The organism is Bradyrhizobium sp. 195 (assembly GCF_023101665.1).
GTDB lineage: Bacteria > Pseudomonadota > Alphaproteobacteria > Rhizobiales > Xanthobacteraceae > Bradyrhizobium.
In genome coordinates this window covers 112,417-343,102 of sequence record NZ_CP082161.1, presented here as the reverse complement: position 1 = coordinate 343,102, position 230,686 = coordinate 112,417, and the positions used below count along the sequence as shown (strand labels likewise).

The 230,686-nt window shown below is 64.6% G+C and carries 192 protein-coding genes, 1 tRNA gene and 1 pseudogene (1 of these 194 cut by a window edge); 118 read left to right on the top strand and 76 right to left on the bottom strand.

The window, feature by feature from the left end:
• The 3 genes from urtC to urtA form a co-directional block, all read right to left on the bottom strand.
• A protein-coding gene (urtC, locus tag IVB26_RS01560) for an urea ABC transporter permease subunit UrtC (RefSeq protein ID WP_247970309.1) crosses the window boundary here: on the bottom strand, positions 1-986 show its 5' portion. It extends 151 nt beyond the left edge of the window; 986 of the gene's 1,137 nt are visible here — the first part of the coding sequence; it begins with the start codon at positions 984-986; its stop codon lies off the left edge, out of view.
• A gap of 17 nt (positions 987-1,003) precedes the next feature.
• Positions 1,004-1,930 (bottom strand): urea ABC transporter permease subunit UrtB, encoded by a 927-nt coding sequence (gene urtB / locus IVB26_RS01555; protein WP_247970308.1) that lies wholly within the window; start codon positions 1,928-1,930, stop codon positions 1,004-1,006.
• A 130-nt stretch (positions 1,931-2,060) separates the two neighbouring features.
• Positions 2,061-3,320 (bottom strand): urea ABC transporter substrate-binding protein, encoded by a 1,260-nt coding sequence (gene urtA, locus IVB26_RS01550; protein ID WP_246920117.1) that lies wholly within the window; start codon positions 3,318-3,320, stop codon positions 2,061-2,063.
• A gap of 170 nt (positions 3,321-3,490) precedes the next feature.
• On the opposite strand from urtA, the gene IVB26_RS01545 reads away from it, so the two are divergent.
• The gene (locus tag IVB26_RS01545; RefSeq protein WP_247970307.1) at positions 3,491-6,862 is read left to right on the top strand and encodes a hybrid sensor histidine kinase/response regulator; all 3,372 of its coding nucleotides are present in this window, start codon (positions 3,491-3,493) and stop codon (positions 6,860-6,862) included.
• Positions 6,846-7,772, top strand: coding sequence for a response regulator (locus IVB26_RS01540; RefSeq protein ID WP_247970306.1), 927 nt, complete (start codon positions 6,846-6,848; stop codon positions 7,770-7,772). The genes IVB26_RS01545 and IVB26_RS01540 overlap by 17 nt, the downstream gene beginning before the upstream one ends.
• 240 nt (positions 7,773-8,012) lie before the next feature.
• Here the strand turns inward: IVB26_RS01540 and IVB26_RS01535 are convergent, their stop codons facing one another.
• Positions 8,013-9,515, bottom strand: coding sequence for a flavin-containing monooxygenase (locus IVB26_RS01535; protein WP_247970305.1), 1,503 nt, complete (start codon positions 9,513-9,515; stop codon positions 8,013-8,015).
• Between the two features lie 124 nt (positions 9,516-9,639).
• Positions 9,640-10,398 (bottom strand): S1 family peptidase, encoded by a 759-nt coding sequence (locus tag IVB26_RS01530; RefSeq protein WP_247970304.1) that lies wholly within the window; start codon positions 10,396-10,398, stop codon positions 9,640-9,642.
• Positions 10,399-10,509: 111 nt separating this feature from the next.
• Between IVB26_RS01530 and IVB26_RS01525 the strand changes: the two genes are divergently transcribed.
• Positions 10,510-11,145, top strand: coding sequence for an HAD-IA family hydrolase (locus IVB26_RS01525; RefSeq protein WP_247970303.1), 636 nt, complete (start codon positions 10,510-10,512; stop codon positions 11,143-11,145).
• A gap of 233 nt (positions 11,146-11,378) precedes the next feature.
• On the opposite strand, the gene mtnA is transcribed toward IVB26_RS01525, so the two are convergent.
• The 3 genes from mtnA to IVB26_RS01510 form a co-directional block, all read right to left on the bottom strand.
• The gene (mtnA, locus tag IVB26_RS01520; RefSeq protein ID WP_247970302.1) at positions 11,379-12,482 is read right to left on the bottom strand and encodes an S-methyl-5-thioribose-1-phosphate isomerase; all 1,104 of its coding nucleotides are present in this window, start codon (positions 12,480-12,482) and stop codon (positions 11,379-11,381) included.
• Between the two features lie 30 nt (positions 12,483-12,512).
• On the bottom strand, positions 12,513-13,388 hold the full coding sequence (locus IVB26_RS01515) for an S-methyl-5'-thioadenosine phosphorylase (protein ID WP_247970301.1): 876 nt from the start codon (positions 13,386-13,388) through the stop codon (positions 12,513-12,515).
• 179 nt (positions 13,389-13,567) lie between these two features.
• Positions 13,568-13,840, bottom strand: coding sequence for a phosphopantetheine-binding protein (locus tag IVB26_RS01510; protein ID WP_247970300.1), 273 nt, complete (start codon positions 13,838-13,840; stop codon positions 13,568-13,570).
• Positions 13,841-14,198: 358 nt separating this feature from the next.
• Between IVB26_RS01510 and IVB26_RS01505 the strand changes: the two genes are divergently transcribed.
• From IVB26_RS01505 to IVB26_RS01475, 7 genes are all read left to right on the top strand, one after another.
• Positions 14,199-15,416 (top strand): acyl-CoA dehydrogenase family protein, encoded by a 1,218-nt coding sequence (locus IVB26_RS01505; RefSeq protein ID WP_247970299.1) that lies wholly within the window; start codon positions 14,199-14,201, stop codon positions 15,414-15,416.
• Positions 15,417-15,470: 54 nt separating this feature from the next.
• Complete coding sequence (locus IVB26_RS01500; protein WP_247970298.1) at positions 15,471-16,451, top strand: amino acid--[acyl-carrier-protein] ligase; 981 nt, start codon at positions 15,471-15,473, stop codon at positions 16,449-16,451.
• A 116-nt stretch (positions 16,452-16,567) separates the two neighbouring features.
• The gene (locus IVB26_RS01495; protein ID WP_247970297.1) at positions 16,568-17,443 is read left to right on the top strand and encodes an acyl-CoA acyltransferase; all 876 of its coding nucleotides are present in this window, start codon (positions 16,568-16,570) and stop codon (positions 17,441-17,443) included.
• A 245-nt stretch (positions 17,444-17,688) separates the two neighbouring features.
• Positions 17,689-20,556 (top strand): PAS-domain containing protein, encoded by a 2,868-nt coding sequence (locus IVB26_RS01490; RefSeq protein WP_247970296.1) that lies wholly within the window; start codon positions 17,689-17,691, stop codon positions 20,554-20,556.
• A gap of 203 nt (positions 20,557-20,759) precedes the next feature.
• Positions 20,760-21,737, top strand: coding sequence for a tripartite tricarboxylate transporter substrate binding protein (locus IVB26_RS01485; protein WP_247970295.1), 978 nt, complete (start codon positions 20,760-20,762; stop codon positions 21,735-21,737).
• Positions 21,738-21,892: 155 nt separating this feature from the next.
• Positions 21,893-22,378, top strand: coding sequence for a tripartite tricarboxylate transporter TctB family protein (locus tag IVB26_RS01480; RefSeq protein WP_247970294.1), 486 nt, complete (start codon positions 21,893-21,895; stop codon positions 22,376-22,378).
• A 4-nt stretch (positions 22,379-22,382) separates the two neighbouring features.
• On the top strand, positions 22,383-23,891 hold the full coding sequence (locus IVB26_RS01475) for a tripartite tricarboxylate transporter permease (RefSeq protein ID WP_247970293.1): 1,509 nt from the start codon (positions 22,383-22,385) through the stop codon (positions 23,889-23,891).
• Positions 23,892-23,996: 105 nt separating this feature from the next.
• Here the strand turns inward: IVB26_RS01475 and IVB26_RS01470 are convergent, their stop codons facing one another.
• The gene (locus IVB26_RS01470) at positions 23,997-25,688 is read right to left on the bottom strand and encodes a bifunctional diguanylate cyclase/phosphodiesterase (RefSeq protein WP_247970292.1); all 1,692 of its coding nucleotides are present in this window, start codon (positions 25,686-25,688) and stop codon (positions 23,997-23,999) included.
• Between the two features lie 221 nt (positions 25,689-25,909).
• On the opposite strand from IVB26_RS01470, the gene IVB26_RS01465 reads away from it, so the two are divergent.
• A complete protein-coding gene (locus IVB26_RS01465) occupies positions 25,910-26,170 on the top strand; it encodes a hypothetical protein (RefSeq protein WP_247973387.1) in 261 nt (86 codons plus the stop codon).
• Here IVB26_RS01465 and IVB26_RS01460 read toward each other — a convergent pair whose 3' ends face one another.
• The 3 genes from IVB26_RS01460 to mtgA form a co-directional block, all read right to left on the bottom strand.
• Positions 26,171-26,824 (bottom strand): hypothetical protein, encoded by a 654-nt coding sequence (locus tag IVB26_RS01460; RefSeq protein WP_247970291.1) that lies wholly within the window; start codon positions 26,822-26,824, stop codon positions 26,171-26,173.
• A gap of 163 nt (positions 26,825-26,987) precedes the next feature.
• Positions 26,988-27,170: a 50S ribosomal protein L32 gene (gene rpmF, locus IVB26_RS01455; protein WP_007598106.1), complete on the bottom strand. Its 183-nt coding sequence runs from the start codon at positions 27,168-27,170 to the stop codon at positions 26,988-26,990.
• 163 nt (positions 27,171-27,333) lie between these two features.
• Positions 27,334-28,008: a monofunctional biosynthetic peptidoglycan transglycosylase gene (mtgA, locus tag IVB26_RS01450; RefSeq protein ID WP_247970290.1), complete on the bottom strand. Its 675-nt coding sequence runs from the start codon at positions 28,006-28,008 to the stop codon at positions 27,334-27,336.
• A gap of 161 nt (positions 28,009-28,169) precedes the next feature.
• Between mtgA and IVB26_RS01445 the strand changes: the two genes are divergently transcribed.
• Positions 28,170-29,093 (top strand): polyprenyl synthetase family protein, encoded by a 924-nt coding sequence (locus IVB26_RS01445; RefSeq protein WP_247970289.1) that lies wholly within the window; start codon positions 28,170-28,172, stop codon positions 29,091-29,093.
• Between the two features lie 9 nt (positions 29,094-29,102).
• Positions 29,103-29,795: a DUF1345 domain-containing protein gene (locus IVB26_RS01440; RefSeq protein ID WP_247970288.1), complete on the top strand. Its 693-nt coding sequence runs from the start codon at positions 29,103-29,105 to the stop codon at positions 29,793-29,795.
• A 35-nt stretch (positions 29,796-29,830) separates the two neighbouring features.
• Here IVB26_RS01440 and IVB26_RS01435 read toward each other — a convergent pair whose 3' ends face one another.
• Together IVB26_RS01435 and IVB26_RS01430 are read right to left on the bottom strand one after the other, a co-directional pair.
• Positions 29,831-31,657 (bottom strand): caspase family protein, encoded by a 1,827-nt coding sequence (locus tag IVB26_RS01435; protein ID WP_247970287.1) that lies wholly within the window; start codon positions 31,655-31,657, stop codon positions 29,831-29,833.
• A gap of 179 nt (positions 31,658-31,836) precedes the next feature.
• Complete coding sequence (locus IVB26_RS01430; protein WP_247970286.1) at positions 31,837-32,265, bottom strand: GFA family protein; 429 nt, start codon at positions 32,263-32,265, stop codon at positions 31,837-31,839.
• Between the two features lie 94 nt (positions 32,266-32,359).
• On the opposite strand from IVB26_RS01430, the gene IVB26_RS01425 reads away from it, so the two are divergent.
• The 3 genes from IVB26_RS01425 to IVB26_RS01415 all read left to right on the top strand — a co-directional run bounded on the left by IVB26_RS01425 (position 32,360) and on the right by IVB26_RS01415 (position 35,440).
• Positions 32,360-32,734 carry a nuclear transport factor 2 family protein gene (locus IVB26_RS01425; protein ID WP_007598116.1) on the top strand — a complete coding sequence of 125 codons (375 nt, stop codon included), beginning with the start codon at positions 32,360-32,362 and terminating at the stop codon, positions 32,732-32,734.
• 192 nt (positions 32,735-32,926) lie between these two features.
• Positions 32,927-33,784 (top strand): class A beta-lactamase, encoded by an 858-nt coding sequence (gene bla, locus IVB26_RS01420; protein ID WP_247970285.1) that lies wholly within the window; start codon positions 32,927-32,929, stop codon positions 33,782-33,784.
• Between the two features lie 48 nt (positions 33,785-33,832).
• Complete coding sequence (locus IVB26_RS01415; RefSeq protein ID WP_247970284.1) at positions 33,833-35,440, top strand: Na+/H+ antiporter; 1,608 nt, start codon at positions 33,833-33,835, stop codon at positions 35,438-35,440.
• 97 nt (positions 35,441-35,537) lie between these two features.
• On the opposite strand, the gene IVB26_RS01410 is transcribed toward IVB26_RS01415, so the two are convergent.
• From IVB26_RS01410 to IVB26_RS01385, 6 genes are all read right to left on the bottom strand, one after another.
• On the bottom strand, positions 35,538-36,350 hold the full coding sequence (locus IVB26_RS01410; protein ID WP_247970283.1) for an N-acetylmuramoyl-L-alanine amidase: 813 nt from the start codon (positions 36,348-36,350) through the stop codon (positions 35,538-35,540).
• A 3-nt stretch (positions 36,351-36,353) separates the two neighbouring features.
• The gene (locus IVB26_RS01405) at positions 36,354-37,691 is read right to left on the bottom strand and encodes a Rieske 2Fe-2S domain-containing protein (protein ID WP_247970282.1); all 1,338 of its coding nucleotides are present in this window, start codon (positions 37,689-37,691) and stop codon (positions 36,354-36,356) included.
• Between the two features lie 179 nt (positions 37,692-37,870).
• Positions 37,871-38,767, bottom strand: coding sequence for a TauD/TfdA dioxygenase family protein (locus tag IVB26_RS01400; RefSeq protein WP_247970281.1), 897 nt, complete (start codon positions 38,765-38,767; stop codon positions 37,871-37,873).
• Positions 38,768-38,919: 152 nt separating this feature from the next.
• Positions 38,920-40,203: a flavodoxin-dependent (E)-4-hydroxy-3-methylbut-2-enyl-diphosphate synthase gene (gene ispG / locus IVB26_RS01395; protein ID WP_247970280.1), complete on the bottom strand. Its 1,284-nt coding sequence runs from the start codon at positions 40,201-40,203 to the stop codon at positions 38,920-38,922.
• A 12-nt stretch (positions 40,204-40,215) separates the two neighbouring features.
• Positions 40,216-41,169, bottom strand: a complete 954-nt coding sequence (locus tag IVB26_RS01390; protein WP_247970279.1) for a DMT family transporter — start codon at positions 41,167-41,169, stop codon at positions 40,216-40,218.
• Between the two features lie 36 nt (positions 41,170-41,205).
• Positions 41,206-41,700 carry a Fur family transcriptional regulator gene (locus tag IVB26_RS01385; RefSeq protein ID WP_246922826.1) on the bottom strand — a complete coding sequence of 165 codons (495 nt, stop codon included), beginning with the start codon at positions 41,698-41,700 and terminating at the stop codon, positions 41,206-41,208.
• Positions 41,701-41,857: 157 nt separating this feature from the next.
• Between IVB26_RS01385 and IVB26_RS01380 the strand changes: the two genes are divergently transcribed.
• The 3 genes from IVB26_RS01380 to IVB26_RS01370 are packed head-to-tail and all read left to right on the top strand — an operon-like array spanning position 41,858 to position 45,069.
• Entirely contained in the window at positions 41,858-42,340 is a 483-nt protein-coding gene (locus IVB26_RS01380) for a MarR family winged helix-turn-helix transcriptional regulator (protein WP_247970278.1), read from the top strand.
• Complete coding sequence (locus IVB26_RS01375; RefSeq protein WP_247970277.1) at positions 42,333-43,496, top strand: HlyD family secretion protein; 1,164 nt, start codon at positions 42,333-42,335, stop codon at positions 43,494-43,496. Before IVB26_RS01380 ends, IVB26_RS01375 begins: the two co-directional genes overlap by 8 nt.
• Positions 43,497-43,512: 16 nt before the next feature.
• Positions 43,513-45,069: an MDR family MFS transporter gene (locus tag IVB26_RS01370; RefSeq protein WP_247970276.1), complete on the top strand. Its 1,557-nt coding sequence runs from the start codon at positions 43,513-43,515 to the stop codon at positions 45,067-45,069.
• A gap of 126 nt (positions 45,070-45,195) precedes the next feature.
• Here the strand turns inward: IVB26_RS01370 and IVB26_RS01365 are convergent, their stop codons facing one another.
• The 6 genes from IVB26_RS01365 to pcaF form a co-directional block, all read right to left on the bottom strand.
• The gene (locus IVB26_RS01365) at positions 45,196-46,257 is read right to left on the bottom strand and encodes an ecdysteroid 22-kinase family protein (protein WP_247970275.1); all 1,062 of its coding nucleotides are present in this window, start codon (positions 46,255-46,257) and stop codon (positions 45,196-45,198) included.
• A gap of 77 nt (positions 46,258-46,334) precedes the next feature.
• Positions 46,335-48,023 carry a methyl-accepting chemotaxis protein gene (locus IVB26_RS01360; RefSeq protein WP_247970274.1) on the bottom strand — a complete coding sequence of 563 codons (1,689 nt, stop codon included), beginning with the start codon at positions 48,021-48,023 and terminating at the stop codon, positions 46,335-46,337.
• Between the two features lie 243 nt (positions 48,024-48,266).
• Entirely contained in the window at positions 48,267-48,857 is a 591-nt protein-coding gene (gene pcaG / locus IVB26_RS01355) for a protocatechuate 3,4-dioxygenase subunit alpha (RefSeq protein WP_247970273.1), read from the bottom strand.
• On the bottom strand, positions 48,858-49,559 hold the full coding sequence (pcaH, locus tag IVB26_RS01350) for a protocatechuate 3,4-dioxygenase subunit beta (protein WP_247970272.1): 702 nt from the start codon (positions 49,557-49,559) through the stop codon (positions 48,858-48,860).
• A gap of 128 nt (positions 49,560-49,687) precedes the next feature.
• Positions 49,688-50,581 (bottom strand): dioxygenase family protein, encoded by an 894-nt coding sequence (locus IVB26_RS01345; protein ID WP_247970271.1) that lies wholly within the window; start codon positions 50,579-50,581, stop codon positions 49,688-49,690.
• A 137-nt stretch (positions 50,582-50,718) separates the two neighbouring features.
• Positions 50,719-51,927 (bottom strand): 3-oxoadipyl-CoA thiolase, encoded by a 1,209-nt coding sequence (pcaF, locus tag IVB26_RS01340; RefSeq protein ID WP_247970270.1) that lies wholly within the window; start codon positions 51,925-51,927, stop codon positions 50,719-50,721.
• 216 nt (positions 51,928-52,143) lie between these two features.
• On the opposite strand from pcaF, the gene mutS reads away from it, so the two are divergent.
• Positions 52,144-54,882, top strand: coding sequence for a DNA mismatch repair protein MutS (gene mutS / locus IVB26_RS01335; RefSeq protein ID WP_247970269.1), 2,739 nt, complete (start codon positions 52,144-52,146; stop codon positions 54,880-54,882).
• A gap of 117 nt (positions 54,883-54,999) precedes the next feature.
• Here the strand turns inward: mutS and IVB26_RS01330 are convergent, their stop codons facing one another.
• The 5 genes from IVB26_RS01330 to IVB26_RS01310 form a co-directional block, all read right to left on the bottom strand.
• Positions 55,000-55,806: a hypothetical protein gene (locus IVB26_RS01330; RefSeq protein WP_247970268.1), complete on the bottom strand. Its 807-nt coding sequence runs from the start codon at positions 55,804-55,806 to the stop codon at positions 55,000-55,002.
• A 181-nt stretch (positions 55,807-55,987) separates the two neighbouring features.
• Positions 55,988-56,497: an OsmC family protein gene (locus tag IVB26_RS01325; protein WP_166476544.1), complete on the bottom strand. Its 510-nt coding sequence runs from the start codon at positions 56,495-56,497 to the stop codon at positions 55,988-55,990.
• A gap of 55 nt (positions 56,498-56,552) precedes the next feature.
• Positions 56,553-57,338, bottom strand: a complete 786-nt coding sequence (locus IVB26_RS01320) for an ABC transporter ATP-binding protein (RefSeq protein ID WP_247970267.1) — start codon at positions 57,336-57,338, stop codon at positions 56,553-56,555.
• A gap of 5 nt (positions 57,339-57,343) precedes the next feature.
• Entirely contained in the window at positions 57,344-58,189 is an 846-nt protein-coding gene (locus IVB26_RS01315; protein ID WP_247970266.1) for an ABC transporter permease, read from the bottom strand.
• A 213-nt stretch (positions 58,190-58,402) separates the two neighbouring features.
• The gene (locus IVB26_RS01310) at positions 58,403-59,374 is read right to left on the bottom strand and encodes an aliphatic sulfonate ABC transporter substrate-binding protein (protein WP_247970265.1); all 972 of its coding nucleotides are present in this window, start codon (positions 59,372-59,374) and stop codon (positions 58,403-58,405) included.
• Positions 59,375-59,562: 188 nt separating this feature from the next.
• On the opposite strand from IVB26_RS01310, the gene IVB26_RS01305 reads away from it, so the two are divergent.
• The gene (locus IVB26_RS01305) at positions 59,563-62,355 is read left to right on the top strand and encodes a [protein-PII] uridylyltransferase (protein WP_247970264.1); all 2,793 of its coding nucleotides are present in this window, start codon (positions 59,563-59,565) and stop codon (positions 62,353-62,355) included.
• A 91-nt stretch (positions 62,356-62,446) separates the two neighbouring features.
• Here IVB26_RS01305 and IVB26_RS01300 read toward each other — a convergent pair whose 3' ends face one another.
• Positions 62,447-63,334, bottom strand: a complete 888-nt coding sequence (locus tag IVB26_RS01300) for a LysR family transcriptional regulator (protein ID WP_247970263.1) — start codon at positions 63,332-63,334, stop codon at positions 62,447-62,449.
• Between the two features lie 185 nt (positions 63,335-63,519).
• Between IVB26_RS01300 and IVB26_RS01295 the strand changes: the two genes are divergently transcribed.
• On the top strand, positions 63,520-63,888 hold the full coding sequence (locus IVB26_RS01295; RefSeq protein WP_247970262.1) for a nuclear transport factor 2 family protein: 369 nt from the start codon (positions 63,520-63,522) through the stop codon (positions 63,886-63,888).
• Positions 63,889-63,999: 111 nt separating this feature from the next.
• On the opposite strand, the gene IVB26_RS01290 is transcribed toward IVB26_RS01295, so the two are convergent.
• Entirely contained in the window at positions 64,000-64,530 is a 531-nt protein-coding gene (locus IVB26_RS01290; protein WP_247970261.1) for a methylated-DNA--[protein]-cysteine S-methyltransferase, read from the bottom strand.
• Between the two features lie 99 nt (positions 64,531-64,629).
• Between IVB26_RS01290 and IVB26_RS01285 the strand changes: the two genes are divergently transcribed.
• From IVB26_RS01285 to IVB26_RS01275, 3 genes are all read left to right on the top strand, one after another.
• Positions 64,630-64,998: a DUF1304 domain-containing protein gene (locus tag IVB26_RS01285; protein ID WP_247973386.1), complete on the top strand. Its 369-nt coding sequence runs from the start codon at positions 64,630-64,632 to the stop codon at positions 64,996-64,998.
• A 133-nt stretch (positions 64,999-65,131) separates the two neighbouring features.
• A complete protein-coding gene (locus tag IVB26_RS01280) occupies positions 65,132-66,358 on the top strand; it encodes an ABC transporter substrate-binding protein (protein ID WP_247970260.1) in 1,227 nt (408 codons plus the stop codon).
• Between the two features lie 257 nt (positions 66,359-66,615).
• Positions 66,616-67,842, top strand: a complete 1,227-nt coding sequence (locus IVB26_RS01275; protein WP_247970259.1) for an ABC transporter substrate-binding protein — start codon at positions 66,616-66,618, stop codon at positions 67,840-67,842.
• Between the two features lie 225 nt (positions 67,843-68,067).
• Here IVB26_RS01275 and IVB26_RS01270 read toward each other — a convergent pair whose 3' ends face one another.
• On the bottom strand, positions 68,068-68,493 hold the full coding sequence (locus tag IVB26_RS01270; protein WP_247970258.1) for a DUF1330 domain-containing protein: 426 nt from the start codon (positions 68,491-68,493) through the stop codon (positions 68,068-68,070).
• 170 nt (positions 68,494-68,663) lie between these two features.
• Here IVB26_RS01270 and IVB26_RS01265 point away from each other — a divergent pair, with 170 nt between their 5' ends.
• The gene (locus IVB26_RS01265; RefSeq protein ID WP_247970257.1) at positions 68,664-70,874 is read left to right on the top strand and encodes a transglycosylase domain-containing protein; all 2,211 of its coding nucleotides are present in this window, start codon (positions 68,664-68,666) and stop codon (positions 70,872-70,874) included.
• Between the two features lie 333 nt (positions 70,875-71,207).
• Here IVB26_RS01265 and IVB26_RS01260 read toward each other — a convergent pair whose 3' ends face one another.
• The 4 genes from IVB26_RS01260 to IVB26_RS01245 all read right to left on the bottom strand — a co-directional run bounded on the left by IVB26_RS01260 (position 71,208) and on the right by IVB26_RS01245 (position 75,449).
• A complete protein-coding gene (locus IVB26_RS01260; RefSeq protein ID WP_247970256.1) occupies positions 71,208-72,047 on the bottom strand; it encodes a M48 family metallopeptidase in 840 nt (279 codons plus the stop codon).
• 217 nt (positions 72,048-72,264) lie between these two features.
• Positions 72,265-73,593 (bottom strand): polyhydroxyalkanoate depolymerase, encoded by a 1,329-nt coding sequence (locus IVB26_RS01255; RefSeq protein ID WP_247970255.1) that lies wholly within the window; start codon positions 73,591-73,593, stop codon positions 72,265-72,267.
• 121 nt (positions 73,594-73,714) lie between these two features.
• Positions 73,715-74,533, bottom strand: a complete 819-nt coding sequence (locus tag IVB26_RS01250) for an ABC transporter permease (RefSeq protein WP_247970254.1) — start codon at positions 74,531-74,533, stop codon at positions 73,715-73,717.
• Positions 74,534-74,645: 112 nt separating this feature from the next.
• Positions 74,646-75,449, bottom strand: coding sequence for an ABC transporter ATP-binding protein (locus tag IVB26_RS01245; RefSeq protein ID WP_247970253.1), 804 nt, complete (start codon positions 75,447-75,449; stop codon positions 74,646-74,648).
• 107 nt (positions 75,450-75,556) lie between these two features.
• Here IVB26_RS01245 and IVB26_RS01240 point away from each other — a divergent pair, with 107 nt between their 5' ends.
• Together IVB26_RS01240 and IVB26_RS01235 are read left to right on the top strand one after the other, a co-directional pair.
• Positions 75,557-76,879: an ActS/PrrB/RegB family redox-sensitive histidine kinase gene (locus IVB26_RS01240; RefSeq protein ID WP_247973385.1), complete on the top strand. Its 1,323-nt coding sequence runs from the start codon at positions 75,557-75,559 to the stop codon at positions 76,877-76,879.
• A gap of 194 nt (positions 76,880-77,073) precedes the next feature.
• Positions 77,074-77,628, top strand: a complete 555-nt coding sequence (locus IVB26_RS01235) for an ActR/PrrA/RegA family redox response regulator transcription factor (RefSeq protein WP_008141807.1) — start codon at positions 77,074-77,076, stop codon at positions 77,626-77,628.
• Between the two features lie 283 nt (positions 77,629-77,911).
• Here the strand turns inward: IVB26_RS01235 and IVB26_RS01230 are convergent, their stop codons facing one another.
• Positions 77,912-78,400: an MmcB family DNA repair protein gene (locus tag IVB26_RS01230; protein ID WP_247973384.1), complete on the bottom strand. Its 489-nt coding sequence runs from the start codon at positions 78,398-78,400 to the stop codon at positions 77,912-77,914.
• 281 nt (positions 78,401-78,681) lie between these two features.
• On the opposite strand from IVB26_RS01230, the gene IVB26_RS01225 reads away from it, so the two are divergent.
• The gene (locus IVB26_RS01225) at positions 78,682-80,382 is read left to right on the top strand and encodes an alpha-amylase family protein (protein WP_247970252.1); all 1,701 of its coding nucleotides are present in this window, start codon (positions 78,682-78,684) and stop codon (positions 80,380-80,382) included.
• A 198-nt stretch (positions 80,383-80,580) separates the two neighbouring features.
• Here IVB26_RS01225 and IVB26_RS01220 read toward each other — a convergent pair whose 3' ends face one another.
• Positions 80,581-82,179 carry an alpha-amylase family glycosyl hydrolase gene (locus IVB26_RS01220; protein ID WP_247970251.1) on the bottom strand — a complete coding sequence of 533 codons (1,599 nt, stop codon included), beginning with the start codon at positions 82,177-82,179 and terminating at the stop codon, positions 80,581-80,583.
• A gap of 234 nt (positions 82,180-82,413) precedes the next feature.
• Here IVB26_RS01220 and IVB26_RS01215 point away from each other — a divergent pair, with 234 nt between their 5' ends.
• Together IVB26_RS01215 and IVB26_RS01210 are read left to right on the top strand one after the other, a co-directional pair.
• Entirely contained in the window at positions 82,414-83,532 is a 1,119-nt protein-coding gene (locus IVB26_RS01215; protein WP_247970250.1) for a vWA domain-containing protein, read from the top strand.
• Positions 83,533-83,620: 88 nt separating this feature from the next.
• Positions 83,621-84,289, top strand: a complete 669-nt coding sequence (locus IVB26_RS01210) for an MBL fold metallo-hydrolase (protein WP_247970249.1) — start codon at positions 83,621-83,623, stop codon at positions 84,287-84,289.
• A 3-nt stretch (positions 84,290-84,292) separates the two neighbouring features.
• On the opposite strand, the gene IVB26_RS01205 is transcribed toward IVB26_RS01210, so the two are convergent.
• On the bottom strand, positions 84,293-84,661 hold the full coding sequence (locus tag IVB26_RS01205) for a winged helix-turn-helix transcriptional regulator (RefSeq protein WP_247314309.1): 369 nt from the start codon (positions 84,659-84,661) through the stop codon (positions 84,293-84,295).
• 139 nt (positions 84,662-84,800) lie between these two features.
• On the opposite strand from IVB26_RS01205, the gene IVB26_RS01200 reads away from it, so the two are divergent.
• Positions 84,801-85,103 carry a hypothetical protein gene (locus IVB26_RS01200; protein WP_247970248.1) on the top strand — a complete coding sequence of 101 codons (303 nt, stop codon included), beginning with the start codon at positions 84,801-84,803 and terminating at the stop codon, positions 85,101-85,103.
• 47 nt (positions 85,104-85,150) lie between these two features.
• Here the strand turns inward: IVB26_RS01200 and IVB26_RS01195 are convergent, their stop codons facing one another.
• Together IVB26_RS01195 and IVB26_RS01190 are read right to left on the bottom strand one after the other, a co-directional pair.
• Complete coding sequence (locus tag IVB26_RS01195) at positions 85,151-86,332, bottom strand: extracellular catalytic domain type 1 short-chain-length polyhydroxyalkanoate depolymerase (RefSeq protein WP_247970247.1); 1,182 nt, start codon at positions 86,330-86,332, stop codon at positions 85,151-85,153.
• Between the two features lie 141 nt (positions 86,333-86,473).
• A complete protein-coding gene (locus IVB26_RS01190; RefSeq protein ID WP_247970246.1) occupies positions 86,474-87,883 on the bottom strand; it encodes an MFS transporter in 1,410 nt (469 codons plus the stop codon).
• A 193-nt stretch (positions 87,884-88,076) separates the two neighbouring features.
• On the opposite strand from IVB26_RS01190, the gene IVB26_RS01185 reads away from it, so the two are divergent.
• Positions 88,077-89,312, top strand: coding sequence for an LLM class flavin-dependent oxidoreductase (locus IVB26_RS01185; protein WP_247970245.1), 1,236 nt, complete (start codon positions 88,077-88,079; stop codon positions 89,310-89,312).
• Positions 89,313-89,566: 254 nt separating this feature from the next.
• Entirely contained in the window at positions 89,567-90,943 is a 1,377-nt protein-coding gene (locus IVB26_RS01180; RefSeq protein WP_247970244.1) for a cytochrome P450, read from the top strand.
• Positions 90,944-91,186: 243 nt separating this feature from the next.
• On the opposite strand, the gene IVB26_RS01175 is transcribed toward IVB26_RS01180, so the two are convergent.
• Positions 91,187-92,026 (bottom strand): SDR family NAD(P)-dependent oxidoreductase, encoded by an 840-nt coding sequence (locus IVB26_RS01175; RefSeq protein WP_247970243.1) that lies wholly within the window; start codon positions 92,024-92,026, stop codon positions 91,187-91,189.
• A 179-nt stretch (positions 92,027-92,205) separates the two neighbouring features.
• Here IVB26_RS01175 and IVB26_RS01170 point away from each other — a divergent pair, with 179 nt between their 5' ends.
• The 13 genes from IVB26_RS01170 (at position 92,206) to IVB26_RS01110 (ending at position 111,202) form a co-directional block, all read left to right on the top strand.
• Positions 92,206-93,171, top strand: coding sequence for a sensor histidine kinase (locus tag IVB26_RS01170; protein WP_247970242.1), 966 nt, complete (start codon positions 92,206-92,208; stop codon positions 93,169-93,171).
• Between the two features lie 220 nt (positions 93,172-93,391).
• Complete coding sequence (locus IVB26_RS01165; protein ID WP_247970241.1) at positions 93,392-95,128, top strand: putative bifunctional diguanylate cyclase/phosphodiesterase; 1,737 nt, start codon at positions 93,392-93,394, stop codon at positions 95,126-95,128.
• Between the two features lie 1,424 nt (positions 95,129-96,552).
• Positions 96,553-97,992: a sigma-54 interaction domain-containing protein gene (locus IVB26_RS01160; protein ID WP_247970240.1), complete on the top strand. Its 1,440-nt coding sequence runs from the start codon at positions 96,553-96,555 to the stop codon at positions 97,990-97,992.
• 197 nt (positions 97,993-98,189) lie between these two features.
• Positions 98,190-99,500, top strand: coding sequence for an MFS transporter (locus tag IVB26_RS01155; protein WP_247970239.1), 1,311 nt, complete (start codon positions 98,190-98,192; stop codon positions 99,498-99,500).
• Positions 99,501-99,610: 110 nt separating this feature from the next.
• Positions 99,611-101,638 (top strand): acyl CoA:acetate/3-ketoacid CoA transferase, encoded by a 2,028-nt coding sequence (locus IVB26_RS01150; protein ID WP_276578703.1) that lies wholly within the window; start codon positions 99,611-99,613, stop codon positions 101,636-101,638.
• Positions 101,639-101,744: 106 nt separating this feature from the next.
• Positions 101,745-102,929 carry a substrate-binding domain-containing protein gene (locus IVB26_RS01145; RefSeq protein WP_247970238.1) on the top strand — a complete coding sequence of 395 codons (1,185 nt, stop codon included), beginning with the start codon at positions 101,745-101,747 and terminating at the stop codon, positions 102,927-102,929.
• Positions 102,930-103,106: 177 nt separating this feature from the next.
• Complete coding sequence (locus IVB26_RS01140; protein ID WP_247970237.1) at positions 103,107-103,880, top strand: ABC transporter ATP-binding protein; 774 nt, start codon at positions 103,107-103,109, stop codon at positions 103,878-103,880.
• Complete coding sequence (locus tag IVB26_RS01135) at positions 103,877-104,599, top strand: branched-chain amino acid ABC transporter ATP-binding protein (RefSeq protein ID WP_247970236.1); 723 nt, start codon at positions 103,877-103,879, stop codon at positions 104,597-104,599. The genes IVB26_RS01140 and IVB26_RS01135 overlap by 4 nt, the downstream gene beginning before the upstream one ends.
• Positions 104,596-105,606, top strand: coding sequence for a branched-chain amino acid ABC transporter permease (locus IVB26_RS01130; RefSeq protein WP_247314335.1), 1,011 nt, complete (start codon positions 104,596-104,598; stop codon positions 105,604-105,606). The genes IVB26_RS01135 and IVB26_RS01130 overlap by 4 nt, the downstream gene beginning before the upstream one ends.
• Positions 105,603-106,688 (top strand): branched-chain amino acid ABC transporter permease, encoded by a 1,086-nt coding sequence (locus IVB26_RS01125; RefSeq protein ID WP_246919828.1) that lies wholly within the window; start codon positions 105,603-105,605, stop codon positions 106,686-106,688. The genes IVB26_RS01130 and IVB26_RS01125 overlap by 4 nt, the downstream gene beginning before the upstream one ends.
• 175 nt (positions 106,689-106,863) lie before the next feature.
• Positions 106,864-109,974: an EAL domain-containing protein gene (locus IVB26_RS01120; protein ID WP_247970235.1), complete on the top strand. Its 3,111-nt coding sequence runs from the start codon at positions 106,864-106,866 to the stop codon at positions 109,972-109,974.
• A gap of 101 nt (positions 109,975-110,075) precedes the next feature.
• Positions 110,076-111,074: a sensor domain-containing diguanylate cyclase gene (locus IVB26_RS01115; RefSeq protein ID WP_458309382.1), complete on the top strand. Its 999-nt coding sequence runs from the start codon at positions 110,076-110,078 to the stop codon at positions 111,072-111,074.
• Between the two features lie 51 nt (positions 111,075-111,125).
• Positions 111,126-111,202: transfer RNA gene (locus IVB26_RS01110), tRNA-Arg, on the top strand.
• Positions 111,203-111,228: 26 nt separating this feature from the next.
• On the opposite strand, the gene IVB26_RS01105 is transcribed toward IVB26_RS01110, so the two are convergent.
• Both IVB26_RS01105 and IVB26_RS01100 read right to left on the bottom strand, forming a co-directional pair.
• A complete protein-coding gene (locus IVB26_RS01105; RefSeq protein ID WP_247970233.1) occupies positions 111,229-111,438 on the bottom strand; it encodes a hypothetical protein in 210 nt (69 codons plus the stop codon).
• Positions 111,439-111,532: 94 nt separating this feature from the next.
• The gene (locus tag IVB26_RS01100; protein WP_247970232.1) at positions 111,533-111,976 is read right to left on the bottom strand and encodes a TspO/MBR family protein; all 444 of its coding nucleotides are present in this window, start codon (positions 111,974-111,976) and stop codon (positions 111,533-111,535) included.
• A gap of 43 nt (positions 111,977-112,019) precedes the next feature.
• On the opposite strand from IVB26_RS01100, the gene dinB reads away from it, so the two are divergent.
• On the top strand, positions 112,020-113,120 hold the full coding sequence (gene dinB, locus IVB26_RS01095) for a DNA polymerase IV (RefSeq protein WP_247970231.1): 1,101 nt from the start codon (positions 112,020-112,022) through the stop codon (positions 113,118-113,120).
• 87 nt (positions 113,121-113,207) lie between these two features.
• Here dinB and IVB26_RS01090 read toward each other — a convergent pair whose 3' ends face one another.
• The 6 genes from IVB26_RS01090 to IVB26_RS01065 form a co-directional block, all read right to left on the bottom strand.
• Positions 113,208-113,501 carry a hypothetical protein gene (locus IVB26_RS01090; protein ID WP_247970230.1) on the bottom strand — a complete coding sequence of 98 codons (294 nt, stop codon included), beginning with the start codon at positions 113,499-113,501 and terminating at the stop codon, positions 113,208-113,210.
• 199 nt (positions 113,502-113,700) lie between these two features.
• Positions 113,701-113,994: a DUF1330 domain-containing protein gene (locus IVB26_RS01085; RefSeq protein WP_247314351.1), complete on the bottom strand. Its 294-nt coding sequence runs from the start codon at positions 113,992-113,994 to the stop codon at positions 113,701-113,703.
• Between the two features lie 26 nt (positions 113,995-114,020).
• Entirely contained in the window at positions 114,021-114,707 is a 687-nt protein-coding gene (locus IVB26_RS01080) for a DNA-3-methyladenine glycosylase I (protein WP_247970229.1), read from the bottom strand.
• Between the two features lie 377 nt (positions 114,708-115,084).
• Entirely contained in the window at positions 115,085-115,825 is a 741-nt protein-coding gene (locus IVB26_RS01075) for a di-trans,poly-cis-decaprenylcistransferase (protein WP_247970228.1), read from the bottom strand.
• A gap of 29 nt (positions 115,826-115,854) precedes the next feature.
• Positions 115,855-116,229: a transcriptional regulator gene (locus tag IVB26_RS01070; RefSeq protein WP_246919816.1), complete on the bottom strand. Its 375-nt coding sequence runs from the start codon at positions 116,227-116,229 to the stop codon at positions 115,855-115,857.
• On the bottom strand, positions 116,216-116,833 hold the full coding sequence (locus tag IVB26_RS01065; RefSeq protein ID WP_247973382.1) for a hypothetical protein: 618 nt from the start codon (positions 116,831-116,833) through the stop codon (positions 116,216-116,218). The genes IVB26_RS01070 and IVB26_RS01065 overlap by 14 nt, the downstream gene beginning before the upstream one ends.
• 200 nt (positions 116,834-117,033) lie before the next feature.
• Here IVB26_RS01065 and IVB26_RS01060 point away from each other — a divergent pair, with 200 nt between their 5' ends.
• Entirely contained in the window at positions 117,034-118,281 is a 1,248-nt protein-coding gene (locus IVB26_RS01060) for a S1C family serine protease (protein ID WP_247970227.1), read from the top strand.
• A 12-nt stretch (positions 118,282-118,293) separates the two neighbouring features.
• On the opposite strand, the gene IVB26_RS01055 is transcribed toward IVB26_RS01060, so the two are convergent.
• The gene (locus tag IVB26_RS01055; protein WP_247970226.1) at positions 118,294-118,569 is read right to left on the bottom strand and encodes a DUF3551 domain-containing protein; all 276 of its coding nucleotides are present in this window, start codon (positions 118,567-118,569) and stop codon (positions 118,294-118,296) included.
• Positions 118,570-118,717: 148 nt separating this feature from the next.
• Complete coding sequence (locus IVB26_RS01050) at positions 118,718-119,692, bottom strand: Bug family tripartite tricarboxylate transporter substrate binding protein (protein ID WP_247970225.1); 975 nt, start codon at positions 119,690-119,692, stop codon at positions 118,718-118,720.
• A gap of 125 nt (positions 119,693-119,817) precedes the next feature.
• Between IVB26_RS01050 and IVB26_RS01045 the strand changes: the two genes are divergently transcribed.
• On the top strand, positions 119,818-120,228 hold the full coding sequence (locus tag IVB26_RS01045) for a VOC family protein (protein WP_247970224.1): 411 nt from the start codon (positions 119,818-119,820) through the stop codon (positions 120,226-120,228).
• A 242-nt stretch (positions 120,229-120,470) separates the two neighbouring features.
• Complete coding sequence (locus tag IVB26_RS01040; protein ID WP_247970223.1) at positions 120,471-122,051, top strand: AMP-binding protein; 1,581 nt, start codon at positions 120,471-120,473, stop codon at positions 122,049-122,051.
• A 132-nt stretch (positions 122,052-122,183) separates the two neighbouring features.
• Here the strand turns inward: IVB26_RS01040 and IVB26_RS01035 are convergent, their stop codons facing one another.
• The 3 genes from IVB26_RS01035 to IVB26_RS01025 form a co-directional block, all read right to left on the bottom strand.
• Positions 122,184-123,278, bottom strand: coding sequence for an HD-GYP domain-containing protein (locus IVB26_RS01035; protein ID WP_247970222.1), 1,095 nt, complete (start codon positions 123,276-123,278; stop codon positions 122,184-122,186).
• 431 nt (positions 123,279-123,709) lie between these two features.
• Positions 123,710-125,992, bottom strand: coding sequence for a xanthine dehydrogenase family protein molybdopterin-binding subunit (locus tag IVB26_RS01030; protein WP_247970221.1), 2,283 nt, complete (start codon positions 125,990-125,992; stop codon positions 123,710-123,712).
• A complete protein-coding gene (locus tag IVB26_RS01025) occupies positions 125,989-126,480 on the bottom strand; it encodes a (2Fe-2S)-binding protein (RefSeq protein ID WP_247314378.1) in 492 nt (163 codons plus the stop codon). Before IVB26_RS01025 ends, IVB26_RS01030 begins: the two co-directional genes overlap by 4 nt.
• Positions 126,481-126,957: 477 nt before the next feature.
• Here IVB26_RS01025 and IVB26_RS01020 point away from each other — a divergent pair, with 477 nt between their 5' ends.
• The 4 genes from IVB26_RS01020 to IVB26_RS01005 all read left to right on the top strand — a co-directional run bounded on the left by IVB26_RS01020 (position 126,958) and on the right by IVB26_RS01005 (position 129,581).
• A complete protein-coding gene (locus tag IVB26_RS01020; RefSeq protein ID WP_247970220.1) occupies positions 126,958-127,722 on the top strand; it encodes an alpha/beta fold hydrolase in 765 nt (254 codons plus the stop codon).
• A 24-nt stretch (positions 127,723-127,746) separates the two neighbouring features.
• Positions 127,747-128,088: a hypothetical protein gene (locus IVB26_RS01015; RefSeq protein WP_247970219.1), complete on the top strand. Its 342-nt coding sequence runs from the start codon at positions 127,747-127,749 to the stop codon at positions 128,086-128,088.
• Between the two features lie 165 nt (positions 128,089-128,253).
• Positions 128,254-128,925, top strand: coding sequence for a dienelactone hydrolase family protein (locus IVB26_RS01010; protein WP_247970218.1), 672 nt, complete (start codon positions 128,254-128,256; stop codon positions 128,923-128,925).
• Between the two features lie 173 nt (positions 128,926-129,098).
• Complete coding sequence (locus tag IVB26_RS01005) at positions 129,099-129,581, top strand: hypothetical protein (protein WP_247970217.1); 483 nt, start codon at positions 129,099-129,101, stop codon at positions 129,579-129,581.
• A gap of 1 nt (position 129,582) precedes the next feature.
• On the opposite strand, the gene IVB26_RS01000 is transcribed toward IVB26_RS01005, so the two are convergent.
• The 3 genes from IVB26_RS01000 to IVB26_RS00990 all read right to left on the bottom strand — a co-directional run bounded on the left by IVB26_RS01000 (position 129,583) and on the right by IVB26_RS00990 (position 131,733).
• Positions 129,583-130,326: a polysaccharide biosynthesis/export family protein gene (locus IVB26_RS01000; protein ID WP_247970216.1), complete on the bottom strand. Its 744-nt coding sequence runs from the start codon at positions 130,324-130,326 to the stop codon at positions 129,583-129,585.
• Positions 130,327-130,581: 255 nt separating this feature from the next.
• A complete protein-coding gene (msrA, locus tag IVB26_RS00995) occupies positions 130,582-131,238 on the bottom strand; it encodes a peptide-methionine (S)-S-oxide reductase MsrA (RefSeq protein WP_247970215.1) in 657 nt (218 codons plus the stop codon).
• 177 nt (positions 131,239-131,415) lie between these two features.
• Positions 131,416-131,733, bottom strand: a complete 318-nt coding sequence (locus tag IVB26_RS00990; RefSeq protein ID WP_028133689.1) for a hypothetical protein — start codon at positions 131,731-131,733, stop codon at positions 131,416-131,418.
• A gap of 379 nt (positions 131,734-132,112) precedes the next feature.
• Here IVB26_RS00990 and rpsT point away from each other — a divergent pair, with 379 nt between their 5' ends.
• The 11 genes from rpsT (at position 132,113) to IVB26_RS00935 (ending at position 148,057) form a co-directional block, all read left to right on the top strand.
• The gene (gene rpsT, locus IVB26_RS00985) at positions 132,113-132,379 is read left to right on the top strand and encodes a 30S ribosomal protein S20 (protein WP_212083530.1); all 267 of its coding nucleotides are present in this window, start codon (positions 132,113-132,115) and stop codon (positions 132,377-132,379) included.
• A gap of 1,278 nt (positions 132,380-133,657) precedes the next feature.
• Complete coding sequence (gene dnaA, locus IVB26_RS00980) at positions 133,658-135,067, top strand: chromosomal replication initiator protein DnaA (protein ID WP_247970214.1); 1,410 nt, start codon at positions 133,658-133,660, stop codon at positions 135,065-135,067.
• 282 nt (positions 135,068-135,349) lie between these two features.
• Complete coding sequence (gene dnaN, locus IVB26_RS00975; RefSeq protein ID WP_246931717.1) at positions 135,350-136,468, top strand: DNA polymerase III subunit beta; 1,119 nt, start codon at positions 135,350-135,352, stop codon at positions 136,466-136,468.
• Positions 136,469-136,669: 201 nt separating this feature from the next.
• A complete protein-coding gene (recF, locus tag IVB26_RS00970) occupies positions 136,670-137,806 on the top strand; it encodes a DNA replication/repair protein RecF (RefSeq protein ID WP_247970213.1) in 1,137 nt (378 codons plus the stop codon).
• A 108-nt stretch (positions 137,807-137,914) separates the two neighbouring features.
• A complete protein-coding gene (locus IVB26_RS00965; protein ID WP_247970212.1) occupies positions 137,915-138,649 on the top strand; it encodes a hypothetical protein in 735 nt (244 codons plus the stop codon).
• A gap of 159 nt (positions 138,650-138,808) precedes the next feature.
• The gene (locus IVB26_RS00960; RefSeq protein WP_247970211.1) at positions 138,809-140,974 is read left to right on the top strand and encodes a hypothetical protein; all 2,166 of its coding nucleotides are present in this window, start codon (positions 138,809-138,811) and stop codon (positions 140,972-140,974) included.
• A gap of 312 nt (positions 140,975-141,286) precedes the next feature.
• Positions 141,287-143,722, top strand: coding sequence for a DNA topoisomerase (ATP-hydrolyzing) subunit B (gene gyrB / locus IVB26_RS00955; RefSeq protein WP_247970210.1), 2,436 nt, complete (start codon positions 141,287-141,289; stop codon positions 143,720-143,722).
• Between the two features lie 191 nt (positions 143,723-143,913).
• A complete protein-coding gene (locus IVB26_RS00950; protein ID WP_247970209.1) occupies positions 143,914-144,381 on the top strand; it encodes a hypothetical protein in 468 nt (155 codons plus the stop codon).
• Positions 144,382-144,506: 125 nt separating this feature from the next.
• The gene (gene murA, locus IVB26_RS00945) at positions 144,507-145,802 is read left to right on the top strand and encodes a UDP-N-acetylglucosamine 1-carboxyvinyltransferase (RefSeq protein ID WP_247970208.1); all 1,296 of its coding nucleotides are present in this window, start codon (positions 144,507-144,509) and stop codon (positions 145,800-145,802) included.
• Between the two features lie 375 nt (positions 145,803-146,177).
• Positions 146,178-147,572: an MATE family efflux transporter gene (locus IVB26_RS00940; protein ID WP_247970207.1), complete on the top strand. Its 1,395-nt coding sequence runs from the start codon at positions 146,178-146,180 to the stop codon at positions 147,570-147,572.
• Complete coding sequence (locus IVB26_RS00935) at positions 147,569-148,057, top strand: DUF2867 domain-containing protein (RefSeq protein WP_247970206.1); 489 nt, start codon at positions 147,569-147,571, stop codon at positions 148,055-148,057. Before IVB26_RS00940 ends, IVB26_RS00935 begins: the two co-directional genes overlap by 4 nt.
• Before the next feature lie 35 nt (positions 148,058-148,092).
• On the opposite strand, the gene IVB26_RS00930 is transcribed toward IVB26_RS00935, so the two are convergent.
• On the bottom strand, positions 148,093-148,587 hold the full coding sequence (locus IVB26_RS00930) for a septal ring lytic transglycosylase RlpA family protein (protein WP_247970205.1): 495 nt from the start codon (positions 148,585-148,587) through the stop codon (positions 148,093-148,095).
• A 313-nt stretch (positions 148,588-148,900) separates the two neighbouring features.
• Positions 148,901-150,016: an FUSC family protein gene (locus IVB26_RS00925; RefSeq protein WP_247970204.1), complete on the bottom strand. Its 1,116-nt coding sequence runs from the start codon at positions 150,014-150,016 to the stop codon at positions 148,901-148,903.
• A gap of 118 nt (positions 150,017-150,134) precedes the next feature.
• Between IVB26_RS00925 and IVB26_RS00920 the strand changes: the two genes are divergently transcribed.
• Positions 150,135-151,502, top strand: a complete 1,368-nt coding sequence (locus tag IVB26_RS00920) for an MmgE/PrpD family protein (RefSeq protein WP_247970203.1) — start codon at positions 150,135-150,137, stop codon at positions 151,500-151,502.
• A 191-nt stretch (positions 151,503-151,693) separates the two neighbouring features.
• Here IVB26_RS00920 and IVB26_RS00915 read toward each other — a convergent pair whose 3' ends face one another.
• Positions 151,694-153,121 carry a serine hydrolase domain-containing protein gene (locus IVB26_RS00915; protein ID WP_247970202.1) on the bottom strand — a complete coding sequence of 476 codons (1,428 nt, stop codon included), beginning with the start codon at positions 153,119-153,121 and terminating at the stop codon, positions 151,694-151,696.
• Positions 153,122-153,263: 142 nt separating this feature from the next.
• Positions 153,264-154,325, bottom strand: coding sequence for an AraC family transcriptional regulator (locus IVB26_RS00910; protein WP_247970201.1), 1,062 nt, complete (start codon positions 154,323-154,325; stop codon positions 153,264-153,266).
• A 424-nt stretch (positions 154,326-154,749) separates the two neighbouring features.
• Between IVB26_RS00910 and IVB26_RS00905 the strand changes: the two genes are divergently transcribed.
• The 4 genes and pseudogenes from IVB26_RS00905 (at position 154,750) to IVB26_RS00890 (ending at position 160,569) form a co-directional block, all read left to right on the top strand.
• Positions 154,750-155,667, top strand: a complete 918-nt coding sequence (locus IVB26_RS00905; RefSeq protein WP_247970200.1) for a pirin family protein — start codon at positions 154,750-154,752, stop codon at positions 155,665-155,667.
• Between the two features lie 77 nt (positions 155,668-155,744).
• Complete coding sequence (locus IVB26_RS00900; protein WP_247970199.1) at positions 155,745-156,659, top strand: phosphoribosylaminoimidazolesuccinocarboxamide synthase; 915 nt, start codon at positions 155,745-155,747, stop codon at positions 156,657-156,659.
• 246 nt (positions 156,660-156,905) lie between these two features.
• Positions 156,906-158,080 (top strand): annotated as a pseudogene (locus tag IVB26_RS00895) (IS481 family transposase).
• Positions 158,081-158,352: 272 nt separating this feature from the next.
• Positions 158,353-160,569, top strand: coding sequence for a SulP family inorganic anion transporter (locus IVB26_RS00890; RefSeq protein ID WP_247970198.1), 2,217 nt, complete (start codon positions 158,353-158,355; stop codon positions 160,567-160,569).
• A 101-nt stretch (positions 160,570-160,670) separates the two neighbouring features.
• On the opposite strand, the gene IVB26_RS00885 is transcribed toward IVB26_RS00890, so the two are convergent.
• Both IVB26_RS00885 and IVB26_RS00880 read right to left on the bottom strand, forming a co-directional pair.
• Positions 160,671-162,164 carry an NAD-dependent succinate-semialdehyde dehydrogenase gene (locus tag IVB26_RS00885; protein ID WP_247970197.1) on the bottom strand — a complete coding sequence of 498 codons (1,494 nt, stop codon included), beginning with the start codon at positions 162,162-162,164 and terminating at the stop codon, positions 160,671-160,673.
• 165 nt (positions 162,165-162,329) lie between these two features.
• On the bottom strand, positions 162,330-162,650 hold the full coding sequence (locus IVB26_RS00880; RefSeq protein ID WP_094894365.1) for a hypothetical protein: 321 nt from the start codon (positions 162,648-162,650) through the stop codon (positions 162,330-162,332).
• A gap of 337 nt (positions 162,651-162,987) precedes the next feature.
• Here IVB26_RS00880 and IVB26_RS00875 point away from each other — a divergent pair, with 337 nt between their 5' ends.
• Both IVB26_RS00875 and IVB26_RS00870 read left to right on the top strand, forming a co-directional pair.
• Positions 162,988-164,181 (top strand): serine hydrolase domain-containing protein, encoded by a 1,194-nt coding sequence (locus IVB26_RS00875; RefSeq protein WP_247970196.1) that lies wholly within the window; start codon positions 162,988-162,990, stop codon positions 164,179-164,181.
• A 97-nt stretch (positions 164,182-164,278) separates the two neighbouring features.
• The gene (locus tag IVB26_RS00870; protein ID WP_247970195.1) at positions 164,279-165,973 is read left to right on the top strand and encodes an AMP-binding protein; all 1,695 of its coding nucleotides are present in this window, start codon (positions 164,279-164,281) and stop codon (positions 165,971-165,973) included.
• Positions 165,974-166,121: 148 nt separating this feature from the next.
• Here IVB26_RS00870 and IVB26_RS00865 read toward each other — a convergent pair whose 3' ends face one another.
• Positions 166,122-167,123 (bottom strand): adenosine kinase, encoded by a 1,002-nt coding sequence (locus IVB26_RS00865; protein ID WP_247970194.1) that lies wholly within the window; start codon positions 167,121-167,123, stop codon positions 166,122-166,124.
• 125 nt (positions 167,124-167,248) lie between these two features.
• Between IVB26_RS00865 and murJ the strand changes: the two genes are divergently transcribed.
• From murJ to trmB, 16 genes are all read left to right on the top strand, one after another.
• Positions 167,249-168,781: a murein biosynthesis integral membrane protein MurJ gene (murJ, locus tag IVB26_RS00860; protein WP_247970193.1), complete on the top strand. Its 1,533-nt coding sequence runs from the start codon at positions 167,249-167,251 to the stop codon at positions 168,779-168,781.
• 81 nt (positions 168,782-168,862) lie between these two features.
• On the top strand, positions 168,863-169,915 hold the full coding sequence (gene trpS / locus IVB26_RS00855; protein ID WP_247970192.1) for a tryptophan--tRNA ligase: 1,053 nt from the start codon (positions 168,863-168,865) through the stop codon (positions 169,913-169,915).
• Positions 169,916-170,007: 92 nt separating this feature from the next.
• Positions 170,008-170,502 (top strand): universal stress protein, encoded by a 495-nt coding sequence (locus IVB26_RS00850; protein ID WP_247970191.1) that lies wholly within the window; start codon positions 170,008-170,010, stop codon positions 170,500-170,502.
• Positions 170,503-170,787: 285 nt separating this feature from the next.
• The gene (locus IVB26_RS00845) at positions 170,788-171,357 is read left to right on the top strand and encodes a NifU family protein (RefSeq protein WP_247314441.1); all 570 of its coding nucleotides are present in this window, start codon (positions 170,788-170,790) and stop codon (positions 171,355-171,357) included.
• Between the two features lie 199 nt (positions 171,358-171,556).
• Complete coding sequence (gene tsaB / locus IVB26_RS00840; RefSeq protein ID WP_247970190.1) at positions 171,557-172,252, top strand: tRNA (adenosine(37)-N6)-threonylcarbamoyltransferase complex dimerization subunit type 1 TsaB; 696 nt, start codon at positions 171,557-171,559, stop codon at positions 172,250-172,252.
• Positions 172,249-172,734 carry a ribosomal protein S18-alanine N-acetyltransferase gene (gene rimI / locus IVB26_RS00835; protein ID WP_247970189.1) on the top strand — a complete coding sequence of 162 codons (486 nt, stop codon included), beginning with the start codon at positions 172,249-172,251 and terminating at the stop codon, positions 172,732-172,734. Before tsaB ends, rimI begins: the two co-directional genes overlap by 4 nt.
• Before the next feature lie 38 nt (positions 172,735-172,772).
• Positions 172,773-173,228 carry a Fur family transcriptional regulator gene (locus IVB26_RS00830; RefSeq protein ID WP_247970188.1) on the top strand — a complete coding sequence of 152 codons (456 nt, stop codon included), beginning with the start codon at positions 172,773-172,775 and terminating at the stop codon, positions 173,226-173,228.
• A gap of 4 nt (positions 173,229-173,232) precedes the next feature.
• On the top strand, positions 173,233-173,913 hold the full coding sequence (locus tag IVB26_RS00825; RefSeq protein ID WP_247970187.1) for an HAD family hydrolase: 681 nt from the start codon (positions 173,233-173,235) through the stop codon (positions 173,911-173,913).
• A gap of 189 nt (positions 173,914-174,102) precedes the next feature.
• Positions 174,103-175,497 carry a tRNA (N6-isopentenyl adenosine(37)-C2)-methylthiotransferase MiaB gene (gene miaB / locus IVB26_RS00820; RefSeq protein WP_247970186.1) on the top strand — a complete coding sequence of 465 codons (1,395 nt, stop codon included), beginning with the start codon at positions 174,103-174,105 and terminating at the stop codon, positions 175,495-175,497.
• Between the two features lie 64 nt (positions 175,498-175,561).
• Positions 175,562-176,557: a PhoH family protein gene (locus tag IVB26_RS00815; RefSeq protein WP_246930139.1), complete on the top strand. Its 996-nt coding sequence runs from the start codon at positions 175,562-175,564 to the stop codon at positions 176,555-176,557.
• Between the two features lie 59 nt (positions 176,558-176,616).
• A complete protein-coding gene (gene ybeY / locus IVB26_RS00810) occupies positions 176,617-177,126 on the top strand; it encodes an rRNA maturation RNase YbeY (RefSeq protein WP_246930141.1) in 510 nt (169 codons plus the stop codon).
• Between the two features lies 1 nt (position 177,127).
• Positions 177,128-178,246, top strand: coding sequence for a hemolysin family protein (locus IVB26_RS00805; RefSeq protein WP_247970185.1), 1,119 nt, complete (start codon positions 177,128-177,130; stop codon positions 178,244-178,246).
• A complete protein-coding gene (gene lnt, locus IVB26_RS00800) occupies positions 178,243-179,856 on the top strand; it encodes an apolipoprotein N-acyltransferase (RefSeq protein WP_247970184.1) in 1,614 nt (537 codons plus the stop codon). The genes IVB26_RS00805 and lnt overlap by 4 nt, the downstream gene beginning before the upstream one ends.
• Positions 179,857-180,078: 222 nt before the next feature.
• Positions 180,079-180,492 carry a helix-turn-helix domain-containing protein gene (locus IVB26_RS00795; protein WP_027546813.1) on the top strand — a complete coding sequence of 138 codons (414 nt, stop codon included), beginning with the start codon at positions 180,079-180,081 and terminating at the stop codon, positions 180,490-180,492.
• 84 nt (positions 180,493-180,576) lie between these two features.
• Entirely contained in the window at positions 180,577-181,734 is a 1,158-nt protein-coding gene (locus IVB26_RS00790) for a M20 family metallopeptidase (protein WP_247970183.1), read from the top strand.
• Entirely contained in the window at positions 181,731-182,444 is a 714-nt protein-coding gene (gene trmB, locus IVB26_RS00785) for a tRNA (guanosine(46)-N7)-methyltransferase TrmB (protein ID WP_247970182.1), read from the top strand. Before IVB26_RS00790 ends, trmB begins: the two co-directional genes overlap by 4 nt.
• 118 nt (positions 182,445-182,562) lie before the next feature.
• On the opposite strand, the gene IVB26_RS00780 is transcribed toward trmB, so the two are convergent.
• Positions 182,563-183,645, bottom strand: a complete 1,083-nt coding sequence (locus IVB26_RS00780) for a DUF2336 domain-containing protein (RefSeq protein ID WP_247970181.1) — start codon at positions 183,643-183,645, stop codon at positions 182,563-182,565.
• Positions 183,646-184,016: 371 nt separating this feature from the next.
• Between IVB26_RS00780 and rimP the strand changes: the two genes are divergently transcribed.
• The 8 genes from rimP to pnp all read left to right on the top strand — a co-directional run bounded on the left by rimP (position 184,017) and on the right by pnp (position 194,376).
• Positions 184,017-184,772 (top strand): ribosome maturation factor RimP, encoded by a 756-nt coding sequence (rimP, locus tag IVB26_RS00775; protein WP_247970180.1) that lies wholly within the window; start codon positions 184,017-184,019, stop codon positions 184,770-184,772.
• Positions 184,773-184,774: 2 nt separating this feature from the next.
• A complete protein-coding gene (gene nusA, locus IVB26_RS00770; protein WP_018319418.1) occupies positions 184,775-186,385 on the top strand; it encodes a transcription termination factor NusA in 1,611 nt (536 codons plus the stop codon).
• A 23-nt stretch (positions 186,386-186,408) separates the two neighbouring features.
• Entirely contained in the window at positions 186,409-187,092 is a 684-nt protein-coding gene (locus IVB26_RS00765) for an RNA-binding protein (protein WP_247970179.1), read from the top strand.
• 69 nt (positions 187,093-187,161) lie between these two features.
• Entirely contained in the window at positions 187,162-189,846 is a 2,685-nt protein-coding gene (gene infB / locus IVB26_RS00760; RefSeq protein ID WP_247970178.1) for a translation initiation factor IF-2, read from the top strand.
• A 156-nt stretch (positions 189,847-190,002) separates the two neighbouring features.
• On the top strand, positions 190,003-190,449 hold the full coding sequence (gene rbfA / locus IVB26_RS00755) for a 30S ribosome-binding factor RbfA (protein ID WP_247970177.1): 447 nt from the start codon (positions 190,003-190,005) through the stop codon (positions 190,447-190,449).
• Entirely contained in the window at positions 190,446-191,567 is a 1,122-nt protein-coding gene (gene truB / locus IVB26_RS00750) for a tRNA pseudouridine(55) synthase TruB (RefSeq protein WP_247970176.1), read from the top strand. Before rbfA ends, truB begins: the two co-directional genes overlap by 4 nt.
• 2 nt (positions 191,568-191,569) lie before the next feature.
• Positions 191,570-191,839: a 30S ribosomal protein S15 gene (gene rpsO, locus IVB26_RS00745; protein WP_008131787.1), complete on the top strand. Its 270-nt coding sequence runs from the start codon at positions 191,570-191,572 to the stop codon at positions 191,837-191,839.
• A gap of 380 nt (positions 191,840-192,219) precedes the next feature.
• Complete coding sequence (pnp, locus tag IVB26_RS00740) at positions 192,220-194,376, top strand: polyribonucleotide nucleotidyltransferase (RefSeq protein ID WP_247970175.1); 2,157 nt, start codon at positions 192,220-192,222, stop codon at positions 194,374-194,376.
• 226 nt (positions 194,377-194,602) lie between these two features.
• On the opposite strand, the gene katG is transcribed toward pnp, so the two are convergent.
• Positions 194,603-196,768, bottom strand: coding sequence for a catalase/peroxidase HPI (katG, locus tag IVB26_RS00735; RefSeq protein ID WP_247970174.1), 2,166 nt, complete (start codon positions 196,766-196,768; stop codon positions 194,603-194,605).
• A 114-nt stretch (positions 196,769-196,882) separates the two neighbouring features.
• Here katG and IVB26_RS00730 point away from each other — a divergent pair, with 114 nt between their 5' ends.
• The 5 genes from IVB26_RS00730 (at position 196,883) to IVB26_RS00710 (ending at position 200,781) form a co-directional block, all read left to right on the top strand.
• Positions 196,883-197,809, top strand: coding sequence for a hydrogen peroxide-inducible genes activator (locus IVB26_RS00730; RefSeq protein ID WP_247970173.1), 927 nt, complete (start codon positions 196,883-196,885; stop codon positions 197,807-197,809).
• A gap of 7 nt (positions 197,810-197,816) precedes the next feature.
• Positions 197,817-198,281, top strand: coding sequence for a GNAT family N-acetyltransferase (locus IVB26_RS00725; RefSeq protein ID WP_247970172.1), 465 nt, complete (start codon positions 197,817-197,819; stop codon positions 198,279-198,281).
• A gap of 289 nt (positions 198,282-198,570) precedes the next feature.
• Positions 198,571-199,209 carry a hypothetical protein gene (locus IVB26_RS00720; protein WP_247970171.1) on the top strand — a complete coding sequence of 213 codons (639 nt, stop codon included), beginning with the start codon at positions 198,571-198,573 and terminating at the stop codon, positions 199,207-199,209.
• A 19-nt stretch (positions 199,210-199,228) separates the two neighbouring features.
• Positions 199,229-200,041 (top strand): hypothetical protein, encoded by an 813-nt coding sequence (locus IVB26_RS00715; RefSeq protein WP_247970170.1) that lies wholly within the window; start codon positions 199,229-199,231, stop codon positions 200,039-200,041.
• 143 nt (positions 200,042-200,184) lie between these two features.
• Positions 200,185-200,781 carry a glutathione S-transferase family protein gene (locus tag IVB26_RS00710; RefSeq protein WP_247970169.1) on the top strand — a complete coding sequence of 199 codons (597 nt, stop codon included), beginning with the start codon at positions 200,185-200,187 and terminating at the stop codon, positions 200,779-200,781.
• A gap of 112 nt (positions 200,782-200,893) precedes the next feature.
• Here IVB26_RS00710 and fabI read toward each other — a convergent pair whose 3' ends face one another.
• From fabI to fabA, 3 genes are all read right to left on the bottom strand, one after another.
• Positions 200,894-201,691: an enoyl-ACP reductase FabI gene (fabI, locus tag IVB26_RS00705; RefSeq protein WP_247970168.1), complete on the bottom strand. Its 798-nt coding sequence runs from the start codon at positions 201,689-201,691 to the stop codon at positions 200,894-200,896.
• Positions 201,692-201,828: 137 nt separating this feature from the next.
• The gene (gene fabB, locus IVB26_RS00700; RefSeq protein ID WP_247970167.1) at positions 201,829-203,052 is read right to left on the bottom strand and encodes a beta-ketoacyl-ACP synthase I; all 1,224 of its coding nucleotides are present in this window, start codon (positions 203,050-203,052) and stop codon (positions 201,829-201,831) included.
• A gap of 40 nt (positions 203,053-203,092) precedes the next feature.
• Positions 203,093-203,614, bottom strand: a complete 522-nt coding sequence (fabA, locus tag IVB26_RS00695; RefSeq protein WP_247314611.1) for a bifunctional 3-hydroxydecanoyl-ACP dehydratase/trans-2-decenoyl-ACP isomerase — start codon at positions 203,612-203,614, stop codon at positions 203,093-203,095.
• Between the two features lie 351 nt (positions 203,615-203,965).
• On the opposite strand from fabA, the gene irrA reads away from it, so the two are divergent.
• Positions 203,966-204,457 carry an iron response transcriptional regulator IrrA gene (gene irrA, locus IVB26_RS00690; RefSeq protein WP_276578702.1) on the top strand — a complete coding sequence of 164 codons (492 nt, stop codon included), beginning with the start codon at positions 203,966-203,968 and terminating at the stop codon, positions 204,455-204,457.
• Between the two features lie 138 nt (positions 204,458-204,595).
• On the opposite strand, the gene IVB26_RS00685 is transcribed toward irrA, so the two are convergent.
• Positions 204,596-205,126, bottom strand: coding sequence for an SH3 domain-containing protein (locus tag IVB26_RS00685; protein ID WP_247970166.1), 531 nt, complete (start codon positions 205,124-205,126; stop codon positions 204,596-204,598).
• Between the two features lie 324 nt (positions 205,127-205,450).
• Between IVB26_RS00685 and IVB26_RS00680 the strand changes: the two genes are divergently transcribed.
• Complete coding sequence (locus tag IVB26_RS00680; RefSeq protein ID WP_247970165.1) at positions 205,451-206,452, top strand: 2-hydroxyacid dehydrogenase; 1,002 nt, start codon at positions 205,451-205,453, stop codon at positions 206,450-206,452.
• 139 nt (positions 206,453-206,591) lie between these two features.
• On the opposite strand, the gene IVB26_RS00675 is transcribed toward IVB26_RS00680, so the two are convergent.
• The gene (locus IVB26_RS00675) at positions 206,592-207,500 is read right to left on the bottom strand and encodes a LysR family transcriptional regulator (RefSeq protein WP_247970164.1); all 909 of its coding nucleotides are present in this window, start codon (positions 207,498-207,500) and stop codon (positions 206,592-206,594) included.
• 115 nt (positions 207,501-207,615) lie between these two features.
• On the opposite strand from IVB26_RS00675, the gene IVB26_RS00670 reads away from it, so the two are divergent.
• Positions 207,616-208,623: an aldo/keto reductase gene (locus tag IVB26_RS00670; protein WP_247970163.1), complete on the top strand. Its 1,008-nt coding sequence runs from the start codon at positions 207,616-207,618 to the stop codon at positions 208,621-208,623.
• 9 nt (positions 208,624-208,632) lie between these two features.
• Here the strand turns inward: IVB26_RS00670 and IVB26_RS00665 are convergent, their stop codons facing one another.
• Positions 208,633-209,436, bottom strand: a complete 804-nt coding sequence (locus IVB26_RS00665) for a HesA/MoeB/ThiF family protein (RefSeq protein WP_246922458.1) — start codon at positions 209,434-209,436, stop codon at positions 208,633-208,635.
• Between the two features lie 232 nt (positions 209,437-209,668).
• On the opposite strand from IVB26_RS00665, the gene IVB26_RS00660 reads away from it, so the two are divergent.
• Both IVB26_RS00660 and IVB26_RS00655 read left to right on the top strand, forming a co-directional pair.
• Positions 209,669-211,027, top strand: a complete 1,359-nt coding sequence (locus tag IVB26_RS00660) for a peptidoglycan-binding protein (protein ID WP_247970162.1) — start codon at positions 209,669-209,671, stop codon at positions 211,025-211,027.
• A gap of 298 nt (positions 211,028-211,325) precedes the next feature.
• Positions 211,326-212,069, top strand: a complete 744-nt coding sequence (locus IVB26_RS00655) for a ParA family protein (RefSeq protein ID WP_247970161.1) — start codon at positions 211,326-211,328, stop codon at positions 212,067-212,069.
• A 354-nt stretch (positions 212,070-212,423) separates the two neighbouring features.
• Here IVB26_RS00655 and mutM read toward each other — a convergent pair whose 3' ends face one another.
• On the bottom strand, positions 212,424-213,329 hold the full coding sequence (gene mutM / locus IVB26_RS00650) for a bifunctional DNA-formamidopyrimidine glycosylase/DNA-(apurinic or apyrimidinic site) lyase (RefSeq protein ID WP_247970160.1): 906 nt from the start codon (positions 213,327-213,329) through the stop codon (positions 212,424-212,426).
• A gap of 81 nt (positions 213,330-213,410) precedes the next feature.
• Between mutM and ubiE the strand changes: the two genes are divergently transcribed.
• From ubiE to trxA, 11 genes are all read left to right on the top strand, one after another.
• Complete coding sequence (gene ubiE / locus IVB26_RS00645) at positions 213,411-214,172, top strand: bifunctional demethylmenaquinone methyltransferase/2-methoxy-6-polyprenyl-1,4-benzoquinol methylase UbiE (RefSeq protein WP_247970159.1); 762 nt, start codon at positions 213,411-213,413, stop codon at positions 214,170-214,172.
• The gene (ubiB, locus tag IVB26_RS00640) at positions 214,169-215,743 is read left to right on the top strand and encodes a 2-polyprenylphenol 6-hydroxylase (RefSeq protein ID WP_247970158.1); all 1,575 of its coding nucleotides are present in this window, start codon (positions 214,169-214,171) and stop codon (positions 215,741-215,743) included. Before ubiE ends, ubiB begins: the two co-directional genes overlap by 4 nt.
• Before the next feature lie 56 nt (positions 215,744-215,799).
• Positions 215,800-217,251 carry a bifunctional phosphopantothenoylcysteine decarboxylase/phosphopantothenate--cysteine ligase CoaBC gene (gene coaBC / locus IVB26_RS00635; RefSeq protein ID WP_247970157.1) on the top strand — a complete coding sequence of 484 codons (1,452 nt, stop codon included), beginning with the start codon at positions 215,800-215,802 and terminating at the stop codon, positions 217,249-217,251.
• On the top strand, positions 217,248-217,706 hold the full coding sequence (gene dut, locus IVB26_RS00630; RefSeq protein WP_247970156.1) for a dUTP diphosphatase: 459 nt from the start codon (positions 217,248-217,250) through the stop codon (positions 217,704-217,706). Before coaBC ends, dut begins: the two co-directional genes overlap by 4 nt.
• Positions 217,707-218,077: 371 nt before the next feature.
• Positions 218,078-220,582 (top strand): sensor histidine kinase, encoded by a 2,505-nt coding sequence (locus IVB26_RS00625; RefSeq protein WP_247970155.1) that lies wholly within the window; start codon positions 218,078-218,080, stop codon positions 220,580-220,582.
• Complete coding sequence (gene tsaE, locus IVB26_RS00620) at positions 220,579-222,099, top strand: tRNA (adenosine(37)-N6)-threonylcarbamoyltransferase complex ATPase subunit type 1 TsaE (protein ID WP_247970154.1); 1,521 nt, start codon at positions 220,579-220,581, stop codon at positions 222,097-222,099. The genes IVB26_RS00625 and tsaE overlap by 4 nt, the downstream gene beginning before the upstream one ends.
• An 86-nt stretch (positions 222,100-222,185) precedes the next feature.
• Positions 222,186-222,503: a PilZ domain-containing protein gene (locus IVB26_RS00615; protein WP_018323417.1), complete on the top strand. Its 318-nt coding sequence runs from the start codon at positions 222,186-222,188 to the stop codon at positions 222,501-222,503.
• 118 nt (positions 222,504-222,621) lie between these two features.
• Entirely contained in the window at positions 222,622-223,344 is a 723-nt protein-coding gene (locus IVB26_RS00610; protein WP_247970153.1) for a nucleotidyltransferase family protein, read from the top strand.
• A 275-nt stretch (positions 223,345-223,619) separates the two neighbouring features.
• Positions 223,620-226,766 carry a double-strand break repair protein AddB gene (gene addB / locus IVB26_RS00605; protein ID WP_247970152.1) on the top strand — a complete coding sequence of 1,049 codons (3,147 nt, stop codon included), beginning with the start codon at positions 223,620-223,622 and terminating at the stop codon, positions 226,764-226,766.
• Entirely contained in the window at positions 226,760-230,269 is a 3,510-nt protein-coding gene (gene addA / locus IVB26_RS00600; protein ID WP_247970151.1) for a double-strand break repair helicase AddA, read from the top strand. The genes addB and addA overlap by 7 nt, the downstream gene beginning before the upstream one ends.
• 66 nt (positions 230,270-230,335) lie before the next feature.
• Complete coding sequence (gene trxA, locus IVB26_RS00595) at positions 230,336-230,656, top strand: thioredoxin (protein ID WP_007598398.1); 321 nt, start codon at positions 230,336-230,338, stop codon at positions 230,654-230,656.
• Positions 230,657-230,686 lie beyond the last annotated feature (30 nt).

Sequence of the window (230,686 nt, the reverse complement as noted above, 5' to 3'; positions counted from 1 at the left end):
GCGCCGAGGCCGAACAGCCAGAGTTGCGGGAAGGATTCCGACAGGCTGGTCTTGGCGAAATTCACCAGGAGGGCGCCCCATATCGCGCCGAAGATCGACATCCGTCCGCCGACCGCGGTGTAGATCACCATCTCGATCGACGGCACGATGCCGACAAAGGACGGCGACATGAAACCGACATTGAGCGCGAACATGGCGCCGCCGATCGCGGCGAAGACCGCGGCCATGCAGAAGGCGAAGATCTTGAAGTTGGCGACGCTGTAGCCGGAGAAGCGGACGCGATCCTCCTGTTCGCGCATCGCCACCAGAATGCGGCCGAGCTTGGTCAGGCGGATGAATTGCGCGATGCCGATGCAGGCGAACAGCAGCACCACCTCGACGAAGTACAGGATGACCTTGGCGTGGTCGGGCCGGATGTCCCAACCCCTGAGCGTACGCAAATCGGTCATGCCGTTGATGCCGCCGGTATAGCCCTGTTGACCGACGATCAGGATGGTGAGGATGGCGGCGACAGCCTGGGTGATGATCGCGAAATAGGTGCCGCCGACCCGACGCTTGAACATCGCGGTGCCGATGATCAGGGCGAAGACGCCCGGGACCAGGATAATGGCCAGGATCGTGAATGTGAGGCTGTGAAACGGCTGCCAGAACAGCGGCAGCGACGTGATCTGATTCCAGTCCATGAAGTCAGGGATGCCTGGTGTCGACTGGATCTTGGTGTTCTCGACGCTCGAAGCCTCGAGCTTGAGGAACATCGCCATGCAATAGCCGCCGAGGCCGAAGAACACGCCCTGTCCCAGGCTCAGGATGCCGCCATAGCCCCAGCACAGCACGAGACCGAGCGCGACAAAAGCGTAGGTCAGATATTTCGCGACCAGATTGAGGCGGAACACGTCCAGCGTCAGCGGCAGGATCACGAACAGCACGGCGGCCAGAGCAATGAAGCCCATGAGCTCGGATCGATTGAAGAAGCGTGAATTGATCATGACTTGCCTGCTTCCCGCTATTTACGAACCTTGAGGGCGAACAGACCCTGCGGCCGCAGCATCAGGATGCCGACAACGGCGAGCAGCGTGAGGACCTTGGCCATCGAGCCCGACATGAAGAACTCGAGGGTGGATTGCGTCTGCGAGATCGAGAAGGCCGAGGCGATGGTGCCGAGCAGGCTCGCGGCGCCGCCGAACACGACCACCAGGAACGTATCGACGATGTAGAGCTGCCCGGAGGTCGGCCCGGTGGAACCGATCATGGTGAAGGCGCTGCCGGCGATTCCGGCGATGCCGCACCCGAGCCCGAACGTGTAGCGGTCGACCTTCTCCGTGTTGATGCCGACCGCGCCGGCCATGATGCGGTTCTGCACGACCGCGCGCACCTGGCGGCCCCAACGCGATTTGTACATCACGTAGGCGACCGAGATGGTGATCAGAACGGTGAGACACATCACGAAGACGCCGTTGATCGGCACTTCGATGCTCTCAGTGACGTGCAGCGAGCCCAGCATCCATTGCGGCAGCTCGACGCCGACTTCGCGTGCACCGAACACGGAGCGATAAGCCTGCTGCAGCATCAGGCTGAGGCCCCAGGTGGCGAGCAGCGTATCGAGCGGACGCTTATAGAGGTGCCGTATCAGCGCCCATTCCACCAGCATGCCCAGCGCGCCGGATGCGACAAAGGCCAGGATCATCGCGAGAAAGAAATATCCGCTGAACAGGCTGGGCAAATAAGCCTGAAAGAAATTCGAAGTCATCCAGGTGACGTAGGCCCCGAGGATCATGAACTCGCCATGGGCCATGTTGATGACGCCCATCTGGCCGAAGATGATGGCAAGCCCGAGCGCCATCAGGACATAGACCGAGAACAGGATCAGTCCGGCAAACCCCTGCATGACGAAAATGGAGCCGAGATCACCAAGCGAGTAGTCGCCGAACATCGATGTCCTCCGTCAGGGAAAGGGTCCCGCGTCGCGAGCAGGTTCGCGACGCGGGGGTCTTGGGCGTGGATTTGCGGTCCACGCCAGGGAGCGGCTTGGTTTTCAGGTCAACTGCGGCAATCGCCGCGACTTACTGGTAGCCCTTGGGGAACGGATCCGGCTCGACGAGATCGGCGGTCTCGTAGATCAGTTCGAACTGACCATCGAGCTTGGCGCGCCCCACCCGGGTCTTCGACCAGAGGTGATGGTTCTCGTGGATGCGCACATAGCCTTCCGGCGCTCCCTTGAACTCGACGCCGGGCGATGCCGCCGCGATCTTGTCGACGTCGAAGGAGCCGGCCTTCTCCACCGTCAATTTCCACAGCCACGGGCCGAGATAGGCAGCCTGGGTGACGTCTCCGATCACCGTCTTCTCGCCCCACATCTTCTTGAATGCCGACGAGAAGGCCTTGTTGTTCGCATTGTCGAGCGACTGGAAGTACTTCATGCAGGCATAGGCGCCCGCGATGTTCTCGCCGCCGATGCCGTCGATCTCGTCTTCGGTCACCGAGATCGTCAGCAGCGCCTGCTTGGAGAGGTCGATGCCGGCGGCCTTGAGCTGCTTGTAGAACGCGACGTTCGATCCGCCGACGACGTCTGTGAAGATCACGTCGGGCTTGGTCAGCTTGATCTTGTTGATGACCGAGTTGAACTGGGTGCTGCCGAGCGCGTAGTATTCCTCGCCGACGACCTTGCCCTTCAGCACGTTCTCGACATGCTTGCGCGCGATCTTGTTCGAGGTGCGCGGCCAGATGTAGTCGGAGCCGATGAAGAAGAAGGTTTTGGCGCCCTTCTCCTTGGCGATCCAGTTCAGGCCGGCCAGAATCTGCTGGGTCGCTTCCTGGCCGGTGTAGATGACGTTCTTGGACTGCTCGAGGCCTTCGTAGAAGGTCGGGTAGTAGAGCATGCCGTTATACTGCTCCATGACCGGCAGCACGGCCTTGCGGGAGGCCGAGGTCCAGCAGCCCATGATCGCCGCGACCTTGTCGTTGACCAGCAGCTTCTTGGCCTTTTCGGCGAAGGTCGGCCAGTCGGAGGCGCCGTCTTCCTGAATGAACTTGATCTTGCGCCCGAGCACGCCGCCGGCGGCGTTGATCTGCTCGATGGCGAGCTTTTCGGCCTCGATCGAGCCGGTCTCGGAGATCGCCATGGTGCCGGTCGCCGAGTGCAGGATACCGACCGTCACCTCGGTGTCGGTGACCGCAAGGCCGGTGGTGTTGACCGCCGAGGTCGCCGGGGCCTGCGCGAATGACGCCCGCGGCAGCATGGTGATAACAGGCACGGCGGCCATTCCCATCAATAGTTTGCGCCGGAGCGGCGACAACAGGCCCTTGTTTTCTTCATCCGACATGAGCACCCCACTTTTGTTCGAGAACACGCAATTGGCGCGATGAGGATGGCTCGAATTTATGCAGCGTAAGCATACGCAAGATCGCGTATACTGCACCGCAAAATGCCGACGTAGGCTTTTGGTACGGAATTTGCGAGGGCTCGGGGTCCGTATCGGGAGTGGGGTAAAGAGTGGCAGGGCGGCAGCGAATAGACCGCGTCAGGCGCCAGTACAACCAATGGGTTGCCAACCAGACGCTGGAAGACTACGCGCTGCGCTTTACGGCGAAGAGCGCACGCCGCTGGTCCGCCGCCCGGGTCGCCAACACGGCGCTGGGCGCGATCTCATTCCTGGCGATGGAGGCGATCGGCGGCACCATCACCCTGAATTATGGCGTGACCAACGCGACCGCCGCCATCCTGGTGGTCTCGACCATCATCTTCTGCTGTGGCGTGCCGATCGCCTATTATGCCGCCAAATGCGGCATCGACATCGACCTGCTGACGCGGGGCGCCGGCTTCGGCTACATCGGCTCCACCGTCACCTCGCTGATCTACGCGTCCTTCACCTTCATCTTCTTTGCGATCGAAGCCGTGATCCTCGCGTCCGCGCTCGAGATGTGCTTCGGGATTCCGCGGCCGATCGGTTATCTCATCAGCGCCGTCGTCATCATCCCATTGGTGGCCTACGGCATCACGCTGATCAGCCGCTTCCAATTGTGGACGCAGCCGCTCTGGATCGTGCTCCACATCATTCCGTTCGCAGCGATCGCCTGGCACAACCCGCACTCCTTTACGGAGTGGCGCAAGTTCTCGGGCGAGCACGGCGATCTCAACGGGCATTTCGACCTGCTGCTGTTCGGAGTCGCGGCCTCGGTGGTGTTTTCGCTGGTGGCGCAGATCGGCGAGCAGGTCGACTTCCTGCGCTTCCTGCCGCGCGACCGCCGCGCCTCCAGGGCCTCCTGGTGGATGGCGCTGATGAGCGCGGGACCGGGCTGGATCGTGCTCGGCGCGCTGAAACTTCTGGCCGGCTCGTTCCTCGCCTTCTTCGCGCTCAGCCACGGGGTGCCGCCCGAGGAGGCCGCCGAGCCAGCGCATATGTATCTCGAAGCGTTCCGCTATGTGCTATCGCAGCCTGACCTCGCGCTGGCCTTGACCGGCACGTTCGTGATCCTGTCGCAGGTGAAGATCAACGTCACCAACGCCTATGCCGGCTCGATCGCCTGGTCGAACTTCTTCTCGCGCCTGACCCACAGCCATCCCGGCCGTGTCGTCTGGCTGGTCTTCAACGTCATCGTGGCGCTGCTGTTGATGGAGATCGGTGTCTACAAGGCCCTGGAGCAGACGCTGGCGCTCTATTCGAACGTCGCGATCGCCTGGGTCGGCGCGCTGGTCGCCGATCTGATCGTCAACAAGCCGCTCGGATTGCGGCCACAGCAGATCGAATTCAAGCGCGCGCATCTCTACGACGTCAATCCGGTCGGCGTCGGCGCGATGACAATCGCGACCATCATCTCCATCAGCGCGTTTTACGGCCTGTTCGGACCTGTCGCGAAGGCCCTGTCAGCGTTCATAGCGCTCGCGGTTGCCTTCCTCATCGCACCGTTGATTGCCTGGGCCACAGGCGGCAAGTACTACATCGCGCGCAAGCCGAAGCGAAGCTGGCAGAACATGGCGGCGATCCAGTGCTGCATCTGCGAGCACGCGTTCGAGCCGGAGGACATGGCCTCCTGCCCCGCTTACGCCGGGCCGATTTGCTCCTTGTGCTGTTCGCTCGACGCCCGCTGCCACGATCTCTGCAAGCCGCACGCGCGGATCCAGGCGCAGGTATCGGAGACGCTGGGCAAGTTGATGCCACAGCCGATCTACGCGCGGATCAACTCGCAACTCGGCCATTACGTCGGCGTGTTCGTGATCTCCGCCGGCCTCGTCGCGCTTGTGCTGGGTCTGATCTATTTGCAGACCTCGGCGAGCGTGCACGGCGAGAACACGCTCGTCTCCGACGTGCTCTGGAAGGTGTTCTTCTCGCTCAGCATCATCATCGGCGTGGTGGCCTGGCTGTTCGTGCTGGCGCAGCAGAGCCGCCGCGCGGCCGAAGCCGAGACGCGGCGACAAACCACGCTGCTGATCCAGGAGATCGACGCCCACAAGCGCACCGACGCCGAGCTCCAGCGTGCCAAGGAGGTTGCCGAATCGGCAAACCTCGCCAAGAGCCGCTACGTGGTGGGCCTGAGCCACGAGCTGCGCTCGCCGCTGAATGCGATCAGCGGCTATGCGCAACTGCTCGAGCAGGACGCGACACTGAGCACCAAGCCGCGCGACCAGGTCCGCGTCGTCCGCCGCAGCGCCGACCACCTCTCCGGCCTGATCGACGGCATTCTGGACATCTCCAAGATCGAGGCGGGGCGGCTGTATCTGTCGCGCGATGAGGTGCGCCTCAGCGAATTTCTCGACCAGCTCGTCGGCATGTTCCGGCTTCAGGCCGCCGCCAAGGGCATCGACTTCGTGTTCCGGCGGCCTCCGCATTTGCCGGTCGTGGTCTATGCCGATGAGAAGCGGCTGCGTCAGGTGCTGATCAATTTGCTCTCGAACGCCATCAAGTTCACCCAGACCGGCAGCGTGCAGTTCGTGGTGCACTATCGCAGTCCCGTCGCCGAGTTCGAGGTGATCGATACCGGTCCGGGCATCCAGAGCGACGATCTCGAGCGCATTTTCGCGCCCTTCGAGCGCGGTGCGCTCGGTGTCTCGCAGCCGCAGACCGGCACCGGGCTCGGCCTGACCATCAGCCGCCTACTCGCCGGCGTGATGGGCGGCGATATCAAGGTCTTGAGCAAGGTCGGCTCCGGCAGCACGTTCAAGGTCAAGATCCTGCTGTCGGAGGTGACCAATCCCCAGCGCATCGCGCCGGTGGAGGCCCCGGTCTCCGGCTATCACGGCGCGCGCAAGACCATCCTCATCACCGACGACGATCCCGTTCACCGCGACCTGCTGCGCGAGGTGCTGACCCCGCTCGGCTTCATCCTGCTCAGCGCCCCCGACGGGCCCGGCTGCCTCGCGCTGGCGCAACATTGCCGGCCCGATCTGTTCCTGCTCGATATCTCGATGCCCGCCATGGATGGCTGGGCCGTCGCGGAGGCCTTGCGCGCGAGCGGCCATCACCAGGCGCGCATCCTGATGGTCTCGGCGAGCGCGTTGGAGGCTCACGGCACCCCGCTGGCGCAGCCTTTCCATGACGGCTATCTGATGAAGCCGATCGACATCCCGCGGCTGCTGGAGACGATCCGCCAGCTCCTCAAGATCGAGTGGCAATATGGTTCGGACGAAATCGCGGTGCCATTCTGGCGACCGGAGAGCGGATCGAGGCCGCCGGTGCGACACATCGAGGCGCTGATCGGGCTCGGCCAAATCGGCTACGTCAAGGGCATCCAGTTGAAGCTGGACGAGATCGGCAACGAGCATCCGGAGCATGCCGACTTCGTCGCGCAAATGCGGTCGCTAGTCGACCGCTTCGATCTCGACCAGTACATGAACACATTGAAGACATTGCATGCGCATGAGCATTGAGTCGAAGAAGCGCGACGTCGCGCTCGTTGTGGATGACTCTCCCGAAACGCTTCGGCTGCTGACCGACGCGCTCGACGGCGCCGGCATGACGGTGATGGTGGCGCTCGACGGCGCGGCGGCGATGCGCATCATCGACCAAATTACGCCCGACATCGTCCTGCTTGACGCCGTGATGCCCGGCATCGACGGCTTCGAGACCTGCCGTCGTCTCAAGCGCGATGCGGATCTTGCCAATGTGCCCGTGATCTTCATGACGGGCCTTGCCGAAACCGAGCATATCGTTCGCGGGCTCGAGGCCGGCGGCGTCGACTACGTGACAAAACCCATCGTGATCGAGGAGATGCTGGCGCGCATCCGCGTCCATCTCGGCAATGCCCGGCTGACACAGAGTGCGCGCGCAGCGCTCGACGTCTCCGGCCGCTTCCTGTTCGCGGTCAACCGCCAAGGCAACGTGCTATGGGCGACGCCGCAGGCGCAGAAGCTGATGTCCGACCATCAGGGCGCACAGGCCGACGACTTCGTCCTGTCGCCGTCACTGCTGCAATGGCTGGAGCAGGCCAAGGCCAAGGGCAGCGCGAAATCTCCTGCGGCCTCCCTGCCCGAGAATCCGCAACTGCGGCTCTATTACATGGGCGAAACGGCGCCGAACGAGTTTCTGCTGCGGCTCTCCCGGGAGTCCGGCACCGCACTACCCCCCGAATTCACCAGCGAGCTCGGCCTCACCACCCGTGAAGGCGAGGTGTTGGCCTGGCTCAGCAAGGGCAAGACCAACCGCGACATCGCGCAGATCCTGGGTTTGAGCCCGCGCACGGTCGACAAGCATCTGGAGCAGATCTACGCCAAGCTCGGGGTGGAGAACCGGACGGCAGCCGCGGCAATTGCGACGAATGCAACGAGACGGAATTCGTGAGCTATTGCAGGTAGGGGCACGCCACTAACCTTGCAAACAGTGTCGTCCCGGACAAGCGCAGCGCGGATCCGGGACCCATAACACAGGGAGAAGTTTAGCGAAGACTCGGAGTTAACAGCGCGCCTGATAACCACTCCCTGTGGTATGGATCCCGGGTTCGCTTCGCGCCCCCGGGACGACAGCGGAGGATGTGGTGATCGGTCGCCCCGCACCTCACACGAACCTCACCCACGAACGCCCTCACCCATACACAAACGCCTTGTCGTCCAGGTCCGTCTTCGGGATCTCGTCCTTCTCGGTCCAGTAGTCCTGGCTGTGCTGCCATTCCGGCTTGTCGCCGCGCTTGGGCAACAGGTCCATGTTGCGCATCATGTAGCCGGGGTTGAAGTTTTCCGGATCGATCCAGGGCAGGATCGGCATGTTGTGGTCCTCAGCGCGCAAGCTCACCTCGACCTTCTTCGCGCCCTTGCTCTTCATATGCCCGAGCAGCCGGCAGACGAAATCGGCGACGAGATCGACGCGCAGCGTCCAGCTGGCGCGGAAATAACCGAACACCCAGACCATGTTCGGCACGCCCGTGAACATCATGCCGCGATAAGTAACGGTGTCGCCGAAGGCGAGCGGCTTGCCGTCGATCTCGAAGGCGATGTCGCCGAGGGCCGCGAGGTTGAAGCCGGTCGCGGTGACGATGATATCGGCTTCCAGCAGCTTTCCGGATTTGAGCTGGATGCCGTTCTCGACGAAGCACTCGATCTCGTCGGTGACGACGGAGGCCTTGCCGCTGGCGATGCCGTTGAACAGATCGGCGTCCGGCACAAAGGCGATGCGCTGGCGCCACGGCCGGTAGCTCGGCGTGAAATGCGTCTCGACGTCGTAGTCGGGACCGAGGACCGCGCTGATCTGGCCGATCAGCTCCTTCTTGACCTGCTCAGGCTTGGACACGCAGAGTTTGGTGAACGCATCCTGCTCGAACAGGATCTTGCGGCGGACGATCTCGTGGATCCATTTCTCGTCGACCTGGAGCCGGCGCAGCTCCTCCGCGATTTCGATGGCGTTGCGGCCGAGACGGAAAAAGGTCGGCGAACGCTGCAGCATCGTGACGTGCGCACACTTGTCGGCAATATTCGGCACCAGCGTCGCGGCGGTCGCGCCCGAGCCGATCACGACGACCTTCTTGTCCGTAAGGTCGATATCGTCAGGCCAGGTCTGGGGATGGACGATGCGGCCCTTGAAGCGGTCCGTGCCCTTCCATTCCGGCGTGTAACCTTCCGAATGGCGATAATAGCCCTGGCACATCCAGAGAAAGTTTGCGGTGAAGGTCCTGGGCTCGCCGGTGTCGGTCGTCACCGCCTCGATGGTCCAGAGATTTTGCTCGCTCGACCAGCTCGCCGAATTGATCTTGTGCTTGTAGCGGATGTGCTTTGCGAGGCCGTTATCCTCGATGACTTCGTTCATATAGGAGAGAATCTCCTCGGCGGTCGCGATCGGCGGGCCGACCCAGGGCTTGAAGCTGTAGCCGAAGGTATGGAGATCGCTGTCGGAGCGAATGCCGGGATAGCGATGTGTGCTCCAGGTGCCGCCGAACGTTTCCTGCGTCTCCAGGATGACGTAGCTGGTGCCCGGCAACTGCTTTTCGATGTGATAGGCGCTGCCGATGCCGGAGATGCCGGCGCCGACGATCAGCACGTCGAAATGTTCGGAAGCTTGCTTGGTAGCGGTGTGACCGCGAACAGCGACATTCATTGTTGCTTCTATGCCTTGCTTGTTCTTATGGCCGCCCTTGACGGACGGCGCGTTTCCTCCGCGGCCGGCATGATCACCCGCCGCGCTTCCGCTTCAAAATGACATAGATCAAGCCGCGGTCAAATCACAGCGCCGCACCCCAGCTCCGCGCAGTCTGCAAGATCCAGTCACGGTAGAGCGTGAGCGGCGTGACGCCGGTCAACCCGCCGCAACCGGCCGCACCGTTCGGCCCCGTGGACCAGCTGATGAGGCCGACCAGCACGGCGCCGTTCGGCTTGTCCTCGAACACAGGGCCACCGGAATCACCGGTGCAAGCGCCAATTCCGTCGCGAACACCGCTGGTTACGGGATCGACCAGCCGGATCTGGAGCGTTCCGGGCTGGCCGGTGGTGACGAGGCCCGCGACGCGCGTGGTGCCGCCGCTCTTGCCGTCGCCGCGAACGGTGACGCCGATGCCGGCGATCGTGAAGCGGTCGCCGACCCGAATCGGAATTTGCGGCATGCCGATTGGCACCGTGGATTTTCCCTTAAGTGGAATTTCCAGTTGCAGCAAAGCCACGTCGGCGGTGGCGCGGTGCGACTGCATCGCCTGCATGTTGAAGTTCGGATGGATCGCGACCGTGCGGACGTTCAGCAATTGTGGCGCACCGTCGGCGCCGCGATCGACGATCTTGTAGTCAGCGCCGGGCTGCACGCAGTGGGCGACCGTCAGGACCACGCGCGGCGCAATCAAGCTGCCGGTGCAGAAATTGCCGCGCGAGCCGACGATGGTGACGACGGCGCGCGCCACACCATCGGCCTGCGGCGTGCCGCCGCCGACGATGGCCTGCGCGGGCGTGGCGAACAGCAGCGTAGCCGTGGCGAATGTCGCGATCGTCTTCATGGGGAACATATCTCGGCCGTCGGTTCGGTGAGCGCCTGAATTTGCTTCGGACTGGCCCTTGCCGATAGCGCATGCTAGCCCTCTTGGAAAGGAATTGACGAGGGCAGGACATTGGCGATCGAGGCGGTGATCTTTGATTTTGGCGGCGTGCTGACGAGTTCGCCGTTCGAGGCCTTCGCGCGGTTTGAGACGGAGCGCGGGCTGCCGACCGACATCATCCGGCGAACCAACGCCGCCAACCATCTGGAAAACGCCTGGGCCAAGTTCGAGCGGGCGGAGGTCGATATCGAAACGTTCGATCATCTGTTCGCCGAGGAGTCTCGCGCGCTCGGTGCCGAGGTGCGCGGGCGCGACGTGGTATCGTTGCTGCAGGGCGATCTGCGCCCCGAGATGGTCGAGGCATTGAAGCGCATCAAGACGAAATTCAAGACCGGTTGCATCACCAATAATTTGCCGGCCAACGCGATCGGCAGCATGACCGGACGCTCCCTTTATATCGCCGAAGTCATGGTGCTGTTTGACCACGTCATCGAATCCGCCAAGATCGGCCTGCGCAAGCCCGACCCGCGCATCTATCAGATGATGGTGGAGACGCTGAAGGTCGATCCCAAGACGTGCGTCTATCTCGACGACCTCGGCGTCAACCTCAAGCCCGCGCGCGAAATGGGCATGACCACGATCAAGGTGACGAGCGGCGCGCAGGCGATCGGGGAGCTCGAGAAGGCGACGGGGTTGAAGCTGAGGTAGGCAACTCATCCTTGCGATGCGCGAAGCCGTAGGGTGGGTAAAGCGAAGCGTGCCCACCACAAGCATATGGTGGGCACGGCGCTTCCGCGCCTTTGCCCACCCTACAAGACTAGTTAAGCCGTCATTGCGAGAAGCGTAGCGACGAAGCAATCCAGAGTCTTTCCGCGGAGGGACTCTGGATTGCTTCGCTGCGCTCGCAATGACGGCCGTGGCGGGATTTCCCCCAACCAAATCTACTCCGCGGCTGCGATCCGCTCCGGGAATGCCGCCGCGAGCGCAGCACGATCCGGCTTCAGCACACCGCGCTCGGTGATGAGGCCGGTCACGAGCCGCGCCGGCGTGACGTCGAAGGCATAATTCGCGACCGGCGATCCCTCGGGCACGATCCGCACCGTCTCCAGCCGTCCATCCGCCGTGCGGCCGGTCATGTCGGTCACCTCCACGCCGCTGCGCTGCTCGATCGGGATGTCGCGGATGCCGTCATGGACGGCGAAATCGATCGTCGGTGAGGGCAGCGCGACGTAGAACGGCACGCCGTTGTCATGCGCGGCGAGCGCCTTCAGGTAGGTGCCGATCTTGTTGCAGACGTCGCCATTGGCGGCGACGCGGTCGGTGCCGACGATGGCGAGATCGACCATGCCGTGCTGCATCAGATGCCCGCCGGTGTTGTCGGGGATCACCGTGTGTGGCACGCCGTGATGGCCGAGCTCCCAGGCGGTGAGCGAGGCACCCTGGTTGCGCGGACGGGTCTCGTCGACCCAGACATGGATCCTGATGCCGCGCTCATGCGCCAGATAGATCGGTGCCGTCGCCGTGCCCCAGTCGACGGTGGCGAGCCAGCCGGCGTTGCAATGGGTCAGGACATTGACCGTCTCGCCCGGCTTCTTCGCCGCCATCGCCTCGATCAGCTTCAGACCGTTGCCGGCAATGCCGCGGTTGATCTCGACATCCTGCTCGACGATCTCGTCGGCGCGCGCGTAGGCTGCCTCGGCCCTTTCAACCGGATCGATCGGCGCAAGCGTCGCGCGCATCTCGTCCAGGGCCCATTTCAGATTGATCGCCGTCGGCCGCGCCACGACCAGCGTCTCATAGGCGCGCTTCAGGCCAGCATCGGAGGCATCCTCGCGCATTGCGAGCGCCATGCCGTAGGCCGCGGTGGCGCCGATCAGCGGCGCGCCGCGCACCAGCATGTCGCGAATGGCAACAGCTGCGTCTTCGCAAGAGGTCAGCTTCGCAACGACGAACTCGTGGGGCAACCGGCGCTGGTCGATCGCGCCGATCGACCAGCCGTCGCCTTCGCGCCAGATGCTGCGGAAATGCTTGCCGTCGACCTTCATGGCATTCTGCCTTTTCGTCCTTCTTGCGCCTCAACCGCGCAGGATGCGCCCGGCCACCGCATCGAGCTTCTTCAGAAGCTCGGGATCGCGTGCCTCGGGCGCCGTGATCAGCGCGGTATCGAGCGCACGGTCGGAGCCGATCGGGCACGGCTCGTGCTCGCGCGGGAAATCCTTCGCCAGCCGCGCCACCAGCGCCTTCGCCTTGTCGGCATTTGAAGTCAGCACACGGATGATGTCCTGTACGGTGACGGCATCGTGGTCTGGATGCCAGCAGTCGAAATCCGTCACCATTGCCACGGTGGCGTAACAGATCTCCGCCTCACGCGCGAGCTTGGCCTCCGGCATGTTGGTCATGCCGATCACCGAATAGCCCAGCGTCTTGTAGGTCATGCTCTCCGCGTATGTCGAAAATTGCGGCCCTTCCATGCAGACATAGGTACCGGTACGCCCGATCGCGATACCCTCGGCCTCGGCCGCTGCAGCAAGATGGATGCGCAGCCGCGGCGAGACCGGATGCGCCATCGACACATGCGCGACGCAGCCCCGGCCGAAGAACGAGCTCTCACGCTTGTGGGTGCGGTCGACGAACTGATCGACGAGAACGAACGTGCCGGGCGGCAGTTCCTCTTTGAAGGAGCCGCAGGCCGACAGCGAGATCAGGTCGGTGACGCCCGCCCGCTTCAGCACGTCGATATTGGCGCGATAGTTGATGTCGGAGGGCGAGAGACGGTGGCCCTTGTCGTGCCGCGGCAGGAACACGATCGGCAGGCCGGCGATAGTGCCGCGCCTTAAGGGAGCCGACGGCTCGCCCCAGGGGCTCTCGATCACCTCCTCGCGCGCACCCTCGAGGCCAGGCAGGTCATAGATGCCCGAGCCGCCGATGATGCCCAATACCGCCTGCGTCATGCCTGCTCCACCCTGTTCGCCACGTAGGACATGGTTAAGCTATGCCAGCTTTGGGGCGGTTTTGGAACGGGGGATCGGCGTCATTACGAGGAGCGCAGCGACGAAGCAATCCAGACCGCCGCCTCAGAGGCAGTCTGGATTGCTTCGCTTCGCTCGCAATGACGGAGGAGAGAGCCGGCTTACGCCGCGTTCGCCAGTCGCAGCTGGGTTGCCACCATCCGCTCCAGCGTCTCGACGGACTGGAAATTCTCCGGCGTGATGTCGGATTGCGGGATAGTGAAGTCGAACTCGGCTTCGACGCCGAGCATCAGATTGACCATGTCCATCGAGGTCAGGCCGGCATCGACGAGCTTGGCGGACGGCGTGATGTCGGCGATGAGCGAATTCTGTTCGAGGATGCCCTTCACCAGCTTGATGATGCGATTGCGCAATTCGGTATCAAAGGCTTGCATCGGCAAATTCCCGTCTGTCTGTCAAAGGTCGGACCGGCTTCCGGCTACGATGGGCACGGGCGCGCCGGTCCCGCAATGGGCGGCACTCATACTTCGCGTTTCTTAGTAAACGATGACTCAGATTGTTTGGAATTCGGGCTTCTTCCAGATTCCTAACGCGATGTCCGAAAATCGGGAGATGCAAACAACCGGACCTTAACTGTTCGTTCGGAATTGGACTTTGTTTACCCTCTATTTCATCGACGAATTTGAATTAAATCCGTAGCCTCGTGTCACAAGCAAAGATGGCCGGAGGATTGCTTACGCGCATCGCGAATGATGCCGGCGATCTCGAACGGCAAACCGGAGGCGGACGAGTATGAACGTGCGTGAAGCAGTCCTCACTGTCGACGAAACGCAGACGAGCTTCCTGGAGCAAGGTCCCTCCCTGATCGAGCGCGCCGCCCGGACCGCCGCAGCTGCCGCGGCCGACGCCGATGGGGTCGATCGCGATGCCCGTTTCCCGCACAAGGCTTTCGAGGTCGCGCGCGAGCAAAAATTGCTCGGCGTCATGATCCCGGTGGAATTCGGCGGCTTCGGTGCCTCCATCTACGACGTCACCGACATCTGCTACACGCTCGGACGCGCCTGCGCCTCGACCGCGATGATCTACGCGATGCACCAGACCAAGGTTGCGTGCGTCGTCAGGCACGGCCATGGCATCCCCTGGATGGAAACCATGATGCGCCGGGTCGCCCGCGACCAGTGGCTGCTCGCCTCCTCCACCACCGAAGGCCAGAACGGCGGCAACATCCGCGCCAGCGCCGCGGCCGTCGACCACGCCGGCGACACGGTTTCGCTGGTGCGCGACGCCACCGTGATCTCCTACGGCGCGGAAGCCGATGGCCTCGTTACCATCGCCCGCCGCGCCACCGAGGCCGCTGCCTCCGATCAGGTGCTGCTGGCGCTCGCCAAGGACGATTATTCGCTGAAGCGAACACTGGGCTGGGAAACGCTCGGCATGCGCGGCACCTGCTCGACCGGTTTCGAGCTGAAGGTCGATTGCCCCGCCGATCGCGTCTTTCCGGAATCCTATGACAAGATCCACGCCCAGACCATGACGCCGTTCGCACATCTGTGCTGGTCGTCGGCCTGGGCCGGCATCGCCGCCGCAGCCGTGACCCGCGCACAGGCTTTCATCCGCAAGGCGGCGCGCAGCTCCGGCGGCCAGATGCCGCCGGCCGCCGCGCACTTCACTGCCGCAAAGATGTCGCTGGCCAAGCTGCGCGCGCTATTATCGGCCAACATCGACGCCTTTGCCCACGCCGAGCATGACGAGCGCGCGCTCGCCTCGCTCGACTTTCAGTCCTCGATCACGCTTCTGAAGGTGCAGGCTTCCGAGCTCGCAGTCGAAACCGTGATGCATGCGATGCGCACGGCCGGCCTCTCCGGCTACCGCAACGACGGCGAGTTCACCATGGGCCGGCACCTCCGCGACGTATTGTCGTCCCCGATCATGATCAACAACGACCGCATTCTGGCCAATGCCGCGACATCAACGCTGATGAGCGGCGTGCCAAGCAGCCTTCGCGACTAAGTGTTTGACGACCGAACCAACAAGAACAATTTTGAGATAGCAGGACATCGCGACATGAACATTGCCATTCTTCCTGATTCGCCCGCGACCGCGCCGCAGATGATCGATCCGCTCGATCATCTCGCCGACAAGCTGTTCCACCGCATGGGCGCCGACGGCGTCTATGCCCGTACCGCACTCTATGAAGACGTCGTCGAGAAGCTCGCCGCGCTGATCACGAGCCATCGCGAGACCGGCACCGAGGTGATGCGCTTCCCGCCGGTGATGAGCCGGGCTCAGCTGGAAAAATCCGGCTACCTCAAGAGCTTTCCGAACCTGCTCGGCTGCGTTTGCGGCCTGCACGGGACCGAACGCGAGATCAACGCCGCGGTGAGCCGCTTCGACGCCGGTGGCGACTGGACCACCTCGCTGTCGCCCGCCGATCTCGTGCTGTCGCCTGCCGCCTGCTATCCGGTCTATCCGATCGCGGCGAGCCGCGGACCCTTGCCGAAGGGCGGCCTGCGCTTCGACGTTGCCGCGGATTGCTTCCGCCGCGAGCCGTCGAAGCATCTCGACCGGCTGCAATCGTTCCGGATGCGCGAATATGTCTGCATCGGCAGCCCCGACGACGTCGCTGATTTCCGCGAGCGCTGGATGGTGCGCGCGCAGAAAATCGCGACTGACCTCGGCCTCTCTTTCCGCGTCGACTATGCCAGCGATCCTTTCTTCGGTCGCGTCGGCCAGATGAAGGCGGTGAGCCAGAAGCAGCAGCAGCTCAAGTTCGAGCTTCTCATTCCGCTGCGCTCGGAAGAGCAGCCGACGGCCTGCATGAGCTTCAACTATCACCGCGAGCATTTCGGCACGACCTGGGGAATCCAGGATGCCAGTGGCGAGCCGGCCCACACCGGCTGCGTCGCCTTCGGCATGGACCGGCTTGCTGTCGCCATGTTCCACACCCACGGCACCGACCTTTCCGCCTGGCCTGCCAAGGTCCGGGACATCCTGGGCCTGCAGCCGCGGGTCACGGCCGATGCCCACGTCGAAGGCTGGCGCTAAGAGCGTGATCCGGATCCGAAGGACCGCGTTAGCGCAAGTGCGAAGCAGTTTTCCGAAATGATCATGCTGAAACAACAGACCAAACGAGGCCTGTCATTTCCACGGGTAAGACGAGCGTGATTCACACCAAGGTGCGATGCCGCGAGATCACCGAGTCCGACGCCGAAGCGGTTGCGGACCTGCTGACGCGCGGCTTCGTCGGCCGCTCGCGGAACTATTGGATCCAGGGTCTGCGCCGGCAGGCCTTCCGCTCCGTACCGGAGGGCTATCCGCGCTTCGGCTACATGCTCGATAATGACGGCACGCCGGTCGGCGTGCTGCTGCTGATCTACACGGCGCGGAAGAACGGCGACGAGACCACCATCCAGTGCAATTTGTCGAGCTGGTATGTCGACCCGGCCTACCGCAACTATGCCCCGCTGCTGACCAAGATCGCGCAGCGGCACAAGGATGTGACTTATTTCAACATCAGTCCGGCGCCGTGGACCTGGCCGATCATCGAGACGCAGGGCTTTCGCGCCTATTGCCGCGGCATCTTCTTCTCGGTCCCTGCACTGGCGCGCGTCCCGCGCTGGAGCGAGATCGAGGTCATCTCGCCTCACGCCAAGACGATCGAAGGGCTTTCCGACGCCGAGACAGAGCTTCTCACGCGGCATGCGCGCTACAATTGCCTCAGCCTCGTCTGCCGCACGCCGAAGGGAACATTCCCCTTCATCCTGCAACCTGTGCGCATCCGCCGCGGCTTCATCGCGCCCCCTGCAATGAAGCTGATCTATTGCCGCAGCGCTGCCGAATATGCCGCCTGCGCAGGCCGCATCGGCCGGCTGCTGCTCCGGCTCGGCAAGATCTCGGTGGCGATCGATTCCAATGGCCCGATTCCCGGCCTCGTCGGTATTTATACCGAGCGGCGCGGTCGCAAGTATTTCAAGGGCCCGCATCGGCCACAGCTCGGCGATCTCACGGATACGGAACTCGTGTTGTACGGGCCGTAGCGCAACGCTCGGCTCTGTAGCACGCATGAGCGCAGCGACATTCGAACGGCGGCCCCGGATATCGCTACGTTCATCCAGGCTACGGGCTATGGCCTTGCCGGCCGGCCGTTTGCGCGCTCGCTCTCCATCGCCAGTCACCCTCCGTAAACTACCGCGCTTAAGGGAATTTTCCCGCCTCTTCGCTACGCTCAGTGGCTGAATTAGGTTGCGTTAAATCTATTGCCCGCCGAGATCCCGCCGACCCCATGACGTCGACCCGCGACAACGAGCTTGGTGCACGCCGCGAGCAGGGCCCGGAGGCCCTGGTCGCGCTGAGCCAGCTTGCGCTCGACCACATGGAGCAGGGCGTCTGCGTCTACGATGCCGACAACCGGATCGTGCTGATCAACCAGAGTTACCTGGCGCTGTTCGACATGTCGGCCGACATCGTGCGAGTGGGCACGAGTTACCGCGAGGTGCTCGCGCACAGTGCCGGGCGCGGCAACTTTCCGGAAAGCGAGCTCGACGCGCTGTATTCGGCACGGATCGCGCAGATCGCAGGGGGAAAGCCGTTCCGGACCGAGCAGCGGCTTGCGACCGGCCTCGTCATGTCGCTCGAGCTGAAGCCGCTTCCCGGAGGCGGCTGGATGACGATCTGCGACGATGTCAGCCGCCTCGCCCGGCTCGAGGCGGAATTGCGCGTGCAGACCGAGCGCAGCCAGCACGCGCTCTCCAACATGTCGCACGGCCTCATCATGTACGATGCCGACAGCCGCGTCGTCGTCTGCAACGAACGTTTCCTGAACCTCTACAATCTCGACCCCGAGATCGTGCGGCCCGGGGTCTCGCATTCCACGGTGATCGACCATTGGATGTCGCGCGGCAATTTGCCGGGCATGCCGGCCGACGAATTCCAGAACTCCAGGTTGGAGGACGTGCGCGCCAGAAAGGCGAAATCCCTGCTGGTGATGCGTTATGACGGGCGCATGGTACAGGCGGTCTCCCGCTTCCTGCCCGATGGCGGCTGGGTGACCGTGCACGAGGACGTCACAGAGCGGCTGCAATACGAGGAGACACTGAGGCAGCAGAACCTCATCCTCGATGCGGCGCTGGAGAACATGGCGCACGGGCTCGCCTTCTACGACAGCGATATGCGCCTGCGCGTCTGCAACACTACCTATCGCGAGATCTTCCGGCTATCGCCGCAAGAGACCAGGCCCGGGACACATCTCTCCGAGCTGATCGAGCGGTCGATGGCGAACGGCGCTTTTGCTTCGGAATACAGCCCCCAACAGCTTCTGGAAGCCGCCAGCGAGAGAATTGCGAACCGCGATTCCTCGCCGATGCGCCGGCGCATGTCCAACAGCACCGTGATCTCGGTCCGCTATTGCGCACTGGCCGAGGGCGGCTTCGTCGCCACCTATGAGGATATCACCGAGCGGGAACACGCGATCGAGGAGCTGAGCGAGCAGTATCGCCGCTTCGATGCGGCGCTGAACAACATGAGCCAGGGCCTGTGCATGCTCGATTCGAGCCTGCGCGTGATCGTCTGCAACCGCCGCTACATCGAGATGTACGGCCTGTCGCCTGATATCGTGAAGCCCGGCATCTCGATGCGAGAGATCATGGAGCACAGCTGCGAGCTCGGCATCCATCAGAACACCACGGCCGCACGACTCTATGCTGACTACGTCGAGCGGCTGCGCGAGGGCGAGCATACGCTGCACCGCCATTTGAGCGATGGCCGCATCATCAAGCTCAATCACAAGCGGATGGAGCATGGCGGCTGGGTCGTCACCTACGAGGACGTCACCGAGCGCCACAAGGCCCAGGCCCGCGTCGCGCACATGGCGCGGCACGATTCGTTGACCGACCTGCCCAACCGCACGCTGTTCCGCGAGAAGATGGGCGAGGGGCTGAACCAGGTCGCGATCGCCGGCGGCGCGATGGCCGTGCTGTGCTTCGACCTCGACAATTTCAAGACCGTCAACGACCGCCTCGGGCATGCCGCCGGCGACCGGCTGCTGCGCTGGGTCGCAGCGCGTCTGAAGGAGAATGTCGGCGAGCACGACACCGTCGCACGCCTCGGCGGCGACGAGTTCGCCGTGCTCCAGCGCGGACCGCAGCCGCAATCGGCCGAGAAGCTGGCCCGGCGCCTGGTCGAAATCATCGGCCACTCGCCACCGCTGGGGAGCCAGTCGATCCATGTCGGCGTCTCCGTCGGCATCGCGATCGCGCCCGACCACGGGCTCGATGCCGACGAGTTGATGAAATGCGCCGACCTCGCGCTGTACCAGGCCAAGGCCAAGGGGCGCGGCGCCTATCAGCTGTTCGAACCCGAGATGGAGGAAGAGGCGCGCCGCCGGCACGCGCTGGAGCACGATCTGCGCGGCGCGCTGGAGGCGCGCGAATTCCATCTGGTGTTTCAGCCGCAGATGCGGCTCGATTCGTCCGAGCTCACCGGGTTCGAGGCGCTGCTGCGCTGGAAACATCCCTCCCGGGGCTTCGTCTCGCCGGCTGAGTTCATTCCCATCGCGGAAGAGAACGGCCTGATCGTTCCGATCGGCGAATGGGTGCTGCGCAGCGCCTGTGCGACCGCCGCGTCCTGGCCCAATGTCGCCATCGCAGTGAACCTGTCGCCGGTGCAATTCCGCTCGCGCGGGCTGGTGGCGATGGTCACGAGCGCCCTTGCGGAGGCTGGCCTGCCGCCGCAGCGGCTCGAGCTCGAGGTCACCGAGACGGCGCTGCTCGACGACAGCGAGGCAACGATCGAAATCCTGCACCAGCTCCGAGCGCTGGGAGTACCCGTCAGCCTCGACGATTTCGGCGTCGGCTATTCCTCGCTGAGCTATCTGCGCAAATTTCCATTCGACCGCATCAAGATCGACCGCTCCTTCGTCGGCACGCTTGGCGAAAGCCCGGAGAGCGTGGCCATCGTCCGCACCATCGCAAGCCTCGGTTCCGTGCTCGGCGTCGAGACGACGGCGGAGGGTGTGGAGACCGAGGAGCAACTCGACTTCGTCCGCGAATGTGGCTGCACCGCCGTACAAGGCTATTATTTCGGCAAGCCGTGCCCCGCATCGGAGGTCGGCCGCACCATCGAGACGCTGAACACGGTCCGGCGCGTGGCGTAGCGCGCTTCGGCTCCCTTAAATTCCGTATCTCGGCACGCTTTCAAACGACGAATTGTCGCACGCATCGTTTCCGGCGGATTGGCATCTCGCCCCTGCCCTGCAGACGCGCAATGGCGCTTTTCTTCTCCCGTGATTTCGGGAACAATCACCTCACAAGAACGAAAACGGCGGTCCGAGGAGGCTGCCGCGAGGGAGGAATTTCGATGTCGCGATACGGGCTGAAGACGATCGCATTTGCCGCGATGCATACTGTCATGGGCGCATTGCTCCCGACTGCCGCCAGTGCGCAGGATTATCCCACCAAGCCGATCACGCTGATCGTGCCCTGGCCGGCCGGTGGGTCGACCGATATCTCGATGCGCGCCATCGCCGACAGCGCCGCGAAGGTGCTGGGGCAGCCGATCGTGATCGACAACAAGGCCGGCGGCGGCGGCACGGTGGGACCGGCGACCATGGCAGCGGCGGCGAAGCCGGACGGCTACACCATTTCACAGATTCCGATCACTGTCTTCCGTCTGCCCTTGATGCAGGAAGTGTCGTGGGATCCTGCAAAGGACTTTACCTACATCATCCACCTCACCGGCTACACCTTCGGTGTGACCACCAGCGCAGAGTCGCAGTTCAAGAGCTGGAAGGACGTGGTGGAGTTCGCGAAGGCGAACCCGGGCAAGGTGACCTACGCCACGCCGGGCGCCGGCACATCGCTGCATATCGGCATGGAGCAGATCGCCGGGATGTCCGGCATCAAGCTGACGCAAGTCCCTTTCAAGGGCGGCGCGGAGACAAACGCTGCGGTGCTGGGACAACACACGATGCTTCAGGCGGACTCCACGGGATGGCGACCGCTGGTCGATGCCGGCAAGCTGCGGCTGTTGATGGTGTGGACCGGCTCACGCTCGCCGAACTATCCCGACGCGCCGACGCTGAAAGAGCTCGGTTATCCCATGGTCTATGACTCCCCGTTCGGCATCGCCGGGCCGAAGGGCCTCGATCCGAAGATCGTCGCCAAGCTGCACGATGCCTTCAAGAAGGCGGTCGAGGACCCGGCCGTCGTGGCAACGCTCGCCAAATACGACATGGTGCCGAATTACAAGAACACCGAGGACTACAAGAAGTTCGTCGTCGAAGTCACGGAGTCCGAACGCAAGGTGATCGACAGCCTCGGGCTGGCGAAGAAGTGAAAGAGTAGAGTCGTATCGCCAAACATGTTGGCGTCAGCCTGAGGTGCGAGCCGCGCTTGCGGCTCGCCTCGAAGGATGGATCGGGGCACCGCCGCCCTTCGAGGGCCGCCAAGAAGCGGCCACCTCAGGGTGACGGTGGTCGAGAGGTGCTTCATATGAACGATCAAACCAACGTCAAACTCCGTCTCAGCAATTCCGAACTCTGGGGCGGAGTGATCGGGCTTGCGCTCGGCGGCTTCGTGATCTGGTCCGGCCTGAAGCTCAAGCTCGGCACCATCAACGATCCCGGCTCCGGCTATGTGCTGTTCTACACGGGCATTCTGATGTGCGTGTTCGCAGGCTCCATCATCGTCTCGGCGATCACCGAAGGCGGGCCCACGCTGGCCTCGCGCTGGGAAAATGTACGCTGGAGCAAGCCGCTCCTGCTGATAGCCTGTCTCGTGGCATTCTCCATCGCACTCGAGCCACTCGGTTTCCTGCTGTCGTCGATCCCGTTGATGCTGCTGCTGTTGCGGCTGATTGATCCCGTCCGCTGGCCGCTGGCGATTCCGGTCGCCGTGCTGGTGCCCATGGGCATGTGGTGGGTGCTCAAGCGGCTGCTGTTGATCCAGTTGCCCTCGGGCCTGTTCGGGATCGGTTGATCGCATGGATACGCTTGTCAATGTCGCGCATGGATTCGGCGTCGCGCTGCTTCCGGTCAACCTGCTGTACTGTTTCATCGGCGTCTTCATCGGCACGCTGGTCGGCGTGCTGCCGGGGATCGGACCGATCTCGGCGATGTCGCTGCTGCTGCCCGTGACGCTGTCGGGGACGCCGGAATCCGGCATCATCATGATGGCCGGCATCTATTACGGCTCGATGTATGGCGGCTCGACCACCTCGATCCTGGTCAACATCCCCGGCGAGGCGGCCTCCGTCGTCACCTGCATCGACGGCCACCAGATGGCGAAGCAGGGCCGCGCGGGCCCTGCGCTCGGCATCTCCGCCTTCGGCTCCTTCATCGCCGGCACGTTTGCACTGATCGCCTTGATGCTGGTCGCGCCGAAGCTTGCCAGCGTCGCCATCGCGTTCGGCCCGGCCGAATATTTCAGCCTGATGGTGCTCGGCCTCGTGGTGCTCACCTTCCTAACCCAGGGATCGATGCCGAAGGCGCTGCTGATGGCGTGCATCGGCGTCGTGCTCGGACTGATCGGGCTCGATAGCATCACGGCGCAGCCGCGTCTGACCTTTGGCCGCATGGAGCTGATCGACGGCATCGGGCTCGTGCCCGTCGTGATGGGCCTGTTCGGCGTTGCCGAGGTGCTGCTCAACACCGAGCAGGCGATCAAGCGCGACATCATCAGCACCAAGATCACCCATCTCCTGCCCACCAAGGAGGACTGGAAGGCGAGCGCAGGGCCGGTCGGCCGCGGCACCATCCTCGGCTTCTTCCTCGGGATCCTCCCGGGCGGCGGCGCGGTGGTGGCGTCATTCGCCTCCTACGCACTGGAGAAGCGGCTGTCGAAGACGCCGGGGCGTTTCGGCCACGGCGCGATCGAAGGCGTCGCGGGGCCGGAATCGGCGAACAACGCCGCGGCGGGAGGCGCCTTCATTCCGCTGATGACGCTCGGCATCCCACCGAACGTGGTGATGGCGCTGCTGCTCGGTGCATTCGTCATTCACGGCCTGCAGCCGGGACCGCTGCTGATCACGCAGAACCCCGGCCTGTTCTGGGGCATCGTCGCCAGCATGTATATCGGCAACGTCATGCTGCTGGTCCTGAACCTGCCGATGATCGGCATGTGGGTGCAGCTGCTCAAGCTGCCCTACAACATCCTGTTCCCCCTGATCATCCTGTTCACGATCCTGGGCGTCTACTGCTCCAGCAACAACGTGTTCGACGTCTACGTGATGATCGCGTTCGGAATCATCGGCTATTTCATGCGCAAGCTCGGCTATGAGCCGGCGCCGCTGGTGCTGGCCTTCGTGCTGGGACCGATGATGGAGAACAATCTGCGCAAGTCGCTGATCCTGTCGCAGGGCGATCTCTGGACCTTCGTGCAACGTCCGATATCGGCGGTGTGCCTCGCATTCGCAATGGTGCTGCTGATCGCGCCGCTATTGCCTGCGCTACGCAAGAAGCGCGAGCTGGTGGCGCTGGATGAAGGGGCTTGAGGTTTGGTAGGGTGGATTAGCCGGAGGCGTAATCCACCTCTTCTCTCTCGACGCGAACAGTAAAGTGGTGGGTTACGCCTACGGGCTAACCCACCCTACGATGCCTCAGCATGCCGCAGGCAGCGCATCCGTCGCCACGCCCCATGGCCGCTCGGCTGACGCGAGCCCGATAAGCCGGCCCTGGATGTAGTCGCAGCCCCAGTCGCGCAGCATGTTTGCGGCTTCCTCGTCCTGCACCCATTCGGCGACGGTCTTGATGTCGAGGCGGCGGGCGAGGTCGATCAAGGTCTGCACGAAGGCGCGATCGTCGGCGGAATGGGTGATGTTCTGCACGAAGGCACCGTCGATCTTCACGATGTCCACACCGAGCTTGCGCAGGTTTCGGAACGAGGTGTAGCCGGCGCCGAAATCGTCGATGGCGATGCGGCTGCCGAAATGCTTGAGACGGCCAACGAAAGCTCGGACGTCATCGATGTCCTGGATTGCGACCGTTTCGGTGATCTCGACGATCAGCCGCTCGGCGACGCCGGGATGCGCCTGCATCAGCGATTCGATTCCCGCCCACCAGTCCGGATCCATGGTGGTATCAGGCGAGATATTGAGACTGAGGCAGATGTCGGGTGCCGCCGCGAGCTCGGCGACCACGAGTTCGAGCACGCGATGATCGACCAGGCGTATCAGGCCGAGCCGTTCGGCGACCGGCACGATGTCGGGTGCGAGCAGCACCTGGCCGTCGCCCTGGTCCATCCGCACCAGGCATTCGTGGAACGCTCGCTCGCGCGAGGCGGCCGACACCACCGGCTCGTAGGCGAGCTTGATGCGGCGCTCGTTCAGCGCGGTGACGATTTCGTCGGTGACGCGGATGTTGACGCGGCGCTGCGCGTCGCGCGTGGCATCCGGACGCCATGCCGCGAACGAGCCGACGCGGCGGCGCTTGGCGGCATCCAGCGTCTCATGGGCACGATTGACGGCCTCATCGGTGTTGCGGGCATAGCGCGGTACGCTGACCGCGCCGATCGAGGCGGTGACCGAGACCGGACCGGACTTGGTCGGCACCACCTCGTCGCGGATGCCGGCGAGGAAGCGCTCGGCGGCGACGTTCATGTCGTCGACGGTGCAGTTCTTCAGGATCAGGCCGAACTTGTTGCCGGAAAAGCGCCCGAGCACGTCGCCGCCGCGCAGGCGCGAGCGGATACGCTTGGCGATGTCGAGGATCACGGCGTCGGCAACGTCGAAGCCAAAGGCATCGTTGACGCGGGCGAGATGGTCGATGCCAACCAGCATGAAGGCCGCGGTCGAGCGGAAGCGGGTCGTCTCCTCGATCGCCTCGGCCAGCGCCGCGATCAGGTACGAACGGTTGAGCTCGCCGGTCAGCGGATCGAGCCGGGCCAGCTTGGTCAACTCCTCGTCGCGGGCGTGGCGTTCATTGTTGATGCGGACGGAGCCGATCGCACGCGTGGGGCGGCCGTCGGGGCCGGCGAACCAGCGGCCGGTCTCCTCGATCCAGATCACGGGATCGGCGGCGCTCATGCGGACGCCATACTCGACCCGGTATGGCGTGCCGTCCGCACCATGCACGGCATAAGTTTGCGCCAGCCCGGCGGTCCGCACCGATGGCGCGGGTTCGATCAGCTTGGCAAATTCGGCGCCGGTCGCCAGTCGCTCGGCGGGGATGCCGGGGAAGACGCTGGCGACCTGATCACCCCAGACCATCGCATCACTGCCGATGTCCCAGGCGAACACGGCCTGGCCGAGGGCGGCCAGAATGTCGGAGGCTTGCGGCAATGCAGGGGTCAAAATCGCCTCGTTTCGGGACAGCGGGGAAGTCCTGAGCCGGCACAGGATAGAGCCAGATTCGCTCCCGACCCTAGGCAAAGTTGATAAACAATTTGGAAACCACGTTCCCAAACTACCGAGGAACCGATTAGGCTCGGGCGGCATAGGCCTTGCGAGACCATCATATGCACCGGCGCCAATGTCCCAAAACGCGCCAGTTCAACCTGATGAACGGTGTTGCGATGGCGACTGCGGATGGAATGGAAGAGGCAAAGCGGCAGGCCGGCACGGCCCTGGTGCCGTTGATGCCGACGTTGCAGTGGGTTCACAAGGCGCCGATGCCGCGCCCCGATCCGAGCTTCGTCGCCCAGCTCATCGCCAATGCCGAGCACCTGCCCCAGGCGAGCCGGTTGCGCCGCGCCTCTTCCGAAGACGCCCAGATGGCCTATGGCAGCAAGCACCCGCTGCAAAGCGTCAGCGCACGCACACGGCAGGTGGCCTGATCAGCGCGGCGGCGTGTCCGGCGAGGACGGCGTGCCATTGCCCGGCTGAAGATGTGGCGAGGGAATTTCCGGCGAGGGCGCACCCTGCACGGGCTTTGGCGCAGGATGATCCATCAGCACAGATTCGGCGACAGATTGTGCCGAAGGTGCGGGAGGCTCCACTGGCGCCGGCTGCGGCGCAATCACCGGCTCGAACTTGCGCTCGGACGCCACATCCTCGCCCGACGCTTCGGCCTGGCGCTTGGCCTTGCGCGGCGCCGCCACCGTCGTCTCGGCGACATAGGTGACGCGGCGGCGCGTGCGCTGGGCGATGCCGGCGAAGAAATCGGCCATCGCGAGCAGCACCAACAGGAAATAGGTGGAGTTGCCGAATTTGGGCCACATCACGAATTCGGCAGCGGCGGCGCCGAGCACGATCAGCGACAGCAGATGATCCATCAGAAATTTGGATCCGGGCCGCGCGCCCTTGACCACTTCGAGCAGCAGCAGCACCACGCCGAGCGCGAGCAGGAGATCGGCGAGCGTGACCGGCCAGACCTCGCCGGACACCATCGGAACCTTGAACAGCACGTCCGTAAAGGAAACGGTCGGCATCAGGAAGGCGATGATGTTGTACACCGCGAGCGGAATCAGGAGCAGCGGGAAACCGACCATCGGCAAAACGCCTTCTCGATCAAGATGTCCGGACAGAACAATGCAGCGGCGAAGCATTTGCTCCGCCGCCGTCACCGTCTATCTCATGGATGGGCCGAAATCAGGCAGGCAAAATCATCCTGCCCAAAGAAAAATCATCCTGCCCAAAGAAAAGGTCCTTAACTCAGGACTCTTTCTTCTTCAGAACCTGCCGGCCCTTGTACATGCCGGTCTTGAGGTCGAGATGGTGCGGACGACGGAGCTCGCCGGAGTCCTTGTCTTCCACATAGGTCGGCTTCTTGATGGCGTCTGCCGAGCGGCGCATGCCACGGCGCGACGGCGAGGTTTTTCTTCTCGGAACGGCCATTTCAATATCCTCTAGGGATTGGTGTCATCAGGGCATCGTCCGCAGGACGGCTCAGCACCCAAACGGGGCGAGCGAAATGCCGATCAAGGCCGGGCTTATAGAGGAAGGCTGGCCGTAAAGCTAGGCTCTTGGGCCGGAAAATACGCCCGGATTGGGCCCGAAATCAGCGATTTTCCCGCCAGCAGGCCGCAAGCGAGCCCGCCTGCGCCCGTGCCACATAGGTCCCGGCCAGCCGCCGGACGCCCGGGCCGGGGGTCCGGGCGCTGCGTTTGACCGGATTCGGCAGGATTGAGGCCAGAAGCGCGGCTTCCCGGGGGGAAAGGCTGGCAGCCGACTTGCCGAAGGCATAAGCGCTGGCCGCCTCGACGCCAAATTGTCCCTGTGGACCGAGCTCGGCGATGTTGAGGTAAATCTCCAGGATCCGCGGCTTGGGCAGGACCAAATCGATCCAGAGCGCCAGCGGAAATTCCAGCGCCTTGCGGACGAAATCCCGGCCCTGCCAGAGGAACAGGTTTTTGGCGACTTGCTGGGTGATGGTGGAAGCGCCCCGAAACGCCGTGCCGTCCTCCTGCGCGTCGTCGATCGCCTCGCGCAGCGCGCCCCAATCGATTCCATGATGCTTGCAGAAATGCGCGTCCTCGGCCGCCACCACCGAGCGCGGCAGTGAGGGCGACATCGCCGCCAGATCGATCCATTCCCGCTGCATCGGCGCGCCGCGAAGCGAGCGCCACGCCATCAGCGTCGAAACGGGATGACCGGTGCGGTAGAACGGCGCGATCACATAGGGCGCGAGAGCTGCGACCACGAGCACCAGGAGAAGGATTTTGACGATGCGCAAATCAACCTTTCCGGCGCAAAATGAAACGCAGCCGCGGACCTTTCCATTAAGTCTGTGATAATTCGGGCGTTTTCCAGCACTTTTTAGGCCTTCCAAACGATTGACTGGGGCGGTCTCATAAAGGATTGTCCCGCCGAATTTTAGTTCTGGAGCCCTTCTTGATGACCGGCACGTCCCCGTCCGATTTCGCCAAGCGTCTGGACAAGACCGCTGATGACACCGAGGCCCTGCTCGGGCGCCTGTTGTCGGACGACATCCTGCACGATGAGATCGCCCGGCCCAAGCGACTGATGGACGCAATGCGCTATTCGAGCCTGAACGGCGGCAAACGCCTGCGGCCGTTCCTGGTGGTCGAGAGCGCCGCCGTGTTCGACGTACCGCGCGAGGCGGCGTTGCTCGCCGGTGCGGCGCTCGAATGCATTCACTGCTATTCGCTGATCCATGACGATCTGCCGGCGATGGACAATTCGGACCTGCGCCGCGGCCGCCCCACCCTGCACAAGAAGACCGATGACGCGACCGCGATCCTCGCCGGCGACGGCCTGTTGACGCTCGCTTTCGACATCATCACCCGCGACGAGATCCACCGCGACGCCAATGTGCGCCTGCTGCTGACGCGGGCGCTGGCGCGCTGCGCCGGCATCGGCGGCATGGTTGGCGGCCAGATTCTAGACCTTGCCGGCGAAGGCCGCTTCGGCGGCAACGAGCCGATCGACGTCGCCCGTATTCAGCAGATGAAGACTGGCGCCCTGCTTCGCTACGGCTGCATTGCCGGCGCGATCCTCGGCCAGGCCTCACAAAAGGAATATCAGGCGCTCGACGATTACGGGCGCGCGCTCGGCGAAGCCTTCCAGATCGCGGACGATCTGCTCGACGTCGAGGGCGATGCCGCGGCACTCGGCAAGCCGGCCGGCGCCGATGCCGCGCTCGGCAAGACTACCTTCGTCACCCAGCTCGGCATCGAAGGCGCCAAGCAGCGCGTACGCGACCTGCTCGCGCGGGCCGACAGCGCGGTGTCGATCTTCGGCGATCGCGCCGCCGTGCTGCAGGCAGCGGCGCGGTTTGTCGCCGAACGGAAGAGCTGACGCGCATCGATGGCGGCCGGCGGCAAAGAGGACCCCGCCCTCGTCCGCTTTCGGCAGATGTCGCGGCCGATGCGGCTGCTTTATGCCCGGCCGCGAACGTTCATCGCGCTCGCGGCTGGCGTCCTGGTCTGCCTGCTGCTGCCGGGCTCCCACCGGCTGGTGACCCGGCTGTTGTTCGGCTGGGACGCGCTGATCACGGTCTATCTCGTGCTGGTCTACGCAATGATGCTTTGCAACGACCATCACCACATCCGGCGCGCAGCCGCGATGCAGGACGATGGTCGCTTCGTGATCCTGCTGGTGACGGCGACCGGGGCGTTCGCCAGCATCGCCGCAATCGTCTCCGAGCTCGGCACACCACATCGGGGCGTGCTGGAGCTGACCGTCGCGATCAGCACCATCGCGCTATCATGGGCCGCCGTACACACGACATTCGCGCTGCACTACGCCCATGATTATTATCGGCATGCCGCACCGGGCGGCCTTCAGTTTCCGAGCCGCGACAATGAAGACCAGGCCGACTATTGGGACTTCGTCTATTTCTCGTTCGTGATCGGTATGACCGCGCAGGTCTCCGACGTCGGCATCACCGACAGGACGATCCGCCGCACCGCAACGGCGCACGGCATCGTCTCATTCATCTACAATACGGCGTTGCTGGCGCTGACGGTGAACATCGCGGCAAGCGCGATCTCAAACTGACATCGTCCCGGCGTTCGCCGGGACGACTTCAATTGTCAGCGACAAACCTCGGCGTTGGCGTCGTTGCCGGGGCCGCCACCGCCGCGATATTCGAGATGGCAGCCGCGGCTGACAGGACGGCAGCCAGTGTTGTTGCAGAACATCTGCCCGCCGGCCGAGGGACGGCTGGACCCAGCGGCAGCGGCAATGCCGGCCGCGGCACCATAACCACCCGCCGCGCCAGCAGCCGCGCCGCCGGCCTGACGACGCTGCCGCGCGGGACGCTCGTCACCGTCGTCGCGCTTGGCCGTCGCGGGTTTGGCCGGCTTGGCCGCACGCTGCTTTTCGCACTCATTATCGTCGTTGACGGCATACCCCTCCCGGCAGACGATCTTGCTGCACTTGTCGCCGTCGACCTTGAAACCGTGCTCGCAAGCCAGCGGGCAGACGCGCGACGGCTTGGCCTTGACCGCATCCAGCGCATCCGTGCTTGCCATCTTCACGTCGAGCTTGGTGCCGGCATAGCGGTTGAACTGCGACAGCGAGCGCTGCGAGGACGTATTCCAGTTGCCGTCGGCGGCGCCTGAGAAGCAGCCGACGCGGCCAAGCTCGGTCTGCACCGAGCGGCTGAGATCGGCCGGCGCGGTCGCAGGCGTCAGCGACGCAACGCTGGTGCCGGCGGGGCTCGCCGTGCTGGCCGGCGCCGCGCTCGGGGCCGCAGCGGCGAGATTGACGCGCTGCTGCTCGGCCACGGCTGCCTGCTGCTGCGCCTGCTCCTTGGCCTTCTGCGCGGCAAGCTGCGCCTGCTCGGCGGCTTTCGCATCGGCTGCGGCTTTGGCCTGCGCATCCTTCTGCGCGCCGAGCGCGGCGAGACGATCACGCTCGGCCTCGGCCTGCTTCGCCTTCGCGGTCGCCGCTGCGTGGGCCTGCTCGGCACCGATCTTCTCGACCTGGAGCTTGGCAAGGCTCGCATAGAAGCCATCAGGATGCTGGGCGAGGAAGGCGTCCCACGCCGCCTTGTTGCCAACCTGGAGCGCGAGTTCGTAGTCGCGGCGGATATCGGCCTGCGGGTTCGCCCCGGGCGCCACGGGTGCTGCAACCGCCAACTTGACCGGCACCAACGGCATGTCTTCGCCGCCGAGCGAGCCGTAAACGAACGGCTCCTGCTTGTTGCCGGTCGACTTGAGCACATCGTCGCGCACGAAGCCGAAGGCGCGGCGGACGTCGAGGCCCGGCGTCGTCAGATGCTTCGACAGCGCGACGGTAAAGGGGCTGTTGGCGCCGTCGCCGTCCTGGGCCGTGAAGCCGGCCTTGGCCGAATAGGCGATCAGCGTGTTGGGGCTGGTCGGCTCGACCTGGGCGAGGCCACGGCCGATGCCGCGCGAAGCCACCGTGCGCTTCATCTTCTTGCCGAACGGATTGTCGCGGCAGGCGTCCAGGATCACCAGACGCAGCTGCTTTGCCGGCTCGACGGCGACCAGGACGCGGTCGAGCGAAAGGGCCTCGTCATAAACGTCGGTATCGCGCTCGAGCTTGGCGTCGACAGGGATCAGATAATTCGAGCCCTCGACCTCGATGCCGTGACCGGCATAGTAGACCACCGCGATATCGGCACTGCGGGTCGCGTCGGCAAAGTCGCGCAGCACGCGCCGTGTATCCAGGGCCGATAGGTCGCGCCGGTAATCGACAACATCGAAACCGGCCTCCTTAAGCGTCTTCGCCATCACCGCACCGTCATTGACGGGGTTGGCGAGCGCCGGCGCGTGCTGGTAGGCCGAGTTGGCAAGCACCAGCGCGACGCGGCTGCCGGCGAGCGCGGGATCAGTGCCGAACAGCAGTGCTGCGGCGAGGAGAAGCGGGCATAGTCTGAGCAGATTGCGCATGACACGACTTCCGAAGTTCGGGCCGTTTCGGGCCCCTTGGGACCGCTTTAGCAGGATCTGGCGCCGGCGCTTGTGATGGAGGTCACGAAGGCCGCGCTGGCGACTGTCGGAAAGTCCCCCTTTGTTTGTCGCACCAGCGCGGCTGCGGTTCGCCCCAAGCTGGTGTCGACCGAGTTCCCCTAGGCATCACCGATATGCCCCCGATATTGCGGCAGATTGTCCGTAATTTCGTGCCAGGGCGCCTTCGATGCCACGAAAATGTGGGCGCTTGGCCGGATCGAGGGAGCGTCAACCAGGGTTCCCATGGCGACATGGACCCATTCTCCCTCACGCACCCGGGAATAAAGCAGCGAGCCGCATCGCCCACAATGGGCGTCATGGGTGGTGTCGTCGCCGAAAATCATCCGCTGGTCCCCACCTTGGACAATGCGGAGCTTGTCCTGCGCGATGCCGGCGAACGGCTTGAAGGCGGAGCCGGTGGTGCGCCGGCAGTTCGAGCAATGGCAGTTCATCGCATAGGAGAACGCGTCGGCCACCTCAAAGCGGACGGTGCGGCAATAGCATTCGCCCACCAGGATACGAGCGTTCGAAATTTCTGATCCGGTCATTCCAGCGTCCCTGCGCAATTGCCGAGAGACACCATAGCGCATTTCGATGTGTACGACTAAGTTCGCCCCAAGCCATCATTCAAAGGGATGACCCATGAGCCAGAACCGTTCGAGCGTCGAAGCCGTCGTGCAATCCTATTTTGACGGGCTCTACGAGGGCGACGCTGAAAAGCTCGGCGCTATCTTCCATCCCTCCGCGGATTTGCGCTGGGTCGAGAAGGGCGAATTGCAGGTGCTGACCGTGCCGGACTGGCTCGACCGCGTGCGCAAGCGCCCATCCGGCAAGGCGGAAGGCAAGCCGCGCGAGGATTTCATCGTCACCATCGACCGCTCGGACGACAAGACCGCCTTCATCAAGGTCAGGTGCCAGCTGCCACCGCGTTTCTTCACCGATTATCTGGTCGCGATGAAGCTCGCCGACGGCTGGCAGATCGTGTCGAAATCGTATCGGTATGATCTGAGGGAGTGACGAGGCAAAGCGCTCCGCTGCCCGAAATCGGTCGCACTCGCTCCCCAGTCTCCGTCATTGCGAGGAGCTCTTGCGACGAAGCAATCCAGAATCCCTCCGAGGAGAGATTCTGGATTGCTTCGCTGCGCTCGCAATGACGGGGCTGATAGCGCGTTCATTTCAACCTCACCTCCACTCATCTGAAAAGTCCCCATGCTCCTCGATCGCCGCTCCCTGCTTGCCTCACTCGGCTGGATGGCTGCTTCTCCCGCGCTTGCGGCAGAGGCGCCGCCAGAATTCGAAGCCTATGAACGCGAGAGCGCCGGGCGGATCGGGGTCTATGCGGAAAATCTGGTCACCGGCGCCAAGCTCACTTGGCGCGCCACCGAGCGCTTCGTCATGTGTTCGACATTCAAAGCCTCGCTCGCGGCTTGCGTGCTGGCGCGGGTCGATCGCGGCGAGGAGCAGCTCGCATCCGTGATCCCATACGGCAAGGCCGACCTGCTGGAGTATGCGCCGGTCGCCAAGCAGAATCTCGCGGCTGGCGCGATGTCGGTCACCGAGATGTGCAAGGCGATCGTCGAGCTCAGCGACAACACCTGCGCCAATCTGCTGCTGGCGCGGATCGGCGGTCCCGCCGCGCTCACCGCGTTCTGGCGATCGCTCGGCGACACCACCTCACGGCTCGACCACAATGAGCCCGAACTCAACCGCTCCCCGCCCGGAGATCCCCGGGACACCACGACGCCCGCGGCGATGGCCGGGAACTTGCGCCGTCTGGTGGCGGGCGAAGCGCTGTCTCCGGTCTCTCGCGCGCAGCTCACCGAATGGATGGTGAATTGCAAGACCGGCGCCAACCGGCTGCGCGGCGGCCTGCCCGCAAGTTGGAAGATCGGCGACAAGACCGGCTCCAATGGCAAGGACGCAGCGGGCGACATCGCGGTGACCTGGCCGAAGTCCGACACGCCGATCCTTATCGCGGCCTATGTCCAAGGCGGCACGCCGACGGCAGCGCAGATCGAAGCCACCTTCGCGCGAATCGGGCGGATGGTGGCCGAACGGCTGGCGTAAGCCGCGCGCATTGACGCAACAGTCGCTTCCGGTTCAAGACAGACCATCATGGAAGCGAAGTTTCAGACCTTTCTTATCCTGCTGGCCGTATTGGCGGGCGTGGCGCTGGCCGCACGCCGCTTCAACGTTGCCCCCGCCATCCTGCTGATGCTGGCCGGCGTCGGCCTCGCCTTCGTGCCGGGCATGCCGTCGGTGGAACTGCCGCCGGAGCTGGTGCTGCTGTTGGTGCTGCCACCGCTGATCTACTCGGCGAGCGTCGCCATGAGCTGGCGCGAGTTCAGGAACAACTTGCGTCCCATCGTGCTGCTTGCGGTCGGCGCAGTGATCTTCACCGCGGCGATGGTGGCGGCCGCCACGCATTACTTGATCGGCCTGCCCTGGGCCGTCGGCTTTCTGCTCGGCGCCATCGTCGCGCCCCCCGACGTGGTGGCACCGCTCGCGATCGCGCGCCGGCTCAACTTGCCGCGGCGGCTCGTGGTCATTCTCGAGGGCGAAGGGCTCGCCAACGACGCCACCGCGCTGACCCTCTACCGCTTCGCGCTGGCGGCGATCATGGTCGGGCATTTCTCGCTACCGCTCGCGGCCGGCGAGTTCCTGCTCATCGTGGCCAGCGAGATCGCCTTCGGCATTGGGGTCGGTTGGCTCTCCCTGCGCTTCCGCAAATGGTCCGGGGATCCGCAGGTCGAGCTGACGCTGTCGCTGATCACGCCGTACGTGTCCTACTGGCTGCCCGAGCATGTCGGCGGCTCCGGCGTGATCGCCACCGTCGCCTGCGGCCTCTATGTGAGCTGGAACGGCCCGCTGCTGATCTCGTCGGCGACGCGCCTGCAGGGCATCTTCTTCTGGGACCTCGTGATCTACCTGATCGAGGGCGTGCTGTTCCTGCTCACCGGCTTCCAGATGCGCGCGCTCTACGAGAAGTCGAAGGCGTTCCCGCTCGACGACATCCTGATCGCGACCGCCGTGGTCCTGATGATCGTCGTGATCGCGCGCTTCGCCTGGCTCTATCCCGCAACCTACCTGCCGCGGCTGCTCAGCAAATCGTTGCGCGAGCGCGATCCGTCGCCACCCTGGCAATGGCCGTTCGTGCTCGCCTTCACCGGCGTGCGCGGCGCGGTGTCGCTCGCAGCGGCGCTGGCGCTGCCGTTCACGCTACCTGATGGCGAGGCGTTCCCATATCGTGACCTGATCCTGTTCGTCGCCTTCGGCGTCATCTTCGTCACGCTGATCGGCGTCGGCCTGACGCTGCCGCCGGTGGTGCGGTGGCTCGGCGTCGCCGATGCCGGCCGTAACGAGCATGCCGCCGAGCACGAAGCCGAGATCGCTGCGCGCCGCCAGGCCCTGGACGCCGCGCTAAGGTCGCTCGACGCAATGACCGCGAAACAGGAAGTCTCCGAAGAGGTGATGCGGCTTCTGCGTGCGCGTCACGAGATCCGCGTCAACCAGCTTCCGGGTTCGCTCGATCCCACCCGCCACGACGTCTCCGCCGCCGGCACCGTGCTGACCCGCAACCTGATCGCCGCCGAACGAAAGTTCATCCACGATCTCCTGCGCGATGGCCAGATCACCGACGAGACGCGGCGGCGGATCGAGCGCGATCTGGATCTGGAGGAGGCGAGTTTGGCGAACCGGGAGTATCGGCGGACGCCGCTCTAGCCTCCTCGTCATTGCGAGCGCAGCGAAGCAATCCAGACTGCCGCTACGGAAAGATCCTGGATTGCTTCGCTGCGCTCGCAATGACGGTGCCAACCGACTACCGCCTTGCGCAAAACTCCCCGATTGCCGCCGCCACAGCCTCCGCAATCGTCTCATGCCGCTCCGGCGAGTTCATCGCCATTTCTTCGTCGCGGTTGATGATGGAACCGGCTTCGAGCAGCACTGCGGCACTGCTCGTCCGCGAGAGAACGACGAGTCCGTCATAGCGGTACACGCCGAAATCCTTGTCGAGCAGCTGGCGCCGGTAACGGCCCATCACCGGCAAGGTGTATTGGCTGGCATAGTGCAGGCCCTGCTCTTTCAGCTGCCGACCGATCATCCGGGCCAGCATCAGGCTGGTGGCGAAGTGCGGATTGTGCTGCGACACGAACAGCGAGTGGCCGGAAAAGCGATCGCTGAAATAGCTCTTCGCACCGTCGAACTCCCAGGTCTCGAGCAGTTTGTCCGGCACCGAATCGTGGTGAATCGACAGGAAGAGATCGGCGCGGCCGTTACTCGCGGCACTGACCCGCTTGAACAGGCTCGGCCGCGCCTTGCCATCCGTGACGAGCAGCCGGGTTGCGGCAAAGCCTTCGGACTTAAGCTTCGCCGCGATGAGTCTTGCGAGACGGAAGTTGAAGCCGAACTCCGGATCATTGCGCGCGCTCAACGCGCCGTAGGAGTCCGGGGTGTGCCCGACGTCCACGACGATCCGGAATTTGGGCATCTCACATCCGGCCGACACCTGCGGCTTGGCCTTGGGTCTTGCGATCTTTCGCGCGCTCACGGCCTCGCTGCTGCCAACAGCCGCAAGCGACGATAGCAGGACCGACGCAACCAGCCCGACGATGATGCTCCGCGGTTGCCCCAAGCGCTACTCCGCTGCCGCTATCCTGGGACGGCCGACGAAGCCCGCGACATCGCCGAAGCGTTCCAGCATCACGGCGGGCAGGTCCTTGGACTTGCTGGTGACGCAGGCACCGGAGCGCACCGCATAGCGGTCCTGATGCGCGGCCTGCGGCGGCGGTTCTCCCTGCTGGAGCGCCCGCGCCAGCTCCATCACGACTTTCCGGAAATGCATGATGCCGAGATCGGTCGGCCCGAGATGCTCGCGGGTGCGATCGGCGATCGGGCCCTGGCTGTCCTGCACGGCGGCGTCCTGCTCGGAGACGCCCTTGATGCCGGTGTAGCTCCTGGTCTTCTGGAGCTTGCGGTCGATCAGATAGTCGTTGCCCTTGTGACGCAACGGCACGTAATTGTCGTCGACCTCCGCAATTACGCCGTTGCCGCGGTCATAGGCGTCGCGCTCTCCTTGCGTCAGCGGCCGCTCCGGATTCCAGGCATAGGTATAGATCCAGCAATTGGTGTCGGTCACCGGCACGAAGGTCTGCCCGAAGATGTTTTCGCCCGGCATCGCGCTCGGCGCGTAAGCGTGGAACGGCATCAGGAACTGCGCGATGCGCCAGTAGATGTTGTCGCCGCCCGTAAGCCGGCCGCCGGCAATGGTCAGCCCGGCCTCGTGCGGACTGATCTTGATCACCGGGCGCGGATCCTCCGCGATCCAGCGCATGTGATCGCTCGACATCCGCGCGATCGGATTCACAAAGTGCTTCTTGATGTCCAGGATCTCGCTCTCCTCCTTGTCGAAGGAGAGATGGGCAAAGGTGAAATGCGCGGTGTCGATCGAACCTTCCAACGCCTGCACCCAGTTGCAGTCCTGCCATTTCTTGCTGACGTAGCGATGCGAGGCCGGCAGCAGTGCCATTTCGAGGTCGGGCAGCTCAGGCATGGCGTCGGCGGGACCCATATAGGCCCAGATCATCTCGCCCCATTCGCGCACCGGATAGGATTTGATGCGGATCAGGTCCTTGGCGTTGAGATCGGGATAGGAGGTCGGCATGTCCAGGCAGCGGCCATCGGTGCCGAATTTCCAGCCGTGATAGACGCAGCGGATGCCGCATTCCTCAACGCGCCCAAGCCAGAGATTGGCCCCGCGATGCGGGCAATATTGGTCGATGATTCCGACGACGCCGCGGGAGTCGCGGAAGGCGAGCAGCTCCTCGCCGAGCACAATGATCTTCTTCGGCTCACCGTCGGGCTCGGGGAGCTCTTCGCAGAGAGCCACGGGAATCCAGAACCGGCGCAACAATTCACCCATGCCCGTTCCAGGGCCGGCCTCGGTCAGGAATCTGTTGTCCTCGGCGCGGAGCATGGCTGATCCTCGCGATGTTTTCGGGAAGATTGGCGCGGGATCGCTGGAACGTCAACGCGGGAGCTGCACAGATCCTGCCGTAGGGTGGGCAAAGGCGCGAAGCGCCGTGCCCACGATCCTTGCGATATGGCGACAGACGCGTGGGCACGCTGCGCTTTGCCCACCCTACGGCACCTCGCCTAAACCGGCCGCTCCCCCTTGACCGTCACGCGCGTGCCCGAGCGCGTGTGCGGCCAGTAGTCCCACATCGCGCGGTGCTGGGTGCAGCGGTTGTCCCAGAAGGCGATGGCATTCTCGGTCCAGCGGAAGCGGCACTGGAACAGCGGATTTTCGGCGTGCTGGTAGAGATAGGCCAGCATCGCATCGCTCTCGTCGCGCGGAATGCCGTTGATGTGGCGGGTGAAGCCGCGGTTGACGTAGAGCGCCTTCTTGCCCGTCACCGGGTGCGTGCGCACCACCGGGTGCTCTGCGTGGGGATAGCTCGGCCTGTCCGCGACGCCGTAGTTCGCATAAAGGCCACGATAGATCGGCTCGCCGTCGTGCAGCGCGGTGAGGCCGTCGAGATAGGCCTTCATGCGGTCCGACAGCGCTTCGTAAGCCGCGTACATGTTGGCGAACAGCGTGTCGCCGCCGCGCGGCGGGCACTGCTTGATGTAGAGGATCGAGCCCATCGGCGGCTCGAGATCGCAGGACACGTCCGAGTGCCAGCCCTCGCCGTTGGCGCGCGGCGAGTTCTTGTCGGCGTAGATCTTCATCAAGGCCGGGTCTTCATCCTCATGCGGCGCGGCGGGATGGAAATGCAGCTCGCCGAACTTGCGGCCGAAGGCGAGATGCTGTTTTGGCGTGATGGTCTGGTCGCGGAAGAAGATGACGAGGTTTTCGGCGAGCGCGCGGTGGATCTCGTCCATCTGCCGGTTGGAGCGGGCGTCGCCCTCGACGAGCGTCCCGATGTCGAGGCCCGAAATTTCCGCACCGATGATCGGCGTGAGCTTTTCGACCGCGATGGTCTCGTAAGGCGCGCCGTCCCCGGCCGTGTGGCGATAGCGCGGGCCCTGCTTGCCGGCGAGTGAGCTCATGGCGGGTCTCCCGATCATTGTTGATTGGAGACATCGTAGCAATGTAGGGCGGGTTAGCGAAGCGTAACCCGCCACTTCGCGTCCGCAAAAAATAAGGCGGATTACGCTTGCGCTAATCCGCCCTACGAATTCAGCGATGTGATGACCGCAGCTTACTCCGCTGCCGTCACCGGCACCTTGGCGCCCTGACCGTAGCGCTGGTCGATGTAGTCAATCACCAGCGCCTTGAAGTCGGCGGAGATCGTGGGTCCGCGCAGCGTGCGGAACTTCTTGCCGTCGACGAACACCGGTGCCGCCGGCGCTTCGCCGGTTCCGGGCAGCGAGATGCCGATATTGGCGTGCTTGGATTCGCCAGGGCCGTTGACGATGCAGCCCATCACCGCGACGTTGAGCTCTTCGACCCCAGGATATTTCGTCTTCCAGGCCGGCATCTCGTCGCGGATGAAGTCCTGGATCGAGCGGGCCAGCTCCTGGAACGTGGTCGAGGTGGTACGGCCGCAGCCGGGGCACGCGGCCACCAGCGGCACGAAGGTGCGGAAGCCCATGGTCTGCAGCAGCTCCTGGCCGACCTGCACCTCACGGGTACGGTCGCCGCCGGGCTCCGGCGTCAGCGAGATGCGGATGGTATCGCCGATGCCCTGCTGAAGCAGGATGCTGAGCGCGGCCGACGACGCCACGATGCCCTTCGAACCCATGCCGGCTTCGGTCAGGCCGAGATGGATCGCATAATCGGAACGGCTGGCGAGATCCTGGTAGACCGCGATGAGATCCTGCACCGCCGAGACCTTTGCGGAGAGGATGATGCGGTCCTTGGGCATGCCGAGCTCTTCGGCGCGCGCGGCCGAAAGCAGCGCGGACTGTACCATGGCCTCGCGCGTCACCGCGCGCACGTCGCGCGGATTGGCGGACGCGGCATTCTCGTCCATCAGCTTGGTCAGCAGCTCCTGGTCGAGCGAGCCCCAATTGGCGCCGATACGGACCGGCTTGTTGTTCTTGTTGGCGATCTCGATGATGTCGGCGAACTGGGTGTCGCGCTTGTCCTTGAAGCCGACATTGCCGGGATTGATGCGGTACTTGGCGAGCGCCTCGGCGCAGGCCGGATAGGCCGCGAGCAGCTTGTGGCCGATATAGTGAAAGTCGCCGATCAGCGGCGTGGTGATACCGCGCTTGGCGAGACCATCGCGAATGTGCGGGACGGCGGCAGCGGCCTCCTCGCGGTCCACAGTGATGCGGACCATTTCGGAGCCGGCGCGCGCGAGCGCTGCAACCTGGGCAATGGTACCGTCGATGTCGGCGGTGTCGGTGTTGGTCATCGACTGCACGACGATCGGCGCACCGCCGCCGACGGCGACGTCGCCGACCTTGACCTGGGTGGTGTGATGGCGTGGCGCGGGCCCCGCGATGTCGGAATCGATGGTGGTTTCGGGCTTGTTCATGGGGTCCAAATATCAGGTTTTGGTGACGTTCAGCAATGCATCGCGCGGCGCCGCAGCCGTTGAGCTGGGACGGTTAACCAGAAAAAGCCCAGCAATTACAAGGACAGCCGCGGCCCCGAACGCCAGGCTCAAAGTGTCGTGCATGATGAAATAGCTACCCACCACGCCAAACAAAGGGGTGATGAAGGTAAAAGCTGACAATTTGCTGGCCGAATAAGCCTTCACCAGTGCGAACCAAAGCGTGAACGTGGTTCCAACCACCCAGATCGCCTGGAAGGCCATCAGGCCGAGCGACAGCGGCGCCGGCGTGTGCGTGATGGTCTCGCCGAACAGCCAGGCCGCCAGCCCCAGGATCGGGATCGAAATGGCGACCTGATAGCCCAGCGCCTTCTCGGGCGCGGCGAACCGCAGCCTCGTGCCCTTGGCAACCAGCGTCGTCGCCGCCCACAACGCGGCGCCGCCGACGATCATGAGGTCGCCGAGCAGGACATGCGAATCGACATTGGGCTGCGGCACGCCGATCGCGAGGGCGACACCGGCAAAGCTGATGGCGAGGCCCAGCCATTGCGAGGCGCCAAGCCGCTCGCCGAGCACCTGATAGGAGCCGAGCGCGACGAAGAACGGCGCGGTGTAGAGGAACACCACCGCGCGAGAGGCGGAGGTGAGGCGCAGCCCCTGAAAGATCAGCACGAATTCGATACCGAACATCAGCCCGGCGACCAGGCCCGGCTTCCACGTGCCGTCATTCTCGAAGAATTTGACGCCGCGAAGCGTGCCGATGATGAACAGCACCGGCAGCGCACCCATCGAGCGGATCGTGGCCTGGAGCATCGGCGGAATGTCCGGCAGCACCAGCTTCACCGCGATCTGGTTGAAGCCCCAGGTCAGGCACAGCATGAGCATCAGGGCAATGGCGCCGGCACTGAGGGGACGCGCGACGGATAGGTTGGCTTGTGGTGAGGACATGTCTTCCCGAAAAACCGGCTTTGCGCCGTTGTTGCTTTATGCAGCTTTCTGACAATGGGTGCAGACGCCCGTGATCTCCACCACGGACAATTTGGGAGCAAAGCCTGAGCTGCGTGCCGCGGCATTGAGATTCCCGGCGAAGGATGCGGACGGGATCTCGCCGACCAGGCCGCAGCGCTCGCAGATCAGGAACGCCACCGCCGAGGTCGCGTCGTGGTCGTGGGCGGCACAGGCGAGGTAGGCGTTGCGGCTTTCGATGCGATGCACGAGGCCGTTGGCCATCAGGAAATCGAGAGCGCGATAGACCGTGATCGGCGCCGGCCGCGACATGGATTTGGCAAGCTCGTCGATCACCTCATAGGCGCCGAGCGGGCGGTGGCTGGACAGCAGCGCGCCCAGCACCTGGCGGCGTATCGGCGTGAATTTCTGCGCGCGCTGCTCGCAGACCTCCTCGGCGTGCGCCAGCGCATCCGCGGTGCAGCGGCCGTGATCGTGATCGGGCGCGGGAAAGGCAGATTTAGCAGGGGTCATGCAGCCGACCTTCTAGCATTTCGGCCGCGGAACCCAAAGCACGACCAGCAATGCGGCGGTCAGCCATGCCATTGCCGAGGGACAGCATCGCGCAAACCCGCCATGAAATAATCATAAGCTTGCTTATTATATGCCAAGCTTATTGGGGATCAAATTCATGAGCCGCGGGTCTGTCGACCAGAACTTCCTGTTTACGCTGGGCGAGCTCTACCGCCTCTTGCGCGTCTATGCCGACAAGGAGGCGTCGCGGTTCGGCATCACCCGCGCCCAATGGGCGGTGCTGGCCAAGGTCGAGCGCAGCGAAGGCATGAAGCAGTCGGAGCTCGCCGAACTGCTCGAGATGCAGCCGATCACGCTGACCCGCCTGATCGACAAGCTCTGCGACAACGACTGGATCGAGCGCCGCAGCGATGCCTCGGACCGCCGCGTCAAGCGCCTGTATCTCAGGAAAGCCGGCCGGCAATTGCTGGGTCGGATGAGCGGGCTGAAGTCGGAGCTGACGGCCAACGCGCTCGACGGCATCACGCCGGCGGACGCCCATCGCCTCCTCACTCAGCTCGAAAGCATCAAGGAGAACGTGCGCACCGCGATCCAGACCAGCGGCGCGGAGCAAGCACGTAAGGAGCAGCGCTATGGCTGACCAAGTCCTCAAGTTCCAGCCCGAGCAGAAGACCGACAGCGGCAAACCCACCAAGAAAGCGGGCACCGATCCGCGCCGCCGCCTGGTGGCGGGCCTGCGCCGCTACCGCCGCTTCCTGCTCCTGGTCGTGCTGCCTGTGATCGCCGTCATCGGCGGCCTCACCTTCTATCTGAATGGCGGCCGCTATGTCGGCACTGACGATGCCTATGTCGGCGCGCAGAAGGTGCTGGTGACGCCCGACATCTCCGGCAAGATCCAGAAAGTCATCGTGAAGGAAGGCCAGTCCGTCAAGCGGGGCGACGAGCTGTTCGAGATCGACCCCGTTCCGTTTCGCCACGCGGTGGACGAAGCCAAGGCGCAGCTCGCGCAGGCCCGCACGACCTATGACAACCTCGTCGCCAACATCAAGATCTATGGCGACATGCTCGATCTGGCCCAGCAGGGCATCGATCTGAAAAAGCGCGACGTCGAGCGCAAGCAGGCGCTGGTGAAGAACAATTACGGCTCGCAGCTCGATCTCGACAACGCCTCGAATGCGCTGGTGACTGCCGGCGCGCAGGCGCAATACATCAAGCAGCAGCTTTCCAACGCCAAGACGCAATTGCTCGGCGACCCCGCGTTGCCGCTCGAGCAATTCCCGGCCTACGCACAGGCGAAAGCCAAGCTGGACGATGCCCAGCGCAACCTCGACCACGCCGTGCTGCGCGCGCCGATGGATGGCGTGGCGACGCAGGTCGAGCAGATCCAGCTCGGCCGCTATGTCGCTGCCGGCACGCCGGTGTTTTCGATCATCGACGTCGCACACCCCTGGGTCGACGCCAATCCGAAGGAGAGCGACCTCACCTATGTGACCGAAGGACAGCCCGTCACGCTCGAGGTCGACGCGTTCCCGAACCATGTCTTCAAGGGCAAGATCGGCTCGCTTTCGCCCGGCACCGGCGCGCAATTTGCGATCCTGCCGCCGCAAAACGCCACCGGCAATTTCGTCAAGGTGGTGCAACGCGTGCCGATCCGCATCTATTTCGACGAGACCGACAAATACGTGCGGAAGCTGAAGGCCGGCATGAGCGTCTATGCCACCATCGACACCGGCCATCAGCGCTCGCTGGCCGGCCTGCTCGGCCTGTCGGCGACAGCCAACCAAGACAAAGACTGAGCCAAGGACTGATCCGATGTCCGGTCCCAATGCCAGCCTGATGGTCCCCGGCCTGCGCCGGAACATGGTGACGATCTGCGCCATGACCGCGACCATCATGCAGGCGCTGGACACCACCATTGCCAACGTTGCCCTGCCCTACATGCAGGGCACGCTGTCGGCCTCGCAGGACCAGATCAATTGGGTGCTGACCTCCTACATCGTCGCCGCGGCGATCATGACGGCCCCGGTGGGCTGGATCGCCAACCGCTTTGGCCGCAAGCGCATCTTCATCATTTGCTCGGCCGGCTTCACCATGGCCTCGGTGCTGTGCGGCCTCGCGCAGGACATCAACCAGATGGTGCTGTTCCGCCTGCTGCAAGGCGTGTTCGGCGCGGCCCTGGTGCCGCTATCGCAGTCGGTCATGCTCGACTATTACACGCTCCAGGAACGCGCCAAGGCGATGTCGATCTGGGGCATGGGCGTGATGATGGGCCCGATCATGGGGCCTTCACTCGGCGCCTGGCTGACCGAGACCTATTCCTGGCACTGGGTGTTCTTCGTCAACCTGCCGTTTGGCGCCATCACCGTGCTCGGGCTGATCGTGTTCATGGACGAGACCGACAAGAACCTCAGCCTGAGATTCGACTGGTTCGGCTTCGCGGCACTGGCCGTTGCGATCGGCTCGCTTCAGCTCGCGCTCGACCGCGGCGAGCAATTGGGCTGGCTGGAATCCAATGAAATCCTCGCGGAATTCATCGTCTCGGCGGCCGCGTTCTACTTCTTCCTCGCGCACTCCTTCACGACCTCGACGCCGTTCATTCGCTTCGGCCTGTTTCGGGACCGCAACTTCGTCACCGGCTGCATGTTCATGATCGTGATGGGGCTCGTGCTGTTCTCGACCATGGCGCTGGCCTCGCCCTACATGCAGAACGTGATCGGCTATCCCATCATCACCGCCGGCCTGCTGCTGGCGAGCCGCGGCTTCGGTACCTTCTTCGCCATGATGCTGGTCGGCCGCATGATGCGCTATTTCGAGGCGCGCACGCTGATCATCGCCGGCCTGACGCTGACCGCGGGCTCGCTATTCCAAATGACCGGCTGGACCGATCTGACCCAGGTGCCCGAGATCGTCACCGTCAGCGTCATCCAGGGTTTTGGCTTCGGCCTGGTCTTCGTGCCGCTTTCGACAGTGGCGTTCCTGACCCTATCGAACGATCTGCGCACCGACGGCACCGCCATGCTGACCCTGATGCGCAACGTCGCAAGCTCGGTCGGCATTTCGGTCGTCATCGCGCAGTTGACGCAAGGGACGCGGCGGACCTATGCGATCCTGTCCGAGCATATCAACCCGTTCAACCATGCACTCCAGATGCCTGACGTCAGCGGCATGATCAACCTGTCCACCGACGGCGGCCGCGCCCTGGCCGACAGGATGGTCAGCGTGCAGGCTCAGATCATCGCGTTCGCCCACGACTACCAGCTGGTGATGGTCTTCATCCTCTGCACCATCCCGCTCGCCTTGCTGATCGGCTCGACCAAGGCCACGCTGCGCAAGCAGGCCGCGGGGCCGGAGCATGCGGTGATGGAGTAGGCGATCTCTCGTGCTCCGGACGCAGCGCAGCACGCAAGTGATGCGCTGCTGAGCCGGGGCCCATGTCCGCGGCCGGTTCTGCGGCACACTGCTACGCGCTGCACCGCGCCCGGGACAAGAGCCGCGCTACAACAACTCCTCACACCCCAAATCATCCACCGCCGCAAACACCCGCTCCAGATTGTTCCACCAGATCAGCGGCGGGATCTTGAGGCTCCACTGCCAGACCGGCCTCGTGATCTGCCAGAGCACCGACCAGCGGTAGTCGCGATCGAGCGCGCCGCGCGTGTAGCCGGAGATGCCGCTTTCGAGCAACCTGTCGTGGTAGAGATTGAGCAGCGAGCGTTCGAGCGCCTGCCGTCGCTCCGGATACCATTGCATGGCCATCATGTAGGCGAGGTCTTGGGTCGGAACGTTGATGCTCCAAAGATCGAAATCGAAGATGCGCACAGTATCGGCGACGCCCGCGCGCGGCAGCAGGAAATTCCAGGTGTGGGCGTCGCCATGCGTGATGCTGAGATGGCGGCGCGAATGGTAACGCTCGGACAGCCGCTCCGACTGGTCGATGAGGCGACGGAAGAGGATCCGCCGCTCCTCGCTGAGGCGATCACCAAGCAGATCGGCGAAGCGATCGTAATGGCCGGCGAACGTCTCCATGCGCTGCGCGCTGTCCTCCATGCTCGCCCAGGTACCGACCGTGTCGCCGAGGCTCGGATGGTCCCACCAGGCTGCATGCCAGCGCGCGAGCGCGGCGACGATGGCGAACGTCTGCTCGCGTGACGGCGGCACCGGCCAAGCCATCGCGATTTCGTGGCTGTCGGTGAGATCCTCGATCAGCAGATGCCAGGTGGGACTGTGCTCGTCGAAATGCCCATCAAAGCAGCGCGGCACAAGCCCCGGCGGCATCTTCGGTGCAAGCTGCGTGTAGTAGTCCACCTCGCGCCGGCCGCCATTGGCGAGGCTCTCGGCGAAAGCGGAATTGGGAGTCTTCAGGATCAGCGATTGCGGGGCGCCGGTGGATTCGCCGACATAGCGCAAGCCGAGACGGATGATATGCGACACCACGGTGTCCCGCTGGTGCAGCACCTTCACCTCGCGCACCGCACCGGCGTCCAGCACGCCGCCCCGGCGCAGCGCGGCCGTCAGTCGGGCGGGCTCAACGACCGCCGGCAATTGTGGAGATGTCATGAACCACGATGCCCCTGTCCCCGTGCCATCCTGCACGATCAAACTCCCGGGCACCAGCGGCCGAAATGCCGCCGGGCTCAGGCTGCCGCGGTCGAGTCGCGCACGGTCCGCACGACGACGGACCGGAGCTGTTCGAGATTGGCCGCCATGCCGGCAATCGCCTGCCTGACCTCCGCGGCGCGCTCGTTCACGGAGGCGGCGTCGCGGCTGACATTGCCGATCTTGGCCGAAACCTCCCTCGCGGCGGACGCCGACTCGGAAATCGACCGCGTGATCTCCCGCGTGGCAGCGTCCTGCTCTTCCATCGCGGCGGCAACGGAGGTCGCGACGCCATCGATCTCGACGATGTGCCCGCCCATCGTCTCGACGGCATCGACCGCAGCCTGCGTCGAGGCCTGAATCTCGGTAATCAGCCGCGTGATCTCCTCGGTGGATTTGGCGGTCTGATCCGACAGGGATTTCACCTCGGCGGCGACCACGGCGAAACCGCGACCGGCCTCGCCGGCGCGCGCCGCCTCGATGGTGGCATTGAGCGCCAGCAGGTTGGTCTGGCCGGCGATGCCGCCGATGAGGTCGGAGACCTCGGCGATTTTCTTCACCGATCCCGCCAGCGCCTGAATGGTCGAACGCGCCTGCTCGCGGCCGGCCACGGCAGATTTGGTGACCGTGCTGGTCCGCGCGACCTGGCTCGCGATCTCGCGGATGGAGGCGCTCAGCTCTTCGGCCGCGGCCGAGACGGTCTGCGAGCTGCCAAGGGCCTGAGTGGAGGCCGCGGCGACCGCCTGCGACTGCGCGGAGAGCGAACTTGCGATCTCGGACAGGCTGGTAGCGGCCCGCTCGACGCCATGGCTCGCCGCGCTCGCGGTGTCGACCGAACGGCCGGTCTCGCGCTCGACGGTCTCGGCCATCTGGTGCAGGGCGCCGCGCTTGGCCAGCGCGGCCTCCTGTTCCTGCCGCAACTGCTCCTCGCGCAGCCGGGAATTCTCGACCGCCGCCTGCTTGAACACCTGGAGCGCGCCCGCCATCGAGCCGACCTCGTCCTGTCGATGCGCGAAAGGAATATCGGCGGCGAGATCGCCGGTCGCGAGCTTCTGCATCGTATCCGTCATGCGCACGATCGGGCGCACCACGCCGAGGGCAACGCCGAGCAGGCCTGCGGCAATGAAGGACAGAACGGCGGCGGAGACGCCGAGGAGGATGAAGAGCATCGAGCTGTCGCGGTCCGCGGCCAGCTTTTCCATGGCGGCATTCTGCTTGTTGGCGTTCTCGACGATGCTGTCGATCACAGCGCGATGCGCGGTGTAGGCGTCCTTGAGCTGCGTATAGGCGCGCTCGGAAGCGGCTGCGTCCTTGGCCGTGAGGGCCGGCAGGAGCTGGTCGGACGCCTTCCAGAACTTCTGCACCTCGGCATCGGATTTCGACACCAGCGCGGTTTTCAGGTCGGCCGAGAGGCTGGAGGTGACCCAGAAGGCCTTGCGCTCCTCGTAATCCTTGCGCAGCTGGACCAGGCGTTCGCCGTGGGCGGCCAGCTGGTCCGGCTCGCGCATGGCCAGGGTCGCCTCGAGATAGGCCTCGATGACATATTCCGGTGGGGGCAGAATGTCCGCGATGAGATCGTTGCCGAGCTTGATGCCGGAGTACAGCGGACCGCCCACCTTGAGCTCGCGTAGCGCATAGAGGCTGGTGGACACGACCGCAGTAAAGCCGATGGCGAGAACAATGCCGAACGCGACGATCGCGGAGGACAGCGACAAACGAATTTTCATGAAAATAATCCAGGGCGCGCGCCAAAACTGCGTGAAGCCTAGATCAATGTGGTAAATGCGGGATTGCCTCGCGGAGAAGTTGCAAAAAGAATGGCTCCGCAGAACTACGGTAATTGGACGTCGATCAGTCGGTTTTAGGTCAGAGGGACTGACGCACAGCGAGCCGAGCGACGAAAGCTACGCAGGCGCGATTGCGCAGGATGAGAACTGGCGCCGGCGAGCTGGCTCACCGGCGCGCTTGTCTCACACGTCGAAGAACACCGTCTCGTTGTCGCCCTGCAGCCGCAGGTCGAGCCGGTATACGGCCTTACCCGCCTCGCGCACCGCGGTCAGCGTGGCACGCCGATCCGTGGGGACCAGCGCCAGCACGGGATCGGCGACGTTGCCGGCCTCATCGCTGAAATAGATCCGGGTGTAGAGATGCCGCAGCATGCCGCGGCCGAACACCGCAAGCAGGATGTGCGGCGCCTGCGGCTTGCCGTCGGGATCCGGCACCGCGCCGGGCTTGATGGTGTCGAACGCGTAATTGCCGTCCTTGTCGGTGCCGCAACGGGCAAAGCCGCGGAAGCTCGCATTCGGCAAAGCACGCTTGTCCTGCGGGTCGGCAAAGCGGCCTTGCGCGTCCGCCTGCCAGATCTCCAGCATGCAATCCGGAACGGCAACGCCGTCGCCGTCGAACACCCGGCCTTCGATACGGATGCGGTCGCCCGTGACATCGGGCGTGAGCGTCGAGCTGGTGAACGCGTCGTTCCAGGCATACTCGCCATTCGGCGTCAGGCCGTACTTGAAGAACGGACCGACGGTCTGCGATGGGGTGATCCCGTTGTCCTGCACTTAATGGTTCTCCATGGGGGTGGCATTCTTGCCGCGCAGCACGATGTCAAAGCGGTAGCACAGCGCCCATTCGGGCTGGGTGTTCTCGAGGTCGAACGAGGAAACCATCCGCGCCCGCGCCTTCTCGTCCGGCACCGAGTTGAAGATCGGATCGAACGGGAACAGCGGGTCGTTCGGGAAGTACATCTGCGTCACGAGGCGCGTCACGAAGGAATGGCCGAACACCGACAGATGGATGTGCGCGGGACGCCAGGCGTTGTGGTGGTTGCCCCAGGGGTAGGCACCGGGCTTAATGCTGACGAAGCGGTAGTAGCCGGCGGCATCGCTCACCGTGCGGCCGGCACCCGTAAAATTCGGATCGAGCGGCGCCGGATGCTGGTCGCGGACGTGAACGTAGCGGCCGCAGGAATTGGCCTGCCATATCTCGACCAATGAGTTCGGTACACCGCGACCGTCCTCGTCGCGCACATGGCCGTGCACGATGATGCGCTCGCCGAGCGGCTCGCCGCTGTGCTGGGTGGTCAGGTCGCTGTCACCCTTCCGCACGGTCTCGTGGCCGTAAACCGGACCCGTCAGCTCCGACAATGTATGGCGCATCGGGATCAGGGGCTTGTTCGGCGCGCGCTTGATCGAGCTCTTGTAGTCGGGCGACAGCGGCAGCGGATGCGCCTTGTTGCTGTCAGTGGGATAGATGAATGTCATTGGCGAACTCCTCCCCGGCCATTGTGGTCCAGCCGGACAACGCTTCCGCCAATCATTATAGGATATAACTAATTTGGGGAAGCGGGTTTAGCACCGTTCCTGCGCCCGGCAGCGGGCCTATGCGCGCCCTATTTGATCGGCGGACGCGGCAGCACGGCTTCCCCAGCCTCGAGCCGGTAGGTGTGATCCAGCGAATACCAGGGAGCGACGACATCGCGTTCGGTCGGGTGTGGCCTGTCATGGCGCAGGAACTTGCCGATCAGCGCCTTCGTCACGCCGAACTGCACGTCGCTGTCGATATGCGGATCGGCGGGATCGTAGACCTGCGAGATCAGCACCTTGAATCCGGGCTTGAAGACCAGAGCGTGCAGGTGCGCGGGACGATAGGGATGCCGGCTCTGCGCCTCAAGCAGGCGGCCGACCACGCCATTGGTCGGAATGGGATAGCCGACCATCATCACCGAGCGGAAGGCGAAGCATCCGTCCTGGTCGGTTGTGAACTTGCCGCGCAGGTTCATGTCGGCCTGCTCGGGGTCCTGGTTTTCATAAAGACCGACCGGCGAAGCATGCCAGACATCGACCTCGGCACCGGTCACGGGACGGCCGTCCCTGTCGACGACACGGCCGCTGACGAACAGCGGCGCACCCGGCGTCTGCGAGCGCACGATCGAGCCGCCATTCTCGACCCGCGGCGAGTTCAATCGCCAGAACGGTCCGAGTAGCGACTGGTCGGTTTCCGTGTTGCCCTGATCGCCATTGTTCAGCAGGCACACCAGCGGCGAGACGCCGAGCGAGCCCGCCATCAGCACGACCTCATTATGCGTGTCGGTCGAGAGCTTGCCGAGCTCGGCGATAACAGCCGTGGCGTCGCGGAATTCCTTCTCGGTCAGGCGAACGTCGCGGATGAAGCCGTGCAAATGCTTGACCAGGGAGACCATGATCTGGCGCAGCCGCGGATCGGACGTCCGCTCCATCACCGCCAAGGCCGCAGCCGTGACGTCCTGCTCGCGCGCGATGATCATGGGCGGTCCTTCTCTCCGTCATTCCGGGATGGTCCGAAGGACCAGACCTCAGGTGCGCAATGCGCACCGGGGAATCTCGAGATCCCGGGTTCGGTGCAAGTGCACCGTCCCGGGATGACCGAACGCAGAGCGTTCGGTCAGTTCAACTTCTCGATAGCGACCGCCACGCCCTGGCCGACGCCGACGCACATGGTGGCGAGCGCGAGCTTGCCGCCGCGCTTCTCCATGCCGTGGACGGCGGTGAGCGCGAGACGTGCACCGCTCATGCCGAGGGGATGGCCGAGGGCGATCGCGCCGCCATGCGGATTGACGAAATCCGCATCGTCGGCGACGCCGAGCTGGCGCATGCAGGCGATGCCCTGCGAGGCGAAGGCCTCGTTGAGCTCGATCAGGTCGAAATCGCTGATCTTCTTGCCGAGCCGTTCCATCAGCTTGCGGGTCGCCGGCACCGGGCCGATGCCCATGATGCGCGGCGGCACGCCGGCCGAGGCAAGGCCGAGGATGCGCGCGCGGGGCGTCAGACCATGCTTCTTCACCGCAGCTTCCGAAGCCAGGATCATCGCGGCGGCGCCGTCATTGACGCCGGAGGCATTGCCGGCGGTCACCGTGCCGGGATTGCGCACGATCGGCTTCAGCTTGGCGAGACCTTCCAGCGTGGTCTCGGGACGCGGATGCTCGTCCTTGTCGACGGTGATCGGGCCCGCCTTGCCACCGGGAATGGTGATCGGAATGATTTCTTCCGCAAAATAGCCGGCGGCGATCGCGGCACCTGCACGCTGCTGCGAGCGGATGGCGAAGGCGTCCTGGTCGGCGCGCGAGACCTGGAATTCCTCGGCGACGTTCTCGCCGGTCTCCGGCATGGCATCGACGCCATACTGCGCCTTCAGCAGCGGATTGATGAAGCGCCAGCCGATCGTGGTGTCGAAGATCTCTGCCGAGCGCGAGAAGGCCTCCTGCGCCTTGCCCATCACGAAGGGCGCGCGCGTCATGGATTCGACGCCGCCGGCAACGGCGAGCTCGATCTCGCCGGAGCGGATGGCGCGACCTGCGGCGCCGACCGCATCGAGGCCGGAGGCACAGAGGCGGTTCAGGGTCTGACCCGGAACCGAATCCGGGAGACCCGCGAGCAGGAGCGCCATGCGCGCGACATTGCGGTTGTCCTCGCCGGCCTGGTTGGCGCAGCCGAAAAAGACTTCGTCCACCTGGGCCCAGTCGAGATTGGGATGCTTGGCCATCAGCGCCTTGATCGGGGCGGCGGCGAGATCGTCGGCGCGCACCTTGGCGAGCGAGCCGCCGAAGCGGCCGATCGGGGTTCGCACGGCATCGCAGATAAAGACATCACGCATCGTTGTTCTCCCTGAATGCCGCGGTTCGGCCAGAATTCTTCAATGACGGCGGAGTTTTAGGAGGGCGCCCGCGGCAGGTCAATTGACCGATGCGCGCGTGTTCCGAGGGGGCCGCACGCCAGCCACGCATGCCGCAATGCGGACAACGTGGAAAACCCGCTCCTGCCGGCCAAAGCGATAGGAGCAGGTGCCGAAATTTTGTAGGTTGCGCCGCCCATGACCATGCAACAGCCGATACCCGTTCCGCCCCCCGACGAAGTGCCCGCCGCGCCCGCGGAAGCCATCGCGCGCGTGACGCCGATGATGGAACAGTACCTGGAGATCAAGGCAGCGCATCAGGGCCTGCTGCTGTTCTACCGGATGGGCGATTTCTACGAATTGTTCTTCGAGGACGCCGAAATCGCCTCCAAGACGCTGGGCATCGTGCTGACCAAGCGCGGCAAGCATCAGGGCGCCGACATCCAGATGTGCGGCGTGCCGGTCGAGCGCTCCGAGGACTATCTGCACCGCCTGATCTCTGCCGGCCATCGCGTCGCGGTCTGCGAGCAAACCGAAGATCCCGCCGCCGCCAAGGCGCGCGGCAACAAGAGCGTGGTCCGCCGGGGCGTCGTGCGGCTGGTCACGCCGGGCACGCTGACCGAGGACACGCTGCTCGATGCGCGCGCCAACAATTACCTGCTGGCGATCGCGCGCGCCCGCGCCTCCGGTGGCGGCGATCGCTTCGGCCTTGCCTGGATCGACATCTCGACCGCCGAGTTCATGGTCACCGAATGCTCTAGCGGCGAGCTCGCCGCGACGCTGGCGCGCATCAACCCGAACGAGGCGATCGTCACCGACGCGCTCTACAACGACAGCGAACTCGGACAGACCTTGCGCGAGCTGCCGGCGGTGACGCCGCTGACGCGCGACGTCTTCGACGGCGCCACCGCCGAGAAGCGACTGTGCGATTACTTTGCCGTCGCAACCATGGACGGGCTCTCCCAGCTCACGCGCTTGGAGGCCACCGCCGCGGCCGGGGCCGTCACCTATGTCGACCGTACCCAGGTCGGCAAGCATCCGCCGCTATCGCCACCCGCGCGCGAAGCCTCGGGGGCGACCATGGCGATCGATCCGGCGACACGCGCCAATCTCGAGCTGACGCGGACGCTCGCAGGCGAACGCAGAGGTTCGCTGCTCGACGCGATCGACTGCACCGTGACGTCAGCAGGCTCGCGCCTGCTGGCGCAGCGGCTGGCGGCGCCGCTGACGGATGCTTCAGCAATCGCGCGGCGGCTCGATGCGGTCAGCGTCTTCGTCGCCGATTCAGCCGCGCGCGAGGACATCCGCAGCATCCTGCGCGGCGCGCCCGACATGTCGCGGGCGCTGGCGCGTCTGTCAGTCGGCCGCGGCGGCCCGCGCGATCTCGCGGGCCTGCGTGACGGCATCATCGCCGCCGACCAGGTGCTGGCGCGGCTTGGCGAACTCGACCAGCCGCCGCAAGAGCTCGCGGCGGTCATGGTGGCGCTGCAAAAGCCGTCGCGCGAGCTGGCGGCGGAATTCGCCAGTGCGCTCGATGAGCAGCTGCCGCTGATCAAACGCGACGGCGGCTTCGTCCGCCAGGGCTATGAGCCGGCGCTGGACGAAGCGCGAAACCTGCGCGATGCCTCACGCCTCGTGGTGGCCTCGATGCAGGCCCGCTACGCGGATAGCACGGGCGTCAAGGGCCTCAAGATCCGGCACAACAACGTGCTCGGCTATTTCGTCGAGGTCACCGCGCAGCACGGCGACAAGCTGATGTCGGCACCGCTGAACGCGACCTTCATCCATCGCCAGACGCTGGCGGGCCAGGTTCGCTTCACCACCTCGGAGCTCGGCGAGATCGAGGCCAAGATCGCCAATGCCGGCGATCGCGCGCTCGGACTGGAGCTCGAGATTTTCGAACGGCTATCGGCCAAGGCCATGGCGATCAGCGACGATCTGCGCGCGGCCGCGCACGGCTTTGCGTTGCTCGACGTCGCGACGTCGCTGGCAAAGCTCGCGGTCGACGACAATTATGTGCGGCCGGACGTGGACGAGTCGCTCGGCTTCGCGATCGAGGCCGGCCGCCATCCCGTGGTGGAGCAGGCCCTGAAGCGCAACGGCGAGCCGTTCATCGCCAATGCCTGCGATCTGTCACCCGCGCCTGCGCAAAAATCCGGCCAGCTCTGGCTGCTCACCGGCCCCAACATGGCCGGTAAATCGACTTTCCTGCGCCAGAACGCGCTGATTGCTCTTCTTGCTCAAATCGGAAGTTTCGTGCCGGCGACGCGCGCGCGGATCGGCATCATCGACCGGCTGTTCTCGCGCGTCGGCGCCGCCGACGATCTCGCCCGCGGCCGCTCCACCTTCATGGTGGAGATGGTCGAGACCGCGGCGATCCTGAACCAGGCCGGCGAGCGCTCGCTCGTGATCCTCGACGAGATCGGCCGCGGCACCGCGACGTTCGACGGCCTCTCGATTGCCTGGGCCGCGATCGAGCATCTGCACGAAAGCAACCGCTGCCGCACCCTGTTCGCCACCCATTATCACGAGCTGACCGCGCTCTCGGCCAAGCTGCCGCGCATGTTCAACGCGACAGTGCGGGTGAAGGAATGGCAGGGCAATGTCGTATTCCTGCACGAGGTGCTGCCCGGCTCGGCCGACCGCTCCTACGGCATCCAGGTCGCCAAGCTCGCCGGCCTGCCGCCCGCCGTGATCACGCGCGCGAAGTCCGTGCTCTCCAAGCTCGAGGCCCAGGATCGCGGCCAGACCGCGCGAGCGCTGGTGGACGATCTGCCGCTGTTCGCCGTGCCCTCGCGCGCCGCGGCCGAAGCCGCGCCGCCGAGCGAAGCCGAGCTGTTGATGGAAGCCGTGAAGGCATTACACCCCGACGAGATGTCACCGCGCGAGGCGCTGGACGCGCTCTATGCGTTGAGGGCGAAGCTGCCGAAGCAGTGAAAGGTGCCGTAGGTCTCGTAGGGTGGGCAAAGCGAAGCGTGCCCACGTCCTGTGCGTTGATCGAGGGAAAGACGTGGGCACGGCGCGCAAGCGCGCGCCTTTACCCACCCTACGAAGCTACGAAACCGCGGCAGCCTTCCGCTTCCTTCGCCCCCACCACCACAACGTCAGATTCCACACGATGCAGGTCGTCAGCGCGAGGCTGAGGCCAATGGTGGAGCCGAAATTGGCGGCGCCGACATGCACCACCGCGATCGCCATGCCAAATCCGAGCAGCCCCCAGGCGGAGTTGGCAAGCACCGCGGCGGTCGGCGGGCCGCCGATACGCGGATGCAGGATCACCATGATGCTGGTGAACACGACCGGGTACAGCGCGATGATGCCGCTGATGCGGGGACCGACCCAGCCCGAGGTCGAGACCACGATCGCGACGAGCGTCGCAACCAGCGAGGCCCGCATCGGCACGTCATACCAGCGGCGCGTCACCAGCGGCATCTTCACATGGCGATAGCCGGCCAGCAGCGGAATGCAGATGCCGAAGGCGATCAGATTCGCAGCCAGTCCGGCGGTGAGCGACCAGTCGAACTGACGAATGATCGAAGCAAGCACGATCCAGACCGCGACCGCGCTTCCACCACTCACCAGAAGACTGTGCCGCTGCGCCAGCACGACATAAGTGAGGCACATGAAGATCGTTGCCGCGTTGATCGGGAGACTCGCCAGCGAGCCTTGCGCGATGAAGGCGGCGTCGTGATCGAGTGCGAGGAAGACGTAGGACGGGCCGGCCGAGATCGGCAAGGTCGCGACCAGCGCGCCGATCACCGGGCCGGCGCGTTCGGTGATGATCGACGCCGTCACGACGAACGCCGCGGAGATCGCCATGCGCAAGAGGAGGAAGAGGAGGAAGTGAAGGTCGAGGGACATTCTATCTGTCATTCCGGGGCGCGCGAAGCGCGAGCCCGGAATCCATAACCACAGGCTGTAGTGGTTCAAGAGCTGGAGCAACGGCCGTCTGATATCACGACGGCCTGTGGTTATGGGTCCCGGGCTCGCGCCAAGTGGCGCGCCCCGGGACGACACCGACTGTTTTGCTACGCTTCTCGCCTCACATCCGCTGCATCGATACCGACACCTTCGGGCCGTTCTTGATGGTCTGATAGACCACGCAATAGCGCTCGGTCAGCTTGAGCAGCAGATCGAGCTTGTCCTGCGGCGCGTCGGTGTCGACCTCGAAGCGCAGACGGATCTCGGCGAAGCCGACCGGGGTCTCCTTGTCGATGCCGAGCGTGCCGCGGAAATCGAGATCGCCCTCGGCATAGACGTTGCCGGTCTTCAAGGGCACCTCGATCGCGGTCGCAACCGATTTCAGGGTGACACCGGCACAAGCCACCAAGGCTTCGAGCAACATGTCGCCGGAGCAGAGCTCAAGGCCGGAGCCGCCGGTCGCCGGATGCAGGCCCGCCATTGCGATGGCGCGACCGGTCTCGACCTTGCAGGCGATGCCTTCGCCATCGGTGGAGCCCTTGGCCTTCAGCGTGATCAGCGCGGTCTTGGGGTCGGTCTTGTAGCGCTCCTTGATCGGAGCCTGCATCTGGCGCAGCTCTGCAGCGTCCATGTTCGTTCTCTCCCGGAAAAATCGCCCTTCGATGTACCGGCTCGGAGAGAAATTGTCACCACCACATGGCCTGACCGGGACCCTGGGTTGCGTCACGGTCAGGCACGCTGCGGTCGAGCGAACGGTCGAGTGACGTCAGCACACTTCGCTTGAAATTCTCGAACAACGGCGCATTGCGGTCACGCGGACGGCCGAGATTGATCTCGATCTGATCGAACAGCCGCCCCGGTCGCGGCCGCATCACCAGGACGCGGTCGGCCAGCACGACGGCCTCGTCGACGTCATGCGTGACCAGGATGAGCGTCGGCCGGGTGTCGGCCCAGAGGTCGAGCAGATGATCCTGAAGGTCGCGGCGGGTGAAGGCATCGAGCGCGGAGAACGGCTCGTCGAGCAAGAGCACCTCCGGCTGCGGCACCAATGCGCGGGCGATCGCGACGCGCTGCGCCTGTCCGCCGGAGAGTTCGCGCGGCCAGGCCTGCGCCTTCTCGGCCAGCCCGACCCGCGCGAGCGCCCGCGCCACCTTCTCGCGCCGCTCAGCCGCGGGCAGATCGGCAAGGCCAAAGCCGATATTCTCGGCCACGCTGAGCCAAGGCAAAAGCCTGGGCTCCTGGAAGATGATGCCGATCTTGGCATGGGGCGAACTGATCGCCTCATTGTCGAGCGTCACGGTGCCCGAGCTGGCGCGGTCGAGACCGGCGACGGCGCGGAGCAACGTTGATTTGCCGCAGCCGGAGCCGCCGATAATGGCGACGATCTCGCCTTGCCTGATCTCGGCGGAGAAGCGCGCCAGCGCCTGCACGCCGTTCGGATAGGTCTTGCTGACCCGATCGAGCGCCAGCATCGCCTTTAGGCTCCCTTTGCGCGGACGAAGGCATCCTGCCATCGCAGGAAGGGCGCGGCGGCGACCTCGATGAGCCAATCGGTGAGCTTGCCGAGGATGGCGAAGATCACGATCGCTGCCAGGATCTGCGCGGGCTTGCCGAGCTGCTGGCCGTCGAGCAGGAGATAACCGAGGCCTTCGGAGGCGCCGATCAGCTCGGCCGCCACGACGAACATCCAGCCGAGGCCGAGCCCGACGCGCAAGGACACGACATAGGCCGGCAACACGGCGGGCAACAGGATGCGGCGGATCATCGCCGGGCCGGACAGGCGGAAGGTGCGACCGACCTCCACGATCTTGCGGTCGACCGAAAGGATCGCGCCCATCACGCCGAGATAGACCGGGAAGAACACGCCGACCGCGATCAGCGCGACCTTCGAGGTCTCGAAGATGCCGAGCCAGAGGATGAACAGCGGCACCCAGGCCAGCGAGGGGATCGCGCGCAGCGCTTGCACGGTCGGATCGAGCAGCCGGCGGGCGAGCGACCAATAGCCGGAGATGGCTCCCAGCAGCGTGCCTGCGGCCACGCCGAACGCGAAGCCGAGCGCGACGCGCCACAGCGTCGCGGCAATGTGGCGGACCAGCTCGCCTGAACGGGCGAGCTCGGCGATGGTGGCAAAGATGCGCGAGGGCGGCGGCACCAGCCGGCCGTTGGACCAGCCGAGCCAGACCACGAGTTCCCAACCGACCGCGAGCGTCAGCGGCAGCAATATCCCAAGCAGCGGCCGCGCATAGCGCGACAGCCGCGAAGGCGCGTCGACGTTTTCGGCCGGTTCGGAGGCTTGTTGCAGGACTGGCGCGTCGGAGATCATGGCCGGTAGGAAGCGCGTCTGGTCGGGGAATGCAACACTACTATTGCCGCCTCGCCGCCGCTCTCTTCCTTCTCCCCTTGTGGGAGAAGGTGGCGCGAAGCGCCGGATGAGGGGTTTTCTCCACTCGCAACACTGATCGTGAGGATAGATACCCCTCACCCGGCTTCGCTTTGCGAAGCCACCCTCCCCCACAAGGGGGGAGGGTTGAGAGCGTCAATTCGTCGGCAGCGGAACCTGGTCATCGATCAGGGTATCCAGCGTCGCCTTCACGTCGACTTTGGCATCGACGACGCCGGCCTGTTGCAGCGCGAGGCCGGCGGCGAGGATCGACTCGCGCTGGGGCGCGCCGATGCGGCTATGGGTGAGCTCGGTGCGCTCCTTGAGCTGCTTGTCGACGACAGCCTCAGGCAGCTTTGTGACGGCGATGAAGGTCTTTTTCAGCTCGTCGTAATTCGCCAGCGAATACTTTCGCGCCTCCTCGTACACCGCGAGCACGCGGCGAGCGGCGTCAGGATGGTCCTTCAAAAACTGCTCGCGCACATTGAGGATGCCCCAGGTGTTCGCGTCGGCCTTGCGGTAGAACAGCTTTGCGCCTTCCTCGACCTCGGCCTGCGCCATCATCGGATCGAGGCCGGCCCAGGCATCGACGTCACCGCGGATCAGCGCCGTCTTGCCGTCGGCGTGCTGGAGCAGCACCGGCGTGATGTCCTTCTCGGTCAGGCCGGCGCCAAGCAGAGCGCGCACCAGGAAGATGTGCGGATCGGTGCCGCGCGTCACCGCGACGCGCTTGCCCTTGAGATCGGCCACGCTGGCAATCTTGGAATCCTTGCCCGTCACCAGCGCGGTCCACTCGGGACGCGAATAGACGTAGATCGACTTGATCGGGTTGCCGTTGATCTTCGCCACCAGCGCCGCCGAGCCCGCGGTCGAGCCGAAATCGATCGAGCCCGCATTGAGGAATTCGAGCGCCTTGTTGGACCCGGCCGACTGCACCCAGGTGACCGTGATACCGTCCTTGGCAAACTCCTTCTCGAGCAGCCCTTTCTGCTTCAGGACCATCGACACCGGATTGTAGGTCGCCCAGTCGATGCGGATTTCCTTGAGCGGATCCGCCGCCTTTGCCGCTTGGGTCATGGCGAGCGCAACCGCTCCCGCCAGCAGAATACGTCGTGTCATCCTGGTCATGCCAAGCCTCCTCCAAAACCTCATTGTTTTTCAATGAGTTATATCTAAAAATCAACGAGAAAATCCGCCCCTTGAAGGCCCGCCGGCCGAGCACAGATTTGTCCAAAGCCGCAGCTTTCCAGCATGGAACGACTATTGCCAGAGAATGGCGGGTGACAGCGCCTGTCACCTCTTATATCCGGTGAGCCATGGACAGCGTCGCGACTGAGCACAAGGCCGAGATGGACGATCGTTTCGACACGGCGCGGATCACCGCCGCGGTCGATGCGCTTGCCGAAAAGCATCAGGGACGCGAAGATGCGTTCCGCACCGCCATGGCGCAATTGCTCAAGGCCGAGCTGATCGCGGCACGCGCCGCGGCACAGGAAATCCTTTTGAAGGACCGCCACGGCCGTCACTGCGCCGAGCGGCTGTGTCACGTCCAGGACGAGATCATCCGCATTCTTTATTCGGCGGCGACCCGTCATCTTTACCGCTCGCCGATCCCGAGCGGCGCCGAGCGCATGGCGGTGGTCGCGACCGGCGGCTATGGCCGCGGTCTGATGGCGCCCGAATCCGACATCGATCTCCTGTTCATCCTGCCCTACAAGCAGACCGCCTGGGGCGAGCAGGTCGCCGAAGCCATCCTCTATTGCCTCTGGGACATGGGGCTGAAGGTCGGTCACGCCACGCGCTCGGTCGATGAATCGATTCGGCAGGCGCGCGGCGACATGACCATCCGCACCGCAATCCTGGAGACGCGCTTCCTCACCGGCGACAAGCCGCTCTATGACGAGCTGGTTGCGCGCTTCGACAAGGAGGTGGTCCAGGGCACCGCATCGGAATTCGTCACCGCAAAGCTCGCCGAGCGCGAGGAGCGGCATCGCCGTGGCGGCCAGTCGCGCTACCTGGTCGAGCCCAACGTCAAGGACGGCAAGGGGGCCTTGCGCGACCTGCACACGCTGTTCTGGATCGCCAAATATGTCTACCGCGTGCGCGACACCAGCGAGCTGGTCGAGCGCGGCGTGTTCGACGCGCAGGAATATCGCAGCTTCCGCCGCTGCGCCGATTTCCTCTGGTCGGTGCGCTGCAATCTGCACTTTTACTCCGGCCGCGCCGAAGAGCGCCTCTCCTTCGACCTCCAGCGCGAGATCGCGGTCCGGCTCGGCTACACCTCGCATCCCGGCATGCAGGACGTCGAGCGCTTCATGAAGCACTACTTCCTGGTCGCCAAGGAAGTCGGCAACCTCACCGCCATCCTCTGCGCCAAGCTCGAGGACCAGCAGGCCAAGCCCGCGCCGGTGCTGAGCCGGATGATGGCGCGGCTGCGGCCGACCGCGGTGAAGCGGCGCGTCCCCGACAGCGACGACTTCATCGTCGACAACAACCGCATCAACGTTGCAGCGCCCGACGTGTTCAAGCACGATCCCGTCAATCTGATCCGTATCTTCCGCCTGGCGCAGAAGAACAACCTCGCCTTCCACCCGGATGCGATGCGCGACGTGACGCGGTCGCTTGGCCTGATCAACGCGCAGCTTCGCGAAAATCCCGAGGCCAACCGGCTGTTCATGGAGATCCTGACCTCGGACAACGCCGAGATCGTGCTGCGGCGGATGAACGAGACCGGCGTGCTCGGCCAGTTCATCCGCGCCTTCGGCAAGATCGTCTCGATGATGCAGTTCAACATGTATCATCACTACACGGTCGACGAGCATCTGATCCGCTGCATCGGCTTCCTGCAGGACATCGAGCGCGGCGGCGTCGAGGAATTCGCGCTCGCCAGCGACCTCATGCGCAAGTCCCGGCCCGAGCACCGCGCGGTGATCTATATCGCGACGCTGCTGCACGACGTCGCCAAGGGCCGGCCGGAAGATCACTCGATCGCCGGCGCCAAGGTGGCGCGGCGGCTGTGCCCGCGGCTCGGCTTCAGCCCGGCCGACACCGAACTCATCGCCTGGCTGATCGAGGAGCACCTGACGATGTCCACGGTCGCGCAGTCGCGCGACCTCTCGGATCGCAAGACCATCGAGAATTTCGCCGCCGTGGTGCAGTCGGTCGAGCAGATGAAGCTGCTGACCATCCTGACCACCGCCGACATCCGCGGCGTCGGTCCCGGCGTGTGGAACGGCTGGAAGGCGCAGCTGCTACGCTCGCTCTACTACGAGACCGAGCCGGTGCTGACCGGCGGCTTCTCGGAGGTCGATCGCGGCAAACGCCTCGCCGCGGCCTATGCCGAATTCCGCATGGCCTTCGCCGAATGGCCGGAGGACGAGCTCGATGCCTATATCGGCCGGCACTATCCGGCCTATTGGCTCAAGGTCGAGCTGCCGCGCAAGATCCGTCACGCCCGCTTCGTCCGCTCCAGCGAGCAGGCCGGCCACAAGCTCGCGATCAATGTCGGCTTCGACGAGGTGCGCGGTGTCACCGAGCTGACGATCTTCGCCGCCGACCATCCCTGGCTGCTGTCGATCATCGCCGGCGCGTGCGCCTCGGCCGGCGCCAACATCGTCGACGCCCAGATCTACACCACGACCGACGGCCGTGCGCTCGACACGATCTCGATCTCCCGGGAGTACGACCGCGACGAGGACGAGGGTCGCCGCGCCACGCGCATCGGCGAGATGATCGAGGACGTACTCGAAGGCAAGCTGCGCCTGCCCGAAGTGGTGGCGCGGCGCACCCTGCGCAGCAAGGCGCGGCCCTTCGTGATCGAGCCGGAAGTGACCATCAACAACCAATGGTCCGACCGCTACACGGTGATCGAGGTCTCCGGCCTCGATCGCCCCGGCCTACTCTACGAGCTGACCACCGCAATCTCGAAGCTCAACCTCAACATTGCGTCAGCCCATGTTGCGACCTTCGGCGAGCGCGCGCGTGACGTTTTCTACGTCACCGACCTTCTGGGCGCACAGATCAGCGCGCCGACCCGGCAGGCTGCGATCAAGAGCGCGCTGACCCATGTGATGGCGGGCGACAAGGCGGTTGCCGCACCGGCGGCGTGAATTTCTTTCCTCATTCCGGGCTCGCCGCGGTGCGGCGCTCCGGAATGGCAAGAGGAGATGTCGGCACGCCACGCCTTCACCCCCTTACCAATCAACGCGCCGACTTCTGTTCGGAGAGTCGTAGTGCGTTCACTAGTGCAGACAGCGCGGCTGGTTGATGCTGACGACTGGGATAATACATGAAGAAGCCGGGAATCGGCGGCGTCCAGTCCTCCAGCACCCTGACAAGGCGGCGTTGCGCAACATATCCGGCGACCTGCTCCTCATAGGCAATTCCGATACCGACTCCAGCAAGCGCCGCCTGGATCACCAGGTGAGTATCGTCAATGATGAGCGGGCCATTCACGTTGATGGTGACCGACTTTCGTCCCTGCTCAAACTCCCACCGATAAGGACCACCCGCAAGACGCAGGGTGATGCACCGATGATCGCTGAGGTCCTTTGGCTTTTCGGGGATGCGTCGTGAAGCGAAATAGCGTGGCGACCCTACGACCGCCAATCGCAGTTCGGGCGTGACACGAACCGCGATCATGTCCTTTTGAATGTACTCGCCAAGCTGAATACCGGCATCGAACTCGCCTGCAACAAGGTCCACAGGTCCCGTGACGGTGACAACGTCCAGAACGATGTCAGGGTAGGCCTCGGCGAAGGCTCTGAGGCGCGGTAACAATACCATCACGGCAGCGGATCGTGACATGACAATTCGAAGGCGACCTTCGGGACGGCGCCGAACGCTTTGGGCTCTGTCGATGGCATCACGAATTTGCTCAAGTGCCGGCGACACGTCTTCCAAAAGAGCTGCCCCCGCAGCGGTTGGCGCAACGCTCTTGGTTGTTCGAGCGAGCAGCTTCAGCTCGAGCCGCTGCTCAAGCCTCCGGATGGTGTGGCTCAAGGCAGACTGGGATACACCCAGCTTTACCGCAGCGCGTGTAAAGCTTCGCTCATTGGCTACGAGTGCAAACGCAGCGAGCTCGTTCATTTCGTTTGTCATCATTCATGAATATCGCTCATGAGCTCATGCCATGCAAGACGTCTAGCCTCATAAGCCAGTTTGCCGTAGTCCTGCGTGGGCAAGAAGACATCTGCAGTACCTTATGAACGCGGCGGCAAGGTTGGCGCTCGGCATAGCTGCATGAATGAGTTCGGTGTAATTTGAGGATGACAATGGACACGGACACTTCCGCCTTGCGCTCCCTCGCGCAAACCTATTCCGATGCCGCCTATGAAATGGATGCTGAGAAATTTGCATCCATACTTCATCCCTTGAGTTCGGTGACGAAGGTCGCCGAGGACGGCGATATCGGCGTGACGCCGATTGCAACCTGGCTAGCAGCGGTTCGCAACATGAAAGCTCCGAAGCAACAGCGCTTCGAGCGGGATGATCAGATCCTGTCAATCGACATTGAAGGAGAGCTCGCGCTCTTGAAAGTGAAATTGCACATTCCGCCGCGTCGCTTCACGGACCTTTTGTCATGCCTGAAGGTGAACGGGACCTGGAAGATCGTGCAGAAAGTGATGACGTCGCAAATCTGATGGATTCGGTTACAGCGGAGGAGAGCTGCGAAGGGTCGCTCGACGACCCATCGCCGGGGGCACGACCGTGAAGCCCGGTTCCTTGTCGCTCCCCCATCCTCAAACCGGCTCTTAGAGCTCCACCCCCTCGTGCCGCAGCAGCCAGCGCTTGCGCTCGAGGCCGCCGCCGTATTTCACCAGCGAACCATCGGCGCCGATGAGCCGATGGCATGGCAGCACCACGCTGATCGGGTTGGAGCCGTTGGCGTGGCCGACGGCGCGAATGGCTTTTGGCGTGTCGATCCTGGCGGCGAGCGCGCCATAGCTCATGGTGGTGCCCGCAGGGATTTGCGCGAGCGCAGTCCAGACCTTTTGCTGGAACGGCGTGCCGGCGATGCGCCATCCGATGCTCGAGAGCTGACCGAGATCGCCTTCGAAATAGCCCGACAGCGCCGTCCGCATGGTCGCGGGCGCAGGCTGATCGCTCAGATCGACCACGCCGTAGTGCAGGCGCAGGAGCTCGCGCATGCGGTGCTCGTAGTCTGCCCAGTCGAGCGCGCGTAGCGCACCCTCGGCATCGGTGACGAGCAAGGCGATTCCGATCGGCGTCGTCAGGCGATCGAGGCCGAAGCGAATAGAGAGTTTGGTTGAGCGGCTGGCCATTGCGGCACCATTGCATCGAAACACGCCCATCGCACTTGCCATGCCGGCCATGCTAACGTCCACCCGAAAGCTGACGCTTTGGGGGGAGCTGACTTGATCCTGATCGCCAATGTCCTGGTGGCGCTGGTCGCCGCGCTACACGTCTTCTTCCTGATCCTGGAGATGTTCCTCTGGGACAAGCCGCAGGGCCTGAAGGTGTTTCGCAACACGCCAGAGAAGGCCGAGATCACGAAAGTGCTGGCTGCCAATCAAGGGCTCTATAACGGCTTCCTCGCCGCCGGCCTGATCTGGGGTCTCGTCCACGGCAACCCGGCCTTCGCCTTCCAGATCAAGGTGTTCTTCCTGCTTTGCGTGATCGTGGCCGGCGCCTATGGCGCCGCGACCGTCAGCAGCCGCATCCTGATGGTCCAGGCGCTGCCGGCGGCGGTCGCGGTGGCTGCCTTGTTCCTCGCCTGGCCCTCGACCTGAGACGCTACGGCGCAGCGCTGCGATCCTTGCGCGGTGGCGAACCTTCCTCCACAATCTTCGGCAGCGATGGCGACCGTTGCAATCAACGGAAAAAGACCGTCGGCCGAAAATTCCGTCAGGAGGAACAACCCATATGAGCAATCGCAGAGCCTTCATAGCTGCCACGGCGGCGCTCGCCTTCGCGTTCTCCGCCAGCCACGCCCTCGCCCAGAAGAAATACGACACCGGAGCGAGCGACACCGAGATCAAGATCGGCCAGACCGTGCCGTTCTCCGGCGCCTACTCCGTCTATGCCAATATCGGCAAGACCCAGGCCGCCTACTTCAAGATGATCAACGACCAGGGCGGCATCAACGGCCGCAAGATCAATCTGATCCAATATGACGACGCCTATTCGCCGCCGAAGACGGTGGAGCAGGTGCGCAAGCTCGTCGAAGGCGACGAGGTGCTGTTCACCTTCCAGATCATCGGCACCGCCGCCAACGCCGCCGTGCAGAAATATCTCAACGGCAAGAAGATCCCGCAGTTGCTGGCGTCCACCGGCGCCGCGCGCTTCAACGATCCGCAGAACTATCCCTGGACCATCGCCTACAATCCCAACTACGTGTCCGAGGGGCGGATCTACGCCAAGTACATTCTCAAGGAGCATCCGAACGCCAAGATCGGCGTGCTCTACCAGAACGACGACATGGGCCGCGACTATCTGGCGGGCCTCAAGAGCGGCCTCGGCGACAAGGCAGCCAGCATGATCGTCGGCGAGGTGTCCTACGAGGTCACCGATCCGACCGTGGACTCGCAGGTGGTCAAGCTGAAGTCGCTGGGCGCCGATCTCTTCTACGATGCCTCGACGCCGAAGTTCGCGGCCCAAGCCATCAAGAAGGTGGCCGAGCTCAACTGGAACCCGGTGCACATCCTCGACATCAATGCGAGCCCGATCTCGGCGACGCTGAAGCCGGCCGGTCTCGACATCTCCAAGGGCATCATCTCGACCCAATACGGCAAGGAGCCGAGCGATCCGCAGTGGAAGGACGATCCGGGCGTGAAAGCGTTCTTCGCCTTCATGGACAAGTATTTCCCCGAAGGCGACAAGCTCAACACGGTCAACACCTATGCTTACTCTGTCGCCGAGCTGCTGACGCAGGTGCTGAAGCAGTGCGGCGACGACTTGTCGCGTGAGAACGTGATGAAGCAGGTCGCCAACATCAAGGACTTCACCCCGAGCTTTGCGCTGCCCGGCATCAAGATCAACACCGGGCCGAACGACTATCGCGTCAACAAGCAGATGCAGATGATGCGGTTCAACGGTGAACGCTGGGAGCTGTTCGGACCGATCATCGAGGACAACGGCCCAGCGGGTTAGTTCAAGGGCGGATCTCGTAGGGTGGGTTAGCCCCGCGGATTGCGCGAAGCGCAAACCGCTAGGCTTAACCCACCTCTTCGGCCTCTGCGGCGACAGACGTGGTGAGTTACGCCTTCGGCCACCCACCCTACGAACTGCGGGTTTCACCCGCCTTGCGTTGCAGCAGAGCGTCCGCCACACTCCGGCCCAGCGATGACGCCCGTTTGCCGCCACGGCAACGGAAAGATCATCGAGATAACAAACCGAGGAAATTGCGAATGAGGAACGGATTGTTGCATCTGGTCGCCGGTACGGCACTCGCTTTGGCGCTGACGGTCTCGGCGGCCAATGCCCAGAAGAAATATGATCCGGGCGCCAGCGACACCGAGATCAAGGTCGGCCAGACCATGCCGTTCTCGGGACCGGCGTCGGCCTATTCGTCGATCGGCAAAACCCAGGCCGCCTATTTCAAGATGATCAACGACCAGGGCGGCATCAACGGCCGCAAGATCAACCTGATCCAGTATGACGACGCCTATTCGCCGCCGAAGGCCGTGGAGCAGATCCGCAAGCTGGTCGAGAGCGACGAGGTGCTGCTGACCTTCCAGATCATCGGCACGCCCGTGAACGCGGCCGTGCAGAAATATCTCAATTCCAAGAAGGTGCCGCAGCTGTTCGCAGCAACGGGCGCCTCGCGCTTCACCGATCCGAAGAACTATCCGTGGACGATGGGCTTCAATCCGAACTACTTCGTCGAGGGCCGCATCTACGGACAGTACATCCTGAAGGAGCATCCGAACGCCAAGATCGGCGTGCTCTACCAGAACGACGACCTCGGCAAGGACTATCTGAACGGCATCAAGGCCGGCCTCGGCGACAAGGCCGCCAAGATGATCGTGACCGAAGCGTCCTACGAAGTGTCCGATCCGACCGTCGATTCGCAGGTCCTCAAGATCAAGGACGCCGGCGCCGATCTGTTCTTCAGCGCCACCACGCCGAAGCAGGCCGCGCAGGCGATCAAGAAGATCGCCGAGATGGGCTGGCATCCGGTGCAGATCGTCGACATCAACGCCACCTCGGTCGGCGCGGTGCTGAAGCCGGCCGGCCTCGACGCCGCCAAGGGCCTGATCAGCGTCAATTACGGCAAGGAACCGCTCGATCCGACCTGGAAGGACGATCCCGGCCTGAAGAGGTATTTCGACTTCATGGCCAAGTACTATCCGGATGGCGACAAGGACTCGAACTTCAACACTTACGGCTACAGCACTGCGCAGCTGCTGGTCCATGTGCTGAAGCAGTGCGGTGACGATCTGACGCGCGAGAACGTCATGAAGCAGGCGGCGTCGCTGAAGGACGTCGTCAGCGATACCGCGCTGCCCGGCATCAAGGCCAACACCTCACCGACCGACTACCGCGTCAACAAGCAGCTTCAGATGATGAAGTTCAACGGCGAGCGCTGGGAGCTGTTCGGCCCGATCCTGGAAGACGCGGGCCCGGCAGGTTAGTGGGTGGTTGCCTGGTTCTGAAATGCGATCGGCGGCCTTCGGGCCGCCGATTTTGTGTTCGCGACTCAAATCCCTCACCGTCACCCTGAGGTGGCCGCCTCTTCGGCGGCCCTCGAAGGGCGACGGCCCGGCTGGTCGCAGCGCGGAAGCATCGAGGCCGCGCATCCTTCGAGGCTCCCGGCGCGACGCTCGCACGTCCGGATGACGGGGAGAGAGCAACGCGCCCTACGCCGGTATCTCCCCGAAATTCTTGCCCACCGGCAGCACCGCGTGCCGGATCAGCCGTGAATCGTCCACCGCCGCCTGCCGATGCTTCACCGCTTCGCGATAGACGGGATCGCGGATCATCTCGACGAAGGCTGAGACGCTTGGATATTCGGCGATGAAGCAATGGTCCCAGCGTTCGTCCTGCGGACCGATCAACATCAGCTCGAACCTGCCCTGCCAGACGATGCGGCCGCCAAGGCGTTCGAACACCGGCCCGCTGTCGCGGCCATAGGCTGCGTAGGCTTCCGCGCCGCTCGCCTTGCGTCCGTCCGGATAGGCCGCTTCTTTGCGCAGGCGCACCAGGTTGAGCATGTGGATCGGGCCGGGGCGGTCGTTGTCCCGGAATTGTGCGAAGATCTCCTTGGTCGGATCGATATGGCCCATGCGTGTTTCCCTGTTGTTTTGTGACGGCAATCCTAGCGCCGTCGCCTCATCAGCGGAACTGCGGCGGGCGAATGCCCCATCTCCTAATCACGCGTTAACGTCGGGGGTAACCGGGCCTTAAACTGCGACCGCTAGCGTGCGGCGGGGCGGGCTGACCGGGCGTTTTGCGTATGGGGTTGGGAAAGAAAAAGGGTGGGCGGAAGGAGCCGCTGTTCGGCTTGCCCGCGGCGCTCGCCGATCTGCGCCTCACCGCGGCGGATCGCATTCCCGGCGGCGACGACAAGCCGAAGAAATCGACGAAATCATCCGCCAAGCGCAAGAGCGAGGATGCCGGCGACGAGCCGCCGCGCGAGCGCAAGGTGTCGGCCAGCCGCAGCGGCGCCAAGCGCCGGTCGAAGTCGCGCGGTAGCTTCGGCCTCGGCCGTCTGGTCTATTGGGGCGCGGTGCTGAGCCTGTGGGGCGTGATCGCCGTGATCGGCGTCGTGATCTATGTCGGCGCCCATCTGCCACCGATCCAGTCCCTGGAGATTCCCAAACGCCCGCCGACGATCCAGATTGTCGGCATCGACGGCAGCATGCTAGCGCAGCGCGGCGAGATGGCCGGCGCCAATGTCGCGCTGCAGGACTTGCCGCCTTACCTGCCGAAGGCGTTCATCGCCATCGAGGACCGCCGCTTCTATTCGCATTTCGGCATCGATCCCGTCGGCATCCTGCGTGCCCTCGTCACCAACGTGCTCCATCGCGGCGTCTCGCAGGGCGGCTCGACACTGACGCAGCAGCTCGCCAAAAACCTGTTCCTGACCCAGGAGCGCACCATGCAGCGCAAGCTGCAGGAGGCGGAGCTCGCGATTTGGCTGGAGCGCAAGCATTCCAAGAACGAGATTTTGGAGCTTTACCTGAACCGCGTCTATTTCGGCTCGGGCGCCTATGGCGTCGAGGCGGCGGCGCAGAAATATTTCGGCAAGTCGGCCAAGAACGTCACGATCGCCGAAGCGGCAATGCTCGCCGGCCTCGTCAAGTCGCCCTCGCGGCTCGCACCGAACCGCAATCCTGAAGGCGCGGAAGCGCGCGCGCAAATCGTGCTCACGGCGATGGCAGATGCGAAGTTCATCACCGAAGCGCAGGCGAAGGCCTCGATCGGCCAACCCTCCTACAATGTGAAGCCGGCCGGTGCCGGCACGGTCAACTACGTCGCGGACTGGATCGGCGAGGTGCTGGACGATCTGGTCGGCCAGATCGACGAGAGCATCAAGGTCGAGACCACGATCGATCCGAAGCTGCAGAGCGTGGCCGAAGCCGCCATCATCGACGAGCTCGCAGCCAAGAGCGTCAAGTTCAACGTCAGCCAGGGCGCGCTGGTGGCGATGACGCCTGATGGCGCCGTGCGCGCCATGGTGGGCGGGCGGAACTATTCCGAGAGCCAGTACAACCGCGCGGTCACGGCCAAGCGCCAGCCGGGCTCCTCGTTCAAGCCGTTCGTGTATCTGACGGCGCTCGAGCAGGGCCTGACGCCTGACACGATGCGCCAGGACGCGCCGATCGAGGTCAAGGGCTGGAGACCCGAGAACTACACCCACGAATATTTCGGCGCGGTGACGCTGACGCAGGCGCTGGCGATGTCGCTCAACACCGTCGCCATCCGCCTCGGCCTCGAGGTCGGGCCGAAGAACGTTGTGCGTACCGCGCACCGGCTCGGCATCTCCTCGAAGCTCGAGCCGAACGCCTCGATCGCGCTCGGCACCTCCGAGGTCTCCGTGGTCGAATTGGTCGGCGCCTATGCGCCCTTCGCCAATGGCGGCTTCGGGGTGGCGCCGCATGTCGTGACGCGGATCAGGACGCTCAGCGGCAAGCTGCTCTACATGCGCCAGCCTGAGGAACGCAATCAGGTCATCGACCCCCGCTATGTCGGCATGATGAACACGATGATGCGGGAAACGCTGATATCGGGCACCGCCAAGAAGGCGGAGATCCCGGGCTGGCCGGCGGCCGGCAAGACCGGCACCAGCCAGGATTATCGCGACGCCTGGTTCATCGGCTACACCGCCAACCTCGTCACCGGCGTCTGGCTCGGCAATGACGACAACTCGCCGACCAAGAAGGCCACCGGCGGCGGCCTGCCGGTGGAAGTCTGGACGCGCTTCATGAAGACCGCGCACGAGGGCGTGCCGGTGACAGCCTTGCCGAGCGCACCAGGTGGCTGGGGCCTGTCGAACCTCGCGCAAGCGGCATCGCAGGTGTCACCACCGACTGCGGCTCCGGCACCAGGACCGGCACCGTCCAACTCCTATCGCCCGCCGCCGACGCGCGCCAATGTGCGGCCGGAAGCAGCGGCGGGGCTGGATGGCTGGCTGATGGACCGGCTGTTTGGCGGGAATCGCTAGGTGCGAGCTGAGGTCCCCGTGGCCAAAACAAAAACTGCGAAAACAACCCATGCACAGTAGCCGAGCATAGCGAAATCAACGGCTTGCCGGGGTGGCACAAACGCTTGGAGCGCGCTGCGCTGTCATTCCCCGCGACCCGGCTACGCCAAGGCTTCGCCGAGGTTTCAGTCTTGGGCGCGCCGAAGCTTTAGCGCAGGCGGCAGGCGGGGAATCCAGTACGCCGCAGCCCATCGATTCAATCACTACGGCCTTTGGAATACTGGATCGCCCGCTCCAGTGCCCAAGAGCGCACAAGGCAGGCGATGACACCTTCAAGACGTTGGCAGCGAGGGCCTAATCCTCGGCCCCGTACCGGTGCAGATCATTGCCATACGTGTCGAGCCACTTCTTGGCGCGCTCCATCGACGGACACACCTTGCCGCAGACGCGCCAGAACCGCGCCGAGTGGTTCATCTCGACGAGATGGGCGACTTCGTGCGCGGCGAGGTAGTCGAGCACGTAGGGCGGCGCGAGGATCAGGCGCCAGGAAAACGACAGCGAGCCGGCCGAGGTGCAAGAACCCCAGCGGCTGGACTGATCGCGGATCGAGAGGCGCCTGACCCTGACGCCGAGCTCGGCGGCGTAGGCTTCCGCCGAACGCTGCAGGTCGCAGCGCGCCTCGCGCTTAAGGAAGTCACCGACGCGGCGATCGACATGTTCGAGCCCGCCGGCGACGCACAGAATGCGTTCGCCGCTATCGCGCACCTCGGTCCACACCGTACCGCGCGTTCCGGCGCGATGAACGATGCGATGCGGCGTGCCGCGGAGCGGTATCACTGTGCCCGGCTGGAACGGCGCGGCCTTCGGCAAGCGACCGAGACGCGCTGCAATCCACGCACCGTGACGCTGCGCGAAGTCTTTTGCTTCGGCGAGCGTGCCGCGCGGCGGCATCGTGAGGATGGCTTCGCGATCGCTCGGATGAATTCTGAGCGTGTAGCGGCGCGCGCGTCTGTGCCGGCGCAATCGGATCGCAAAAAATTGCGATCCGTGGGTGATGACGAGGGTCTTCGGTTCGTGGGGCCGCCGATAGAGGAGTGCGCGAGTGGCCATGTCTGTCAGTCCGGGGGGCAGGAGGGCGCCCGGATTCTGCCATAACCGCCGCCAGGGAAAGCGCTCGGCGCAAAAACAAATCATTTGCCCAATATACAGCGGTCTGGCGTCCGGGAGACCCTACAGACTGGGGTTGGAACCGGCTTTTTTCGCCCTCGCTGGATGCATGCGACACCCCCAAGGGGTGAGGACAGACTCACTCCTATAAAACTACCTAAATACCGCGAATCTGGAGGGAGCTTGCCCCTGCCGAAGGCTCCGACAGGGGCTGAATTTTCGACGGGAAAGCCGAAATCCGGGATTATTCGGCCGCGAGCGCCTGCAATGAGCTCGGATTCGCAGCCGAGACCATGAAGTCGTGAATCCGCGGCACGATCTCGGACTTGAAGCGCGAACCGTTGAACACGCCGTAATGTCCGACGCCCTTCTGGACGTAATGAACGCGGCGATGATCGGGAATCGCGCTGCACAATGTGTGCGTTGCTTCGGTCTGGCCGAGACCGGAGATGTCGTCGTTCTCGCCTTCGACCGTCATCAACGCCACGCGCGTGACCTTGGAGGGATCGACGCGGGTTCCGCGATGGGTCATCTCGCCCTTCGGCAGCGAATGCTTCACGAACACGGTGTCGACGGTCTGCAAATAATACTCGGCGGAGAGGTCCATCACCGCGAGATATTCGTCGTAGAAGTCGCGATGCTTGTCGACGAGGTCGCCGTCGCCCTTCACCAGATTGGCGAAGAGCTGCTTGTGGGCGTCCATGTGCCGGTCGAGGTTCATGCTGATGAACCCGTTGAGCTGCAGGAAACCCGGATAGACGTCGCGCATCATGCCCGGATGCGGGAACGGCACCTTGGTGATGACGTGGTTGCGGAACCAGTCGATGCCGCGCTCCTGGGCCAGATTGTTCACCGCGGTCGGATTGCGGCGGGTGTCGATCGGTCCGCCCATCAACGTCATCGAGGTCGGCACGAAGGGATCGCGCCGCGCTTCCATGACCGAGACGGCGGCGACGACGGGCACCGAGGGCTGGCACACCGCCATGACATGGGTGTTGCCGCCGAGGACGTGCAGCATCTCGATGACGTAGTCGATGTAATCGTCGAGATCGAAGCGGCCGTCGCTGAGCGGCACCATGCGGGCGTCGGCCCAGTCGGTGATGTAGACCTCATGCGCGGGCAGGAACGCCTCGACCGTGCCGCGGAGCAGCGTCGCATAATGGCCGGACATCGGCGCGACGATCAGCACGCGCGGCTGCGGGCTGCGCAGGGGACGAGCGAACTTGCGATCGAAGTAGAGCAGCCGGCAGAACGGCTTTTCCCAGACCGAGCGGATCTCGATCGGGACGCGGAGGCCGTTGACCTCGGTATCGTTGAGACCCCATTCCGGCTTGCCGTAGCGGCGCGTGGTGCGCTCGAACAACTCGCAGGCCGCCGCGACCGACTTGCCGACCTCGGTGCGCGCCCATGGATTGAGCGGATTCTGAAACAGGAGCTTGGTTGCATCGGTGACGGCGCGTGCTGGATTGAGAGAGGCCTGTGCCATCTCGTACATCCAGTACATCGGCGTCGTCAGGACCGGACTGCCTTCTGCAGCCAGGGGCGGCGCGCCGCCAAACTCACCAATCGGCATAATCATATCCCTCTTCGCATCGCAGCATACTGCCGAATGCGTAATATTGCGTCAATGTATGCTTACGTACATCTACGCGCCCTGAACGGCTAAACGACCCTGAATCCACGGGAAAGTGAGGTTATTCACCGCTCGAAAGCAGCGAGCCATGCTTCCTGGCGCTGCGCAAAAGGGCAAGGAATGCCCCAAATGATACCACCAGCAGCACTGCATTGATGGCCAACGCGCTTAACATCAGATCGGTCCTAACGGTTTGCTCGATCAAGAGCGCCCGCATGCCCTCGAACACGTAAGTCGGCGGCAGCGCCCAGGCGACATGTTGCAGCCAGAGTGGCAACACATTGACGGGATAGTAGACGCAGGCGAGCGGCAGGATCGCGAACATCAAGGTCCAGACGATGCTCTCGGCGCCGAGGCCGTTTCGCAGCACAAGCCCTGACACGAAGATGCCGACCGACCAGCTGGTGAAGATCAGATTGCAGAAGAACGCGATCAGCGGCAGGCCGAGCGCATAGACATTGAAGTGAAACAGGAACAGCGCCAGCAGCGTCATCGGGACGATCCCGATCGCGAGCCGGATCAAGCTCATGACCATCAGCGACAGCAGAAACTCGATGGGCTTCAGCGGGCTCATCATGAGGTTGCCGATGTTGCGCGCCCACATCTCCTCCAGGAACGAGATGGAGAAGCCGAGCTGTCCGCGGAACAGGATGTCCCAGAGGATGACGGCGCCGATCAGCGTGCCGCCGGCGCGCGCGAAGAAATTGGCGTTCTCGGCGATGTAGAGCTGGAGGAAGCCCCAGGTGATGACCTGCAGCGCCGGCCAGTACAAGAGCTCGAGCAGCCGCGGCCAGGACGACATCAACAGATACCAATAGCGTAGGATCATCGCGCCGATGCGATGGACGGAGATGCCGCCGTGGAGGGAGAGCTCGGTCATGGCTCTCTCCCGTAGCCCGGATGGAGCGCAGCGCAATCCGGGAATCGCGCCACAAGCGGCAGGGGTCCCGGATTACGCTTCGCTCCACCCGGGCTACGAAGACAGCTCCCCCTCATCTTGCCGCCTCCTTCGCGCCGTTCACCCGGCCGCGCGCGACGTCCAGAAACACCTCCTCAAGCGTGGTGCGGTTGTAGCGCGCCATGATGGCTTCGGGCGTGTCGTCGTCCTCGATGCGGCCGCGCTTCATGATGATGACGCGGTCGCAGAGCCGCTCGACCTCGAGCATGTTGTGCGAAGCCAACAGGATGGTGGCGTTGTTCTCCTTGCGATAGCGCTCCAGATGCGCTCGCACCCAGTCGGCGGTGTCAGGATCGAGCGAGGCGGTCGGCTCGTCCAGGAGCAGCAGCTCGGGCCGGTTGATCAGCGCTTTCGCAAGCGCGACGCGGGTCTTCTGCCCGGCGGACAGCTTGCCGTTGGCACGGTCGATGAACTCGTCGAGATCGAGATCGTCGGCGAGCTCCGCGATGCGGCCGGCAAGGTGCTTCACCGCATAGAGCTTGCCGAACACGGTGAGGTTTTGCCGCACCGTCAACCGCATCGGCATGTCGACATAGGGGCTCTCGAAGTTCATCCGCCCCAGCACGGCCGCGCTCTCCTCGGGCATCCGATGGCCGAGCACCTGCACGCGGCCGGAGGTCGGCAGCACCAGGCCCATGATCATCGCGATGGTCGTGGTCTTGCCGGCGCCGTTGCCGCCCAGAAGCCCGGTGATGCTGCCGCGCGGCAGCGAAAAGGAGATATCGTCAACGGCGCGGGTCTGCTTGTAGACCTTGACGAGATGATCGACCGTGATCGCCGCGGACGGGCTGCGCTCCGCGACAGTCGGCCGACTTGAAGCCTTGTCATTCTCGGTCATGCTGACCGTTCTTCTGCTATTGCGGCAGGGAGCGCAAGGCTTGTAATCCGGTGGTTCCGCGAGCCCAGCGTTTTGTGAGCTTAGAAGGTACCGCCACATTGGCCGATATGACCGAACTTGCCGCCTCCAACTTCCGCCACGCGCAGCGGCATATCCGCCTGGACACGATCCTGCGGCTGCGCTGGCTCGCGGTGCTGGGCCAGCTCGCCGCGATCTTCATCGTAGCGCAGGGACTGGAGTTCAATGTCGAGATCGTCCCCTGCGTCAGCATCATCGCCCTGTCGGCGGCGCTCAATCTGGGACTCCAGACCGCGGCCAATCCGATGCACCGGTTGGAGCCGATCCAGGCGGCCGGACTGCTCGCGCTGAACATCGTCGAACTGGCTGGCCTGTTGTTCTTCACCGGGGGCTTGCAGAACCCGTTCTCGTTCCTGTTCCTCGCGCCGGTGCTGATCTCGGCCACGGCGCTGCCGGCCCGTTTCACCTTCGGCCTCGGTCTTCTGGCTGTTGCCTGCGCCTCGATCCTGTTCTTCTTCCATTTTCCGCTGCCCTGGGATTCCGACGATCCCTTGGTGCTGCCGCCGATCTATCTGGTCGGCGTCTGGCTGTCGATCGCGCTCGCGATCGGCGTCACCAGCCTCTACTCCTTCCAGGTCACCGAGGAGGCGCGCAAGCTCGCGGACGCGCTGGCCGCGACCGAGCTGGTGCTGACGCGCGAGCAGCATCTGACTCAGCTCGACGGGCTCGCAGCTGCGGCCGCGCACGAGCTCGGCACGCCGCTCGCCACGATCTTCCTGATCTCACGCGAGCTGGAAAAGACGGTCAAGGACGCAAGTTTTGCCGCCGATCTGAAGACCCTGCGCGAGCAGACCCAGCGCTGCCGCGACATCCTGAGCAAGATCACCCAGCTCTCCTCGACCGGCGCGCCGTTCGACCGCATGAAGGTGTCGGAGCTGATCGAGGAGGTGGTGGCCCCGCACCGCGATTTCGGCGTCGACATCAAGGTGCGGATCGCGGTCGCCGCCGTGGCCGAGCCGGTCGGCTCGCGCAATCCGGCGATCCTCTACGGTGTCGGCAACATCGTCGAGAACGCGGTGGACTTCGCTCGCACCACCGTCGAGGTGAACGCGTGGTGGAACAAGGATGATATCGAACTCGTGATCTCCGACGACGGCCCCGGCATTCCGCCCGATATCCTGAACCGGATCGGCGAGCCCTATCTGTCGCGGCGGCGCAGCCAGGATGATGGCAGCGGTGAACAGCGCGGCCTCGGATTGGGCGTGTTCATCGCGCGCACCCTGCTGGAACGCACCGGCGCCAAGGTCTCGTTTACCAACCGGACCTTCCCGGAACACGGCGCCGTGGTCCAGATCACGTGGCCCAGGCAGCGATTTGAGGCTATCGAGACCCTCGAAGAAGCAATAGGATAGGGCATGACCCGGAAAAGCGTTCAGCGGTTTTCCGTCAGGATCATGCTGAAAACAAGAATCGCAGGCGCGATGACGAGTCATCGCGCTTGAGGCCGCGACCTTGCGTCGCACAACACGGGCGATCGACTATCGGCGGCCTTGGCACCGCCCGATTGCGAGGCCATATGTAGACGCGTTGGAGAGAGGAAAAAACCTTGAACGCCATCGCCGAACTGAACGAACAGACCGACCGCTCGCTGCTCATTGTGGAGGATGACAAGCCGTTCCTGGAGCGGTTGTCGCGCGCCATGGAAACGCGCGGTTTTGCGGTGACGTCATGCGATACCGTCTCGGACGGTCTTGCGCAGATCGGCAAGGCGGCGCCGGCATTCGCCGTGGTGGATCTGCGGCTCGGCGACGGTAACGGCCTCGACGTGGTCTCCGCGCTGAAGAAGAAGCGCCCCGATGCGCGCGCGATCGTGCTGACCGGCTATGGCAACATTGCCACCGCCGTCACCGCGGTGAAGATGGGCGCGATCGATTATCTCTCCAAGCCCGCGGATGCCGACGACGTCGTCGCGGCGCTGCTGTCGACGAGCGCGGAGAAATCCGAGCTGCCGACCAACCCGATGTCGGCCGACCGCGTGCGCTGGGAGCACATCCAGCGCATCTACGAGATGTGCAACCGCAACGTCTCGGAAACAGCGCGGCGGCTGAACATGCATCGGCGCACGCTGCAGCGCATCCTCGCAAAGCGCGCGCCGCGGTAATTCGTTCCCCGCAATCAATCTCTCACCGTCACCCTGAGGTGCTCGTGTTGCGAAGCAAGGCGAGCCTCGAAGGGCGACGGCCCCGGCTGCATAGGGGCCGTGCATCCTTCGAGGCGCGCAAGAGCGCGCACCTCAGAATGACGGGACATAGGTCTCGTCGGAAACAGGCCTCGTAGGGTGGGCAAAGGCGCAAAGCGCCGTGCCCACGATCTGTCTGCTTTGGATAGAGGTGGTGGGCACGCTGCGGTTTGCCCACCCTACGGCACCAACGTTTGCGGCGCCGCTACTCCCAAAACTCCGCGTGTCCCTGTGGGTCGACCAGGCGGTTGATGCGCAAGGCCGCCGCCATCGCGAACCGCACCGTCATCTGCTTGCGCGTGGCGGCCGCGAGCTTGTGCTCGGGCGCCTCACACTGCATGTGCGCGCCATAGGCATCGGCGACGATCAGGCCGGTGTCTTCAGGAAAGATCTCGCACGGCAGGTCCTGCGTGAAGGCGAAGAACAGCCGGTCGCAATGAGCGCGGTATTCGTGCCATTTCTGGTCGGCGCGCAGGTCCTCCACCGACGACTTGATCTCGACGATCCAGATCTCGCCGCGCTCGTTCAGCGCCACGAGATCGGCGCGCCGGCCCGAGGGCAGCGGCAATTCGCTGATGCAGGAGAAGCCGAGCGAACGTAAGAGGCGCGCCGAGCCGCGCGCGATGGCAAGCGCCGTTTCGGATTGACGGCGATCGGGCGGCGGCACGAGGGTGATGCGGGCGGTGCTGTCCATGGGGTGAGGATAGCCGATTCCGTTTGAGGCGGACACTGTCTCTCCACCCGTCATTCCGGGGCGCGCGAAGCGCGAGCCCGGAATCCATACCCACAGGCGCTGTTGTGGGGTGAGCAGGTCACTCCGAATCTTCGCCAAACTACTCCCTGTGGCTATGGGTCCCGGGCTCGCGCCAAGTGGCGCGCCCCGGGACGACGGCGAGTGTGTGGGAACCTCCCCTCCCCCACGCACTTATCACGCAGCCGCCGCACCTCGGCGGAACCACCCGAGGCTATCGGCGGATGATCGACGATCTCTGGTACAAGAACGGCGTGATCTATTGCCTGTCCGTCGGCTCCTATATGGACGCCGACGGCGACGGCATCGGCGATTTCAAGGGCCTGCTCCGCCGGCTCGACTATTTGCACGGCCTCGGCATCACCACGATCTGGCTGATGCCGTTCCAGACTTCGCCCGGCCGCGACGACGGCTACGACATCGCCGACTATTACAGTGTCGATGCCCGCTACGGCACGCTCGGCGACTTCGTCGAGTTCGCCCATGGCTGCAAGCAGCGCGGCATCCGCATCATCATCGATCTCGTCGTCAACCACACCTCGGACCAGCATCACTGGTTCAAGGAGGCGCGGCGCGACAAGGCCTCGCCCTATCGCGACTGGTATGTGTGGTCCGACAAGAAGCCCGCCAATGCCAACAAGGGCATGGTGTTTCCCGGCGTGCAGAAATCGACATGGACGCGGGACAAGGAGGCGGGCGCGTACTACTTCCATCGCTTCTACGATTTCCAGCCTGACCTCAACACGTCGAACCCGTACGTGCAGGCGGAAATTCTCAAGATCATGGGCTTTTGGATCCAGCTCGGCGTCTCCGGCTTCCGCATGGACGCGGTGCCCTTCGTGATCGCGACCAAGGGCGCGAAGGTGAAGAATCCGGTCGAGCAGTACGACATGCTGCGCGCGTTCCGCGAATTCCTGCAATGGCGGCAGGGCGACGCCATCATCCTCGCCGAGGCCAACGTGCTGCCGAAGACGGACATGGAATATTTTGGCCACGACGCCGACCGCATGCACATGATGTTCAACTTCCACGTCAACCAGCACCTGTTCTATGCGCTGGCATCGGGCGACTCGCGACCGCTGGCGAAGTCGCTGAAGGCGACCAAGCCGCGGCCGGCCACGGCGCAATGGGGCCTGTTCCTGCGCAATCACGACGAGCTCGATCTGGGACGCCTGACCAAGGCGCAGCGCGATGCCGTGTTCAAATCGTTCGGCCCCGACAAGGACATGCAGCTCTATGACCGCGGCATTCGCCGCCGCCTCGCGCCAATGCTGGGCGGCGACCGCAGGCGGCTCGAGCTCGCCTACAGCCTGATGTGCACGTTGCCCGGAACGCCGGTCATCCGCTATGGCGACGAGATCGCGATGGGCGACGACCTCTCGCTGCCCGAGCGCAATTGCGCGCGCACGCCGATGCAATGGTCGACCGAGCCGCATGGCGGCTTCACCAAGAGCGACAGGCCGGCGTGCCCCGTCATCGACAAGGGACCGTACGGCTATCCGCACGTCAACGTCGCAAAGCAGCGGCGCGATCCCAACTCCATGCTGAACTGGACCGAGCGCATCGTCCGCATGCGGAAAGAAGTGCCGGAGGTCGGCTGGGGCGATTTCGCCATCGTCCCGACGCGCGATCCCGCCGTGTTCATCATGCGCTACGACTGGCGCAACAATTCCGTGCTGTTCGTGCACAACCTCGATGAAAAGCCGCGCGAGATCGCGTTCTCGGTGGGGCTATCAGGGGAGGCCGGCGCGCACCTGATCAACCTGCTCGCGGAGGACCACAGCCACGCCGACAAGCGCGGCCAGCACCGCGTCGTGCTGGAGCCTTACGGGTATCGCTGGTACCGGGTCGGCGGGCTGGATTATCTGCTGAAGCGGAGCGATATCGACGAGGATACGGTGCGGGGGAATAAGCATCCGGGGTGAGTGAATGCCGTCGTTTTCTCCGCTGCCGCAACGATCGTCATTGCGAGCGCAGCGAAGCAATCCAGAGTCTTTCAGCGGAGGGATCCTGGATTGCTTCGTCGCATCAGCGCAAAATTGCTACGCAATTTTGTCGCGAGCTCCTCGCAATGACGGCGAATAGCGATGTCGAGCCTTCGCTTTGTTCATCCAAGACGACAGCTAGGGTGGAGTAACGATCACCCCTTCATTCGCACGCAGATCCAGCACGCCTTCGATCCGCTCTCCCTCGCGATCCAGGTATGTCGACAACAAAACCTCGCTGCCGAAACGGATCGCACTCGTCGTCACCGCGATCGGCTCAGCTCCGAGATTGAGCGCCACGATCACCGCCCTGCCTTCGGCTTCACGGCGATAAATCAGAAGATCGCCTTGCGCCGCGATCGGATGATAATTGCCCGCGACCAGCGGCGGACAGCTCTGCCGCAAGCCGATCAGGCGCTTGTAGAGGTTGAGGATCGAGCGCGCATCGGCTTCGAGATTGACGACATTGTCGCGCACATAATGCTCCGGCAGCGGCAGCCACGGCCGCACCGCGGAGAAGCCGCCGAAGTGCGAGGAATCCCATTGCATCGGCGTGCGGCAGCCGTCGCGGCCGACACCGATGCCGGGCACGTTCTTCTCGAAGGGATCTTGGACATCCTCCGGCGCGATGGCCACCTGGTGCATGCCGATCTCGTCGCCATAATAGAGCGTCGGTGTGCCGCGCAGCGTCAGCAGCAGCATGGCGGCGACGCGGGCCTGCTCCGGCCCGACGCGACTCGCAACACGCGGGCGATCGTGGTTGCCGAGCACCCAGTTCGGCCACGCGCCGCGCGGCAGCGCCTTCTCGTAATCCTCGATGATGGTCTCGACCGAGCGCGCGCTCCAGAACGTCGAGAGCAGCGCGAAATTGAACGGCATCTGCGCGCCGGTGAGGTCGTTGCCGTAGTAAGCCATGAGGCGATGCAGCGGCAGATAGATCTCGCCGATCAGCACGCGGGCGCCATACCCATCGGTGACGCGCCGCATCTCGGCAATGACGTCATGCACCTCCGGCTGATCGGTGGAATATTGCGTCATGATCCTTTCGTTCGGCGGCCGACCCTCGACATAATGCGGGTTTGGCGGGTTGTCGCGGAATTCGGCGTCCTTGATCAGATGCCAGATCACGTCGACGCGAAAGCCGTCGACGCCCCTCTCAAGCCAGAACCGCATCACGTCATAGATCGCAGCGCGGACGTCCGGATTGCGCCAGTTCAGGTCCGGCTGCTGGGCCAGGAAGGCGTGATAATAATATTGACCTGTGGTCTCGTCGAACTGCCACGCGCTGCCGCCGAACTCGGACAGCCAGTTGTTGGGCACGCCGCCGTCAGGCCCCGGATCGCGCCAGATGTACCAGTCGCGTTTTGGATTGTCGCGCGAGGCGCGGCTCTCGACGAACCATGGATGCTGATCGGAAGTGTGGTTCGGCACGAGGTCGAGGATCAACTTCAGGCCGTTGTCGTGGGCGGCAGCGATCAACGTATCGAAGTCTTCCATCGTGCCGAACAGCGGCTCGATGCCGGTATAGTCGGAGATGTCGTAACCGAAATCGGCCATTGGCGAGGGGAAGATCGGCGACAGCCAGATCGCATCGACCCCCAGCGATTTCACATAAGGCAGCCGCTGCAGGATGCCGGCGAGATCGCCGACGCCGTCACCGTTGGAGTCCTGAAAGGAGCGCGGGTAGATCTGATAGAAGATGCCGTCGCGCCACCAATTACTATCGCTCTGAGCCAAGATCGCCCCCCAAATGTCCCTCGCGCGGACAGCAACGCGGGATCGCGCCGAGGGTTCAGACCAACAGGGCTTTAGGACGACGATGTGACGGCCGCGGCGGTGAGGGCGTCGTCAGGGTCCGTATGGCGCGAGTTCCGCCGTAATTTCGCGCCGATCCGGCCCTCGTTCCGGCTTCAGCCCACCGCGATGCCAGTGGAACTTCGGTTCCGAGGGACGAAACCACTGGAGGACCCCATGAGGTCACGCATCACACTGTGCTCGCTCGCCTTCGCTCTTGCCACCCTGCCCCTGTCGGCCGGATTGTCCCCGGCCCTGGCGCGGCCAACCGTCGAGGTCGCCTTCGTGCTCGATACCACCGGCTCGATGGCGCGCCTGATCGAGGGCGCCAAGCGCAAGATCTGGTCGATCGCCACCACGATCGTCGATTCCAACCCGGACGCCGACATCCGCATGGGGCTCGTCGCCTATCGCGACATCGGCGACGACTACGTGACCTCGAAGATCGAGCTGACCCGCGATATCCAGGACCTCTACGCCAATCTGCTGGAGCTGAAAGCGCGCGGCGGCGGCGACTGGCCGGAAAGCGTCAACGAGGCGCTGGACGTCGCCGTCAACAAGCTGCAATGGACGCCGGGCAACGACACCAGGCACATCGTCTTCCTGGTCGGCGACGCGCCACCGCACATGGACTATGCCCAGGACACCAAATATCCGACGACGCTCGCGGTCGCCAAGCAGAAGGACATCATCGTCAACGCCGTGCTTGCCGGCGATGCTCGCGATACCGAGCGGGTGTGGCGCGACATCGCGCAGATCGGCAGCGGCCGCTTCATTCCGATTCCGCAGGATGGCGGCCAGATCGTGGTGATCGAGACCCCGTACGACCAGAACATCATCATCCTGCAGCAACAGCTCAACGGCACGGTGATCCCCTATGGCCCGCGCGAGCGGCAACGGCACACCGAGATGAAGATGCGCCAGACCGCCAGCATCGCGGAGGCGGCGCCGGCAAGCGCCACCGACATGGCGAGCTACATCAACAAGCGATCCGCGGCGACCGCCGAAGCCGTCACCGGCGGCGGCGATCTCGTCGCGGACGCGGCCAAGGGCACGACGAGCGTCGCTTCCGTCAAGGACGCCGACCTGCCCGAGAACCTGCGGGCCATGAAACCCGAGCAGCGCGAGGCCGAGGTGACCAGGCAGATCGAGCAGCGCAAGGCTCTGAACGAGAAGCTCACCGCGCTGGTCGGCAAGCGCGACAAGTACATCGCCGAGCGGGCCGCGAAATCGCAGAAGACCTCGTCCTTCGACGGCGTCGTCCAGGAGACGTTGAAGGCGCAGATCAAGCGATAATTGCGGCGGGCCCGGGGAAAGGTCGATCCCCGGGTCTTCGCCCGAATCTTTTGCTTGGCGGCATGGCAAAAATCGGCATTGTGGCGCCATGACCGAGCAAAACGACACCCAATCCAAGGCGGGCGCGATCATCGTTCCCGTGACGCTGTTCGAGCAGAACTGCACCATCATCTGGGACGAGCCCACCAAGAAGGCCGTGGTGATCGATCCCGGCGGGGACGTGCCGAAGATTCTGGACGCGATCAAGCAGACCGGCGTCACCGTCGAGAAGATCTGGTTGACCCACGGCCATATCGACCATGTCGGCGGCGCGGCCGACCTGCGCGATGCGCTGAAGGTGCCGATCGAGGGCCCGCATGAAGCGGACAAGTTCCTGCTCGACAACGTGGTCGAGAGCGGCGCGCGCTTCGGCATGACCGGCGTACGCAATTTTGCGCCCGACCGCTGGCTCGCCGAGGGCGACACCGTGTCGATTGGTGACCTCTCGTTCGAGATCTTCCACTGCCCCGGCCATTCGCCCGGTAGCGTGGTGTTCTTCAACAAGGAATTGCGTTTTGCCCATGTCGGCGACGTCTTGTTCGCCGGCTCGGTCGGGCGCACCGATTTGCCCGGCGGCAGTCACGCCACGTTGATCAACTCGATCCTGACCAAACTGCTGCCGCTCGGCGACGACGTCGGCTTCATCTGCGGCCATGGCGCCGGCTCGAGCATCGGCCAGGAGCGGATGACCAATCCGTTCATCACCGGCGAGACGTAGGCGCTATTCGGCGGCCTCGGTAAGTGCCGCCGCTTCGCCGAGGTGACGCTCGCCCCACTCGCGGATCGCCGCGACGACGGGCACGAAGCTCTTGCCCTTGCGGGTCAGGCGATACTCGACTTTCGGCGGCACCTCGCCAAAATCCTTGCGGTCGATCAGGCCGCTCATCGTCAGCGCTTTCAGCTCCCGGCTGAGCACGCGCGGGGTGATCTCCGCGCTTCCGCTCGTGCCGCGCAACAGTCCGCTGCGGATCTCGCCATAGCGGCGCGGGCCGTCCTTGAGGTCCCAGACGATGCGCAGCTTGTACTTGCCGCTGATCATCTTCTGAAAGGCCGCGACCGGACAGGTTCGCGCCGGCATTGCCTTTGCCATGTCGTCTCCTCCATGCGCATCCAGCTGCAATGAGGATAGGAGCGACGTCGAAAAAGTCCATACTATCAATTTTGTCCATACTTGCGGGATCGTCCGCAAGCCGCAGATGATGACGCACACGACGAACAGGGAGCGTCACATGAAGCACTTCATGATCCGATATGAATTCAAGAGCGGGACGACGGAAGCCTGGCACCAGGAGATCGCCCGTTTCATCAAGGCGATCGACAGCGATCCGGAGCTAAAAGGACGGATCGGCTATCGCGTGCTGAAAAATCGCGACGACGGCCACTACTTCCATCTCGCCAGCGTCGCCGACGAGGATGCGCAGAAGACGCTGCAGTCGCGCGACTTCTTCAAGACCTATTCGGCGATGACGCGGCAAGTCTCCGGCGGCGAGGTGACGGCAACGCCGATCGAGATGATCGACCAGACGGCGTAGTCGCAAACTCAGCTGTCGTCCCTGCGTTCGCAGGGACGACAGCGAGACTACTTCATCAACCCCGCCGCGGTCAGCGCGCGCGTGATGATCTGGCCGAGATCGAAGCCACGGGCCTCCTCGCGCTTCGGCTCGGCCGGCTGTTCGGCGACGGCCGCACGGATCGAGCGGGCGAGATGCGGCGCAGGCGAAAGCGCCTGCTTTGTTGCAGACTTGGTTGCGGACTTGGCTTCCGCCTTCGCAGCGTCTGCAATCCAGTTGGTGAGGCCGAAGAATTTTGCGATGTGATAGGACGAGGAGATACCGGCCTCGATCAGGAAGGCGCCTTCGACGCCATAGCGCTGATCGTTGTCGGCGAGCCCAAGCGGCGTGCCGTGCGCCATGTCGGTGATGGCGTAGAATTCGACCAGCGTCTCGCCGTCCTTGTTCCACCAGGCCTGGCGCGGATAGCCGTCGACATTGGTCTCCGCCATCGGCGCTTCCGGCAGATCGTGCAGATCGAGCCACTGCTTGACGATCTCGTTGGCGTTGCCGGGATTGACGGTGCGATCGGCGCTGCCGTGCCACACCGAGACTTTCGGCCAGGAACCGCGATAATCGGAGGCGTTGCGCACGAGATCGCCGAGCTCGCGCGCGGGACGCACCGGGGAGTGAAACATGCCGTCCAGCGCTTCGCGCAGATTCGAGGCGATGCCATAGGGCAATCCGGCAATGATCGCGCCGGCCGCGAAGACTTCAGGATAGGTCGCGAGCAACACCGATGTCATGCCGCCGCCGGCGGACAGACCGGTGATGAAGACGCACTTGGGATCGATGCGATGTGCCTCGACCATGTGCGCGATCATCTCGCGGATAGAATGCGCCTCGCCGCTGCCCCGCGCCGTGTCTTCCGGATTGAACCAGTTGAAGCAGGTATTGCCGTTATTGATGCGCTGCTGCTCCGGCATCAACAGCGCGAAACCATAGTGCTTCGCGAGCGTCGACCAGCCCGCACCGAGATCGTAACCCCCCGCCGTCTGCCCGCAGCCATGCAGCACGACGACCAGCGCGCGCGGCTTCTGCAACTGCGTCGGCACGAACGCGAACATGCGCAAGGCTCCGGGATTGTCGCCGAATCCCGTGATCTCTTCCAATGGACTGGACACATCAGCGCTGCGGCCAAGCTCGGCAAAGCGCCGACCGTCCAACCTGGGCAGACGTCTCAACAAATCGACATTTTTCGCTAACGACACGGCAAGTTCCTGGTGGGCGACGTTCAACGTCCAGCCAAACCAGATAGTTGCTGCATTGCAAAATAAAAAGACCGTGCGCTGTCAATCCTACGAAATCGTAGGGATTTCCCGCGGATCCGCAGGCATTAACCACCAAATGCCTCAACTTCGTGCAGAGGCGCGGCGCATCCACGTCAGGAATGCGACGCAGACCATGATTAATGTCACAAACAGCGCAAGCGAGACGAGAAATCCTGCGCGCGCTGATTGCAGCGCTTCGACGGCGAAGAATACCGCGCCGATTGCGGCCACTCCGGCCGCATTTCCGATCTGCGCCGTGGTGCCGTACATCCCGGAGGCCGAGCCTGCGGCGACGGGCTTCACACTTGACAGCACCGCGCCGGAGAGTGGCGCCATCACCAATCCCTGACCGTAACCGAAGATGATCATGATGAGCGCGAGCAGGAGCGGCGACGGCGCATCTTTCAAGAACGCCACGAGCGCGAGCGCGGCGAGGCCTGCGATCTGAAGCGCGCAGCCTTCGATCAAAACCTTGGTGCCGCGATGGCGCGCCCGCGCACCGCTGTGACGTGACGCCACAACGAAAGCGAGCGCGAGCGGAATGAAGGCCATGCCGGCTGAGAGCGGCGGGATCTCGAGCCCACGCTGCATGAAAAGCGTCATCACCAGATAGAAGGAGAGATTGGCAAAGAAGAAAAAGAAGGCGGCGCCAAGCCCGCGCAGGAAGGCGGCGTCCGCCAGCAGCGTCAGGTCGATCAGCGGCATTCCGCCGGCGCGCGCGGCCGCATGCTCCAGCTTCAGGAACGCGGCCAGGATGACGCCGCCGGCTGCCATCACGGCCCACAGCCAGGGTGCCCAGCCGACATCGTGACCGAACAGCAGCGGGCCGATCAGGCAGAGCAGCCCCGCGAACAGGACCACGCTGCCTTTGATGTCGAGCCTTGCGCCTGATCGCGGCGCCGACGGCATGATGCGCCAGGCGGCAGCCGCGATGACGAGGCCGCAGGGCACGTTGATGAAGAACACCGAACGCCAGCCGGTGCCGGCAAGATCAGCCGTGATCAGCAGACCACCGAGCAGGAAGCCTGCCGCGCCGGCCAGCCCGAGCACGATGCCGTAGATGGCGAAGGCGCGGCTGCGCGTCTCATCGGTGAACAACAGATGCAGCGTCGCCAGCACCTGGGGCACCATCAGTGCCGCGGTCGCGCCCTGCGCCAGCCGGGCGATGATCAGCTCCGCGCCGGATTGCGCGAGACCGCACCACAGCGACGTCAGGGTGAAACCGAGCACACCGGCCAGGAACACATTTCTGGTGCCGTGGATGTCGCCGAGCCGGCCACCGGTGACGACCAGCGTGGCATAGGCGATCAGATAGATCGCGATCACGGATTCGATCTGCGCCGGCGAGGCCTTCAGCTCGACTGCGATGGTGGGAATGGCGACGTTGACCACGAAGGCATCGACGCCGAACATGAACTGGGCGGCGACGACGATCGCCAGCACCCACCAGCGGCGGGAGGAATCGACTTGTCGTGTGACGATCTGGTGCATCGGTGCATGACTCTGGAACCTCGTTATTCTCAGGATTTCAGATCTCATGCGGTGCCGCGATTACCTCGCAGGTAGGATCTGCCACGCATGCCTGCATTCCGCAACACGGGACACCGCGCGATTGCGTTCGCGCCGTCAGGCACGTAGCCTCACCGTCTCAACGAACAGAAAAATCAAAGCCGGAGAGAACGCCATGGCGCGCCTGAAGTTCGGAGCCTTTCTTGCCCCGCATCACCCGATCGGGGAGCATCCGATGCTCCAGTTCCGGCGCGATCTCGACCTGGTCGAGCAGCTCGACGCGCTCGGCTATGACGAGTTCTGGTGCGGCGAGCACCATTCATCCGGCTGGGAGATGATCGCTTCGCCCGAGATGTTCCTGGCTGCCGCCGGCGAGCGCACCAAGCGGATCAAGCTCGGCACCGGGGTGGTGTCGCTGCCCTATCATCATCCCTACAACGTCGCCCAGCGCATGGTGCAGCTCGACCACATGACCGGCGGACGCGCCATCTTCGGCTCCGGCCCCGGCGCGCTCGCCTCCGACGCACACACGCTCGGCATCGACCCGATGACGCAGCGCGATCGCCAGGACGAGGCCATCGGCATCATCCGCCGGCTCTTCAACGGCGAGCGTGTCACCGCCAAGAGCGACTGGTTCACCATGAACGATGCCGCGCTGCAGATCCTGCCGCTGCAGGAGGAGATGCCGTTCGTCGTGGCCTCGCAGATCTCGCCCTCCGGCATGACGCTCGCCGGCAAATACGGCATCGGTATCATCTCGCTGGGCTCGATGACGACACAGGGGCTGATGTCACTGCAGCAGCAATGGCAGTTCGCCGAGGACGCCGCCAGGAAGCACGGCACCACGGTGAGCCGCGCCGACTGGCGCGTGCTGCTGACCTTTCACATCGCCGAGACCCGCGAGCAGGCGCGCAAGGAAGCCGGTGCCGGGCTGATGCGCTGGCACAACGAATATAATGTCGGGACGCTGCAGCGGCCGGGACTGACCGCATTCTCCTCGCCCGACGAGGCCGTGGACAAGACGGCCTTCGTCGAGGGCGCGGCATCCACCATCGGCACGCCCGACGACCTCGTCAAAACCATCAAGAACGTGATGCAGGTCTCCGGCGGCGTCGGCGCCATCATCGGTTTCGTGCACGACTGGGCCAATCCGGAAAATACGCGCCGGAGCTGGGACATGGTGGCGCGCTATGTCGTGCCCGAGATCAACGGCTATATCGATTCCCTACGCAGGTCGCAGAAATTCGTGATCGAGAACCGCGCGATCTTCGAGCGCGCGGGACAGGCGGTGATGGCCAAGATCATGGAGAACGAGAAGGCCGCCGAGGCGCTGAAGGTGACCGGCCCCGGCCGCGTCGCCATTCCCGCCGTCAACGCCCCGGATCTGCAAAAGGAAGCGGCGAAGCGATAGGTCCTGCTCCACTCGTCGTCCCGGGGCGCGCGCAGCGCGAACCCGGGACCCATAACCACAGGATGCAGCTGTACGAAGACTCGGAGTTACCAGCCTCGCACCAAAACTTCTCCCTGTGGTTATGGGTCCCCGCCCCCGTGCGCAATTGCGCACTCGGCGGGGACGACATCCGAGGCAAATTGCGCCAGCAACTCTCGCATCACCGTGCCCGGATTGTGCTACGCTCGCAGAGCCTGCCAACCGGAGCAATCTTCATGTCGATGCAGAATGTGGCCGCAAGGGCGCCCGACTTCACCGCGCCCAAACGCAACGCCCTGACGCACATTCCCGGCGACGAAGGCTGGCCGATCATCGGCAAGACGTTGCAGGTGCTGGCCGATCCCAAGGGCCATATCGAGGGGAACGGCGCCAAATACGGACCGGTCTACCGCACGCATGTTTTCGGCGAGACCAATGTCGTGCTGCTCGGGCCCGAGGCCAACGAGCTCGTGATGTTCGATCAGCAAAAGCTGTTCTCATCGACCCACGGCTGGAACAAGGTGCTCGGCCTGCTGTTTCCGCGCGGATTGATGCTGCTCGATTTCGACGAGCACCGGCTGCACCGCAAGGCGCTGTCGGTCGCGTTCAAGTCCGGGCCGATGAAGTCCTATCTCAGCGATCTCGACCGTGGCATCTCCGCGCGGGTCGCGCAGTGGAAGGCCAAGCCCGGCGAGATGCAGCTCTACCCCGCGATGAAGCAGCTCACGCTGGATCTCGCCGCTGCGTCCTTCCTTGGCGCCGACATCGGACCGGAGGTCGACGAGATCAACCGGGCCTTCGTCGACATGGTCGCGGCTGCCGTCGCCCCGATCCGCCGCCCGCTGCCCGGCACCCAGATGGCGGCCGGCGTACGGGGGCGCAAGCGCATCGTCGCCTATTTCCGCGAGCAGATCCCGCTGCGCCGCGGCAATCATGGCGGCGATGATCTGTTCTCGCAGCTCTGCCGCGCCACCCATGAGGATGGCGCGCTGCTGTCCGAGCAGGACATCATCGACCACATGAGCTTCCTGATGATGGCGGCGCACGACACGCTGACCTCGTCGCTGACCTCCTTCATCGGCGAGCTCGCCGCCAATCCGGATTGGCAGGACAGGCTGCGAGCGGAAGTTCTCGCGCTCGGGCTGGCGGCGGATACGCCGAGCAGCTTCGACGATCTCGAAAAGATGCCGCTTTGCGAGATGGCGTTCAAGGAAGCGCTGCGGATCAAGCCGCCGGTGCCCTCGATGCCGCGCCGTGCGATGCGCGATTTCACCTTCAAAGGCTTTACGATTCCCGCCGGCACGGCGGTCGGCGTCAATCCGCTCTATACGCATCACATGAACGACATCTGGCCGGAGCCGGATCGCTTCGATCCGCTGCGCTTCACCGAGGAAGCGCAACGCAGCCGCCACCGCTTCGCCTGGGTCCCCTTCGGCGGCGGCGCGCATATGTGCCTCGGTCTGCATTTCGCCTACATGCAGGCGAAATGCTTCGCGCGGCACTTCCTGCAGAACATCGAGGTATCGCTGGAGCCCGGCTACAAGCCGGACTGGCAGATGTGGCCGATCCCGAAGCCGCGGGACGGGCTAAGGGTGCGGGTGAAGGCGGTGTGAACGACCGTGTCCCGGACGCGCAAAGCGCGAGCCGGGACCCAGAATCTCTTGTTTGGAGAGATGGGCCCCGGCTCTGCGGAGCGGCACTTCGCGCCGCACCGCGTCCGGGGCACGGGTCCTCACTCAGATCGTAGGTCTCGTAGGGTGGGCAAAGGCGCGGAGCGCCGTGCCCACGTTTCGTCGCAATGAGAAGAATTCGTGGGCACGCTTGGCTTTGCCCACCCTACGCCCCTGCGCGTGTCGCTACGCCCCCTGATCGAATGCCTTGCGCAAGGCCACATAGCCCTGCTGCTGCTGGCTCCAGTTGCGGCCGCCGGTCATGGCGCCGTCGATGACGAGGTCGTGGCCGTTGATGAAGCTGGATTCGTCGCTGGCCAGGAACACCGCGGCATGGGCGATGTCGTCGGGAAGGCCGGCACGCGGGATCGGTTGCGCGGTCTTGTAAACCTCGCGCATCACCGCGGGCGTCTTCTCCGCAGCGTCGGTCGAGAGCCCGAGCGCCTTGCCGAAAATGCCGGTCGCGATCGCGCCGGGCGAGATCGAGTTGACGCGCACATTGGACTCGCCGAGCTCCATCGCCACGCATTTGGTGAGATGAATCACCGCCGCCTTGGCCGCGCCATAGACCATCGAGGACGAGAACCCGGCGAGGCGTCCGGCGATGCTGCCATTGTTGATGATGGTGCCGCTCCCCTGCTTCTTCATGTGGGGCGCGGCGTGCTTCATGCCGAGCATGACGCTGCGCACCAGCGTTGCCATCGCCGCATCGAAGCGCTCGACCTCGAGGCCCTCGATGCCGCCGGTCTGCGCCGGGCCGCCGGCATTGTTGAACAGGCAGTCGATCCGGCCGAACTTGTCCACGGCCAGCGCGATCAGGGCCTGCATCTGGGCTTCGACCGTTACGTCGGTCTGGCGGAAGATGCAGTCGGCCCCGAGCCGCGATGCCAGCGCCTCGCCCTCCGGTAGGCGCCGCCCCGCGATCACAATTTTGGCACCTTCGGCAACGAAGACTTCCGCAGTGCGCAATCCGATCCCGCTCGTCGCTCCCGTGATCACCGCAACCTTGCCGTCGAGCCTGCCCATGGAATGTTCCTGTTTTCGAACGATTTGATGCCAAATGGCGAACATCGGCCGCTGCCATCGCCGCGGCGGACACTATCCCTGCCTGCCTCCACCAGGGCAAGCTATGCTTGTGCGGGCGGGATGCGTAACATCCTCATGGACCGATCGATTTTCGAACGCATATCGCAACTGGGCGGCGCATGGGGAAGCTGATCGACGAATTCCGTAGGGGTTGGCAGGGTGCGGCGCCGCCATCGCTCGGTCTGAGCATTGCGTTTGCAGTGGCCTGCCTGCTGGTTGCGACGCTGGCGCGCTGGGCTCTCGCGCATGTGCGGCCCGACGTCTACTTCACCCCCTACTTTCCGGCCGTGTTCTTTGCCGCCGCGTTCGGAGGCTTCCGGATCGGAATCGTGACTGCGCTTTTCGGCGGCGTGCTCGGCGTCGTCGTGAATTTCAGCGATGCCCTGGCCGATCACGCACGGTTTGCCCTGCTGGCACTTTATTGGGCGGTCTGTGCGCTCACCATCTGGGGCGTCGAGCACTATCGCACCATGCTGGCGGAGCAGCGCCGGATCTCCAAGCGGCTGATCGAGGAAGAGGATTATCGCAAGCTGCTGGTCGACGAGCTCCAGCACCGGCTGAAGAACAAGCTGTCGACGGTGCATGCCGTGCTGCACCAGGTGCTGCATGACCAGCCGCTGGTCTGGGCCCGGGTCGATCCGCGGCTGCGCTCGCTGGCCGCGACCGATGATTTGATCTCGCGGATCGACAAGGCCGGCTGCGACATCCGCGATCTCCTGATCTCGGAACTCGGCCCCTACGGCCACGTCCGCTTCACGCTCAATGGCGAGCGACTGTTCCTGCCGCCGAAGCTCGCCGTCACGCTGTCATTGATGTTTCACGAGCTTGCTACCAATGCAGGCAAATACGGTGCGTTCTCCTCGCCCCGCGGTCTGTTGCAGGTGTCGTGGACCGTCAGCGACGACCGCCTGACCGTCACCTGGGACGAAACCGAGGGGCCGAGCGTGGACGAGGTCTCCGAGCCGGGCTTCGGCACCAAGCTGTTGAAATCGGCACTGTCGGCCTTCGATGGCAAATCCGAGATCTCTTACTTGAAGACCGGGCTGCATTGCATCATGCAATGCCGGATCCCGCGAAGCGAATAGCATCGTGCGCCACGTGAAAGCGCACCCGCGGCCCTCGCCCGCGGTTTCGCATGCGCTGTTGACGCTCTGTTAATGACGATCGTCAGCGCGCGTCGCAACGCCGCAAGTTTTCTCCAAAACACCCCCGTATTTCTCCGGACCCCTTAACCAAACTTAAGAGGGAACCACGCAAGATCGCGTCCATTGCAAAGGCGCCGAAACAACAAGATTCATGACTTCTATGAACGACAACAGATACTCCGGCGCGAATGAAGCCGAGCTCGGTTTTCTCAAGGAAATCGTTAGAATGCTGCCGGCCGGATTGACCGTGCAGGACGCGCATGGCGAGCTTCTGCTGGTCAACGACGCCGCGGCCGCGCAGCTCGGCATGGACGGCAGCCGACCCTCACCCGATCTGGCGCTGCGCCGCGAAGCCTGCCGCAAGGCTCTGAGCGCCGGCCAACCTGTCGTCACCGAAGAGGCGCTTCACGGCGGCGCCGCGCGCCAGGTGCTGCTCACGACCCATCGTCCCGTTCGCCTCGCCGGACGCGAGCTCCTGATCTCGGCGTCTTCCGACATCACCGAGCAGAAGAATTTCGAGGACCAGCTGTTCCGCTCGGCCTATTTCGACGAGTTGACCGGACTGCCTTCGCGGCGCGTGATCGAACATCGCGCCAATAATCTGCTTGCGGAAAATCGCGGCGGCGAGCGCTTCGCGCTGGCCTTCCTCGACGTCGACAATTTCAAGCACATCAACGACTATTATGGCCATGCCGTCGGCGATGCGCTGCTGGTCGAGCTGTCGAAGCGTCTCGGTCGCGACTTGCGTGACTCCGACATGCTGTCGCGCATCTCCGGCGACGAATTCCTGCTGCTGCTGTCGCCGATCCAGAGCCAGGAGGAGGTCGCCGAATTCATGCAGTCGACACTGGAGCGGCTGACCGCGCCGTTCTTCATCGACCATTCGGAAGTCTTCGCCTCGACCTCGGTCGGCATCAGCCTCTATCCCGACCACGGCAGCAGTTTCGAGACGCTGCGCCAGAACGCCGACATCGCGATGTACCGCATCAAGAACAACGGCAAGGGACTGGCCGCCTTCTTCGATGCCAGCATGGAGCGCGAGGCGCAGGCGCGGATGAAGGTCGAGCAGTCGCTACGGCTCGCCATCCTGGAAAAGCGCTTCTGCTGCGCCTTTCAGTCCAAGGTCGACATCCGCACCCAGGCCGTGAAGGGCATCGAGGCCCTGGTGCGCCTGCGCGACGACGAAGGCGTGATCCAGGCGCCCGGCTCGTTCATCAATCTCGCCAGCGAGCTCGGCCTGATCGACGAGCTGACTCACCTCGTGCTCGCCGAGATCGTCAAGTCGATCGACCTGATCAACGAGACATTCGGCGCGGAAGCGACCATCAGCATCAACGTCGCCGCCAAGCAGGCCGGCAATCCCGAATTCATGCGCAGCTTCGCGCAGGCGCTGGACGACACCGGCTTTCCCACCCGCTTCATGATCGAGCTGACGGAAGATGCCTTCGTCGCCAAGAATCATTTCCAGGACGAGATCCTGCCGACGTTCCGCAAGCTCGGTGTCGGCATCTCGATCGACGATTTCGGTACCGGTTACTCCTCGCTCTCGGCGCTGGCCGACATCACCGCCGACGAGATCAAGATCGACCGCTCCTTCATCACCGACATTCATAAGCGCCCGCGCAGCCAGGGCATCCTGCGCGCGATCGAATCCTTGAGCGAAGCGCTCGGCATGACCGTGATTGCCGAGGGTCTCGAATCCTACGAGGAACTCGCCTATCTCCAGGCCGCGACCAAGATCCGCTACGCGCAGGGCTATTACTTCTCCCGGCCGATCTTCCTGGAGGAGCTGAAGCTCGCAACGCCGCTCTCCAGCGAAGCCCGGGCGAGCGTTGCAAGCCGCCCGCACCAGCAGAACCGCCAGGGCTATTCGCGGGCAAGCGGGTATCGAAGGTAGGCCCGTTCCTCGACCACCCAGCGACCTCCCGATTCCGTCATCCCCGCATCGTCATTGCGAGCGAAGCGACTTGTCCGCCGAAGGCGGAAGCAATCCAGAGCCTTTTCGCGGAGGGATTCTGGATTGCTTCGTCGCAAGGGCTCCTCGCAATGACGGAACGTGAGGCGGCATCGCGATACTCCAGTGCACATCCCGGCTGCGATTGCCGCAGGCTGCGGTGTCGTAGGGTGGGCAAAGCGAAGCGTGCCCACGTATCTTTCGCGACCGAGAGAGATCGTGGGCACGGCGCAAGAGCGCCTTTGCCACCCTACGACATCTGACGCTGTCATTCCCCGCCTTGTGCGCAATTGCGCACTGGAGCGGGGAATCCAGTACGCCGCGGCTTCTCGGTTCAGTCAAAACTTCCTCTGGAATACTGGATCGCCCGCTTTCGCGGGCGATGACACCGAATGTGTGGTGACAGACACGCCTTCGCATTCTCGCGGCTTGAATCGCCCGAGCTTTGCTTGGTCGCTCCGCCCTCTGAAATCCAAGAGGGCGCAGGGAAGGCCGGGTGCCGGCTGGCACCCGCGGTCCGCTGCGCGAAAGGTACGCGCAAAAAGAACCGCACAGCAGCATACAGGTGTCGCCGATCACTCGGCCTTCCCTGCGCAGTGGCTGGACGGCTTATGCCGTGATCTCCCGGGAGCCGAACTTTCCTTTGGCCTCCCTCGCCCCGCGAATTGGATGATGCAGTCTGCCCGGTTGGGCTCGCTCACATCTCCGAAGGGCTTGACCGTAGCAACGACGGCCAGGACCACACGGTTTTGCCGTACGCGCGTTCGCTGGTCACCACATTATCTCCCGGGCTTGTCGACGTTGCCGAGAGAATGTGGCGAGACGAACTGAACAGCGCCGCTCGTCTGCACGCGGTTACGGGCTCACAGGGACTACCCGCCCTGCCCGCACCTCTCTTGCCGACGCTGCCGCGTCCACCGCAAGCCCGGCTCGCGATAGTGACGACACAAGATCGCCCCTCTTGGATGAGCCGGGATGGATGAGACATACGACAAAACCGAATTTCGGTAAAGAGGAATATTTTTGCGCGGGTGGATTGACAGAGGCCGACACAGGGCATCTCCGCCCGTCGATCGCGAGCGAGCATCGGCGGCCGCAAGCGGCGCAACACACACCGCTGTCGTCCCGGGCAAGCGTCAGCGCAGACCCGGGACCCATAACCACAGGGAGTTGTGTGACGCGAAGCTCCCACTCCAAGTCCTCGCCAAACTAGTGCTGCGGCGTATGGGTCCCGGATCGGCGCTCCGCTTCGCGGCGCTTGTCCGGGACGACAGCGGAGTATGGGAAGACGCCTCAGCTCCCATTTCCCGCTTTGAAATTGCTGGCCTTTTGCTAATACACGGGCGGACCTCCCCGCAAGGCATGTCATGTCCGCTTCCTCCTCGATCAGCGACCCCGCTTACCTTCGCGCACGCGCGATGGAGACGCTGTTCGAGCGGCTGGAAAAGCTCTGCGAGGGTGCGATCGCGATCGACCGCGGCGGACGGGTCGTCTACGTCAACGAAAAATATCTCGCCGCGCTCGGCCTCAAGCGCATCAGCGAGGCAATCGGCCGGCCGATCGAGGAGGTCATCCCCAACAGCCTGATGCGCAAGGTGGCCGAAACCGGCGAGCCGATCCTGCTCGACATCATGGAGCTCGGCGGCGAGCAGCTCGTCGTCACCCGCATGCCGATCGAGGACGAGAACGGGACGGTGATCGGCGCGATCGGCTTCGTGCTCTATGACCACCTCGAAAGCCTGAAGCCGCTGCTCGCCCGCGTCGCCCAGCTCGAAAGCGATCTGCGGCTGGCGCGGCGGCAATTGTCCAACGCCCGCGCCGCGCGCTTCACCTTCGCCGACTACGTCGGCACCACGCCGGGAATTGCCCAGGCCAAGGCGCTGGCAAGCCGCGCCGCGCGGCAGAGCGTCACGGTGCTCCTCACCGGCGAGACCGGAACGGGCAAGGAGATGCTGGCGCAGGCGATTCACAATGCTTCGTCCCGTGCGGAGAAGCCGTTCGTCAGCGTCAATGTCGCCGCCGTCCCGGAGACACTGATCGAGTCGGAGTTCTTCGGCACCGCGCCGGGCGCCTATACCGGCGCCGACCGCAGGGGACGCGAGGGCAAGTTCCGGATCGCCGATGGCGGCACGCTGTTCCTCGACGAGATCGGCGAGATGCCGCTGCAATTGCAGGCCAAGCTGCTGCGCGTGCTGCAGGAGCGCGAGATCGAGCCGCTCGGCTCGGACAAGATCTCCAAGGTCGACGTGCGCGTGGTCGCGGCGACCAATGTGGACTTGCGCAAGCGCGTCAGCGACGGCACGTTCCGCCCCGACCTCTATTATCGGCTGAACGTGCTCTCGATCGAGCTGCCGCCGCTGCGCCAGTGCCTGGACGATCTCCCGGACATCTGCGCCCGGCTGCTGGAGGACATCAGCGCCTCCGGCGATTACGTCAAGGCGAAGATCACGCCGAGCGGGCTTTCCGCGCTGGCGCGCTATGACTGGCCGGGCAATGTTCGCGAGCTCCGCAACATCCTGGAGCGGGCGCTGATTCTCAGCGATTCCGGCCGGCTGACCGGCGAGGATTTCGCGCGCATCCTTCCCGTCGGCACCGAGATCAAGCCGGCTGCGCCCGAGCGCGCGGCCGGAACAGTCGTGCCCTATGCCGAGGCCGAGGCCGAATTCGAGAAGCACACGCTCGAACAGGCACTCGCCGCCAGCAACGGCCAGATCTCCGAGGCCGCCAGAATGCTGCGGATCTCACGCGCGACCTTCTACAAGAAGCTCGCCAAGTTCGGCCTCGCCTCGGGACCGGCCTCCGTCTGAGTTTCGAGACACCAGACTGTCCGGAGTCTCGGATTCCTGACACGGCGTCTTTCCGCTCTTTCCCGGCGCCGACTTCAGAAATTGCCGTGTTTTCAGCCATTTTGCGCAAACCCTCCGCATCTGGCGCGGACCTTGCTCTTTGCTTTGCACAATGACGCATGCTGCACATGCGCATTCGCAAACAGGGAGGACGCCAGATGAGTGAAGCGATCACGGTTCATCAGCTTCAGGCCAAGCAGCCGTCGCACGTCACGGTCGCCACCGCGAGCCTGATCGGCACGGCCATCGAATGGTACGACTTCTTCCTCTACGGCACGGCCGCGGCGCTGATCTTCAACAAGCTGTTCTTTCCGACCTTCGACCCCATGATGGGAACGCTGTTGGCGTTCGCGACCTACGCGCTCGGCTTCATCGCGCGTCCGCTCGGCGGCGTCGTGTTCGGTCACTATGGCGACAAGATCGGCCGCAAGACCATGCTGTATCTGACGCTGCTGATCATGGGCGTGGCGACAGCGGCGATCGGATTCCTGCCGACCTACGAGACCGCCGGCATCTGGGCCGCCGTCCTGCTCGTCACATGCCGCCTGATCCAGGGCTTTGGCCTCGGCGGCGAATGGGGCGGCGCGGTGCTGATGGCAGTCGAGCACGCGCCGGCGGACAAGAAGGGCTTCTACGGCAGCTGGCCGCAGCTCGGAGCGCCGCTCGGCCTCGTGCTCGGCACGCTCGTTTTCTCGGTGGTGTCGGCGATGCTGACCGACGCGCAGCTCCTCGCCTGGGGCTGGCGCATCCCGTTCCTGTTCTCGATTGCGCTGGTGCTGGTCGGCCTGTGGATCCGCTTCACCATCGCGGAATCCCCGGAGTTCCAGAAGGTCAAGGACACCAAGCAGGAAGTGAAGATGCCGATTCTCGAGGCCATCAGGATGTATCCCAAGAACATCCTGCTCGCGATGGGCGCGCGCTTTGCCGAAAACGGCTTCTTCTACATCTACGCGACCTTCGTGCTCGCCTATGCGACGCAGTCGCTCGGCATGAACAAGCAGGACATGCTCAACGGCGTGCTGATCGGCGCCGCCATCGAGACCTTCACCATTCCGGCCTTCGGCGCGCTGTCCGATCGCGTCGGACGGCGGCCGGTCTACATCTTCGGCGCGGTGTTCTCGGCGCTGATGTCGTTCCCGCTGTTCATGCTGCTGGCCACCAGGAACCCGCAATATGCCTGGATCGCGATCGTGCTCGGCCTCGCCATCGGTCATGCCGCGATGTACGGCCCGCAGGCGAGCTTCCTGTCGGAGCTGTTCGGCACCAAGGTGCGCTATAGCGGCGTCTCGCTCGGCTACAACCTCGCCTCGATCTTCGCCGGCGCGCTGTCGCCGCTGATCGCGACGGGATTGATGACGGCCTACGCGCCGGCCACCTGGCCGATCTCGCTCTACATGATCGCGCTGGCGCTCATCACCATCGTGTCGGTCTATTTCGCCACCGAAACACGCAAGATAGTTCAGGGCTGAGCGTCCTGATGACGTTTTCATCGCGAGGAGCGGCCTGTTCCGCGGCTGCTCCTCGCGATAGGATCAATGCACAACAACGGCATACGATCGAAGGGACCGGGAGGCACGCCGTGAGCCATCATCCAGCTCTGCCCTATTTGCCCAATTCCGAGAAAGGCAAGGTCGTCACGGCCGCCGAAGCGGTTATGCTGATTCGCGACGGCGACACGGTGGCGACCGGCGGCTTCGTTGGCATCGGCTTTGCCGAGGAGATCGCGATCGCGCTGGAAGAGCTCTACCTTTCCCACGAAGGCGACGCGCCCTATACGCAGGGCAAGCCGCGCAACCTGACGCTGATCTATGCGGCCGGCCAGGGCGACGGCAAGCAGCGCGGCCTCAATCATTTCGCGCATGAAGGCCTGGTCCGGCGCGTGATCGGGGGACATTGGGGGCTCGCACCGAAATTGCAGCAACTCGCGATCGCGAACCAGATCGAGGCCTATAACCTGCCGCAGGGCGTCATCACGCATCTGTTCCGCGACATCGCCGCGCACCGGCCCGGCCATGTCACCCGCGTCGGCATCGGCACCTTCGTCGACCCCCGGCAGGGCGGCGGCAAGCTGAACGCACGCACCACCGAGGACATGGTGGAGCTGATCAGGATCGGCGGCGAAGACTGCCTGCTCTACAAGACGTTTCCGATCCAAGTCGGGATCATCCGCGCCACCACCGGCGATCCCGACGGCAACCTCACCATGGAGAAGGAGGCGCTGACGCTGGAGGCGCTCGCCATCGCCATGGCGGCGCATAATTCCGGCGGCATCGTCATCGCCCAGGTCGAACGCGTGGCCGAGGCCGGCAGCCTCAATCCGCGCCAGGTCAAAATTCCCGGCATCCTGGTCGACTGCGTCGTGGTGGCAAGGCCCGAGAACCACTGGCAGACGTTCGGCACGCAATACAATCCGGCTTTCTCGAGCGAGATCCGCGTCCGTGCCGCCTCGCTGCCGGTGATGCCGGTCAGCGAACGCAAGATCATCGCCCGTCGCGCCGCCCTCGAGCTGAAGGCCAACAGCGTTGTCAATCTCGGCATCGGCATGCCCGAGGGGATCGCCTCCGTGGCCAATGAGGAGCGGATCATCGACCTGATCACGTTGACGGCGGAGCCCGGCGTGATTGGCGGGATCCCCGCAAGCGGCATCGATTTCGGCGCGGCGATCAACACGCAGGCGGTGATCGACCAGCCTTATCAGTTCGACTTCTACGACGGCGGCGGTCTCGATGCGGCCTTTCTCGGGCTCGCCCAGGTCGATCGTGCCGGCAACCTCAATGTCAGCAAGTTCGGGCCGAAACTCGCAGGTGCCGGCGGCTTCATCAACATCAGCCAGAACGCCAAGGAGGTCGTCTTCGTCGGCACCTTCGGCGCGGGCAAGCAGCGCATCGCAGTGAACGACGGCAAGCTCGTCATTCTCGACGAGGCGCCATCGCGCAAGTTCGTGGACAGCGTCGAGCACGTCACCTTCAGCGGCCCGTTCGCCGCCACGCGCAAGCAGCGCACGCTTTACGTCACCGAGCGCTGCGTGTTCGAGCTGCGCCCCGACGGGCTCGAGCTGACGGAAATTGCGCCCGGCATGGATATCGAGCGCGACATCTTGCGCCTGATGGATTTCAAGCCGTTGATCCCGCGCGATCCCGCCTTGATGGACGCGCGCATCTTCGGCGAAGGTCTGATGGATCTGCGCGAGCGCCTGCTCACCATTCCGCTCGATCAGCGCTTCACGCTTGACGGGCAGCAGGACCTGTTTTTCGTCAACCTGGAGCGCTATCCGCTGCGCAGCAAGGCCGAGATCGATACCATCGCTGCTATCGTCGAGGCCAGGCTCGCCCCGCTCGGCCGCCGGGTCTACGCCATCGTCAATTATGACAATTTTTCCATCCTGCCGGAACTGATGGACGATTATTCGGCCATGGTGCGCAGCCTCGTCGACCGCTTCTATTCCGGCGTGTCGCGCTACACCACGTCGGGCTTCCTGCGCATCAAGCTCGGCGAAGCCCTGGAGAGGCGCGGCGTCGCGCCGCATATTTTCGAAAGCGCTGATGAGGCGCAGTCGGATCGGCGTCAGTCCGAAGGCGCCGGCAACGCGCGGCTAGCCCAAAAATGATGCATGTTCGAAAGGCCGGCACGCTCGGCCGGAAGGTTCAATTGCAATGTCCGTGACGTTGTGCAAATCGCTGTTGCCGAGAAACTTTAAATCAGGAGGGACCATCGTGCGTCGATCACTCATCATAACAACAACCATCCTCGCACTCGCCGCGGGCACCTCCGCACGGGCCGACGATCTCAAGGTCGCGCTGATCTACGGCAAGACCGGCCCGCTCGAGGCCTATGCCAAGCAGACCGAGACCGGCCTGAAAATGGGTTTCGAATACGCCACCAAGGGCACGATGACGCTCGATGGTCGCAAGATCGTCATCATCACCAAGGACGACCAGGGCAAGCCGGACCTTTCGAAGGCCGCGCTCGCCGAAGCCTATCAGGACGACAAGGCCGACATCGCGATCGGCACGACCTCGTCGGCCGCCGCGCTCGCCATTCTCCCGGTCGCCGAGGAGAACAAGAAGATCCTGATCGTCGAGCCGGCGGTCGCGGATCAGATTACCGGCGAGAAGTGGAATCGCTACATCTTCCGCACCGGGCGCAATTCTTCGCAGGACGCGATCTCGAACGCGGTCGCGATCGGCAAGCAGGGCGTCACTGTCGCCACCCTGGCGCAGGACTATGCGTTCGGCCGCGATGGCGTCGCCGCCTTCAAGGAAGCGCTCGCCAAGACCGGCGCGACGCTCGCTGCGGAGGAATATGCCCCGACCTCCACCACCGACTTCACCGCCGTCGGCCAGCGCCTGTTCGACGCCCTGAAGGACAAGCCCGGCCGCAAGGTGATCTGGGTGATCTGGGCCGGCGCCGGCAATCCGCTGGCCAAGCTCCAGGACATGGACCCGAAGCGCTACGGCATCGAGCTCTCCACCGGCGGCAACATCCTGCCGGCGCTCGCCGCCTATAAGGGCCTGCCCGGCATGGAAGGAGCGACCTATTATTTCTACGAGATCCCGAAGAACCCGGTGAACGACTGGCTGGTCGCCGAGCACCAGAAGCGCTTCAACGCGCCGCCGGACTTCTTCACCGCGGGCGGTTTTGCCGCCGCGATGTCCGTCGTCGCCGCCGTCACCAAGGCGAAGTCGACCGACACCGAGAAGCTGATTACGGCGATGGAAGGCCTGGAGTTCGACACGCCAAAGGGCAAGATGGTGTTCCGCAAGGAAGATCATCAGGCGCTGCAGAGCATGTATCACTTCAAGGTCAAGGTCGATCCGAACGTCGCCTGGGCCGTGCTCGAGCCGGTGCGCGAGCTAAAGATCGAAGACATGGACGTTCCGGTCAAGAACAAGCGCTGAGTTGCTTACCTCTCCCGCTTGCGGGAGAGGTCGGCGCATAGCGCCGGGTGAGGGCTCTCTCCTCTTGGGGGGTCTCGCCCGTGGAAATACCCTCTCCCCGACCCTCCCCCGCAAGCGGGGGAGGGAGCGCAGCGCGACCCGCCGATATATCCCGTTTCATCAATTGCCAGACACTCTATGACGCTGACCCTCGAAACCCGTGACCTCACCATCCGCTTCGGCGGCCATGTTGCGGTCAACAACGTCACCTGCACGTTCCGTCCGGGCGAGCTCACCGCTATCGTCGGGCCGAACGGTGCCGGCAAGACCACCTATTTCAATCTGATCTCGGGCCAGCTGCGCGCCTCGAACGGCAGTATCCTGTTCGGCGGCACCGACATCACCCAGCACTCCGCGCCGCTGCGCACTCGCGCGGGCCTCGGTCGCGCCTTCCAGCTTACCAATCTCTTTCCGAACCTCACCGTGGAAGAGAACGTTCGCCTCGCGGTGCAGGCCGCCAGCGGCACCCATTACGACATGCTGCGGCCCTGGACGGTCCGCCGCGACCTGATCGCACGCGCCGACGCCATCCTGGACCAGGTCGCGCTCGGCAGCCGCCGCGGCGTCGCCGCGACCGCGCTGTCGCATGGCGATCAGCGCAAGCTCGAGGTCGCGCTGATGATCGCGCTGGAGCCGAAGGTTTTCATGTTCGACGAGCCGACTGCCGGCATGAGCATCGATGAGGTGCCTGTGGTCCTCAACCTGATCGCGCAGCTTAAGCAGGACAGGAGCAAGATCATCCTTCTGGTCGAGCACAAGATGGACGTGGTGCGCTCGCTCGCCGACCGCATCATCGTCCTGCATAACGGGCAACTTGTTGCGGACGGGCCACCTGCGGAGGTGATCGCCTCGCCGATCGTGCAGGAAGCCTATCTCGGCGTCGCCCCCAAGAACGCAGAGAGCGTCGCATGACCGATCTGCTCAAGCTCTCCGGCGTGCACACCCATATCGGCCGCTATCACATCCTCCAGGGCATCGACCTCGCGGTCCCGCAGGGGCAGGTCACGATGCTGCTCGGCCGCAACGGCGCCGGCAAGACCACGACACTGCGCACCATCATGGGGCTGTGGCAGGCTTCCAGCGGCGAGATCAACCTCGCAGGCGATCGCATCGAAAGCCGCGCCACGCCCGACATCGCAAGGCTCGGCGTCGGCTACGTGCCGGAGAGCATGGCGGTGTTCTCCGATCTCACCGTGAAAGAGAACCTGGTGCTGGCGGCGCGCGACGGTCCGCTCGACGACACCCAGCTCGACTGGATTTTTGGCTTCTTCCCGGCGCTGCGCCGGTTCTGGCTGTCGCGCGCGGGAAGTCTCTCGGGCGGGCAAAAGCAGATGCTTTCGATCGCCCGCGCCATCATCGAGCCGCGTAAGCTCCTGCTGATCGACGAACCGACCAAGGGCCTGGCGCCGGCGATCGTGATGGCGCTGATCGAGTGCCTGAGGGAGATCAAGCGCAAGGGCGCCACCATCCTCCTGGTCGAGCAGAACTTCTTTGCCGCCCGCGAGCTCGGCGACAACGTGCTCGTGATGGACAACGGCACCATCGTTCATCGCGGCGAGATGGCGGCGCTCGCCGCCGACGTGCCGCTGCAGGAGCGGCTGCTCGGCCTGAGCCTGGAGGCACATCAGTGACTGAACTTGCCGCAAATGATCCCCTGCCGAAGCCGAAGCGCGACATCGCGCCGATCCTGCTGCCGATCGCGCTCGCGCTGCTCATGATCCCGCTGATTGGATCGACCAGCTCCTGGCTGACGCTGACCGCCGCGAGCCTCGCCATGGGCATGATGATCTTCATCATGGCCTCCGGCCTGACGCTGGTGTTCGGCCTGATGGACGTGCTCAATTTCGGCCACGGCGCCTTCATCGCCGTCGGCGCCTACGTCGCCACGCTCGTGCTGGCGCCGTTCGCGGCTTCCATTCAGGCGGATTCGCTGTGGATGAATCTCGCGGTGCTCGCCCCGGCCGCGCTGCTCTCGATGGCGGTATCAGGCGCGCTCGGCCTCGTCGTCGAGCGCGTGCTGATTCTGCCGGTCTACGGCCAGCATCTGAAGCAGATCCTGATGACGACCGGCGGCCTGATCGTCGCCGAGCAGACGCTCTATGCGCTGTGGGGACCGCAGATCATCCCGATGCCGCTGCCGACCTCGCTACGTGGCTCCTTCATCCTCGGCGATGTCGCAATTGCAAAGTACCGTGTGCTGGCGATGCTGATCGGCCTTGCCATCTTCATCGCGATCCAGCTCGTTCTCAATCGCAGCAAGCTTGGCCTCTTGATCCGCGCCGGCGTCGAGAACCGCGAGATGGTCGAGGCGCTCGGCTATCGCATCCGCCGCCTGTTCCTCGGCGTGTTCATGACGGGATCGGCGCTGGCCGGCCTCGGCGGCGTGATGTGGGCGCTCTATCGCGAGCAGGTCCACGCCTCCATGAGCGACGACCTCACCGTCTTGATTTTCATCGTCGTCATCATCGGCGGGCTCGGGTCGATCGGCGGCTGCTTCATCGGCGCGATCCTCGTGGCCATGGTCGCCAATTACGGCGGCTTCCTGGTGCCGAAACTCGCCCTCGTCTCCAACATCCTGCTGATGGTCGCCATTCTGATGTGGCGCCCGCGCGGCCTCTATGCGGTGACCAGCCGATGATGATCCTCTCCGGCGACCCGCCGCGCAGCCGCGTCCTCACGCTCGTTCTCGTCCTCATCATCCTGGCGCTGGCGGCGACGCCGTTCCTGTTTCCGGGCGCCAAGGCCCTGAACGTCGCGGCCAAGATCTGCGTCTTCGCAGCGCTGGTCGCCTCCTACGATCTCCTGCTCGGCTATACCGGCTCGGTGTCGTTCGCCCACACCATGTTCTACGGCATCGGCAGCTACGCGATCGCGATCGCGCTGTATGGGATGGGCCCCAATTGGGCGGCGGTCGCAACCGGCATCGTCGTCGGCCTGCCGCTCGCGGCCCTGCTCGCGCTCGCCATCGGGCTCTTTTCTCTGCGCGTGGCCGCGATCTTCTTCGCCATGATCACACTCGCGGTCGCCTCTGCCTTCCAGGTGCTGGCCTCGCAGCTCTCATGGCTGACCGGCGGCGAGGACGGGCGCAGCTTCCAGCTGCCGGAGCTGCTGCGTCCCGGCACCGTGCTGATCTCGAAGAACCTGTTCGGCTTCGAGGTCAACGGCCGCATCCTGACCTTCTACCTGGTGTTCGCGGTCTCGGCCCTGATGATCCTCGCTTTGCTGCGCGTCGTGAATTCGCCGTTCGGGCGCGTGCTGCAGGCCATCCGCGAGAACCGTTTTCGCGCCGAGGCCCTCGGCTTTCGCACGGTGTTCCACCTGACCTACGCCAATTGCCTCGCCGCGCTGGTCGCCGCCGGCGCCGGCATCTTGAATGCGCTGTGGCTACGCTATGCCGGTCCCGATACCTCGCTCAGCTTCTCCATCATGCTGGACATCCTGCTGATGGTCGTGATCGGCGGCATGGGCACGATCTACGGGGCGATCATCGGCGCCAGCATCTTCATCCTCGCCCAGAACTATTTGCAGTCGCTGATGGGCGTCGCCTCCACGGCGGCGTCGGAAGCCGGCCTGCCGCTGCTGCCGGGGCTGCTGCATCCCGACCGCTGGCTGCTGTGGCTCGGGCTGCTGTTCATCGCCAGCGTCTATTTCTTTCCGACCGGCGTGGTCGGACGGCTGCGCAATCCCGCCGGCGACAAGAGCGGCGGCAGCTCGCATTAAGCCGCGGTTAACGATGCAGCGCAGCGGTTTGCTGCGCACGCCGCACAACCGTGACGCGATTCCCGCTCCGCTAGGTGCGGATGCGGTTGCGCAACTGGATTAATGCTTAGGTAACTGGCTTTCCTAAGGTTTAGGCCATTTGTGCGGTGTATTCGTGTTCCTCCAGGGAGGGGGAATGCGCCAGGTCTTTTCCACGATGGCAGCCGGAATGTGTCTAGCCGCGAGGAACGGCTGGGAGGTCTTGGCGCGGCGTGGTCCTGTCCTGTGGTTGACCCTGTGCGGCGTGTTGCTGGTCGGAGGCATCTTCGCCGTGACGGCCGTGGCCGTCGGCGAGTTTCGCGAGCGAACCCTGGTCAATCGCGAGCGCGAGCTGGAAAACACGGTGCAGCTGATCGCGCGCCACTTCGACCAGCAATTTGAAGATTCCGATGTCGTCGCCGCCGATCTGATCGGGCAGATGAACCTGGCGGAGATCACCTCGCCGGCGACGTTCCGCGAGCGCATGTCGGGATCGGTGACGAACCAGATGCTGCGCAGCAAGATCAGCTCGGTGTCCTATCTCGGCGATATCGCGATCTACGATGCCGATGGCGAGCTGATCAACTGGTCGCGGGCCCAGCCGCTGCCCAAGATCAACATTTCATCCCGGGCGTACTTTCAGACGTTCAAGACGAATCCGCAGTCCGAATCGGTGCTGCTCGAATCCGTCCGCAGCTTCATCATCAACAAATGGACCACCGTCGTCGCACGCCGGTTGAACGGCGCGGACGGCACCTTCCTCGGCGCGATGGTGCGCCGGATCGATCCGGACAGCTATCAGCACTATTTCGCATCCGTCGTGCTCGCCGAGGGCACCGCCATCTCGCTGTTCGATCGCGAGGGCAAGATGCTGGCGCGCTATCCGCATCGCGAAGAGCTGATCGGACGGAGCTTCAAGGATGCGCCGCTGATGCATAAGGTGCTGAGCGAGGGCGGTCAGCACACGCTTCGCGTCAGGAGCCCGCTCGACGGCGAGGAGCGGCTCGGCTCTGCTGCGCCACTGACGCATTTCCCGCTGGTCATCGTCGCCACCAACACCATGGCGGCAGCGCTTGCGGACTGGCGGCAGCAGACCGGCTTCACGGTCGCGACGGCGGGCTTCTCGGCCGGCGTAATCGCGCTGATCCTCTATCTGATCATTCGCCAGATCAACCGGCAGAACCGTGAAGCGCAGGAACGGCTGGAAGCGGAGCGGCTGCGGCTCGACACCGCCCTCAACAACATGACCCAGGGGCTGATCCTGTATGACGCGAGCGGCTACATCGTCACCTGCAACCGCCGCTATGCCGAGATGTTCGGTCTCTCCCACGACGTCATCAAGCCCGGCTGCCACATCCGTGAGGCGATGTACCATCGCAAGGAACGTGACGCGTTCGCCGGCGACGTCGAGGCGTTTTGCACCGATGTGATGCGGGTGGTCGCCGAAGGCACGGTCTCCACCAGAATCCATGAGCTGCCCAACGGCCGCGCCTTCCAGGTCATCAACACGCCGCTCGCGCAGGGCGGATGGGTGGCCACGATCGAAGACATCACCGAGCGTCGCCATCTGGAGCAGGAGCGGGACCGCAACCACACGTTCCTGCGCGAGATCATCGACCATATCCCGTCTCGGATTACCGTGAAGGACGCCAGGACGCGGCGCTACCTGCTGGCCAACCAGGTCGCCGAGGAGCAACTCGCCGAGCAGCATGACACGATCGTCGGCAAGACCGCGTTCGACCTCTATGTGACGGCGGACGCCGAGATCGTCACCCGACACGACGACACACTCCTGCAATCGCCGGACGGGCTGTTCCTCGATGAGCACATCTGGAACACCCCGAGCATCGGGCGCCGTTACATCACCTCGCGGCGCATCGGCATCCGCGACAAGGCCGGCGAGCCGCGCTACATCATCAACGTCGTCGAGGACGTCACCGAACGGCGGCGCGCCGACGAGAAGATCGCGCACATGGCGCATTACGACGCGCTGACCGACCTGCCGAACCGGTCACTGTTCCGCGAGCAGATCGAGCGCGAGCTGGAGAAGGTCGGCGGCGGCGGCCAGTTCGCGCTGCTCTACATCGACGTCGACGAATTCAAGGGCATCAACGATTCGCTTGGCCACCACGTCGGCGACGAGCTGTTGAAGGCGATCGCCGGCCGTCTGCGCGGCTGCCTCAAGCAGGGCGACCTGATCGCGCGGCTTGGCGGCGACGAGTTCGCCGTGATCCAGACCGCGATCCAATCCCCTGCCGATGTGCTGGCCTTCGTGACCCGCATCTATCAGGCCATCCGGCAGCCCTATCATTGTCTCGGCCATCAGCTCTCCACGGACGCGAGCATCGGGATTGCCTTGGCACCGCAGGACGGCACCGATCTCGACCAGCTCGTCAAGAACGCCGATCTGGCGATGTACGGCGCGAAGGCCCAAGGGCGTCGCAGCCACCGTTTCTTCGAGCCGGAGATGGATGCGAGCGCCAAGGCGCGCCTGAGCATGGAGCAGGACCTGCGGCAGGCCCTGGTGAACGGCGGCTTCGAGATTCACTATCAGCCGCTGGTCGACCTGCGTACCAACGAGGTCTCGGGCTGCGAGGCGCTGCTGCGCTGGCGGCATCCCGAGCGCGGCATGGTGTCGCCGGCGGAGTTCATTCCGGTCGCCGAGGATACCGGCCTGATCAACGAGCTCGGCGACTGGGTGCTGCGGATGGCTTGCAATGAGGCCGCGACCTGGCCGGCGCAGGTGCGCGTCGCGGTCAACGTGTCGCCGGTGCAGCTCAAATGCGACACGCTGGCGCTGCGGATCGCGGGCGCACTCGCCGCCTCCGGGCTGGACCCGCGCCGGCTCGAACTCGAGATCACCGAGGCCGTACTGATCCGCGACGACGAGGCCGCACTCTCGATCCTGCATCAGCTCCGCTCGATCGGCGTACGCATCGCACTCGACGATTTCGGCACCGGCTACTCCTCGCTCAGCTATCTCAAGCGCTTCCCGTTCGACAAGATCAAGATCGACCGCTGCTTCGTCGCCGACATCGCGGAGGAGAGCGGCGCACCCGTGATTGTGCAGGCGGTGGTGAACATTGCGGCCGCCAGCAGCATGACCACGGTCGCCGAAGGGGTCGAGACCGAGGCGCAGCGCGAGCTGCTGCGTGCGCTCGGCTGCACGCAGATGCAGGGCTATCTGTTCAGCCCGCCGAAGCCGGCCAGCGAGGTGCGGAAATTGTTCGGCTCGGGCAGTGCTGTGCCGGTGGCGGCGGTGGCCTGATGGCGAAGCCAGTGAAGTCGTCAAGCACGTCACCAGGAAAGACGTCAGGCAAGACGCCGGCTAAGACCGTCGACGTCGCGGATTCCTATGCCGTGCGGCTGATGCAGCACCTGGTGGTGCCGACCTTCGTGATCGACCCGAAGCGCCGCGTCGTGATCTGGAACAGGGCCTGCGAGCGGTTGACCGGTCTCGCCGCCTCCGAGGTGATCGGCACCAGCAAGCACTGGCAGGCCTTCTACGAAACCAGGCGCCCCTGCCTTGCCGATCTCGTCGCGCTCGACCGGCCGGAGCAGCTGCCGGAGTTCTATTCGGAATACGCAGCGCGCGGCCATAACGGGCTCGGCTTTTCCGCGGAGAACTGGTGTGTGATGCCGAAGCTCGGCAGCCAGCTCTATCTCGCCATCGACGCCGGCCCGATCCACGACGAGGCCGGCCATCTGATCGCCGTGGTGGAGACGCTGCGCGACCTCACCGACCAGAAGCGGGCCGAGATGGCGCTGAAGGAGCTCGCCACCAAGGACGGCCTGACCGGCCTGTCGAACCGCCGCTCGTTCGACCAGATGCTGATGAGCGAATGGGCTCGCGCCCACCACACCCAGAAGCCGCTGGCGCTGCTGTTCGTCGACGTCGATCATTTCAAGCTGTTCAACGACCAGCACGGCCACCAGACTGGCGACGAATGCCTGCGCGCGGTCGCCTCCGTCGTCAGCCGGCATGCCGTGCGTCCGCTGGATCTCGCCAGCCGCTACGGCGGCGAGGAGTTCGCGCTGATCCTGCCGGACATGGATTGCGATAGCGCCTGCGTCATCGCCGAGGAGATCCGCTGCGCCGTGATGGCCTTAGCGATCGCCCACGGCGCCACGGGTGCCGGCGACCATGTCACCCTCAGCGTCGGCGTCGCCAGCCACATTCCCGGCGGGGCCGATGGCGGTCCCGACCGGCTGCTGGGCGCTGCCGACGAGGCGCTCTATGTGGCCAAACGCCTCGGCCGCAACCGCGTCATCTGCGCCGAAAGGCTGCTGGCCGAATTCGCCGCCCTCGGCCGGCAGGCTGCGGTGGTTCCGGCGCCTTTCCAGCGCAAATCAGCTCGCGCGCGATAGGCGAGAAGCGGTTGCCCCCCTCTCGCCAATCGGCTAAATGAACTCCCACTAGCACCCGTAGCTCAGCTGGATAGAGCGTTGCCCTCCGAAGGCAAAGGTCACACGTTCGAATCGTGTCGGGTGCGCCAGCCTGCCGCCGTTTTGACGCCGGCGCCTACGTCAGCATCGAGACAATCGCCTGGATCTGATCGGACGCGACCGTCACCAGGGCGTCATACGACGTGTGGCCGTGCGCAGCAGCCTTCAATATGCATTCGGCGACGGCCGCTTTCAGACCGAACACGGACTGGTCCGCCGGGACGCTCGCCATCACCGTTTCGAGGGCCTGACGCATCGTGTGAATGAGCTCGGAGCTGTATTGCATGGGCTGTCCTCCGCATGCTGATATTAGGTCGCATGACCCGGCTTGCCACTCACAAGCCTGAGACTGCGGTTTGAACGGCCCGAGACCGAAAGTCTCAATTCAAGCGCCAGATCGCCGCATTGAGCACGCCGGCAAACGCGACCCAGGCTGCGTAAGGCACGAACAACGCGGCGGCTAGCTTGTCTTTGGACATCTCCAGACTGATGTAAGTCACGATCGCGACGAACAGACCAATGAGGATGACGAGCGCGGCGCCGATCTGGTGCATCGTGAACATGACCGGCGACCAGGCGAAATTGAGCGCCATTTGCGCGGCCCAGACAAGCATCGCTCTGCCCCTGGGTTCACGGCGAAAGGTTCGCCAACCCGCCACCGCGATCATGATGTAGAGGATGGTCCAGGCCACCGGGAACGCCCAGTTCGGCGGTACGAAGCTGGGCTTGGCAAGGCCGGCATACCATTTACCCGGCAGATTGGCCGCGCCGATCAGCCAGCCGATGCCAACCACGCCCACCACGAAGACCAACAGCTGCAGCATCCATCACCTCGCGCATCTCATCGCGCAATTGTATCATCTCTCCATGAGCGATTCCGACATGGTCACCGGCGAGGCTTCGCCGGTGCGCAAGATCATCCATATCGACATGGATGCCTTCTATGCGTCGGTGGAACAACGCGACAATACGGAGCTGCGCGGAAAGCCGGTTGCGGTGGGGGGCTCTGCGGAGCGCGGCGTCGTCGCGGCCGCGAGCTATGAGGCCCGCAAATTCGGCGTTCGCTCCGCCATGCCGTCGGTGACGGCGAAGCGGCAATGTCCCGATCTGATCTTCGTCAGGCCGCGCTTCGAGGTCTACAAGGCGATCTCCAGGCAGATCCGCGAGATCTTTGCCGAGCACACGCCCGTCATCGAGCCGTTGTCGCTGGATGAAGCCTATCTCGACGTCACCGAAAACCTGCAAGGCATCCCGCTGGCGCGGGACATCGCGATGCGGATCCGCAAGAAGATCAAGGCCGAGACGGGCCTCAACGCGTCGGCAGGCATCTCCTACAACAAGTTTCTGGCCAAGCTCGCCTCCGATCATCGCAAGCCCAATGGTCAGTTCGTGATTTCGCCGGAGATGGGGCCCGCCTTCGTCGAGACGCTGCCTGTCGGCAAGTTCCACGGGATAGGCCCGGCGACGAGTGCGAAGATGAACGCACTCGGCATGTTCACTGGTCTGGACATCCGCAATCAGTCGCTGGAGTTCATGAATGCGAATTTCGGCAAGTCGGGCGCCTATTACTATTGGATCTCGCGCGGCGTCGACGAGCGGCCGGTCCGCGCCGACCGAATTCGCAAGTCGATCGGCGCGGAGAACACGTTCTCAACCGATCTCATCGAATATGGTGCGCTGTCGGCCGAGCTCAAACCTCTCGTCGACAAGGTCTGGCGCCATTGCGAGACGACCGGCAATCGCGGCCGCACCGTCACCTTGAAGATCAAATTTGCCGACTTCGAGATCATCACGCGCAGCAGATCCGTCGCAGCGACAGTTGCGGGACGGAATGAGCTGGAGCGGCTGGCCTGCGGCCTGCTCGAAGCGGAGATGCCGCTGCCAAAGCGCGTCAGGCTCCTCGGCGTATCCTTGTCTGCTCTCCAGGCCGGCGACGAGCCGGAGCCGCAGCTGACATTGGGCATTTGAGCGAGGCTGTCGATCCTCCGCGTTGTGCGACCGACGGTGGCCGGAATTTTAGACCCGCCACCGATGAAGGTCGCCACGCTCGCCCGTTCAATGCCTGACGTGCTCGAACACCACGATCACGCCTGTCGGCTCGGGCTCGTGCGCCATCAGGCGCGTCAGGTCGGAATCGCCCCAATCAGCGAGGCTGACGACTTCACCGCTCTCGCGATCGGCACCGAGTGATGGCGTGGGCTCGAGAACCTTGAGGCCCATTTCGTCGACGAAGAATGTGTGCTCGCCGAACATGCTGTTGAGCTGCGGCATGGCCGGATGTTCGTCGGGCAGCACCTGAGCGCCGAGTTGGTTGACAGTCTGCTTCACCTGTTCGGATGTGAGCTTCATGAGCTGCTCCGTTTCTGTATCCGGTTTCATTGGCCCGGGCGGGAGCGCGCGTTCCCTGCGCCTTTGTCCGCCTGGCTCAATTCCGAACCGGTGCTGCGCGCAAATGTTCCTGCGAAATGTATTTTGTGATCGCGTGTTGCGTCTGCCGCGCTCATGGCGCGAGATCGCCACAGAATGCACGCGATCTGGCCGCGGGATGCTATTCAACCGCTTCAACGATCCGGATGTCGCGGTCCGCGCCGTCTCCGAGCAAGTCATGCGCGGCCTGGTAGGCCGGGCTCGCATACGCCGCCTTGGCGCGCTCGACACTGTCGAACTCGATCAGAACGACGCGCTCCATCTGGCCGAGCTCGAAGACCGCAGCGGGCATCCCGCGCGCGATCACGCGGCCGCCTGCCGCTTCGATGGCTTGGCGCGACACCTTGGCGTAGGCCGCCATGGCATCGGGATTCTTGATCGCACGATAGGTGGCAACCCAATAGGCTTTGGCCATTTTTGTTCTCCTGGTTCGGGGACATGCTAGTCGCTGCGGTTCTCGCCGACCGACAGCGCGCAGATGCGTGACAGATAGGTGTAGGATAGACCAGTCTCCTCGGCCCAGGCGTTGAACTGCGCCTGCACCTTGGCGAGATCGCCCTTCGACTTGACCTCTTCGGCAATGTCGAGGCCTGCATCGCGCAAGGACGCGACGACATCCTTTGACGTGACAAAGCCATCCCAACCGACGAAGCGCAGCAGCATCTGGCCGGTATTGCCGCCGAGACGACTGCCGCGCTTGGTCAGGAGGTCGAGCAGGCCGATCTGGTCGGACGAAGGCCATTTCGCCAGAAACTTGCCGAAGCTGCCATGCTCCTTCGCGATCTCCTGCACGAAGCCCGCATTGTCGCGCACCGACATGATCTTGGCACCGTTGCGCACGATACGCGCGTCGCGCAAAAGGCCTTCCCAATAGTCCTCCGGCTGGAAGCTGAGCTTGGCCGGCTGGAAACGCAGGAAGGCCTCTTCAAAGCCATCCCATTTCGTTTCGATCACGCTCCAAGCAAAGCCGGCGCAGAATACGCGCTTGGTCATCTCGGCGAGGATGCGGTCGTCGCCGAGCCTGGCCAGCCGCTTCAGGTCGGGCTTTGCCGGCATCAGCTTTTCCAGCGCCTTGGGCCCGCCCTTGCGTTTTTCGGCGCGGGCACGAATGGTCTTGAAGGGGGTCATGCGACACAAGCGGTTGAGGGCACGCCACGACATCAGAATTCGACGATGCCGTCCAGCCCCGCGGTGCTGACGACTGATCCGGTCATGCCGGCGAATCATGTGCACCGAGCAGCGTGCAAACGCCTTGCCGCCGCGAAATCCCGCCAAAGGCGGCCGACCGATCGGCAGGCCCGGCTAGCGCAACAAGCGCTTCGCGAGGTGGACGCTTCGGTCAGTTCGACCGGCTCGACGACGGCTCCCGGAAACAGCTGTGACATGCGTGATGCTTTCGGCAGGTGCTGGGACTTGCACACCTAGCCGAAGCCGCGCACTGGCCGCTTGGACATTGCCGTCAATCATGCGGCTGAAAACGAACGGCTCGTTTCATGTGCCGCGCGTCACACACGGGAGAGCGACGGCACCTCCTCGGGCATGACCGCCTGAAGGCCGCCGAAGCGACGCTCGCGGCCATGGAAGGAGGCCAGGGCAGCGGCAAGATCGCTCGCGTCGAACTCGGGCCACATCCGCTCGGTGAAGTGCAGCTCGGCATAGGCGCCTTCCCAGAGCAGGAAGTCCGACAGCCGCTTCTCACCGGAGGTGCGAATGATGAGGTCGACGTCGCGCAGGCCGGCTTCGCCGGTGACGAGCTGCGAGAAGGCTTCGCGGGTGATGCTGGTCAACGCGGCCGCCTTCGCAGCAGCATTGAGAATGGCATCGCGCGCGGAATAATCGACCGCGATGCGCAGGTGCAGCGTGCCGCCCCGGGCGGTGGTTTCCTCGGCACGCGTAATCGCAGTTGCGATGCCGTCAGGCAGACGATCGCGACGGCCGATCACGGTGAGGCGCACACCGTTCTTGACCAGGCTCTGCACCTCATTGGCAAGATAGAAACGCAGCAAGGTCATCAATGCAGCGACCTCCGCTTTCGGCCTCCGCCAATTGTCGGTGGAGAAGGCGTAGAGCGTCAGCGTGCCGATGCCCTGCTTGGGCGCAGCCTCGACGATACGGCGGATCGTCTCCACGCCCGCCTCGTGGCCGCGCAAGCGAGACAGGCCGCGCCGCGTCGCCCATCGTCCGTTGCCGTCCATGATGATGCCGACATGAAGCTTCTCGTTGCGGGACGTAAGATCACTTTGCATTGCAAAGTCTCCGGTCAAAAAGGGGAGGATCAGGTCGAGGCGATGCCGAGGCGGCCGAGCGGTGGCGCCTCGCGGCCGGCGGCCTTCGCAGCGTCGCGCACCAGACGCTCGAGCACGGCGAGATAGTCGAGGAAACGGCGGCGGCCGGTCTTGGTGAGGCGGCAAGTGGTGTGCGGACGGTTGCCCTCGTAGCCCTTGGTCACCTCGACGAGGCCGGCCTCCTGGAGCACGGCAAGGTGCCGGCTGAGATTGCCGTCGGTGAGGCCGCACAGCTGCTTGAGGTCGGCGAATGCCAGTCCCTTCGGATGCGCCATCAGCGAGGTCAGAAGCCCGAGCCTCGCCTTCTCGTGAATCACGCGGTCCAATCCTTCGTAAGAGAAGGGTGCGCTGTCAGTCTTCGACATCGTGGTCTCCGGATGCGACATGCAGAATGCCCGCCATCATCGACTGCCCGATCACGAAGGGCAGGCCCATGGTCCATGGCGACAGCGTGTGAGTCTGGCTGGCGACGACCACCACCGCGAAGCCGGACACGAAATACCAGGCGCCGGCGAACGCGACGCTGCGCGGCAACGAGCGGACGGAGGCGAAAATGCCGAGCGACACCAGGATCTGCCACAGGCCCGGCAGCAACCACAGCGTCTCGCCTGCGAACTTCCACATCACCACCGCGAGCAGCACACCGGCAACGCCTGCGGGTAGGAACTGCTCGACCGCCTGATGGATCATGGCGTCGGCCAGACCCGAATGATGACGGCGCGATCGCGCGCGCATCTCGATCCCGATCATCAGGCCGGAGAGCGCGGCGGCGATGAACCAGCCGAAGAAGAAGCCGAGCGGCTCGCTGGTGGGATCGCCGAGCAGCCAGAATTGCAGGATCGCGGTGAGCAGCGCGACGGCACCGGTCGCGACCATCGTCGCAGGGCCGTAACCGCGGAACGCCGTGCCGGCCGCGATCTGGCTGCGGATCGTCACGATGTCGGCCAGTGCCTTGTCGAGATCGCGTATTGGCAACGCCAGAACCTCGCTCCGCCCATGCTTGCCGGGACTGCCTGCCCCGTCACTTTGTATCGCAAAGTATATACGGATGCAAAGTAAACGCAAGCCCGAATGCCCCGACGCGACGTCCGGCTCGAACAGACAACTGCCGGTTGCGCGACGCCGGCTGGCCCAGATAAGATGGATCCGAAGCATTCCCGGGGGCTGGTATGTGGCTCAAGTCATTTGTCGTTGCGTTTGTTTTCCAGGCCATGCTGGCCGGACTCGCTCATGCGGCGGGGCCTTTCGGCACCATCCATGTCGGCAATTGGAACGGCGGCGCTTATACCAATGATTCAACCGGCGCATTCTCCCACTGCGCCGCAAGCACACCCTACGCCAACGGCATGACACTGCTTGTCGGCCAGGATTCTAACAATGCGTGGCTGCTCGGCTTTGCCAATCCAGCGTTTCGTTTCAAAAAGGGCGAGAACCTGACGATCGACGTGACTTTCGACGGTCAGGCCGAGGTAAGACTCTTCGCGACCGCGTTCTCCGATGTGATGGTCTCGGCCGTTCTGCCCACCAACGTAGCGCGTGCTTTCCAGAAGGCGAGCCTGATGGTGGCGGTGGCGAGAGGCACACCTTTTCAATTCAGTCTGACGTCAACGGCGCCTTTGATCGTCGCGGTCACCAATTGCGTAACGCGGGTCAAGGCCGACGGGCTGGATAAGGCCGGCGACTTCACCAAGGTTGCAGCGAAGCCCGCACTGGTCGGCGACAAGCAAGGTGCGCCTCCCACCAAGCCGGGGCGAACCGGGACTTTCACTGGCACTGGTTTTGTGGTCAGCCCCAATGGACACATCGTCACCAACAGTCACGTGATCGATAGCTGCACCGGAGATATCAAAGGCAATCTCGCCGGGGAGACCGCGATGGTGCTGCGGGTTGTCTCCAGCGACGCGACAAATGATCTCGCGCTGCTGCAAGCTCCGGCGACAGCAGCATTCAAGGATTTTGCGAAGATCCGGGACCGCTCGATGCACTCCGGCGATTCCGTGGTCGCCATCGGCTTCCCGCTGCACGGCTATCTCTCCTCCGACCTGACCGTGACGACGGGCATCGTCAGCTCGCTCAGCGGCTTCCGCAATCACACGGGACGTCTGCAGATCAGCGCGGCTGTTCAAGCGGGCAACAGTGGAGGCCCCTTGTTCGACTTGTCCGGCCAGGTCGCAGGCGTCGTCGTGGCCAAGCTCAACGCGCTCAGGATGATCAAGGAGACCGGGCAGCTGACAGAAAACATCAACTTCGCCATCAAGACCGGCGCGCTGCGCGACTTCCTCGACAATTCCGTGGTGCCCTACCAGACCGCAGAGCCCAAGGGCGAATTGAAGACCACCGACATCGCCACCAACGCCCGCGCCTATACGATGCTGATCTCGTGCACCGGCACGGAACAGGCGGACGCGAAGCGCTAAATCGGTCAGCTCTCAATACGGCGCGACCGGCCTTACGCGCCGCTGCGGGCGTGGTTGCGGCTGCACCTGGCCGTAGGCGAAGCGAGGATTGCGATCGCAGTACAGCAGCCGGCCGGACACGCTGGCCTGGCATTGCTCATAGGTGTTGTAGGCGCATTCGCCGGGGTAATCATAGTCGCCGCCCTGGGCGCACCATGGATAGTCCCGCGCGGCTGCGGGCGTGACGGCGGCGAAGCCGCCCAGGACCGCAACGCCGAGCGTCAGCAGCACCAATTGCGTCTTGCGCATGATCCAACTCCTCTCCAGCTGGCCCGAGATACGGCGCCATCTCTCATCAGGTTTCGCGGCGCCATTTTATTCCAGATCAACGAAACAAAGAACGAAGAAAAAAGCCCTGCCGGATGGCAGGGCTCCTATCCTCACGATCACAAGATCGCTACTCGACCTTCAGGCCGGCGAACTCGACGACCTTCCTCCACTTCTCGGTCTCGGCCTTGATCTCCTCGCCGAAGGCCTCGGGCGTCTGCGCGCGCGGCTCGCCGCCGAGCTCGACCAGACGCTTGGCCATGTCGGGATCCTTGAGCACCGCGTTAACCTCGGCGTTAAGCTTGGCGATGATCTCCTTTGGCGTGTTCTTCGGCGCGCCCATGCCGAACAGTGCGCTGGCCTCATAGCCCTTGACGGTGTCGGCGATCGGCTGGATATCAGGCAGCTGCGGCGAGCGTTCGGTGGTGGTGACGCCGATGGCGCGAAGCGAGCCGGAGCGGATGTGCTGGATGATCGAAGGCATGTTGTCGAAGATCACCTGGACCTGGCCGGCAAGCATGTCGGTGATCGCGGGCGCCGCGCCGCGATAGGGCACGTGCTGCATCTTGCAGCCGGTCATGGCCATAAACATCTCGCCGGACAGATGCACCGAGGTGCCGTTGCCGGACGAGGCCATGTTCACCTTGCCGGGATTGGCCTTCACGTATTCGATGAACTCGGCGACGGTCTTGGCCGGCACGTCCTTGTTGACGGTCATCACGTTCGGCACGCGCTGGAACGAGGCCACCGGCGCGATGTCGGTCACGAAGTTGAACTTGAGGTTCTTGTAGAGCGAGGTGTTGATGTAGTTGGCCGGATTGACCAGCTGCAGCGTGTAGCCGTCGGGCTCGGCATTGACGACCGATTCGGTGGCAATGTTGTTCCCGGCGCCCGGCTTGTTCTCGATCACGAATTGCTGGCCGAGCTTTTCCGACAGCCGCTGGCCGATCAGCCGCGCCAGAATGTCGGTGGCGCCGCCCGGCGGATAGCCGACCACCCATTTCACCGGGCGGGCCGGATAATCGGCGGCAAGGGCCTTCGACAGCGGGGTGGCTGCAAGCGGACTGGCGGCGAGCAGGCCCAGCGCGGTACGGCGAGTGATCATCTCAAGGGTTCTCCCAACGTGTTGTTCTTGAAGCCAGATATCTTGAAGCCGGCGTCGGTGGGGTTGTAACAAAGCTTGCTGCAGGCGGAAAGTGCGCGGGGCGCATCGCGACGAAAGGATAAGGCATGCCGGTCAAGGTTGAGGCCCTCGATCATCTCGTGATCAACGTCGCCGACGTCGCGGCCACCGCGGAGTGGTACCGCAGAATTCTCGGCATGGAAGTCAAGGTGTTCGATCCCGGCGGCGGCAAAGCGCCGCGGACGTCACTGGTCTTTGGTAACCAGAAGATCAACGTTCGGCCGCGCGATGCTGACAAGGTGGAGTGGTTCACCGCAGACCACCAGACCGCCGGCAGCGAGGACCTCTGCTTCCTCACCTCTGCTGCGCCCGACGAGGTGGTGGCGCATTTGCAGGCACACGGCGTCGTGATCGAGGAAGGCCCAGTTCCCAAGCAGGGAGCCCGCGGCACGCTGCGCTCGGTCTATTGCCGGGATCCGGATGGCAGCCTGATCGAGATTTCGTCGTACGAGGATTGAGGCCAATAGGGCCTCGCCGCCAACCCCAACCGCCGTCATTGCGAGCGAAGCGAAGCAATCCAGACTGGCTCCGCGGGGGGAGCCTGGATTGCTTCGTCGCAAGGGCTCCTCGCAATGACGGGAGAGAGCGCGCCTCGCCCGCATGCAACTCCGGATTTGCGCCCCGCCCCGTCCAAATGGCAGGAAGACGCAATAATCCAGAGACAGCCGCCATCAAGATGCGGGCTGCACGGGGAGGACACATGCCTGTTCAACAGACCGCAGCCGGAATCGTCGGCCCATTCGATGGGCTTGATGTGCCCTGGCTCTTGAGGATGCGGGCCGAGGTGCGCAGCTCACATCCGTTCCTGATCTGGGCGCCGTTCGATGCGCCGGCGCGGCGCTGGAGCTATGGCGAATTTCACGAGCGGGTCGGCGCGCTCGCGGCGGGACTGGCGCGACGCGGCATCAAGCCCGGCGAATATGTGCTCATTCATCTGGACAATTGCATCGAGGCGATGCTGGCCTGGTTTGCCTGCGTCGAGTTAGGGGCCATCGCCGTCACCACCAACACGCGCTCGGCGCCGGCCGAGATCGCGTATTTCGCGGATCATTGCGGCGCAGTCGCCGCGATCACGCAGCCGGCCTATGCCGAGATCGTCGCGCAGAACTGCCACAACATCCGCTGGATGGCGGTGACCTCGCATGACGCGGGCGTAGTGCCCGCGCAGGCGGTCTCGCGCGGCGACAGTTTTGAATCCCTGTTCGCCGACAGCGCCGATCGTCCGAAACGCGCGACCGATCCGCTCGCGCCGTGCAGCGTGCAATACACCTCCGGCACGACGTCGCGTCCGAAGGCGGTGCTGTGGACCCATGCCAACGCGCTGTGGGGCGCCAAGATCAATGCCGCGCATGAGGACCTGCATGCCGGCGACGTGCACCAGGCCTACCTGCCGCTATTCCATACCAACGCTCTCGCCTATTCCATGCTGGCGACGCTGTGGGTCGGTGGCTCCTGCGTGATCCAGCCGCGCTTCTCCGCGAGCCGGTTCTGGGGCGTCGCGCGCGAGCACGGCGCGACCTGGACCTCGACTATACCGTTCTGCATGAAGGCGCTGCTCGAGCAGGAGATCCCGAAAGACCACAAATTCCGCCTGTGGGGCACCGCGATCAACGAGCCGCCGGCCTTTGCCGCGTTCGGGGTCAAGATGATCGGCTGGTGGGGCATGACCGAGACCATCACCCATGGCATCGTCGGCGAGGTGGACCAACCCAACATCCCGATGTCGATCGGCCGCGCCGCGCCGGAATATCAGATCCGCATCACCGACGATGACGGAGGGCCGACCGAGGTCGGCGACACCGGCAACCTCGCGATCAAGGGCATCCCTGGTCTGTCGCTGTTCGCCGAATACCTACACAACGAGAAGGCGACGCGCGAGAGTTTTGACGAGCACGGCTTCTTCCTCACCGGCGATCGCGTCGAGCGTCTCGCGAACGGCTACATCAAGTTCGGCGACCGTGCCAAGGACATGCTGAAGGTCGGCGGCGAGAACGTCGCGGCTTCCGAGATCGAGCAGGTGATCGCGCTCGTACCAGGCGTGCGCGAGGCCGCCGTGGTGGCGAAGTCGCATCCGATGCTGGACGAGGTGCCTGTCGTCTTCATCATCCCGCAGGGCGGCGTCGCGGGCGCTGCGCCCGACCTGCATGATCGCGTGATGGCCGCCTGCCGCAAAAGCCTTGCCGACTTCAAGGTGCCGCGCGAGATCAGGTTCGTCGACGACATGCCGCGCTCGACACTGGAGAAGGTCGCGAAGGCGGAGTTGAGGAAGATGGTGGAGTGAGGCGTCGCCACACGGCACACTGCAGTAAAGGCGCGTCAGCGCCGTGCCCACCTTCTGAGTGTGATCGGAGAATGCTCGTGGACACGGCGCTACGCGCCTTTGCCCATCCTGCGGCAGCGGCGAATAGCTCGCCTAGAACGACCCCAGCGCCACCGGGCGGAACGCCTGCAACAGCTGTTGATCCAGCTTGCCGCCCATGCCTTCCATCATCCCGAACGCACGCGAGTGCGTGAAGGGCATGCGGTAGGCGCGTTTCTCGACCAGGGCGGCGTAGATGTCGACGATCGTCGTCACCCGCACGATGTCGCTGATCTGGTTCGACGACAGACCGTTCGGATAGCCGCTGCCGTCGAGGAATTCGTGGTGATGCAAGACGACGTCGAGCATCTCCGGCGGGAAGCCGCCTTGGGCTGCGAGCGCGTCATAGCCGCGGCGCGGATGCTGGCGCACCTCGGCCATCTCCTCGTCGGTGAGCTTGCCCGGCTTGTCGAGCAGCGCGGAGGGAACGAAGGCCTTGCCGACGTCGTGCAGCAGCGCGGCGCGGGTCAGGCGGCGCTGGTCGTCCTCGCGCATGCCGAGATGCTGCGCGAAGGCGACGGCGAAGCCGGTGACGAACAGGCAGTGACGATAGCTGCCGACATGGTGGCAGCCCACCGTGGTGAGCCATTCACGCAGCGAGGAGTGCTTGATCGCCTTCAGGATCTTGCTTTCCGCGGCGATGACATCGTCGAACGTCAAGGGCACGCCGAGCGGAAGCTTCTCGAACATCTTCTTCAGCACCGTATGAGCCGCATCGACCCCGCGGTTGAGCGTCTTGCCGCGGTCGGTCGCGTCATAGGCGGCGGTGTCGGGGAAGGCGGCGCGGATGCGCTGAAGGATGGCATCGGCCTGGAGCGGCCGTGAAATGGTGTCGGTGGCGCCCAGCGCCCAGGCCTGCATGGTGCCGTGGTGCAGGGCGTCGGCAAGCACGAACAGCCGCGGCATCGACCGATAGGCATCGCCGCGCAGCTTGTTGCGCACCCGCTGCACGCTCTCGGGCGAGCGCAAGTTGATGTCGACCACGAGGCCGGAGAGATCGCGCGCCGGCTGGGCGGGAATCGCCTCTGTCGACACCGTCAAGACTTCGCCGACCGCTTTCAAAATGCTGGCGAGCTCGGTGCTCTCGTCGCTCCGGTCAGAGGCGAGCAGAAGCTGGCGTTTGGCGGCGATTTTGGCTAGCGCGTTCATGACTTCCCCAAAGCATGGGTCTGGATTTGGCCACAGCCTAAGCCGGATCAGGTTCTCTGGCCCTTAAGAGGCGTGCTCAATGGAACCTTGGGGGATTGCGTGCAATTTTAGGGATTTTGGGTTCCGGAGGCCGGAACTTCAAAACCGCGAAAACAACCCCATGCACAGTAGAACGGGCGTTGATGGATAAGGGGAATTTCGGACGCTTTGTGCCCCACTCTCCGCTGTCGTCGCCCGGCCCGTACGCAATTGCGCACTAGGACCGGGCGACCCAGTACGCCGAGACGGCGCGGCTGGAACCGAGGAGCCGCGGCGTACTGGATGCCCCGCTTTCGCGGAGCATGACAGCGCGATGTGGAGACGGCCCTCAAAACAAATCCGCCGGAGGTCACCCTCCGGCGGATCATCTCATTCGGCAATCGCAGCTAGCCTTACGCCTTCATGCTCGCCTTCACCGCCTCCGCCGTGATCGGCAGAGCCCGGACGCGCGCGCCGCTCGCGTTGAAGATGGCGTTGCCGATGGCGGGGGCGACCACCGTCACGGCGGGCTCGCCGACGCCGGTGGCCTTCTCGCCATTGGCGATCACGGCAACCGCGACCTCGGGCATCTGGCTCATGCGCAAGGGCGTGTAGCTATCGAAATTGGTCTGCTCGATGCCACCGTCCTTCAGCGTCGCCTTCTCGTACATCGCCAGCGACAGGCCCCACAGAGCCGCGCCCTCGACCTGGGCGCGGATGTTGTCGGGATGGACCTGGGTGCCGACGTCGGTTGCGACCGTGAGCTTCTTCACGGTCACCTCGCCCGATGGCGCCACCGCGACATGGGCGACGCACGCCGTCCAGCTCGCGGTCGCACGCTCCTGCGACGACACGCAGGCGACGCCCATACCCTCGCCTTTCGGCAATGGCTTGGTGCCGTAACCCGACAGTCCCATCGCGGCGAGCAGCGTGTTGCGCAGCCGCTGCGCTCCGCCGTCGTTCTTGCCCGCGCCGTCGAGCAGCGAGATGCGGAACTGCGCGGGATCCTTGCCCGTGGCAGCCGCGATCTCGTCGATCATGCTTTCGACCGCCCAGAAGGTCCAGCCCGGCGCCACCGAGCGGAGCTGGCCGGACGGCGTGGCGTTGTGCGCGAGCTCGTTCTTGATCGCGCGCACATAGTGGTTGGGCACGGTGTAGAAGAAGTCGGCTCCGTTCACCGTGAAGCTGTCGAGCGGCCCCTTCTTGTCGACCGAGGGCGTCAGGAAATCGGGGATTCCCCAGCGCGCAGTCGGCCAGGCCGAGACCACGTCGTGGCTGAGCGCGACCAGCTTGCCGTCGCCGTCCACGCCGGCCTTGACCTTTTGATAGGTGAGCGGCCGCGAGAAATCCATCGTCATGTCGTTCTCGCGCGTGTAGATCACCTTCACCGGCTTGCCGATCGCCTTCGCCGCCTGCACCGCGGGAATCATCATGTCGGCATCGAGCCTGCGGCCAAAGCCGCCGCCGAGCCACATTTGATGCATCACCACGAACTTCGGATCGATCCCGGCTGCGCCTGCTGCAATCGCGCCGGAGCGCGTCGCAAACTGGTTGCCGGAATAGATGTGCAGGATGTCGCCCTTGAACTCCGCAGTGGCGTTCATCGGCTCCAGCGGCGCGTGGATGTTGATGCTGGTGGTGTACTCGGCCTCCACCACCTTTGCGGCCGAGCCGAAGGCCGCTGCGGGATCGCCGTCCTTGACGAAGAACTGGCCGGAATCCTCCAGCTTCTGAAGCCGCTTGGCCTCGTCGAGCAGCGACTGGCTCGACAGCTTCGCGTTCGGGCCGCCGTCATAGGCGATCTTGAGCGCCTGCGCCGCCTTCTTGGCATTGGCATAGGTGCTGGCGAGCGCGACGACCCAGCCGGAGGTCGTGCCGGTCTTGTCGTCGAGCGTGACGGCCTTGATGAAGCCCGGCACCTTCTTCGCCGCGCTGTCGTCGACCGATTTCACCGTGGCCCCGAACCGCACCGGCGGGGTAACCACCGCGCCATAGGCCATGCCCGGCAGCATCACGTCGATGCCGTACTTAGCCGTGCCGTTGGTCTTGGAGGGGATGTCGAGCTGCGGCACCGAGACGCCGATCATGGTGTATTGATCCGGCGTCTTCAGCTTGATCGCCTTCAGCTCATCCGGCGTGAAGGTTTTCGTCGCCTTGCCGCTTTTGACCACGTCGGCGAACGACATCTGCTTCTTCGACTTCGGATGCACGATCATGGAATCGCGCACCGTAAGCTCGGACGCCGGCACGCCCATTGCGGCGGCCGCGCCTTCCGTCAAAGCCATGCGGCCGGCGGCACCCGCGCGGCTCATGGCATCGAAGTTCATCATCGTCGACCAGCTTCCGCCAGTGATCTGCGCGCCCAGAACGGGATCGTTGAACTTGGGATCGTTGGAGGCGAGATTGACCCGCATGTCGCTCCATTTCGCGCCGAGTTCCTCGGCTACGATCTGCGCCATGGTGGAGGCGATGTGCTGGCCCATGTCCGCCTTGCCGCAGGTCACGGTGACCAGGCCATCGGGCGCGATCGCGTACCAGACGCTCGGCTCAAAATTCGAGGGCGCAGCGAGCGCTTCGCCGATGCCGGGGACGCCGGCGTAGCCCAGCACGAGGCCGGTCGCGGCGCTGCCGACGAGGAAGGAGCGACGGCTGAGATCCGTCGTCTCAGGGGTCACGTTCTTCACATGCTCGTTCATGTGGGCCTCCGCTCGCTGGAGGTGGCCGACGCGGTGCGCATCTCGGATGCGGCGCGCATGATCGCCTTCTGGATCCGCGAATAGGTCATGCAGCGGCACAGATTGCCGTCCATATGCGCGACCACTTCCTCTTTGGACGGATTGGGATTTTTCGACAGCAGCGATGCGGCCTGCATGATCTGCCCGGACTGGCAATAGCCGCATTGCGGCACCTGCTCGGCGACCCACGCCTTCTGCAAGGGATGGTCGCCCTTGGCGGAGAGGCCTTCGATGGTGGTGATCTTCTTGCCGGCGACGTCACCGACCATGGTCTGGCACGAGCGCACGGCTTCGCCGTTGACGTGCACGGTGCACGCACCGCACAGCCCGGCACCGCAGCCGAACTTGGTGCCGGTCATCTGCAATTGCTCGCGGATCGCCCAGAGGAGCGGCGAGTCGTTCGCCGCATCCACGGACATACTCCGCCCGTTGATGGTGAGAGTTGGCATAGGCGTCTTCCCCTGCCGGTGCATGAAGCCGCTTACGGCGGCAACTTGAATGACGGACGCCCACCGGGCCGGCGCCAGCCTTGGCCACAAGCATGATCGCGTTCGCGCGCCGTGGCAAATGCAATTTGGAATGAGTCGAAACAGACCACCTCTGCATCTGCTCGTTGTGCGCCGCGCCAACGGCGCCGACGCAGCCACTGAACGCAACAGCCAGCGCATCGCACATGCGTGCCATCGCGTTGAGGCAGTTTCTTCCAGGTAACTTGGCAGGCTAAAGTGATGAAAGAAGTGGCGCCGCCCCTTCTCCCCTTGTGGAAGAAGGTGGCGCGAAGCGCCGGATGAGGGGTTCTCTCCACTCGCAAGAGCTTTCGTGAGGAGAGAACCCCTCACCCGGCTTCGCTTCGCGAACCACCCTCTCCCACAAGGGGCGAGGGTGCACTGAAGTCGCGGTGAGCATAAGAACAAAGGGCGGGAGACATGCCGAAGATCAGCAGAGACGGCGTCAATATCTACTACGAAGTTCACGGCGAGGGGCCGCCGCTGCTGCTGACCCACGGTTACTCATCGACGTCGGCGATGTGGCATGGGCAGATCGATGCGCTCGCGAAGGAGCACAAGCTGATCCTGTGGGACATGCGCGGCCACGGCCAATCCGATTATCCCGATGATCCGAGCGCCTACAGTGAAGCTCTGACTGTCGGCGACATCGCAGCGATCCTCGATGCAGCAGGCGCTGGACGCGCCATCATCGGCGGACTCTCGCTCGGCGGCTACATGTCGCTCGCGTTCTATCGTACGCATCCAGAGCGCGCCCGCGCGCTGCTGATCATTGACACCGGTCCCGGCTTCAAGAAGGACGACGCCCGCGAGGCCTGGAACGCGCGGGCACTGGCCACCGCCGACAGGCTCGACCGCGAAGGGCTCGACGTCCTGAAATCGGCAACGCGCGAACGCGCCGCCGCCAGTCATCGCAACGCCAAGGGACTGGCGCTCGCCGCACGCGGCATGCTGACCCAGCGCGATGCCCGCGTGATCGAGCTGCTCCCCGACATCAAGGTGCCCTGCCTGATCGTGGTCGGCGCTGACGACACGCCGTTCCTCGCCGCGTCCGATTACATGGCCGCAAAAATCCCTGGCGCACAAAAGGTCGTGATCCCCGCCGCCGGTCACGCCGTCAACATCGATCAGCCCAAGGCTTTTGTTGACGCCGTCGAGCCTTTCCTGAAGAACTTGCCGGCATAGGTCGGGCAATTGGGGATGCGGACCATGATGCGAGCGATATTCGCGGCGGGCGCAATGGCATCGCTGCTGTCGTCGGCGGCGCTGGCCGAACCGTTCGGCGCGGTGCCGTCGCGCCAGCCCTTCGTCGCGACCTTGTCGAACAACATTCCGCTCGCCTTCGGCATGGACGCCGAACAGACCGCCCGCGCCCTCGGGCAGCCGCTGCAATATGTGCGGGGGCGTCCCGGCAATGAGATCTACCTCGCTTTGCGCAACATCGGCGGCAGCGGCCTGATCCCTTATCGCCACCGCCTGTTCCTGCAATTCCGTCACGGACGGCTGGCGGGATGGAAGGAGGATTACGGCGAGAACTGGATGTGGGAGTAGGCGTTGCCCCTCATCCTGAGGAGCTTGCGCAGCAAGCGTCTCGAAGGATGAAAGGTCCCCGCCGCCGCATCTCGGCCTTGCATCCTTCGAGACGCGCGCGAAGAGCGCGCTCCTCAGGATGAGGGGAGACAGCAGAGTTTGTAGCAACCAACAAGGACAACCCGCGTGGGACAAGACATCAAGCTGACGGCATCCGACAATTTCCAGCTCGGCGCCTATCGCGCCGATCCCAGCGGCGCGCCGAAGGGCGCGGTGGTGGTGATCCAGGAGATCTTTGGCGTCAATCACCACATCCGCTCGGTCTGCGACCGCCTCGCCGGGGAAGGCTATGTCGCGATCGCCCCGTCGATCTTCGACCGGACCTCACCGAACTTCCAGTCGGGCTATTCGCCCGACGAGATCGCGGAGGCGCGCAAGTTCGTTGCCAATCCGGATTGGACGGCGATGCTGCGCGACACGCAGGCGGCGATCGACGCGGTCAAAGGAGCCGGCCCGGTCGGCATCATCGGCTTTTGCCTAGGCGGCAGCATCGCCTTCGTCGCGGCGACGCGATTGACCGGCCTGAAAGCCGCGATCGGCTATTACGGCGGCGCGGTGGTGCGCTTTGCCGACGAGACACCCAAAGTGCCGACGCAGCTGCATTTCGGCGAGAAGGATGCCGGCATCCCCCTGACCGACGTCGAGACCATCAAGGCGAAGCGGCCGGATTTGGCGGTCTTTGTCTATCCGGGCGCGCAGCACGGCTTCCATTGCGACGAGCGGGCGAGCTACGACAAGACCAGCGCCGACATCGCCTGGCCGCGCAGCATGACGTTCTTCGCGAAGCATTTGAAGTAGCGCGCGTGTCTCTCTCCACTCGTCATTCCGGGCCTGCACCGCTTCGCGGCGCATCCCGGAATGACGAAGGAGAGAGTTGATCCCGCTCGCCTCAAAGCAGAAATCGGGTGGCTGCATCCTGCCGCCCGGCGATAGAGCTCGCCGGTCAAGCCAACTCACGCCGGGAAATCGCCATGCAGCAAGCTGTCACGCACCTCGTCATCCGCAATCCGTTCGGAACCATGGATGTCCCCTCACCCGATGATTCCGAGGTGATGGACTATGCCGCGACGGCCACGCTGCCCGGCGATGCCGCGGACGACAACGCGGCGGCGTGGGCGGCGATCGCAGCACCATCAGATCCGATCGAGGGAATCTGGGCGAGCCGCTGGAACGGCGGCGCCGATCCGACCATTGCCGGCGATACGCCGGACAGGTGGAAGCAGGGGCGCGCGGAGATCCGCATCGCGGGCAGCCGGATCTATCTGCGCTTCGACTGGGACAACGGCCGCCGGCACGGGCTGATCGAGGCCGCGCGCGAGGGCGCGGATCGCTTGGTCGGGAAATACATCAACCTGACCACGCCGGCGATCACGCGTCCCTGGGTCGGGCGGGTGGTGGACGCTGCGCGGATCGACGGATGTTTTCCGAACGGGCGGCTGGATTTTCGAAGGTGAGCTAGAACCAGCGCTCGCCGACGAACACGGTGTCGCCGGGGTTCAAGGGGGTGCCGAGCGGCACCACGGCGCGCATCGAGCCGCCATTCTCGGTGTGCGTGATGGTGACCACGTCGCGCTTGGCGCGCGGCGAGAAGCCGCCGGCGATCGCGACCGCGCTTTCGACCGTCATGTTCGGCACGTAGGGATACTGGCCGGGCGCCGTGACTTCGCCGAGAATGAAGAAGGGGCGATAGGCCTCGATCTCGACGGCGACCGAGGGCTCGCGGATGTAGCCGTTGCGCAGGCGCGCGGCGATCTCGCCGGCAAGACCAGCCGTGGTGCGGCCGCGGGCCGGCACCGCGCCGATCAGCGGCATGGTGATGGAGCCGCCGGCATCGATGGCGTAGCTGTTGGTGAGACCTTCCTGGCCGTAAACCACGACGCGGAGCTTGTCGCCGGCATCGAGATGGTAGGAGGCGTCATAGCGTACCGGCGCCGCCATCGGCGCGGCGTAGCCGACCGGCATGGGTGCAGGCGAAGAGGCAAAGGAGTTGCGTAGCGCGCCAATGGCGCCGCCACCATCGGCGACGACAACCGGCTGCGGCGCGCTGTAGGGCTGGCCATAGGCCATGGAGTCGAGATCGGCGCGCGGCTGCACCATCGCGACGGGACCGGCAGTCTGCATGCAGCCGCCAAGGGTCAGCGCGGCGGACGCTGCCAAAGACGCCAAGTTCGACCATCGAAACGCGCGTGCAACCGGCACCGGACCTATCCCTCGAAACGAGACGGCTCCAGTGATGCACTAGTTATGGTTAATAAAGCGTTGAGCGGGGGCGACGGCGGCGATGCTCGTCACGAGCGCGGTGCGCTCCCTCTCCCGCTTGCGGGAGAGGGTTGGGGAGAGGGTGTTTCCGCAACGGGACACTCCCCGAGAGGAGAAACTCTCACCCGCATTGCATCTACGATGCAATGCGACCTCTCCCGCAAGCGGGAGAGGTGCGGCGAGCCCGGAGCTGGCTTACGCGCTCACACCCACCCCGATCGGGCAGGACACGCCGGTGCCGCCAAGGCCGCAATAGCCGGCGGGATTCTTCGCCAGATATTGCTGATGGTAGTCCTCGGCGAAATAGAATTCGCCTGATGGCGCGATCTCGGTGGTGATGGCACCGAGGCCTTTGGCCGCGAGTGCCTTCTGATAGAGCGCCTTCGACTCGTCAGCCGCTTTCTTCTGCGCATCGGAACAGGTGTAGATCGCGCTTCGGTACTGCGTGCCGACATCGTTGCCCTGACGCATGCCCTGCGTCGGGTTGTGGCTCTCCCAGAACGTCTTCAACAGCCTCGCGTAGGAGATCTTGTTCGGATCGAACACGACCAGCACCACTTCGGTGTGGCCGGTGCGCCCCGAACAGGTCTCTTCATAGGTCGGGTTCGGCGTGTGGCCGCCGGCATAGCCGACAGCGGTCGTATAGATGCCATCGCCGAGCTCCCAGAACTTGCGCTCGGCGCCCCAGAAACAGCCGAGCCCGAAGACGGCCTGCTCGAGGCCGGCGGGATAAGGCGGCTTGAGCTTGCTGCCATTGACGAAATGGCTGGTCGCGTTCGGAATGGCTTGCGCACGGCCGGGCAGCGCCTCAGTTGCGCTCGGCAATGCGGTGGTCTTGCGCATGAACAGCATGATTGGATCTCCGGAGGCGAGCTGTCCGTCGCCTGAGCCAGATGCTCACGCGGCGTGCTCGCGATCAGGTGGGAATATAGGGCTCTACGTGAGCGCAGGCAGCGTTGTTACGCCGCGCGCCTCGCAGCACTCAATCCCGGCGGGAATTGAAAGATCAATCCCGGCGGGAATTGAAGATCAATCCCGGGAGTAGCCGATCAGCGGTTTCCGCGGCCGGAACAGGATCATCAGCAGGATGCCCAGGATGCCGAGGACGGCAAAGACCGGCTGATCCAGCAGCAGGCGGATCACCGAGGTCCAGAGCCAGGGCGCCTTGGCCTCGACCCAGGTGCGGAAGGCCGATTGGCTGGCCTGATTGATGTCGTTCCAGAACTGGCCGAACCGGGTGAACCGCAGGGTCTGGTCGGCCACCCAGCGGGCGCCGTCGTAGACCATGAAGATGAACCCGCCGGCGAGCAGCAACAGCCCAATCAGTCGGAAAAAGCCGCGGATCATGCCCCACCTTATATGGTCGTCCGATCGGAGGACCCGACAAAACGCCGCCTGCCAATAGCCGGGAGACGGCAGAAATTCAACCTCTTCAGGGCGTTACCGTGCTCCCTGGAGCGCCCCGGGGCCGCTTTTCCAGCCCGGAAAGCGTTGACGGTGCGCAAGACCCTCTCTATAAGGGCGCCAACTGGCGGCGGGCGCAATCCTGCCGCCGCTGTTCTTTGAGCAGTTGCAGGCTCCTCGAGCTTAAAGGCTCTTTGAGGCCTCATGTTCCGGGGACAGCCCAGCAACCGAACACCCTAAATCCGAGCGTCGATTACGCGGTCAAGCAAGCCGGCGCTACCCGACCAAGACGCGACCGGTACCCGCAAAGGATATTGAGACCATGGCCAATACCACTTCCGCCAAGAAAGCGACGCGCAAGATCGCCCGCCGCACCGCCGTCAACAAGTCGCGCCGCACCCAGATGCGCGGCGCCGTCCGCACCGTCGAGGAAGCCATCGCGACCGGCGACCGCGCCGCTGCCGCGAAGGCGCTGGCGAATGCCGAGCCCGCACTGATGCGTGCCGCTCAGCGCAACATCATTCACAAGAACAATGCCAGCCGCAAAGTCTCGCGGCTCACCGCGCAGATCGCCAAGCTCGCCAAGTAAGCGCGCCAGGTAAGTTCGTCAGGTAACGGCGGACCATCGGTCGACTGATCGATCGAACATCGCACGCGTCAAACAGCCCGGCATCGCGCCGGGCTTTTTTGTTGCCTGTCATCTTTCACGCACGCAGTCACGCCGCAGTCGATCTTCGATTGGAAGGTTTGCTTCGCCCGCGCTATGCTTCGTTCCGTAGTTCTACCTGCGGATGTTTTGCAACAGCGGAAACTTTCACTGCATTGCAAAAAACCCCTGTGCCGCGCGCTCGAATTGAATCCGCGGGCGACGAAAGTTCTACACACCGTAGATTCACAGGAACGCACATCGGGCCGGAGTTACCCTATGAAACGAGACTCAAAAAACGATGTCTCGCTAATCACTTATCGACATAGTGATCGCAAGCGTTTGGAAAATTCACCCGCGCGTAGGGTGCGTGACGAATTTGTTAAAAAATTTTGGCGGTGGCGGAGAATTGTCACATGAGGCGCGGCATTTTCGATTCTGTGCACGAATCCAAAAACTTGCTCCGAAGCCTGTGCACAAGTCGCGTGTGGCGTTAACCGACGTCAAGTTTTTTTGGTGGCTCAAGTGTGAATCAATTCGTTGCGAGTCTTTCCGCTTAGTGTATTCCTTAAGTGGTCAGCGGCGCCCACGATCTTCAGACCAGCGCGGTTTAGGAAACGGGGCGAGCGTGCAAATCGGCGGCGGTGTGCACGTAGGCGACGCTTCAACAAGCGATGTCGGTTCACAACCCATAGCAATATGGGAATGGTAGCTCTTTGTCTGAATGTCTCCAAGCGGGATCTTCCCGCCTCGTGCCAAGCGCATATGAGAGACATCGCGAAGCTACCCCGGCACGCAAGGCGGCGAAGTCGAGCGGACGACCAGTACACGGGCAGGCATCCGCGCAGGAGTACGGCGCGGCTGTCGTCAAGACACGCAGGACCTTGTCGCGAGCAATCACGGCAGGACGGGGAGGTATCATGTCTTACGGACTCAACGCGGTATTTCAGCACGTTTCCAATTCCAACGATGCCGTTCTAGATCCGTCAGATCTCCAGCCTCCCGCGTGTGACGCAGCGCCGAGTACGCGCTGACCTCGCGAACCCTCCATCTCTGACATCGCTGATCTGACGCGGCGTTCCCGCCGGACGGTCGAGCCATGCCTGACGATGGACTCGCTTTGAGGTCGCGCCATTCCAAGGGCCCTGCTGAGGGGTCCTGCAGGAACACCTGCATGGCGCTCACAACGCAACTATATCTCTCAAGAGAAGTTTTCTGACGATGACAATGGAACATGATCGCTGGTCACGCGTGAAGGGTCGGCTGCGCTCGAGCGTTGGCGAGGACGTTTACACGAGCTGGTTTGCACGCATGGATCTGGAAGGCGTGCAGGACGAGAGCGTGCGGCTCTCGGTACCGACCCGCTTCCTGAAGAGCTGGATTCAGGCCCATTATGCCGAGCGCGTGCTGTCGTGCTGGCAGGCCGAGATGCCGGAAGTGCATCGCATCGACCTCACGGTGCGTTCGGCCGTGCGTCCGGTGGTGCAACCGAAGGAAGCCCCGGCGCCGGTCGAAATGCGACGCACCCCCACGCCGGAGCTGCGCTCGACCGCGACCGCGCCGGTCTCGGCCAATCACGACGCGCTCGGCGGCTCGCCGCTCGATCCGCGCCTGACCTTTGCGAGCTTCGTCGTCGGCCGCTCCAACACGCTGGCCCATGCAGCCGCGCGTCAGGTCGCGGAAGGTCGCCGCGGCGACCCCGTGATGTTCAACCCGCTCTACATCCATGCCGGCGTCGGGCTCGGCAAGACGCATCTGCTCCAGGCGGTGACCTGGGCCGGCAATTCCGGCAACGAGCGCAAGGTGCTGTATCTCACGGCGGAAAAATTCATGTACGGCTTCGTCGCCGCGCTGAAGACGCAGACCGCGCTGGCCTTCAAGGAAGCGCTGCGCGGCATCGACGTGCTGGTCATCGACGATCTCCAGTTCCTGCAGGGCAAGTCGACCCAGGCCGAGTTCTGTCACACGCTGAACGCGCTGATCGATGCCGGCCGCCAGGTCGTAATCGCAGCCGACCGGCCGCCGTCCGATCTCGAAAGCCTCGATGACCGCGTGCGCTCGCGGCTTGCCGGCGGCCTCGTGGTCGAGATGGGCTCGCTCGGCGAGGAGCTGCGCCACGGCATTCTCAAGTCTCGCGTCGCCGCCGCCCGCGCCCATCATGCGACGTTCGAAGTGCCCGAGGAGGTGCTGCACTATCTGGCGCGCACCATCACCCATAACGGCCGCGACCTCGAAGGCGCGATCAACCGTCTGCTCGCGCACTCGAAACTCAACAACCGGCCGGTGACGCTGGAAATGGCCGAGCACGAGGTGCGCGACCTGGTCCGGCCGCAGGAGCCGAAGCGGATCAAGATCGAGGACATCCAGCGCGTGGTGGCGCGGCAGTATAATGTCAGCCGCTCCGACCTCCTCTCCTCGCGCCGCACCGCCAACGTGGTCCGTCCGCGCCAGGTGGCGATGTATCTCGCCAAGACGCTGACGCTGCGCTCGCTCCCGGAGATCGGCCGCCGCTTCGGCGGGCGCGACCACACCACGGTGCTGCACGCCGTGCGCAAGATCGAGGCCCTAGTCTCCAAGGACAACGCGCTGTCGGAGGAAGTGGAGTCGCTGAAGCGCCAGCTTCAGGAATAAACGCCTAAGGCGCTCCTGCCATTCTCCCGCCGCCCGGCCATGCCTGGGCGGCGGTCTTCGTTTGCCTGGGCGGCGACCCTGGTTCTGGGGCGGTAAATCGTGGGGAACTGCTCGGCAATCTCTTGAAAAGGATGACTTTCCGCGCCACCTTGCGCGACCCCGACGGCTTTGGTCATATCGGCTGGATGATCCGGCTTTCCGGGGTCTTCGGTGCCGTGGCGCGCGTCCCGCCGCCCGGCCTTCTCAACGTTGTGTTTCCTTGGGGATCGGGCGAGTAGTGCAATGAAGGTTACGGTCGAACGCGCGCAACTCCTGAAGTCGCTGGGTCATGTCCACCGCGTGGTCGAGCGCCGCAACACGATTCCGATCCTCGGCAACGTGCTGGTTCGCGCCGAGAACGCCAAATTGTCGCTGAAGGCGACCGACCTCGACCTCGAGGTGACGGAGACACTGCCGGCGGAAACCGCGACCGCGGGCTCCACCACCGTGCCGGCGCACATGTTCTACGACATCGTCCGCAAGCTGCCGGATGGTTCGCAGATCGTGCTGGAGGCCGACGGCGACCGCGCCGTGCTGGCGATCCGCGCCGGCCGCTCCCGCTTCACGCTGCAGACCCTGCCGGAGAATGATTTCCCGGATCTGGCCGCCGGCGACATGTCGCATTCCTTCTCGCTCGCGGCCAAGGACGTCAAGCGACTGATCGACCGCACCCAGTTCGCGATCTCCACCGAGGAGACGCGCTACTACCTCAACGGCATCTATCTGCACGCCGCCGGCACGCCTAAGGCCGCCACCCTGCGCGGCGTCGCCACCGACGGCCACCGCCTCGCCCAGCTCGATCTGGTGCAGCCCAAGGGCGCCGAGGGCATGCCCGGCGTCATCGTGCCGCGCAAGACCGTCGGCGAGGTGCAGCGCCTGATCGAGGACACCGACGCCGAGATGACGATCGAGCTGTCGCAGGCCAAAATCCGCTTTACGATCGGTAACGTCGTGCTGACCTCGAAACTGATCGACGGCACCTTCCCCGACTACGGCCGCGTCATCCCGCAAGGCAACGACAAGGAGCTCGTCGTCGACAAGAAGGATTTCGAGAACGCGGTCGACCGCGTCTCGACGATTTCGAGCGAGCGTGGCCGCGCGGTCAAGCTGTCGCTGGCGCCGGGCAAGCTGGTGCTGTCGGTGACCAATCCGGATTCCGGCAGCGCGACCGAAGAACTCGAGGTCGAATACGCTTCCGACGCCCTCGATATCGGCTTCAACTCCCGCTATCTGCTCGACATCGCCGCCCAGATCGAAGGCGACGTCGCAACGCTCAGGCTCGCCGACCCCGGCTCCCCGACCCTGGTGCAAGACCGCGACGACAAGAGCGCGCTGTACGTGCTGATGCCGATGCGGGTGTGAGGGGCGCTCTCTCGACCATCCATCGGAGCCGTAGGGTGGGCAAAGCTTGCGCCGTAGCTCGAAGAGCGAAGGCGAAAGCGTGCCCACCATGCAGCGGCCCGGATCGCGGCGAGACGTGGGCACGGCGCGCGCAGAGCGCGCCTTTGCCCACCCTACGGCATGCTCCCGCGAAGGAGAGCGCGTGCCCATGACGAATAGCATATGACCCCCTCCCGCATTCATCGCCTGACGCTGACGCATTTTCGCAATTATCGGGCGGCGGGGCTCGAGACGGCGGCTGACATGGTGGCGCTGGTCGGGCCGAACGGGGCGGGCAAGACCAATTGCATCGAGGCGATCTCGTTCCTGTCGCCGGGACGCGGCCTGCGGCGCGCGACGCTGGAGGACGTTGCCGACAACCAGGGCGACGGCTCCTGGGCGGTGTCGGCGCAGGTCGAGGGCGCGCTGGGGCTGGCGACGCTCGGCACCGGCATCGATACGCCGCGGCCCGACAGCACAATGAGCCGGCGCTGCCGGATCGACCGCGAGCCGGTCAATTCGGCCGCAGCCTTCGGCGACCACATCCGCATGGTGTGGCTGACGCCGGCGATGGATGGGCTGTTCATGGGCGCAGGCTCGGAGCGGCGGCGCTTCTTCGACCGCCTGGTGCTCGCCATCGACAGCGATCATTCCAGCCGCATTTCGGCGCTGGAACGGTCGCTACGCTCGCGCAACCGCCTGCTCGAAACCCGCAATTACGACGACCATTGGTGTGACGCGATCGAGCGCGAGACCGCGGAGCTTGCGGTCGCGGTCGCGGCAACGCGCGGGCAGACCGCAGCAAGGCTCACCGGCATGCTGAACGCGCGCGCGCAGGCCTCCGCCTTCCCATCGGCTAAAATCGCGCTCGACGGCTGGATGGAGAACGCGCTGCTGCAGGAGACCGCGACGTCGGTCGAGGACCGCTACCGGCAGATCCTGCGCGACAACCGCCCGCGCGATGCCATCGCCGGCCGCACCACCGACGGCCCGCATCTCACCGATCTCCAGGTGATCTATGCGCCCAAGAGCATGCCGGCGCGCGATGCCTCGACGGGGGAGCAGAAGGCGCTGCTGATCGGCCTCGTGCTGGCGCATGCGACGCTGGTGGCGGAAATGACCGGCATCGTGCCGCTGCTGCTGCTGGACGAGGTCGTCGCCCATCTCGATCCGAACCGCCGCGCCGCGCTGTTCGACGAGCTGAAGACGCTCGGCGCGCAGGTGTGGCTGACCGGCGCGGACCCGGCGGCCTTCGCCGAGATCGGCGCCGGAGGCGAAGTCTTCGACGTCGAGAGCGGACAGGTCTCGGCCCGAAGCTAGGCCGACGGGTTGAACCCGCTCGGTTTCATCAGCGACTAGCTGCTTGAGGCCGCTGGCAGCGGCCATCGCGCCGAATTTTGACACGCGCGATATCCTTGGAGCATGAGCATGACAACGGTGAGGCATGGGGCGCGAGCCCCGGCACGATGGCGGATGTTTGCGTATGGCCTCGTCCTGCTTGCGATGTGCCTGCTCGCGGCCAGCGCCGGCGCCACGCTGCCCCATCTGTTTCCGACGACGCTGACGCTGGATTCCGATGCCAAGCTGCCCGCACCGACCCGTTACAATTACAGAGGAATCCACACCACGCTGATGCGGGGCGTCGAAGCGCCGCTTCGTGTCAGGCTGGAAGCCACCGTGCCCGCAGCGCTCGGCGACGTGCTCGCGTTCTATCGCACCGAGCTTGGAAGGCTCGGCTGGCAGGAACAGCATGATGACGCGGTGATCGGCGCCGATCACATCCAGCTCGCCTTCGTCTCGCCGCTGGGGCCGGCCGCGTTGAAACTCGACCGCAAGGATTCCGGCACATCGGTCCATCTCGTGCAGAAGAACGCGCAGACGGCGACCAAAGCGAACGTCCTTCCAGAGCCGGGACAGGCGAAGCTGGTGTTCAGCAACATCGGCGAAAAGGAAGCCGTGCTCGAGATCAACGAGCAAACCATCCCGCGCCGGGCCGGCGCGAACGCTGTCGCGCTGGACCTCGTGCCCGGCAAATATCCCTACAGGCTGGGCGTGCCGGGCTATCCGGTCACCACGAACACCCTCACCGTCGCGGCCGGCGATACCTGGGAGCTCACGGTCGGGCGCGATGGTGACGCGTGGCCGCCGCTGCAGCTGTACTGAGCCCTCGGCCTGTCCAGGCCTTCGCGCCGGCCGGACGATCTCCGTTGAACCTCTCTGGTTCCCACCGCGACTTCTCGTCTGAGGCCGCGCGCCGATGGCGCCGCAGCCTGCCAATGCGCGAGGGCAGGACGACCCGCGTAACATCCAGGAGTTTTGACGATGCCGATGATCCGGCGCGGGGCGCAAGTCCCGGCAAGATGGCTGCTGCTTGCCTGCGGCATTCTCGCGATGGCGAGCACCTCGCGTCCGGCGGGCGCCGCAGACGACGGCATCGTCGACGTCCATGCGCTGCCGCGTCTCGAGGGCGCGGTGGAGGACACCTCACGCCCCGACAACCATCGCGTGATCTATACCGTGCCTACCGCCGTTACCGCCACGTTGGACGCCACCAGGAAACTGCTGAGCGCCGACGGCTGGGTGCCCTATGTTTATCCGCTGGATGAGAAAAGCACCGCGCTGAGCTTCAAGAAGGGACGGCAGGGGCTACGCGTCTCCCTTACGCAGGCGCGCGGGCGTCCCGATCAGTCCGCCGTGTCCTACACGCCGAGCCGGATTTATTCCAACGTGTCTTTCCCGGACGGCGCGACCGACCTCGTGTTCGACGAGACCCGGCCCTATCTCGGCTGCATCGCGCCCAGCGCGCTCGACGCGACCGCGCAGTTCTTTGCGAAAGACATGGCGGCGATTGGTTGGCGCAAGCTCACGCCCGAGACGGCGGCGCGCTGGCCGAATGCCGATCTCGGCGAGACCGTCCCGAACGGCGTGCGTGTGTTCTACGACCATCCCGACGGCGACACGACGCAGTTCTACAAGCAGAAGCCGGTGATGCTGACGCTGACGCGCCGCGACGATGGCCGCACCAATGTCGAGATCAGGGTGGCGCCGTTCGCGCTGCCCGAAGAGCTCCAGGCCGATGATGACATGGCCGGCCTGCCACGGCCGAAGCCAACCAAATCGGCGCGGGGCCTCGGCAGCGCAAGCTCCAACAAGCGCGAGATCAGCGCCGCCGCGATGGCCGAGCTGCCCGCCGTGCGCGCCTTCTATCATCGCGAGCTCGCCGCGCGCGGCTGGCAGGAGGATGGCAACGCGCCGCTCCTTCCCGGTGACGAGGTCGCGATCAAGATCTCTTCCGCCGAGGAGACCGGCGTGCTGCGGCTCGGCCGCAAACATGATTTCACCATGATCAGCCTGACCGCGCAGGTGAAGGAATCAGCGCTGGCGGCCCGCGCCAGGGCGAAGAAAGAGGCCGACGACAGGTTCCTCGGCGATGCCTTGGGTGCGGCTCAGCAGCTCATCGCTGCCGATGAGGCCAGGCGCAAAACGCAGGCCGCCTCGCTGTCGGACGCGCCGCTCACTGCGCTCGCCGACAGCAAGACGCCGGTGCCGCTGCCCGAAAACGCCGAAGGCGTGAAGTTCGAAGGCGGCGACGGCCGGCTGGAGTTCTCCGCGGCATCGAGCGTGAAGGCACTCAGCAGCTTCTATCGCACGGCGCTGAAGAGCTCGGGCTGGAAGGAGCAGCCTTCGGTCATCAACCAGCCCAACATGGCGGTGATGGCGTTCGCCAAGGGCGGCAAGTCGATCTCGATGACCGTGATGCAGATGGGTCCGAAGGTGAATGTCCGGGCCGACGGATCGGGCCTGGTGACGGAAGCGGCCAAGCCTGCGGCCGCTGCGGAGGTGGAAGTACAGGCCAAATCCTCCGAGCCGCTCAAGCCAGATGCTGACTCCCAATTGCCCGTGCCGACGCAGCGTTCGTCGAAATCGCTGGCCACCACGAAGGTACCCGGCGGCGAGGCGCCGCTCCGCCGCGAGCTGACAGCCAGCATCCCGGCGCCGCTCCAGGACGTCCTCGCCTTCTACCGGGCGGAGCTATCCAAGCTCAGCTGGCAGGAAAAGACCGACGGCGCGACCGTGTCGGCAGAGCACGCACAGATCGACTTCACCTCGCCGCAGGGACCCGCCGTGCTCAAGCTCGACCGGGCCAAGGGCGAGACCACGGTCAATCTGGCGCAGAAGAATTCCGATGCGGCTGTTAAGGCCGACATCATGCCGAAGGCGGGACAAGCGAGGCTCATGCTCGGAAATATGGGACCGAACGAGGCCTCGCTGACGATCAACAAGCAGACGGTGAAGATCGCGGCAGGCGCCGGCGGCCCGCGATCACCGAAGGGCCCGATGCTCGATCTGCCCCCGGGCAAGTACCAGTACGCGCTGCGCATGCCCGGGCAACCCGCCCGCACCGAGGCCCTGACTGTTGCCGCCGGCGAGGCCTGGGGCCTTCTGGTGGGCCCGAGCGGGGACGTGCTGCCGCTTCAGATGTACTGAGGTTGATCGTCATGGCCGGGCTAAACAACAAGCCCGGGCATGACGGCACCGGTGTGAACGCACCCCGGAACCACCCTTCCCGCCCCCAAAATCCACCCCTTTTCGAGGCCCAAGCAGGCGCTCGAATCGGGCTTTTTGCAGCGGCCGGAATCGGCCTTCAAAAGTCTTGAAAACTCGCCCAAAAACCCTATCTGCTCAAAGGGTTGCCGGAAGATACTTTGCGCTAGGCGCAAGCGGTCTTTCGTGGCACAAATAGCCTGCAAATCAGCGCCTTTTGCGCCGCTGATTCGGGCGACATTTCGAAGGCCTCTCATGACAGAACCTGCTCGGCAGCCCGCTGCCGAAAACGAGCCCTCCAATCCGAGCGAATACGGTGCGGAATCGATCCGCGTGCTCAAGGGTCTCGACGCCGTCCGCAAGCGCCCGGGCATGTATATCGGCGACACCGACGACGGCTCGGGCCTGCACCACATGGTGTACGAAGTCGTCGACAACGCGATCGACGAAGCGCTGGCGGGCCATGCCACGCGTGTCGATGTCGTGCTCAACGCCGACAATTCCGTCACCGTGCGCGACGACGGCCGCGGCATTCCCGTCGACATCCACAAGGGCGAAGGCATCTCGGCGGCCGAGGTCATCATGACCCAGCTCCACGCCGGCGGTAAGTTCGACCAGAACTCCTACAAGGTTTCCGGCGGTCTGCACGGCGTAGGCGTCTCCGTCGTCAACGCGCTGTCGAGCAAGCTCGTGCTGCGCATCTGGCGCGACAACAAGGAGCATACCATCGAGTTCGCCCATGGCGACGCCGTTGCACCGCTCCAGGTCGTCGGCGATGCGCCGGGCAAGCGCGGCACCGAGGTGACGTTCTACGCTTCCCCCGAGACCTTCAAGAACATCGAATACGACTTCGCAACGCTCGAGCACCGGCTGCGCGAGCTCGCCTTCCTCAATTCCGGCGTCAACATCGCCCTCTCCGACATGCGTCACGCGGTCGAGAAGCGCGAGGAGATGCACTATTCCGGCGGCGTCGAGGAATTTGTCAAATATCTCGACCGCAACAAGAAGGCGATCGTGCCGGCGCCGATCATGGTGCGCGCGGAAGCCAACGGCATCGGCGTCGAGGCCGCCTTGTGGTGGAACGACAGCTACCACGAGAACGTGCTGTGTTTCACCAACAACATCCCGCAGCGTGACGGCGGCACCCATCTGGCCGGCTTTCGTGGCGCGCTGACGCGCCAGGTCAACGGCTATGCCGAGGCCAACGCGAAAAAGGAAAAGATCGCGCTGACCGGCGACGACTGCCGCGAAGGTCTCACCGCCGTGCTATCGGTGAAGGTGCCGGATCCGAAATTCTCGTCGCAGACCAAGGACAAGCTGGTTTCCTCGGAAGTGCGCCCCGTGGTCGAGAACGTCCTCAACGAGGCGCTCCAGGCCTGGTTCGAGGAGCATCCGAGCGAAGCCAAGATGATCGTCGGCAAGGTGATCCAGGCCGCGGCCGCCCGCGAAGCCGCGCGAAAAGCGCGCGAGCTGACGCGCAAGAGCCCGCTCTCGGTCTCCTCGCTGCCGGGCAAGCTCGCCGACTGCCAGGAAAAGGATCCGGCCAAGTCCGAGCTCTTCATCGTCGAGGGCGACTCGGCAGGCGGCAGCGCCAAGCAGGGCCGCAACCGCGAATTCCAGGCCGTCTTGCCGCTCCGCGGCAAGATCTTGAACGTCGAACGCGTCCGCCCCGACAAGATGCTGGGAAGCGAGCAGATCGGCACGCTGATCACCGCGCTCGGCACCGGCATCAGCGACGAGTTCTCGGTCGAGAAGCTGCGCTATCACAAGATCATCGTGATGACGGACGCCGACGTCGACGGCGCCCACATCCGCACGCTGCTGCTCACCTTTTTCTACCGGCAGATGCGCGACATCATCGACGGCGGCTATCTCTATATCGCCCAGCCGCCGCTCTATAAGGTCTCGCGCGGCAAGTCCGAGCAATATCTGAAGGACGAGCGGGCGCTGGAAGACTATCTGATCGACGCCGGCCTCGACGACTGCGTCTACATTCCCGGCACCGGCGGCGACCGCACCGGCCGCGACCTGCGCTCGCTGGTCGACGACGCGCGCGTGGTGCGCAGCATTTTGCGCAACCTGCACAGCCGCTATAACCGCAAGGTCATCGAGCAGGCCGCCATCACCGGCGTGCTGAACAAATCGATCTACGGCGATCCCGAGAAGGCCGCTGCCGCCGCGCAGTACATTGCGAGCCGGCTGGACAATCAGGCCGAGGAGGTCGAGCGCGGCTGGATCGGGCAATACGTGGAAGGCCAGGGCTTCCAGTTCGAGCGCACCGTGCGCGGCGTCAAGGAAACCGCTGTGATCGACGACGCCTTCCTGGGATCGGCCGAAGCCCGAAAGCTCGACGAGTACACGACGAAACTCCAGGACGTCTATGCGCGCTCCGGCAAGCTGCGGCGGAAGGATACCGAGCACATGGTCCATGGCCCGGTCGACCTGTTTGAGGCGGTGACCGAGGCCGGCCGCAAGGGCATCTCGCTGCAGCGCTACAAGGGTCTCGGCGAGATGAACCCGGAGCAGCTCTGGGAGACGACGCTGGATACCGACGTGCGCTCGCTGCTGCAGGTGAAAGTCAAGGAGGTCGACGAGGCCGATGACATCTTCACCAAGCTGATGGGCGACGTGGTCGAGCCGCGCCGCGACTTCATCCAGGAACATTCGCTGAGCGCGACGATCGATATCTAGCGCTTGCTGCTTCCACAACGTCATGGCCGGGCTTGACCCGGCCACCCACGTCTCAACTGCGGCACAAAGAACGTGGAAGCCCGGGACAAGCCCGGGCATGTCGGCCAATCCTTGCGTTCCTGAATCTCACCAGCGTTCCTCGCGACGAAGTAGCATGAACCCAGCGGCCTTTCCGGCCGGGACGCCACGTCATGACCGCCTCTGCAACGCCCAGTTCCGCCGTGCCATCCCGCCGTCTCGGCGTGATCGGCAGCATCGTCGGCGTGCTGGCGCTGATGGCGGCGGTGCTGCCGCATTGGGTCGTGCCGATCGTGTTTCCTCCGCCGCCTGCGGACAAGGTGATCGTCGAGACCGGACATCGCATCAAGGACCGGGTCATCGCGAAGGTGAAAGGCGTGGAATATCAGGCTCCGAAGGTCGAGAAATCGCCAGGACGAAGCTGGAGCGAAACCGCGTCAGTCACCGCAATCTCGCTCGGCCTGCTCGCCATCCTGCTCTCGGTCCTCTCGCTGATCTTCCGGGAAGAACGGCTCCTCGCCGCCGTCGCCGCCGCGCTCGGCACCGGCGCCATCGCGATCGAAATCTCCTTCGTCATGATCGGTGCGCTGATCCTGATCGCGATCCTCTATGTGGTGGGGAACATCATCGGGTTGTTCTAAGAGCTGCCGCCTGCCACAAGCTCCAGATCGATGGGCGGGCCCGGCCAGCGCAATTGCTCCCGCGCTCGATTCTCTGTAGTTTCCGCCCCGAAACAGCCCACCCAACAGGACAGCGAGAAATCCCCGTGGCGCCCATCCAATACATTGTCGAGGGCGGTCACCGGCTCTCGGGCTCGATCGAGCCGTCCGGCAACAAGAATTCGGCGCTGCCGATCATCGCCGCGGCCCTGCTCACCGAGCATCCGGTGACGCTGGAGAACGTGCCGCGCATCCGCGATACCGAGACGCTGGTCGAGCTGATCCGCTCGGTCGGTGCGGCGGCGGAATGGACCGCCCGAAATACGCTTCACATCCACGCCAAAAGCATCCGCGCCGCCGATCTCGACCCCGAGCTGTGCGTGCGCATCCGCGCTTCGATCCTGCTGGCAGGCCCCCTGCTCGCGCGCTGCGGCGAAGTGATGCTGCCGCCGCCCGGCGGCGACGTCATCGGCCGCCGCAGGCTGGATACCCATGTGCTGGCTTTGGAACAGCTCGGCGCAAAAGTCACCGCGACCGACCGGCTCGAATTCCGCGCACCCAAGCTTGCCGGCGCGGACGTGTTCCTGGACGAGCCGAGCGTCACCGCGACGGAGAACGCGCTGGTGGCGGCGGTCGCCGCCGACGGCGTCACCTATTTGCGCAACGCGGCCTCCGAGCCGCATGTGCAGGATCTCGCCAACTTCCTGGTCGCGCTCGGTGCGAAGATCGAGGGCATCGGCACCAACACCATGATCGTGCATGGGCCGGCGACTCTGGGCACTGCGACCTATCGGATCCAGCCCGACCATATCGAGGTCGGCTCGCTGATCGGGCTTGCTGCCGTGACGCGTTCGCCGCTGCGTATCACGCGCGCCGGTGTCGAGCATCTGCGCTCGATCCGCATGGGGTTCGAGCGGCTCGGTATCGTCTGCCGCGTCGAGGGCGACGATCTCATCGTGCCGTCGAACCAGACGCTGAAAATCCAGGACGATTTCGGCGGCCACGTGCCGAAGCTGGAAGACCAGCCCTGGCCGGCCTTCCCGGCCGACCTGATGTCGATCGCGATCGTCACCGCCACGCAATGCGAGGGCGTGATCCTGATGTTCGAGAAGATGTTCGAATCGCGGATGTTCTTCGTCGACAAGCTGATCGCGATGGGCGCGCGCATCGTGCTTTGCGACCCGCACCGCGCGATCATCGCAGGGCCCAGCCGCCTGCACGGCGCGACCATGACCTCGCCCGACATCCGCGCCGGCATGGCCATGCTGCTGGCGGCCGTGTGCGCCCAGGGCACCTCCACCATCAACAACGCCGACCAGATCGAGCGCGGCTACGAGCGCATCGAAGAGCGGCTCAACGCGCTGGGTGCGAAGATCAAGCGCGTGCCGGAGCGGAAGGGCTGAGGTGTACCTCTTCCTTCTCCCCTTGTGGAAGAAGGTGGCGCGAAGCGCCGGATGAGGGGTCTCCATCCGCGAGTCCAATTTTGATCTGAAATCGTCGAGGCATACCCCTCACCCGTCTCGCCGCTGCGCGGCGAGCCACCTTCTCCCACAGGGGGGAGAGGGGAAGAAGGGCGCTTCGCGTTTCGCACAATCTCGTGCCCCGGACGCAGTATTGTAGGGTGGGCAAAGCGCAGCGTGCCCACCACTTCTCTCGAAATCCTTGATGATGGTGGGCACGGCGCAAGTGCGCCTTTGTACCGAGCTAGCGGATAGATCCCCTCGCCGTCTTATTCTCGGGGCCATGTTTTCGACGTGTCGCTGTGCTATTCACCCGCCATGCTCGACACCGTCCAACATCAATCGCAGCCGCAAGCCGGCGTGCCGCCAAATCATCTCGCGCAAGAATTCGCCGAGACGCTGCGGCTGGCCGTGCCGTTGATGCTGACGCAGCTCGGGCAGATCGCGATGATCACGACCGATCTCGCGATGATCGGCCGGCTCGGCGAGGATTCGGTGGCCGCGGCGGCGCTGGCGCATACGGTCTATTTCGTCAGCTTCACCTTCGGGCTCGGATTGATGTCGGCGGTATCGCCGCTCGCGGCGCAGGCCTTCGGCGCCGGCGACGTCAGGCTGATCCGCCGCTCCTTGCGCGTCGGGCTGTGGGTCGCGCTGCTGATCTCGCTGCCGATGATGGCCTCGCCGCTCTATGGCGAGCAGATCCTGCTCGCGCTGGGGCAGACGCGCGATTCCGCAGCGCTGGCCCAGCGCTATCTTAACGGACTGGCCTGGGGCATTGCGCCGGCGCTCGGCTTCATCGCACTCCGCAGCATGATGAGCGCGGTCAACCGGCCGCAGGCGCCGCTGTGGATCACGGTTGCAGCGATCCCTGCCAATGCCGCGCTGGTCTATGTCCTGATCCACGGCCTGTTCGGCCTGCCGAAGCTCGGCCTGTTCGGCGCGGGGCTTGCGACCACGCTGGTCAATCTCGGCACCTTCCTCGCTGCGCTCGCAATCGCCGCATGGCGAAAGCCGTTCGCGGACTATCACCCGCTCGCTCGTCTCTGGCGGATCGACAGGCCCTTGATGCGTCAGCTCATCGCGATCGGCGCGCCGATCTCGTTCTCGTTGCTGATGGAATACGGCCTGTTCTCCTCGGCCGCACTGCTGATGGGGCTGATCTCGACCGCCGCGCTCGCCGCGCATCAGATCGCGCTGCAGGTCACGGCGGTGCTGTTCATGGTCCCGCTCGGCATCGGCATGGCCGCGACCGTGCGCGTCGGCCACGCCTTCGGCCGGGGCGAGCCGGCCGCGGTGAAACGCGCAGGGCTGGTCGCGGCCGTACTCGGCATCGCGCTGGTCTCCGCGCTGACGATTGCGATCATCCTCGGCCGCTACCAGGTCGGACGGCTGTTCTTCGGCGGCGGCGAGGCCAGCGCGGCAACCGTCGAGCTGACCGCGACGCTGCTGCTGGTCGGCGCCACCTTCTTCATCGCCGACGGCCTCCAGACCATCATGGGCGGCGCGCTGCGCGGCATCAACGACACCAGGATGACACTGCTGTTCGCGGCGATCGGCTATTGGGGCATTGCCTTTCCGATCGCCTGGGTGCTGGCCTTCAACGCCGGGCTCGGCGCGGTCGGCGTCTGGGTCGGGTTTTCGGTCGGGACGTTCGTCTATGCCGGGCTGCTGATCTTGCGCTTCCGGATGCTGACGCGCAGATTGGCGGGATGAACGGGACCGTCCGAGAAGTCGCACCCGAGGTCGATGCCAACACGCTGCTATCAGGCGCGCAGTTCGCCGACGCGTTTCGCGTCGAGATCGGCGCAGCGCAAGTGAATGCCCGCGAGGCCTGCACCCGGATGGTGCTGCACGGGCCGCGCTGGATCGATGCGCTGCTGCGCCTGCGCAACATTCTGGTGACGCCGTTCGGGCTGAAAACATCGGGCGAAGGCGCGCCGGCCCCGCATGGCCTGATCGGCCTGTTTCCGGTGCTGAGCGAGACGCCGGAGCGGCTGGTCGCGGGCTTCGACGATTCTCATCTCGATTTCCGCATCGTCGTCGATGTGACCCGCGATGCCGCGGGCCGGCAGGTCACGTCGACCACGCTGGTGCGGACGCATAATCTGCTTGGCCGGACCTACCTCGCGCTCATCGTGCCCTTCCACAAGCTCGTGGTCCGCAGCATGATGGGACGAATCGTGGCGCCAGCGCAATGACTCGCGCGGGCCGACATTGATGAACACGCCCGTGTTCAGCCAGCCGGCCCCGGGGTCCAATTGTCCCCTGCAAGCGGACTAACTCTCACGTCGGGAATCACACCGAGGTCCATGCTCGGATCGAAATGGCGCATCGTCCGCTCGTTGAGGTCAATGATGCGGCCAGGTCTGAGCGGCCCCACGTCATTTATCTTGACGATGACCTTCTTGCCCACGGCCTCGACGAGGGCAAATTTGGGCCTCCCGCCAAATCCGACCCCACCAAATTTCCGGCGCAAGCTCGTCTTGATGGCACCCGTCCAGGCAGAGGGATCATAACGCTCGCCTGAGGCTGTCTTCGGACCGCCCTCCTCCTTGCCCGGCTTGAATGGATTGTACGTGGACGCCGCGCCAACGATGGCATCGCCAGAGGCGGCATCAACGACGGCACTTGAGTGATCCCCACGCGTTTCACTTCGCGCAACGGAAACAGAAACGGCAAGCGCAACCAGGGCGCCGCAAACTGCGGCGCTCGAGCGGAATAGCATCATAAGTCCTGTGATTTTTTAGGTTTTGTCCGGTTCCAGAACCGCGAACGTGGTCAAGCCAACGCCGAAGCGTTCATGAACTTGAGCCAATCTTTTGCGGATTCGAGCCAACCCCTGGCTACGGAACCGTTGTGAGAACCGGGGTGGTCCACACGTCGTGTTTTTAGCTTCGCAGCCACTAAGACAGAGAATGCGTCAGCAGCATGACCCGATGGAACCGGTGCGTGCAGCGTCTCAGGAGGAAGCCGATCACGGCTGAGCCGCGCGACGTACGTATTGCTGTCGAAGGCCGACGTTTACACGGACACGCTCGCACTCACTCCGCAACGCGCGCGGATTTGTCGGCCGAGGCCTCCGACCATTCGCCAACGACGCGATCGAGATCGCAGAGATTCTGGTGCATCTGCTCCAGCGAGAAGCCGAGCGCAAAAAAGCGTTCGGCGGTGTCGCCGGGCTGACCGCGGATCAGGCCATCGTGACGGACGGCGGCGACCGCTTCGGCATAATGCTGGAGCGCGACGTGGACGGGATGGATCGGCGGCGCACCGGCGCCTTCGCGCAAGGCCGCGGCGGCCGAACGCAGGAAGCGCGCGATCACCGTCGAGACTTCCGTCAGCGGTCCTGCGAGCCGCATCTGCACGTCGGCCGGCAGCGGCACCACGGTGGCGCGGCCGATCATCACGACGTCATGCCGCAGCCGCAGGATGGTTCGCAGCAGCGGGCCGGTGTCCGGCCCGCTCGACAGGCGTGCGGCACGCTCGCGCTCGGCCTCAGAGCCGATCGCGTTGAGGTTGACCATGGCCGTGCCGATGCCGTCCTGAATCCGGTGCAGCGCGTCGTTGTCGCGGCCGCGCGTCAGGCCCGCGAGCAGCTCAGCGAAGGCATCGGCGATCAGCTCGAGCAGTTTTGCCGCGCTGGCGCGGATCTGCCGCACCGCGCGCGAGGGCAGCACCAGGAACGACACGAGCAGACCCGTGACCGCACCGACCGCGACCTCGCTGACGCGGTCGATCGCCGAAGTCATGGGATCGGAGTGATGCATGGTCGGGACCAGCAGCACGATCACGGCGGTGACCGTTGCAGCGCTCAGGCTCGGATTGATCGCGGCGATGAAGGCGAGCGGGGCGACCGAGAGGACCAGCAATCCCAACAGCCCGGCTTCGCTGGAATAAGGGATCAGGATCGCGATGGCACCGCCATAGATCGCGCCGCCGATGGTGCCGAGCATGTAGTCGCGCGTCGCCTTCAGCGAGCGGCCGACGCTCATCTGGGTCACGATCAGCGAGGTCAGGACCGCCCAGAGCGGCAACAGCAGATGCAGCGCGGTGGCGAGCGCATAGGCTGCGGTCGCGGCGACCGTGACCCGGATCGCTAGCCCCAGTTGCGTCCGCCGCGACCTGATCCGCTCCCACACCTGTCCTGCGAATGCCATCGTTGACGCCCCGATCCTTTTAAGGCCGAGCAGAAGCATGGCTGATGCCCGCGGCCGCAAGGCCGCTTGAAAGGCCAATTCAGCCCGCCTAACTTGCGCGCCAAAACGAGGAAACACGATGGCCCACGAAACTGCAACGCTCGCCGCCTATGTCTTCAATCTGAAATACCAGGATATTCCGGCAGAGGTGCTGGATCGCGCAAAAGTGCTGACGCTGGACTTCCTCGGCAGCGCGATCCGGGCGCGGCGCGAGGCGGAATCGACCCCGTCGATGCTGAAGATGCTGGAAGCGCTGGCACTCGACACCAAGGGCGAATCCACCGTGTTCGGCGACAGCAAGACCTGGACGCCGGCAGTGGCCGCGCTGCTCAACGGCGCGCTCGGCCATTCCCTCGATTTCGACGACACCCACGCCGATTCCTCGCTGCATCCGAGCGCGCCGGTGGTTCCGGCCGCCTTCGCCGTCGGCGAGATGGTCGGCGCCTCCGGACGCGATGTCTTGACCGCGATCGTGGCGGGTTACGAGGTCTGCTGCCGGCTCGGCAATGCGCTCGATCCGACCTCGCATTACGCGCGCGGCTTCCACCCGACCGCGACCGCCGGCACCTATGGCGCAGCCGCGGCCGCCGGCAAGCTGTTCGGCCTCTCCGAGCAGCAGCTCGTCGCCGCCTTCGGCGTCTCCGGCAGCCAGGCCGCCGGCTCGCTGCAATTCCTGGTCAACGGCGCCTGGAACAAGCGCTACCAGGTCGGCGCCGCCGCGATGAACGGCGTGATCGCCGCGACGCTGGCACGCAACGATTTCGTCGGCGCGACAGAATCGGTCGAAGGCAAGCACGGCCTGCTCGCCGGCTACACCGACGATGCGCATCCGGGCAAAGCGGTCGCCGAGCTCGGCAAGAGCTACGAGACCATGAAGATCGGCGTGAAGCCGTATCCGAGCTGCCGCTATACCCATGCCGCCATCGACGCGCTGATCGCGATGCGGCGCGAGCACAATCTGACGCCCGACCAGGTCAAGCGCGTCGAGATCGGGCTGCACCGCAACGGCATCACGCTGACCGGCGATGCCGCCACCAAACGTCATCCGACCTCGATCGTCGGCGGCCAGTTCTCGATGTTCTTCACCGGCGCGCTCGCGCTCGACCAGGGTTCATTCGGCTGGGACGATTACAGCCGCCTTGGCGACGCCGCGATCGACGCGCTCGCCGACAAGTTCGACGTGGTGCAGGACGACCGGCTCGAAATCGGCCGCACGCATCCTTTTGGTGCACGCGTGAGTATCACGACGGACGACGGCGTGCATGAGCGGCTCTATGCCGATCCCTCGGGTGAGCCGACCTCCTTTCCCGACGCGCAGGCGATGCAGCAGAAATTCCTGACGCTGGCGCGGCCGGTGCTGAACGCGCGCGCGGAGAAATTCGCGGACGCGATCATGACGCTGGAGCGGTTCGATCGCGTGGCGCAGGCGACGGAATTGGGAAGGTAATTAGATTCTAGCCGCGCAGACGGTGCACCCTCGCCCCTTGTGGGAGAGGGTGGATGCGCGAAGCGCAGCCGGGTGAGGGGTATGTCGCAAACGCTTCAGCAGGTGAGTTTGCGGAGACATACCCCTCATCCGGCGCTTCGCGCCACCTTCTCCCACCAAGGGGAGAAGGAAGAAAGGGCGCTCCACACCTCTCAATTCGCCCCCGCCAGTTTCCCCTTCTCGCGCGTTGCGGCCACCACGTCGCGCACGAGATCGAACACGCCGTCCGCTTGCGGCGGGGCGTTCGGCGAGCGTCCCATCCGCACGATCACCAGCCGCTCCGACGGAATCACGATGGCGTATTGCCCGATGGTGCCCTTGGCGAAGAACGCATCGCGCGGCCAGCCATGCTGCACGCGAAATTTCGCGCCAAAGCTGTCGCCCTGGTTGGTCCAGAAGCCGGCGCCGATGCCGACCCACGCGTTCGGTGTCGGCGAGACCGTGTAGTTCACCCAGCCTTCCGGCAGGATACGCTTGCCGCCGGCGACGCCGTCATCGAGATAGAGCTGGCCGAAGCGCGCCCAGTCGCGCGCGGATGCGAGCATCTCGCTCGATCCCTCGATCGTGCCGGAGCCATCGAGCTGGAGCGTGACATGACGCATGCCGAGCGGGGCGAACAATTCGCGGCGCGCGAAACGCAGCGCACCTTCGGGCGTGCCATCGGTCGCATCGCGGATCAGATGCGAGAGAATGAGGATATTGCCGTCGTGATAATTCCAGGCAGCGCCAGGCGCGGTCTCGAGCGGGATGGTCCCGGCATAGGCGGCCATGTCCGCTTCCATGAACTTCATCCGGTTGACCGGCTCGAAGGCTGAGCCGAGTGAGGCCTCGAGAGAGCTTCCGAGCGCAAGTCCTGCAGTGTGGCGCAGAAGCTGATCGACGGTGATGGCGTGACGCGGATCATCGGGATTTTTCCAGGCCGCGACCGGCGCGGGTCCGTCCAGCTTCAGCTTGCCCTGACGCACCAGCACGCCGACCAGCGCCGAAATCATCGATTTCGTCATGGAGAAGCCGAGCAGCGGCGTCTCAGGTCCAATGCCATCGGCATAGCGCTCGGCGATGACGCGGCCGGATTTCATCACGACCACCGCGCGGGTGCGCCGGTAAGGCGGCTGGGCGGGCTCGGTGAAGGCACGGTCGAGCGCGGCGACAAGCTCGGGGCTCTGCGGCGGCACGATTCCGGAACCGGCGATCTCGGGCAGCAGCGCAGGCTGTTTATCGTCAGGCGGCAGCGTGACGTCGGCGAGCGGCGCGCCGTGGTCCAGCGTGCAACCAAGGCCTTCGCGATAGACGGCATGGCTGCGGCCGAGGCCGAACAGCGTCACCGTGACGTCCTTGCGGACGCGATCGACCCGGTAATCCATGGCCCAGGTGATCAGGCCCGTGCCGGGCATGGCATCGGTGGTTTCCGCGAAGGTGCGCTGCGGATCGAGGCCGGAGATAAAGGTCTCCGAGCACAGGATGTCGGCGACGAAGCCGGTGGCGACCTTGGGCGCGTCGCGCCCGCGCGCGGCGCCGAGCACGAGGCCGGCACAGGCGATGGTGGCGGTGAGGAGGATGATCTGGCGGCGGCGGGTCACTGGCTTTCTCCTGACGGGGCATAGGCCGGGAGGAAGCCGGAACGGACGGAGCGCGGCTCGCCGGATTTGGAAAATGAGCTGGCTGAAGTCAGAAAGAGCCGATCGATTCTGGAATATTCAAGTGATTACAGCAGCTTAAAAATTAGGCCGCATTGACCTTGAGCCGGCGATATTCCGTCGGCGTCACGCCCGTGACCGCCTTGAAGGCGCGGTTGAACGGACCGAGCGACTGGAAGCCGGCATCCATCGCGATGGTGATGACGGGGACCTCGGCCTGGGCGGGATCGGCCAGCGCGGCCTTGGCTTCCTCGATGCGGTGGTTGTTCAGGAACACATTGAAGTTGCGGTAGCCGAGCCGCTGGTTGATCAGACGGCGTAGCCGGTATTCCGGAATCTTCAGCCGTCCCGCAAGCACACCGATGGTGATGTTCTCCTGGCGATAGATCCGCTCGTCCGCCATCAGCCGCATCAGCGCGTCGATGAGCTTTTGGTCGGCGGCGTCCTCGGTGGCTTGCGGAGAGAAAACGACCGCCGGCGCGGCCTTCGCTTCGAGCGGAAACAGATCGCTGGCATCGACGCGCATCATGGCGTAGGCGATGGCCGCGACGATGCAGGCGAGCACGCCGGCATTGATCGCATCGGCGGCCTCGCCGACGCGGGACCCCGCGACGGAGATCTGAAGCAGCGCATTCACCCCGCCATAGAGCGCGCCGGCACAGACGATGAAGACGCGAACGCGACGGCGGCGCTCGACCAGATCGGCCGGCCACGAGGCGATCGTCTGCCCGATCGCAAGCGCGATGAAACCGAGCACGATCAGGTTGACCACCGTCACCGAGAAGCGCACGTGGCCACTGGGCGCAATCCAGACACAGCCTGCGAAGCTGAACGCGGTCACCAGCGCCCAGACCCATCCGTGCCACCAGCGGAGGCGAAACTCGTCGTCGAACAGTGCACGCGTGAACAGCCAGAACACCACGATGTTGCCGGTCGACAGAGCGATCAGCGGCGCATGCGATGCCGGGACCCGCGACGTGACATCCACCGAGTAGCTCACCGCATGCGCGGCCAGGCCCAGTGCGAGCGCCGCACCAAGCCGCCCCGCCAGCACGTTGCGGAAATCGGCGACCAATGACGCAGCCAGCACCAGCAGCAGCGCGACGCTGGCGGCGCGAAAGGCAAGCTCGGTTGCGGCAAGGGTCATCGGGCGATGCGATCGGTCGCGGTTGAAAGCAGCCGAACATCGGTTGTTGTGCCGGCTTTTTCAAGGATCATCGGCGCTCACCTCAAAATCGTAGGGTGGGCAAAGGCGCGTTAGCGCCGTGCCCACGACCTCGTCAATATTGCAACAGATGCGTGGGCACGCTTCGCTTTGCCCACCCTACGGCTCGGAGACTGTCATCGCCCGGCCAGTGCGCAATTGCGCACCAGGACCGGGCGATCCAGTACTCCGAGACAGCAGTGATAGAATCGAGAGGCCGCGGCGTACTGGATGCCCCGGTCAAGCCGGGGCATGACAGCGGAATATGTGGCGCTATTGCGACACGACGTCTCGCCTGGCCCTTGTCGCGACGACGCTGCAAATTCCTGCTAGGCTCGCCTCCAACAAAGCGAAAAAGGAGTCCCCCATGAGCTGGCAACCCTCGAACGATCCCGTGCTCGGCGATCCCATGTCCTGCGACGCGCTCGATCTCGTCATCGTGCCGCGCACGCGTGATCTCGGTGACGGATTCGCGGTGCGGCGCGCGCTGCCGCATGGCAAGCGGCAGATGGTCGGGCCGTTCATCTTCTTCGACCATTTCGGGCCGGTGCAATTCGTCTCCGGCAAGGGCATGGACGTGCGGCCGCATCCGCATATCGGGCTCGCCACCGTGACCTATCTGTTCGACGGCGCGATCATGCATCGCGACAGCGAGGGCAATGTCCAGGAGATCGCGCCGGGCGCGATGAATTTGATGACCGCCGGGCGCGGCATCGCCCATTCCGAGCGTACGCCTGATGCGCAGCGTGCCTCCGGCCAGAAAATGCTCGGCCTGCAGAGCTGGATCGCGCTGCCGGCGGGATCGGAGGAGATCGCGCCGTCGTTCCAGCACTACGCGGCCGGCGATTTGCCGATGATCTCCGAGCGCGATTTTACCGCGCGGGTGATCGCGGGCTCGACCTTCGGCATCGCCTCGCCGGTTTCCATGGTGTCGCCCTGGTTCTACACCGAGGTCACGGCGGTCGCGGGCGCGAGTGTGCCGCTCGATCCTGATCATGAGGAGCGCGCGATCTACATCGTCGACGGCGAGGTCGAGATCGCCAATGAGCGTTACGAGGCACCGCGATTGCTGATCTTCCGGCCCGGCGACCGCATCACCGTGAAGGCGCTGAAGGCGACGCGGATGATGTTTCTCGGCGGCGATGCGCTGGAGGGGCCACGCCACGTCTGGTGGAATTTCGTCTCCTCCAGCAAGGAGCGGATCGAGCAGGCCAAGCAGGACTGGAAAACCGGCCGCTTCGCCGCAGTTCCGCAGGAACATGAGTTCATTCCGCTGCCGGAATAGGCTATTCCGGCTTCCGGCCGCGCCATTCACGCGGTCGGATGTCCTGCCTGAAAGCCTTGTCTGCGAAAGATTTGCCGATGACCAGCATGCTCTCCAGCGACCTGCCCCTGACCAAGATCGGACGCGGCAAGGTGCGCGATATCTACGACGTCGACGGCGACCGCCTGCTGCTCGTCACCACCGACCGCATTAGCGCCTTCGACGTCGTGATGGGCGAGACCATTCCGATGAAGGGGGCGGTGCTGACCCAAATCAGCGCCTGGTGGTTCAACGAGCTCGAAGGCGTGGTGCCGCATCACATGATCAGCGCCGACACCGACGCGATTTTGGCGGCCGTACCGGCCTTGAAGCCACACCGCGCCGAGATTCTCGGCCGCGCCATGCTGTGCAAGCGCACCACTGTGTTCCCGATCGAATGCGTGATCCGCGGCTATCTCTCGGGCTCGGCCTGGAAGGAATACGCCGCGAGCGGCACGCTGGCCGGCGAAAAGCTGAAGGCCGGACTCGTCGAGAGCGAGAAGCTCGAGCCTGCCATCTTCAGCCCGGCAACCAAGGCCGAGAGCGGCCATGACGAGAACATCACCGTCGCGACGATGCGCACGGTGGTCGGCGACGAGGTCGCCTACACGCTGGAGAGCATGACGCGCGCGATCTACACGCTCGGCGAGGAGCTGGCCCGCGAGCAGGGCATCATCATCGCCGACACCAAGTTCGAGTTCGGCCGTGACAAGGACGGCCGCATCATCCTGATCGACGAGGTGATGACGCCGGATTCCTCGCGCTTCTGGGCAGCCAGCGCCTACACGCCCGGCCAACCTCAGGCGAGCTTCGACAAGCAACCCTTGCGCGACTATCTCGACGTCGAGCGCCGTGCCGGCCGCTGGAACGGCGACGCCCCGCCGCCCCCGCTGCCGGCGAGCGTAGTGGACGCAACCAGCAAGCGGTACCTGGAAGCGTATCGGCGGGTGACGGGGGAAGAGCTTAAGATCTAGCTCCATCGTCGCCTTTCGCTCCGTCATTGCGAGGAGCACTGCGACGAAGCAATCCAGACTGCTTCGGCGCGCGCACTTCTGGATTGCTTCGCTACGCTCGCAATGACGGGTTGGGCGAAGCTCCGTCACACTCTCAACTGTCATCGCCCGGCTTGTTGTTTAGCCCGGACAGATCACTGACGGGTGTTCGGAGACATAGCTGACACATCAACATTGGCTGGATTGGTCCGATTCGGGAGGCCGTCCATGCCCTGGAGTGAGGTGTCAGCAATGGATCAGCGTCACGAGTTCGTGCGGCTGGCTTTGCAGGAGGGCGCCAATCGGCGCGAGTTGTGCCGACGGTTCAACATCAGCCCTGACGTGGGCTACAAATGGCTGCGGCGCTGGCAGGCTGGCGATCGAGAGCTGGCCGACCGCTGCCGTTGCCCGCATGCGATGCCCAAGCGCAGTGAGGCTGCGGTCGAGGCACAGGTTCTGGCCGTGCGGGACAAGCATCCGGCTTGGGGAGCGCGGAAGATCGCTCACTGCCTGAAGCGGCGCGGGCAGACGGTGCCCGTGCCGTCAACGGTGCACCAGATCCTGTGTCGGCACGGTCGGGTCAAGCCAAGCGAGAATGCACCGCCCAATCCGGGCATCGCTTCGAGAAGGAAGCTCCTAACCTGCTGTGGCAGATGGACTTCAAGGGACACCTGCCGCTCGCCAACGGGACGCGATGTCATCCGCTGACAATTGTCGACGATCACTCGCGCTATGTCCTGTGCCTGAAGGCCTGCGCCGACGAGCAGCGTCTTACCGTGCAGGATCATCTGACGACGACGTTCCGCTGCTACGGCCTGCCGGAGGCTTTCTACACCGACAACGGCTCACCGTGGGGCGATACGTCAGGTGTTCGTTGGACCGGGCTGAAGGTGTGGCTGCTCAAGCTCGGTGTCAGGGTGGTGCATGCCAGGCCCTGTCACCCGCAGGCGCGCGGCAAGAACGAACGCTTCCATCGCACCCTGAAGGCCGAGGTTCTTGCCATGCGTCGCTTCCGCACTCTGCCGGAGGTCCAGCGCGCCTTCGACGCCTGGCGGCCAGTCTACAATCTGGAACGTCCCCACCAGGGCCTCGATATGCACGTCCCCGCCGATCGCTTCCGGCCGAGCACCCGTGCCATGCCGGCTCGCGTTCCGATCGTCGAATACGACAGCGGTGAGATCGTGCGCAGAGTCTCATCGACAAGACCCTACATCTCCTTCAAGGGGCGCTTCTGGAAGGTTCCCCAGGCCTTCGCCCGCGAGCGCCTCGCCATCCGGCCGCTGGACCGCGATGGCCATTACGGCATCTTCTTCGCCAGCTGGCAGGTCGCATCGATCGACTTGACCAATGGCCAACCTGTCAGTGATGTGTCCGAACAGGTGTCAGCCATGTCTCCGGACTAAACACTTGTCCGGGCGATCCAGTATTCCAGAGACAGTAGTGATTGAACCGAGAGGCAGCGGCGTACTGGATTCCCCGCCTTCGCGGGGAATGACAGTGATGGGTGTGAGCTTTCGGGCTTTTCCCTCAGCCATATGGTTGATCATTCACACGTCGTGAACGGGGATCCTCACCGCAAGACTGTCGGATATTTCATAGTACCAAGAATCCTGTTGCGCTAAGTCCATGGTCGTCTACGTCTCAGACGGCATTTTTCAGGAGCGAGCGCAGCGGTGTGACCGATCCAGCAATTATTTACAGTTCGGCTCCCCGAGCCAATCCGGCCCTCAAGCGTGCGCTGAATGACATATTGGGCGGAAGCGCTGCCAGCATCCTGACCGTCACCTTCGGGCTGTCCTATTCGCTGCTGATCTTCGCCGGTCCGCTGTCGTCCTATCTTTCCTACGGTATCACCGCGACCTTCGTCAGCTCCGCGGTGCTTGCCATCGTCGTCGCGCTCTGTAGCTCCCTGCCCTTCGCGGTGGCTGCGCCCGACAGCTCGACGGCCGCGGTCACGGGGATTCTGGTGGCTTCACTGGTCGAACGCCTCGAGACCGCGAACCTCTCGACGCCGCTGCTCTCGCCGGTCCTGATCACGCTCGGGCTGTCGACGGTGCTGACGGGGCTGGTGCTGTGCGGACTGGGCCTGACGCGGCTCGGCCGCGCCATCCGCTACGTGCCCTATCCCGTGGTCGGCGGCTTCCTCGGCGCCACCGGCCTTCTCATTGCTCTTGGTGCCGTCAGGGTGATCACCAATTACCCGCTGCAATTCGCGACGCTGCCGCTCTTTGCCAATGGCACCACACTGCTGGAGCTGGGCGCCGCCTGCGCCATGGCAATCGTGCTGTATCTCACCTGGCACCGGTCGCGCAGCCCGTTCGGGCTTCCGATCATCCTGGTCGGCGGCGTGCTCACGGCGCATCTGGCATTCTGGATCACCGGCATATCGTTCGACCAGGCGCGCACGCTGGGCTGGACGTTTCAGCCCCCGCCGCAAGCGATGTTCACGCTGCCCTGGCACAGCGACGAACTCGCCCGCTATCCCTGGCTTATCGTGCCTGACCTGATCGGCAACGTCGTTGCCGTCATCTTCGTCACGGCATGCTGCACGCTGTTCAACACCACCGGCATCGAGGTCGCCGTCCATCGAGAGGCCAATCTGGAGCGCGAGCTGAACGTCACCGGCATCGCCAATATCCTGACCGGCCTGCTCGGCGGCTATCCCGGCTGCAGCTCGATCAGCCGCTCGATCCTCAACTACAGCAGCGGTGGTCGCGGGCGCCTGTCCGGCCTCACCGTCGCGGCGCTGTCGCTGGTGATGCTCGCGATCGCGCCCGAGTTGCTCGGCTTCATCCCGAAATTCGTGATCGGCGGCCTGCTGCTCTATCTCGGCGCCGACCAGCTGCACAGATGGATCATCGAATCGCGCAAGCGGCTGTCGAAGCTCGAATATCTCTCGCTGGTCGCCATCATCGCGATCATCGTCACTTGGGGCTTCGTGCCGGGCATCCTGATCGGCGTGATCATCGGCTGCGCGACATTCGCGTTCAGCGCGGCACGGGTGGAAGCGATCAAGTACAGCTTCGACGGCTCGGAATATCGCTCCTCGCTCGACCGCTCCCGCGACGACCAAGAGGTGCTGCTGGCGCATGGCGGCAACATCCAGGGCCTGAACCTGCAGAGCTACCTGTTCTTCGGCTCCGCCAATCGGCTCTACCAGCACGTCAAGCAGCTGCTGCAGGAGCGCCCGGAGTGCCGCTATCTGCTGTTCGATTTCAAGCTCGTCACCGGCGTGGATTCGTCGGCGGCCTACAGCTTCGCCCAGATCAAGCGAAGCGCGCATGACCTCGGCGTCGAGCTGATCCTGGTGCACCTGTCCGCGGCAGCCGAGAAAGTGCTGCGGTCCAGCGACTTCGTCGGCGAAGGCGTCGCCATCATTCCCGAGCTCGATCGCGCGCTGGAATGGTGCGAGAACGAGATCATCTCGCAGCATCAGGGCCTGGTCCAGGAAGAAGCCAGCCTGCACGACTGGTTCGCGCGAATTCTCGACAGCGAGCACGATGCCGACCGGCTGATCCATCGCTGCCAGCGCATTGAGGTCGGGGCCGGCGAAATCATCGTGCAGGCCGGCGATCCCGCCGATTCCATGCATTTCATTCTCGAAGGGCGCGTCGGCATCATGGTCCCTGCCGACGACGACCGCACCACCCGCGTGCGCAGCCTCGGCCGCTACACCACGATCGGCGAGATGGGCCTGGTGTCTCACGCCCCGCGCAGCGCGACGATCCAGGCCGAAGTCGACAGCGTGCTCTACGTGCTCAACATGCACCAGTTCGATGCGATCCGGAGCGAAGACCCCGCACTCAGCCACAAGCTGCTGACGTATTTTGTGTCGGTGATGGCCGAGCGGCTGACATTCGCGAATAGGACGATTGCGGTGCTGCGGCGATAGCCTGTAGCCCGGATGGAGCGAAGCGCAATCCGGGATCATGCCACAAGCGACAGAGGCCCCGGATTGCGCTGCGCTCCATCCGGGGGGCTACGGTCTGCGGCCTACACCCCCGCCATCATCACGTACTTGATCTCGACATATTCCTCCATGCCGTGACGCGAGCCTTCACGGCCGAGGCCGCTTTCCTTGACGCCGCCGAAGGGCGCGACTTCTGTGGTGATGAGGCCGGTGTTGACGCCGACCATGCCGGACTCCAGCGCCTCGGCGACGCGCCAGACACGGCCGAGATCACGGGAGTAGAAATACGAGGCGAGGCCGAACGGCGAGGCGTTGCACATCGCAATGACGTCGGCTTCGTCCTTGAAGCGGATCACCGGCGCGAGCGGACCAAAGGTTTCCTCCTGCGCCACCAGCGAGTCCGACTTGACGTCGGCCAGCACCGTGGGCTCGAAGAAGGAGCGTCCGAGCTCACTGCGCTTGCCGCCGGTCACGATCTTGGCGCCGCGCTTCACCGCATCCGCAATGTGGCGCTCGACCTTGTCGACCGCCTTCAGGTTGATCAGCGGACCCTGGGTGACGCCGGCTTCCGTGCCGTCACCGATCTTCATCGCCGCGACCTTCTTCGACAGCTTCTGTACGAATTCGTCGTAAATCTTGTCCTGGGCGTAGAGGCGGTTGGCGCAGACGCAGGTCTGACCCATGTTGCGGTATTTCGAGACGATGGCGCCTTCGACCGCGGCGTCGATGTCGGCGTCGTCGAACACCACGAAGGGCGCATTGCCGCCGAGCTCGAGGCCGAGCCGCTTCACGCCGACGGAGGCCTGCTGGTAGAGGATCTTGCCGACCGCGGTCGAGCCGGTGAAGCCGACGAAGCGCACCGCCGGATGCTCGCACAGCACCTTGCCGATCGGCGGCGCGTCACCCGTGATGATGTTGAGCACGCCCTTGGGGATGCCGGCCTTCTCGGCGAGCACGGCCAGCGCCAGCGCCGACAGCGGCGTTTCGTTGGCAGGCTTCAGCACCACGGTGCAGCCGGCGGCGAGCGCCGGGGACACTTTTCGCGTGATCATGGAGTTCGGGAAATTCCACGGCGTGATCGCACCACAGACACCGATCGGCTGCTTGATCGCGAGCAGCCGCGCATCGGGCCGCTGGGTGGGAATGGTCTCGCCATAGACGCGCCTCGCTTCCTCGGCGAAGAACTCGATATAGGCGGCGCCGATGTCGACCTCGCCAAGCGCTTCCGAAAGCGGCTTGCCCTGCTCGGAGGTGAGGATCAGCGCGAGATCTTCGCGATTGGCTGTGATCAGCTCGAACCATTTGCGCAGGATGTTGGAGCGCTGCTTGGCGGTGTGCTTGGCCCAGGCCGGAAAGGCGCGCTCGGCGGCTTCAACCGCCTTGGTCGCATCATCAGCACCAAGCTGCGGAACTTTGGCGAGCTCGACGCCGCTCGCAGGATTGTTGACGGCGAAGACCGGGGTGCCGACCCAGGCGCCGTCGATGTAGCAGGCTTCCTTCAGCAGCGAAGGGTCCTTCAACCGGTCGCGCAGGGTGGCGGTGGCTTGCGTGGCGCGTGCGGCGGCGGTCGGTGTCATGGCGTTACTCCCAGGGCGATCGGATCGGCCCGGAATATAGGAGCAAGCGGTGCCGGATGCACCGCCCCACAACGCACATCAGATGATAGTTAAACTGGCAGCGGCGAACTTATTGTTTGAGCATGATCTTTCCGGAAAACCGCTGCACACTTTTCCGGATCATGCCTAGGCCGCGCCGCTCATATAGGTCTCGCGACGGCCGATCATGCGCTCGGCCGCGGCCTTGGCGTCCGCCTTCGACGACGTTGCGCACGTCCGGTATTCGAGATCGGGAACGTCCGACGGGTTGCGGCGGCCGAACCAGTTTTTCGAACCGACCGGCAGCAGCGCCAGGGATTGCGCCAGATTGTCGACCGCACCGAAGGAATAGAGCGCGCCGGTGCCGGCGATGCGCACCTCGTAAATGCCGGGCGAAATCGGCGCCTCCAAATTCTCGCCCCGTCCGGGACGGGGATAGCGCTTCCATTCGCTCCAGGTCGAAATCATCTGAGGTCCCCTCGCGGCCGCTCAGCAGCCGCCAATTTGCATCAAGTCTTAACGTCGGCCGTCGATTGAGCCGAGTGCTGAACGCCGCAACGCACAAAATGTTTCAGGTGCTTCAAACACGTAAAGCATATCGCCAGAGCCCATCCACGGTCACGGCGAAGTGCGGCTTTCCACCGCAGATTGTGACGGAGTGTTGCCGTTCGGCCCGTCTGTCGTCCTGCGTGGAGCACGGAGCGTCAAGTCACGACATCGCGACCACCGCGGGCATCTGGACACGCTTGCCGCGCGGGAGGACAATCGATCACTTCCAACAATAATCAAACCGGAGGAAACACGCATGCGGAGCAAAGCTGAGATCGACCAGATCCTGCGCCAGAAGAGCGACGCCAAGGAGATTCCCGGCGTCGTCGCGATCGCGGCCAGCGGTAACGACGTCCTGTATCAGGGCGCATTCGGCAAGCGCGACCTGTCCAAGCCCGATGCGATGACGGCGGACAGCGTGTTCTGGATCGCCTCGATGACGAAGGCGGTGACCTCGGCGGGCGCGATGCAGCTGGTCGAGCAGGGCAAGCTGTCGCTGGATGCGCCGATCGGTGACGTGTTGCCCGATCTCGCCAACCCGCAGGTGCTCGAAGGCTTCGATGCCAAGGGCGAAGCGAAGCTGCGGCCGGCCAAGCGGCCGATCACGCTGCGCCAGCTCATGACCCACACCGCCGGCTTCTGCTACAACATGTGGAACGGCGATCTCGCGGTCTATCTCGACAAGAACGGCATTCCCGCCATCACCACCTGCCAGAACGCGGCGCTGAAGACGCCAATCATGACGGACCCCGGCACGCGCTGGGAATACGGCACCAACATCGATTTCGTCGGCAAGGCGGTGGAATCTGCCAGCGGTAAGCGGCTCGACGCTTACTTGCGCGACAATATGTTCAACCCGCTCGGAATGAGCGACACGGCGTTCAAGATCACCGACGACATGCGCAAGCGCCTCGTCGGCATGCATGCGCGCGGCGAGGACGGCCAGCTCGCATCGATCCCGTTCGAGCTCGAGCAAGAGCCGGAATTCCACATGGGCGGCGGCGGCCTCTACTCGACGGCGGCCGACTACATCAAGTTCACCCAGATGATCCTCAACAACGGCTGCGGCAACGGCAACCAGGTGCTGAAAGCCGAGACGGTCGCGATGATGGGACAAAATCACATCGGCGACCTCGCCATGGGCAAGATGACCACGGCGGCGCCGATGTACACCAACGACGTCGACCTTTACCCGGAGCAGGTGAAGAAGTGGGGCCTCAGCTTCATGATCAACACCGCCAAGACCGCGGAAGGACGCAGCGCAGGCAGCCTCGCCTGGGCGGGCCTCGCCAACACCTATTACTGGATCGACCCGGCCCGCGACGTCACCGGGGTGATTCTGATGCAGCTGCTGCCGTTCGCCGACGCGAAATGCCTGGAGGCGTTCGCGGGCTTCGAGCGCGGGGTCTATGCCGGGCTCGATGCGGGAAGCGGACAGAAGGCGGCGTGAGGGAGCCTAGCTTTCACCACGCGTCATGGCCGGGCTTGTCCCGGCCATGACGACCGAAAAAATCGCGCTGACCATTCTTTGACGAGAGGATTTCGACTTGGCTGATAAAGCAGACAGCTACGTTTGCGGCATCTCGGAGGCGCCGCTGCTCGGCAACACCATCGGCCGCAGCCTCGACCAAGCCGTGCAGCGCTGGGGGAACCGCGAAGCGCTGGTCTCTCCCAGCCACGGCGTAAGATGGACATGGCGGGAATTCGCCGAGCGGGTCGATGCGCTCGCCGCCGGCTTTCTCGCGCTCGGCCTCGAGCGGGGGCAGCGGATCGGCATCTGGTCATTGAACCGGCCGGAATGGACGCTGACCCAGTTCGCCGCCGCCAAGGCCGGCCTGATCCTGGTGACGATCAACCCCGCCTATCGCTTGAGCGAGCTGGAATTTGCACTTCGCAAGGTCGGCTGCGCGGCGATCGTCACCGCGACGGCGTTCAAGACCAGCAACTACATGGAGATGCTGAACACGCTGCTGCCCGAGCTCGCAAGCGCCAAGCCCGGACAGTTACAGGCCGCGCGGCTGCCAGCCCTGCGGATCGTGATCCAGATCGGCGGCCCGGCAGCATCAGGCACGATCCCGTTCGAAGAAGTTGCCCGCATGGGCCGAGCGGAGCATCACGAGCAACTCTCAGCGCTCGGCGCCGCCCTGCAATTCGACGATCCCGTCAACATTCAGTTCACCAGTGGCACGACGGGATCGCCCAAGGGGGTGACGCTGACCCATCACAACATCCTCAACAACGGCTATTTCACCGGACGTGCGATGCGCCTGACCGAGCAGGATCGCATCTGCATTCCCGTGCCGCTTTACCATTGCTTCGGCATGGTGATGGGGAATCTTGCCTCCGTCACACTCGGCACGACCATGGTTTATCCCGGCGAGGGGTTCGATCCGCTCACGACGCTGCGTACGATCGAACAGGAGAAATGCACGGCACTCTACGGCGTGCCGACGATGTTCATCGCCGAGCTCGATCATCCCGAATTCGCCAGCTTCGACCTGAAGTCGCTGCGTACCGGCATCATGGCCGGCGCGCCCTGCCCGATCGAGGTGATGAAGCGCGTCAACACCGAGATGAACATGCGCGAGGTCACGATCGCCTATGGCATGACCGAGACCAGCCCGGTCAGCTTCCAGAGCGCGACGGACGATCCGCTCGAGCGGCGCGTCTCCACGGTCGGACGGATTCATCCGCATGTCGAGGTCAAGGTCGTCGATCTCGAGGGCAGGATCGTCAAACGCGGCGAACGGGGCGAGCTGTGCACTCGCGGCTACAGCGTCATGCTGGGCTATTGGGAGGAGAGCGAGAAGACCGCCGACGTGCTCGATGCGAACGGCTGGATGCACACCGGCGACCTCGCCGTCATCGACGACGAGGGCTATTGCAACATCGTCGGCCGCATCAAGGACATGGTGATCCGCGGCGGCGAAAATCTCTATCCGCGCGAGATCGAGGAGTTTCTCTATCGTCACCCCAAGATCCAGGACGTGCAGGTCTTCGGCGTGGCGGATAACCGCTATGGCGAGGAGCTCTGCGCCTGGGTCCGCGTCAGATCGGGCGAGACGTTGAGCGCAGAGGACGTCCGCGCCTTCTGCGAAGGCCAGATCGCCCACAACAAGATCCCGCGCTACGTGGAGTTCGTCGATGAATTCCCGATGACGGTGACGGGAAAGATCCAGAAGTTCTTGATGCGCGATGCCGTTGAGCAGCGGCTGGGATTGAAGGCGGCGAAGACGGCGTGAGGGGCTAAACTCGCGCTACGCCAACACCGTCATTCCCCGCGAAGGCGGGGAATCCAGTACGCCGCGGCTTCTCCGTATCCCACTACAGTCTCTGGAATACTGGATCGCCCGATCGAGTCGGGCGATGACAGCGGAGATTGAGGCTAGACTAAGCCGTCAGCCCGCGCTGCCCGGCGAGCTCCTTCAACGACACTTGCGGCCGCGCGCCGATGTGCTGGATCACTTCGGCGGCTGCGAGCGCGCCGAGCTCGCCGCACTGCTTGTAGGCGAGGTTGCGCGCCAGGCCATAGAGGAAGCCTGCGGCGAAGAGGTCGCCGGCGCCGGTGGTGTCGACCACCTTGTTGACCGGGAAGGCCGGCGCGGCGACGGCGTCTTCCACCGACACCACCATGCAGCCCTTCTCGCTGCGGGTGACGATTCCGAGATTGACGTCGTTGCGCAGCTGCTTCAGCGCGGTGTCGAAATCCGAGGTCATGTAGAGCGAGTGCAGCTCGGACTCGTTGGCGAACACGATGTCGACGGTGCCGTTGCGCATCAAGGACAGGAACTCGTCGCGATAGCGGTCGACACAGAAGGAATCCGACAATGTCAGCGCCACCTTGCGCTTGGCATCATGAGCGATCTTGGCCGCCTTGACGAAGGCGTCCTTGGCGTTCTTGGGGTCCCAGAGATAGCCTTCGAGATAGACGATGCCGGCGCCGGCGATCTCGGCCGGATCGATATCGGCGGGCGACAGATCCTGCGCCGCGCCGAGATAGGTATTCATGGTGCGCTCGCCGTCATCCGTGACCAGGATGTAGGAGCAACCGGTGGCGGGACCGTCCGTCGCGGCGGGCGTGTTGAAGGCGACGCCGGCAGCGCGGATATCGTGGACGTAGAGCTTGCCGATCTGGTCGTCCTTGACCTTGCCGACATAGGCGGCACGTGCCCCCAGGCTGCCGATGCCGACGATGGTGTTGGCGGCCGATCCCCCCGAGACTTCCGTGGCCGGCCCCATGTCCTTGTAAATCGCCGCCGCCCGCGCCTCGTCGATCAGGGACATGCTGCCCTTGGTCATGCCGTGCTTGGCCAAGAAGGCCTCGTCGGTCCTGACCAGCACGTCGAACAGCGCGTTGCCGATGCCGAGAACGTCATATTTCACGTCAGCCATTCACCTTGATCCTGTTTGGCGGATTGCGATCCCAGCGGAAATCCGCTTCCTGTCGGCCTGAAATCTGGCTCGCGGCCTATCACGACCGGGCCCGCACGGGCAAGCAACGGTATTATAAAGGGCCGATGATCCGCTCCTTCCTGACCGTCTCGACGGGAACGCTGGCCTCGCGGCTGCTGGGCTTTGCCCGCGATTCCCTGATCGCGGCGCTGCTCGGCACCGGCGCCGTGGCGGACGCGTTTCTGGCGGCGTTCCAGCTCGTCAATGTGGTGCGCCGGCTGCTCAGCGAGGGGGCGCTGAATGCGGCGCTGATCCCGGCCTGGCTGCGCGTCAGGGACCGCGATGGCGCGGCGGCCGCTTCCGCATTCGCCGGACGCGTGCTCGGCACCGTCAGCGTGGTCCTGATCGCGATCTCGGCCGCCATTGCGCTGGTCATGCCGCTGGTCATCACGATCATCGCGCCGGGCTTTCTCGGCAGCGCCACGCTCGACCTCGCCGTCGCGAACGCGCGGCTGATGCTGCCCTATCTCGCCTTTGCCGGGCCGGTCACGGTGCTGATGGGCCTGCTCAACGCGCAGGGGCGCTTTGCGCTGACCGCCTTCTCGCCGCTCCTGTTCAACATCGCGCTGATCGTCGCGATCGCAGCGCTGCTCGTCGGACATGCCGACGCGACCTTCGCGGCGTGGATGCTGGCGGCGACCGTCGGACTTGCCGGCCTGCTGCAACTCCTGATGTTGCTGTCGCAGCGGAGTGCGCGCCTCGCCACGCCGCTGCGCATCAGTTTCGACAAGGAGATGCGCGGCTTCTTCGCCAAGGCTATCCCCGGCATGATCGCAAGCTCCGGCCCGCAATGGCTGATGGTGGCCGGTGCTATCATCGCATCCGCGACGCCCTCCGCGGTGTCCTGGCTCTATTTCGCCAACCGGCTGATCGAGCTGCCGCTCGGCATCGTCGGCGTCGCCATGGGCACCGTGCTGGTGCCGGAGCTGACGCGCGCCATCGCCAGCTCCGACCGCGAGGCGGTGGCGCATGCGGAATCCCGTGCGCTGGAGCTTGCGACCGGGCTGGCGCTACCGGCGACGCTCGGCCTGATCGTGCTGGCCGAGCCGATCGTCCGGCTGTTGTTCGAGCATGGTGCCTTCGGCGCGGCGGACAGCGCGGCGACCGCGCATGCGCTGATGTGGCTGGCGCTTGGCCTGCCCGCCCACGTCCTGATCAAGGCGCTGTCGCCGGCCTTCTATGCCCGCAGCGACACGATGACGCCGCTGCTCGCCACAGCCAAAGGCTTCGTGGTTGCGGTCGCGCTCGCGGTTCTGCTCGGCCATGTCTTCGGCGCGAGCGGGATCGCCGCGAGCATTGCGGCCGGCGCCTGGACCAGCGCACTCTCGCTGCTCCGCAAAGGCACGGCCGAGTTCGGCTTCTCGGTCGATGCCACCGCCCGCAAGCGGCTGCCGCGGATCGTGCTCGCCGCAGCCGCCATGGGCGCCCTGCTCTGGCTCACCGTGGGCCTCGTGCCTGCCGAGACCCATGGCTTCATCAAATTCGTCGCGCTGGGCGTGCAGATCGGAGCCGGAATGGCGGTCTATGGCCTGCTTCTGCAAATCTTCGGCGCAGCTTCCTGGCGCGAGGCGGTTAACGCGTTGAAACGGCCCACCTAAACCGCGAGCGCAGCGAAATACCCTTGACGGGGCAGCGCCGCTGTTGGAAACGACGGCCGAATACCTATGGGAAAGCTGACCATGCCATTCGTTGAACGGGTTTTTTCGGGCGTCCAGCCGACGGGCAATCTGCATCTCGGCAATTACCTCGGCGCGATCGTCAACTTCGTGAAGATGCAGGAAACCCACAGCTGCATCTATTGCGTCGTCGACATGCACGCGATCACGCAAGGCGTCGACGTCTGGGGCGGCCCGGCCGAGCTCACCCGCAACACCCGCGAGGTCACCGCGGCGTTCATCGCGGCCGGCATCGATCCGAAGAAGCACATCGTGTTCAACCAGAGCCAGGTCTCGGGCCATGCCGAGCTTGCCTGGATCTTCAACTGCGTCGCGCGCATGGGCTGGCTCGGCCGCATGACCCAGTTCAAGGAAAAGGCCGGCAAGGATCGCGAGAATGCGTCGGTCGGGCTGTTCGACTATCCCGTGCTGATGGCGGCCGACATCCTGCTGTACCGCGCAACTCACGTGCCGGTCGGCGAGGACCAGAAGCAGCACCTCGAGCTCTCGCGCGACATCGCGCAGAAGTTCAACAACGATTTCGGCGATTCCATTCGCGCCCAGGGCGCCAATGACGGCCTGTTCTTCCCGCTGCCGGAACCCCTGATCACGGGCCCGGCGACGCGCGTAATGAGCTTGCGCGACGGCACCAAGAAGATGTCGAAGTCGGACGCGTCGGACAATTCGCGCATCAATTTGACCGACGATGCCGACACCATCGCGCAGAAGATCCGCAAGGCGAAGACCGATCCGGAACCGCTGCCGTCAGAAGAGAAGGGCCTGGAAGCCCGCCCCGAAGCCGACAATCTCGTCGGCATCTTCGCCGCGCTCTCCGGCCGCGCCAAGGCCGACGTGCTGCGTGAATTCGGCGGCGGCCAGTTCTCCAGCTTCAAGAACGCGCTGGCGGAGCTGTGCGTCACCAAGCTCGCGCCGATCGCCGGCGAGATGAAGCGCCTCGTCGCCGACCCCGGCCACATCGACGCGACCCTGAACGACGGCGCCGACCGCGCCCGCGCCATCGCCGACGAGACGATGAAGCTCTCCAAGGATATCGTCGGCTTCATCTACCGGCGCTAGAGACGGTCGGCGCCGGCGCGCCGGCCGCATCTCCTCTCCCCAACGCTGCGGGAGTGTGGCAGCATGCCGTCCCTGCACATTCCGGGACATGCATGACCAGCAAGCGACTTTGCTTCGAGCCGGGTCACAAGCCCAAATGCCTCGTCATCGTCGATGACACCGCCGAATGGGATCGCGCGGTCTATTACGCCAGCCGCTGGGCGATCCGCGCCGGCGGCGGCGTGGTGATGCTGCGCATCATCGAGCCCGAACAGCAGAGCCAGGAATGGCTGGGGGTCGCCGACATCATGCGCGCCGAGGCGCAGGAAGCAGCGGAGGCCGCACTCGACCGCGCCGCCGGCCGCGCCAACGGCATCGCCGCGATCACGCCGGAACGGGTCATCCGTGAGGGCGCGGCGATGGAGCAAATGCTCGCGGTGATCGACGAGGATCCTGACATCGCCATGCTGGTACTCGCCGCCAATCCCGGCGCGGAAGGGCCGGGCCCCCTGGTCGCCCTGCTTGCGCACGCGGTGGGGACGTTCCCGATCCCGGTGACGATCATTTCCGGCGCGCTGAGCGACCAAAGCGTGGATTCGCTGTCGTAGCGACGGTGCCTCTTACCCTCCCCTGGAGGGGGAGGGTCGAGCGCGCGTCGCGCGAGCAGGGTGGGGTGACGGTCCCTCCGCCTGGAACAGTGCCCGTGTGGAGAGATCACCCCACCCCGGCGCTTCGCGCCGACCCTCCCCCTCCAGGGGAGGGTAAAAGTCCACCTAACCCGCTGATATAATGGTCAAACTAGCTCCCGCCCCCTTGATCGTGCGTTCGCCGTCGCCATCTGCTAGTGGATAGAGCACGCGCCGGCCTTGAACCGGCGACGTCTGGAGAAAGCCATGTTCATTCAAACCGAAGCCACCCCCAATCCCGCCACGCTGAAGTTCATTCCCGGCCGCGTCGTGGTCGACGGCAGCCCGATGGAATTTGCGAGCCGCGAATCGGCGACGCGCTCGCCGCTGGCCGAAAAATTGTTCGAGGTGCCCGGCGTCACCGGCGTGTTCTACGGATCGGATTTCATCACCGTGACCAAGGCGAACGGTGAATGGCAGCAGCTCAAGCCCGCAATCCTCGGTGCCATCATGGAGCACTACATGTCCGGCGCGCCGCTGCTCGCCGACGGCGCGGCGCAAGGCGATGCCGATCTCGACGACGAGGACGAGTTCTTCGACGAGGCCGATGCCGAAACGGTCGACATGATTAAGGATCTGATCGAGACCCGCGTGCGGCCGGCGGTCGCCAATGACGGCGGCGACATCACCTTCCGCGGCTTCAAGGACGGCATCGTCTATCTCAACATGAAGGGCGCCTGCTCCGGCTGCCCGTCATCGACCGCAACGCTCCAGCACGGCATCCAGAACCTTTTGAAGCATTTCGTGCCCGATGTGGTCGAAGTCCGGCCGATGTAGAGGTGCCGTAGGGTGGGCAAAGCTAGGCGTGCCCACCGTTTCTTTCGGCGACAAAAGTGGTGGGCACGGCGCAAGAACGCCTTTGCCCACCCTACGAAATGCGGCGCAATCAGGGGCTACGAATTGTGAATGACGAATGGCGGATAGACGCTTGGTTCGCTAGACTGCTCCCCATTCGCCACTCGCCATTCGCTTTTCCATGCTGATCCTCGCCATCGATACTGCGCTCGACGCCTGCTCCGTCGCGGTACTGGACACCGACGCCGGCGAGCTCCTCGCGCAGGAGCAGCTTCTCATGAAGCGCGGCCATGCCGAGGCCTTGATGCCGATGATCGCGCGCGTCATGCAATCGGCCAATCTCGCCTTCACCTCGCTCGACCGCATCGCGGTCACCGTCGGCCCCGGAAGTTTCACCGGCCTGCGCGTCGGCATTTCGGCGGCGCGCGGCCTTGCGCTCGCGGCCGAGCGGCCGGCGATCGGGCTGACCACCTTGTCGGCCTATGCCGCCGCCATCGTTGGCCAGAGCAAATCGGCGCCCGTGATCTCGGCGATCGACGCACGGCACGACCATGTCTATTTCCAGATCGTCGCCGGCGACGGCAGCCAACTGGTGCGACCGAAGGTCGCCAGTATCGACGAGGCGATCACGGCCTCGCAATTCGGCGCGCCGCACCTGGTCGGCAATGCCGCAGGAATCCTCGCGGAGCGTTGGCCGAAGGATATTCCGCAGCCGGTCGCGGTCGACGCGCAACCCGCGCCCGACATCAGCTGGGTCGCGTGGCTCGGCGCCGCCGCCAATCCCGACACCACGCCGGCACGGCCGTTCTATCTGAAAGCGCCCGACGCCAAGCCGCCGGCACAGCCGCCATTTGCAGCACAAGCCGCAACCTCATGATGAGATGGCTGTCGGAATGGTGGCGCGGCGGCACCGCCGCCGTCGAGCCTGCGTCCGCGCGCGATGCCGCGCGGCTGGCGCAGCTTCACGGCGCCTCTTTCGCGCGCGGCTGGGGCGAAGGCGAATTCGAGAGCATGGTCAGCGAGCGCAATACGCTGGTGCATCGCTTGCGCCTCGGGCGCAAGACCATCGGATTCGCGGTGTCGCGGATCGGCGCGGACGAGGCGGAAATCCTCTCGATCGCGGTAGACGAGGCCTATCGCGGCCGCGGCCTCTCCCGCACGCTGCTGATGACCCATCTCGGCCACCTCGCAGGGCGCGGCGTGCGCACAATATTTCTCGAAGTCGAGGAAAATAACCAGCCGGCGCGGCGGCTCTACGACCGAGCCGGATTCATGGTGGTCGGGCGCCGCGAACGCTACTATAAGCAGCCGAACGGGGAACAATTGAACGCCCTTCTGATGCGACGTGACTTGTCGTAACATCGGTGGCAGAAAGCGCCCCGCCAGGCAGACAAACCATGACCGCACTGAAACCTTCTTCCGCATCCAAGGCGTCCGGCATCGAGGCGCGCTGTGCCGCCACCGGCATGCGCATGACCGAGCAGCGCCGCGTCATCGCCCGCGTGCTCGCGGAGGCGATCGATCATCCCGATGTCGAGGAACTGTACCGGCGCTGCGTCGCCGTCGACGACAAGATCTCGATCTCTACCGTGTATCGAACCGTCAAGCTGTTCGAGGACGCCGGCATCATCGAGCGCCATGATTTCCGCGAGGGCCGCGCGCGCTACGAGCAGATGCGCGACAGCCATCACGACCACCTCATCAACCTGCGCGACGGCAAGGTGATTGAGTTCACCTCCGAAGAGATCGAGAAGCTCCAGGCCGAGATCGCCCGCAAGCTTGGCTACAAGCTGGTGGATCACCGGCTCGAACTTTATTGCGTCCCACTCGACGACGACAAGCCGACGTCCTAGTCGAGTGCCCATCGACCTCATCATCTTCGATTGCGACGGTGTGCTCGTGGACAGCGAGGTCATTTCCTGTCGCGCGCATGCGGACGTGCTGACGAGGCACGGATATCCGATCACGTCGGACCAGGTGTTCGCGCGCTTCCTCGGCCGCTCGACGCGGCAGGCCAATCTCGAGATCGAATCCGAGCTCGGCCGCAAGCTGCCCGAAGCCTATCACGGCGAGCTGCAGGACGAGCTGTTCCGCTCGTTCGAGGCCGACCTCGAAGCGATCCGCGGCATTCATGACGTGCTCGATGTGGTGCCTCAACGCGTCTGCGTCGCCTCGAGCGGCTCGCATCAGCGCATGCGCGTCAGCCTGGGGAGCACCGGGCTCTACGAGCGCCTCACGCCGAATATCTTCTCGGCCTCGCAGGTGACGAACGGCAAGCCGGCACCGGACCTGTTCCTGTTCGCGGCGAACGAGATGGGCGTGCCGCCCCAGCGCTGCGTCGTGATCGAGGACAGCCTGGCCGGGATTGCCGGCGCGCGGGCGGCTGGAATGACCGTATTCGGCTTTTACGGGGGCAGCCATTGCCGCGACGGCTATGCCGAGACGCTGCGCGAGGCCGGCGCCGATCTGCTCTTTGCCGACATGCATCAGCTGCCGGAGCTGGTCCGGCGGGTCGAGGCGGACGCTTTGGCGGGCTGATTTCGGCTGATTGCCGTCATTCCGGGGAACGCGCACAGCGCGTGAACCCGGAATCCAGGGGTTTTGGCACGAGATTCCGGGTTCGCGCTACGCGCGCCCCGGAATGACAATCCAAATACCTCCATTTGCTGGATTTTCGCGCCTCCAGCCTATATCTGAGGGCCGTCCTCCATCTCAATTCCAGGTTCCATGACGCCGCCGCGCAAGCTGCACATCAAATCATATGGCTGCCAGATGAACGTCTACGATGCCCAGCGCATGGTGGACACGCTGGCTCCGGAAGGATTCGTGGAGACGGCCAGTGCCGAGGAGGCCGACCTCGTCATCCTCAATACCTGCCATATCCGCGAGAAGGCCTCGGAAAAGGTCTATTCCGAGCTCGGCCGCCTGCGCGTCGCCAAAGACGAGGCCGCACGCGGAGGCCGCACCATGCAGATCGCGGTTGCGGGCTGCGTGGCGCAGGCTGAGGGCGAGGAAATCGTGCGCCGCGCGCCTGCCGTGGACGTCGTGGTGGGACCGCAGAGCTATCATCATCTGCCCGAGCTGTTGAAGCGCGCCGGCGACGAAGGCCGCGCGATTGAGACCGAGTTTCCGGTCGAGGACAAGTTCGGCTTCCTGGCCCAGCCCAAGCCCGCAGCGATCCGCGCGCGCGGCATTTCCGCTTTCGTCACGGTGCAGGAAGGTTGCGACAAGTTCTGCACCTTCTGCGTCGTGCCCTACACGCGCGGTTCGGAAGTCTCGCGCCCGGTCGCGAAGATCGTCGACGACGTGAAGCGGCTGGCCGACAACGGCGTGCGCGAGCTCACGCTGATCGGGCAGAACGTCAACGCCTATCATGGCGAGGGACCCGACGGGAAAGTCTGGCCGCTCGGCAGACTGCTCGAGCATCTGGCGACGATTCCCGGCATTGCGCGGCTGCGCTATTCGACCAGCCATCCCCGCGACGTCGACGACAGTCTGATTGCAGCCCATCGCAATCTCGGTGCCCTGATGCCGTTCGTGCACCTGCCGGTGCAGTCGGGCTCGGACCGCATTCTGGCGGCCATGAACCGGAAACATACCGCCGATGATTACCGGCGGGTCATCGACCGTTTCCGCACCGCACGCCAAGACATTGCTTTTTCATCGGATTTCATCGTCGGCTTCCCCGGGGAAAGCGAGCAAGATTTTCTCGCCACCCTCGCGCTTGTCACGCAAATCGGCTACGCTGCGGCTTATTCGTTCAAATACTCCGCCCGGCCGGGAACGCCGGCCGCGGACATGCAGGAGACGGTGTCCCCCGCCGAGATGGACCAGCGATTGGAGCGGCTCCAGGAACTGATCGACAGCCAGCAATCGGCCTTCAACAAGGCTGCGATTGGCTCAACGGTCGACGTGCTGTTCGAACGTCCGGCGCGCAAGGACGGCCAGATCGTCGGCCGCACCGCATTCCTCCAGCCCGCTCACGTGATGGCCTCGGCCGACATCATCGGACAGATCCTGCCTGTCCGGATCGACAGCCTCGAGCGCTACAGTTTCCTCGGCGAGCTCGCCGCACCACGCACCGCGCGTGAGCCCGCTTTATCGCAAGCCAGTGGAGCCTGAACCCTTGCCAAAAAGCGCATCGGATTCGTCTTCTATCGCTCCCAGCCGCAAATTTGACCGCGACATGCAAGTTCCGCCCGAGACCCAGGTCGTCATCGACTTCGACGACAACCGCGCCGCTTCGGCGCTGGTCGGCCCCTACGGCCAGCATCTCGCGCAGATCGAGCGGCGGCTCGGAGTCGTCGTCGATTCCAAGGGCAATCACATCACGATCGGCGGCACGCGCGACGGCTGCGACGCCGCACGCCGCGTGCTGGAGATGCTCTACGCCCAGGCCGTGAAGGGACAGGATCTCGACCAGGGCGAGGTCGAAGGTGCGATCCGTGCCGTCATTGCCCAGGGCTCGCTGTTCGAGTTCGACGCCAAATCGGCCAAATCGGCCTTCGACAGCATCAATCTGCGCAAGCGCCCGGTGCGCGCGCGCACCGCCGCGCAGGACTCCTACATCCGCGCGCTGAAGCGCCACGAGCTGGTGTTCGGCATCGGCCCCGCCGGCACCGGCAAGACCTGGCTCGCGGTTGCGCATGCCGCGCAGCTGTTCGAGCGCAAGGAGGTCGACAAGATCATCCTGTCGCGTCCGGCGGTGGAAGCCGGCGAGCGGCTCGGCTTCCTGCCCGGCGATCTCCGCGAAAAGGTCGATCCTTATCTTCGTCCGATCTATGACGCGCTCTACGACCTCATGGATGCGCGCATCGTCGAGCGCGCGCTCCAGACCGGCGAGATCGAGATCGCGCCGCTCGCCTTCATGCGCGGCCGTACCCTCACCAACGCCGCCATCATTCTGGACGAGGCGCAGAACACCACGTCGATGCAGATGAAGATGTTCCTGACGCGCCTCGGCGAGAACAGCCGCATGATCGTGACCGGCGATCCCTCGCAGATCGACCTACCGAACGGCCAGACCTCGGGCCTGGCCGAAGCGACCCGCCTCCTGGGCGGCGTCGAGGGCATTGCTCAAGTTCATTTCAAAGCCGAGGACGTGATCCGCCACGAACTCGTGGCGCGGATCGTCGCCGCCTACGAAGGTTCGCCGCAGCGGCCGGCCGCCGGCCAATCCTGACGAGGCAACAGTCGGACCAGAGGGCGCGGATACGGGCCCTTTTCGTCCCAGACAACACAATGTCCCATCCCAACCTTCCCATGACCGAGGTCCTCGTCGTCGCCGATTGCTGGCAGAGCGAGCCCGATTCCGAAGCCGTGATCCAGCGCGCGGTTGCGGCCGCCGCCGAGAGTGTCGACGAAGACGTTGCCGACGCGGAAGTGGCCGTGATGCTGACCGATGATGCCGGCATCCGCACCCTCAACAGCAACTGGCGCGGCATCGACAAGCCGACCAACGTGCTGTCGTTTCCCGCGCTCCAGCCGGAGGGCGAGTGGAAGCCGGGTGATGCGCCGCGCATGCTCGGCGATATCGCGATCGCCTACGAGACCATGCGGCGCGAAGCGGACGAGGAACAAAAGCCGTTCGACCACCATTTGAGCCATCTCGCCGTGCACGGCTTCCTGCACCTGATCGGCTACGACCACGAGAACGAAGGCGACGCCGAGGAGATGGAAGCGCTGGAGACGCAGATCCTGGCTCACCTTGGAATTCCCGATCCCTATGCAGAGCGCGCAGGGACGCATTGAGATGCCGGATTCCGACCCGATTCAGGACAACCCGCGCCACACGGCCAATCTTCCTGCCGTGGTGACCCAAGGCGAAGTGATGCGCCCGACTGCGGAAGGATGGCTGCTGCGCGCTATCCGGACGCTGTTCGGCTGGAAGGCGGGATCGGTGCGCGACGACCTCCAGGTCGTGCTCGATGCGACGACGCCTGGCGACTCCGGCTTCTCCGCGGTCGAGCGCACCATGCTGCGCAACATCCTCGGACTGCACGAGCGCCGCATCGCCGACGTCATGGTGCATCGCGCCGACATCATCGCAGTGAAGCGCGACATCCCGCTCGGCGAGTTGATGGACCGCTTCGAAAGCGCCGGCCATTCGCGCCTCGTGGTCTACAACGAGACGCTCGACGATCCCGTGGGCATCGTCCACATCCGCGACCTGCTCGCCTTCATGACCGCGCGTGCCCGCGTGTCGGAAGCCACCAAGACCAAGCGCAAGAAGCCGCTCCCGGCCGGGCTCGACCTCCGCGCCGTCGATCTCGCGCTCCCGCTCGAGGATGCGCGCATCATCCGCAAGCTGCTCTACGTGCCGCCGTCGATGCGGGCGATTGACCTGCTCGCGCAGATGCAGGCCACGCGCATCCATCTGGCGCTGGTGGTCGACGAATATGGCGGCAGCGACGGGCTGGTTTCGATCGAGGACATCGTCGAGCAGATCGTCGGCGAGATCGACGACGAGCACGACAGCGACGAGCCGCCCTCGATCGTGCGCCTGCCCGACAACGCCTTCATCGCCGACGCTCGCGCCAGCCTCGACGACGTCCGCTCGGTGATCGGCGAGGATTTCGTCACCGGCGAAGCCGGCGAGGAGGTGGAGACGCTGGGCGGCTATCTCGTCAGCTTCGTCGGGCGTCTGCCGGTGCGCGGCGAGGTGATCTCGGGCCCCGGCAATTACGAGGTCGAGGTGCTCGATGCCGATCCGCGCCGCGTCAAGCGGCTGCGCATCTCGACGCGCAAAGAGCGTCCCGCCCCGCGCACCCAGCGCGAGAGCCGGCGTCGCGAGGCCGCGCCGGACAGCGGTCAATCACCGGCCAATGACACGCCCAGCCCGCCGCCGAGCGACGGGACCGGCCAACAGTGAGTCCGTTCCAGCGACTTCGGCAGATTGCGCTTGCCATCATCCTCGCCTGGGGATGGAAGCGCGCCGTCATCGCCATCGTGGCCGGAGCACTGTCCGTGCTGGCACTGGCGCCGTTCAACCTCTTTCCGGTGCTGTTCATCACCTTCCCGGTGCTGGTCTGGCTGATCGACGGCACCGGGGCCGGGCGATATGGCGGTGTCCCGGCTGCAGCCCTGACCGGCTACTGGTTCGGGCTCGGCTATTTCGTGCCCGGCCTCTACTGGATCGGCTACGCCTTCTTCGTCGATGCCGATGTGTTCGCCTGGCTGACGCCGTTCGCCGTGCTCGGCCTGCCGGCCTATCTGTCCATCTTCACCGCCATTGGCTTTGCGCTGGCACGCGTGCTCTGGACCAAGAACGCCACGCGCGTGCTTGCGCTCGCGGCAAGCCTCACGGTCAGCGAATGGCTGCGCGGCCACGCCCTGACCGGCTTTCCCTGGAACGCGTTCGGCTATGCGCTATCCGAGCCGCTGCCGCTGGCACAGACGGCGTCGCTGATCGGCCTGTGGGGCATGACGTTCCTGACGGTTGCGATCTTCGCGAGCCCCGCGACCCTGATCGACCGTACGCCCGATCGCCGCCTGCAATGGCGCGTCCCGGCAGCCGCAATTGCGCTCTTAATCGTCATGAGCATCTTCGGAGCGATCCGCCTGTCGCTGCATCCGACCACGACGGTATCAGGCGCCAAGCTGCGCCTGATGCAGCCGAACCTGCAGCAGGATGCGAAATTCAACTACGCCGCCAAGGCGGAGGTGATGAAAAAATACCTGGCGCTGTCGGACCGCGCCTCCGGCCCGCAATCGACCGGCGTGCGTGATGCTACGGTCCTGATCTGGCCGGAATCGGCCTTTCCGTTCTTTCTAACCCGCGAAGCCGACGCGATGGCTCAGATTGCAGACCTTCTGCCGAAGGGCACGGTGCTGATCACGGGTTCGGTCCGCGCGCCCGACCTGCCGCGGGGCACCCCGATCACGCGTGCCTATAATTCGATCTACGTGATCGATCACGATGGCAGCGTGCTCGCAGTGTACGACAAGTTGCATCTGGTGCCGTTCGGCGAATTTCTTCCCTACCAGTCTTTGATGGAGAAGCTCGGTTTCGAGCAACTGACGCGTGTGCGCGGCGGTTTCATTCCCGGCACGGTGCGGCATGCGCTGCCGGTACCCGGTGCACCGCCCGCGCTGCCGCTGATCTGTTACGAAGCCATCTTTCCGGGCGAAGTGGCCGGACGCAATGAGCGTCCGGGCTGGATCGTGAACCTCACCAATGATGGTTGGTTCGGCATCTCGACCGGCCCCTATCAGCATCTGGAGCAGTCGCGGATGCGCGCGATCGAACTCGGATTGCCGCTGGTTCGCTCCGCCAATACCGGCGTCTCTGCAGTGATCGATCCGGTGGGCCGCACCGTCGCCAGCCTCGGTCTTGGAATCGAAGGCATTTTGGATGCAAGCCTGCCCGCCGCGATCCCGCCGACCGTCTACGCGCGGGTGGGCGACGTGCCCGCCGCCATGCTCGTCGCGCTAGCCGTGTTTCTGGCCGTCCGGCGGCGTGTCGCCAAGCCGCATCGCTGATCGCAGCTTCCTCAGCAACGCGGCCGGAAACTTTTGACAACCGCAGTCCCACGGTTGACAGACTGCACGCGGGCTCCCCATTCTGCACCGGCTGCAAAAGACAGTGGTGCGTTGCTAAATTTCTCCGCAATGTTTCCCAATAAGAGGGTTTGATTTGACGATGCTTGCACCTGAGGCATTCCTAAAGATTGCGCTGAGGGTGGTGTTTGGAGGGCTGAGGAAATGTCGAAAGCGCCCAACCCTGTTGACAAATATGTCGGCAGTCGCGTGCGTATGCGCCGCATCATGTTGGGCATGAGCCAGGAGAAGCTCGGTGAAGCTTTGGGCCTGACTTTCCAGCAGATCCAGAAGTACGAGAAGGGCACCAACCGGGTCGGCGCGAGCCGCATCCAGCAGATCGCCGAGATTCTTCAGGTACCCGTGTCGTTCCTGTTCGAAGGCGGTCCAAGCGGTGTGGCGGGTCCGAATGGCTTCGCAGAAGGCGCCTCGCCCTCTTACGTGTCGGACTTTCTTGCGACGTCCGAAGGACTTGCCTTGACCAAGGCGTTCACGCGAATCACCGACTCGAAGATGCGCCGCTCGATCGTCGATCTCGTCGAGCAGATCGCGGCTCGCGAAGGGCCCGACAAGCGCTGACGCCACCTCAATGGCGATTTGAGACCGCGTCAAATCTGGCCTATGTCGTCATTTGTGGCCGCGTCTTGATGCGCGTCCGCTTCGATGATGCGATTCAAAGGCACAGATGCGTCCATGGCCAGCTCCAATTGGTTCGATTCCCAAACTATTCTCGATGGCATCCGCCGCTGGGTGGAGGTCGAGACGCCGACGGAAGCGCCTGAACAGGTCAACAGGCTGGTCTCCATGGTCGCGGACCAATACCGCGATCTGCCCGTCACGCTCGAGCGCATCGCAGGCGTCGATGGCTGCGGCGATCATCTCCTGGCGCGGTCGAATTGGGGCCAGGACCGGCCGGGCATCCTGGTGCTGAGCCACCTCGATACCGTTCATCCCCTCGGATTCATCGAGCGCCTGCCGTTCAAGGTCGAAGGCGACGTCGCGTTCGGTCCGGGCATCTACGACATGAAGGGCGGTGCCTACATCGCCCATCACGCCTTTCGCGCGCTGTGCGCGACGGCCGAACGCTCGCCGCTGGGCATCACGCATTTGTTCACCTCCGACGAGGAGATCGGCAGCCCCACCTCGCGCGCCCTCATCGAGACCGAAGGGCGCAAGGCCAAATACGTGCTGGTGACGGAGCCGGCACGTGACGGCGGCAAGATCGTCACCGGCCGCAAGGGCGTCGGACGCTTCCGCGTGTTCATCAAGGGCGTGCCGGCGCATGCCGGCTCCCGGCCCGAAGACGGCCGCAGCGCCGTCCGCGAGCTCGCCAACGTCATCCTGGCGCTGGAAGGGATGAACGACCTCGCGCGCGGCGTCAGCGTCAATGTCGGTGTGGTGCGCGGCGGCACGCGCCCCAACGTCACGCCGGAAGAGGCCTATGCCGAAGTCGATCTGCGCGTGCTGAGCCTCAAGGACGCAGACGAGTTCGTCAGCGAGATCCTCGCGCTGACCTCAAAGACCGACGGCGTCACCGTCGAGGTCACGGGCGGGCTCAATCGGCCGCCTTACGAGAAGAGCAATGCAGGCGCCTCACTCTACGAGCATGCGAAAACGGTTGCCGCCGAGATCGGCTTCGAACTGATCGATACCCATACCGGCGGCGGCTCGGACGGCAATTTCACCGCCGCGCACACCGCAACGCTCGACGGACTCGGCGTCGACGGCAAGGGCGCGCACACGCATTATGAGCAGCTCTATGTCTCGTCGCTCGCGCCGCGGGCGCGGCTGCTCCATCGCCTGTACCAGACGCTGCGATGAGCGAGCGCAAATCAGACCCCGATCGCGAGGACAGCGAGCGCGCCTTCTTCGGGCGCCGCAAGGGCCACAAGCTCAGGCAGCACCAGGCCGAGCTGGTGGATCATCTGCTGCCGCATCTTGCGCTCGACATCGATGGTGAAACGCCGGCGGACGCCCGCGAGATCTTTGACCCCGCAGCCGAAGATGTGCGGCTCGAGATCGGCTTCGGCGGCGGCGAGCATCTCGCGGCCGAGGCACAGAGCTTCGCCACGACGGGCTTCATCGGCTGCGAGCCTTATGTAAACGGCATGGCAAAGATCCTCGCACAGATCGAGGCCGCCAACATCGGCAACATCCGCCTGTTTGCGGGCGATGCCGCCGAACTGCTGGCCTGGCTGCCGAAGGCATCCCTATCCCGGATCGACCTGATCCATCCCGATCCCTGGCCGAAGCGGCGGCACTGGAAACGGCGCTTCGTCCAGGACAGGACGATCGCCGCGATGGCGCGCGTGCTGAAGCCCAACGGCGAATTCCGCTTCGTCTGCGACATCGACGATTACTGCGCCTGGACGCTGTCGCATCTTGCGCGTTCGCAGGATTTCGTCTGGCTTGCCGAACGCGCTGACGACTTCAGGCAGCCATGGGACGGCTATACCATGACGCGCTACGGCCGAAAGGCCGCCCGCGAAGGACGCAAGGCGGCTTACTTGCGGTTCAGGCGGGTTGGCTAGCCGTCATTGCGCGGAGCCCGCGACAAATTGCGAAGCAATTTGCGCTGGCGACGGAGCAATCCAGAGCCTCCGCGGAAAGATTTCCGGATTGCTTCGCTCGCAATGACGGAGAGTGACGCTAGATGGTCTGCCGGTTGCGCCAGAAATTCACGACGCGCTCGGCGGTCGTCGGCATCAGGCGCGTGAAGTTCACGCGCGCGGCCTCGATGTCGGCATCGGCCGGCGTCCGGTGCGGACCGTACCAAAGCAGGATGAGCGCGCGCACCGTCGGCCAGCCCAGATTCAACACGCGACCGATGATGAGAATCGGATCGTAGCGGTCGCCTGCGACCAGGCGATCGAGAACCGAAAGACGGACGCCGGACATCGCCGAGAGCGAAGCGATCGATTCTTCGTATTTGTGCGCCTTGGCAAAGCCCAGCAGCGCGCTCTCGCCGAGATGGCCCCCGCGATGCAAGGTGAGCACCGTGCGCTGCGCCCCTGAGAAATCGCGCCGCGGTCCCGGCGGCAGCGCGGCCTCCTCGATCGCCGCCATCGCGCGCTTGATCTCGACCTGGCGCGCGGGGTTGACCACGCTGGAGAGGCGCCGGCGGATGACGTCGAGCGTCCCGTCGAGAAGCTCTTTCAGGTGCTCGCCCGAAAGATCGCGGCGCTGACCAATCTTGAGCGTCAGCACACCGTCCTGCGCCGCGCGCTTGATCAACTCGGAATAGCTGCTCGGCGAGAACACCGCACCGGCGTTGGCCGCGGCGCGGCGCACCACGTCGCGATCGCCGCGCTCGACCAGCACGTCGGTGATCTCAGCCGACAATGCGGGCCGCTCCGTCATCGCCAGCAGATGGCCCTGGCCCTTCAGCCGTGCGATCTCGACCAGAGCAGAATCATCGAGCACGGGCGAGCGGCGCAGCACGGGGGCCGCCACCATGATCTCGTTTTCGCGCGCGAGTTGATTGACCAGATGCGGCGGCGCGTTGCTCAGATGCGAGAAGCGCTCGGCGAGATCGACGCGCGAGGCAAGCTCGGCATGCGGGACGAGATCAATCAGGAGATTGTCGAAGAGATCGATGAGCTCGGGACGAAGATTGGCGGAATCCCGGAAGAACAGTTCGGAGATGGCGCGCGCGATCTCGCCGCGTCGCCGCGGATCGCCGCGTTTGACGATATCGTCCAGTCCAGGAATGAGCGACGTGGCAACGGTCATGTACACAACTCGATCAGGGCACGCCGCGGGTGCGCCCTTGGTCCAAGCCGCCCCACAATCAGGGAATTTAGCCTCCCGAGGTGAAAGAAGCGTTAGGCCCAGGACGCCGCAAATCGGGCGCAAAAAGCCCCCTTTGACCCGCGATGGGCCTTGTCCAGGGAGACAGAAAGCGCTATATCAGCGCCAATTCATCTTCTCATACGATCCGCGTAGTGAGAGTGGGCCCGAAAGGACCCGCTCTTTTTTATTACCTGAACGCGGCTTGGCGGAAGATGCGGCCCGACGCGTGTCGGGAAAGTTCCGAAGCGGGCTTTGAAGTCTTAACCAAGCCTTAACCCAAGCCTTATCGAACGAGCGCCTTGACCCCTGATATGACCGAACCGAACCCTGGTTCCACCGATGCCGAATTGCTGGCCGAGCCGAGGCTCGTGGTCGAGCCGGGCGCGGCGGCACGGGTGTCCGCGGTCGCAGCGCCGGTGCTCGAGGGCATGGGCTACCGCCTGGTGCGGATCCGCATATCCGGAGAGGCCGGCTGCACCGTGCAGATCATGGCCGAGCGGCCGGACGGCTCGATGCAGCTCGAGGATTGCGAGGCGATCTCGCGGGCGCTGTCGCCCGTGCTCGATGTCGCCGACCCCATCGATCGCGCCTATCGGCTGGAAATCTCCTCGCCGGGGATCGACCGGCCGCTGGTCCGTCGTTCCGATTTCGAGCGCTATTTTGGCCATCTGGTGAAGATCGAGATGGCGGTTGCCCATGAAGGGCGCAAGCGGTTCCGCGGCAGGATCGGGCCAGTCGAAGGCGATCGCGTGCATCTGCATCGCGACGACGTCAAGGCGGGCGATGATCCCGATGTGCTCCTGACGATGGAGGATATCGGCGAGGCCCGGCTGGTGCTGACCGACGAGCTGATCGCGGAATCGATGCGCCGCGGCAAGGCCGAGGAGCGCCAGATGCGCAGGGATCTCGGCCTCGAGCCGCCGCAGGCACCGCACGCCAAGATCAGCGAAAAGACCACCAAGAGCACCAAGCCGAAGAAGAAGCCGGCCCCGACCAATACCAAGAAGCATCGCCTGGCCGCCGAACGCGCGCGACGGGGCGAGATCGAGCCTGACGAAGGAGACTAGCCATGGCAGTCAGCGCCAATCGACTTGAATTGCTCCAGATCGCCGACGCCGTCGCGCGCGAGAAATCGATCGATCGCGGCATCGTCATCGCGGCGATGGAGGATGCCATCGCCAAGGCCGCGCGCGCACGCTACGGCAGCGAGACTGACGTTCACGCCGAGATCGACCCGAAGAAGGGCGAGCTGCGGCTGTCGCGCCACATGCTGGTGGTGGAGAAGGTGGAAAACCACTCCAACCAGATCTCGCTGGTGGATGCGCAGCGCGCCAATCCCGGCGCCCAGGTCGGTGACACCATCGCCGACACCCTGCCGCCGCTGGAATATGGCCGTATCGCCGCGCAGTCGGCCAAGCAGGTCATCGTGCAGAAGGTGCGCGAGGCCGAGCGCGACCGGCAATATCAGGAATTCAAGGACCGCATCGGCGACATCGTCAACGGCGTCGTCAAGCGCGTCGAATATGGCAGCGTGATCGTCGATCTCGGCCGCGGCGAAGCCATCATCCGCCGCGACGAGATGCTGCCGCGCGAAGTGTTCCGCAACGGCGACCGTGTCCGCGCCTACATCTTCGACGTCCGCCGCGAGACCCGCGGTCCGCAGATCTTCCTCTCCCGCACCCATCCGCAGTTCATGGCAAAGCTGTTCGCCCAGGAAGTGCCGGAGATCTATGACGGCATCGTCGAGATCAAGGCGGTCGCCCGCGATCCGGGCTCGCGCGCGAAAATCGGCGTGATTTCCCGCGATTCCTCGGTCGATCCGGTCGGCGCCTGCGTCGGCATGCGCGGCTCGCGCGTGCAGGCCGTGGTGAACGAATTGCAGGGCGAGAAGATCGACATCATCCCCTGGTCGCCCGACATCGCGACCTTCGTGGTCAACGCGCTGGCGCCGGCCGAAGTGTCCAAGGTCGTCATCGACGAAGACCGCGAACGCATCGAGGTCGTCGTCCCTGACACCAACAACCAGCTCTCGCTGGCGATCGGCCGCCGCGGCCAGAACGTGCGTCTGGCCTCGCAGCTCACCGGCTGGGACATCGACATCCTGACCGAGCAGGAGGAATCGGAGCGCCGCCAGGCCGACTTCGAGAACTCCACCCGCGTCTTCATGGAATCGCTCAACGTCGACGAAGTGGTCGGCCAGCTGCTGGCGTCCGAAGGCTTCACCTCGGTCGAGGAGCTCGCCATGGTGGACCTCAAGGAACTCGCCGGCATCGAGGGTTTCGACGAGGAGACCGCGCAGGAGCTCCAGAGCCGTGCCCGCGAATATCTCGAGCAGCAGGAAGCGGAGATCGAGGCCAGGCGCAAGGAGCTCGGTGTCGAGGACGCCGTCAAGGACGTGCCCGGCGTCACCTCCAAGATGCTGGTGAAGTTCGGCGAGAACGACATCAAGACGGTCGACGACCTCGCGGGCTGCGCCACCGACGATCTGGTCGGCTGGACCGAGCGCAAGGAAGGCGGCGAGCAGACCAAATTCCCGGGCGCGCTCGACGGTATCGATATCTCCCGTGACGATGCCGAGGCGATGATCATGCAGGCCCGCGTCAAGGCCGGCTGGATCACCGAGGCCGATCTCGCCAAGCCCGCAGAAGAGGCTGAGGCGACCGAAGATCAGCCGGCTTAAGGGCGAAGGAGGATGTCGCCCGGATGCTCACCGATACTGACACCGAACTCGACCATGGACCGCGGACCGAAAGGTCCGCGACCATGCGGATGTGCGCGGTCAGTCGGCAGGTCCGGCCGATCGACGAGCTGATCCGCTTCGTCATTTCGCCGCAAGGCGACGTGGTTCCAGATCTCAAGCGCAAGCTGCCCGGACGCGGCATGTGGCTCACCGCCTCCCGCGGGGTGGTTGCGGAAGCCGTGCGGCGTCACCAATTTAACAAGGCCTTCAAGCGCGAGCTGCGCATCCCTCAGACGCTTCCTGCCGACATCGAGGCGCTCTTGGTCCGGAGCGTGACGGAAGCCCTTGGGATCGCCGCCAAGGCCGGCCAGGTCGTGGCCGGCTTCGGCAAGGTCGAAAGCGCCCTTGGGGAGGGCACGGTCGAGGTCCTGATCCACGCCAGCGACGGGGCCGCGGACGGAATCCGCAAATTGGACATGCTGGCGCGTCAAAATACCGGAAATCGCGGCGCCAAGCCGCAGATTCCCGTCGTCACCGCACTGAAATCGTTAGAATTGGATTTGGCACTGACCCGGTCAAATGTGATACATGCTGCCCTGCTCGCGGGCCCGGCGAGCAAGTCATTCCTGTCACGTAGCCAGATGCTGGTCCGATACCGGATGGCGGACGATGACAAGACTGCCGAAAAGCACGGCCAGGATTTCTGAGAGACACGACGACCCAATTGGACGGTGCGGCAACGCACAACACTGATAAATCAGGATTAGGACTGCTGAATGGTTGATACCAAGACCCCTGGCGACAAGAAGCTGAGCGTTCCGAGCAAGACGCTATCGCTCAAGCCGCGCGTCGAAACGGGCACCGTGCGCCAGAGCTTCAGCCATGGCCGCAGCAAGCAGGTCGTGGTCGAGAAGCGCGGCAAGCGCCGCATCGACGGCACGCCTGAGCCGCAGGCTGCCGAGGTGGTGAAGCCCGCACCGCCCGCGCCCGCGCCCGCTCCGGCGCGCCCTGCGCCGCCGCGCGTGGTGCTGCGCACGCTGACCGAGGAGGAACGCTCCGCCCGCGCCAGCGCGCTGGCCGATGCCAAGGTTCGCGAAGTCGAAGAGCGCCGTGTGGCCGAGGAAGAGGCGCAGCGCCGCGCTGTTCGCGAAGCCGCCGAACGCGCCGAACGCGAGGCCGCCGAATCCCGCCGCAAGGCCGAGGAAGAGCGTCACCGTCACGAGGACGAAGCCAAGCGCAAGGCCGAGACCGAAGCCAAGAAGCGTTTTGGCGAAGGCGGACAGCCGCAATCTGCGCCACGCCCCGCGGCGGCAGCCCCGGCTGCTCCTGCACCGCGCCCCGGCGCGCCGGCGGCGCGGCCTGGAACCGTGACGGCACGCCCGGGAACGACGACGGCACGCCCTGGAACCACCACGCAGCGGCCGGCCGGCGGGCCGGTGGGCCGTGCGCCCGCAGTCGCGGCCGGACCGGACGAGGACGATGGTCCGCGCCAGATCCGTCGCGGTCCCGGCGGCGCCGCGCGTCCCGTGGTCGCCCCCAAGCCCACCCACAAGCCCGGCCCGCAGAAGGAGCGCGGCCGCCTGACGGTCGTCACCGCGCTCAATGCCGATGAGGTGCGCGAGCGTTCGATCGCCTCGTTCCGCCGCCGCACCCAGCGCCTGAAGGGCCACGCCTCGAACGAGCCGAAGGAAAAGCTCATCCGCGAGGTGGTCATTCCGGAAGCGATCACGATCCAGGAGCTCGCCAACCGCATGGCCGAGCGCGCGGTCGACGTCATCCGCATGCTGATGAAGCAGGGCGCGATGCACAAGATCACCGACGTGATCGACGCCGACACTGCCCAGCTGATCGCCGAAGAGCTCGGCCACACCGTCAAGCGGGTTGCCGCGTCCGACGTTGAGGAAGGCCTGTTCGACGCCATCGACGATTCCACCGACACCGAGACACGCTCGCCTGTCGTGACCGTGATGGGCCACGTCGACCACGGCAAGACCTCGCTGCTCGACGCGCTCCGTCATGCCAACGTGGTCTCCGGCGAAGCCGGCGGCATCACCCAGCATATCGGCGCCTATCAGGTGGTGTCGCCCGAGAGCGGCAAGAAGATCACCTTCATCGACACGCCCGGCCACGCCGCGTTCACCGCGATGCGCGCCCGCGGCGCCAAGGTCACCGACATCGTCGTGCTGGTGGTCGCGGCCGATGACGGCGTGATGCCGCAGACGATCGAAGCCATCAACCACGCCAAGGCGGCGCGGGTGCCGATCATCGTTGCCATCAACAAGATCGACAAGCCCGACGCGAAGCCCGAGCGCGTGCGCACCGAGCTGCTCCAGCACGAGGTGCAGGTCGAATCGTTCGGCGGCGAAGTCGTCGACGTCGAGGTGTCCGCCAAGAACAAGACCAATCTCGACAAGCTGCTCGAGATGATCGCGCTCCAGGCCGACATTCTCGACCTCAAGACCAATTCGGAGCGTCCGGCCGAAGGCACCGTGATCGAGGCCAAGCTCGATCGCGGCCGCGGCCCGGTCGCGACCGTGCTGGTCCAGCGCGGCACGCTCCGGGTCGGCGACATCATCGTCGCAGGCGCCGAGATGGGCCGCGTCCGCGCGCTGATCTCGGATCAGGGCGAGACCGTGCAGGAAGCAGGTCCGTCGGTGCCGGTCGAAGTGCTCGGCTTCAACGGTCCGCCGGAAGCCGGCGATCGTCTCGCCGTGGTCGAGAACGAAGCCCGCGCCCGCCAGGTCACCAGCTATCGTGCGCACCAGAAGCGCGAGAACGCGGCTGCCTCGATCTCCGGCATGCGCGGCTCCCTCGAGCAGATGATGTCGCAATTGAAGACCGCGGGCCGCAAGGAATTCCCGCTGATCATCAAGGCCGACGTGCAGGGCTCGCTGGAAGCGATCCTCGGCTCGCTGGAGAAGCTCGGCACCGACGAAGTCGCAGCCCGCATTCTGCATGCCGGCGTCGGCGGCATCTCGGAATCCGACGTGACGCTGGCCGAAGGCTTCAACGCCGCGATCATCGGCTTCTCGGTTCGTGCCAACAAGGAGGCCGCTGCGGCCGCCAAGCGCAACGGCATCGAGATCCGCTACTACAACATCATCTACGATCTCGTGGACGACGTGAAGAAGGCGATGAGCGGCTTGCTCGCGCCGACCTTGCGCGAAACCATGCTGGGCAATGCCGCCATCCTGGAGATCTTCAACATCTCCAAGGTCGGCAAGGTCGCCGGCTGCCGCGTCACCGACGGCACCGTGGAACGCGGCGCCAATGTGCGCCTGATCCGCGACAACGTCGTCGTGCACGAGGGCAAGCTGTCGACGTTGAAGCGCTTCAAGGACGAAGTGAAGGAAGTCCAGTCCGGTCAGGAATGCGGCATGGCCTTCGAGAACTACCACGACATGCGCGCCGGTGACGTGATCGAGTGTTACCGCGTGGAGACGATCCAGCGCTCCCTGTAAGTCCAAATCTTACCGAAGCGCCCGGATCTTTTTTGAGCTGAAATTGCGGGAGTGCGATGGCCGGATTTTTTCCGGCCATCCACCCCTCTTCGTTTCAACAGGACAAATGACAATGCCCGTGTCCCAAACACGGGCATGACGAGGTGATTTTCGAGAATGCCACGCCATCATCAGAAAAAGAGTTCCGCACCCGGCGGAGGCTCGCAACGTCAGTTGCGCGTCGGCGAGCAGGTTCGCCACGCGATGGCCGAGATTCTGGCGCAAGGCAATGTGCATGATGCGGATCTCGAAGGTCACATCATCACCGTGCCGGAGGTGCGGATGTCGCCCGACCTGAAGCTCGCGACGGTCTATGTGATGCCGCTCGGTGGCCGCGACACCGAGATCGTCATCGGTGCGCTCGAACGCAACAAGAAGTTTCTGCGCGGCGAGGTCGCGCGGCGCGTTAACCTGAAATTTGCACCTGACCTTCGTTTCCGCGTCGACGAACGATTCGACGAAGCGGAACGGATCGAGAAACTTTTGCGAACACCTGCGGTGCAGAAGGACCTCGAACAGGACTTGGAACAGGATCCGGATTCGGATCGGGAAGAAGAGCAATGACGATGGACCCGGCTCACGGCACGATCGGCGGCGAAGAGGCCGATCAGCGCGACGTGCAGAAAAATAATTTTGCGGACATCGGCGGCAGTTCTCAGCCGCATCAGGAGCCGCGCCGCGTCAACAACGATCCGCGTGCCAATAACAAGCAGAAGGGCAACCAGGTTCGCCGCGACCGGCGCGACGTCCATGGCTGGGTCGTGCTCGACAAGCCGATCGGCATGACCTCGACGCAGGCGGTTGCGGTGCTCAAGCGCCTGTTCAACGCCAAGCGCGCCGGACACGCCGGCACGCTCGATCCGCTCGCCTCGGGCGGGCTGCCGATCGCGCTCGGGGAAGCCACCAAGACCGTTCCCTTCGTCATGGACGGCCGCAAGCGCTACCAGTTCACGGTGTGCTGGGGCGAGGAGCGCGACACCGACGATATCGAGGGCCGGGTCACCGCGACCTCGGACCAGCGTCCGACCCGTGAGGCCATCCTGGCCCTCCTGCCCCGCTTCACCGGGGTGATCGAGCAGATCCCGCCGCGCTATTCCGCAATCAAGATCCAGGGCGAGCGCGCCTATGACCTCGCCCGCGACGGCGAGGTCGTCGAACTGGCTGCCCGTCCGGTCGAGATTCACCATTTAGCCCTTGTGGATCAACCGGATAACGACCGGGCCGTGTTCGAGGCCGAATGCGGCAAGGGCACCTATGTCCGCGCCCTTGCCCGTGATATGGGCCGGATTCTCGGCACTTATGGCCATATCTGCGCGCTACGGCGGACCCTGGTCGGCCCATTTGGCGAAAACGACATGATTCCACTGGATCAGCTGGAGGCTTTGTGCGATAGAGCCGCGTCCGGCGAGGGTAGCCTCGCGGACGCGCTTATGCCCGTTGAGACCGCGCTGGACGACATCCCGGCACTGGCCGTCACTCGGGCTGATGCGGCAAGGCTCCATCGGGGCCAAGCCGTTTTGTTGCGCGGACGGGATGCGCCCACTTGTAGCGGCACAGTCTATGTCACGGTGGCAGGCCGGCTTTTGGCGCTTGCTGAAGTTGGCAATGGCGAAATCATCCCCAAGCGTGTGTTCAACCTGACCGGCCTGACTGCCAGCGCCGGTCGCAACGAGAGAAATTGACGATGTCGATTGCCGCAGAACGCAAAGCGGAAGTCATCAAGACGAATGCCAACAAGGCCGGCGACACCGGCTCGCCCGAGGTTCAGGTCGCGATCCTGTCGGAACGCATCAACAACCTCACCAACCATTTCAAGACCCACGTGAAGGACAACCATTCGCGTCGCGGCCTCTTGAAGCTGGTCTCGACCCGCCGCTCGCTGCTCGACTACCTCAAGAAGCGGGACGAAGCGCGGTACAAGGCGCTGCTCGAGAAGCACAACATTCGTCGCTAACAGTTCTTGCGCGCGCCAAACGGCGCGCGTTTTCGCACGTGGCTTCGAACGAAGGCGCCTATTTTAAGCTTTTTGATCGAGGCTGCGCGCACGTCGGATGCGAACCGTTGACGGCTGGCATCCGGGGCACGATCGGCGAAGACCGCAATTCGGTGTTCGCATTCGCGCCGACTGAAAGTCCAGCAGCAATCCGGCGGCTGGGCACAACGGGCAAGGCGCCCGTATGACCCGAAAGGATGGACGCCATCCGAAATCCAAAAACCATGGCAGGATCGCAGGACGCTGATCACCCGCTTCGATCAGCGTCCCGCAATCTTGCGCATGGTTTTTGTTTTTCGAGAGCCGTCTCGTCTTTCGAGAACCCATGAAAGAAGACCTCTATGTTCAATAAGCATTCAGTCGAGATCGACTGGGGCGGACGCCCTCTCAAGCTGGAAACCGGCAAGATCGCCCGCCAGGCCGACGGCGCCGTCGTCGCCACCTATGGCGAGACCGTGGTGCTTGCCACCGTCGTCGCAGCCAAGGCGCCGCGCGAAGGCGTCGACTTCCTGCCGCTGACCGTCGACTACCAGGAAAAGACCTACGCTGCGGGCCGCATTCCCGGCGGCTATTTCAAGCGCGAGGGCCGTCCGACCGAGAAGGAGACGCTGGTCTCCCGCCTGATCGACCGTCCGATCCGTCCGCTGTTCGTCGACGGCTGGCGCAACGAGACCCAGGTGATCGTCACCGTGCTCTCGCATGACATGGAAAACGACCCCGACATCGTCGCGCTGGTGGCCTCGTCGGCGGCGCTGACCCTGTCCGGCGCACCGTTCAAGGGCCCGATCGGCGCGGCTCGCGTCGGCTTCGCCAATGACGAGTTCATCCTCAACCCGACGCTCGACGAAATGGTCGACACCCAGCTCGACCTCGTCGTCGCCGGCACCGCCGACGCCGTCCTGATGGTGGAATCGGAAGCCAAGGAACTGAACGAAGACATCATGCTCGGCGCGGTGATGTTCGGTCACCGCCACTTCCAGCCGGTGATCAACGCGATCATCGAGCTCGCCGAGAAGGCCGCCAAGGAGCCGCGCGAAGTCACCACGATTGACAATTCCGCGCTCGAGAAGGAAATGCTCGGCCTCGTCGAGCAGGAACTGCGCGCCGCCTACGCCATTCCGGTCAAGCAGGATCGCTACGCCGCGGTCGGCAAGGTCAAGGAAAAGGTGATCGCCCATTACTTCCCGGAAGGGCAGGAGCCGAAATACGACAAGCTGCGCATCGCCGGCGTGTTCAAGGAGCTCGAAGCCAAGATCGTTCGCTGGAACATCCTCGATACCGGCAAGCGCATCGACGGCCGCGACAGCAAGACCGTGCGCAACATCGTCGCCGAAGTCGGCGTGCTGCCCCGCGCCCACGGCTCGGCGCTGTTCACCCGCGGTGAGACCCAGGCGATGGTCGTGACCACGCTCGGCACCGGCGAGGACGAGCAATACATCGACGCGCTGTCGGGAACGTACAAAGAGACGTTCCTGCTGCACTACAACTTCCCTCCCTACTCAGTCGGTGAGACCGGTCGCCTCGGCGGCACCAAGCGCCGCGAGATCGGCCATGGCAAGCTGGCCTGGCGCGCGATCCACCCGGTGCTGCCGCCGCACCATGAATTCCCTTACACCACGCGCGTGGTGTCGGAGATCACCGAGTCGAACGGCTCGTCCTCGATGGCTTCGGTCTGCGGCGCTTCGCTGGCGCTGATGGATGCCGGCGTGCCGTTGAAGCGGCCGACCGCGGGCATCGCGATGGGCCTGATCCTCGAAGACAAGCGCTTCGCGGTTCTCTCGGACATCCTCGGCGACGAGGACCATCTCGGCGACATGGACTTCAAGGTCGCCGGCACCGAGCAGGGTATCACCTCGCTCCAGATGGACATCAAGATCGAGGGCATCACCGAAGAGATCATGAAGGTCGCGCTCGCCCAAGCCAAGGATGGTCGTATCCACATCCTCGGCGAGATGGCCAAGGCGCTCACCAACGCCCGTGCCGAGCTCGGCGAGTACGCGCCGCGCATCGAGACCTTCAAGATCGCCACCGACAAGATCCGCGAAGTGATCGGCACCGGCGGCAAGGTGATCCGCGAGATCGTCGAGAAGACCGGCGCCAAGGTCAACATCGAGGACGACGGCACCGTGAAGGTCGCCTCCAGCGACGGCGAGGCCATGAAGGCCGCGATCAAGTGGATCAAGTCGATCGCGTCCGATCCGGAAGTCGGCCAGATCTATGACGGCACCGTCGTCAAGGTGATGGAGTTCGGCGCCTTCGTGAACTTCTTCGGCTCCAAGGACGGCCTCGTCCACATCAGCCAGCTCGCTTCGGCGCGCGTGCAGAAGACCTCCGACGTCGTCAAGGAAGGCGACAAGGTCAAGGTCAAGCTGCTCGGCTTCGACGACCGCGGCAAGACCCGCCTGTCGATGAAGGTGGTCGACCAGACCACCGGCGAAGACCTCGAGGGCAAGGGCGGCGAGGGCGAGAAGGCCCCGCGCGAAGCCGCCGGCGAGTAAGTCTCGCTACCGTTCAGAAACACGAAGGGCGGCCGAAAGGCCGCCCTTTTTGTTGCGTTCGCTCCGGGCGATATGCGCCCCCTCTCCCGCTTGCGGGAGAGGGTTGGGGAGAGGGTCTCTCCGCGAAGAGACTCCAACGAGGAGAAAGCCCCCACACGCGCCTCCGGCGCGACCTCCCCCGCAAGCGGGAGAGGTTGCACCGAGCACGAGGCGAGATCAGCTCACCTCACGCCGCGAGGTCGTAGCGGTCGAGGTTCATCACCTTGGTCCAGGCCTTCGCGAAGTCCTGCACGAACTGCTGCTTGGAGTCCGACGTGGCATAGACTTCCGCGTAGGCCCGGAGCTGCGAGTGCGCGCCGAAGATCAGGTCGACGCGCGTGCCGGTCCACTTCACCGCATTTGTCTTGCGGTCCCGGGCCTCGTAGCTACCGTCAGCCGCCGGCGTCCACTGCGTGCTCATGTCGAGCAAATTGACGAAGTAGTCGTTGCTCAGCGTGCCCACCTTCGCGGTGAGGACACCGTGCTTCGAACCGTTCGCATTGGCACCGAGCACACGCAGGCCGCCGACCAGCGCCGTCATCTCGGGGCCGGTGAGCCTCAGGAGCTGCGCGCGATCGACGAGGGCTTCTTCCTGCTGCAGGAACTGATGCTTCTTGCCGACATAGTTGCGGAAACCATCGGCCCGCGGCTCGAGCGGCGCGAAGGACTCCGCGTCGGTCTGCTCCTGCGAGGCATCCATGCGGCCCGGCGTGAAGCCGACCTTCACGTCGACGCCGGCGTCCTTCGCGGCCTTCTCGACCGCGGCGGTACCGCCGAGAACGATGAGATCCGCGAGTGAGACCTTCTTCGCGCCGGACGACGCGTTGAAGTCCTTCTGGATCGCTTCGAGCTTGCCGAGCACCTTGGAGAGCTGAGCCGGCTGGTTCACCTCCCAATCCTTCTGCGGGGCAAGGCGAATGCGCGCGCCATTGGCGCCGCCACGCTTGTCCGAGCCGCGGAACGTCGAGGCCGACGCCCAGGCGGTCGAGACCAGCTCTGAGACCGAGAGGCCCGAAGCCAGGATCTTGCTCTTCAGCGCAGCGATGTCCTGGTCGCTGACCAGCTCGTGATTCACGGCCGGAATCGGATCCTGCCAGATCAACGTCTCCTTCGGCACCTGCGGGCCGAGATAGCGCTGGATCGGACCCATGTCGCGATGGGTCAGCTTGAACCAGGCGCGGGCGAAAGCGTCCGCGAACTGATCGGGGTTTTCGAGGAAGCGCCGCGAGATCTTCTCATAGGCGGGATCGAGGCGCAGCGAGAGGTCGGTGGTCAGCATCGTCGGCCGATGCTTCTTCGACTTGTCGAAGGCGTCAGGAATGATCGTCTCGGCGCCCTTGGCCGTCCACTGCTGCGCACCACCCGGGCTCTTGGTCAGCTCCCATTCGTACTTGAACAGGTTCTCGAAGAAGTTGTTGCTCCACTTGGTCGGCGTCGCCGTCCAGGTCACTTCGAGGCCGCTGGTGATGGAATCGCCTGCCAGACCCGAAGCGTGCTTGCTCTTCCAGCCGAGACCCTGATCTTCCAGCGCGCCCGCTTCCGGCTCCGGTCCGACCAGCGAGGGATCACCCGCGCCATGGGTTTTGCCGAAGCTGTGGCCACCGGCGATCAGCGCAACGGTTTCCTCGTCGTTCATCGCCATGCGGGCGAAGGTTTCGCGGATGTCCTTGGCCGCGGCGACGGGATCGGGCTTGCCGTTCGGGCCTTCAGGATTGACGTAGATGAGGCCCATCTGCACCGCGCCGAGCGGCTCGGCGAGCTGACGTTCGCCGCTGTAGCGCTCATCGCCGAGCCAGGTGCCTTCGGGACCCCAATAGAGCTCTTCAGGCTCCCAGACGTCGGCGCGGCCGCCCGCAAAACCAAACGTCTTGAAGCCCATCGATTCCAGCGCGACGTTGCCCGCGAGCACCATCAAATCGGCCCAGGAGATCTTGCGGCCGTATTTCTGCTTGATCGGCCAGAGCAGACGGCGCGCCTTGTCGAGATTGGCGTTGTCAGGCCAGCTGTTGAGCGGTGCGAAACGCTGCTGGCCGGCGCCGGCGCCGCCGCGGCCATCGGTGGTGCGGTAGGTGCCCGCGCTGTGCCAGGCCATGCGGATCATCAGGCCACCATAATGACCGAAGTCGGCGGGCCACCACTCCTGCGAGTCGGTCATCAGGGCGGTGAGGTCCTTGATGACCGCATTCAGGTCCAGCGTCTTGAATTCCTTGGCATAGTCGAACTCCTTGCCCATCGGATCGGACAGGTTGGAATTCTTATGCAGCATCTCGATGCTGAGCTGCGTCGGCCACCAGTCACGGTTCGCCGGCACGCGTTTTCCACCCGAAAACGGGCACTTCGAAGTGTCGTCCATGAATACCTCCTCTGGTGGCGTCGAACTCGCGCCTTTGACCAGGTAGAAGCACTCTAAGCGTCGCCTCCTATCAGGTAAAGTTGACTTTAATGATCGCTGCGATAGGATTTTCTGATGATCAACCTGACGCTGCGCCAGCTCCGGTATTTCGACGCGCTGGCGCGGCACGGCCATTTCGGCCGCGCGGCTGAATCCTGTTCGATCTCGCAACCGGCCTTGTCGATGCAGATCAAAGAGTTGGAGGAGACGCTCGGCGGCCTGCTGCTGGAGCGCAGCGCCCGGCAGGTGGCCCTGACGCGGTTCGGCGAGGAGCTCGCGCAACGCGTCCGCGAGATTTTGCGCTCGGTCGATGAGCTCGGCGATTTCGCCCGCGCCTCGCAGGATCGCTTCGCGGGCCGGCTGCGCATCGGCATGATCCCGACGATCGCGCCTTATCTCCTGCCCACGATCACCAAGAATCTCACGCGCATGCATCCGGAGCTCGACATCCGCGTGCGCGAGACCATGACGCCGCGGCTGATCCAGGAGTTGGTGGAGGGACGGCTCGACACCGCCATCGTGGCGCTGCCGGTGTCCGAACCCTCGCTCACCGAGGTCGCCCTGTTCGAGGAAAAATTCCTGCTGGTCCGGCCGGGTGCGGATGAGGGAACGCCGGCACCTTCGCGCGAGATGATGCGGGAGATGCGGCTGCTGCTGCTCGAGGAGGGCCATTGCTTTCGCGATCAGGCGCTGTCGTTCTGCAACATGCAGTCGGCGCCCCCCCGCGAGATGCTGGATGCAAATTCGCTGTCGACGCTGGTCCAGATGGTCAGCGCCGGCATCGGCGTGACGCTGATCCCGGAGATGGCGGTGCCGGTGGAGACGCGATCTGCCTCGGTCTCGCTCGCGCGCTTCCGCGACCCGCAACCATCCCGCACCATCGGCATGGTCTGGCGCAAGACCAGCCCGCTGGCCCGGCAGCTGCTGCAGATCTCCGAGGTGGTGTGCCTGTCGGCCGGCAAGGCGCGCCCGCGTCCGGCCGTGCGCAATCACCGGACCTGAGCGCCGGATGTCGCATCCGGTCATCCGCCCCGCCCGCGCAGACGAGTACGACGAGGTCGGCCGCGTCTGGATGGAGAGCTGGGTCTCGACCGGCCTCGGCGAGGCCAGTGACTTCCTGCTGGCAAATCTGCGCGCGCGCATCCGACGCGAGATCGAGGACGGCTGGAGCCTGTTCGTCGCCGACGATCACGGCACGATCGCCGCCATGCTGGCGCTGCATCTGCCGAAGCTCTATCTCGACATGCTTTTCGTCGGGCCCGCCTATCAGGGCCAATCGCTCGGCCGGCAATTGCTCGCCTTCACCCGCACGCACATGCCTGACGAGATGCACCTGCGCTGCGTGCGCGAGAACGAAAAAGCCTGGCGCTGGTACGAGCGCGAAGGTTTTGTGTTCGAGAAGGAAGAGATCGAGCCGTCGAATGGGTTCGTGATGAAGTATTATCGGTGGAAGCGGCACCGACCCAACGGATAGGCGGAGACCCCCTGCTGCAGCTTGCGGTTGTCACGATCCCCACCTAGTGTGGCGTTATCCGATGTCCTCCCGCCTTTGATCCACGGAATCCATGTTTCGATCTGCTGCCTCGGTACTCGTCCTGCTGTCCTTTCTGGCCCCAGCGGCAGCGCAAACTCCGCCCGCGGCGCCTCAGCCCTCCGCTCAGACTGCACCAGCGGTCAAGCCGGCCGCCAGGAAGGCCGCAGCGAAGCCGAAGGCACAGACCAAGCCCGCGGAGTCCGCAAGTACTGGTCCTTGCGGCGTCGGCGTGATTGCGGCGACGCAGGACCCGTTCGTCGTCGAGAAGATCGGCCTGACCGTGTTCGGCAACGAGTATGCGGAAGTGCCGGTTTCCTGGGGCCTTGATGATCTCGTATTCGCGCGACTGCGTGCTGCGGCGGGCGCCACGCCGCTCCGGCGAATTGCCTACGCCAAAGGCGCCTTCGAAGCCTATTATCACCCGAAGCCCAGCCTGTTTCGCAACGAGCGCGAGGAGCTGTCGAACCTGATCCGTCAGATCGCGGGCAATGCTAGCTGCGAACGTTACGTCGTCGTCACGCGCGGCGAGGGGGTGCTGCCGGGCACCAAACTGCCGCTCCGGGGAGTCGGTATTCTCAATCGTGGCGTAGGTCCCATCAACCATTCGTTTCTGTACGCCTATCTCGGCGTGACCGTATTCGACGGCCAGACCTTTGAAGTCAGGAAGGGACCTGGCGTGACGTTGGAAGGCGTCATGAAACGCATGGCCGATAATTTCGTACAGGACGAGCATCTTCGCAAAGTAGACAACTCCCTGTTTCCGGTTACGGCAGCTGACGCCGCCAGCAACACGACCCTTCGCGACAACATTCGCGAGTTCTTGACGGAGCGACTCGACAAGATCTTGCCGCCCTACTTCGCGCAGTGAAACGCGCTGAGGTGCGACAATGAACGTTCTCGCTGTCGCTCTGGTATCCTATGCGTTGCTGTCGCCGGCGGGCGGGCAGGTGCAACCGGCGCCGAGGCCGGAGGTGGTCAGGCCTGCGGTGAAGAAGCCGGCTGCCGCTCCACGTGCTCCCGCAGAAGCGGGACCTTGCCAGATTGGCGTCATTCCGATTGCCGGCGACCTGTTCATGGTCGAGAAATTCGGTCCCGTGAAATTTCTCGACAAGTACACGCGGACCTCAGTCGCGGCGTGGGCACTCGACGACCTCGTCGTCTCCCGTGTTCGTGCCGCCGCGGCCGGCATTGCCGTCCGGAGAATCCCATATACGCCGAAGGAGCTCCGGTCGGGAGGCCGTCAGGAGCAGACTTCGCTCTTCAGGCCCTACCGCGAAGCGGCGGTGGTCGGGAGCTTCGTTCAATTTCTTGCGCCACGGCTCCGCTGCGAACGCTACCTGGTCGTGCACCGGCACGGCGGAACGCAGCGGGAATACGGTATCGGCATCTCGCAATACCCGTATGGCGGGCCTGTGCATCTCTTCGCCATGATGTTCATTCGGATCTATGACGGCCGGACCTTCGAGGTGATCAAGGAGGCGCCTGCCTTGATGACCGAGGACACCTATCTCGAGCGCATGCGGGCTAATTTTCTCGGCGGCCCCTCGACCCAGTTGGATCGCGCGATGTTTCCCGAAAAGCCTGCGGACGTAGTCAACAATCCTGTGCTCCGCGAAGGCGTGCGTACGATGCTGACCAAAAGCCTCGACAAGACATTGCCGGCCCTGCTGCAACGACCGGCGCAGATTCAGCCGCGCTGACTGAAGGCGGCCGCCGGATTTGGTTTGACCAAGATGTGGCGCCCGGACGCGGCATCCGCCTAGGCGTAGTGCGTTGCGAATGCGCGGCGAACGCGCCATGAATTGCGCGCTGTCCGCCTCACGCCGATGAAAGGTTCCGCGCCATGATCAAGCTCTATTGGTCGCCCCGCTCGCGCTCGTTCACGACACTCTGGCTGATGGAAGAGAGCGGCCTTGCCTATGAGCGCGTGCTGACCGACATCTCGACCGGCGCGCAGAAGGCGCCGGATTTTCTCAAGGTCAATCCGATGGGCAAGGTGCCGGCGCTCGCCGACCGCGACGTTGCACTCGGCGAAGCCGCTGCGATCTGCGCCTACATTGCCGACCGCTATCCCGAGACGAAGCTTGCGCCTGGGGTGACCGATCCGCGCCGAGGGCGGTATCTGCAATGGCTGTTCTTTTCGCCGGGCTGCATCGAGCCCGCCATCATCCAGATCTTCACCAAGATCGAGATCCCGACCTCGACCGCCGCCTGGGGCAGCGCGACGCAGGTGTTCGACGTGCTGGAGGCTGCGCTCGAGAAGGGGCCTTGGATTCTCGGCGAAGAATTTTCGGCCGCCGACATCACGATCGGCTCGGGCCTGAATTTCGCGGTGCGTCTGTTCAAGATGGTGCCCTCGCGCCCGGCGTTCGACGCCTATCTCGCGCGCTGCATGGCGCGGCCGGCGTTCCAGCGCGCGGAGAAGATCGCGGCGGGATAGACGAGCTTTCGTAGGGTGGGCAAAGCGGAGCGTGCCCACCATCTGTCTCGCGATTGCTGAGAGATGGTGGGCACGTCGCTGACGCTCCTTTGCCCACCCTACAGGATCCCGTCTATTCCGCCTTCAGATCGTCCGGCCTCGGCATCAGGACGATGTTGTAGCCGGAATCGACATAGTGGATCTCGCCGGTCACGCCGCCGGACAGATCCGACAGCAGATACAGCGCCGAGCCGCCGAGCTCGTCGAGCGTGACGCCGCGGCGGAGCGGCGAATGCTTCTGCATGTAAGCGAACATCGCGCGCGCCTCGCCGATGCCCGAGCCGGCAAGCGTGCGGATGGGGCCTGCGGAGATGGCGTTGACACGGATGCCGCGCGGTCCGAAATCGGAGGCGAGATAGCGCACGGAGGCTTCCAGCGCCGCCTTGGCCACGCCCATCACGTTGTAGTTCGGCATCGCGCGCTCCGAGGCGCCGAAAGTCAGCGTGATCATGCTGCCGCCCTCCGTCATCAGCTCGGCGGCGCGTTTTGCGACTTCCGTGAACGAGAAGCAGGAGATCACCATCGTGCGCGAAAAGTTCTCGCGGCTGGTGTCGGCATAGCGGCCCTTCAGCTCGTTCTTGTCGGCAAAGCCGATCGCGTGGATGACGAAGTCAAGCTTGCCCCACTTTTCGCGGAGCACGTCAAACGTGGCATCGACGCTGGCGATGTCCTCGACATCGCAAGGCACCACCAGATCGACCCCGAGCTGCTCGGCCAGCGGCTTGACGCGCTTGCCCAGGGCCTCGCCCTGAAAGGTGAAGGCGAGCTCGGCACCGTGGGCATGCAGCGTCTTCGCCATGCCCCAGGCGATCGAATGATCATTGGCGATGCCCATGATCAGACCGCGCTTGCCTTTCATCAAACCTTCCATTGCCTCGTAACTCCACTATTCCGAGGTCATGCCCCGCGAAGGCGGGGCATCCAGTATTCCGAGACAGCTGTGCTGAGTCGAGAAGCCGCAGCGTACTGGATGCCCCGGTCAAGCCGGGGCATGACAGCGTGCTTGGCTCACGCATCCAGCCGGCTGAACACCAGCGTAGCGTTGGTGCCGCCGAAGCCAAAGGAGTTCGACAGCACGGTGCCGATCTTGACGTTGTCGATGCGCTTGCGCACGATCGGCATGTCGGCGAAAACAGGATCGAGCTCCTGGATGTGCGCGCTCTCGCAGATGAAGCCGTTGTTCATCATCAACAGCGAGTAGATCGCCTCCTGCACGCCGGTGGCGCCCAGCGAGTGGCCGGTCAGCGCCTTGGTCGCCGAGATCGGCGGGCACTTCTCGCCGGTGCCGAACACCTTTCGCAGCGCCTCGATCTCCGGGGGATCGCCGGCCGGCGTCGAGGTCGCGTGGGGATTGATGTAGTCCACCTTGGTCTTCACCGTCGACATCGCCATGCGCATGCAACGCTCGGCGCCTTCACCCGATGGCGCGACCATGTCGTAGCCGTCCGAAGTCGCGCCGTAACCGACGATCTCGCCGTAAATGCGGGCGCCGCGCGCCTTGGCATGCTCGAGCTCTTCCAGCACCAGCACGCCGGCGCCGCCGGCGATGACGAAGCCGTCGCGGTTGACGTCGTAGGGGCGCGAGGCCGTGGCAGGCGTGTCATTGTACTTCGAGGACATCGCGCCCATGGCGTCGAACAGCACCGACAGCGACCAATCCAATTCTTCGCAGCCACCGGCGAAGATGATGTCCTGCTTGCCGATCTGGATGGTCTCATAGGCATTGCCGACGCAATGATTCGACGTCGCGCAGGCTGAGGAGATCGAGTAGTTGACGCCCTTGATCTTGAACCAGGTCGCAAGCGTCGCGGAGGCCGTGGACGACATCGCCTTCGGCACTGCAAACGGTCCGACGCGCTTCGGTCCCTTGGTGCGGGTGATGTCGGCGGCTTCGACGATGGTGCGGGCGGACGGGCCACCGGAGCCCATGATGATGCCAGTGCGGATGTTGGAGATTTCGTCAGGCGACAGACCGGCGTCCTGAATCGCCTGCTCCATCGCGATATGATTCCACGCCGCGCCCTGGCCGAGGAAACGCATGGCGCGGCGGTCGACCACCGTCGCAGGATCGAGCGTCGGCGCGCCGGCGACCTGCGAACGAAAGCCGAGCTCGGCATATTTCTCAGCCCGAGAAATGCCCGACTTCGCCTCGTGAAGGCTCGCAAGCACTTCCTGGGTGTTGTTTCCGATCGACGAGACGATGCCCATCCCGGTGACCACAACCCGCCTCATGACAGCCTCGCCTTAAATCGTTGTCTTCGTGGTGATGCGCTCAGCCCAGGCTCGTGCCCTGCTTGAACAGGCCGACCTTCAGATCCTTCGCGCGATAGATAATCTGGTCATCGACCGAAAGCCATCCGTCGGCGATCCCGAGCACCAGCTTTGAACGCATCACGCGCTTGATATCGATGTTGTACACAACCTTGCGCGCCTCCGGCAGCACCTGGCCGCTGAACTTTAATTCGTTCAGACCAAGCGCGCGCCCACGACCTTCGCCCCCGGTCCAGCCCAGATAAAAGCCGACCATTTGCCACAGCGCGTCGAGGCCGAGGCAGCCGGGCATCACCGGATCGTTCTTGAAATGGCAGCCGAAGAACCAGAGGTCGGGCTTCACGTCGAGCTCGGCGCGCACCACGCCCTTGCCAAACTCCCCGCCGGTCTCGCTGATTTCCGTGATGCGATCGAACATCAGCATCGGCGGCAGCGGCAGCTGGGCATTGCCCGGGCCGAACATCTCGCCGCGGGCACAGGCCAGCAGATCTTCGTATTCGTAACCGTTGCGCCTGTTCAGCATGCACGAGCCTCTGTTTGAATTCCGATTGAGCGACGTTTTTTGGCGAAAATGGGCCCCGTCTCGGTCGGAGAGCAACGCCATTGCCACAGTCAGGCGCGGCTCCCGCATGCCCCGGATGGACTGCCGACCGGGCCTCCATGCCCCGGCTGCGCCAAAATCGGCTAAGCGGAACCGCGCGCTCTCTAACACAGGCCATTTCGGGTGGCAAAGCGCATCCATGAGAAAAATGGCGCGATCCCGGCCCGGTTCCAAGTCTGATTAGAACCCCTCTAGTTGCGAGAAACTTGCATCTGCATCTTTCTGTTCTTATATTGCAGAAAGATATTGTTCACGCGTGCCCGAAATCTGGAAATGAGCGAGAATACAACGCCCCGTCACGACGACGACGTCCATTCTGCAGCCCTGCTGTCCGGCCGCCACCCGGCTTTGACCGGCTGCCCCTGGCACGACGTCAACGAAATGCTCCAGTCCGCCGGGCTGCGTCCGACGCGCCAGCGCATGGCGCTCGGCTGGCTGTTGTTCGGCAAGGGCGCACGGCACCTCACGGCTGAAATGCTCTACGAGGAAGCGACACTGGCCAAGGTTCCAGTGTCGTTGGCGACCGTCTACAACACGTTGAACCAGCTCACCGATGCCGGCCTGCTCCGCCAGGTCAGCGTCGACGGCACCAAGACCTATTTCGACACCAACGTCACCACCCACCATCACTACTACCTCGAGAACAGCCATGAGCTGGTCGACATCGAGGACCCGCATCTGGCGCTGTCCAAGATGCCGGAGGTGCCCGAGGGCTACGAGATCGCGCGCATCGACATGGTCGTGCGCCTGCGCAAGAAGCGCTGAGATTTCTCTAAGCTGAGAAGATCGTCATGGCCGGGCTTGTCCCGGCCATCCACGTTTTTGGACCAGGCGAGAAGCGCGCGGATGCCCGGGACAAGCCCGGGCATGACGTTGGGGCAACAGTTTCGCCCGCCTTCGGCGTCAATTCACCTGCTCGTCCGAGTACACGCCCCAGAGGCGCTCCTGCTGGATCCAGCCGTCGAAGCCGTTGCCGGTGACGCGGCACCAGTTTGCAGTGCACTTCTTCACCTGGGTGACGACGCCGGCCTGGAGCTTTGCTGCAACGGCGCTGTCGAGATCGGCACGATCGTAGATCGGGGCGAGATCGTCCTTGTGCTTCATGGTGACGACCGCGGTGCGGCGGCCCGACAGCAGCGAGTGATAGACCCAGCCCTCGGCGCCCTCGGAATCGCGCACCCGGCGCCAATTCTCGAACTCGGCGGTGATTTCGACCGGCAGGCCGGCACGGGTGTAGACCCAGGCCACGTCATTGTCCTTGGTCGGGCCGGCGCGAACATTGACGTGATCCGATTTGAGGCTGACATAACGCGGCACCGGCAGGCCGCTGGTGGTCTGCGGGGTATTGTCCTTGGCCGATTGCGAGGGGCCGACCGAGGCGCTCCACCAGGCGCAGACAAGCGCCATCACCGAACAAAAACGCCCCAACGCCATCAACCCGTCTCCTGTCGAGGACCCGACCTTGCCGGACCCTCACCCCAAAATTCCAAACCCTGCCGCGTCGATCCCGACCCGCCCCACGCGGGTGTTCCCCAAGCCTGGCCCGTGGTTCTTGTCTTGGCCCGGCCTTCTGCTAGAGAGGACGGGCACTTGAACAACCAGTTTGCCCCGATTTTCCGGCCGGAAATCTCGGGAGAGCTTGGAGGAAACGCCGGGGACGGACACGGCAAGGGCAGTGTCGAACAACCGGGTTAATGAGGCCTCAACGGCCGGCCTTTGGCGACAGAGGCGGCCCGCGACGCCTCATGAGAGCAGGACATGTCGGTGAAGAAAAAGCCCCTCGTCGTGGTGACGCGCAAGCTGCCGGATTCGATCGAGACGCGGATGCGCGAATTGTTCGACGCGCGGATCAATCTCGAGGACACGCCGATGTCCGCCGACCAGATCGCGGAAGCCGCGCGCACCGCCGACGTACTGGTTCCGACCGTCACCGACCATATCACCGCCGACATCGTCAACCAGCCCGACTGCAAGCTGCGGCTGATCGCCAATTTCGGCAACGGCGTCGACAATATCGACGTCGAAGCCGCGCACGCCCGCGGCATCACCGTCACCAACACGCCGAAAGTCCTGACCGAGGACACCGCCGACATGACCATGGCGCTGATCCTCGCCGTTCCAAGGCGGATGATCGAAGGCGCCTCGATTTTGACTGAAGGAAAATCCTGGCCGGGCTGGTCGCCGACCTGGATGCTCGGCCACCGCATCGGCGGCAAGCGGCTCGGCATCATCGGCATGGGCCGCATCGGCCAGGCGGTCGCACGCCGCGCCCGCGCTTTCGGCCTGCAGATCCACTATCACAACCGCCGCCCCGTGGCGCCAAAGATCGCCGAAGAGCTTGGCGCAACCTATTGGGAAAGCCTCGACCAGATGCTGGCACGGATGGACATCATCTCGGTGAACTGTCCGCATACGCCGGCGACCTATCATTTGCTCTCGGCGCGCAGGCTGAAGCTGATCCGGAAAGACGCCTATATCGTCAACACCGCGCGCGGCGAGGTCACCGACGAGGACACGCTGATCAAGCTGATCGAAGGCGGCGAGATCGGCGGCGCCGGGCTCGACGTCTATGAGCACGAACCCGCGGTCAATCCGAAACTGGTGCGGCTCGCCAAGGCCGGCAAGGTGACGCTGCTGCCGCACATGGGCTCGGCCACGATCGAAGGCCGCGTCGAGATGGGCGAGAAGGTGATCATCAACATCCGCACCTTCCTCGACGCGCACAAGCCGCCGGACCGCGTGCTGCCGAGCATGCTCTGAAGACTATCCGGCTGCGTGACAAGCCCCCCGACCTCATCCTGAGGAGCCGCGAAGCGGCGTCTCGAAGGATGGCCACGGGCGAGAGCCGGGCCTGCATGGTTCGAGACGGCGCTTCGCGCCTTCTCACCATGAGGGTCTCCTACCTGCGCGTTTCGCGCTTGCGCCAGTCGGCGACGAAATCGATGAAGGCGCGCAGCGCGGGCGGCGTCTGGCGCCGGCTCGGGTAGTACAGGAACGGGCCCGGGAACGGTTCGCACCAATCTTCCATCAAGCTGACCAGCGTGCCGGACTTCAGGGCATCGCCGACATAGCCATCGAGCGTCGCCCAGATGCCGACGCCGTCGAGCGCCGCGCGCATCGCAAGGTTCATGTTGGTCGAGATCAGTTTTGCGGGCGGATCGACCTTCACGACCTGGCCGGCCTTCTCGAACTCCCAATCGTGCAGGACGCCGCTCGAATAGCGCGCGCGGATGCAATCATGATCGAGCAGATCCTTCGGATGATGCGGCTTGGCGCGGCGCGCGAGGTAATCGGGCGACGCGACCACCACATAGCTCTGCGGTCCACTCAGCGGGATCGCCACCATGTCCTGCGCGAGATGTTCGCCATAGCGCACGCCGGCATCGAAGCCGGCACTGACGATATCGACGAAGCCGCTTTCCGAGACGATGTCGAGATCGACCTGCGGATGCGCGCTAAGAAACGGCCCGACCATCGGCGCCAGCACGAGATCGACCGCCGGCGGCGGCGCATTGATGCGCAGGCGGCCCGAGGCGACCTCGCGAAGGCCCCGCACCTGATCGAGCGCATCGCCAACATCGCGCAGCGCCGGCGCCACCCGCGACAGCAACAGTTCGCCCGCCTCGGTCAGGGCGACGCTGCGGGTGGTGCGGTTCATCAGGCGGACGCCGAGGCGCTCCTCCAGGTCTCGCAGCCGCTGGCTAAGGCTCGACACGGACACACGAATTTCGACCGCCGCACGCCGGAAATTGCGGGTGCGGGCGACCGCCACGAAGACATCGAGATCGCGCAAATCGGGCTCAGTCATTGTTCGCCAGTGTGAACAAGCCATTCCAGATTGTCCAGCTTATCGGCGCAATCGGGCAGGCGCATATCTGGCCTCGTCACGCGGCGCCGTCAGCCGCCTTTCGAGGAGAGCCATCATGGAACAGCGTAAACTCGGTTCAACCGGTCCCACCGTCTCGGCCCTCGGCCTCGGCTGCATGGGTATGTCGGAGCTCTATGGCCCCGCCGATCGCGGCGAGGGCATTGCCACGGTGCAGGCGGCGATCGATGCCGGCATCACCTTGTTGGACACCGGCGACTTCTACGCCATGGGCCACAACGAGATGCTGGTGCGCGATGCCGTGAAGGACGTCGCACGCGACAAGGTGCAGATCAGCGTGAAGTTCGGCGCGCTGCGTGGTCCCGCCGGCGAGTTCGCCGGCATGGACACCAGGCCAGCCGCGACCAAAAACTTCCTCGCCTATTCACTGCAACGCCTCGGCACCGACTATATCGACATCTATCGCCCCGCGCGGCTCGACCCCAGCATTCCCATCGAGGAGACCATTGGCGGCCTCGCCGATCTCGTGAAGGCCGGCTACATCAGGCATATCGGCCTGTCCGAGGTCGGCTCCGACACCATCCGCCGCGCGCACGCCGTGCATCCGATCGCTGATCTCCAGATCGAATATTCGCTGATCGAGCGTGGCATCGAACGCGATATCCTCAAGACCTGCCGCGAGCTCGGCATCGGCATCACGGCTTATGGCGTCTTGGCGCGCGGCCTGATCAGCGGCCACTGGACCAGGGACAGCGGCAAAGCCGGCAGAGACTACCGGCTGATGACGCCGCGTTTCCAGGGCGCGAACCTCGATGCCAATCTCGCGCTCGTCGAATCGCTTCGCACGGTTGCGAACGACGTCGGAGCAACGCCGGCGCAGGTCGCGATCGCCTGGGTGGCGGCGCAGGGTAAGGAGATCGTGCCGCTGGTCGGAGCAAGAACTCGCAATCGTCTCACCGAGGCGCTCGGATCGACCAGGTTCACGCTGACACAGGCCCATCTCGCTGCGCTGGCAAAAGCCTTCCCGCCGGATGTCGCTTCCGGAACGCGCTACGCCGCCGAGCAGATGGCGCATCTCGACAGCGAGAAACCGGCCACGGCGTAACCGCGGCAATCAGGTGCGATGGGCGTTGAGGTCGGTGACCACAGGCCCGTCGCCGTTGAGCGGGTTGGCCGGATCGCGCCCGTAGCGCAGCGTCTCGAAGCGCATTGCGCGCGCATCGATCATCAGGAGGCGGCCGATCAGGCCGTCGCCGAAACCGACGATCTCGCGGATTGCCTCCAGTGCCATCATCGAGCCGAGCACGCCCGCCAGCGCGCCCATGACGCCAGCTTCCGCGCAGGCCGGTACGGTGCCGGGCGGCGGCGCCTCCGGAAACAGGCAGCGATAGGTCGGGTTGAATTCACCCTGCTCGTTCGTCTCATGCGCGCGGATGGTGGTCAGCGAGCCGTCGAAGGTGCCGAGCGCGGCGGTAATCAGCGGCCTCTTCGCGAAGAAGCAGGCGTCCGAGACCAGGTAGCGCGTCGAGAAATTGTCGGAGCCGTCGAGCACGAGATCGTAGTCGCCGATCAGGCTGAGCGCATTGTCGGCATTCAGCCAGGTGGCATGGCCGACGAAGCGGACATGCGGATTGAGCGCCGCGATCCGCTCCGCCGCGCTCTCGACCTTGTGCCGGCCGATATCGGGCGTCGTGTGGATCACCTGGCGCTGAAGGTTGGACAGCGACACCACGTCGTCGTCGACCACACCGAGCGTCCCGACGCCGGCAGCGGCCAGATACATCAGAGCGGGCGCACCAAGGCCGCCGGCCCCGATCACCAGCACAGACGCCCGCTTCAGCGCGGCCTGGCCGGGACCACCGACATCGCGCAGCACGATATGGCGGGCATAACGTTCGAGTTCGTCCGGGCTCAGCATCGTCGTCCTTCCAACTCCCTCCCCTCATGATGAGGAGGCGCGAAGCGCCGTCTCGAACCATGCAGGCCCCGATCTCGCCCGGGGCCATCCTTCGAGACGCGGCCTTGCGGCCGCTCCTCAGTCTGAGGACTTGGCTGCGGCTCGACCACCGGCCTGAACCACCCCAACATTGTTCGCGACCAACGAGATGTGCTTCAATGGCATTGCGTTCAATGGGCTGGTTGGATTTGTCATGAGATCGATGCTTGCGGCAATCTTGATGTTTGCGGCTGCCACAGGCGCGAACGCCCAGATGACGGCGCCACAAATCCCCGGCACCACCCCGAAAACGGTTCAGACCGTTCCGGTCAAGCCTCCCGCAATGCAGACGCCGTCGGCGACGGCCGATGCCATGGCAAAAGCAGAGCGGCTGTCGCTGCAGTCCGACCTCGCCTGGGTCGGCCAGTATAACGGCGCCATCACCGGCGACGTCAGCGAACGCATGGTCAACGCCATCAAGGAATACCAGAAGGCCAAGGGCGGCAAGCCGACCGGCGTGCTCAATCCGCAGGAGCGCGCCGCGCTGGCCGAGACGGCCCGAAAGAAGCAGGACAGCGTCGGCTGGAAGATCGTGACGGAGCCGACCAGCGGCGCCCGGCTTGGCATCCCCTCAAAACTGGTGCCGCAGCAGGCGAGCGACGCCAATGGCTCGAAATGGACCTCGCCAACCGGAACGGTTCAGGTGCTGCTCAGCCGCCGCAAGGAGGCAAACCCGACAACGGCCAAGCTGGCCGACCTGGAGAAGGAGCCGTCCGGGCGCAAGATCGACTACACCGTGGTGAAGCCCGACTTCTTCGTGCTGTCGGGCTTGCAGGGTCTGAAGAAGTTTTACGTCCGTGGCACCTTCAAGGGCGACGAGGTCCGTACCATGACGATCCTCTACGACCAGGCGACCGAAAACACGGTCGAGCCGGTCGTGATCGCGATGTCGAGCGCCTTCAATGCATTTCCGCCTGGGCCGCAGGCCGGGCCGCCGCCGCGCAAGACCGTCGAGTACGGCACCGGCATCGTCGTCAGTGACGACGGCGCGATCGTCACCGACCGCCTCGTCACCGACGGCTGCCTCGCGATCACGATCGCCGGCCATGGCAGTGCCGACCGTCTCACTGATGACAAGGAGCGCGGTCTCGCGCTGTTGCACATCTACGGCGCACGCGGCCTGAAGCCGTTCAACCTTGCTGGCGGTGCGACAAAGACGAACGTGGATGTCGTCGGCATCGCCGATCCGCAGAGCCAGGGCGGCGCGGGCGGCGTGTCGATCGTCAAAGCCGCACTGGCGCCGGTCCCGAGCAGCGATTCCATGCTGTCCCCGCCGCCGGCAGTCGGGTTTTCCGGTGGTCCGGCGCTCGACGGCGACGGCAGGTTCGCCGGCATTGCGCTGTTGAAGCCGGCAATGGTGGCGGGACCCGCGACATCGGTGCCGGCGTCGCAGGCCGTGATGGTATCCGCGGACGCGGTGCGTGATTTCCTGAAGGCGAACGGAGTCGCCGCGAATGGCACGTCGACGGATGCGAAAGCCGCCGTCGTCCGCGTGATCTGCGTCCGGAAGTAGGGCAGCGCCACGCTCTCGTGTTCGGGACGCGGTACGGCATGACATGCCGCTCCGCTGCGTCGGGGGCACCAGATCAACTACGCCGCGAGCATCGTCACACGTACCACTACGGGTCCAGTAATGGTACGGATTAGCTGGCATTCCCTATTCCGCCATCATCGCTACTGCTGATTCGGACCTCCGCGATCCCCTTTGGATCGGGCCGGCACGTCCTGAGCGAGAAGAGCTCAGCATCGAGATCGATGCACGTTCGCGTGGCGTATTCCTGACCCAAGCACTCCAAAGGATTGATCTTCAAATGCACACGATCGTACTGGCCACCCAAAAGGGTGGCAGTGGCAAGAGCACGCTCACCATCGGCATCGCACTCGCGGCCAAGCAGGCGGGCTTCACCGTCCGCATGATCGAGACCGACCCGCAGGGCACCCTGTCCAACTGGCAGCGCCGCCGTACCGCCGATGATCTCGTCGTCGAGCCGATCTACCATGCCGCCGACATCGCGCCGCGCCTGAAGATGCTGGCCGACAGCGGCCTGCAGCTCGCGATCGTCGACACTGCCGCCGGCCTCAGCGCTGCGACCACCGCGGCGATCCGTCATTCCGATCTCTGCTTGATCCCGGCCCGCCCGAGCGTCGCCGATATCGAGGCAACCGCCTCGACGCTCAGCGTCGCGCGCGCCTGGAAGCGGCCCTACAGCTTCGTGCTGAACCAGACGCCGATCCGCGGCCAGCGCATCGATAACGCCGCCAACACGCTCGCCGAGGAAGCCGCGCTTGATCTCGCCGAGGTGCTCGCGCGCCCGCTGATCGTGACGCGCAACGATCACCAGGACTCGCTCGCGAACGGCCTTGCCGTCAGCGAATTCGCGCCGAACGGAAAGTCGGCGGACGAGATTCGCGGTCTCTGGCGCTGGATTGAGGCCCGGCTCGAACTCGCTGCGACAACCGGCGTCCTGATCGACCAAGTCATGTCGGGCGCGGACGGCATGCTGCATGCCGCCGCCGAGCTTTCGGCGGACGAGACCACGACGCTGGCGTCCTGAGCGGGGCGATCGCTCAGACGGCAGTCGGCCCTTCACCATCCGGAAGGGCCCCAGCGACGAAGCAATCCAGCCACCAGCCCGGCCGGATTGCTTCGCTTCGCGTTTTTTGAAAACGCCCTATCCCCATCGTCATTGCGAGCGCAGCGAAGCAATCCAGAATCCCGCCGCGGCGGAAGTCTGGATTGCTTCGTCGCAGAGGGCTCCTCGCAATGACGGAATCTGTTGCTGCAGCTTGGCACTGAAGCCGAGAGTCGCTTTCGTAGCCCGGATGGAGCGTAGCGCAATCCGGGACGCCTGCATCCCTTGAGCGAAGATCCCGGATTGCGCTGCGCTCCATCCGGGCTACGGGCTACGTCACTTCTGACATTTCGCACACCAGAAGGTGGAGCGACCGTTCTGGGTGAAGCGCTTGATCGTGCCGCCGCAGCGCGGCGTCGTGCACTTCTCGCCTTCGCGGTCATAGACCTTGAACGAGTGCTGGAAATAGCCGAGCTCGCCCGAGGTCTGGCGATGGTCGCGCAGTGATGAGCCGCCGGCCTTGATGGCGTCGTTCAGCACGGTGTGGATCGCGCTGACCAATCGCTTGGCGTGATCGGTCGGTTCGCCCCCGGCAACGCCTTTGCGTTGTCCGGCTTTGGTCGCGAGCGTCGCGGCGATCCGGCGCGGCGACAGATGCGAGCGATGCAGGGCTTCGCAGACATAGATGTTGCCGAGCCCGGCGACCACGCGCTGGTCGAGCAGCGCCGCCTTCAGGCTCGTGGTCTTGCCGGCGCAGGAGCGCGCCAGCATCGCGGCATCGAACTCGTTGCCGAGCGGCTCGGGGCCGAGCCCGCGCAGCAACGGCTCCTCCTCGAGCGCGTTGCGGGCGATCACTTTCATGTAACCGAAACGGCGCGGATCGTTGAAGACGATGTCGGCACCGGAGGACATCCGAAACAGCACGTGGTCGTGCGCGGAATCCTTGGCCTTCGGATAGTGAAACTCGCCGGGCTGCACGTCGTTGTCCGGCTTGATGACACGGAACGAGCCCGACATGCCCAGATGCATCAAGAGCACGTCGCCGGAGGCGAGATCGGCCATGAGATATTTTGCGCGGCGGCCGAGCCCCGTGACGACCTGGCCCTTGAGCCGGGCCACGAAATCCGGTTGGAACGGGAAGCGCAAATCGGGCCGGCGGGCCTCCGCATTGAGGATTTTCGCACCCTCCATGACGGGCTGAAGGCCGCGGCGGACGGTCTCGACTTCGGGCAATTCAGGCATGGTCAGGCATTCACCTTATGAGGGCGGTGTGATAGCGCCATTGCGGCGGGCGCGCTATGGTCCGCCCAGTGGAGTAGAGTAATGGATCGGCGGGGCGAAACCACGCATTTTGGCTTCAGGGACGTCCCCCTGGGCGACAAGCAGACGCTGGTGAACGATGTGTTTCACAGCGTGGCGTCGCGCTATGATTTGATGAACGATTTGATGTCCGGCGGCCTGCACCGGGTCTGGAAGGACATCATGATCACGGCGCTGGACCCGCCCAGGAGCGATCGGCCGTTCGCGCTGCTCGACGTGGCCGGCGGCACCGGCGACATCTCGTTCCGCGCCGCCAAGGCCGCAGGTGCCGGCTTCCATGCCACGGTCTGCGACATCAACACCGACATGCTCGCCGTCGGCCGCGAGCGCGCCGTCAAGCGGCATCTCGAAACCCGGGTCGATTTCGTCGAAGGCAATGCCGAAGCGCTTGGCTTCGCCGATCGCAGCTTCGACGCATATACGATCGCTTTCGGCATTCGCAACGTGCCCCGGATCGATCTGGCGCTGCAAGAAGCCTATCGCGTGCTGAAGCCCGGCAGCCGCTTCCTCTGCCTGGAATTCTCCAGCGTCGAGATGCCGGGGCTCGATCGCCTTTATGACCTGTTTTCGTTCAAGGTGATCCCGCCGCTCGGCCGCATGATCACGGGCGATGCCGAGTCCTATCAATATCTCGTCGAATCGATCCGCAAGTTTCCAAAACCCAACGCCTTCGCAGACATGATCCGCGACGCCGGCTTTGCCCGCGTCAGCTGGCAGACATTGTCCGGCGGCATCGTCGCACTGCATTCGGGCTGGCGTTTGTGATCTCTGCCTTTAACCACATTGCGCGCCTGATCCGCGCCGCGTTCGTGTTTGCCCGCGAGGGCGTGTTCGGCTCGGTCGATCCAAGCCTGGTGCCGCCGCCGGGACAGCTCGCGCTGAAGCTGGCGCGGCTGGTCGAACGTCGCGGCACCAAGCACGGCCCGCGGATCTCGCGGGCTCTCACCCGAATGGGCCCCGCCTATCTCAAGCTCGGACAATTCCTGGCCACGCGCCCCGACGTCGTCGGCGTCATCATGGCGCGCGATCTCGAAAGCCTCCAGGACCGCCTGCCGCCATTTCCGCAGGACGAAGCCGAGGTCGCCATCGCGACGTCGCTGGAGCGGCCTCTGAAGGACGTGTTCGTGAGCTTCGGCCCCCCCGTCGCGGCCGCCTCGATCGCGCAGGTGCATCGCGGCGAAGTCTTGCGCGCCGGGATCCGCACGTCGGTCGCGGTCAAGGTGCTCAGGCCGAACGTGGCCGCGCGCTTCCGCCGCGATCTCTCCGACTTCTTCTTCGTCGCGCACAAGGCGGAGACCTACTCGGCGGAAGCACGGCGGCTGCGCCTCATCGAGGTCATCAACACCATGTCGCGCTCGGTCGCCATGGAGATGGACCTGCGGCTGGAGGCGGCTGCGCTGTCGGAGATGGCGGAGAACACGCGCGACGACCCTGACTTCCGCGTGCCGACAGTCGACTGGGATCGCACCACACACAACGTGTTGACGATGGAGTGGATCGACGGCATCGCGCTGAACGACCACAAGCGCCTGGCGGAGGCACAGGTCGACCTGCCCGATCTTGGCCGCAAGGTGATCCAGAGCTTCCTGCGCCACGCGCTGCGCGACGGCTTCTTCCATGCCGACATGCATCCGGGCAATCTGTTCCTGGATGACGCCGGCCGTCTCGTCGCGGTCGATTTCGGCATCATGGGCCGGCTCGGCATGAAGGAGCGGCGCTTCCTCGCCGAAATCCTGCTCGGCTTCATCACCCGCGATTATCGCCGGGTCGCCGAGGTGCATTTCGAGGCGGGCTACGTGCCCGCGCATCACTCGGTCGAGAATTTCGCGCAGGCGATCCGCGCCATCGGCGAGCCGATTCACAACCGCACGGCGGAAGAGATCTCGATGGCGCGGCTGCTGACGCTGCTGCTCGAGGTCACCGGCCTGTTCGACATGACGACGCGGCCCGAGTTGATCCTGCTGCAGAAGACCATGGTGGTGGTCGAAGGCGTGGCGCGCGGCTTCGATCCCAAGCTCGACATCTGGAAGATTGCCGACCCCGTGGTGCGCGAATGGATCGAGCGCAATCTGGGCCCGATCGGCCGGGTGCAGGGGGCGCTCGCCGGAACCGGAGACATCGTGCGCGTGCTGATGCGCCTGCCGGAGATCGCCGAGCGGTCGGTGAAGGTGCTGGAGCAGCTCGAGACCATGACGCGGGAGGGCATCGGGCTGTCGCCGGAGAGCATCGCCGCGATGGGACGCAGCGAGGGCCGCAAGAACCGCTGGCGCACCGTCGCGCTCTGGATCATTGCCGCGACCTTCATCGGCATCCTGATCGCCGTCCGGAATCTATGATTGCATTGCAATCATACCGATGATAGCATCGCTATCATTCTGTGCTGGAGGGCGTCGTGGCAAGCCTGACCATCCGCAAACTGGACGACAACGTCAAAACCTATCTGCGGCTGCGCTCGGCCAAGAACCGCAGATCGGTCGAGGAAGAGGTCCGGGTCATCCTGCGGGAGCTGATCGAGGGCCGCGAGGAGCCGCTGACGCCGTTTTCGGCGCCTCCGGCCGCCTCCACCGCCATCACGCCCCAGCGCACCGGCGCCCTTCCCGAGGCCAGTGTCACCCTGATCATCGGCGGCGGCATCGCCGCCTATAAATCCCTTGACCTGATCCGGAGGCTGAAGGAGCGCCGCGTCGAGGTCCGCTGCGTCCTGACCAAAGCCGCGCAGCAATTCGTCACGCCGCTGGCCGTGAGCGCACTCTCGCATGAGCGCGTCTATACCGATCTGTTCGACCCCCAGAGCGAGTTCGACGCCGGCCATATTCGCCTCGCGCGCGACTGCGATCTGATCGTGGTGGCGCCCGCCACCGCCGACCTGATGGCGAAGATGGCGAACGGCCATGCCGACGATCTCGCCAGCGCCATTCTGCTCGCAACCAACCGCAAGGTGCTGCTGGCGCCGGCGATGAACCCGCTGATGTGGAACAATGCGGCGACGCGCCGCAACGTCGGCTTGCTCCAGCGCGACGGCGTGGTGCTGATCGGGCCTAATTCGGGCGAGATGGCAGAAGCCGGTGAGGCCGGAACCGGCCGCATGTCCGAAGCGATCGAGATCGCCACAGCCGCCGAGCGTCTGCTGCGGCCGCCGGTGCCGAAGCCGCTTGCCGGCAAGCGCGTGCTGATCACCGCAGGTCCGACGCACGAACCGATCGATCCGGTGCGCTACATCGCCAACCGCTCCTCCGGCAAGCAGGGCTTTGCCATTGCCGCCGCCGCGCAGGCCGCCGGCGCCGAGGTGATTCTGGTGAGCGGTCCCGTCGAGCTCAGCGATCCCCAGGGCGTGACGGTGAAGCATGTCGAATCGGCGCGGCAGATGCTGGAGCAGGTGCAGGCCTCGCTCCCCGCCGACATCGCGATCTTCGCCGCCGCCGTCGCCGACTGGCGCGTCGCCAATGAAGGCGAGCAGAAGCTGAAGAAGACCTCGGCCGGCATGCCGCCGCTACAGCTGGTCGAGAACCCCGACATCCTCGCCACCATCTCGAAGTTGACCGACAAGCGCCCGCCGCTGGTGATCGGCTTTGCCGCCGAGACCGAGCACCTCATCGACAACGCCAAATCAAAACTCGCGCGCAAGGGCTGCGATTGGATCGTCGCCAACGACGTCTCGCCGGCGACCGGCGTGATGGGCGGCGACCGCAACACGGTGCATTTGATCAGCCGCAAGGACGGCGAGAAGAACGGCGAGATTGCAGTTGATTCCTGGCCGGTGATGACCAAGGAACAGGTCGCCATCGAACTGGTCGCGCATGTCGCAAAAAGCGTGAGCGACAAATCCGGGGAGCCGGCATCTTGAGCACGAAGGTCACTGTCGAACTGCAACGCCTCGCCCATGCGGACGGCCTGCCAATGCCGGCCTATCAGACGGCGGAGGCCGCGGGCCTCGACCTGATGGCCGCCGTTCCTGACAACGAACCCCTCACGCTGGCACCCGGCCAATATGCGCTGGTGCCGACGGGGCTTGCGATCGCATTGCCGCCCGGGCACGAGGCGCAGGTGCGGCCGCGCTCGGGTCTTGCGGCCAAGCACGGCGTCACCGTGCTGAACTCGCCGGGCACGATCGACGCGGACTACCGCGGCGAGATCAAGGTGATCCTGATCAATCACAGCCAAGCCGGCTTCGTGATCAAGCGCGGCGAGCGAATCGCCCAGATGGTGATCGCGCCCGTGGTGCAGGCCGCGCTGGTTCCCGTGACTACCTTGTCGACCACCGATCGCGGCGCCGGCGGCTTCGGCTCGACCGGCCGCTAACCGAGCTGTGCGTGGGTACACCTCTCCCGCTTGCGGGAGAGGTCGCGCCAAAGGCGCGGGTGAGGGTTTTCACCTCTGGGGAGTCTTCGTCGCGGAGACACCCTCTCCCCCGACCCTCCCCCGCAAGCGGGGGAGGGAGCGCACCTTCCGCGCCGCGCGAGCATCCGCGTTACGCGCTAACACACGGCGATCCCAGCCGAATCATCCCAAAGAACTACGTGAGCGGGAACACCGCGCCGGGCATTTTTTAGGGACCATCTTTACGTTCACGATCTGGACTCTTACCGGCGGAGTCACGGTGAGGGTATTGTCTTTTGATTCGCGCGCGACGGGGGTCGCCGCGCGCAAATCCGTGCGATCTTGGGGCAACTATGTCAGGCGTGATCGTGTCGATGCGTCGGACGCTGCTGTCGTGCACATCGCTCGTGCGCAACGGCTTGTTGGGAGGCGCTCTTGCAGCGCTGCTGCCGGCTGCGCCGGCCGAGGCCGCCGACCTCATCGACACCCTTTCCATCATGCTGGATTTCAACCGGCAGGAACTCGCGGTGCTCGCCACCGCGCTGGCCCTGCTCGGCTTCTCGGTGATGGCCGCGATCCTGTTGATGCGCACGCGCGTGCGCACGGCCAAGAACGAGGCGCAGCTGCGCGCCCGAATCGGGGAACTGCAGCTCCAGGCCGATCGTTTCGGCGCGCTGCTGTTCGCCGAGCCGCAAATCCTGATCTCCTGGCCGGCCGGCGACAATCGCGCGCAGATCTCCGGCGACATCTCCATGGTGCTGCCGCGCGATTCCTCGCCGCAACGCGTGCTCGCATTCGGAACCTGGCTGCCGCCGGAACCCGCGCTGCAGATGGATCATGCGGTCGATGCACTCCGCGACCGGGGCGACGGGTTCCAGCTGACGCTGACCACCGCGCATGGCCACACGCTGGAGGCCATCGGCCGTGCTATCGGCGGCCAGGCCATTGTCCGGATTCGCGAACTCTCGGGGCTCCGCCGCGATCTGGCCGAGACCAATCTGCGCTACAATGCGCTCTCCGACGAGACCGAGATGCTGCGCGGCTTTGCCGCCGCCGCACCCTGGCCAATCTGGGCCAAGAGCGAGAACGGCGCGCTGACCTACGCCAACCCGGCCTATGTCCGTGCCACCGAGGCGAACAACGTCACCGACGCGCAGGAGCGCAAGCTCGAGCTGCTCGACAGCGCCGACCGCACCGCGATGGAGCGGGGACTGAAGGACGCGGCCAATTTCAACGCGCGGCTGCCGATCGTGATCAGCGGCGAGCGCCGAATCTACGACGTGCGCGCCGTCAATGTCGGCAGCGGCAGCGTGGGCGTCGCCATCGATGCCAGCGAGGCGGATGCGCTCAGTTCGGCGCTGGTGCGGATGGCGGAGGCGCATCGCCGCACGCTGGATCAGCTCTCCTCCGGCGTGGCCGTGTTCGACGGTCAGCGCCGGCTCGCCTTCTACAACGATTCCTACCGCCGGCTGTGGGACCTGGACCGCAGCTTCCTCGACGCCAATCCTGATGATTCCAGCGTGCTCGACCAGCTTCGCGCCGCGCGCAAGCTGCCGGAGCAGCCCGATTTCCGCGCCTGGAAATCAAAACTGCACGAGGCCTATCGCGCGGTCGAGACGACCAAGGACACCTGGTATCTCCCCGACGGCCGCGCGCTCTCGGTCGTCACCACGCCGAACCCGGAAGGCGGCGTCACCTATCTGTTCGACGACGTCACCGAGAGCCTCGAGCTCGCCCGCCGCTTCGACGGCATGATCCGCGTCCAGCGCGAAACGCTGGACAGCCTCGCCGAGGGCGTCGCGGTGTTCGGCAGCAACGGCAAGGCGCAACTGTTCAACCCGGCCTTCGTCCGGATGTGGAAGCTGTCGAGCGATGCCATGCGCGACGAGCCGCACATCCAGACCGTCGAAGGCTGGTGCCACCAGCTGTTCGACGATCCCGCGGTCTGGCGCCAGATCCGCGAGGCCGTCACCTCGATCGAGAGCCGCGCCGACGTTCCGCTGAAGCTGGAACGCAAGGACGGCAGCGTGCTCGACGGCATGATCCGCCCGCTGCATGACGGCGCGACCATGCTGACGTTCCAGGACATCACGGACACCGAGAACGTCGAGCGCGCCCTGCGCGAGCGCAACGAGGCGCTGGAGGCCGCGGACCAGATGAAGGTGGATTTCGTCCACCACGTCTCCTACGAGCTGCGCTCGCCGCTCACCACCATCATCGGTTTCGCGCACTTCCTCAGCGATCCCTCGACCGGGCCGCTCACCCCAAAACAAGCCGAATATCTCGACTACGTCACCAAATCGACCAACGCCCTACTGGCGCTGACCAACAACATCCTCGATCTCGCCACCATCGACGCCGGCGCGATGAAGTTGGAACTCGGCCCGGTCGACGTCAGCAAGACCATCGAGCTTGCCGCCGAGGGCATCCAGGACCGGCTCGCCACCGACCGTATCCGCCTCAAGGTCGAGATCGCGCCCGATATCGGCAGCTTCATCGGCGACGAGAAGCGCGTGGTACAGGTGCTCTATAACCTCCTCGCCAACGCCGTCGGGTTTTCTCCACAGGATTCCACCGTCGGAATCAGCGCGCGGCGCACCGAGCGCAGCGTGGTCTTCACCGTGACAGATTCAGGACCTGGAATACCTGCCGACATGAAGGACAAGGTGTTCAACTGGTTCGAAAGCCGCTCGCAGGGCTCGCGTCACCGCGGCGCCGGGCTCGGCCTGTCGCTGGTGCGCTCCTTCGTCGAGCTGCATGGCGGCAAGGTGCGGGTGGATTCGATCGTCGGCCGGGGCACGGTCGTGATCTGCGACTTCCCGACCGACCAGGCGGCGCATCGCGACGCCGCCGAATGACAGAACCCGTCACATTCTCCGTCGCGCTCCACAACGAGACGGCTACCGCGCAATTGATGGCCGACCTCGCGCTGCTGGTCGGCCCCGGCGACGTCATCACCCTCACCGGCGATCTCGGTGCCGGCAAGACCGCGGCGGCGCGCAGCCTGATCCGCTACCTCGCGGGCGACGACGCGCTGGAGGTGCCGAGCCCGACCTTCACGTTGGTGCAGGGCTACGAGCTGCCGCCGTTTCCGGTGATGCATGCCGATCTCTACCGCGTCGAGGACGAGAGCGAGCTCGAGGAGATCGGGCTGTCGCCGCTCCCGGATGCCACCCTCGTCCTGATCGAATGGCCCGAGCGCGCGCCGTCGGCGATGCCGCAAGACCGCATCGACATCGCGTTGACGCATCGGCCGGCGCTGGGCTCGACTGCACGCGCCGCCGACATCACCGGCTACGGCAAGGGTGCCGCGCAAGTCGCGCGGCTGAAGTCGCTGCGTGAATTCCTCGACGCCTCGGGCTACATGGATGCGACGCGCAAGCGCATGGCCGGTGACGCCTCGACCCGCTCCTATGCGCGGCTGCTGCGCGACGAGGCGATCGTCATCCTCATGAACTTCCCGCAGCGCCCTGATGGTGCTACGATGTACAACGGAAAATCCTACAGCGCCGCGGTGCATCTCGCCGAGAATGTAAAGCCCTTCGTCGCAATCGACGAAGGGCTGCGCGCCCAGGGCATCTCGGCGCCCGCAATCCACCATTCCGATCTCAACCATGGCTTTCTGATCACCGAGGATTTCGGCAGTGAAGGCGTGATCGAGGGCGAGCCGGCGCGGCCGATTGCCGAGCGCTACGAGGTTGCGACCGACGTGCTGGCCAGGCTGCACGCCAAGACGCTGCCGGAAGCCCTGCCGCTGGCGGGCCAGAGCTACGACATCCCGGTCTTCGACATCGACGCGCTCTTGATCGAAATCGGCCTGATGCCGGAATGGTATCTGCCCGACCGCAACGCGCCGCTGAGCGACGAAAAGCGCACGGAATTCTTCGCGATGTGGCGCGAGCTGCTGAGGAAGCCGCTGGCGGCGCCGAGGACGTGGGTCATACGCGACTACCACTCGCCCAATCTGATCTGGCTCGGGGATCGCAGCGGCATCGAACGCGTCGGCGTGATCGATTTCCAGGACACCGTGCTCGGACCGCAATCCTACGACGTCGTCTCGCTGCTTCAGGACGCCCGCATCGACGTGCCCGAGACGGTCGAGCTGACCCTGCTGTCGCGCTACATCAAAGCACGCCGCGCGAACGATGCAGGCTTCGACGCCGCGGGCTTCGCCGAGCTCTACGCCATCATGTCGGCGCAGCGGAACACGCGCCTGCTCGGCACCTTCGCCCGCCTCAACCGCCGCGACGGCAAGCCGCATTACCTCCGTCACCAGCCGCGTATCTGGACCTATCTCCAGCGCTCGCTGGCGCATCCGGCGCTGAGCGCCTTGCGCGACTGGTATCTCGCCAACGTCCCACCGCCGAGGGCCTGATTTGGGCCCGATTTACCGGCTGTTAGCCAAAACGTCGGTATTCTGGCGGCAAGGCAGCCGAATAAATACGGGGCTGGAGCGGGCACATGGCGGTAAAGACGGACCAGCGCGGCAACAGCAGGGTTGTTTTCGAGCGCGGGATTTCGGCCCAGATGATGGGGATCGACGGCACCTGGCGGCGCGACTGCACCATGGAGGACGTCTCCGAAACCGGCGCCAAGCTGACCATCGACGGCTCGGTCGAGGGCCTGCATCTGAAAGAGTTCTTTCTCCTGCTGTCGTCCACCGGCTTGGCCTACCGGCGCTGCGAGCTGGCCTGGGTCAATGGCGACCAGATCGGCGTCAATTTCCTCAAGCTCGGCGACAAGAAGAAAAAGGCGCGTTCCACAGCCGTCGGGGCATGATGGCAACACCCGTCGTACAACCGTCACGGCGGCTGGTTAAGGCGGTTGAGATGCGGTGCGGCTGATCGAACCTCGTGTTAGGATTGCTGCGAACGCGAAAGGTCTGAGAAAGCGAAGGATGTCCGTCAAACCGACCAAAGCCATGGTGCTCGCCGCAGGATTCGGCCTGCGCATGCGTCCGCTGACGGACAAGATGCCGAAGCCGATGGTACCGGTGGCCGGTCAACCGCTGCTCGACCACGTGCTCGACAAGCTCGGCCATGCCGGCGTGACCGAGGCCGTGGTCAACGTGCATTACCTGCCCGACCAGATCATCGATCACACCGCATCGCGCCAGCATCCGCGCGTGACCATCTCCGACGAACGCGACCAGGTGCTCGGCACTGGCGGCGGCGTGGTCAAGGCGCTGCCGCTGCTCGGCGATGCGCCGTTCTTCCACGTCAATTCCGACACGCTGTGGATCGACGGCGTGCGCTCGAACCTGATGCGGCTCGCTGAAAACTTCGACCCTGAGCGCATGGACATTCTGCTCCTGATGGCGCCGACCGCGACCAGCATCGGCTATAGCGGCCGCGGCGACTACGGCATGCTGCCCGATGGCGCCCTGCGCAAGCGCAAGGAAAAAGAGGTCGTTCCGTTCGTCTATGCCGGCGCCGCGATCCTGTCGCCGTCGATCTTCGAAGACGCCCCGAAGGGGGAGTTCTCGCTGACAAAGATGTTCGACCGCGCCAACGAGCAGGAGCGGCTGTTCGGCCTCCGCCTCGACGGCGTCTGGATGCATGTCGGCACCCCCGACGCGGTGCACGCCGCGGAAGAGGCGTTCCTGGAGAGCGTGGCGTAAGCCAGCCTCGAAGATGGTGCCGTAGGGTGGGCAAAGCGAAGCGTGCCCACGAAATCAAGCTGAAAAACTCACTGAGAGATACGTGGGCACGGCGCAAGCGCGCCTTTGCCCACCCTACGGCAGCGGGGAGCGGGGCGTGGCGCCTCCCGTCATTCCGGGGCGCGCGTGAGCGTGAACCCGGAATGACAGTGGGACAGCGGGGAAGATCCCGCCCCGGCCCATGACCATCCGCGCCCGGCTCCCTATATTGCGTGATCCTTCGAATCAGGCAGCTCATGCGCGTTCTCAGCGTTCCCATCTCAGTTCCGTTCTTGCGCACTGTCGTCACGAGCCTGCTCGACGGACGGCTGGTCGACGGATTCGAGGCGCGCAAGGAACCGGCCCGGCTGGCGGACGTCACGCTGTACCTGCCGACCCGCCGCGCGATGCGCGTTGTGCGCGAGATCTTCCTCGACGAGATGAAGGCCGACGCGGTGGTGCTGCCGCGCATCGTTGCGCTCGGCGACATCGACGAGGACGAACTCGCCTTCGCCGATGAAGCCGAGCAGTTTTCCGGCTCAACGCCGCTCGACATTCCGCCGCGGCTCGGCGAGCTCGAACGGCGGCTGACGCTGGCGCAGCTCGTCGCCGCCTGGGCCAAGGGTCCGGTGCTGGCGCCGCTGGTGGTCGGCGGCCCCGCTTCCACGCTTGCTCTCGCCGGCGACCTCGCACGCCTGATCGACGACATGGTCACGCGCGGCGTCGACTGGAACGCGCTCGATGGCCTCGTGCCTGATAACCTCGACCGCTACTGGCAGCACTCGCTCGAATTTCTGCGCATCGCGCGCATCGCCTGGCCCGCTCATCTCGCCGAGATCAAGCGGATCGAACCCGCGGCACGGCGCGATCTCCTGATCGCGGCGGAAGCCAAACGCCTGACTGCGCATCCCAATGGCCCCGTGATCGCGGCGGGCTCGACCGGCTCGATGCCCGCCACCGCCAAATTCCTGCACGCCGTCGCATCGCTGCCGCATGGCGCCGTGGTGCTGCCGGGCCTCGACACCGATCTCGATGACGATGCCTGGCGGACCATCGGCGGCGTTCGCGATGCGCTCGGCAAATTCGCGGAGCATCCGGCGTCGAACCATCCGCAATATGCCATGAATGCGCTGCTGGATCGGTTTGGCATCAAGCGCAGCGACGTTGACATTCTCCAGCCGCCGGCAGAAGGCGGCCGCGACCTGCTCGCCTCGGAATCGATGCGGCCGTCAGCCAAGACGGAAGTCTGGCACGACCGGCTGAAACAACCGGATGTCGCTGCAAAGATCGCCGGCGGCATGACAAACCTTGCCGTCGTCGAAGCGCCCAACCCTGAGATGGAAGCGCTCGCGATCGCGATTGCGATGCGCGAATCACGACATCTCGACAAGTCGGCGGCGCTGGTGACGCCCGATCGTGCGCTGGCGCGACGGGTGATGGCGGCGCTGACGCGATGGGATCTCGATTTCGACGATTCCGGCGGTGACGTGCTGATGGAAACATCCGCCGGGGTCTTTGCACGACTCGTGGCAGAGGCCGCGACAAAGGGCCTGGAGCCGCCGACATTGCTGGCGATGCTGAAGCATCCGCTGTGCCGGCTCGGCCGCGCGGCGGGCGCGTGGAAAGCGGCGATCGAAGGGCTGGAGCTCGCGATGTTGCGCGGCACGCGCCCGCCTGCCGGCACGGGCGGTCTCTTGCGCGAGTTCAACCGCTTTCGCGACGAGCTGACAAAGCTCTGGCGCAGCGAGGTCTCCGCACTCCACAAGGCCGAGCCACGCGCGCGGCTCAAGGCCGAGGATATCGATCGCATCCAGACGCTGATCGATGCCTTGCAGAAGGCGTTGGCGCCGATCGAAAGCCTCGTATCGTCAAAGCCATTCGACTTCGCCGAGCTCGCGCATCGGCATCGCGAGATCATGATCGAGCTGTCGCTGGACGAACAGGGCATTCCGCTGGCCTTCGAGGAGCGCGAGGGCCTCGCGCTCGCCGGCGTCTTCGACGACCTCCTGCGCGGCGGCACGACCAGCGGATTGATGGTGCCGCTGTCCGATTATCCTGATGTGTTCCAGACCGCGTTCGGCGATCGCGCGGTACGGCGGCGGGACAAGCCAGGCGCGCAGCTGCAGATCTACGGCCCGCTGGAATCGCGCCTGATGCAGGCCGACCGCATCATCATCGGCGGCCTGATCGAAGGCGTCTGGCCGCCGTCGCCACGGATCGACCCCTGGCTCAGCCGACCGATGCGGCACGAGCTCGGTCTCGATCTGCCGGAGCGCCGCATCGGCCTGTCCGCACACGACTTCGCACAGCTGCTCGGCGGCGACGAAGTCATCCTCACCCATTCCGCCAAGGCCGGCGGCGCGCCGGCGGTTGCTTCGCGCTTCCTGCACCGGTTGGAAGCGGTTGCCGGCGACGATCATTGGAAGGCGGCCGTTCGGGCCGGTGAGAAATATGTGCAGTTCGCCGGCGCGCTCGACCAGCCCGCCGAAGTCCAACCGATCAAGCAGCCCGAGCCGCGGCCGCCGCGCGCGGTGCGACCGCTAAAAATGTCGGTCACCACGATCGAGGATTGGCTGCGCGATCCCTACACGATCTACGCCAAGCACATCTTGCGGCTCGATGCGCTCGATCCCGTCGATATGCCGCTGTCGGCCGCCGACCGCGGCTCGGCCATCCACGATGCGCTTGGCGAATTCACCGAAGCCTATGCCACGCGCCTGCCCGACGATCCCGCCCGCGTGCTGCGCGCGATCGGTGAAAAGTATTTTGCGCCGCTGATGGAGCGCCCCGAGGCGCGAGCGCTGTGGTGGCCGCGCTTCCAGCGCATCGCGCGCTGGTTTGGCGAATGGGAGACCGTGCGCCGCGAGGCGATCGAGGCGATCACCGCGGAGACCCGCGGCGAAATCTCGATCCGGCTCGACAATGCGCGCACTTTCTATCTTTCCGCGCGCGCCGACCGCATCGAACGCCGCACGGGCGGCAGCTACGCCATCCTCGACTACAAGACCGGACAGCCGCCGACCGGCAAGCAGGTCCGCATGGGCCTCTCGCCGCAGCTGACCCTGGAGGCCGCGATTCTGCGCGAAGGCGGCTTTCCCAATATCGATGCTGGCGCCTCCGTGAGCCAGCTCGTCTATATCCGTCTCAGCGGGAACAATCCGCCGGGCGAGGAGCGCATTCTCCAGCTCAAGTTCAAGCAGGGTGACGAGCCGCAGCCGCCGGATACGGCAGCTGCCGAGGCGCGAGCCAAGCTGGAGGCCCTGATCCGCGCTTTTGAGGACGAGAATCAGCCTTACACCTCGCTGAACCTGCCGATGTGGACGAACCGCTATGGCGCCTATGACGACCTCGCCCGGATCAAGGAATGGTCCGCGGCCGGCGGATTGGGGATCGAGGAATGGTAAAGGCACCGCGGCCCATTCCCGACGAGGTGCGCGCGCGGCAGGCGCGCGCGTCGGATCCGACCGCCTCGGCCTTCGTGTCGGCCAATGCCGGCTCGGGCAAGACGCATGTGCTGGTGCAGCGCGTGATCCGCCTGTTGCTGTCTGGCGTGCCGCCGGAAAAAATCCTCTGCATCACCTTCACCAAGGCCGCCGCCGCCAACATGGCCGAGCGCGTGTTCACGACGCTCGGTCATTGGGTGACGCTGGATGATACCGCGCTCGATGCCGCGATCCGCGCCGTCGGCATCCCGCATCCGGACCGAAAACTGCGTCGTGACGCGCGAAAACTGTTCGCCTGCGCGCTGGAGACACCGGGCGGCTTGAAGGTGCAGACCATCCACGCTCTCTGCACCCGCCTGCTCCAGCAGTTTCCGTTCGAGGCCAATGTGCCGGCGCGCTTTTCCGTGATCGACGAGCGCGACCAGACCGACATGATGGAGCGCGCCAATCTGAAGGTGCTGCTGGAGGCCGCGCGTGATCCGGACAGCATCACCGGCCGAGCGCTGCTGACCGCCATGGCAAGCGCGGCCGATGTGACCTTCAAGGAGGTCGTGCGTGAGGCGTGCCTCAGCCGCGATCATTTCATGGCCTGGACCGATGAAGCCGGCAACGCCGGGGCGGCGGTCGAACAGATGGCGGCTGTGCTCGGCGTCGATGCGCGCGATCGTATTGAGGACGTCGAAACGGAGATTCTCGACGGCCCATTCCTGCCGCGGTCGCGCTGGGACGACATCGCCTTTGCGCTGGAGGATGGCAGCAAGTCCGACAACGACCAGGCCGGCCGGCTGCGCGAAGCAAAAGCCTTTTCCGGCAGCGCGCAGGTCGATGCCTATCTCTGCGTCTTCCTCACCGACGAGAAGCTGCCGCGCAAGGCGGTTCTGACCAAGAAATTTTGCGATCACAACCCGTCCGTTACCCGCCTGTTCGAGAACGAGGCGCAGCGGCTCGGTGAGCTGATCGAGAAGCGTCGCGCGGTGACCATGCGCGACCGCACCGCGGCCCTGCTGCATATCGCGACTGCCGCCGCCGCAAACTACCGCCGCGAGAAGCAGGAGCGCGGCCTGCTCGACTACGACGACCTCATCGACAAGACGCTGGCGATGCTCAACCGCGTCGCCTCGGGCTGGGTGCATTACAAGCTCGACCGCGGCGTCGATCACGTCTTGATCGACGAGGCCCAGGACACCAGCCCGCGGCAATGGGACATCGTCGCGCACATCATCTCGGAGTTCACGGCCGGCGAAGGCGCGCGCGAGGGGCTGAACCGCACTGTGTTCGCGGTCGGCGACGAGAAGCAGTCGATCTTCTCGTTCCAGGGCGCCGACCCGCACGAGTTCGACAAGCGAAAGCGAGAGTTGGACCGCAGGTTCAAAGCCGCCGGGCTCAAGTTCGACCCGGTCGCCTTCACCTATTCGTTCCGTTCGGGCGCAACGATCCTGAACTCGGTCGATCATGTCTTCCGCGAGCCCCAGATCTACAAGAGCATCCATTCTATCGACATCGGCCATCCCCTGCACAATGCGCTCGCCGATGCAGGGCCGAGCGTGATCGAACTGTGGGATCTCGCGGAAGCCGATGACAGGCAGGACATCGAGGGCTGGCGCGCCCCCTTCGACGGGGTCGCCGTCACCAGCCCCGAAGTGAAGCTCGCGCGCCGCATCCAGGCCGAGATCAAGCGGCTGGTCGAGAGCGGCACGCTGACGGGACATGAGGGCGAGCGCCGTCCATTGCGCTACGGCGACATGCTGATCCTGGTGCGCCGGCGCGGTAACGCGTTCGACGCCGTGATCCAGGCGCTGAAGCACGCTGGCGTTCCGGTCGCGGGCGCCGACCGGCTCAAGCTCACCGAACACATCGCCATCATCGATCTGATGAATCTCGCCGACGCGCTGCTACTGCCGCAGGACGATCTTGCGCTGGCGGTGGCGCTGAAGAGCCCGCTGTTCGGGCTCGATGACGACGACCTGTTCCAACTGGCCCATGACCGAAAGGGATCGCTGCGCCGCGCGCTGGGCGAGCATGCTTCCACAGACGAGAAATTCGCGACCGCATTGCGCCGGCTCGAGGCCTGCGAGATCCGCGCACGCGAGGAGACGCCGTTCGCCTTCTACGCCTGGCTCCTCGGCGGCGACGGCGGCCGTGCGCGCATCCTGCGCCGGCTCGGCCATGAGGCCAATGACGCGCTCGACGAATTCCTGGAGCTCGCGCTGAACTACGAGCGCAAGGCGCCGGCCTCGCTGCAGGGCTTCATGGCCTGGCTGCGCTCGGCCGACACCGAGGTGAAGCGCGACATGGAGATCTCGCGCGACGAGGTGCGGGTAATGACGGTGCATGGCGCCAAGGGCCTGGAGGCCTCCGTCGTGTTCATGGTCGACACCACCTCATCGCCTGCGGATTCGCAGCGACTTCAACTGATCCACGTCCCGCGCGGCAATGGCGGCGAGGTCGTGGTCTGGGCCGGCCGCAAGGCGGACGATCCCAAACCGGTTGCCGAAGCGCGCAACGCGATGCTCGAGGAGACCGAGGATGAGTATCGCCGCCTGCTCTACGTTGCGATGACCCGCGCGGCGGATCGGCTGATCGTCGGGGGCTGCCTGCCGGGCAACAGGAAGGCGGTCCGCAAGCTGAGCTGGTATGACCTGATCGACACCGGGCTCGCCGGCGCGGGCCTCGACAAGCAGGTCATCGAGACGCCGCTCGGCAAGGTGACCCGATTCGCCCGGCCGGAGGATGTCGCGGCGCTCGGCACACCGGCGACGTCCGTAGACCGGACCGTCGCCCTGCCCGATTGGCTGCTTGCGCCGGCACCCCGCGAGACCGCCGACGACGATCCGGTGCGTCCCTCCGGACAACCGACCGGGGAAGGGCGCGCGGTGCGATCAGGCGAATCGGTCCAGTCCCGCGCCCTTGCATTGCAACGCGGCACGCTGGTGCACCGGCTGCTGCAATCCCTGCCCGACATCGCCATCGAGCGCCGGCGCGAGGCCGCGCTCGGCTTCATGGCCCGCAACGCCGCGGACTGGCCGGAAGCCGACCGCGCCGCTTTGGCCGACAAGGTGCTGGCCCTGATCACCGAACCGCGTTTTGCGCCGGTCTTCGCTGCCGGCAGCCGGGCCGAGGTCGCCATTGTCGGCAAATTGGAGCGGCCGGGCCGCACGCCGGCGCTGGTGTCGGGGCAGATCGACCGGCTGGTCGTGCGTCCGGATGAGGTTTTGATCGTGGATTTCAAGACCAACCAGGCCGCGCCCAAAAACGCGGCTGAGGCCCCCACCGCCTATGTCCGGCAGCTTGCGCTGTACCGGGCGGTGCTATCGCAGCTTTATCCCCAAAAGCCCGTCAGGGCCGTCCTGCTCTGGACCGAGGCCGTTGAATATATGGAGATTTCAGCCCCCGCGCTGGACGCGGCGCTGGCATCCCTTCATCTCGGCGTGAGCGTCCTTGACCCGGCAAGGAGCCGTTCATAGGTTCACCCCATGATCCCAGGCGCGATTCCCGTCGCGCCGATTCTTTCAACCGAACGAGGTACTCCCATGGCCGTTGGCAAGGTTTCCGATACCGATTTCGAAGCCGAAGTGCTCAAGGCAAACGGCCCCGTGGTCGTCGATTTCTGGGCCGAGTGGTGCGGCCCCTGCCGCATGATCGCACCTGCGCTTGACGAGATCGCCGGTGCGATGGGCGACAAGGTCAAGATCGTGAAGCTCAATGTCGACGAGAGCCCCAAGACCGCGTCCAAGTATGGCGTGATGTCGATCCCGACCCTGATGATCTTCAAGGGCGGCGAGATGGCCTCCCGTCAGGTCGGCGCCGCACCGAAGGCGAAGCTGCAGCAGTGGATCACGTCCGCGGTCTGATTCGCCTCGCGTAAGATTATTTTCGACAAC

Coding starts and splice junctions, on each gene's coding strand:
- IVB26_RS01295 (WP_247970262.1), top strand. CDS start 63,520: ATGGACACGGACACTTCCGCCTTGCGCTCCCTCGCGCAAACCTATTCC.
- IVB26_RS01535 (WP_247970305.1), bottom strand. CDS start 9,515: ATGAATGTCGCTGTTCGCGGTCACACCGCTACCAAGCAAGCTTCCGAA.
- IVB26_RS01205 (WP_247314309.1), bottom strand. CDS start 84,661: ATGGCAAAGGCAATGCCGGCGCGAACCTGTCCGGTCGCGGCCTTTCAG.
- IVB26_RS00935 (WP_247970206.1), top strand. CDS start 147,569: ATGAACGGGACCGTCCGAGAAGTCGCACCCGAGGTCGATGCCAACACG.
- urtB (WP_247970308.1), bottom strand. CDS start 1,930: ATGTTCGGCGACTACTCGCTTGGTGATCTCGGCTCCATTTTCGTCATG.
- IVB26_RS00615 (WP_018323417.1), top strand. CDS start 222,186: ATGGCGGTAAAGACGGACCAGCGCGGCAACAGCAGGGTTGTTTTCGAG.
- IVB26_RS00815 (WP_246930139.1), top strand. CDS start 175,562: ATGCAAGTTCCGCCCGAGACCCAGGTCGTCATCGACTTCGACGACAAC.
- IVB26_RS01465 (WP_247973387.1), top strand. CDS start 25,910: ATGGCGACTGCGGATGGAATGGAAGAGGCAAAGCGGCAGGCCGGCACG.
- IVB26_RS00900 (WP_247970199.1), top strand. CDS start 155,745: ATGACCAGCATGCTCTCCAGCGACCTGCCCCTGACCAAGATCGGACGC.
- IVB26_RS00845 (WP_247314441.1), top strand. CDS start 170,788: ATGTTCATTCAAACCGAAGCCACCCCCAATCCCGCCACGCTGAAGTTC.
- IVB26_RS01200 (WP_247970248.1), top strand. CDS start 84,801: ATGAAGCACTTCATGATCCGATATGAATTCAAGAGCGGGACGACGGAA.
- IVB26_RS01390 (WP_247970279.1), bottom strand. CDS start 41,169: ATGTCCTCACCACAAGCCAACCTATCCGTCGCGCGTCCCCTCAGTGCC.
- IVB26_RS00660 (WP_247970162.1), top strand. CDS start 209,669: ATGAGATCGATGCTTGCGGCAATCTTGATGTTTGCGGCTGCCACAGGC.
- IVB26_RS00670 (WP_247970163.1), top strand. CDS start 207,616: ATGGAACAGCGTAAACTCGGTTCAACCGGTCCCACCGTCTCGGCCCTC.
- nusA (WP_018319418.1), top strand. CDS start 184,775: ATGGCAGTCAGCGCCAATCGACTTGAATTGCTCCAGATCGCCGACGCC.
- IVB26_RS01275 (WP_247970259.1), top strand. CDS start 66,616: ATGAGGAACGGATTGTTGCATCTGGTCGCCGGTACGGCACTCGCTTTG.
- IVB26_RS00625 (WP_247970155.1), top strand. CDS start 218,078: ATGTCAGGCGTGATCGTGTCGATGCGTCGGACGCTGCTGTCGTGCACA.
- recF (WP_247970213.1), top strand. CDS start 136,670: ATGACCCCCTCCCGCATTCATCGCCTGACGCTGACGCATTTTCGCAAT.
- IVB26_RS01155 (WP_247970239.1), top strand. CDS start 98,190: ATGAGTGAAGCGATCACGGTTCATCAGCTTCAGGCCAAGCAGCCGTCG.
- IVB26_RS00665 (WP_246922458.1), bottom strand. CDS start 209,436: ATGCTGAGCCCGGACGAACTCGAACGTTATGCCCGCCATATCGTGCTG.
- IVB26_RS01165 (WP_247970241.1), top strand. CDS start 93,392: ATGAACGACAACAGATACTCCGGCGCGAATGAAGCCGAGCTCGGTTTT.
- tsaE (WP_247970154.1), top strand. CDS start 220,579: ATGACAGAACCCGTCACATTCTCCGTCGCGCTCCACAACGAGACGGCT.
- IVB26_RS01210 (WP_247970249.1), top strand. CDS start 83,621: ATGACCGAGCAAAACGACACCCAATCCAAGGCGGGCGCGATCATCGTT.
- pcaH (WP_247970272.1), bottom strand. CDS start 49,559: ATGACATTCATCTATCCCACTGACAGCAACAAGGCGCATCCGCTGCCG.
- katG (WP_247970174.1), bottom strand. CDS start 196,768: ATGGACGACACTTCGAAGTGCCCGTTTTCGGGTGGAAAACGCGTGCCG.
- gyrB (WP_247970210.1), top strand. CDS start 141,287: ATGACAGAACCTGCTCGGCAGCCCGCTGCCGAAAACGAGCCCTCCAAT.
- IVB26_RS00940 (WP_247970207.1), top strand. CDS start 146,178: ATGCTCGACACCGTCCAACATCAATCGCAGCCGCAAGCCGGCGTGCCG.
- IVB26_RS00880 (WP_094894365.1), bottom strand. CDS start 162,650: ATGATTTCGACCTGGAGCGAATGGAAGCGCTATCCCCGTCCCGGACGG.
- IVB26_RS01405 (WP_247970282.1), bottom strand. CDS start 37,691: ATGCTCCGCGCCGAGGACAACAGATTCCTGACCGAGGCCGGCCCTGGA.
- IVB26_RS01100 (WP_247970232.1), bottom strand. CDS start 111,976: ATGCTGCAGCTGTTGGTCTTCGTGGTGGGCGTGGTTGGCATCGGCTGG.
- IVB26_RS01315 (WP_247970266.1), bottom strand. CDS start 58,189: ATGATCTCCGACGCGCCAGTCCTGCAACAAGCCTCCGAACCGGCCGAA.
- IVB26_RS01360 (WP_247970274.1), bottom strand. CDS start 48,023: ATGAAAATTCGTTTGTCGCTGTCCTCCGCGATCGTCGCGTTCGGCATT.
- trmB (WP_247970182.1), top strand. CDS start 181,731: ATGAGCGAGCGCAAATCAGACCCCGATCGCGAGGACAGCGAGCGCGCC.
- IVB26_RS00795 (WP_027546813.1), top strand. CDS start 180,079: ATGTCGAAAGCGCCCAACCCTGTTGACAAATATGTCGGCAGTCGCGTG.
- murJ (WP_247970193.1), top strand. CDS start 167,249: ATGATCCGCTCCTTCCTGACCGTCTCGACGGGAACGCTGGCCTCGCGG.
- IVB26_RS01120 (WP_247970235.1), top strand. CDS start 106,864: ATGCGCCAGGTCTTTTCCACGATGGCAGCCGGAATGTGTCTAGCCGCG.
- trpS (WP_247970192.1), top strand. CDS start 168,863: ATGCCATTCGTTGAACGGGTTTTTTCGGGCGTCCAGCCGACGGGCAAT.
- IVB26_RS01250 (WP_247970254.1), bottom strand. CDS start 74,533: ATGACCGAGCTCTCCCTCCACGGCGGCATCTCCGTCCATCGCATCGGC.
- ubiE (WP_247970159.1), top strand. CDS start 213,411: ATGGATCGGCGGGGCGAAACCACGCATTTTGGCTTCAGGGACGTCCCC.
- IVB26_RS01515 (WP_247970301.1), bottom strand. CDS start 13,388: ATGACGCAGGCGGTATTGGGCATCATCGGCGGCTCGGGCATCTATGAC.
- IVB26_RS01050 (WP_247970225.1), bottom strand. CDS start 119,692: ATGATCACTCGCCGTACCGCGCTGGGCCTGCTCGCCGCCAGTCCGCTT.
- IVB26_RS01245 (WP_247970253.1), bottom strand. CDS start 75,449: ATGACCGAGAATGACAAGGCTTCAAGTCGGCCGACTGTCGCGGAGCGC.
- miaB (WP_247970186.1), top strand. CDS start 174,103: ATGACGCCGCCGCGCAAGCTGCACATCAAATCATATGGCTGCCAGATG.
- IVB26_RS01070 (WP_246919816.1), bottom strand. CDS start 116,229: ATGTCGAAGACTGACAGCGCACCCTTCTCTTACGAAGGATTGGACCGC.
- IVB26_RS00830 (WP_247970188.1), top strand. CDS start 172,773: ATGACCGCACTGAAACCTTCTTCCGCATCCAAGGCGTCCGGCATCGAG.
- fabI (WP_247970168.1), bottom strand. CDS start 201,691: ATGGAAGGTTTGATGAAAGGCAAGCGCGGTCTGATCATGGGCATCGCC.
- IVB26_RS00765 (WP_247970179.1), top strand. CDS start 186,409: ATGCTCACCGATACTGACACCGAACTCGACCATGGACCGCGGACCGAA.
- IVB26_RS01380 (WP_247970278.1), top strand. CDS start 41,858: ATGAGCCGCGGGTCTGTCGACCAGAACTTCCTGTTTACGCTGGGCGAG.
- IVB26_RS01085 (WP_247314351.1), bottom strand. CDS start 113,994: ATGGCCAAAGCCTATTGGGTTGCCACCTATCGTGCGATCAAGAATCCC.
- IVB26_RS01075 (WP_247970228.1), bottom strand. CDS start 115,825: ATGCAAAGTGATCTTACGTCCCGCAACGAGAAGCTTCATGTCGGCATC.
- pnp (WP_247970175.1), top strand. CDS start 192,220: ATGTTCAATAAGCATTCAGTCGAGATCGACTGGGGCGGACGCCCTCTC.
- IVB26_RS01320 (WP_247970267.1), bottom strand. CDS start 57,338: ATGCTGGCGCTCGATCGGGTCAGCAAGACCTATCCGAACGGCGTGCAG.
- IVB26_RS00715 (WP_247970170.1), top strand. CDS start 199,229: ATGAACGTTCTCGCTGTCGCTCTGGTATCCTATGCGTTGCTGTCGCCG.
- IVB26_RS01325 (WP_166476544.1), bottom strand. CDS start 56,497: ATGGACGCTGCAGAGCTGCGCCAGATGCAGGCTCCGATCAAGGAGCGC.
- IVB26_RS01030 (WP_247970221.1), bottom strand. CDS start 125,992: ATGAACGAGCATGTGAAGAACGTGACCCCTGAGACGACGGATCTCAGC.
- IVB26_RS00910 (WP_247970201.1), bottom strand. CDS start 154,325: ATGACCCTTGCCGCAACCGAGCTTGCCTTTCGCGCCGCCAGCGTCGCG.
- IVB26_RS01430 (WP_247970286.1), bottom strand. CDS start 32,265: ATGACCGGATCAGAAATTTCGAACGCTCGTATCCTGGTGGGCGAATGC.
- IVB26_RS00710 (WP_247970169.1), top strand. CDS start 200,185: ATGATCAAGCTCTATTGGTCGCCCCGCTCGCGCTCGTTCACGACACTC.
- IVB26_RS01330 (WP_247970268.1), bottom strand. CDS start 55,806: ATGTCCCTCGACCTTCACTTCCTCCTCTTCCTCCTCTTGCGCATGGCG.
- IVB26_RS01060 (WP_247970227.1), top strand. CDS start 117,034: ATGTGGCTCAAGTCATTTGTCGTTGCGTTTGTTTTCCAGGCCATGCTG.
- IVB26_RS00805 (WP_247970185.1), top strand. CDS start 177,128: ATGCCGGATTCCGACCCGATTCAGGACAACCCGCGCCACACGGCCAAT.
- IVB26_RS01270 (WP_247970258.1), bottom strand. CDS start 68,493: ATGGGCCATATCGATCCGACCAAGGAGATCTTCGCACAATTCCGGGAC.
- IVB26_RS01230 (WP_247973384.1), bottom strand. CDS start 78,400: ATGGACAGCACCGCCCGCATCACCCTCGTGCCGCCGCCCGATCGCCGT.
- addB (WP_247970152.1), top strand. CDS start 223,620: ATGCGCGTTCTCAGCGTTCCCATCTCAGTTCCGTTCTTGCGCACTGTC.
- IVB26_RS01140 (WP_247970237.1), top strand. CDS start 103,107: ATGACGCTGACCCTCGAAACCCGTGACCTCACCATCCGCTTCGGCGGC.
- IVB26_RS01445 (WP_247970289.1), top strand. CDS start 28,170: ATGACCGGCACGTCCCCGTCCGATTTCGCCAAGCGTCTGGACAAGACC.
- IVB26_RS01090 (WP_247970230.1), bottom strand. CDS start 113,501: ATGAAGCTCACATCCGAACAGGTGAAGCAGACTGTCAACCAACTCGGC.
- IVB26_RS01500 (WP_247970298.1), top strand. CDS start 15,471: ATGAACATTGCCATTCTTCCTGATTCGCCCGCGACCGCGCCGCAGATG.
- irrA (WP_276578702.1), top strand. CDS start 203,966: ATGAGCGAGAATACAACGCCCCGTCACGACGACGACGTCCATTCTGCA.
- IVB26_RS00885 (WP_247970197.1), bottom strand. CDS start 162,164: ATGACACCGACCGCCGCCGCACGCGCCACGCAAGCCACCGCCACCCTG.
- truB (WP_247970176.1), top strand. CDS start 190,446: ATGACGATGGACCCGGCTCACGGCACGATCGGCGGCGAAGAGGCCGAT.
- IVB26_RS01025 (WP_247314378.1), bottom strand. CDS start 126,480: ATGCCAACTCTCACCATCAACGGGCGGAGTATGTCCGTGGATGCGGCG.
- addA (WP_247970151.1), top strand. CDS start 226,760: ATGGTAAAGGCACCGCGGCCCATTCCCGACGAGGTGCGCGCGCGGCAG.
- IVB26_RS01530 (WP_247970304.1), bottom strand. CDS start 10,398: ATGAAGACGATCGCGACATTCGCCACGGCTACGCTGCTGTTCGCCACG.
- IVB26_RS01305 (WP_247970264.1), top strand. CDS start 59,563: ATGGACAGCGTCGCGACTGAGCACAAGGCCGAGATGGACGATCGTTTC.
- IVB26_RS01105 (WP_247970233.1), bottom strand. CDS start 111,438: ATGCAATACAGCTCCGAGCTCATTCACACGATGCGTCAGGCCCTCGAA.
- IVB26_RS01460 (WP_247970291.1), bottom strand. CDS start 26,824: ATGGTCGGTTTCCCGCTGCTCCTGATTCCGCTCGCGGTGTACAACATC.
- IVB26_RS01510 (WP_247970300.1), bottom strand. CDS start 13,840: ATGCAAGCCTTTGATACCGAATTGCGCAATCGCATCATCAAGCTGGTG.
- IVB26_RS01020 (WP_247970220.1), top strand. CDS start 126,958: ATGCCGAAGATCAGCAGAGACGGCGTCAATATCTACTACGAAGTTCAC.
- ispG (WP_247970280.1), bottom strand. CDS start 40,203: ATGAACAAGCCCGAAACCACCATCGATTCCGACATCGCGGGGCCCGCG.
- IVB26_RS00610 (WP_247970153.1), top strand. CDS start 222,622: ATGTCCGTCAAACCGACCAAAGCCATGGTGCTCGCCGCAGGATTCGGC.
- IVB26_RS01435 (WP_247970287.1), bottom strand. CDS start 31,657: ATGCGCAATCTGCTCAGACTATGCCCGCTTCTCCTCGCCGCAGCACTG.
- IVB26_RS00850 (WP_247970191.1), top strand. CDS start 170,008: ATGACCAGCAAGCGACTTTGCTTCGAGCCGGGTCACAAGCCCAAATGC.
- IVB26_RS01475 (WP_247970293.1), top strand. CDS start 22,383: ATGGATACGCTTGTCAATGTCGCGCATGGATTCGGCGTCGCGCTGCTT.
- IVB26_RS00965 (WP_247970212.1), top strand. CDS start 137,915: ATGACAACGGTGAGGCATGGGGCGCGAGCCCCGGCACGATGGCGGATG.
- rpsT (WP_212083530.1), top strand. CDS start 132,113: ATGGCCAATACCACTTCCGCCAAGAAAGCGACGCGCAAGATCGCCCGC.
- IVB26_RS01425 (WP_007598116.1), top strand. CDS start 32,360: ATGAGCCAGAACCGTTCGAGCGTCGAAGCCGTCGTGCAATCCTATTTT.
- IVB26_RS01375 (WP_247970277.1), top strand. CDS start 42,333: ATGGCTGACCAAGTCCTCAAGTTCCAGCCCGAGCAGAAGACCGACAGC.
- IVB26_RS01385 (WP_246922826.1), bottom strand. CDS start 41,700: ATGACCCCTGCTAAATCTGCCTTTCCCGCGCCCGATCACGATCACGGC.
- IVB26_RS01015 (WP_247970219.1), top strand. CDS start 127,747: ATGATGCGAGCGATATTCGCGGCGGGCGCAATGGCATCGCTGCTGTCG.
- IVB26_RS01505 (WP_247970299.1), top strand. CDS start 14,199: ATGAACGTGCGTGAAGCAGTCCTCACTGTCGACGAAACGCAGACGAGC.
- IVB26_RS01175 (WP_247970243.1), bottom strand. CDS start 92,026: ATGGGCAGGCTCGACGGCAAGGTTGCGGTGATCACGGGAGCGACGAGC.
- IVB26_RS00950 (WP_247970209.1), top strand. CDS start 143,914: ATGACCGCCTCTGCAACGCCCAGTTCCGCCGTGCCATCCCGCCGTCTC.
- pcaF (WP_247970270.1), bottom strand. CDS start 51,927: ATGCGTGATGTCTTTATCTGCGATGCCGTGCGAACCCCGATCGGCCGC.
- IVB26_RS01215 (WP_247970250.1), top strand. CDS start 82,414: ATGAGGTCACGCATCACACTGTGCTCGCTCGCCTTCGCTCTTGCCACC.
- IVB26_RS00865 (WP_247970194.1), bottom strand. CDS start 167,123: ATGGCTGACGTGAAATATGACGTTCTCGGCATCGGCAACGCGCTGTTC.
- IVB26_RS01440 (WP_247970288.1), top strand. CDS start 29,103: ATGGCGGCCGGCGGCAAAGAGGACCCCGCCCTCGTCCGCTTTCGGCAG.
- IVB26_RS00730 (WP_247970173.1), top strand. CDS start 196,883: ATGATCAACCTGACGCTGCGCCAGCTCCGGTATTTCGACGCGCTGGCG.
- IVB26_RS00685 (WP_247970166.1), bottom strand. CDS start 205,126: ATGGCGTTGGGGCGTTTTTGTTCGGTGATGGCGCTTGTCTGCGCCTGG.
- IVB26_RS01370 (WP_247970276.1), top strand. CDS start 43,513: ATGTCCGGTCCCAATGCCAGCCTGATGGTCCCCGGCCTGCGCCGGAAC.
- fabA (WP_247314611.1), bottom strand. CDS start 203,614: ATGCTGAACAGGCGCAACGGTTACGAATACGAAGATCTGCTGGCCTGT.
- IVB26_RS00920 (WP_247970203.1), top strand. CDS start 150,135: ATGGCCCACGAAACTGCAACGCTCGCCGCCTATGTCTTCAATCTGAAA.
- IVB26_RS01540 (WP_247970306.1), top strand. CDS start 6,846: ATGCGCATGAGCATTGAGTCGAAGAAGCGCGACGTCGCGCTCGTTGTG.
- IVB26_RS01055 (WP_247970226.1), bottom strand. CDS start 118,569: ATGCGCAAGACGCAATTGGTGCTGCTGACGCTCGGCGTTGCGGTCCTG.
- IVB26_RS01290 (WP_247970261.1), bottom strand. CDS start 64,530: ATGGCCAGCCGCTCAACCAAACTCTCTATTCGCTTCGGCCTCGATCGC.
- IVB26_RS01300 (WP_247970263.1), bottom strand. CDS start 63,334: ATGAACGAGCTCGCTGCGTTTGCACTCGTAGCCAATGAGCGAAGCTTT.
- IVB26_RS01225 (WP_247970252.1), top strand. CDS start 78,682: ATGATCGACGATCTCTGGTACAAGAACGGCGTGATCTATTGCCTGTCC.
- IVB26_RS01080 (WP_247970229.1), bottom strand. CDS start 114,707: ATGACCCCCTTCAAGACCATTCGTGCCCGCGCCGAAAAACGCAAGGGC.
- IVB26_RS01185 (WP_247970245.1), top strand. CDS start 88,077: ATGGCGCGCCTGAAGTTCGGAGCCTTTCTTGCCCCGCATCACCCGATC.
- rimP (WP_247970180.1), top strand. CDS start 184,017: ATGACCGAACCGAACCCTGGTTCCACCGATGCCGAATTGCTGGCCGAG.
- IVB26_RS00725 (WP_247970172.1), top strand. CDS start 197,817: ATGTCGCATCCGGTCATCCGCCCCGCCCGCGCAGACGAGTACGACGAG.
- IVB26_RS01045 (WP_247970224.1), top strand. CDS start 119,818: ATGCCGGTCAAGGTTGAGGCCCTCGATCATCTCGTGATCAACGTCGCC.
- infB (WP_247970178.1), top strand. CDS start 187,162: ATGGTTGATACCAAGACCCCTGGCGACAAGAAGCTGAGCGTTCCGAGC.
- IVB26_RS01115 (WP_458309382.1), top strand. CDS start 110,076: ATGCAGCACCTGGTGGTGCCGACCTTCGTGATCGACCCGAAGCGCCGC.
- bla (WP_247970285.1), top strand. CDS start 32,927: ATGCTCCTCGATCGCCGCTCCCTGCTTGCCTCACTCGGCTGGATGGCT.
- IVB26_RS01190 (WP_247970246.1), bottom strand. CDS start 87,883: ATGCACCAGATCGTCACACGACAAGTCGATTCCTCCCGCCGCTGGTGG.
- IVB26_RS01125 (WP_246919828.1), top strand. CDS start 105,603: ATGATGATCCTCTCCGGCGACCCGCCGCGCAGCCGCGTCCTCACGCTC.
- IVB26_RS01005 (WP_247970217.1), top strand. CDS start 129,099: ATGCAGCAAGCTGTCACGCACCTCGTCATCCGCAATCCGTTCGGAACC.
- IVB26_RS01170 (WP_247970242.1), top strand. CDS start 92,206: ATGGGGAAGCTGATCGACGAATTCCGTAGGGGTTGGCAGGGTGCGGCG.
- IVB26_RS00655 (WP_247970161.1), top strand. CDS start 211,326: ATGCACACGATCGTACTGGCCACCCAAAAGGGTGGCAGTGGCAAGAGC.
- rpsO (WP_008131787.1), top strand. CDS start 191,570: ATGTCGATTGCCGCAGAACGCAAAGCGGAAGTCATCAAGACGAATGCC.
- IVB26_RS01400 (WP_247970281.1), bottom strand. CDS start 38,767: ATGAGCTCACTCGCCGGCAAGCAGGGCCCGCGCTATCGCCACACGGCC.
- mutM (WP_247970160.1), bottom strand. CDS start 213,329: ATGCCTGAATTGCCCGAAGTCGAGACCGTCCGCCGCGGCCTTCAGCCC.
- rimI (WP_247970189.1), top strand. CDS start 172,249: ATGATGAGATGGCTGTCGGAATGGTGGCGCGGCGGCACCGCCGCCGTC.
- IVB26_RS01240 (WP_247973385.1), top strand. CDS start 75,557: ATGACCGAACTTGCCGCCTCCAACTTCCGCCACGCGCAGCGGCATATC.
- IVB26_RS01280 (WP_247970260.1), top strand. CDS start 65,132: ATGAGCAATCGCAGAGCCTTCATAGCTGCCACGGCGGCGCTCGCCTTC.
- dnaA (WP_247970214.1), top strand. CDS start 133,658: ATGACAATGGAACATGATCGCTGGTCACGCGTGAAGGGTCGGCTGCGC.
- IVB26_RS01160 (WP_247970240.1), top strand. CDS start 96,553: ATGTCCGCTTCCTCCTCGATCAGCGACCCCGCTTACCTTCGCGCACGC.
- IVB26_RS00960 (WP_247970211.1), top strand. CDS start 138,809: ATGCCGATGATCCGGCGCGGGGCGCAAGTCCCGGCAAGATGGCTGCTG.
- IVB26_RS01265 (WP_247970257.1), top strand. CDS start 68,664: ATGGGGTTGGGAAAGAAAAAGGGTGGGCGGAAGGAGCCGCTGTTCGGC.
- urtA (WP_246920117.1), bottom strand. CDS start 3,320: ATGTCGGATGAAGAAAACAAGGGCCTGTTGTCGCCGCTCCGGCGCAAA.
- mtnA (WP_247970302.1), bottom strand. CDS start 12,482: ATGAAGGTCGACGGCAAGCATTTCCGCAGCATCTGGCGCGAAGGCGAC.
- mutS (WP_247970269.1), top strand. CDS start 52,144: ATGACCATGCAACAGCCGATACCCGTTCCGCCCCCCGACGAAGTGCCC.
- IVB26_RS01040 (WP_247970223.1), top strand. CDS start 120,471: ATGCCTGTTCAACAGACCGCAGCCGGAATCGTCGGCCCATTCGATGGG.
- rbfA (WP_247970177.1), top strand. CDS start 190,003: ATGCCACGCCATCATCAGAAAAAGAGTTCCGCACCCGGCGGAGGCTCG.
- IVB26_RS01035 (WP_247970222.1), bottom strand. CDS start 123,278: ATGAACGCGCTAGCCAAAATCGCCGCCAAACGCCAGCTTCTGCTCGCC.
- IVB26_RS01480 (WP_247970294.1), top strand. CDS start 21,893: ATGAACGATCAAACCAACGTCAAACTCCGTCTCAGCAATTCCGAACTC.
- IVB26_RS00930 (WP_247970205.1), bottom strand. CDS start 148,587: ATGATGCTATTCCGCTCGAGCGCCGCAGTTTGCGGCGCCCTGGTTGCG.
- msrA (WP_247970215.1), bottom strand. CDS start 131,238: ATGCTGTTCATGCGCAAGACCACCGCATTGCCGAGCGCAACTGAGGCG.
- IVB26_RS01255 (WP_247970255.1), bottom strand. CDS start 73,593: ATGCCGATTGGTGAGTTTGGCGGCGCGCCGCCCCTGGCTGCAGAAGGC.
- IVB26_RS00790 (WP_247970183.1), top strand. CDS start 180,577: ATGATGCGATTCAAAGGCACAGATGCGTCCATGGCCAGCTCCAATTGG.
- IVB26_RS00680 (WP_247970165.1), top strand. CDS start 205,451: ATGTCGGTGAAGAAAAAGCCCCTCGTCGTGGTGACGCGCAAGCTGCCG.
- IVB26_RS00780 (WP_247970181.1), bottom strand. CDS start 183,645: ATGACCGTTGCCACGTCGCTCATTCCTGGACTGGACGATATCGTCAAA.
- IVB26_RS01485 (WP_247970295.1), top strand. CDS start 20,760: ATGTCGCGATACGGGCTGAAGACGATCGCATTTGCCGCGATGCATACT.
- IVB26_RS00905 (WP_247970200.1), top strand. CDS start 154,750: ATGAGCTGGCAACCCTCGAACGATCCCGTGCTCGGCGATCCCATGTCC.
- IVB26_RS00990 (WP_028133689.1), bottom strand. CDS start 131,733: ATGATCCGCGGCTTTTTCCGACTGATTGGGCTGTTGCTGCTCGCCGGC.
- IVB26_RS00675 (WP_247970164.1), bottom strand. CDS start 207,500: ATGACTGAGCCCGATTTGCGCGATCTCGATGTCTTCGTGGCGGTCGCC.
- IVB26_RS01260 (WP_247970256.1), bottom strand. CDS start 72,047: ATGATTTGTTTTTGCGCCGAGCGCTTTCCCTGGCGGCGGTTATGGCAG.
- IVB26_RS01310 (WP_247970265.1), bottom strand. CDS start 59,374: ATGACCAGGATGACACGACGTATTCTGCTGGCGGGAGCGGTTGCGCTC.
- IVB26_RS01365 (WP_247970275.1), bottom strand. CDS start 46,257: ATGACATCTCCACAATTGCCGGCGGTCGTTGAGCCCGCCCGACTGACG.
- IVB26_RS01415 (WP_247970284.1), top strand. CDS start 33,833: ATGGAAGCGAAGTTTCAGACCTTTCTTATCCTGCTGGCCGTATTGGCG.
- IVB26_RS00875 (WP_247970196.1), top strand. CDS start 162,988: ATGCGGAGCAAAGCTGAGATCGACCAGATCCTGCGCCAGAAGAGCGAC.
- dnaN (WP_246931717.1), top strand. CDS start 135,350: ATGAAGGTTACGGTCGAACGCGCGCAACTCCTGAAGTCGCTGGGTCAT.
- IVB26_RS01490 (WP_247970296.1), top strand. CDS start 17,689: ATGACGTCGACCCGCGACAACGAGCTTGGTGCACGCCGCGAGCAGGGC.
- fabB (WP_247970167.1), bottom strand. CDS start 203,052: ATGAGGCGGGTTGTGGTCACCGGGATGGGCATCGTCTCGTCGATCGGA.
- trxA (WP_007598398.1), top strand. CDS start 230,336: ATGGCCGTTGGCAAGGTTTCCGATACCGATTTCGAAGCCGAAGTGCTC.
- IVB26_RS01135 (WP_247970236.1), top strand. CDS start 103,877: ATGACCGATCTGCTCAAGCTCTCCGGCGTGCACACCCATATCGGCCGC.
- rpmF (WP_007598106.1), bottom strand. CDS start 27,170: ATGGCCGTTCCGAGAAGAAAAACCTCGCCGTCGCGCCGTGGCATGCGC.
- IVB26_RS01180 (WP_247970244.1), top strand. CDS start 89,567: ATGTCGATGCAGAATGTGGCCGCAAGGGCGCCCGACTTCACCGCGCCC.
- IVB26_RS00925 (WP_247970204.1), bottom strand. CDS start 150,016: ATGGCATTCGCAGGACAGGTGTGGGAGCGGATCAGGTCGCGGCGGACG.
- dinB (WP_247970231.1), top strand. CDS start 112,020: ATGAGCGATTCCGACATGGTCACCGGCGAGGCTTCGCCGGTGCGCAAG.
- IVB26_RS01345 (WP_247970271.1), bottom strand. CDS start 50,581: ATGATCATCGCGCGCGAGCAGGACGTCACGGCTGCGGCCTTGGCGGTG.
- ybeY (WP_246930141.1), top strand. CDS start 176,617: ATGTCCCATCCCAACCTTCCCATGACCGAGGTCCTCGTCGTCGCCGAT.
- tsaB (WP_247970190.1), top strand. CDS start 171,557: ATGCTGATCCTCGCCATCGATACTGCGCTCGACGCCTGCTCCGTCGCG.